This window comes from Aliiroseovarius sediminilitoris (assembly GCF_900109955.1).
GTDB classification, from domain to species: domain Bacteria; phylum Pseudomonadota; class Alphaproteobacteria; order Rhodobacterales; family Rhodobacteraceae; genus Aliiroseovarius; species Aliiroseovarius sediminilitoris.
On record NZ_FOJB01000001.1, the window covers coordinates 736,171 to 964,779 of the forward strand.

At 58.7% G+C, this 228,609-nt stretch carries 218 protein-coding genes, 2 tRNA genes, 1 pseudogene and 1 riboswitch (2 of these 222 cut by a window edge); of the genes and pseudogenes, 118 read left to right on the forward strand and 103 right to left on the reverse strand.

Annotation, left to right across the window (positions count from 1 at the left end; all coding sequences use genetic code 11):
* The 6 genes in view from BMY55_RS03680 to xdhA are tightly spaced (at most 11 nt apart) and all read right to left on the reverse strand, a layout consistent with a single transcriptional unit that may run on beyond the window.
* Window positions 1-225, reverse strand: the 5' end (the start) of a protein-coding gene (locus tag BMY55_RS03680; RefSeq protein ID WP_091428368.1) for an ABC transporter permease. It extends 699 nt beyond the left edge of the window; the window shows 225 of its 924 coding nt (coding positions 1-225); it begins with the start codon at window positions 223-225; its stop codon lies off the left edge, out of view.
* 11 nt (window positions 226-236) lie between these two features.
* On the reverse strand, window positions 237-1,322 hold the full coding sequence (locus tag BMY55_RS03685; protein ID WP_091428370.1) for an ABC transporter permease: 1,086 nt from the start codon (window positions 1,320-1,322) through the stop codon (window positions 237-239).
* On the reverse strand, window positions 1,319-2,800 hold the full coding sequence (locus tag BMY55_RS03690; RefSeq protein ID WP_091428372.1) for an ABC transporter ATP-binding protein: 1,482 nt from the start codon (window positions 2,798-2,800) through the stop codon (window positions 1,319-1,321). The genes BMY55_RS03685 and BMY55_RS03690 overlap by 4 nt, the downstream gene beginning before the upstream one ends.
* Before the next feature lie 4 nt (window positions 2,801-2,804).
* Complete coding sequence (xdhC, locus tag BMY55_RS03695; protein WP_091428374.1) at window positions 2,805-3,797, reverse strand: xanthine dehydrogenase accessory protein XdhC; 993 nt, start codon at window positions 3,795-3,797, stop codon at window positions 2,805-2,807.
* Window positions 3,794-6,070: a xanthine dehydrogenase molybdopterin binding subunit gene (xdhB, locus tag BMY55_RS03700; protein ID WP_091428376.1), complete on the reverse strand. Its 2,277-nt coding sequence runs from the start codon at window positions 6,068-6,070 to the stop codon at window positions 3,794-3,796. The genes xdhC and xdhB overlap by 4 nt, the downstream gene beginning before the upstream one ends.
* The gene (gene xdhA / locus BMY55_RS03705; RefSeq protein ID WP_091428378.1) at window positions 6,067-7,437 is read right to left on the reverse strand and encodes a xanthine dehydrogenase small subunit; all 1,371 of its coding nucleotides are present in this window, start codon (window positions 7,435-7,437) and stop codon (window positions 6,067-6,069) included. Before xdhA ends, xdhB begins: the two co-directional genes overlap by 4 nt.
* A gap of 236 nt (window positions 7,438-7,673) precedes the next feature.
* On the opposite strand from xdhA, the gene BMY55_RS03710 reads away from it, so the two are divergent.
* Together BMY55_RS03710 and dnaE are read left to right on the forward strand one after the other, a co-directional pair.
* Window positions 7,674-8,036, forward strand: coding sequence for a VOC family protein (locus BMY55_RS03710; RefSeq protein ID WP_245744642.1), 363 nt, complete (start codon window positions 7,674-7,676; stop codon window positions 8,034-8,036).
* Between the two features lie 47 nt (window positions 8,037-8,083).
* The gene (dnaE, locus tag BMY55_RS03715) at window positions 8,084-11,605 is read left to right on the forward strand and encodes a DNA polymerase III subunit alpha (RefSeq protein ID WP_091428383.1); all 3,522 of its coding nucleotides are present in this window, start codon (window positions 8,084-8,086) and stop codon (window positions 11,603-11,605) included.
* A 250-nt stretch (window positions 11,606-11,855) separates the two neighbouring features.
* On the opposite strand, the gene BMY55_RS16870 is transcribed toward dnaE, so the two are convergent.
* Window positions 11,856-12,020, reverse strand: coding sequence for a hypothetical protein (locus BMY55_RS16870; RefSeq protein ID WP_177179281.1), 165 nt, complete (start codon window positions 12,018-12,020; stop codon window positions 11,856-11,858).
* A gap of 83 nt (window positions 12,021-12,103) precedes the next feature.
* A complete protein-coding gene (locus BMY55_RS03725) occupies window positions 12,104-12,541 on the reverse strand; it encodes a hypothetical protein (protein ID WP_091428387.1) in 438 nt (145 codons plus the stop codon).
* A gap of 64 nt (window positions 12,542-12,605) precedes the next feature.
* Here BMY55_RS03725 and BMY55_RS03730 point away from each other — a divergent pair, with 64 nt between their 5' ends.
* Together BMY55_RS03730 and BMY55_RS03735 are read left to right on the forward strand one after the other, a co-directional pair.
* A complete protein-coding gene (locus BMY55_RS03730; RefSeq protein ID WP_091428390.1) occupies window positions 12,606-14,225 on the forward strand; it encodes a helix-turn-helix transcriptional regulator in 1,620 nt (539 codons plus the stop codon).
* Window positions 14,226-14,346: 121 nt separating this feature from the next.
* Entirely contained in the window at window positions 14,347-15,159 is an 813-nt protein-coding gene (locus BMY55_RS03735; protein ID WP_091428395.1) for a class I SAM-dependent methyltransferase, read from the forward strand.
* A 634-nt stretch (window positions 15,160-15,793) separates the two neighbouring features.
* Here the strand turns inward: BMY55_RS03735 and BMY55_RS03745 are convergent.
* The 3 genes from BMY55_RS03745 to hrpB all read right to left on the reverse strand — a co-directional run bounded on the left by BMY55_RS03745 (window position 15,794) and on the right by hrpB (window position 20,445).
* Window positions 15,794-17,275 (reverse strand): inorganic phosphate transporter, encoded by a 1,482-nt coding sequence (locus BMY55_RS03745; RefSeq protein WP_091428398.1) that lies wholly within the window; start codon window positions 17,273-17,275, stop codon window positions 15,794-15,796.
* A 134-nt stretch (window positions 17,276-17,409) separates the two neighbouring features.
* Entirely contained in the window at window positions 17,410-17,823 is a 414-nt protein-coding gene (locus BMY55_RS03750) for an NUDIX hydrolase (protein WP_322787712.1), read from the reverse strand.
* Window positions 17,824-17,991: 168 nt separating this feature from the next.
* Window positions 17,992-20,445 carry an ATP-dependent helicase HrpB gene (gene hrpB / locus BMY55_RS03755; protein ID WP_091428404.1) on the reverse strand — a complete coding sequence of 818 codons (2,454 nt, stop codon included), beginning with the start codon at window positions 20,443-20,445 and terminating at the stop codon, window positions 17,992-17,994.
* 103 nt (window positions 20,446-20,548) lie between these two features.
* Between hrpB and meaB the strand changes: the two genes are divergently transcribed.
* From meaB to BMY55_RS03780, 5 genes are all read left to right on the forward strand, one after another.
* On the forward strand, window positions 20,549-21,535 hold the full coding sequence (meaB, locus tag BMY55_RS03760; RefSeq protein ID WP_091428407.1) for a methylmalonyl Co-A mutase-associated GTPase MeaB: 987 nt from the start codon (window positions 20,549-20,551) through the stop codon (window positions 21,533-21,535).
* Between the two features lie 300 nt (window positions 21,536-21,835).
* The gene (locus tag BMY55_RS03765; protein ID WP_091428410.1) at window positions 21,836-23,665 is read left to right on the forward strand and encodes an ABC transporter ATP-binding protein; all 1,830 of its coding nucleotides are present in this window, start codon (window positions 21,836-21,838) and stop codon (window positions 23,663-23,665) included.
* 311 nt (window positions 23,666-23,976) lie between these two features.
* The gene (gene rpmB / locus BMY55_RS03770; RefSeq protein ID WP_091428412.1) at window positions 23,977-24,264 is read left to right on the forward strand and encodes a 50S ribosomal protein L28; all 288 of its coding nucleotides are present in this window, start codon (window positions 23,977-23,979) and stop codon (window positions 24,262-24,264) included.
* Window positions 24,265-24,394: 130 nt separating this feature from the next.
* Window positions 24,395-24,742 (forward strand): hypothetical protein, encoded by a 348-nt coding sequence (locus BMY55_RS03775; protein WP_091428415.1) that lies wholly within the window; start codon window positions 24,395-24,397, stop codon window positions 24,740-24,742.
* A 46-nt stretch (window positions 24,743-24,788) separates the two neighbouring features.
* Window positions 24,789-25,304: a copper chaperone PCu(A)C gene (locus tag BMY55_RS03780; protein ID WP_245744643.1), complete on the forward strand. Its 516-nt coding sequence runs from the start codon at window positions 24,789-24,791 to the stop codon at window positions 25,302-25,304.
* Window positions 25,305-25,389: 85 nt separating this feature from the next.
* Here the strand turns inward: BMY55_RS03780 and BMY55_RS03785 are convergent, their stop codons facing one another.
* Together BMY55_RS03785 and BMY55_RS03790 are read right to left on the reverse strand one after the other, a co-directional pair.
* Window positions 25,390-26,085: an NAD-dependent deacylase gene (locus BMY55_RS03785; protein WP_091428418.1), complete on the reverse strand. Its 696-nt coding sequence runs from the start codon at window positions 26,083-26,085 to the stop codon at window positions 25,390-25,392.
* Window positions 26,082-26,732 (reverse strand): winged helix-turn-helix transcriptional regulator, encoded by a 651-nt coding sequence (locus BMY55_RS03790; protein WP_091428420.1) that lies wholly within the window; start codon window positions 26,730-26,732, stop codon window positions 26,082-26,084. Before BMY55_RS03790 ends, BMY55_RS03785 begins: the two co-directional genes overlap by 4 nt.
* Window positions 26,733-26,857: 125 nt before the next feature.
* Between BMY55_RS03790 and BMY55_RS03795 the strand changes: the two genes are divergently transcribed.
* The gene (locus tag BMY55_RS03795) at window positions 26,858-27,085 is read left to right on the forward strand and encodes a YdeI/OmpD-associated family protein (RefSeq protein ID WP_091428422.1); all 228 of its coding nucleotides are present in this window, start codon (window positions 26,858-26,860) and stop codon (window positions 27,083-27,085) included.
* Between the two features lie 40 nt (window positions 27,086-27,125).
* On the forward strand, window positions 27,126-27,584 hold the full coding sequence (locus tag BMY55_RS03800) for a low molecular weight protein-tyrosine-phosphatase (RefSeq protein ID WP_091428423.1): 459 nt from the start codon (window positions 27,126-27,128) through the stop codon (window positions 27,582-27,584).
* 415 nt (window positions 27,585-27,999) lie between these two features.
* Here BMY55_RS03800 and BMY55_RS03810 read toward each other — a convergent pair whose 3' ends face one another.
* Both BMY55_RS03810 and BMY55_RS03815 read right to left on the reverse strand, forming a co-directional pair.
* A complete protein-coding gene (locus BMY55_RS03810) occupies window positions 28,000-28,959 on the reverse strand; it encodes a 1-phosphofructokinase family hexose kinase (RefSeq protein WP_091428427.1) in 960 nt (319 codons plus the stop codon).
* Window positions 28,960-29,034: 75 nt separating this feature from the next.
* Window positions 29,035-30,084, reverse strand: coding sequence for a Glu/Leu/Phe/Val family dehydrogenase (locus BMY55_RS03815; protein WP_091428428.1), 1,050 nt, complete (start codon window positions 30,082-30,084; stop codon window positions 29,035-29,037).
* A gap of 125 nt (window positions 30,085-30,209) precedes the next feature.
* Here BMY55_RS03815 and BMY55_RS03820 point away from each other — a divergent pair, with 125 nt between their 5' ends.
* Entirely contained in the window at window positions 30,210-30,665 is a 456-nt protein-coding gene (locus BMY55_RS03820) for an Lrp/AsnC family transcriptional regulator (RefSeq protein ID WP_091428430.1), read from the forward strand.
* A gap of 335 nt (window positions 30,666-31,000) precedes the next feature.
* Here BMY55_RS03820 and BMY55_RS16875 read toward each other — a convergent pair whose 3' ends face one another.
* A complete protein-coding gene (locus BMY55_RS16875) occupies window positions 31,001-31,171 on the reverse strand; it encodes a hypothetical protein (protein ID WP_177179282.1) in 171 nt (56 codons plus the stop codon).
* 83 nt (window positions 31,172-31,254) lie between these two features.
* Here BMY55_RS16875 and lepA point away from each other — a divergent pair, with 83 nt between their 5' ends.
* The 6 genes from lepA to BMY55_RS03850 all read left to right on the forward strand — a co-directional run bounded on the left by lepA (window position 31,255) and on the right by BMY55_RS03850 (window position 35,665).
* Window positions 31,255-33,054, forward strand: a complete 1,800-nt coding sequence (gene lepA / locus BMY55_RS03825; protein WP_091428432.1) for a translation elongation factor 4 — start codon at window positions 31,255-31,257, stop codon at window positions 33,052-33,054.
* 429 nt (window positions 33,055-33,483) lie between these two features.
* A complete protein-coding gene (locus BMY55_RS03830) occupies window positions 33,484-33,981 on the forward strand; it encodes a hypothetical protein (RefSeq protein ID WP_091428434.1) in 498 nt (165 codons plus the stop codon).
* A 550-nt stretch (window positions 33,982-34,531) separates the two neighbouring features.
* On the forward strand, window positions 34,532-35,038 hold the full coding sequence (locus BMY55_RS03835; RefSeq protein WP_091428436.1) for a PhnA domain-containing protein: 507 nt from the start codon (window positions 34,532-34,534) through the stop codon (window positions 35,036-35,038).
* 46 nt (window positions 35,039-35,084) lie between these two features.
* Window positions 35,085-35,279, forward strand: a complete 195-nt coding sequence (locus BMY55_RS03840) for a hypothetical protein (RefSeq protein WP_091428437.1) — start codon at window positions 35,085-35,087, stop codon at window positions 35,277-35,279.
* Window positions 35,280-35,353: 74 nt separating this feature from the next.
* Window positions 35,354-35,533, forward strand: a complete 180-nt coding sequence (locus BMY55_RS03845) for a CTP synthetase (RefSeq protein ID WP_091428439.1) — start codon at window positions 35,354-35,356, stop codon at window positions 35,531-35,533.
* A gap of 55 nt (window positions 35,534-35,588) precedes the next feature.
* Window positions 35,589-35,665: transfer RNA gene (locus BMY55_RS03850), tRNA-Arg, on the forward strand.
* On the opposite strand, the gene BMY55_RS03855 is transcribed toward BMY55_RS03850, so the two are convergent.
* The 9 genes from BMY55_RS03855 to fabA all read right to left on the reverse strand — a co-directional run bounded on the left by BMY55_RS03855 (window position 35,666) and on the right by fabA (window position 44,684).
* Window positions 35,666-36,904, reverse strand: coding sequence for a mandelate racemase/muconate lactonizing enzyme family protein (locus BMY55_RS03855; RefSeq protein WP_091428440.1), 1,239 nt, complete (start codon window positions 36,902-36,904; stop codon window positions 35,666-35,668).
* A 9-nt stretch (window positions 36,905-36,913) separates the two neighbouring features.
* A complete protein-coding gene (locus BMY55_RS03860; protein WP_091431996.1) occupies window positions 36,914-38,005 on the reverse strand; it encodes a zinc-binding dehydrogenase in 1,092 nt (363 codons plus the stop codon).
* A gap of 99 nt (window positions 38,006-38,104) precedes the next feature.
* Window positions 38,105-38,899 carry a 3-oxoadipate enol-lactonase gene (pcaD, locus tag BMY55_RS03865; protein WP_245744759.1) on the reverse strand — a complete coding sequence of 265 codons (795 nt, stop codon included), beginning with the start codon at window positions 38,897-38,899 and terminating at the stop codon, window positions 38,105-38,107.
* Window positions 38,899-40,116, reverse strand: a complete 1,218-nt coding sequence (locus BMY55_RS03870; RefSeq protein WP_091428443.1) for an endonuclease/exonuclease/phosphatase family protein — start codon at window positions 40,114-40,116, stop codon at window positions 38,899-38,901. Before BMY55_RS03870 ends, pcaD begins: the two co-directional genes overlap by 1 nt.
* 12 nt (window positions 40,117-40,128) lie before the next feature.
* Window positions 40,129-41,100: a threonine ammonia-lyase gene (locus BMY55_RS03875; RefSeq protein WP_091431998.1), complete on the reverse strand. Its 972-nt coding sequence runs from the start codon at window positions 41,098-41,100 to the stop codon at window positions 40,129-40,131.
* On the reverse strand, window positions 41,097-41,924 hold the full coding sequence (locus tag BMY55_RS03880) for an alpha/beta fold hydrolase (RefSeq protein ID WP_091428445.1): 828 nt from the start codon (window positions 41,922-41,924) through the stop codon (window positions 41,097-41,099). The genes BMY55_RS03875 and BMY55_RS03880 overlap by 4 nt, the downstream gene beginning before the upstream one ends.
* 142 nt (window positions 41,925-42,066) lie before the next feature.
* Window positions 42,067-42,855 carry an enoyl-ACP reductase FabI gene (locus BMY55_RS03885; RefSeq protein ID WP_091428446.1) on the reverse strand — a complete coding sequence of 263 codons (789 nt, stop codon included), beginning with the start codon at window positions 42,853-42,855 and terminating at the stop codon, window positions 42,067-42,069.
* Between the two features lie 27 nt (window positions 42,856-42,882).
* Window positions 42,883-44,112: a beta-ketoacyl-ACP synthase I gene (gene fabB / locus BMY55_RS03890; protein ID WP_091428448.1), complete on the reverse strand. Its 1,230-nt coding sequence runs from the start codon at window positions 44,110-44,112 to the stop codon at window positions 42,883-42,885.
* Between the two features lie 62 nt (window positions 44,113-44,174).
* The gene (gene fabA, locus BMY55_RS03895) at window positions 44,175-44,684 is read right to left on the reverse strand and encodes a bifunctional 3-hydroxydecanoyl-ACP dehydratase/trans-2-decenoyl-ACP isomerase (protein WP_091428450.1); all 510 of its coding nucleotides are present in this window, start codon (window positions 44,682-44,684) and stop codon (window positions 44,175-44,177) included.
* A gap of 204 nt (window positions 44,685-44,888) precedes the next feature.
* On the opposite strand from fabA, the gene irrA reads away from it, so the two are divergent.
* Complete coding sequence (gene irrA, locus BMY55_RS03900) at window positions 44,889-45,305, forward strand: iron response transcriptional regulator IrrA (protein WP_091428452.1); 417 nt, start codon at window positions 44,889-44,891, stop codon at window positions 45,303-45,305.
* A gap of 96 nt (window positions 45,306-45,401) precedes the next feature.
* Here the strand turns inward: irrA and BMY55_RS03905 are convergent, their stop codons facing one another.
* Window positions 45,402-45,830: an FKBP-type peptidyl-prolyl cis-trans isomerase gene (locus BMY55_RS03905; RefSeq protein WP_091428454.1), complete on the reverse strand. Its 429-nt coding sequence runs from the start codon at window positions 45,828-45,830 to the stop codon at window positions 45,402-45,404.
* 119 nt (window positions 45,831-45,949) lie between these two features.
* Window positions 45,950-46,813 (reverse strand): glycosyltransferase family protein, encoded by an 864-nt coding sequence (locus BMY55_RS03910; protein WP_091428456.1) that lies wholly within the window; start codon window positions 46,811-46,813, stop codon window positions 45,950-45,952.
* Between the two features lie 147 nt (window positions 46,814-46,960).
* Here BMY55_RS03910 and miaB point away from each other — a divergent pair, with 147 nt between their 5' ends.
* The 15 genes from miaB (at window position 46,961) to trpB (ending at window position 62,066) form a co-directional block, all read left to right on the forward strand.
* Window positions 46,961-48,292 carry a tRNA (N6-isopentenyl adenosine(37)-C2)-methylthiotransferase MiaB gene (gene miaB, locus BMY55_RS03915; RefSeq protein WP_091432000.1) on the forward strand — a complete coding sequence of 444 codons (1,332 nt, stop codon included), beginning with the start codon at window positions 46,961-46,963 and terminating at the stop codon, window positions 48,290-48,292.
* A 109-nt stretch (window positions 48,293-48,401) separates the two neighbouring features.
* A complete protein-coding gene (locus tag BMY55_RS03920; protein ID WP_091428458.1) occupies window positions 48,402-49,454 on the forward strand; it encodes a PhoH family protein in 1,053 nt (350 codons plus the stop codon).
* Window position 49,455: 1 nt separating this feature from the next.
* Window positions 49,456-49,950, forward strand: a complete 495-nt coding sequence (gene ybeY / locus BMY55_RS03925; RefSeq protein ID WP_091428460.1) for an rRNA maturation RNase YbeY — start codon at window positions 49,456-49,458, stop codon at window positions 49,948-49,950.
* Between the two features lie 35 nt (window positions 49,951-49,985).
* Window positions 49,986-50,888: a hemolysin family protein gene (locus BMY55_RS03930; RefSeq protein ID WP_091428462.1), complete on the forward strand. Its 903-nt coding sequence runs from the start codon at window positions 49,986-49,988 to the stop codon at window positions 50,886-50,888.
* Entirely contained in the window at window positions 50,881-52,407 is a 1,527-nt protein-coding gene (lnt, locus tag BMY55_RS03935) for an apolipoprotein N-acyltransferase (RefSeq protein ID WP_091428463.1), read from the forward strand. The genes BMY55_RS03930 and lnt overlap by 8 nt, the downstream gene beginning before the upstream one ends.
* A gap of 33 nt (window positions 52,408-52,440) precedes the next feature.
* Window positions 52,441-52,490, forward strand: a riboswitch (SAM-SAH riboswitch).
* Window positions 52,491-52,496: 6 nt separating this feature from the next.
* Window positions 52,497-53,663, forward strand: a complete 1,167-nt coding sequence (gene metK, locus BMY55_RS03940) for a methionine adenosyltransferase (protein WP_091428465.1) — start codon at window positions 52,497-52,499, stop codon at window positions 53,661-53,663.
* A gap of 81 nt (window positions 53,664-53,744) precedes the next feature.
* The gene (trmB, locus tag BMY55_RS03945) at window positions 53,745-54,473 is read left to right on the forward strand and encodes a tRNA (guanine(46)-N(7))-methyltransferase TrmB (RefSeq protein WP_091428467.1); all 729 of its coding nucleotides are present in this window, start codon (window positions 53,745-53,747) and stop codon (window positions 54,471-54,473) included.
* A 142-nt stretch (window positions 54,474-54,615) separates the two neighbouring features.
* On the forward strand, window positions 54,616-55,968 hold the full coding sequence (gene aroA / locus BMY55_RS03950; protein WP_091428468.1) for a 3-phosphoshikimate 1-carboxyvinyltransferase: 1,353 nt from the start codon (window positions 54,616-54,618) through the stop codon (window positions 55,966-55,968).
* A complete protein-coding gene (cmk, locus tag BMY55_RS03955) occupies window positions 55,965-56,570 on the forward strand; it encodes a (d)CMP kinase (protein WP_091428470.1) in 606 nt (201 codons plus the stop codon). The genes aroA and cmk overlap by 4 nt, the downstream gene beginning before the upstream one ends.
* 101 nt (window positions 56,571-56,671) lie before the next feature.
* The gene (locus BMY55_RS03960) at window positions 56,672-57,301 is read left to right on the forward strand and encodes an NAD(P)H-dependent oxidoreductase (RefSeq protein WP_091428472.1); all 630 of its coding nucleotides are present in this window, start codon (window positions 56,672-56,674) and stop codon (window positions 57,299-57,301) included.
* Between the two features lie 248 nt (window positions 57,302-57,549).
* Window positions 57,550-59,229 (forward strand): 30S ribosomal protein S1, encoded by a 1,680-nt coding sequence (gene rpsA, locus BMY55_RS03965; protein ID WP_281242420.1) that lies wholly within the window; start codon window positions 57,550-57,552, stop codon window positions 59,227-59,229.
* Window positions 59,230-59,508: 279 nt separating this feature from the next.
* A complete protein-coding gene (gene ihfB, locus BMY55_RS03970; protein WP_091428481.1) occupies window positions 59,509-59,790 on the forward strand; it encodes an integration host factor subunit beta in 282 nt (93 codons plus the stop codon).
* A gap of 9 nt (window positions 59,791-59,799) precedes the next feature.
* Window positions 59,800-60,150 (forward strand): LapA family protein, encoded by a 351-nt coding sequence (locus tag BMY55_RS03975; protein ID WP_091428483.1) that lies wholly within the window; start codon window positions 59,800-59,802, stop codon window positions 60,148-60,150.
* 10 nt (window positions 60,151-60,160) lie between these two features.
* Window positions 60,161-60,805 (forward strand): phosphoribosylanthranilate isomerase, encoded by a 645-nt coding sequence (locus BMY55_RS03980; protein WP_091428484.1) that lies wholly within the window; start codon window positions 60,161-60,163, stop codon window positions 60,803-60,805.
* 13 nt (window positions 60,806-60,818) lie between these two features.
* The gene (trpB, locus tag BMY55_RS03985) at window positions 60,819-62,066 is read left to right on the forward strand and encodes a tryptophan synthase subunit beta (RefSeq protein WP_091428486.1); all 1,248 of its coding nucleotides are present in this window, start codon (window positions 60,819-60,821) and stop codon (window positions 62,064-62,066) included.
* Between the two features lie 6 nt (window positions 62,067-62,072).
* Here trpB and BMY55_RS03990 read toward each other — a convergent pair whose 3' ends face one another.
* From BMY55_RS03990 to pth, 3 genes are read right to left on the reverse strand one after another with little or no spacing between them, the layout of a single operon-like run.
* Window positions 62,073-63,239, reverse strand: coding sequence for a serine hydrolase domain-containing protein (locus BMY55_RS03990; RefSeq protein WP_091432002.1), 1,167 nt, complete (start codon window positions 63,237-63,239; stop codon window positions 62,073-62,075).
* A gap of 20 nt (window positions 63,240-63,259) precedes the next feature.
* A complete protein-coding gene (locus BMY55_RS03995; protein ID WP_091428488.1) occupies window positions 63,260-64,282 on the reverse strand; it encodes a DUF2332 domain-containing protein in 1,023 nt (340 codons plus the stop codon).
* The gene (gene pth / locus BMY55_RS04000; RefSeq protein ID WP_091428490.1) at window positions 64,279-64,983 is read right to left on the reverse strand and encodes an aminoacyl-tRNA hydrolase; all 705 of its coding nucleotides are present in this window, start codon (window positions 64,981-64,983) and stop codon (window positions 64,279-64,281) included. The genes BMY55_RS03995 and pth overlap by 4 nt, the downstream gene beginning before the upstream one ends.
* Before the next feature lie 117 nt (window positions 64,984-65,100).
* Here pth and BMY55_RS04005 point away from each other — a divergent pair, with 117 nt between their 5' ends.
* Entirely contained in the window at window positions 65,101-65,796 is a 696-nt protein-coding gene (locus BMY55_RS04005; protein WP_177179283.1) for an FkbM family methyltransferase, read from the forward strand.
* 54 nt (window positions 65,797-65,850) lie between these two features.
* Here the strand turns inward: BMY55_RS04005 and BMY55_RS04010 are convergent, their stop codons facing one another.
* The 10 genes from BMY55_RS04010 to BMY55_RS04060 all read right to left on the reverse strand — a co-directional run bounded on the left by BMY55_RS04010 (window position 65,851) and on the right by BMY55_RS04060 (window position 76,016).
* On the reverse strand, window positions 65,851-66,507 hold the full coding sequence (locus tag BMY55_RS04010; RefSeq protein ID WP_091428492.1) for a 50S ribosomal protein L25/general stress protein Ctc: 657 nt from the start codon (window positions 66,505-66,507) through the stop codon (window positions 65,851-65,853).
* A gap of 83 nt (window positions 66,508-66,590) precedes the next feature.
* On the reverse strand, window positions 66,591-67,019 hold the full coding sequence (locus tag BMY55_RS04015) for a hypothetical protein (RefSeq protein WP_091428494.1): 429 nt from the start codon (window positions 67,017-67,019) through the stop codon (window positions 66,591-66,593).
* Window positions 67,016-68,110: an EscU/YscU/HrcU family type III secretion system export apparatus switch protein gene (locus BMY55_RS04020; protein ID WP_091428496.1), complete on the reverse strand. Its 1,095-nt coding sequence runs from the start codon at window positions 68,108-68,110 to the stop codon at window positions 67,016-67,018. Before BMY55_RS04020 ends, BMY55_RS04015 begins: the two co-directional genes overlap by 4 nt.
* Window positions 68,110-68,877, reverse strand: a complete 768-nt coding sequence (locus tag BMY55_RS04025; RefSeq protein WP_091428498.1) for a flagellar biosynthetic protein FliR — start codon at window positions 68,875-68,877, stop codon at window positions 68,110-68,112. Before BMY55_RS04025 ends, BMY55_RS04020 begins: the two co-directional genes overlap by 1 nt.
* Window positions 68,874-70,955, reverse strand: a complete 2,082-nt coding sequence (flhA, locus tag BMY55_RS04030; protein ID WP_091428500.1) for a flagellar biosynthesis protein FlhA — start codon at window positions 70,953-70,955, stop codon at window positions 68,874-68,876. The genes BMY55_RS04025 and flhA overlap by 4 nt, the downstream gene beginning before the upstream one ends.
* A gap of 398 nt (window positions 70,956-71,353) precedes the next feature.
* The gene (locus BMY55_RS04040; RefSeq protein WP_143064277.1) at window positions 71,354-73,318 is read right to left on the reverse strand and encodes a hypothetical protein; all 1,965 of its coding nucleotides are present in this window, start codon (window positions 73,316-73,318) and stop codon (window positions 71,354-71,356) included.
* Window positions 73,319-73,536: 218 nt separating this feature from the next.
* Window positions 73,537-74,403 (reverse strand): flagellar motor stator protein MotA, encoded by an 867-nt coding sequence (motA, locus tag BMY55_RS04045; RefSeq protein ID WP_091428505.1) that lies wholly within the window; start codon window positions 74,401-74,403, stop codon window positions 73,537-73,539.
* A gap of 75 nt (window positions 74,404-74,478) precedes the next feature.
* The gene (locus BMY55_RS04050; protein WP_245744644.1) at window positions 74,479-75,024 is read right to left on the reverse strand and encodes a MotE family protein; all 546 of its coding nucleotides are present in this window, start codon (window positions 75,022-75,024) and stop codon (window positions 74,479-74,481) included.
* A 59-nt stretch (window positions 75,025-75,083) separates the two neighbouring features.
* A complete protein-coding gene (locus BMY55_RS04055) occupies window positions 75,084-75,503 on the reverse strand; it encodes a hypothetical protein (protein WP_091428507.1) in 420 nt (139 codons plus the stop codon).
* Between the two features lie 15 nt (window positions 75,504-75,518).
* The gene (locus BMY55_RS04060) at window positions 75,519-76,016 is read right to left on the reverse strand and encodes a flagellar basal body-associated FliL family protein (RefSeq protein ID WP_091428509.1); all 498 of its coding nucleotides are present in this window, start codon (window positions 76,014-76,016) and stop codon (window positions 75,519-75,521) included.
* A 128-nt stretch (window positions 76,017-76,144) separates the two neighbouring features.
* Here BMY55_RS04060 and fliF point away from each other — a divergent pair, with 128 nt between their 5' ends.
* Genes fliF through fliP form a run of 4 tightly spaced genes read left to right on the forward strand, consistent with a single transcriptional unit; the run spans window position 76,145 to window position 79,398 of the window.
* Entirely contained in the window at window positions 76,145-77,755 is a 1,611-nt protein-coding gene (fliF, locus tag BMY55_RS04065) for a flagellar basal-body MS-ring/collar protein FliF (protein ID WP_091428510.1), read from the forward strand.
* Window positions 77,752-78,357, forward strand: coding sequence for a FliH/SctL family protein (locus BMY55_RS04070; RefSeq protein ID WP_091428513.1), 606 nt, complete (start codon window positions 77,752-77,754; stop codon window positions 78,355-78,357). The genes fliF and BMY55_RS04070 overlap by 4 nt, the downstream gene beginning before the upstream one ends.
* Window positions 78,350-78,640, forward strand: a complete 291-nt coding sequence (locus tag BMY55_RS04075) for a FliM/FliN family flagellar motor switch protein (RefSeq protein WP_091428517.1) — start codon at window positions 78,350-78,352, stop codon at window positions 78,638-78,640. The genes BMY55_RS04070 and BMY55_RS04075 overlap by 8 nt, the downstream gene beginning before the upstream one ends.
* Entirely contained in the window at window positions 78,637-79,398 is a 762-nt protein-coding gene (fliP, locus tag BMY55_RS04080; protein ID WP_091428520.1) for a flagellar type III secretion system pore protein FliP, read from the forward strand. Before BMY55_RS04075 ends, fliP begins: the two co-directional genes overlap by 4 nt.
* Window positions 79,399-79,413: 15 nt before the next feature.
* Here fliP and BMY55_RS04085 read toward each other — a convergent pair whose 3' ends face one another.
* A complete protein-coding gene (locus BMY55_RS04085; protein WP_091428523.1) occupies window positions 79,414-80,580 on the reverse strand; it encodes an alpha-hydroxy acid oxidase in 1,167 nt (388 codons plus the stop codon).
* A gap of 186 nt (window positions 80,581-80,766) precedes the next feature.
* Between BMY55_RS04085 and BMY55_RS04090 the strand changes: the two genes are divergently transcribed.
* The 7 genes from BMY55_RS04090 to BMY55_RS04120 all read left to right on the forward strand — a co-directional run bounded on the left by BMY55_RS04090 (window position 80,767) and on the right by BMY55_RS04120 (window position 88,217).
* Window positions 80,767-81,828 (forward strand): Hint domain-containing protein, encoded by a 1,062-nt coding sequence (locus BMY55_RS04090; RefSeq protein ID WP_091428525.1) that lies wholly within the window; start codon window positions 80,767-80,769, stop codon window positions 81,826-81,828.
* Between the two features lie 166 nt (window positions 81,829-81,994).
* A complete protein-coding gene (gene rpsD, locus BMY55_RS04095; RefSeq protein ID WP_091428528.1) occupies window positions 81,995-82,615 on the forward strand; it encodes a 30S ribosomal protein S4 in 621 nt (206 codons plus the stop codon).
* Between the two features lie 177 nt (window positions 82,616-82,792).
* Window positions 82,793-83,932, forward strand: coding sequence for a histidinol-phosphate transaminase (hisC, locus tag BMY55_RS04100; RefSeq protein ID WP_091428530.1), 1,140 nt, complete (start codon window positions 82,793-82,795; stop codon window positions 83,930-83,932).
* Window positions 83,929-84,846 carry a prephenate/arogenate dehydrogenase family protein gene (locus tag BMY55_RS04105; RefSeq protein ID WP_091428532.1) on the forward strand — a complete coding sequence of 306 codons (918 nt, stop codon included), beginning with the start codon at window positions 83,929-83,931 and terminating at the stop codon, window positions 84,844-84,846. The genes hisC and BMY55_RS04105 overlap by 4 nt, the downstream gene beginning before the upstream one ends.
* A 33-nt stretch (window positions 84,847-84,879) precedes the next feature.
* Window positions 84,880-85,755 (forward strand): extensin-like domain-containing protein, encoded by an 876-nt coding sequence (locus BMY55_RS04110; protein WP_091428535.1) that lies wholly within the window; start codon window positions 84,880-84,882, stop codon window positions 85,753-85,755.
* A gap of 882 nt (window positions 85,756-86,637) precedes the next feature.
* On the forward strand, window positions 86,638-87,276 hold the full coding sequence (locus BMY55_RS04115; RefSeq protein WP_143064278.1) for a hypothetical protein: 639 nt from the start codon (window positions 86,638-86,640) through the stop codon (window positions 87,274-87,276).
* Window positions 87,277-87,350: 74 nt separating this feature from the next.
* Window positions 87,351-88,217, forward strand: a complete 867-nt coding sequence (locus BMY55_RS04120) for a hypothetical protein (RefSeq protein ID WP_091428541.1) — start codon at window positions 87,351-87,353, stop codon at window positions 88,215-88,217.
* A 514-nt stretch (window positions 88,218-88,731) separates the two neighbouring features.
* On the opposite strand, the gene serS is transcribed toward BMY55_RS04120, so the two are convergent.
* Window positions 88,732-90,024, reverse strand: a complete 1,293-nt coding sequence (gene serS, locus BMY55_RS04125) for a serine--tRNA ligase (RefSeq protein ID WP_091432008.1) — start codon at window positions 90,022-90,024, stop codon at window positions 88,732-88,734.
* Between the two features lie 155 nt (window positions 90,025-90,179).
* On the opposite strand from serS, the gene yajC reads away from it, so the two are divergent.
* The 9 genes from yajC (at window position 90,180) to BMY55_RS04170 (ending at window position 97,132) form a co-directional block, all read left to right on the forward strand.
* Window positions 90,180-90,509: a preprotein translocase subunit YajC gene (yajC, locus tag BMY55_RS04130; RefSeq protein ID WP_091428544.1), complete on the forward strand. Its 330-nt coding sequence runs from the start codon at window positions 90,180-90,182 to the stop codon at window positions 90,507-90,509.
* 56 nt (window positions 90,510-90,565) lie between these two features.
* Window positions 90,566-93,196, forward strand: coding sequence for a protein translocase subunit SecD (gene secD / locus BMY55_RS04135; protein WP_091428547.1), 2,631 nt, complete (start codon window positions 90,566-90,568; stop codon window positions 93,194-93,196).
* A complete protein-coding gene (locus BMY55_RS04140; RefSeq protein ID WP_091428551.1) occupies window positions 93,189-93,944 on the forward strand; it encodes a sulfite exporter TauE/SafE family protein in 756 nt (251 codons plus the stop codon). Before secD ends, BMY55_RS04140 begins: the two co-directional genes overlap by 8 nt.
* Before the next feature lie 29 nt (window positions 93,945-93,973).
* Window positions 93,974-94,327 carry an Mth938-like domain-containing protein gene (locus BMY55_RS04145; protein WP_091428555.1) on the forward strand — a complete coding sequence of 118 codons (354 nt, stop codon included), beginning with the start codon at window positions 93,974-93,976 and terminating at the stop codon, window positions 94,325-94,327.
* Window positions 94,328-94,337: 10 nt separating this feature from the next.
* On the forward strand, window positions 94,338-94,979 hold the full coding sequence (gene ccmA, locus BMY55_RS04150) for a heme ABC exporter ATP-binding protein CcmA (protein ID WP_091428558.1): 642 nt from the start codon (window positions 94,338-94,340) through the stop codon (window positions 94,977-94,979).
* Entirely contained in the window at window positions 94,976-95,632 is a 657-nt protein-coding gene (ccmB, locus tag BMY55_RS04155) for a heme exporter protein CcmB (RefSeq protein ID WP_091428560.1), read from the forward strand. The genes ccmA and ccmB overlap by 4 nt, the downstream gene beginning before the upstream one ends.
* Before the next feature lie 67 nt (window positions 95,633-95,699).
* Window positions 95,700-96,434, forward strand: a complete 735-nt coding sequence (locus BMY55_RS04160; RefSeq protein ID WP_091428563.1) for a heme ABC transporter permease — start codon at window positions 95,700-95,702, stop codon at window positions 96,432-96,434.
* Window positions 96,427-96,594 carry a heme exporter protein CcmD gene (gene ccmD / locus BMY55_RS04165; RefSeq protein WP_091428565.1) on the forward strand — a complete coding sequence of 56 codons (168 nt, stop codon included), beginning with the start codon at window positions 96,427-96,429 and terminating at the stop codon, window positions 96,592-96,594. The genes BMY55_RS04160 and ccmD overlap by 8 nt, the downstream gene beginning before the upstream one ends.
* The gene (locus tag BMY55_RS04170; protein ID WP_091428567.1) at window positions 96,575-97,132 is read left to right on the forward strand and encodes a DsbE family thiol:disulfide interchange protein; all 558 of its coding nucleotides are present in this window, start codon (window positions 96,575-96,577) and stop codon (window positions 97,130-97,132) included. Before ccmD ends, BMY55_RS04170 begins: the two co-directional genes overlap by 20 nt.
* Window positions 97,133-97,506: 374 nt before the next feature.
* Here BMY55_RS04170 and acnA read toward each other — a convergent pair whose 3' ends face one another.
* A complete protein-coding gene (acnA, locus tag BMY55_RS04175) occupies window positions 97,507-100,257 on the reverse strand; it encodes an aconitate hydratase AcnA (RefSeq protein WP_091428569.1) in 2,751 nt (916 codons plus the stop codon).
* Window positions 100,258-100,487: 230 nt separating this feature from the next.
* Between acnA and BMY55_RS04180 the strand changes: the two genes are divergently transcribed.
* Window positions 100,488-101,222, forward strand: coding sequence for a DUF1223 domain-containing protein (locus BMY55_RS04180; protein ID WP_091428570.1), 735 nt, complete (start codon window positions 100,488-100,490; stop codon window positions 101,220-101,222).
* 26 nt (window positions 101,223-101,248) lie between these two features.
* Here the strand turns inward: BMY55_RS04180 and BMY55_RS04185 are convergent, their stop codons facing one another.
* The 4 genes from BMY55_RS04185 to BMY55_RS04200 form a co-directional block, all read right to left on the reverse strand.
* On the reverse strand, window positions 101,249-102,130 hold the full coding sequence (locus BMY55_RS04185; RefSeq protein ID WP_091428572.1) for a lysophospholipid acyltransferase family protein: 882 nt from the start codon (window positions 102,128-102,130) through the stop codon (window positions 101,249-101,251).
* A gap of 114 nt (window positions 102,131-102,244) precedes the next feature.
* Window positions 102,245-103,399: a flagellar motor switch protein FliG gene (locus tag BMY55_RS04190; protein WP_245744645.1), complete on the reverse strand. Its 1,155-nt coding sequence runs from the start codon at window positions 103,397-103,399 to the stop codon at window positions 102,245-102,247.
* A 272-nt stretch (window positions 103,400-103,671) separates the two neighbouring features.
* On the reverse strand, window positions 103,672-104,979 hold the full coding sequence (gene purB, locus BMY55_RS04195; RefSeq protein ID WP_091428573.1) for an adenylosuccinate lyase: 1,308 nt from the start codon (window positions 104,977-104,979) through the stop codon (window positions 103,672-103,674).
* Between the two features lie 179 nt (window positions 104,980-105,158).
* A complete protein-coding gene (locus BMY55_RS04200; protein ID WP_177179285.1) occupies window positions 105,159-106,160 on the reverse strand; it encodes a DUF2125 domain-containing protein in 1,002 nt (333 codons plus the stop codon).
* A gap of 71 nt (window positions 106,161-106,231) precedes the next feature.
* Here BMY55_RS04200 and BMY55_RS04205 point away from each other — a divergent pair, with 71 nt between their 5' ends.
* From BMY55_RS04205 to BMY55_RS04215, 3 genes are all read left to right on the forward strand, one after another.
* Window positions 106,232-106,771 carry a gamma-glutamylcyclotransferase gene (locus BMY55_RS04205; protein WP_091428576.1) on the forward strand — a complete coding sequence of 180 codons (540 nt, stop codon included), beginning with the start codon at window positions 106,232-106,234 and terminating at the stop codon, window positions 106,769-106,771.
* Window positions 106,772-106,849: 78 nt separating this feature from the next.
* Window positions 106,850-108,049, forward strand: a complete 1,200-nt coding sequence (locus BMY55_RS04210; protein WP_091428578.1) for a biopolymer transporter ExbB — start codon at window positions 106,850-106,852, stop codon at window positions 108,047-108,049.
* Window positions 108,050-108,052: 3 nt separating this feature from the next.
* Window positions 108,053-109,789, forward strand: a complete 1,737-nt coding sequence (locus BMY55_RS04215; protein ID WP_091428580.1) for a peptidoglycan -binding protein — start codon at window positions 108,053-108,055, stop codon at window positions 109,787-109,789.
* Between the two features lie 80 nt (window positions 109,790-109,869).
* Here BMY55_RS04215 and clpA read toward each other — a convergent pair whose 3' ends face one another.
* Window positions 109,870-112,194 (reverse strand): ATP-dependent Clp protease ATP-binding subunit ClpA, encoded by a 2,325-nt coding sequence (gene clpA, locus BMY55_RS04220; protein ID WP_091432011.1) that lies wholly within the window; start codon window positions 112,192-112,194, stop codon window positions 109,870-109,872.
* Between the two features lie 158 nt (window positions 112,195-112,352).
* Window positions 112,353-113,117: a hydroxyacylglutathione hydrolase gene (gene gloB, locus BMY55_RS04225; protein WP_091428582.1), complete on the reverse strand. Its 765-nt coding sequence runs from the start codon at window positions 113,115-113,117 to the stop codon at window positions 112,353-112,355.
* A 77-nt stretch (window positions 113,118-113,194) separates the two neighbouring features.
* On the opposite strand from gloB, the gene BMY55_RS04230 reads away from it, so the two are divergent.
* The 9 genes from BMY55_RS04230 (at window position 113,195) to BMY55_RS04270 (ending at window position 121,670) form a co-directional block, all read left to right on the forward strand.
* On the forward strand, window positions 113,195-113,839 hold the full coding sequence (locus tag BMY55_RS04230) for a DUF938 domain-containing protein (RefSeq protein ID WP_091428585.1): 645 nt from the start codon (window positions 113,195-113,197) through the stop codon (window positions 113,837-113,839).
* 98 nt (window positions 113,840-113,937) lie between these two features.
* Window positions 113,938-114,756, forward strand: coding sequence for a class I SAM-dependent methyltransferase (locus tag BMY55_RS04235; protein ID WP_091428588.1), 819 nt, complete (start codon window positions 113,938-113,940; stop codon window positions 114,754-114,756).
* A 325-nt stretch (window positions 114,757-115,081) separates the two neighbouring features.
* A complete protein-coding gene (locus BMY55_RS04240) occupies window positions 115,082-115,648 on the forward strand; it encodes a F0F1 ATP synthase subunit delta (RefSeq protein ID WP_091428590.1) in 567 nt (188 codons plus the stop codon).
* Entirely contained in the window at window positions 115,648-117,186 is a 1,539-nt protein-coding gene (gene atpA / locus BMY55_RS04245; RefSeq protein ID WP_091428591.1) for a F0F1 ATP synthase subunit alpha, read from the forward strand. Before BMY55_RS04240 ends, atpA begins: the two co-directional genes overlap by 1 nt.
* A 14-nt stretch (window positions 117,187-117,200) precedes the next feature.
* Entirely contained in the window at window positions 117,201-118,079 is an 879-nt protein-coding gene (locus tag BMY55_RS04250) for a F0F1 ATP synthase subunit gamma (protein WP_091428593.1), read from the forward strand.
* An 18-nt stretch (window positions 118,080-118,097) separates the two neighbouring features.
* Complete coding sequence (atpD, locus tag BMY55_RS04255) at window positions 118,098-119,522, forward strand: F0F1 ATP synthase subunit beta (RefSeq protein ID WP_091428594.1); 1,425 nt, start codon at window positions 118,098-118,100, stop codon at window positions 119,520-119,522.
* Between the two features lie 12 nt (window positions 119,523-119,534).
* Window positions 119,535-119,945 carry a F0F1 ATP synthase subunit epsilon gene (locus BMY55_RS04260; protein WP_091428596.1) on the forward strand — a complete coding sequence of 137 codons (411 nt, stop codon included), beginning with the start codon at window positions 119,535-119,537 and terminating at the stop codon, window positions 119,943-119,945.
* A 94-nt stretch (window positions 119,946-120,039) separates the two neighbouring features.
* Window positions 120,040-121,254 carry an MFS transporter gene (locus BMY55_RS04265; RefSeq protein ID WP_091428597.1) on the forward strand — a complete coding sequence of 405 codons (1,215 nt, stop codon included), beginning with the start codon at window positions 120,040-120,042 and terminating at the stop codon, window positions 121,252-121,254.
* A 68-nt stretch (window positions 121,255-121,322) separates the two neighbouring features.
* A complete protein-coding gene (locus BMY55_RS04270; RefSeq protein ID WP_091432013.1) occupies window positions 121,323-121,670 on the forward strand; it encodes an H-type lectin domain-containing protein in 348 nt (115 codons plus the stop codon).
* Window positions 121,671-121,722: 52 nt separating this feature from the next.
* On the opposite strand, the gene BMY55_RS04275 is transcribed toward BMY55_RS04270, so the two are convergent.
* Window positions 121,723-122,736 carry a ribose-phosphate pyrophosphokinase gene (locus BMY55_RS04275; RefSeq protein ID WP_091428599.1) on the reverse strand — a complete coding sequence of 338 codons (1,014 nt, stop codon included), beginning with the start codon at window positions 122,734-122,736 and terminating at the stop codon, window positions 121,723-121,725.
* A gap of 106 nt (window positions 122,737-122,842) precedes the next feature.
* On the opposite strand from BMY55_RS04275, the gene BMY55_RS04280 reads away from it, so the two are divergent.
* Both BMY55_RS04280 and BMY55_RS04285 read left to right on the forward strand, forming a co-directional pair.
* Window positions 122,843-123,445, forward strand: a complete 603-nt coding sequence (locus BMY55_RS04280) for a 2-hydroxychromene-2-carboxylate isomerase (protein ID WP_091428600.1) — start codon at window positions 122,843-122,845, stop codon at window positions 123,443-123,445.
* A complete protein-coding gene (locus BMY55_RS04285; protein ID WP_091428602.1) occupies window positions 123,442-124,272 on the forward strand; it encodes an alpha/beta fold hydrolase in 831 nt (276 codons plus the stop codon). Before BMY55_RS04280 ends, BMY55_RS04285 begins: the two co-directional genes overlap by 4 nt.
* Here BMY55_RS04285 and BMY55_RS04290 read toward each other — a convergent pair.
* From BMY55_RS04290 to BMY55_RS04315, 6 genes are all read right to left on the reverse strand, one after another.
* Entirely contained in the window at window positions 124,269-125,318 is a 1,050-nt protein-coding gene (locus tag BMY55_RS04290; protein ID WP_091428604.1) for a threonine aldolase family protein, read from the reverse strand. The genes BMY55_RS04285 and BMY55_RS04290 overlap by 4 nt on opposite strands.
* On the reverse strand, window positions 125,318-125,770 hold the full coding sequence (locus tag BMY55_RS04295; RefSeq protein WP_091428606.1) for a YcgN family cysteine cluster protein: 453 nt from the start codon (window positions 125,768-125,770) through the stop codon (window positions 125,318-125,320). The genes BMY55_RS04290 and BMY55_RS04295 overlap by 1 nt, the downstream gene beginning before the upstream one ends.
* A complete protein-coding gene (locus BMY55_RS04300) occupies window positions 125,767-126,060 on the reverse strand; it encodes a Dabb family protein (protein ID WP_091428608.1) in 294 nt (97 codons plus the stop codon). Before BMY55_RS04300 ends, BMY55_RS04295 begins: the two co-directional genes overlap by 4 nt.
* Before the next feature lie 9 nt (window positions 126,061-126,069).
* A complete protein-coding gene (locus BMY55_RS04305) occupies window positions 126,070-127,008 on the reverse strand; it encodes a bifunctional riboflavin kinase/FAD synthetase (protein WP_091428609.1) in 939 nt (312 codons plus the stop codon).
* 78 nt (window positions 127,009-127,086) lie between these two features.
* Window positions 127,087-127,530, reverse strand: coding sequence for a MaoC family dehydratase (locus tag BMY55_RS04310; RefSeq protein WP_091432015.1), 444 nt, complete (start codon window positions 127,528-127,530; stop codon window positions 127,087-127,089).
* A 196-nt stretch (window positions 127,531-127,726) separates the two neighbouring features.
* Window positions 127,727-128,599: a TIGR01459 family HAD-type hydrolase gene (locus BMY55_RS04315; RefSeq protein WP_091428611.1), complete on the reverse strand. Its 873-nt coding sequence runs from the start codon at window positions 128,597-128,599 to the stop codon at window positions 127,727-127,729.
* 222 nt (window positions 128,600-128,821) lie between these two features.
* Here BMY55_RS04315 and BMY55_RS04320 point away from each other — a divergent pair, with 222 nt between their 5' ends.
* Entirely contained in the window at window positions 128,822-129,337 is a 516-nt protein-coding gene (locus tag BMY55_RS04320) for a hypothetical protein (RefSeq protein WP_143064280.1), read from the forward strand.
* Between the two features lie 71 nt (window positions 129,338-129,408).
* Here the strand turns inward: BMY55_RS04320 and BMY55_RS04325 are convergent, their stop codons facing one another.
* On the reverse strand, window positions 129,409-130,329 hold the full coding sequence (locus BMY55_RS04325; RefSeq protein WP_091428614.1) for a manganese-dependent inorganic pyrophosphatase: 921 nt from the start codon (window positions 130,327-130,329) through the stop codon (window positions 129,409-129,411).
* 107 nt (window positions 130,330-130,436) lie between these two features.
* On the opposite strand from BMY55_RS04325, the gene BMY55_RS04330 reads away from it, so the two are divergent.
* The 4 genes from BMY55_RS04330 to groL all read left to right on the forward strand — a co-directional run bounded on the left by BMY55_RS04330 (window position 130,437) and on the right by groL (window position 134,450).
* Entirely contained in the window at window positions 130,437-131,090 is a 654-nt protein-coding gene (locus tag BMY55_RS04330) for a DUF2161 domain-containing phosphodiesterase (RefSeq protein ID WP_091428616.1), read from the forward strand.
* Window positions 131,091-131,171: 81 nt separating this feature from the next.
* The gene (locus BMY55_RS04335) at window positions 131,172-132,296 is read left to right on the forward strand and encodes a cytochrome-c peroxidase (protein ID WP_091428619.1); all 1,125 of its coding nucleotides are present in this window, start codon (window positions 131,172-131,174) and stop codon (window positions 132,294-132,296) included.
* Between the two features lie 185 nt (window positions 132,297-132,481).
* The gene (locus BMY55_RS04340) at window positions 132,482-132,769 is read left to right on the forward strand and encodes a co-chaperone GroES (RefSeq protein WP_091428620.1); all 288 of its coding nucleotides are present in this window, start codon (window positions 132,482-132,484) and stop codon (window positions 132,767-132,769) included.
* A 40-nt stretch (window positions 132,770-132,809) separates the two neighbouring features.
* The gene (gene groL / locus BMY55_RS04345) at window positions 132,810-134,450 is read left to right on the forward strand and encodes a chaperonin GroEL (protein ID WP_091428622.1); all 1,641 of its coding nucleotides are present in this window, start codon (window positions 132,810-132,812) and stop codon (window positions 134,448-134,450) included.
* A gap of 11 nt (window positions 134,451-134,461) precedes the next feature.
* Here groL and BMY55_RS16880 read toward each other — a convergent pair whose 3' ends face one another.
* Window positions 134,462-134,611: a hypothetical protein gene (locus tag BMY55_RS16880; protein ID WP_177179286.1), complete on the reverse strand. Its 150-nt coding sequence runs from the start codon at window positions 134,609-134,611 to the stop codon at window positions 134,462-134,464.
* A gap of 128 nt (window positions 134,612-134,739) precedes the next feature.
* Between BMY55_RS16880 and BMY55_RS04350 the strand changes: the two genes are divergently transcribed.
* Window positions 134,740-135,876, forward strand: a complete 1,137-nt coding sequence (locus BMY55_RS04350) for a hypothetical protein (protein WP_091428623.1) — start codon at window positions 134,740-134,742, stop codon at window positions 135,874-135,876.
* 53 nt (window positions 135,877-135,929) lie between these two features.
* Here BMY55_RS04350 and BMY55_RS04355 read toward each other — a convergent pair whose 3' ends face one another.
* A complete protein-coding gene (locus BMY55_RS04355; RefSeq protein WP_091428625.1) occupies window positions 135,930-136,391 on the reverse strand; it encodes an NUDIX domain-containing protein in 462 nt (153 codons plus the stop codon).
* Window positions 136,392-136,469: 78 nt separating this feature from the next.
* Between BMY55_RS04355 and BMY55_RS04360 the strand changes: the two genes are divergently transcribed.
* Window positions 136,470-137,240 carry an alpha/beta fold hydrolase gene (locus BMY55_RS04360; RefSeq protein ID WP_091428626.1) on the forward strand — a complete coding sequence of 257 codons (771 nt, stop codon included), beginning with the start codon at window positions 136,470-136,472 and terminating at the stop codon, window positions 137,238-137,240.
* 10 nt (window positions 137,241-137,250) lie between these two features.
* On the opposite strand, the gene hemN is transcribed toward BMY55_RS04360, so the two are convergent.
* Window positions 137,251-138,606, reverse strand: coding sequence for an oxygen-independent coproporphyrinogen III oxidase (gene hemN, locus BMY55_RS04365; protein ID WP_091428628.1), 1,356 nt, complete (start codon window positions 138,604-138,606; stop codon window positions 137,251-137,253).
* A 77-nt stretch (window positions 138,607-138,683) separates the two neighbouring features.
* On the opposite strand from hemN, the gene fnrL reads away from it, so the two are divergent.
* On the forward strand, window positions 138,684-139,424 hold the full coding sequence (fnrL, locus tag BMY55_RS04370; RefSeq protein ID WP_091432017.1) for a transcriptional regulator FnrL: 741 nt from the start codon (window positions 138,684-138,686) through the stop codon (window positions 139,422-139,424).
* A gap of 71 nt (window positions 139,425-139,495) precedes the next feature.
* Here the strand turns inward: fnrL and BMY55_RS04375 are convergent, their stop codons facing one another.
* Window positions 139,496-140,335, reverse strand: a complete 840-nt coding sequence (locus BMY55_RS04375) for a universal stress protein (protein WP_091432019.1) — start codon at window positions 140,333-140,335, stop codon at window positions 139,496-139,498.
* A gap of 213 nt (window positions 140,336-140,548) precedes the next feature.
* Here BMY55_RS04375 and ccoN point away from each other — a divergent pair, with 213 nt between their 5' ends.
* From ccoN to ccoS, 8 genes are all read left to right on the forward strand, one after another.
* Complete coding sequence (ccoN, locus tag BMY55_RS04380; RefSeq protein ID WP_091428630.1) at window positions 140,549-142,150, forward strand: cytochrome-c oxidase, cbb3-type subunit I; 1,602 nt, start codon at window positions 140,549-140,551, stop codon at window positions 142,148-142,150.
* Window positions 142,151-142,164: 14 nt separating this feature from the next.
* Entirely contained in the window at window positions 142,165-142,890 is a 726-nt protein-coding gene (gene ccoO, locus BMY55_RS04385; protein WP_091428632.1) for a cytochrome-c oxidase, cbb3-type subunit II, read from the forward strand.
* A 12-nt stretch (window positions 142,891-142,902) separates the two neighbouring features.
* Window positions 142,903-143,115, forward strand: coding sequence for a cbb3-type cytochrome c oxidase subunit 3 (locus tag BMY55_RS04390; protein ID WP_091432020.1), 213 nt, complete (start codon window positions 142,903-142,905; stop codon window positions 143,113-143,115).
* Window positions 143,112-143,984 carry a cytochrome-c oxidase, cbb3-type subunit III gene (ccoP, locus tag BMY55_RS04395; protein WP_091428633.1) on the forward strand — a complete coding sequence of 291 codons (873 nt, stop codon included), beginning with the start codon at window positions 143,112-143,114 and terminating at the stop codon, window positions 143,982-143,984. The genes BMY55_RS04390 and ccoP overlap by 4 nt, the downstream gene beginning before the upstream one ends.
* 372 nt (window positions 143,985-144,356) lie before the next feature.
* The gene (gene ccoG / locus BMY55_RS04400; protein ID WP_091428636.1) at window positions 144,357-145,769 is read left to right on the forward strand and encodes a cytochrome c oxidase accessory protein CcoG; all 1,413 of its coding nucleotides are present in this window, start codon (window positions 144,357-144,359) and stop codon (window positions 145,767-145,769) included.
* 3 nt (window positions 145,770-145,772) lie between these two features.
* Window positions 145,773-146,258 (forward strand): FixH family protein, encoded by a 486-nt coding sequence (locus BMY55_RS04405; RefSeq protein ID WP_091428639.1) that lies wholly within the window; start codon window positions 145,773-145,775, stop codon window positions 146,256-146,258.
* Between the two features lie 31 nt (window positions 146,259-146,289).
* On the forward strand, window positions 146,290-148,485 hold the full coding sequence (locus BMY55_RS04410) for a heavy metal translocating P-type ATPase (protein WP_091428642.1): 2,196 nt from the start codon (window positions 146,290-146,292) through the stop codon (window positions 148,483-148,485).
* 3 nt (window positions 148,486-148,488) lie between these two features.
* Window positions 148,489-148,650: a cbb3-type cytochrome oxidase assembly protein CcoS gene (gene ccoS / locus BMY55_RS04415; protein ID WP_091428644.1), complete on the forward strand. Its 162-nt coding sequence runs from the start codon at window positions 148,489-148,491 to the stop codon at window positions 148,648-148,650.
* Window positions 148,651-148,657: 7 nt separating this feature from the next.
* Here ccoS and BMY55_RS04420 read toward each other — a convergent pair whose 3' ends face one another.
* Window positions 148,658-149,260: a response regulator transcription factor gene (locus tag BMY55_RS04420; RefSeq protein ID WP_091428647.1), complete on the reverse strand. Its 603-nt coding sequence runs from the start codon at window positions 149,258-149,260 to the stop codon at window positions 148,658-148,660.
* A 207-nt stretch (window positions 149,261-149,467) separates the two neighbouring features.
* Window positions 149,468-150,124 (reverse strand): arylesterase, encoded by a 657-nt coding sequence (locus BMY55_RS04425; protein ID WP_091428649.1) that lies wholly within the window; start codon window positions 150,122-150,124, stop codon window positions 149,468-149,470.
* Between the two features lie 24 nt (window positions 150,125-150,148).
* On the opposite strand from BMY55_RS04425, the gene BMY55_RS04430 reads away from it, so the two are divergent.
* A complete protein-coding gene (locus BMY55_RS04430; RefSeq protein ID WP_091428651.1) occupies window positions 150,149-150,817 on the forward strand; it encodes an ABC transporter ATP-binding protein in 669 nt (222 codons plus the stop codon).
* Entirely contained in the window at window positions 150,817-153,339 is a 2,523-nt protein-coding gene (locus tag BMY55_RS04435; RefSeq protein ID WP_091432022.1) for an ABC transporter permease, read from the forward strand. Before BMY55_RS04430 ends, BMY55_RS04435 begins: the two co-directional genes overlap by 1 nt.
* A gap of 3 nt (window positions 153,340-153,342) precedes the next feature.
* Here the strand turns inward: BMY55_RS04435 and BMY55_RS04440 are convergent, their stop codons facing one another.
* The 11 genes from BMY55_RS04440 to BMY55_RS04490 all read right to left on the reverse strand — a co-directional run bounded on the left by BMY55_RS04440 (window position 153,343) and on the right by BMY55_RS04490 (window position 161,637).
* The gene (locus BMY55_RS04440; protein WP_091428654.1) at window positions 153,343-153,768 is read right to left on the reverse strand and encodes a DUF3052 family protein; all 426 of its coding nucleotides are present in this window, start codon (window positions 153,766-153,768) and stop codon (window positions 153,343-153,345) included.
* On the reverse strand, window positions 153,765-154,478 hold the full coding sequence (locus tag BMY55_RS04445; RefSeq protein WP_091428657.1) for a ZIP family metal transporter: 714 nt from the start codon (window positions 154,476-154,478) through the stop codon (window positions 153,765-153,767). Before BMY55_RS04445 ends, BMY55_RS04440 begins: the two co-directional genes overlap by 4 nt.
* Window positions 154,478-155,257 (reverse strand): succinate dehydrogenase iron-sulfur subunit, encoded by a 780-nt coding sequence (locus BMY55_RS04450; protein WP_091428660.1) that lies wholly within the window; start codon window positions 155,255-155,257, stop codon window positions 154,478-154,480. The genes BMY55_RS04445 and BMY55_RS04450 overlap by 1 nt, the downstream gene beginning before the upstream one ends.
* 12 nt (window positions 155,258-155,269) lie before the next feature.
* The gene (gene sdhA / locus BMY55_RS04455) at window positions 155,270-157,075 is read right to left on the reverse strand and encodes a succinate dehydrogenase flavoprotein subunit (protein WP_091428663.1); all 1,806 of its coding nucleotides are present in this window, start codon (window positions 157,073-157,075) and stop codon (window positions 155,270-155,272) included.
* A gap of 18 nt (window positions 157,076-157,093) precedes the next feature.
* A complete protein-coding gene (gene sdhD, locus BMY55_RS04460; RefSeq protein WP_091428665.1) occupies window positions 157,094-157,465 on the reverse strand; it encodes a succinate dehydrogenase, hydrophobic membrane anchor protein in 372 nt (123 codons plus the stop codon).
* 11 nt (window positions 157,466-157,476) lie between these two features.
* On the reverse strand, window positions 157,477-157,860 hold the full coding sequence (gene sdhC / locus BMY55_RS04465) for a succinate dehydrogenase, cytochrome b556 subunit (protein WP_091428668.1): 384 nt from the start codon (window positions 157,858-157,860) through the stop codon (window positions 157,477-157,479).
* Window positions 157,861-158,114: 254 nt separating this feature from the next.
* Window positions 158,115-159,149, reverse strand: coding sequence for a MaoC family dehydratase (locus BMY55_RS04470; protein ID WP_091428669.1), 1,035 nt, complete (start codon window positions 159,147-159,149; stop codon window positions 158,115-158,117).
* Window positions 159,149-159,352, reverse strand: a complete 204-nt coding sequence (locus tag BMY55_RS04475) for a DUF1737 domain-containing protein (protein ID WP_091428671.1) — start codon at window positions 159,350-159,352, stop codon at window positions 159,149-159,151. Before BMY55_RS04475 ends, BMY55_RS04470 begins: the two co-directional genes overlap by 1 nt.
* Window positions 159,353-159,355: 3 nt before the next feature.
* Window positions 159,356-159,904, reverse strand: a complete 549-nt coding sequence (locus BMY55_RS04480; protein ID WP_091428673.1) for an NnrU family protein — start codon at window positions 159,902-159,904, stop codon at window positions 159,356-159,358.
* Between the two features lie 14 nt (window positions 159,905-159,918).
* A complete protein-coding gene (locus BMY55_RS04485) occupies window positions 159,919-160,767 on the reverse strand; it encodes an HpcH/HpaI aldolase/citrate lyase family protein (RefSeq protein ID WP_091428674.1) in 849 nt (282 codons plus the stop codon).
* A 111-nt stretch (window positions 160,768-160,878) separates the two neighbouring features.
* Window positions 160,879-161,637, reverse strand: coding sequence for a sulfite exporter TauE/SafE family protein (locus BMY55_RS04490; protein WP_091428676.1), 759 nt, complete (start codon window positions 161,635-161,637; stop codon window positions 160,879-160,881).
* A gap of 158 nt (window positions 161,638-161,795) precedes the next feature.
* On the opposite strand from BMY55_RS04490, the gene mdh reads away from it, so the two are divergent.
* The 8 genes from mdh (at window position 161,796) to lpdA (ending at window position 171,940) form a co-directional block, all read left to right on the forward strand.
* On the forward strand, window positions 161,796-162,758 hold the full coding sequence (gene mdh, locus BMY55_RS04495; RefSeq protein ID WP_091428678.1) for a malate dehydrogenase: 963 nt from the start codon (window positions 161,796-161,798) through the stop codon (window positions 162,756-162,758).
* 257 nt (window positions 162,759-163,015) lie between these two features.
* On the forward strand, window positions 163,016-164,209 hold the full coding sequence (gene sucC / locus BMY55_RS04500) for an ADP-forming succinate--CoA ligase subunit beta (RefSeq protein WP_091428680.1): 1,194 nt from the start codon (window positions 163,016-163,018) through the stop codon (window positions 164,207-164,209).
* 4 nt (window positions 164,210-164,213) lie between these two features.
* Window positions 164,214-165,098, forward strand: coding sequence for a succinate--CoA ligase subunit alpha (gene sucD / locus BMY55_RS04505; RefSeq protein WP_091428681.1), 885 nt, complete (start codon window positions 164,214-164,216; stop codon window positions 165,096-165,098).
* Window positions 165,099-165,158: 60 nt separating this feature from the next.
* Window positions 165,159-168,137, forward strand: coding sequence for a 2-oxoglutarate dehydrogenase E1 component (locus BMY55_RS04510; protein ID WP_091428683.1), 2,979 nt, complete (start codon window positions 165,159-165,161; stop codon window positions 168,135-168,137).
* A gap of 3 nt (window positions 168,138-168,140) precedes the next feature.
* Window positions 168,141-169,637 carry a 2-oxoglutarate dehydrogenase complex dihydrolipoyllysine-residue succinyltransferase gene (gene odhB / locus BMY55_RS04515; RefSeq protein WP_091428685.1) on the forward strand — a complete coding sequence of 499 codons (1,497 nt, stop codon included), beginning with the start codon at window positions 168,141-168,143 and terminating at the stop codon, window positions 169,635-169,637.
* A gap of 13 nt (window positions 169,638-169,650) precedes the next feature.
* Window positions 169,651-170,064: a hypothetical protein gene (locus BMY55_RS16715; protein WP_143064281.1), complete on the forward strand. Its 414-nt coding sequence runs from the start codon at window positions 169,651-169,653 to the stop codon at window positions 170,062-170,064.
* 13 nt (window positions 170,065-170,077) lie between these two features.
* A complete protein-coding gene (locus BMY55_RS04520; protein ID WP_091428687.1) occupies window positions 170,078-170,467 on the forward strand; it encodes an MAPEG family protein in 390 nt (129 codons plus the stop codon).
* Between the two features lie 87 nt (window positions 170,468-170,554).
* Window positions 170,555-171,940 (forward strand): dihydrolipoyl dehydrogenase, encoded by a 1,386-nt coding sequence (gene lpdA, locus BMY55_RS04525; protein ID WP_091432025.1) that lies wholly within the window; start codon window positions 170,555-170,557, stop codon window positions 171,938-171,940.
* Window positions 171,941-172,027: 87 nt separating this feature from the next.
* Here lpdA and BMY55_RS04530 read toward each other — a convergent pair whose 3' ends face one another.
* Window positions 172,028-173,572 (reverse strand): alanine/glycine:cation symporter family protein, encoded by a 1,545-nt coding sequence (locus BMY55_RS04530; protein WP_091428689.1) that lies wholly within the window; start codon window positions 173,570-173,572, stop codon window positions 172,028-172,030.
* 25 nt (window positions 173,573-173,597) lie between these two features.
* Window positions 173,598-174,032 (reverse strand): universal stress protein, encoded by a 435-nt coding sequence (locus tag BMY55_RS04535; RefSeq protein ID WP_091428691.1) that lies wholly within the window; start codon window positions 174,030-174,032, stop codon window positions 173,598-173,600.
* 146 nt (window positions 174,033-174,178) lie between these two features.
* Here BMY55_RS04535 and BMY55_RS04540 point away from each other — a divergent pair, with 146 nt between their 5' ends.
* The gene (locus tag BMY55_RS04540) at window positions 174,179-174,634 is read left to right on the forward strand and encodes an Lrp/AsnC family transcriptional regulator (protein WP_091428693.1); all 456 of its coding nucleotides are present in this window, start codon (window positions 174,179-174,181) and stop codon (window positions 174,632-174,634) included.
* Between the two features lie 13 nt (window positions 174,635-174,647).
* Here the strand turns inward: BMY55_RS04540 and BMY55_RS04545 are convergent, their stop codons facing one another.
* Together BMY55_RS04545 and BMY55_RS04550 are read right to left on the reverse strand one after the other, a co-directional pair.
* Window positions 174,648-175,301 (reverse strand): GntR family transcriptional regulator, encoded by a 654-nt coding sequence (locus BMY55_RS04545; protein ID WP_091428695.1) that lies wholly within the window; start codon window positions 175,299-175,301, stop codon window positions 174,648-174,650.
* Window positions 175,302-175,349: 48 nt separating this feature from the next.
* On the reverse strand, window positions 175,350-176,081 hold the full coding sequence (locus tag BMY55_RS04550) for a M48 family metallopeptidase (RefSeq protein WP_091428697.1): 732 nt from the start codon (window positions 176,079-176,081) through the stop codon (window positions 175,350-175,352).
* A 129-nt stretch (window positions 176,082-176,210) separates the two neighbouring features.
* On the opposite strand from BMY55_RS04550, the gene BMY55_RS04555 reads away from it, so the two are divergent.
* Together BMY55_RS04555 and BMY55_RS04560 are read left to right on the forward strand one after the other, a co-directional pair.
* Complete coding sequence (locus tag BMY55_RS04555) at window positions 176,211-176,531, forward strand: TIGR02300 family protein (protein WP_091428698.1); 321 nt, start codon at window positions 176,211-176,213, stop codon at window positions 176,529-176,531.
* A gap of 96 nt (window positions 176,532-176,627) precedes the next feature.
* Window positions 176,628-176,703 (forward strand) — tRNA-Ala (locus BMY55_RS04560).
* Between the two features lie 251 nt (window positions 176,704-176,954).
* Here BMY55_RS04560 and BMY55_RS04565 read toward each other — a convergent pair.
* Entirely contained in the window at window positions 176,955-177,692 is a 738-nt protein-coding gene (locus tag BMY55_RS04565; RefSeq protein ID WP_091428701.1) for a lysophospholipid acyltransferase family protein, read from the reverse strand.
* A 167-nt stretch (window positions 177,693-177,859) separates the two neighbouring features.
* Window positions 177,860-178,114 (reverse strand): annotated as a pseudogene (locus BMY55_RS04570) (integrase core domain-containing protein); the annotation flags it as partial.
* 241 nt (window positions 178,115-178,355) lie between these two features.
* Between BMY55_RS04570 and gph the strand changes: the two are divergent.
* The 6 genes from gph to BMY55_RS04600 all read left to right on the forward strand — a co-directional run bounded on the left by gph (window position 178,356) and on the right by BMY55_RS04600 (window position 183,427).
* Window positions 178,356-179,012 (forward strand): phosphoglycolate phosphatase, encoded by a 657-nt coding sequence (gene gph / locus BMY55_RS04575; protein ID WP_091428705.1) that lies wholly within the window; start codon window positions 178,356-178,358, stop codon window positions 179,010-179,012.
* A gap of 71 nt (window positions 179,013-179,083) precedes the next feature.
* Window positions 179,084-180,058, forward strand: a complete 975-nt coding sequence (gene phnD, locus BMY55_RS04580) for a phosphate/phosphite/phosphonate ABC transporter substrate-binding protein (RefSeq protein WP_091428706.1) — start codon at window positions 179,084-179,086, stop codon at window positions 180,056-180,058.
* Between the two features lie 66 nt (window positions 180,059-180,124).
* On the forward strand, window positions 180,125-180,913 hold the full coding sequence (phnC, locus tag BMY55_RS04585) for a phosphonate ABC transporter ATP-binding protein (RefSeq protein WP_091428708.1): 789 nt from the start codon (window positions 180,125-180,127) through the stop codon (window positions 180,911-180,913).
* The gene (gene phnE, locus BMY55_RS04590) at window positions 180,910-181,722 is read left to right on the forward strand and encodes a phosphonate ABC transporter, permease protein PhnE (protein WP_091428710.1); all 813 of its coding nucleotides are present in this window, start codon (window positions 180,910-180,912) and stop codon (window positions 181,720-181,722) included. The genes phnC and phnE (BMY55_RS04590) overlap by 4 nt, the downstream gene beginning before the upstream one ends.
* The gene (phnE, locus tag BMY55_RS04595; protein WP_091428711.1) at window positions 181,722-182,537 is read left to right on the forward strand and encodes a phosphonate ABC transporter, permease protein PhnE; all 816 of its coding nucleotides are present in this window, start codon (window positions 181,722-181,724) and stop codon (window positions 182,535-182,537) included. The genes phnE (BMY55_RS04590) and phnE (BMY55_RS04595) overlap by 1 nt, the downstream gene beginning before the upstream one ends.
* An 80-nt stretch (window positions 182,538-182,617) precedes the next feature.
* Window positions 182,618-183,427 (forward strand): HAD-IIA family hydrolase, encoded by an 810-nt coding sequence (locus BMY55_RS04600; protein ID WP_322787714.1) that lies wholly within the window; start codon window positions 182,618-182,620, stop codon window positions 183,425-183,427.
* A gap of 112 nt (window positions 183,428-183,539) precedes the next feature.
* On the opposite strand, the gene BMY55_RS04605 is transcribed toward BMY55_RS04600, so the two are convergent.
* From BMY55_RS04605 to BMY55_RS04615, 3 genes are read right to left on the reverse strand one after another with little or no spacing between them, the layout of a single operon-like run.
* Entirely contained in the window at window positions 183,540-184,640 is a 1,101-nt protein-coding gene (locus tag BMY55_RS04605; RefSeq protein WP_091428715.1) for a hypothetical protein, read from the reverse strand.
* Entirely contained in the window at window positions 184,637-188,023 is a 3,387-nt protein-coding gene (locus BMY55_RS04610) for a D-Ala-D-Ala carboxypeptidase family metallohydrolase (protein ID WP_091428717.1), read from the reverse strand. Before BMY55_RS04610 ends, BMY55_RS04605 begins: the two co-directional genes overlap by 4 nt.
* A 21-nt stretch (window positions 188,024-188,044) precedes the next feature.
* Window positions 188,045-190,261: a C1 family peptidase gene (locus BMY55_RS04615; protein ID WP_091428719.1), complete on the reverse strand. Its 2,217-nt coding sequence runs from the start codon at window positions 190,259-190,261 to the stop codon at window positions 188,045-188,047.
* A gap of 243 nt (window positions 190,262-190,504) precedes the next feature.
* Here BMY55_RS04615 and BMY55_RS04620 point away from each other — a divergent pair, with 243 nt between their 5' ends.
* Genes BMY55_RS04620 through BMY55_RS04630 form a run of 3 tightly spaced genes read left to right on the forward strand, consistent with a single transcriptional unit; the run spans window position 190,505 to window position 193,062 of the window.
* On the forward strand, window positions 190,505-191,260 hold the full coding sequence (locus BMY55_RS04620; protein WP_091432027.1) for a 5-oxoprolinase subunit B family protein: 756 nt from the start codon (window positions 190,505-190,507) through the stop codon (window positions 191,258-191,260).
* Entirely contained in the window at window positions 191,257-192,285 is a 1,029-nt protein-coding gene (locus tag BMY55_RS04625; RefSeq protein WP_091428721.1) for a 5-oxoprolinase subunit C family protein, read from the forward strand. Before BMY55_RS04620 ends, BMY55_RS04625 begins: the two co-directional genes overlap by 4 nt.
* A 3-nt stretch (window positions 192,286-192,288) precedes the next feature.
* Window positions 192,289-193,062, forward strand: a complete 774-nt coding sequence (locus BMY55_RS04630) for a LamB/YcsF family protein (RefSeq protein WP_091428723.1) — start codon at window positions 192,289-192,291, stop codon at window positions 193,060-193,062.
* A gap of 13 nt (window positions 193,063-193,075) precedes the next feature.
* Here the strand turns inward: BMY55_RS04630 and BMY55_RS04635 are convergent, their stop codons facing one another.
* The 7 genes from BMY55_RS04635 to BMY55_RS04665 all read right to left on the reverse strand — a co-directional run bounded on the left by BMY55_RS04635 (window position 193,076) and on the right by BMY55_RS04665 (window position 202,840).
* On the reverse strand, window positions 193,076-196,192 hold the full coding sequence (locus BMY55_RS04635) for an efflux RND transporter permease subunit (RefSeq protein WP_091428724.1): 3,117 nt from the start codon (window positions 196,190-196,192) through the stop codon (window positions 193,076-193,078).
* On the reverse strand, window positions 196,189-197,331 hold the full coding sequence (locus tag BMY55_RS04640; RefSeq protein WP_091428726.1) for an efflux RND transporter periplasmic adaptor subunit: 1,143 nt from the start codon (window positions 197,329-197,331) through the stop codon (window positions 196,189-196,191). Before BMY55_RS04640 ends, BMY55_RS04635 begins: the two co-directional genes overlap by 4 nt.
* Before the next feature lie 185 nt (window positions 197,332-197,516).
* A complete protein-coding gene (locus BMY55_RS04645) occupies window positions 197,517-198,917 on the reverse strand; it encodes a TRAP transporter large permease (RefSeq protein ID WP_091428727.1) in 1,401 nt (466 codons plus the stop codon).
* Window positions 198,918-198,919: 2 nt separating this feature from the next.
* Window positions 198,920-199,561: a TRAP transporter small permease subunit gene (locus tag BMY55_RS04650; protein ID WP_091428729.1), complete on the reverse strand. Its 642-nt coding sequence runs from the start codon at window positions 199,559-199,561 to the stop codon at window positions 198,920-198,922.
* A 77-nt stretch (window positions 199,562-199,638) separates the two neighbouring features.
* Window positions 199,639-200,649 (reverse strand): TRAP transporter substrate-binding protein DctP, encoded by a 1,011-nt coding sequence (dctP, locus tag BMY55_RS04655; protein ID WP_091432028.1) that lies wholly within the window; start codon window positions 200,647-200,649, stop codon window positions 199,639-199,641.
* 107 nt (window positions 200,650-200,756) lie between these two features.
* Complete coding sequence (locus BMY55_RS04660; protein ID WP_091428731.1) at window positions 200,757-201,524, reverse strand: 3-keto-5-aminohexanoate cleavage protein; 768 nt, start codon at window positions 201,522-201,524, stop codon at window positions 200,757-200,759.
* Window positions 201,521-202,840, reverse strand: coding sequence for an aspartate aminotransferase family protein (locus BMY55_RS04665; RefSeq protein ID WP_091428732.1), 1,320 nt, complete (start codon window positions 202,838-202,840; stop codon window positions 201,521-201,523). The genes BMY55_RS04660 and BMY55_RS04665 overlap by 4 nt, the downstream gene beginning before the upstream one ends.
* Window positions 202,841-202,969: 129 nt before the next feature.
* Between BMY55_RS04665 and BMY55_RS04670 the strand changes: the two genes are divergently transcribed.
* From BMY55_RS04670 to BMY55_RS04685, 4 genes are all read left to right on the forward strand, one after another.
* The gene (locus BMY55_RS04670) at window positions 202,970-203,803 is read left to right on the forward strand and encodes a MurR/RpiR family transcriptional regulator (protein WP_245744648.1); all 834 of its coding nucleotides are present in this window, start codon (window positions 202,970-202,972) and stop codon (window positions 203,801-203,803) included.
* 31 nt (window positions 203,804-203,834) lie between these two features.
* Window positions 203,835-204,803, forward strand: a complete 969-nt coding sequence (locus tag BMY55_RS04675; protein ID WP_091428734.1) for a TAXI family TRAP transporter solute-binding subunit — start codon at window positions 203,835-203,837, stop codon at window positions 204,801-204,803.
* A 136-nt stretch (window positions 204,804-204,939) separates the two neighbouring features.
* Window positions 204,940-207,552 (forward strand): TRAP transporter permease, encoded by a 2,613-nt coding sequence (locus BMY55_RS04680; RefSeq protein ID WP_091428736.1) that lies wholly within the window; start codon window positions 204,940-204,942, stop codon window positions 207,550-207,552.
* A complete protein-coding gene (locus tag BMY55_RS04685) occupies window positions 207,549-207,983 on the forward strand; it encodes a universal stress protein (protein WP_091428738.1) in 435 nt (144 codons plus the stop codon). The genes BMY55_RS04680 and BMY55_RS04685 overlap by 4 nt, the downstream gene beginning before the upstream one ends.
* A 53-nt stretch (window positions 207,984-208,036) precedes the next feature.
* Here the strand turns inward: BMY55_RS04685 and BMY55_RS04690 are convergent, their stop codons facing one another.
* Both BMY55_RS04690 and BMY55_RS04695 read right to left on the reverse strand, forming a co-directional pair.
* A complete protein-coding gene (locus tag BMY55_RS04690; RefSeq protein ID WP_091428740.1) occupies window positions 208,037-209,485 on the reverse strand; it encodes a sensor histidine kinase in 1,449 nt (482 codons plus the stop codon).
* Entirely contained in the window at window positions 209,485-210,219 is a 735-nt protein-coding gene (locus BMY55_RS04695; protein WP_091428742.1) for a response regulator transcription factor, read from the reverse strand. The genes BMY55_RS04690 and BMY55_RS04695 overlap by 1 nt, the downstream gene beginning before the upstream one ends.
* Before the next feature lie 221 nt (window positions 210,220-210,440).
* Between BMY55_RS04695 and BMY55_RS04700 the strand changes: the two genes are divergently transcribed.
* From BMY55_RS04700 to BMY55_RS04715, 4 genes are all read left to right on the forward strand, one after another.
* Complete coding sequence (locus tag BMY55_RS04700; protein ID WP_091428744.1) at window positions 210,441-211,685, forward strand: ABC transporter substrate-binding protein; 1,245 nt, start codon at window positions 210,441-210,443, stop codon at window positions 211,683-211,685.
* A 63-nt stretch (window positions 211,686-211,748) separates the two neighbouring features.
* Window positions 211,749-212,621: a carbohydrate ABC transporter permease gene (locus tag BMY55_RS04705; RefSeq protein ID WP_091428745.1), complete on the forward strand. Its 873-nt coding sequence runs from the start codon at window positions 211,749-211,751 to the stop codon at window positions 212,619-212,621.
* On the forward strand, window positions 212,614-213,507 hold the full coding sequence (locus tag BMY55_RS04710; protein ID WP_091428747.1) for a carbohydrate ABC transporter permease: 894 nt from the start codon (window positions 212,614-212,616) through the stop codon (window positions 213,505-213,507). Before BMY55_RS04705 ends, BMY55_RS04710 begins: the two co-directional genes overlap by 8 nt.
* A gap of 5 nt (window positions 213,508-213,512) precedes the next feature.
* A complete protein-coding gene (locus BMY55_RS04715; RefSeq protein WP_091428749.1) occupies window positions 213,513-214,610 on the forward strand; it encodes an ABC transporter ATP-binding protein in 1,098 nt (365 codons plus the stop codon).
* A gap of 4 nt (window positions 214,611-214,614) precedes the next feature.
* Here the strand turns inward: BMY55_RS04715 and BMY55_RS04720 are convergent, their stop codons facing one another.
* From BMY55_RS04720 to BMY55_RS04770, 11 genes are all read right to left on the reverse strand, one after another.
* Complete coding sequence (locus BMY55_RS04720; protein ID WP_177179287.1) at window positions 214,615-215,592, reverse strand: aldose epimerase family protein; 978 nt, start codon at window positions 215,590-215,592, stop codon at window positions 214,615-214,617.
* A complete protein-coding gene (locus BMY55_RS04725) occupies window positions 215,589-217,490 on the reverse strand; it encodes a beta-galactosidase (protein ID WP_091428754.1) in 1,902 nt (633 codons plus the stop codon). The genes BMY55_RS04720 and BMY55_RS04725 overlap by 4 nt, the downstream gene beginning before the upstream one ends.
* A 7-nt stretch (window positions 217,491-217,497) precedes the next feature.
* Window positions 217,498-218,343, reverse strand: coding sequence for an SMP-30/gluconolactonase/LRE family protein (locus BMY55_RS04730; protein WP_091428757.1), 846 nt, complete (start codon window positions 218,341-218,343; stop codon window positions 217,498-217,500).
* Window positions 218,340-218,945, reverse strand: coding sequence for a 2-dehydro-3-deoxy-6-phosphogalactonate aldolase (locus BMY55_RS04735; protein ID WP_091428759.1), 606 nt, complete (start codon window positions 218,943-218,945; stop codon window positions 218,340-218,342). The genes BMY55_RS04730 and BMY55_RS04735 overlap by 4 nt, the downstream gene beginning before the upstream one ends.
* A complete protein-coding gene (locus BMY55_RS04740; protein ID WP_091428761.1) occupies window positions 218,942-219,856 on the reverse strand; it encodes a 2-dehydro-3-deoxygalactonokinase in 915 nt (304 codons plus the stop codon). Before BMY55_RS04740 ends, BMY55_RS04735 begins: the two co-directional genes overlap by 4 nt.
* On the reverse strand, window positions 219,853-220,620 hold the full coding sequence (locus tag BMY55_RS04745; RefSeq protein WP_091428763.1) for an SDR family NAD(P)-dependent oxidoreductase: 768 nt from the start codon (window positions 220,618-220,620) through the stop codon (window positions 219,853-219,855). The genes BMY55_RS04740 and BMY55_RS04745 overlap by 4 nt, the downstream gene beginning before the upstream one ends.
* The gene (locus tag BMY55_RS04750) at window positions 220,620-222,335 is read right to left on the reverse strand and encodes an IlvD/Edd family dehydratase (protein WP_091432032.1); all 1,716 of its coding nucleotides are present in this window, start codon (window positions 222,333-222,335) and stop codon (window positions 220,620-220,622) included. The genes BMY55_RS04745 and BMY55_RS04750 overlap by 1 nt, the downstream gene beginning before the upstream one ends.
* Window positions 222,332-223,675, reverse strand: coding sequence for an alpha-glucosidase/alpha-galactosidase (melA, locus tag BMY55_RS04755; protein ID WP_091428765.1), 1,344 nt, complete (start codon window positions 223,673-223,675; stop codon window positions 222,332-222,334). The genes BMY55_RS04750 and melA overlap by 4 nt, the downstream gene beginning before the upstream one ends.
* Window positions 223,672-224,520 carry a carbohydrate ABC transporter permease gene (locus BMY55_RS04760; RefSeq protein ID WP_091428767.1) on the reverse strand — a complete coding sequence of 283 codons (849 nt, stop codon included), beginning with the start codon at window positions 224,518-224,520 and terminating at the stop codon, window positions 223,672-223,674. Before BMY55_RS04760 ends, melA begins: the two co-directional genes overlap by 4 nt.
* Window positions 224,521-224,525: 5 nt before the next feature.
* Window positions 224,526-225,434 carry a carbohydrate ABC transporter permease gene (locus BMY55_RS04765; protein ID WP_091428772.1) on the reverse strand — a complete coding sequence of 303 codons (909 nt, stop codon included), beginning with the start codon at window positions 225,432-225,434 and terminating at the stop codon, window positions 224,526-224,528.
* A gap of 126 nt (window positions 225,435-225,560) precedes the next feature.
* The gene (locus BMY55_RS04770; RefSeq protein ID WP_177179288.1) at window positions 225,561-226,814 is read right to left on the reverse strand and encodes an ABC transporter substrate-binding protein; all 1,254 of its coding nucleotides are present in this window, start codon (window positions 226,812-226,814) and stop codon (window positions 225,561-225,563) included.
* A 139-nt stretch (window positions 226,815-226,953) separates the two neighbouring features.
* Between BMY55_RS04770 and BMY55_RS04775 the strand changes: the two genes are divergently transcribed.
* On the forward strand, window positions 226,954-227,745 hold the full coding sequence (locus tag BMY55_RS04775) for an IclR family transcriptional regulator (protein WP_177179289.1): 792 nt from the start codon (window positions 226,954-226,956) through the stop codon (window positions 227,743-227,745).
* Window positions 227,746-227,763: 18 nt separating this feature from the next.
* Window positions 227,764-228,609, forward strand: the 5' portion of a protein-coding gene (locus tag BMY55_RS04780; protein WP_091428773.1) for an ABC transporter ATP-binding protein. The gene runs 216 nt beyond the window's last position; only the first 846 of its 1,062 coding nucleotides appear in the window; the start codon lies at window positions 227,764-227,766; the stop codon falls past the right edge of the window.

Consider the following 228,609-nt stretch of genomic DNA (forward strand, 5'->3'; position numbering starts at 1 on the left):
GGCTCCGGCAGCAGCGGCAGCGACAAAGCCCACGGTGGGGCTACCTGTGTTGACGCCAATGGCGAAGCCGACCACGGCACCGGTGATCATCATACCTTCGACCCCAAGGTTCAGGACGCCAGACTTTTCGACCACCGCTTCGCCAATGGCCGCCAAAAGGATCGGTGTGGCCGCGACCATCAGGGACGCCAGCAGTAGGAGTGGATTGATTTGACCAAGATCCATCGGTTTTCTCCTTACACCGTGGCGGTTTTGTTAAAGCGGATACGGTAATGGGACAGCACATCCATCGCCAGAAGGAAGAACATCAGCATCCCCTGAAACATCTGAATGGCGGCCCCTGGCAAACCCAGCATCAGTTGCGCCAGTTCTCCGCCGATATAGGTCAGGGCCATCAAAAGCGCGGCCAGCAGGATGCCAATGGGGTGAAGACGGCCAAGGAAGGCCACGATGATCGCGGTGAACCCATAGCCAGAGTTGAAGTCGATGGTGATTTGCCCTGAGGGGCCCGAGACCTCGAACAGCCCGGCAAGCCCGGCCAACGCCCCTGATGTGCCCAGACAAAACAGGATCAGACGGGTCGGATTGACCCCAGCAAACCGCGCCGCCCGCGGCGCTTCGCCTGTCAGACGCACATGAAAGCCCAGCATATGCCGGGTCAGCAAAACATAGGTGAAGATGACGGCAATAAAGGCCGCGGCCACACCCCAGTGCATGCCGGTGCCGCTGATCAGTTCGGTGTTATAGGCGGCAGGAAAATCACGAAAATTGCGTGATCCGGGGAACCCCATGCCCTCGGGGTTCTTCAAAAGTCCCTGACTGACCGAAGCCAAAAGGTTCTCGGCGACATAGGCCAGCATCAGGCTGACGAGAATTTCGTTGGTACCAAATTTGACTTTCAACAGACCTGGTATCATGGCCCAGGCCCAGCCGCCGATTGCTCCCGCCAGCACCATGGCCGGGAAAATCAGAACGCTTTCAGATGGATAAAAGACCAGCCCGACACCTGCGCCGCAGATGGCCCCCATGATGTATTGGCCTTCCGCCCCGATGTTCCAGATGCCCGCGCGAAACCCAAGGCTTAGACCGATGGCGATCAGGATCAGCGGAGCGGCTTTGACCAGAAGTTGTGGGCGTGAATAGGGTCCGAAAGTTTCGTGAAACAGCGGGTCCCAGAAGATTGTGCGGATGGCTTCCAATGGGGGCTTTCCGAGCATCCAGAACATTATGCCACCCGCGATCATCGTAGCGACGACCGCAAGGATCGGAGTGAACCCTGCCCAGATTTTTGACGGCTGAGGACGTTTTTCCAGATGTATCATGCCGCGCTCTCCTGCTCGCCGCCGCCCATCATCAGGCCGATGGTTTCAACATCCAGATCTTGGGTTGCCACCGGATCGGCCAGACGACCCTCGTTCAACGCGGTGAAACGGTCTGCGATTTCCATCAACTCATCCAGATCCTGACTGATCACGATCACTGCCGCGCCATGATGGGCAAGGTCCAGAAGAGATTGCCGGATCGCCGCCGCGGCCGAGGCATCCACCCCCCAGGTCGGTTGATTCACCACCAGCACCTCCGGCCGTTGCAGCACCTCGCGCCCGATGACGAATTTCTGCAAATTGCCGCCAGACAGCGAACCGGCGGCGTTGTCCGGCCCTGGGGTGCGCACGTCAAATTCCTTGATGACCTTGCGAGCAAAGGTTTCGGCCTTGCCCCAGCGCAGAAAACCGCGTTTGACGAGCTTTTCACGCACAGCGCCTGTCAGAAGGGCGTTTTCGGTCAAGCTCATATCAGGCGCCGCCGAATGTCCAAGACGCTCCTCGGGTGCCGTCAGCAGACCACGAGCGCGGCGGGCATTGGGGTGCAAATTTCCAATTTCTTCACCCGCCAACGATATTGTCCCGCTTTGGGCACGTCCTTCTCCAGACAAGACGGCCAGCAATTCGTCCTGCCCGTTGCCCGCCACACCGCCGACGCCCAATACCTCGCCCTTGTGCACCTCAAGCGAGATGTTGCGCAGGTTCGTACCAAACTCGGTCGGGGATTTCATCGACACGTCGGACAAGGACAACGCCACCGGGCCGGGTTTTGCCGCCTCGCGGAACGGCACATGCAGCGTGTCACCCACCATCATTTCCGCCAGTTGCCGCGCCGACTTCTCGCGCGGGTCGCAGGTATCGACCACTTTGCCCAACCGCAGAACGGTGGCATGTTCGCAAAGCGAACGGATCTCTTCCAGCTTGTGCGAAATATACAGGATCGCTGTGCCTTCTGCGGTCAGTTTTCGCAGGGTTCTGAATAGAACATCAACCTCTTGCGGGGTCAGAACCGAGGTTGGTTCATCCATAATCAAAAGCTTTGGGTCTTGCAAAAGGCAGCGAATGATCTCGACCCGCTGACGTTCCCCGGCAGACAGTTCCCCCACGATGCGCCCCGGATCAAGCGGCAAGCCGTAGGCCTGACTGACCTCGCGTATGCGCGCAGACAGCGCCCGCCGGTCGGGTGGGTTGTCCATCCCCAGCGATATGTTTTCGGCAACTGATAGCGCGTTGAACAGGCTGAAATGCTGAAACACCATCGTCACCCCGGAATTGCGCGCCGCCGCCGGATTGATCGGCGCGAAACCTTCACCGCGAAGCGTCATTTGCCCCGCGTCAGGTTTGACGAGGCCATAGATCATCTTCACAAGCGTCGACTTGCCCGCCCCGTTTTCCCCCAGCAGGGCATGAACTTCGCCCGGCAGGATCGAAAATGAGACCTGATCGTTGGCCACAACACCCGGATAGGCTTTCGTCATCCCCTCAAGTGTCAATAGCGCGTTTTCGTGGCGCGTATCTCCTGTCACCTGGCATTCCCCTGTTGATTTTTTCTTTGTTTGCCACGCCTTTAAGTAGCGCGGAGGCAACCCCGATCGCAATGGCTTGCGGGGTTTTACCAAGGCCCGGATCACCGATCGGGCATTGAATTCTGTTGATCTGTGCGACGCTGTGGCCAAGCGCGGCCAATCGCTTTCGAAACCGCGCCCATTTGGTTGCAGAGCCGATCAGTCCGGCACCGGCGAACGGGCGAGACAGGATCGCATGGCATAGGTCCAGATCCAGGCTGTGGCTATAGGTCAGCACCAGATGATGCGCGTCATGCGGGGCCAGCCGTGCGGCAACAGCGGGATGGGGTGCTGGCAGGGCGGTCACACGCTCTGCAATGGCGTCCGGAAACCTGTCTGTGCCTGTATCGACCCATGTGATCGCCAGATCGTGCACCGGCGACAGAACATTGACCAGCGCCCGCCCGACATGCCCGGCGCCATAAATCCAGATGGGTGTGGTGGGCCGGGTCAGGGGCTCGATCATCCACCCATGCAGAAGTTGTGGGGCAGGGCGCAGCCCCTTGGCCCGCGCCTTATCCAGAACACGCTTTACGGCCAAGGGTGTTGTGTCGACGGCCATCACCGCCCGCGCCACGATCCCGTCCCTTTCCGGTCCAGTCAGATCATCCTCTGCAAAACGCTCGGTCAGCAGCGTGACGGCCCCACCGCAGCATTGACCCAGATCCGGTCCCAGCGGCACGCGTATCAGGGTGCGGCTTCCGCCACCAACCAACAATTCCCGCGCGGCTTCGGTGGCGCGATATTCCAATTCTCCGCCCCCGATTGTGCCGCTTTGCCCGCCCTGCCAGACCAACATGGATGCTCCGACCTCGCGCGGGGTTGAACCGGCTGTGGCTGCGACAACCACGCGGGCGACCGGGCCGTGTCGCGCGATCGCATCGGCCAGTTGGATCAGATCAAAGCTCATCCGGGGCGCACCCGTTCGATGGCGTTCAGAATTTCCTCGGCCGTGGCCGGGGCGTTCAGGTCGTGATAGCCATCGCCACACGCCGACACCGCATCCGCCAGCGCAAGCCACGCGGAGATACCCAGCATCAAGGGCGGCTCTCCTACCGCTTTGGAACGGAACACCGTATCCTCGTGATTTGGCTGATCCCACAAATCGACATTGAAGATGCGGGGTCGATCTGAGCAGGCAGGTATTTTATAGGTCGATGGGGCGTGGGTGCGAAGCCGCCCCTTGCCGTCCCAGACCAACTCCTCGGTGGTCAGCCAACCCGCCCCTTGCACATAACCGCCTTCGATCTGTCCAATGTCCAAGGCTGGGTTCAGACTGCTGCCCGCGTCATGCAGGATATCGGTGCGCAGAATGCGGTTTTCACCGGTCAGCGTGTCTATGACCACTTCGGTCAACGCGACGCCGTGGGCGAAATACAAGAACGGGCGGCCTTGCCCTTTCATCCGATCCCAATTGATGCCGGGGGTCTTGTAAAAGCCCGTCGCCGACAGGCTGACACGCGCCTCATAGGCTGAGGCGGCAGCTCTGGCAAAGCTGATGGTTTGCCCGTCGGGGCCATGCAGGGCACCATCCTCGTACGAGATGCCTTCCGCGTCACACCCCCAAAGCCCCGCCATATGTTCAGACATACGATTGCGTATGGTCAGACATGCCGCCTGCACGGCCATTCCGTTCAAATCCGACCCGGAGGACGCCGCCGTGGCGGACGTGTTGGGCACCTTGGCGGTGTCGGTCGCGGTGATCTTGACTGCGTCGATCGGCACGCCAAGGCAGCTTGCGGCCACCTGCGCCACCTTCTGAAACAGCCCTTGTCCCATCTCGGTGCCGCCATGGTTCATGCGAACCGACCCATCCGCATAGACATGGACCAGCGCACCTGCCTGGTTCAGATGGGTCAGGGTGAAGCTGATTCCGAATTTGACGGGGGAATAGGCGAGACCCTTTTTCAGAATCGGATTGTCTGCGTTGAATGCGTCCACACCTGCCCGTCGCGCTGTATAGTCGGCCCGCTCCAACAAGGCGTCGGTCATAGCCGGGACGTGAAAGCCCTCGATGGTCTGGCCGTAATGCGTAGTTTGCCCGTCGCGATAGAAATTGGCACGCCGTACCTGAATCGGATCTAACGCCCGCGTGGCAGCGATGTGATCCAGAATGCGTTCGATCCCCAAAACGCCTTGCGGCCCGCCGAAGCCGCGAAAGGCTGTGGCCGACGTCGTGTTGGTCTTGAGCCGATGGCTTTCGATCCGCACTGCGGGCAGGTGATACGCGTTATCTGCATGTAGCATCGCGCGGTCGGCCACCGGCAGCGACAAGTCTTGTGACCAGCCGCAGCGGGCAAGCTGCGTGACCTCTAACCCCAGAATGCGACCTTCGTCATCAACGCCCGCGCGATAGGTAATGCGGAAATCGTGGCGTTTGCCGGTGATCACCATGTCATCATCGCGGTCATAACGCATCTTGCACGGCCGCCCGGTGCGCCAAGCAGCCACGGCACAGGCCACGGCCAGCGCGTTGCCCTGACTTTCCTTGCCGCCAAAGCCGCCACCCATCCGGCGGGTTTCAACCCGGATGCCGTGCATCGGAACGCCCAGCGCCTCGGCCACCTTGTGCTGAATCTCCGTCGGGTGCTGGGTCGAACTATGCACCAGCATGTCGCCGGCTTCTTGCGGTATCACCAATGCGGCCTGACCTTCCAGGTAGAAGTGCTCTTGCCCGCCCATCTCGAACGATCCGGTGAGTGTGTGCGGGGCGGATTGGATGGCGTCAGCCGCTTCCCCGCGCGACCAGTTCACCGGGCCGCCTTCAAACCGGCTGTCCGCCGAAATGGCCTCATCTATGGTCAGAACCGCAGGGCGCGGGTCAATGGTGATCTTGGCGTTCCGGGCGGCTTTGCGGGCGGCAAGATGCGAGGTTGCCACCACTATGAAAATCGGCTGACCGTGATAAAATACTTCACCCTTCGCCAGCAGGGGTTCGTCATGGACAGAAGGCGACACATCATTCGCGTGGGGCAGGTCGATCGCGGTCAGCACCTCCACCACACCGGGCGACTGGCGCACTCTTGACAAATCGGCGTGAGTGATCACGCCGCGAGCTGTATCGCTGAGGCCAAATGCCAGATGCAGGCAGTTGGCTGGCGTCGGGAGGTCATCGACATACCGAGCCTCGCCGGTCACGTGTAGACGGGCCGCGTCATGGGGAAGAGGGCGACCGACGCTCATGGCTGCACCTCAAGCACGGATGTGGTCAGCCCCTGATCTTCATGCCAGTAGCGTATCAGTAGATTCTGCGCGGTCTTCATCCGGTATCTGGCCGACGCCCGCATGTCGGACATTGGTGTGAAGTCTTTCTTGAACAGCGGGAGCGCGGTGCGGATGCTCTCTTCGGTCCACGGCTTGTCCATCAGGGCTGCTTCGACATGGGACGCGCGCTTGGGAATCCCAGCCATGCCGCCGAACGCAATGCGCGCCTGCGTGACAGTGCCGTCCTGTACCGTAATGTTAAACGCCCCCAAAACGGCCGAGATGTCCTGATCGAACCGTTTGGACAGCTTATAGACCCGCAACCGATCTGGCTGGCGCTTGAAAGAAACAGCCTCAACAAACTCACCGCGGCGGCGATCTTGTTTGCCATAGTCGATAAAGAAACTTTCCAGCGGGATCGCCCGCGTCTCGGACCCGCGCCGCAGGTGCAATGTGGCGTCAAGGGCAATCAGGGCCGGCGGCGTGTCACCGATGGGGGACCCGTTCGCGATATTGCCGCCAACGGTCGCAACGTTACGCACTTGGATCGAAGCGAAGCGGCGCAACATCTCGGCAAAGTGGGGATGGTGCGTGGCAACGGCCCTGCGCAGGTCTTCCAGCGTGACGCCCGCACCAATACGGATATTGTCGTCGCCAATGTGAATGTCTTTCAGATCTTTGACGCCATTCAGGAAGATCACCGGGTTCAGGTCCCGCAGTGCTTTGGTGGCCCAAAGCCCGACATCCGTCGCCCCTGCAATCAAGGTTGCGTGGGGCGAGGTCATCAGCGCATGTGCAAGTTCGTCTGAAGTTTCGGGTCGGGCAGGATCCTTGTGGTGAGCTGTATCCGGCAACGTGCCTGCGCGGGGGTTAAACCCTTCGGGCACCGCTTCACGCGCTGCATCTTCGGCGGCGCGAATAATCGGGGCGTAACCCGTGCAACGGCACAGGTTGCCCGCCAGAACATCGTCATGGTTCTGATCGCCGTTCAAATGTGCCGCAGCCAGCGACATGGTGATGCCGGGGGTACAAAAACCGCATTGCGACCCGTGCCGGTCGATCATCGCGTCCTGCACCGGGTGAAGTTGGTCGCCTTCTGCCAGCCCTTCGACGGTGGTCAGAGATTTTCCGTTCAATTGGCCAAGAAACAGGATGCAGGCGTTAACTGCTTTTGCGCCATGAGCGTCTGCGACAATGATCGTGCACGCGCCGCAATCGCCTTCGTTGCAACCTTCCTTTGTCCCGGTCAGTCCTTGAGTATCGCGCAGCCAATCCAGTGCAGACCGCGTTGGGTCTGCATCATGCAGGGTCACACTCTCTCCGTTCAGAAGAAAGGCGATATCCATGAGATTCGTCCCGCCGCGTTACCCTGTTGTTGCCCCGGTTTGCCAGTCTTCGATGCGGCGTAGAAAACAGGCGGGGTTTATTGGTGTTGATCAAGCAAAGCCGAGAATCGGCGCTCTGGCAAGAAATTCCTTGCTTGTGGGTGCGACATCGCCTTTGAGGCACGTCCAGTCCCGAAGGGTTGCCCGAGTGAATGGATTGCAGTATGCAAAGGTATACAGCAAATAGGCGAGGCGCCGTGATTACTCAGTTGCACCACGTTCAACTGGCCATGCCGAAAGGGCAGGAAGACCGCGCAGTCCGATTTTATGCTGATCTTCTGGGCCTAAAGGTTGAGCCAAAGCCTGACATCCTAGCCAAACGTGGCGGGGTTTGGTTTCGCCACGGCGATGTACGTGTCCATCTTGGTGTTGAAGAGCTGTTCACACCCGCAAAGAAGGCTCATCCCGCTTTTCTGTGTGATGATCTGAACGCATTGGCACGAACGCTTGAAGCAGCGGAGTTTCCTGTGCGCTGGGATGAAAAGCTCAGCGGTTTCAGGCGATTTTATACCGCCGACCCATTCGGAAATCGCATCGAGTTCCTGCGCTCCGAGGATTGATCGTTTCTGTGCTTCCCCCGTGCCGGGTGCTCGTCTAGTTTGACGGCATGACGAAGCATCCCCGATTCATTCACCTGCGTGTGCACACCGAATACTCCCTGTTGGAAGGGGCCATTCCGGTCAAGACGCTGCCGGGCCTGTGTGCTGCTGCGGGGATGCCTGCGGTCGCCGTCACAGATACCAACAACATGTTCTCTGCGCTTGAGTTTTCGGTGACGGCCGCTGGCGATGGTGTTCAGCCGATCATGGGGTGCCAGGTCGATGTGGCGTTCGACACGCCCGCCCCCGGCGAAAAACCCCGCCCTGCCGCGCCGCTCGTTTTGTTGGCGCAGAATGAGCGTGGGTATGAAAACCTGATGAAGCTCAATTCCTGCCTCTATATCGACAAGGGCGCAGAGCTGCCGCAGGTTCAGCTTGATGAACTGGAACGATATTCCGAGGGGTTGATCTGTTTGACGGGCGGATCGGAAGGGCCGGTGGGTCGGTTGTTGCAGGATGGGCAACGTCCGAAAGCCGAGGCGCTGATGCGGCGGTTTCATGCATGTTACGGCGACCGCCTTTATGTCGAGTTGCAGCGCCATCCCGGCGAGGGTGGGCAGACGACACAGGCCGAGCGCGCGACCGAGCAGGGCTTTGTCGAAATGGCATATGCGATGGGCATTCCGCTTGTTGCGACCAACGACGCCTATTTCCCCAAGCAGAAGCTTTACGAGGCACATGACGCCCTGATTTGCATTAAAGAAGGCGCTTATGTTGACCAGCAGGAAGGCCGCCGTCGTCTGACGCCTCAGCACTACTTCAAAAGCCCCGAAGAGATGATCACGCTGTTTGCCGATCTGCCCGAGGCGATTGACAACACCGTGGAAATAGCCCGCCGCTGTGCCTTCATGGCCTATCGCCGCGACCCGATCCTGCCCAAGTTTGCCGATGACGAGGTCGAGGAACTGCGCCGTCAGGCCAATGAAGGGTTGCAGGGTCGACTGGCCGTGATCCCCCACGCGGTCAGCATCGAGGATTACCAGAAACGTCTGGATTTCGAGTTGGACATCATCGAGGGCATGGGTTTCCCCGGCTATTTCCTGATCGTGGCCGATTTCATCAAATGGGCCAAGGATCACGAGATCCCCGTCGGTCCGGGCCGCGGTTCGGGGGCTGGCAGTCTGGTTGCCTATGCACTGACCATCACCGACCTTGACCCCCTGCGCTATTCACTGTTGTTCGAACGGTTCCTGAACCCCGAGCGTGTGTCGATGCCCGACTTCGACATCGACTTCTGCATGGATCGTCGGGAAGAGGTGATCCGGTATGTGCAAGAGAAATACGGCCGCGACAAGGTGGGGCAAATCATCACCTTCGGCGCGCTTCTGTCCAAGGCCGCCGTGCGCGATGTGGGGCGGGTGTTGCAGATGCCTTACGGGCAGGTGGATCGCCTGTCCAAACTGATCCCTGTCGAAGGGGTGAAGCCTGTCTCGATCGAAAAGGCACTGGCGGAAGAGCCGCGCCTGCGCGAAGAAGCCCGCGCCGAAGAGGTTGTTGACCGGTTGCTGACCTATGGCCAGCAGGTGGAAGGGCTGTTGCGAAATGCTTCGACACACGCCGCGGGTGTGGTGATTGGGGACAGGCCGCTGGACGCGCTGGTGCCACTGTATCAGGATCCCAAATCCGACATGCCCGCGACCCAGTTCAACATGAAATGGGTTGAACAGGCGGGGCTGGTCAAGTTCGACTTTCTGGGGCTGAAAACACTGACCGTCATCCAGAATGCCGTGGACCTGATCCGCGGGCAGGGGCGTGACATCCATATCAGCGCGAATGGTGACACGCTTTATGACCCGCCTGAAGGGACCGAGAACGAAATCAACACCATCCCGCTGGACGATGAAGCGACCTACAAACTTTACGCTGCCGCCAAGACGGTCGCGGTGTTCCAGGTGGAATCCAGCGGCATGATGGACGCGCTTCGCCGCATGAAGCCGACCTGTATCGAAGATATCGTGGCGCTGGTTGCGCTGTATCGCCCCGGCCCGATGGAGAACATTCCCACCTATTGCGAGGTCAAAAACGGGCTGCGCGAAATCGAAAGCGTCCACCCCCTGATCGACCATATCCTTGAGGAAACGCAGGGTATTATCGTTTATCAGGAACAGGTGATGCAGATCGCGCAGGTCATGGCGGGGTATTCCCTTGGCGGCGCCGACCTTCTGCGCCGCGCCATGGGTAAAAAGATCAAAGAGGCGATGGACGCCGAACGCCCGAAATTCGAAAAAGGGGCGGCGGAAAACGGTGTGGATGCCAAGAAAGCGTCCGAGGTGTTCGACCTTCTGGAAAAATTCGCCAACTACGGCTTCAATAAATCCCACGCTGCTGCCTATGCCGTGGTCAGCTATCAAACCGCATGGCTGAAAGCGAACCACCCGGTCGAGTTCATGGCTGGTGTGATGAACTGCGATATCCACCTGACCGACAAGCTGTCCGTCTATGCCCACGAAGTCCGCCGGGGGATGGAGATCGAGATCGTGCCGCCCTGCGTCAATCGCTCGCTTGAGACATTCAGTGTCGACGGTGCGCGCGTGGTCTATGGGCTGGGGGCGTTGAAGAACGTGGGTATCGAGGCGATGAAGCTGGTCGTCGAAGGCCGCAAGGTGGACGGGGTCGACAAGCCCTTCGCCACGCTTTTTGATTTCGCCCGCCGCGTTGACCTGAAAAGGGTCGGCAAACGGCCGATGGAAATGCTGGCTCGTGCCGGTGCCTTCGATCAGTTGGACCCGAACCGTCGCCGCGTGTTCGACAGCCTTGATGCGCTGGTCAGCTATTCGGCGGCGATCCACGAACAGCGCGCGTCAAACCAGGTGTCCCTGTTTGGCGAGGCGGGCGACGACCTGCCCGAACCGCGTCTGTCTCCGGTTGGGGATTGGCTGCCGAATGAGCGTCTTGCCGAAGAACACAAGGCAATCGGCTTCTATCTGTCCGGCCATCCGCTGGATGACTATCTGCCCGCGTTGAAACGCAAGGGCATCATGACGCTGAAAGAGCTGCGTGACAAGGCCGAACGGTCTGGCGCCGCCGTTGGCAAGGTGGCCGTCAATGTCAGCGGTTTGCAGGCCCGCAAATCCGCCCGCGGCAACCAGTTCTTCCGCCTGAACATCGACGACCCTACCGAACAGGTGTCGGGTATTCTGCTGTTTGCCGATGATTTTGAAGCCTGCCGGAAGGTCTTTGATGAAACGATGCAGGTGGTGATGCAGCTTGAAGGCCGGTTCGAGGAAGGTCAGTTCGATCCGCGCGGTCGGTCTGTCGCGCCGTTGGACGCGGTGATTGCTGACGCTGGCGGAATGGCGCTGAAGCTCTATCTTGACCAGCCGGACACGCTGACACAGGTTGCCAACCTATTGAAAGCTGCGGCTGAGAAGACGCGGAATGTTCGACCCGGAGAGGTTTCGGTCTGCCTGATGGACCCGTCCCTGCCGGGCGAGGTCGAGATGACACTGGGCCAATCCTTCCCGCTGAATCCGCAGATAAAGGGCGCGCTGAAATCACTAACCGGCGTGATTGACGTGGAAGAGGTTTAGGATCCTTGCCGCGATGCGCGTTTGTCCCCGCGCGATTAGGTGACGGCTGTCACGCGGGTCCAGGATTGTGTGTTTGCCATAGCCCCTGATCTGACCTGTGCAGATTGGAGGCGGTCGGTTTGCCGGGTGGCCATTCGGTGAACTGGTGGCGGGCCGGCGCGCGGGCGCCAGGATGACCTGAAGCCTTTGGCTTTGCGGTCGAAAGATATCTCGCCACCCGCCACGCCATATGTTCGGCCATCCGAACGCATCATTGCCTTTGACGACGCCAATTGTTGCCGGAGGATCGGCAGATGGTGATCGACGACGCCCCGTCGGCAATCTGGAAACGGCATTCGCCATCTGTGAAGCCTCCGGGGGCGATGAACGGCATGTCATGGCTTGCTATGCCAGCGTCAGATTGCCGGTGGATCATGCGCACGGCTCCGGAACACGCAGTTTCGCGCCTCGCACCTATTGCGGTGGCGAACAAAGCGGTGCGGAGCATCTGGGCAATACTCACCAAGGAAACATACTACCGCCAAGCCGCAGCGCAGAAGGAGCCGAACAACCCCGAATTGCAAGACGAATGCCATGATGGCACGTGCGGTCATCCTGGACCCTGGGGACCCGAGCTTTGTCCTGAACTTTCAGCTTCGCGTTGCCGATTGGGACCAAGGTCACGGAACCCATCAAGGCCAGCGGCAATACCAAAAGGTCGCGATCAATGGCCGGACACAGGACTGTAATGACCAGCCGCGCAATCAACGCATTTTTCTTTTGCAATGCAGACGCCATCCACACAGGAGAAAGCGGGCTTTCGCGCGAGTGGTTCGAATTGGTGCTTTCCGATTTGAGATGCCGTTCGTCGAGGATTCTGACCGGGGCTTTGACGGCCCGGCTTGTCCGATCATTTCCGAATTGTTTGCCAAGCGGTTGTTTCCTGGTCGCGTTCATTCAAACGATCCATTGAATCGCGCTCTTTCGGCAGAGAATCGTGTTAATGTGCTAATCTTTCAAAATGCCCAAGTCAGACGCCTGTCAGGATGCTCGAAACGCGTATGCCGCACGCCAGTGGCGCGCGTCGTATGGCTTGTTTTCGGCTGCCCACCACGAGGTTCCGTTGGTATCCGACGACTTGCGGCGCTTTGCCGCCGCGGCCTATCTTATCGGTGAGGAACGCGAGGCGCTGGAGCTTTGGACGCGGCTGCATCAGGAATGCGCGATTCACGGCAAGACTGACGCTGCTGCGCGATGGGCGTTCTGGATCGGGTTGTTTCACTTGCTTGCTGGCCGGGCCAGCCAGGCTGGCGGCTGGTGCGCGCGTGCCCGGAGACTGCTTCCGTCTGGAGGGTCCGAAGGCCCGGCGGCAGGTTACGGCAAGATCATCGACGGCCTGATGGGCTTGGATGGCGCGCCGCCGATCCAGCGCTTCGACGCGGCCATAGATATTGCTGCAAGGTTCGATGACCAGGACCTGCTTGCCATCGGTTTGCTGTCTCGCGGGCAGGCTCTGATCCGCAGCGATTCAGTGACCGAGGGGGTTGATTTGCTTGATGAGGCGATGGTCACGGTTACGGCGGGGCGCGTGGCCCCGGTTCTTGCCGGGGTGGTTTACTGCGCCGTGATCCTGACTTGCCAGAGCGTCTTCGATCTTGAGCGCGCAGTCCAATGGACCCGCGAACTCGACGCTTGGTGCGCGACGCAGCCCGACCTTGTGCCGTATCGCGGCCAATGCCTCGTGCACCGGTCCGAGTTGCTGATGATGGAAGGGGATTGGGCCGCCGCCGAGCGCGAGGCCGACAAGGCGCTGGATCACCTTGGTGCCTCTTCCGAAATGGTCGTGGGCCGAGCCTTATATCAACGCGGCGAGATCTTTCGGCTTCGCGGCGCATTCGGTCCAGCGGCAGAGATGTACCGCGAGGCCGATCTGCGCGGTTTCCCGCCGCAGCCCGGCGCGGCGCTCCTGTTGCTTGTCCAAGGCAGAAATTGCGAGGCAGCTGAAGCCTTGCAGACTGCGCTGGAGGCATCAGGGGGCACCGAACGCCGCCTGCTCCTGCTCGGACCCTTGGTCGAAACGCTGGTGTCTGCGGGCAAACTGGCGCCTGCACGACCCCATGCCGAGGACCTGACCGAACAGGCCGCTCACCTCGGCGCGCCGCTTCTCGAGGCCACGGCACTCGATGCCACGGGTCGCCTGCTTCTGGCCGAGCGCAAGCCGCAGGCTGCGCGCAGCATCCTGCGCGAGGCCCTGATGATCTGGCAGCGGCTTGCATGCCCCTATCGTGCAGCCCTGACTCGCAGGATGCTGGGCGAGGCTCACTTAGCCCTTGCCGAAACCGCAGCGGCGCGGGCTGACATCGCGGCGGCGCACGAGGTCTTCGTTCGCCTGGGGGCCGAACCCGACGCCGCACTGGCAGCGGCGCTGCTGGTGAACGGCCGGGACACCGGCGGGCTGACGGCGCGGGAAGTGGAGGTTCTGGCGCGGGTGGCGGCGGGTGAGACAAACCGTCAAATCGCGACGGCGCTCGCGATCAGCGAACATACGGTTGCCCGACATCTCAGCAACATTTTCGACAAAACCGGCACCGGCAACCGGACAGAGGCGAGCATCTACGCGCAGAAAGGGGGCCTCGTCTGACGCCCGGCATGGTCAGATCTGACCATGTCGAACAACTCCGCGCGTGGTTCATTCAGGCGATGCGCACAGGCCGCCTCGTATCTACCCTTTTCCTTGTCCGCAATCGACGGGGAGTAAAACCATGATCTTGAACCAGACCCCAAATGACACTGTCGTCCCCGGCCCCCCGGCCTACGAACGCTATTTCGTGTCCGCCATCGGCCAACCGATCGCGGAAGATCTGATTGCCGCGGCACAGCTTCAGCCCGGCGAGCAGGTGCTTGATGTCGCCTGCGGGACGGGCATCGTCGCGCGCCTTGCTGCCCGCCACGTCGCGCCCACCGGCACAGTGACCGGTGCCGACATCAACCCGGGGATGATCGCCGAGGCGAAAAGGGCGTGCGAGGATTTTCCGAACATCGACTGGCACGAAGCGGATGCAGCCGCCCTGCCGATGCCGGACGACAGTTTCGACGTCGTCCTATGTCAGATGGGGCTTCAATTCTTTCCGGCCAAGTTGCCAACACTGAAGGAGATGCGCAGAGTCCTGCGACCGGGTGGGCGGGTTCTTGTCAACACGCCAGGGCCAATGCCCGCGTTGTTTTCCGTGATCCGCGACGCCGTGTCCAGGTATGTGGGCCCCAAGTCGGCGGGTTTCCTGGACGCCGTCTTCTCGGTTCACGATCCCGACGAATACACGGAACTTTTGCGCAGCGCCGGATTTCGCCATATGAACGTGCGCCGGGCCGAGAAGGCCCTCGAACTGCCGCCGCCCGGCGACTTCCTGTGGCAATACCTGCAAAGTACGCCGATTGGCGCTGACGTTTTCAACAAGACCGACGCCGACGAACGCGCCACATTGGAAGCGCATGTTCGGAAAGGTTGCCGCCAATTCGAAACGGGCAGTGGTATGAAGCTACAAGTCGGTCTGACGACCGCTGCGGCTCGAAAATAGTGGTGCGGGCAGCCAAACCCGGGGTGAAAAGTATCGGCACGCCGGAGCAAACCAACCGATCAGCCAAGAGCCGGTCTGAGTTTTTGTGCCAGTCGTGGCTTGTTGTAGAATCTCACAGTCAGGGCTCTCTGTGACCACTGACCCAGTATCGATCCATGACCGATCTAAAGAGGTGAACGGCATGATGCCGTTCGTCCTGTGTTCAAAAGTCGATCTTTTCCGCGGCGCTCAGGGTGTCTTCAAGTTCGACACCGAGACACCGCACCGTGCTGTCTCTCTTGGTGTGTCCAGGAAGAAGTTGGGTCGCGCGAAGATCGTCTGTTCTCCGGTCGTTCAACGCAGCCTTTGTGCGCTGAATCGGATGCGTGCCATATGCGCCCTAGCTTGCATACGTCTGCCTTGCGATCTGGCTACGCGTCGCGGATTCGTTCATCTTTGCTGACATAGGTGGTGCAAGGGTTGGTCCGTTCCGCAAGAAGAGATCGCTGTTTTTGTTGCTGGTGCTGCCGGTGCGCTCCTGACAAAGCGTTATGGGCTGCGGTGTCCAATGAGCCTTTCGTCGGTGTCGGATGTTGATCGAAGCGACATGTTAGATATTTGTTGCCAGAAGAAACCCGTAGGCTTGGGTCGGTGATCAGGACACGATTGTATTCAAAACGAAAAAGATGATCGCTGACATGATCGCCGCTGCGGGCACGGTGATGACCCAGGCCGCCACGATGGTCATGAAATGCGAACGGCGCACCAGTTTGCGGCGGCGGCGTTCCTCGGGGGCGATGCGTTTGATTTCGGGCCGCGCGGCGGAAGAACGACGCAGGCGGCGTTCCATGTGAAACTCGCGATAGAAGCCGACGCCGAAGACACCGCCGACCGCGATGTGGGTCGAACTGACCGGCAGGCCCAGCCAGCTAGCGATAATAACAGTGATCGCGGCGGACAAGGCGACGCAATAGGCGCGCATCGGGTTCAGCTTGGTGATTTGGCTGCCGACCATGCGGATCAGTTTCGGGCCGAACAGCATCAGGCCGAAGCTGATGCCGAAGGCCCCGATGACCATGACCCAGGTTGGGATCGAGACTTTATCCGCGAAGTCGCCCACGCTTTCCACGTGCACGATGGCGGCCAGCGGGCCAACCGCATTGGCCACGTCATTTGCACCATGGGCAAAGGACAGAAGGGCGGCCGAGAAAATCAGCGGCAGGGCGAACAGCGTTTTCAGGGATTTGGTGCGGTTCTCAAGCCCTTCGGCCTGGCGGGCGATCAGCGGCGCAGTGATGACATAAGCGACGGCTCCAACGCCCGCCCCGATCAGCAGGGCAGTGCCCAAGTCGATTTTAACAACCTTTTTCAATCCTTTGATCGACAGGTATGCACCGAAGGCTGCCGCCATAATGCCGATCAGCACCGGAACCCAGCGTTTCGCGGCGGCGATCTTGTCGTCTTGATAGATGATCTTGTGCTTGATCAGCGCCAGAAACAGCGCGGCAATCGCGCCGCCCATAACCGGTGAAATGACCCAGGATGCGGCGATCTTGCCCATGGTAGACCAGTTGACCGCGGCGAACCCGGCAGCGGCGATGCCTGCGCCCATTACGCCTCCCACAACAGAATGTGTGGTCGAAACCGGCGCCCCGACCCAAGTGGCAAGGTTTACCCACAAGGCTGATGAGATCAGCGCCGCCATCATCGCCCAGACGAAAACGCGGGATTGGTCAAAACCCGACGGGTCAATGATGCCCTTCGAGATGGTCGAGACCACGTCGCCACCCGCCAGCAGTGCGCCAGCGCTTTCAAAAATGATCGCGATGACAATTGCGCCGCCCATGGTCAGGGCATTGGCGCCGACGGCTGGCCCCATATTGTTGGCCACGTCATTTGCCCCGATGTTTAGCGCCATATACGCGCCAAAGGCGGCGGCGATAACGACCACGAGCGAGGTCGGCGATTGACCAAAGAATACGGCGGCGCCAAGGGCCGCAATGACGATGAACGCAAGTGCGACGCCCATACCGACCAAGGGCCGCGAGACATATTGCGTGGCGTATTCGACCTGGCTGATCCGGTTCAGGTCTTTATCCAGTGTTTTCCACTGGCTGCCGCGTTTTTCTGCGCCCATCCTTAGCCCCCTGGCTCGCGTGCTGTCATGTGGCTGACGCTCAGCCGTTACATTTCAGCGCATGCGCTAGACTGTCAGGGCAGCGATTGCAACAGATTCGAGCCATCTCGGCCAGAGGTGCAGGGAAGTGTGGCTTAGAACTCTTGCAGAATCTTTTGAAGGTCTTTTTCCTGGACCATGTCCGCCGCTTGATCCGCTGAGACCCACCTGCGCGTGCGCTCATCGGCTTCGGGGAAATCGTCGGACAATTTCTCGACCTTCAGCGGGAAAACGGTGGTCGTGCAACGAGCAATACCACCGAAATCCATTTCCTTTTCAGACTCGTAAGCGCCAATCGGGGCATGGTTCAACTGACCTTTTGCAACACCGGCTTCTTCCCAAGCTTCCTGTCGGGCCGCTTCGGCTGCGTTCTTCCCATCCATGGGCCAGCCCTTGGGCAAAATCCAACGCCCGGTGCCGCGTGATGTGACCAGCAGCACTTCTTTGTCGTCACCCGCCCCGCGATAACAGAGGGCGGCGACTTGCACCCGGTTGGGGCGTTGAAACATGGGGGCGACGACCTCTTTCCAGGCCTGCTTTAGCAATGAAGACATTTTGCACCTGCGCTCTAAGAGCTTTGATTATTTTTTATTGTAGATGTTAAGATATGGTAATTATGGGGTAAATTGCAAGTAAATGCGCTCAATCAGGGTGTTTTGCGCCCTTTATTGCCGCAATCAGCCCTTTCTTGGCTTGGCCCGCAGAGTCGGATCGGCCTGCGTCGGATTTTCGGGCCACGGGTGTTTGGGATAGCGCCCGCGCATGTCTTTTCGCACGTCCTGATAGCTCGAGGCCCAAAAACTGGGGATGTCTGTCGTGGTTTGAACCGGGCGTCCGGCTGGCGACAGAAGCGTGATGCGCAGTGGCGTCGTGCCAATCATCGGATGGCGGGTCGTACCGAACATTTCTTGCAGACGCACGCTGATTTCAGGAGCTTCGCCGGCATAGTCTATCGGGGACTTGCGCCCCATTGGTGTCGTGAAATGGGCGGGGGCGTTGCTGTCAAGCAACGACATCTGTGCCCAATTCAGACGCGCGCGCAGGGCATCCAGCAGATCGAAGCGTTTCCAGTCTGCGGCGGTCTTGACGCCGGTCAGGTGTGGCAGCAGCCAATCCTCCATTCCTGCCATTAACGCGGCATCGGTCATGTCGGGCAAATCTGCACCGCCCGACCGCAGCAGTTCCACGCGCGCGATGAACCGGCGCGCCGCGTCCGAAGGGCGCAATCCCAACTCGCGCACCCCGTCCAACATGGCGCGCGCGACCGCCTCGTCCGGGGCGTCTTTCCACATACGGTCATCCAACACGACTGCGCCCAATTTTTCCTGCCGGCGCGCGACAACCCGCCCGTCACGTTTGGACCAAGCGCAATGCTCGATCCAAGTGATGTCGTTGTCAAACAGTTCGCGCAGCTCGCCTTCGCTGATCTGGATGGCTTGTCGTATCCGGGCCTCTCGGGGGTTGCCATCGGTATCAGTGACGACAATCAGACGGGTTCCGGCCAGCGGGTCGGTTTCGTCCATCACCGCCCCTTTGCCACCGGACAAGACAAATCGCGGCGCATCGCCGGGTCGGCGCAGTCCGATGCGATCAGGATAGGCAAGCGCGGCCATCTGGGGGTCGCTCAGGTGGCACTGAACTGGTTTGACCAACCCGCGCAGGCGCCGCGCCTCGGACCGGATACGCTCTATCACGCCGCGATTGGCCAAGATGGCGCGCCGCGCGGCAAAGCCTTTCGGATCACGGATCGCTTCAAGCCGTAGTGACAGATCGGTGGGTGCCGATCGGTGCAGAGGGTCGCGTTCCCCCCATAGCGCGGCATGCTCGGTGGCGTTTGGACCGGCTTTGGCCAGCATGTGGCCAAGCCGTGGGTGCATGGGCAGTCGGGCCAGTGTTCGACCATGCGGCGTGATACGCCCCTCGGCATCCAGCGCGCCAAGCGCATGCAGAAGCGATTGCGCCTCGGTCAACACACCCGCGTTCGGGGGCGTCAAAAAGGCCAGCCCGGTCCCATCGGGCGACCCCCAGGCCGCAAGTTCCAACGCCAACGGTGCAAGGTCGGCGGTTTCGATCTCGGCGGGCGGAAAGGGGGGAAGGGCGCCTTCTTCCCCTTTTGTCCACAACCGATAACAGACGCCCGGTGCCACGCGTCCCGCCCGCCCCCGGCGCTGTTCGGCTTCGGCCTTTGATACTCGCTCGGTGATCAGCCGTGACATGCCCGAGCCGGGGTCGAACCGGGCGCGGCGCGACTGGCCCGCGTCAACCACCACGCGGATGTCCTGAATGGTCAGAGATGTTTCTGCAATGGACGTGGCCAGCACGATCTTGCGCCCGGAAGTGGCCGGGGTGATCGCTGCGCGTTGTGCCGTGAAATCCATCGCGCCAAACAGCGTGTGAAGGTGGCAATCCTTTGGCAGGTCCGGGCGCAGGGCGGCCTCGGTCCGGCGAATTTCGCCTTCGCCCGGCAAAAACACCAGAACACCACCCTCGGTTTTGGCCAGCGCCTGCCGCACAGACGCTGCGGTGGCGTCGGGCAGTCGCGTGCTTTTGGGCAGAGGTCTGGGCAAATGGCGTGTTTCCACCGGAAAGGCCCGTCCGTCCGACCGCACGATGGGCGCGTTGTCCAGCAGATGCGCCACCGGCTCGGCATCCAATGTGGCCGACATCACGATGAGCTTCAGATCGTCGCGCAGCGCCTGCATCGCTTCCCATGTCAGCGCCAGTCCGAGATCGGCGTTCAGGGATCGTTCGTGAAATTCGTCAAAGATAACCGCGCCGATCCCGGTCAGTGACGGGTCGGATTGCAGCATCCGGGTCAGAATGCCTTCGGTGACAACTTCGATCCGGGTTGCCGCGCTTATCTTGACATCGCCGCGAATGCGATAGCCGACGGTCCGACCCACCTGCTCACCCAGCGTTTGCGACATGCGTTCGGCGGCGGCGCGGGCAGCCAGACGGCGCGGCTCCAGCATCACCAGCTTGCCTTCGAACACCCCCGCCTCCAGTAGCGCCAACGGCACCACGGTGGTTTTCCCGGCCCCCGGCGGAGCCATCAACACGGCGCGACCTTCGCGGCGAACGGCGTCAAGAAGGTCGGGTATGGCGTCGTGAATGGGCAGCGTGTCACTCATGCCCTCTTATCGACCGTCATGCACATATCGTCCAGATACAAGCTCCGGTGCTCTGGACAGAAAGCCCCGAGCGCGGCATGACTGTCCGAAAGTTGGAGGCAGCATGGACATTCACGATCTGGCAACACGGGTGCAGGCGGGCGAGAGGCGGGCCTTGGCGCGGGCCATCACCTTGGTTGAAAGCGGCCGCGCAGACCATCGTGCGCAGGCTGGCGCGTTGCTGGATGCGCTGGCCCCTTTGGGGCGACAGGCTCTGCGTATCGGTCTGTCAGGAACGCCGGGGGTGGGTAAATCCACCTTCATCGAAGCCTTTGGGATGTTCCTGATCGAACAAGGGCTAAAGGTTGCTGTTCTGGCTGTCGATCCAAGCTCGGCCCGGTCGGGCGGGTCCATCCTTGGCGACAAAACCCGAATGGAACGACTGAGCCGCCAGAAGAACGCTTTTATCCGCCCCTCGCCCTCGCAATCGCAACTGGGTGGTGTGGCGCGCCGGACGCGCGAAGCGGTGGCCCTGTGCGAAGCGGCCGGCTTTGACGTTGTGCTGATCGAAACCGTGGGCGTGGGGCAGTCGGAAACGATGGTGGCGGAAATGTCCGACCTGTTCCTCTTGTTGCTCGCCCCAGCGGGCGGGGACGAGTTGCAGGGCGTGAAACGCGGTATCATGGAGATCGCCGATCTTATTCTGGTCAACAAGGCCGATGGCGATTTGAAGCCGATGGCCATGCGCACCTGTGCAGACTATGCGGGCGCTTTGCGCCTGTTGCGCAAACGGGCCTATGACCCCCAGGGATTTCCCAAGGCGATGACGGTATCCGCAGTCACGCAGGACGGGCTGACAGACGCGTGGGAGACGATACAGACGCTGATCGCGTGGCGTCGCGAACATGGCCACTGGACCAGGCGGCGTGCGCATCAGGCGCGACATTGGTTTGAAGAGGATGTGCGCCACGGGCTTCTGTCTGTCCTTGATCAAAAGGACACGCGCGCGCGGATTGACACGCTGGGCGATCAGGTGGCCAATGGCCAGATCTCGGCCAGCCGTGCGGCGGCAGACATCCTTACACACCTGCGCCCGGTGCGCAAAATCTGACATACTGTCCGGCTTCTTCTGGCTCAAATATCCCGGGGTGAGCGGCTCTGCCGCGAGGGGCAGCGCCCCTTGAAACATCACCCCATCGGCAGCACCGACCAAACTGGGGACGCTGCTGCCACCAACGATGCCGGGGTTGATCAGCGCTAACAACTGGGTTAGCGTCCCCTTCAGAACATGAAGGAGAGATGCCGGATGCGAAATTTCAGGACCCTATATCAAGCGTAAGTCGCGGTCCTGATGGGCTGTCGTCAGCCCCGTCCATCACATCTCTATCCCCCAAGCGCACGGAGCGCCTTCATGTTTCGTTTCTTTGAAAACCTCGTAGATCCCTTTGCCCCGCATGACTTGGGCACGCCGCCCAAATCCCTTTGGCCGTTCTTCAAATCGCAATTTGGACCGTTCCGCAAGTGGATGATCTGGATGGCGCTGACCGGGGTTCTGGTCGCGTTGATTGAAACCGGGTTGATCTTCTACACCGGACGCATCGTGGACCTGATCAACCTGTCCACGCCGGAAAGTTTCTGGTCCACCAACGGTTTTGAACTTCTGCTGGCGGCAGTGTTCATCATCTTCCTCAGACCGCTGGCGATCACTCTGAACCGGTTTTTTCTGGAGCAGACGCTGGCAGGCAACATGCAGGAACAGGTGCGCTGGCGCGCGCACCGGCATCTTCTGGGGCAGTCGCTTGGCTTTTTTCAGAATGATTTTGCCGGGCGTTTGTCCAACCGCGTGATGCAGCTTGGCCCGGCGGTCGAGGACAGTACCTATATGTTTTTCGAAGGCATCTTCTATGCCACCACCTATGTGTTGAGCGCGATGGTGATCTTGGGGCAGGTCGACATGCGTTTGGCGCTGCCCCTGGGGATCTGGCTGGTGTTTTACGTGCTCTATGTGCGCTATATTGCCAAACGCGTATCGGTGGCGTCCGAGAAATGGTCCGATGCACGGTCGCTGGTCACGGGCCGGATCGTGGATGCCTATGCCAATATCGAAAGCGTGAAACTGTTCTCACAGGGCGCAGGCGAAGAGCGCTATGCGCTGTCCTCGCTGAAACGCTTGCGGCTGCGGTTTCAACGCTTCCTGCGCCTGATGACCGAACTGAGCTTTGGGTTGAACCTGCTGAACGGCTTGCTGATCGTGGGCGTATTGGGTGCGGCAGTCTGGCTTTGGACCCAAGGCGAAGTATCGGTGGGCGAGGTTGCCGCCGCCTCGGCGCTTGTTGTGCGGCTGAACGGGATGTCGGGTTGGATCATGTGGGTCACGATCCGGTTGTTTGAGCATATGGGTGTGATCCGCGAAGGCCTGCGGTCCATCGCCGTGGCGCATGAGTTGAAGGACGCCAAGGGTGCCAAGGACCTAGTGATCAAGGATGGCGAAATAACTTTCGGCGGGCTGACGCATCACTATGGCAAAGGCTCTGGAGGGCTGGACAACGTGTCATTGACCGTGCGCCCTGGCGAGAAAGTCGGACTGGTCGGACGCTCAGGTGCGGGCAAGTCCAGCCTTGTGAACCTGCTGATGCGGTTTCGTGATCCCGAGGGCGGACATATCCTGATTGACGGGCAGGATGTGTCCGGGGTGACGCAGGACAGTTTGCGCGCGCAGATCGGCATGGTGACGCAGGACAGCAGTCTTCTGCACCGTTCTGTGCGGGCCAACATCCTTTATGGTCGCCCTGACGCGACAGAGGACCAGATGATCGCCGCAGCCGAGCGCGCTGAGGCGCATGAGTTCATCCAGACGTTGGAAGACCCGCAAGGTCGCCTTGGCTATGACGCCCATGTCGGGGAACGCGGCGTGAAACTGTCGGGCGGGCAGCGTCAGCGGGTCGCCATTGCGCGGGTCATGCTGAAGGATGCCCCGATCCTTGTGTTGGATGAGGCGACATCGGCGCTGGACAGTGAAGTCGAGGCCGCGATCCAGAAAACGCTTTACGGCATGATGGAGGGCAAGACAGTGATTGCCATCGCGCACCGGCTGTCCACCATCGCCCAGATGGACCGGATTGTCGTGTTGGACGAGGGTCGTATCATCGAAAGCGGCAGCCATGATGAGCTTTTGGCCGCAGGCGGCACCTATGCGGGATTGTGGGACCGGCAGTCGGGCGGGTTTCTGGGTGAGGATTGAGGCAGGCGCCTTCGACGGCTCACGATGTGAGCCCTGGAGGGGCGTTGCCCCTCTGCGCTGCGCGCATTCACCCCAGGATATTTCAGGCCAGAAGAAACAGTTGAGTATGCGTTTGTTTGGGGTGGTGGAAATTCCTGTCGGAACCGGGGCACGACTCACTTGACGCGCCGGGGGAAGGGGTCTAATTACCGCGGACGGAATTCGGGGCGCTGCCAATGCGGCGCCCGTTTGTATTGACCGGCTGGACGTGAGCGGTGCGAGGGCGTGCCGAGTAACTCACCAATCTGGCCCGAGAGAGCAAGGAAAAGACCATGTCGCGCGTTTGCGAACTGACCGGAAAAGGCCCGATGACTGGCAACAATGTCAGCCACGCCAAAAACAGAACCCGCCGCCGGTTTCTGCCAAACCTGAACGATGTGACGTTGCAGTCGGAAGCACTTGGCCGCGGGTTCAAGTTGCGCATTTCGGCCGCTGCGCTGCGTTCGGTAGATCACCGTGGTGGTCTGGATGCGTATTTGACCAAAGCCAAGGACGTTGAACTGTCGGCCAACGCGCTGAAGATCAAGAAAGAAGTCACGAAGGCATTGGCGACCGCCTAAGCCCGCCCGCGCCCCGGACTGTCCGGTTTGAAACCGCCCAAGCCTTACCGCTTCGGGCGGTTTTCGTATGTCGGGACCTGTTACGTTTTGTCGCTTGTGCCGGTGTGAAAGACAGCTTAGCTCTGCCCATATGATCCGTGTTGTCTTTGCATATGGCTTGGCCTTGGCGCTGACGGTTGCCAGCTTTTCGCTGGCCTATGCACGCGGCGGCAGCCCAGATATGGACAAGGCAATCGAATTGGTGATTTGCACCGGCGTCGGTATGGTCACGATGACCATCGGTCCGGATGGTGAACCCGTCGAATCGATATATCTCTGCCCGGATGGGGCACAGATGTTTGCCGCAGCCTTTGCTTTTCCGGTCGTTCACATGCCCGAGGCGCGATTGATCAACCGGATCACGCCGATGAACAGTGCATCCTTTCTGGGGCGCCCATCGCTGACGCCATCTGCCCGAGGTCCCCCGGCGCTGATCTGAGTTCATATTTCAGATCAACACTATGTTGGACCAAAGGAAAGAAACCATGTTCCATATGAAAACCGTTTTTGCCGCCACAGCGGCTGCCCTGTTTGCTTTGCCTGCTTTCGCAGAAAATGAGATCATGATTGCAGATGCCTATGCGCGCGCTTCGGGTATGAACGCCATGGCAGGTGCCGCATTTTTTCAGATCATGAACCATGGCGATGAAGATGATCGCCTGATCGCTGTCAAATCGGATGTGGCCAAACGGGTCGAATTGCACACCCACAAGGAAACCGCCGAAGGCGTCATGCAGATGATGGAGGTTGAAGAGGGCTTTCCCGTCGCCGCAGGAGGTATACACGCGCTTGAACGCGGTGGAGACCACGTGATGTTCATGGGGTTGAACCAGCCGTTCGAGGATGGATCAACCATCAACGTCACGCTCGTGTTTGAGAAAGCCGGCGAAATGACCATCGAAATTCCAGTCGACCTGAAACGCAATCCAATGGGAGGCGGAATGATGAATGGCAAGATGAATGGTGGTCAGATGAAACAGGATGCCACACCGTCGAACTGATGCATCTGGGTAGGGGCTTCCCTTCGCGCACCATTAATATGGGCAAGGCCCGCAGGACCGCACCTTGGCTGGTGCCGTCATTTGTTTATGGCGCACCAAGTATTTCGGAGACCCATCGCGGCACAATCTCGGTGGCCGGGCCAAAATGCGCGCTATCAAAGGTGCCGGCGGTGGTGGACGGCTCCAGATTAAGCTCCAAAGTTTTGGTGCCCACAGCATGTGCCTCGGCCACAAACCCTGCCGCAGGGTAGATATTGCCGGACGTGCCAATGGCGACAAACAGATCGGCGTTCGACAGGGCTTGGTAAATCTCGTCCATGCGATACGGCATCTCGCCAAACCAGACGATGTCGGGGCGGGTTGCCGTTCTGTTGCAGGAGGGACAAAGATCGTTGGGTGACATTTCTTGTGGCGCCGTCCAACGGTGGTCGCAGGCGGCACAGAGCGCGCCTGACAATTCGCCATGCATGTGGATCACCCCTGTGGTACCGCTGCGTTCGTGCAGGTCATCCACATTCTGGGTGATGATGGTCACTCGGTCCGAATGCTCTGCCTGAAGGCGTGCGAGCGCCGCGTGCGCGGCGTTCGGTTGCGCACTTCGGCAATTGGTGCGGCGCGCATTGTAAAATTCGTGAACAAGGTCGGGGTTGCGCGCAAATCCTTCCGGGGTTGCCACCTCGTTCAGATCATATTTGGTCCATAACCCATCTTTGTCGCGAAATGTGCCCAACCCGCTTTCGGCGGAAATGCCTGCACCGGTCAGGATGACGATATGGTTCATTTGAAACCCCCGTAAATGTCCATGGCTTTCTGGAGCAAATCCAGCAGAGCGGCCACTTGCAGTGGGTCTTCGGCGGAGATTTCCCGTTCGGCTGCGAAATTCGCCACGCGTTGGTCGCCACGGGCGACGGCTTCGACATCGCACCAGCCAAAGGCGATTTGCACCGGCGCAAGCGGCAGGGACCCGGCTTGAAGGGCCGCGCGCCCGCCCGCGACGGTCAGTGAAAATGGCGCATCATCCAGCAAGATCTCGGCCCGGATATCGTCAAGCGGACCGGCGGCGCGTTCGATGGCACCGGCGAGGATCACGGCGCGATGAGAGACACCTTCAGGATCGGTTGGGTTATCGGGCTTTGGCTGGTTGCGGCCAAACCGGGCGAGTTCGAACAGGATGCCGCGGGTCGAAAAGCCGTGTTCGGTCAGGGTGTAGAGACGGTGTGATTTGGCAATCAAGCCAGCGTCGCACAGCTCGGACAGGCGCGCAGACAGCATGTTGGAGGCAATGCCGGGCAACCCCGCTTTGATCTGCGCGAAACTGGCCGGGCCTGCATGTAGTTCGCGCAGCACATGGATGGCCCAGCGATTTCCCAACAAGTCGAGCGACCGCGAAATCGGGCAGGACATGGTATAAGGTTTCACGCGTGACATGGCGCGGTTTTGACGGCCTTGCCAATGGTTTGCAAGGGGACAAGCGACGGATGGGCGAAGCCATGCCCGTTTGCCCCGCTACGCTGATGACTTGACGAGACCCCCCTGCGGTGAGACCCTGGCTTATGCCTTTGAAACGACCGATCCAGCCGATGCCGCCGGATATTCAAGTGCGGCTTCAGGCCCATGGGGTGCGTGCCGCGTATGACGTGCGACCATCATATCAACGCAATGACTACCTGGCTTGGATCGCGCGTGCCAAGCGACCTGAAACCCGCGAGAAACGAGTGGTTCAGATGCTAGAGGAGCTTGAAGGCGGAACGCGCTACATGAAGATGAAATGGCGCGCGTGAGGCGTGGTGACAGTAGGCCCAGTGGCGGCTAGAAGAGACCATGACTTATCGCATCCTGTTTGTCTGCCTAGGCAATATCTGCCGATCCCCCACGGCCGAAGCCGTGTTGCGCACGATTGCGGCCGAGCATCCTTCGTTGAGCTTGCATGTTGACAGTGCCGGCACCTCGGATTGGCATGTCGGCGATCCGCCCTATGGCCCGATGCAGGATGCCGCACGGACGAGAGGCTACGATCTTTCATCGTTGCGGGCGCGTCAGTTTGTGGCCGAAGATTTCACACGCTTTGACCTGATTGTCGCGATGGATGAAAGCAACCAGGAAAACATCAAGAGAATGCAGCCCAAAGGGTCAAAGACACGGGTGGAACTGTTCACTGATTTTGCCCCTGACACCGGAATGGACCACATACCTGACCCTTACTATACCCGAAACTTTGAAGAGACATTGGACCTTGTCGAAGCTGCGTCGCGTGGCCTGATCGCGGAGTTGGCGCGGTAACGGACTAGCGGCAGTAAGATGTTACTGTCAGGCCAAATTCCTTGTATTTTTTCCAGAACCGTTCGTCAGAGTTGCGGTCTGATTGGCGGAGCGCCTGACTTCTGTGAGGGTCTTTGAAGAACTTGGCAACTTTGGCACGCTCGGTGTTCGTCAGCATTGAATCGGCGACGTTCTGAATGCACCCACACAACGCGCGCGAGGCTGCGGCGCGATTTGCGCTCAGGCATGCCCGTTCAATAGACCCACCGGCAAACGCCGCTTGGCTGGGAAGTATGGCGGATATTAGCGCGAATGAGAGAAGAACCTGTTTCATCGCTGTCCTCGTCGAAATCTGCCTCGGGATACGCAGGTCTTTGGTGCCTGGTTTCGGTGCATAATACACTTTTCAGTGACGGGATGCAATTTCCTGTGCGCTTCAAAGCCGCGTGATCTTGACCTTTGGCAGCAAAGCGCGCAGGTCGCTGTCGCGGCAAAGCTCGGTCGCAGGGCTCATCACGGCGGCGCTGGCTGCGGCAGTGCCGTGGCGCAGGGCATCCGGCCAGTCTGCCCCTGTCGCGCGGGCCATGGTGAACACCCCGACAAAGCTGTCACCCGCCCCGACCTTGCTGACAACCGGCACCGGTGGGGTGACGGCATGCAGCACAGTGTTTTCGGCCGCAAGTATCGACCCCTCCGCGCCAAGTGCAAGGATCACGGAACCCGCGAAGCCCTTGTCAACCACAGCACGGGCAAACCCGGCCACATCTTGCAGAGATGAAAATGACCGTCCTGCCAGCGCCTCGCTTTCCGCGCCATCAAGCCTGAGGATATCCGGCGCTGCTCCATCTTCCGTGGTCTGAACTGTCAGTGCGGCACCGGAGGTATCGAGCGTCAGAATGGCCTCTTTGCTGCGTGTGATTTCTGCCAAGGTCTTGGAAAATCCAACGGGCACGCCAGGCGGTTGCGAGCCGGACAAGACAACGTGCATACCCGGTGCAATGACCTGTTGGAGTTGTTCGGTGAGGGCCGCCAGATCGTTGTCCGTCCAGACCGGTCCGGGCATCACAAAGCGATATTGTGTGCCTGCCTTCCGATCGCTGACCGCGAGCGACAGGCGGGTTTCTCCGGGCAGTGAAAAGGCGATGGTGGGAACGCCTTCGTCCTTCAGCAGGGCTGCCATCTGCTGCCCGCGAAACCCGGCCAGTGCAACAAGGGCGGTGGCAGCGCCGCCCGTGCGACAGATGGCGCGGGCAACATTGATACCTCCTCCACCCGGATCCAGAACCGGAGCGTCGCACCGCAGCTTCTCGTCCGCGCGCACCGCATCGACGGCAGTGGACATGTCCAGCGCCGGGTTCAGGGTGATCGTCAAAATGTCGGCAACAGGATGGGGCATGGCGTCCGCAGCATGTGAATCATGATGCCAGACTAGGCGGTCAGGGAAGGCGCGGCAACGCCCTCCCCGCTGATCTTATGCGGCGCGGGCCTTGATGGTTTTGGCTACCACGTCCTGCGCGACAGCGGCGGGGCTGACGCCTTGTTTCTCGGCTTCGGACAGAATGGCCTCCATCGTGTCATCCAGCGCGACGAGTTTCTTGGCGACCCATTCGACACGACCTTCGATTTGCAGCACTTCGGTGGCGACATTGATGATTCCACCGCCATTTGCCACGAAATCCGGGGCGTAGAGGATACCCCGCTGGGCCAACAGGTCCGCGTCGGAAGGCTTGGCCAACTGATTGTTGGCACCGCCCGCGACGGCTTTCACCTTGAGCTGCGATATGGTGTCTTCATTCAGAATGCCACCGATTGCACAGGGTGCGAAAATGTCTGCTTGGACGGCGTAGATATCATCCAACCCGACCGCTTGCGCGGCGAATGTTTCGGTCGCCGCAGTAACGCGCGCTGCGTCGATATCGGTGACAATCAGCTTGGCTCCGGCTTCGGTCAGTAATTCACACAAGTTCCACCCGACATTGCCAAGCCCCTGCACCGACACAATGCGCCCGGTCAGATCAGCATCGCCGAATTGGTGAAGCGCGACGCGGCGCACGGCGTTGAAGATCCCGCGCGCGGTGATGGGTGACGGGTCGCCCGAGGCAAAATCCCCATCCGACAAACCAGCCACAAAGCGTGTCACTTTCGCCAGTTCGGCCATGTCTGCCGGGCTCATGCCCATATCTTCCGCGGTCCAATACCGCCCCTCGCAGGCCTCGACCGCGCGGCCAAACGCGTGCAGCAGGGCCGGGGTCTTCAATGTTGCGGGATCACCGATGATCACGGCTTTGCCGCCACCCAACCGTAAACCGGCGGCGGCGTTCTTATAGGTCATACCTTCAGACAGGCGCAGCGCATCGGTCAGCGCGGCTTCTTCCCTGGCATAGGGGCGCATCCGCAGGCCACCGGCAGCGGGGCCAAGCACCGTAGAATGAATGGCGATAAAGCCGATCAGCCCGCAGGCGGCATCCTCGACGCGGTAAACTTCTTCGTGGGTGGCCGAAGCCACTTGCGTGATGTTCATGAGATCCTCCCGATTTGTCGCGAATTTACCGAAGAGCAGGGGGTGAAAATCACCAAAAATCTGCGTGAAATATCACATTGTTGGTGATATAGGTCGTATAGACAGACAATCACGAGATTTTTCTTATGGACGCCATTGACCGCCGCATCATCGCAGCCCTTCAGGAAAACGGCCGTCAGAAGCTGGGCGAGCTTGCTGATTCTGTCGGCCTGTCGCCCACGCCCTGCGCCCGCCGCATCGCCGCACTGGAAGACGCGGGCGTCATCACAGGCTATGGTGCACGGGTGGATCAGGCGAAGCTGGGCCTGCCGGTCTCGGTCTTCATCTCGGTCGAGTTGGAAAGCCAGAACCGCGACGCCCTGACGGTGTTCGAACGCGCCGTGTCGCGCATGGAAGAGGTGATGGAATGCCACTTGATGAGCGGCAACCGCGACATCATCCTGCGCGTCGTCGTCGCCAACCTGACCGCGTTTGATGAATTCATGGAACACCGCCTGATGCGCGTCGAGGGGATCCGGCGCATGCGGTCGAGCTTTACGCTAAGGACGATGGTGCGAAGGAATGTGTTGCCGGTGGGGTAGGGGGTCGTGATACACTGTTCTTCGTCTTGGAAAGCAGTTTGGAGGCTTGCATAGGACGCCATTCATGGCAAAGCCTACGTCGTCACCTGGCCTGAGCTGGACATAGGCTGGTTATGGTTATCTGGATTCACCGCTTGGATGATGACATGTCATTACTGGCGAAAATTCTAACCGGTTTGGAAAAACGATCTGAGTCCGAAAACAATGGCAACCACGATCAGTGCCAACAACCCTTGTATAAAGCGAAATTCCCAAACGGTTAACTTTTCTAAGATTGCTTCAGTATTCAAACGTCTGTTCAGTGCTTCCCGATAGAGAGCAGGGTCGAAAACCGTTTATACTTCTCCCGACTGCACATAAATCTCTCTCTCCAAGGTTTCAAAATGTGCACGAAGTTGATTGCAATCCGAAAGATGCGAAGTGGTTTTCGGGTCTAACTCGGCTAACTGCTCTTTTAGATTTCGCCTGTTGTTTTCAATGGCTTCAATCTCGTCTTCTACATTCATGTTCGAAACCTCTAGCTCGTGTAGTGTCGAGCCTAACTCAACGGTGCTTGACCGTCCCTCAAATCCCTATAATACGCTGCACTATGACCGACCTGAAACACATCCGCAATTTCTCGATCGTGGCCCATATCGACCACGGGAAATCCACGCTTGCCGACCGTCTGATCCAAGAGACGAACACCGTGTCCTTGCGGGATATGAAAGAGCAGATGCTCGACAGTATGGATATCGAGCGGGAACGCGGGATCACTATCAAGGCGAACACCGTTCGGATTTCATACACCGCCGACGATGGCGAGACGTATGTTCTGAACCTGATCGACACGCCCGGCCACGTGGATTTCGCCTATGAGGTCAGCCGCTCGATGCGCGCCGTTGAGGGGTCTTTGCTCGTCGTGGACTCGACCCAAGGGGTTGAGGCGCAGACGCTGGCCAATGTGTATCAGGCCATTGACGCGGATCACGAGATTGTGCCGATCCTGAACAAGATCGACCTGCCTGCGTCTGACTGTGACCGGGTGGCGGAACAGATCGAGGATGTGATCGGTATCGACGCGTCCGGCGCCATTCAGGTGTCCGCCAAGACCGGGCAGGGCATCCACGAAACGCTGGAAGCTATTGTCCAGCACCTGCCCGCCCCACAGGGCAATGCCGACGCGCCGCTGAAGGCGATGCTGGTGGACAGCTGGTATGATTCATATCTGGGCGTCATCGTCCTGATCCGGGTGATTGACGGCAAGCTGAAAAAGGGCGAGCGGATCCGCATGCTGTCGACCAATGCTGTCTATCCGGTGGACCGGATCGGTGTGTTCACCCCGCAGATGGTCCCGATTGACGAACTGGGGCCGGGCGAGATCGGCTTTTTGACCGCCTCGATCAAGCAGGTGCGCGACACGCGGGTGGGCGACACGATCACGCACGAAAAGAAGGGGACCGACAAGGCGCTGCCGGGGTTCAAACCTTCGCAACCCGTGGTGTTCTGTGGCCTGTTCCCGGTGGACACGGCAGAATTCGAAGACCTGCGCGACAGCATCGAAAAGCTCGCGCTGAACGATGCGTCTTTCAGCTATGAGATGGAGACCTCGGCAGCACTTGGCTTTGGTTTCCGCTGTGGCTTCCTTGGCCTGCTGCACCTTGAGGTGATCCGCGACCGGATCGAGCGTGAGTATGACATTGATCTGATCACCACCGCGCCCAGCGTGATCTATCACATTTATATGCGCGACGGCACGATGCACGAGTTGCACAACCCCGCCGACATGCCCGACCTGTCAACGGTCGATCACCTGGAAGAGCCGCGCATCAAGGCGACGATCCTTGTGCCCGATGAATATCTGGGCGACGTGCTGAAACTGTGCCAGGACCGGCGCGGTATCCAGCTTGACCTGACCTATGCCGGGTCGCGCGCGATGGTTGTCTATGACCTCCCGCTGAATGAAGTTGTGTTCGACTTCTATGATCGCCTGAAATCCGTAACAAAGGGTTACGCGAGCTTCGATTATCAAATGCTGGGCTATCGCGAGGACAATCTGGTCAAGATGTCGATCCTTGTGAATGACGAACCCGTCGATGCGCTGTCCACCATGGTTCACCGTGACCGCGCCGAGACGCGTGGCCGCGCCATGGTTGAAAAACTGAAAGACCTGATCCCCCGCCACATGTTCAAAATCCCGATCCAGGCGGCGATTGGCGGCAAGGTCATCGCGCGCGAGACGCTGTCCGCCCTGCGCAAAGACGTGACCGCGAAATGCTATGGCGGCGACGCGACCCGGAAGAAGAAACTGCTGGAGAAGCAGAAGGCCGGTAAAAAGAAAATGCGCCAATTCGGGAAAGTGGACATTCCGCAAGAAGCGTTTATCAGCGCGCTAAAGATGGACGATTGAGAATGAAAATGGCCGCGTAAGCGGCCTTTTTCATTCAGTGCGCGGCAGCAAATTGCGAAGCAAATCGCGTGCGCACCCCCAACTTGCTCTACTATAAGTCGTTTAATTAGAAGATCTTACGTGCGTTTCATTGGTATATTTGTGTTCAATTCGACCGGTTGCTTGTCCAATCCATACAAAGCTTTGTCGAATAGACTCCTGACGACAGGTTCACCGCTTCAGCTGCATGCTGCCTACTTTACGCGTAGCAAGATATGCGGCGCGGGATGCGTCGAATGCCATATGTGAGTATTGTATAATTTTTAACATACTGAAATAAAAGTATTATTTAGCAATCAATCTGCATATTCAGGATTGCTGACGTCAAGTTTGTTGATTGCGTAGGTAGGTAGTGATAAAAGAAGGGTGAAATATCCCTGAGGAGTTGTTATGGAAAATTCAAAGATTAGCCTGAAGTTGGGTGCGTTAGATATCCAGTTTGAGGGTTCGGAGGAGTTTATCGCGGAAAGCTTGGTCGCGATTGTCGAGCAGTTTGTCGGTCTAGATCTACCAGATATTGCGGTTGGTGTGGGCGGAGCGGTCAATACCTTCGGTTCCGGCGTCATTTCGCAGGAAGTGGCATCTCCGGTGCAATCCAAATTATCTGCAACAGATTTTGCAGTGAAAATGTCAGTTAAGTCTGGTTCCGATTTAGTTATGGCCGCCGCCGCGTATTTGTACCATACGCGCGGAATGGAGGAGTTTAGGAGGTCGGATATCTTATCAGCAATGAAGGAGGCGAAGGGGTTCTACAAAACTTCGATGGGAAGCAACTTAAGTAAATCATTGGAAACATTAGTAAAAAGCTCTAGGCTTCAAACGCCATCTTCGGACACCTACACTTTGCCTTACTCGGAAGTAGAGGGGACCGGCAGGCACTTGTCATAGCGATGGATTTGAAATAGAAGTAAGGCACCCTCTTTCGAGGGCGCCCACCAATCGATTCTCTTCTACACGCCTTAGGAAGCACGAAGAGATCATAAACCAAAAGAGAGGCGGCAAGGACCGCGATGCCTATGGCTAGAAGAGACTAACTAAGTCCCGCCGGGTTGACGTTGCAAAGCGACGGTACCCCGGTGGGCAATTCATATCATCCCTATTGGAAGTTAAACAAGTAGGAGCATGACAATGCCCAAAAAACAATCATCGTCGAAATTGTCGACGCTAGCGTCAAAAGTGCTGTCTGGTCAAAAGAAGCCAACGTCCGCCGATGCGAAGAAACTCGCTGCATCCGTTCTTAGTCAGGACGAAGTCAAAGGCCCGCGGCGGAAGTAACTACGGTGCGCGCGAAGGCGCGCACCACTTCAAACATGACGCCCGTTCGTGAGGGGTCTCGCCACTCTCCGAAGCGATGCGCTAAACTTCCGCGTGACTCCCACTCCCCTTCCCCTCCACCCCATTCCCCCCTACAGATCCCCAACCCAACCCCGGAGCCCCCATGACCTGCCCCCTCTGCGCCTCAGACGCCCCTCTTTCATCCTTCCCTGTTCCCGGCGGACCCGCAGACGCTTCGGTTGATATCTGCGCCACCTGTGCCGCTCAGATCGACGGCACGCCCGAGGCAAATCATTGGCGGGGGCTTGCGTCCTCGATGTGGTCCGAGGATGCGGCGGTTCAGGTCCTCTCGGTTCGGATGTTGAAGCGGATCGCCGCGCCTTGGGCGCAGGATTTGCTGGATCAGGTGTATCTGGACGAGGACACGCAGACATGGGTCGACAATCAGGCCGCCGCGTCCCGGCACAAGGATGCCAACGGGGCGACATTGAACCAAGGCGACAACGTGGTGTTGATCAAGGACCTGCCCGTGAAGGGCGCGGGGTTCACGGCAAAACGCGGCACTGCGGTGCGAGGGATCAGCCTTGTGGCGGACAACCCCGAGCATATCGAGGGGCGCGTGGAAGGGCAGCGCATTGTCATTCTGACGCAGTTCGTGAAGAAGAAGTAGGCAGGGCGGGGTCTGTCGGCTATGTCGCCCGGCAAGGAGGCCCCTGATGCGTTCACCGCTTTTCAAGATCGTCATGACATTTTATGGGATCATCGGATCAACGCTGGCCTCGGTTCTGGTTGTGATCGCGCTGGTCAACGGCGTGTCCGGCCTGTGGCCCCTGCTGGGCGCAGCGGCGGTCGGGTTCGTGGTCGGGTTGCCGGTGAGCTACTTTGTCGCAAAAGCAATGCTGGGCGACTGACCCAGATCAAAGAGGCGCGGGCGCGCCGGGTGCAGAACACTTGCGTATTCGCGAATGTATCGAAGGAGAATGCCATGTTCCGTCTCGCCGCCGTCATCTATATCCTGCTCGGCGCAACGCTTGCCGGGATTTTCATCATCGCGGCGCTGACCGTCGGCATGGATACCGCCCAGCCCATCATCTATGCCGCCGTCGCGGGCTTCATCGTCGCGCTGCCGGTGTCGTGGGTGGTCGCCAAGCAAATCAAAGGCTGATCGGTCGATTTGCGGTTGAAAGGAGGGCTATGCCGGGGGTAAGCCTTCGACGTGCGGTCCCGTAGCTCAACTGGATAGAGCATCTGCCTTCTAAGCAGAGGGTTGCAGGTTCGAGTCCTGCCGGGATCGCCATTACCTCTTGCGCACTGGTGCCCCGCCTTCAAAGCAGTTTTCGTCCGTGTAGCTGCATGGTGCTTCTTGCGGTTCAAGATGCAGGCCGTCACCGGAATAGGGGTGGGCGCGCATCAGCGTTTCGTCGGGTTCGATCCCAAGCCCCGGCGCGTCGGGCGCGATGACGAAACCATCTTCCCAGCGCAATGTGTTGCCAATCAAGGCAAGGTGGAAGTGGCCGCCCCGTTCGATGGTCTCAACCATCAGAAGGTTGGGGATCGAGGTGCCAAGGTGAATGTTTGCGGCCCATTCGATTGGGCCAGCATAGAGGTGGGGAGCGATGAGGGCGTTGTGCACTTCGGCGATGGCGGCGATCTTCTTGGCTTCCCATATGCCGCCGACGCGTCCGAGGGCGGGTTGCAGGATGGAAGCCGCGCCTTGGCGAAGAACATCGGCGAATTCGGCCTTGGTGGTCAGGCGCTCTCCGGTCGCGACAGGAACGGGGCTGGCGCGGGCCACTTTTGCCATTTCGGCAATGTTGTCCGGCGGAATCGGTTCCTCGAACCACAGCGGTGAATAGGGTGCGATAGCCTGCGCCAGACGGATCGCGCCGCCTGTGGTGAACTGCCCATGGGTGCCAAACAGAAGGTCGGCCTTGTCGCCAACCGCCTCGCGAATGGCGGCGCAAAACGCGACCGAACGCGTAATATCGCGCATCGCGGGCATGTGACCTGAATGGATCGTATAGGGTCCGGCCGGGTCGAATTTCAGGGCAGTAAATCCCTGCGCCACACGGGTTGCAGCGGCCTCGGCGGCCATGTCGGGCGAGGTCCAGAACGCGGGCAGCGGATGGCCGGGATCGGGATAGAGGTAGGTATAGCTGCGCAGTTTCTCGTTCATCTTTCCGCCCAAGAGAGCCCAGACAGGTCTGTCGCGGGTCTTGCCCAGAATGTCCCAACACGCGATTTCAAGGCCAGAAAACGCACCCATGACGGTGGGGTCGGGGCGTTGGGTGAACCCGGCGGAATAGGCGCGCCGAAACATCAGCTCGATGTTCTCGGGATTTTCGCCCAGCATGTGGCGGGCAAATACATCTTCGATGACTGCGCGCATGGCGTTGGGGCCGACAGCTGCGGCATAAACCTCGCCCCAACCCACAACTCCGTCATCGGTGGTCAGCTTGACGAAAATCCAATACCGCCCGCCCCAGCCCGGCGCGGGTGGCGAGACGACGAAAATTTCAAGATCTTGCAGGTGCATGAAAGCCTCCTAACGGCGATCAAAGATGATGACATTGCGCCGGGCCGCGCCGGATTTTGTGTCGGCGATCGCCTCGTTGATCTGATCCAGACGCCAGCGTCCCGAGATCAACTCGTCCAGCTTCAACCGACCTTGCTGGTACAAGTCTATCATCCAAGGAATGTCCCGTTGGATCACCACATCGCCCATCTTGCTGCCCACCATGCCTTGGCCGAGGGCGGCAAGGATCACTGGTTCGTACTGGGATAGACCGCCGGAAGGGGGCATGCCGACCATCACCACCTTGCCACCGGCTGCAAGATAGCGCGGGGCGCTGTCATAGGCCGGGATCGCGCCGACTGTGACAAGCACCGCATCCGCCCCACGCCCCGCAGCTTTGAAGGCTGATTTCCAGGGTGCTTCCGTGGTTGCCAGAACGCCGTCGGTTGCCCCGAACTCAATAGCGGTGTCCAACTTGTCTTCGGTCATGTCGACGGCGATGATGCGCGACGCCCCGGCAATGCGCGCGCCTTGAATGGCGTTCAGCCCGACGCCGCCAGCTCCGATCACCACCACGACTTCTCCGGGGCGAATATTGGCGGCATTCACGGCCGCCCCCACGCCGGTGATCACGCCACAGGCCAGAAGTGACGCGACATCCATCGCCATTTCGTCGGGTATCCGAACCACTTGGCTTTGCTCCACAACCACACGTTCGGCAAAACCGCCGGTGGCCATGGCCTGATGCAATTTGCCGCCCTCTTGCGTTTTGATCGGCCCATGATCACCGTCATAGGGGGTTGTGCAGGTCACAGGTGATCCCGACGCGCAATTGGAGCAGGACTGACAGGCACGGATTAATGTCACGACGACCGGTTCGCCCACTGACAGACCCCTGACGTGATTGCCCAACGCACTGATACGCCCGGCGGCTTCATGACCATAGACAGCGGGTAACGAGCCGCCCCAATCGCCCTGCATATAGGTTATGTCGCTGTGACAAATGGCAACCGCGTCCAATGTCACTTCGACTTCGCTGCCTTCAGGTGCACGGATAGAGATATCTTCGACCACAAGGGGTTCGCCAAACGCATGACAGACGGCGGCTTTGATTGTGTCCATCTGGACCTCCTGAACATGATTTCCGGCATGGTGGCGCAGTTCGGGGGTGATTGCCAAGCGCCAAAGCACTGCCCTGCGCAGGCAAAGCGATGTGGCGGGTCAGATGTGGCCAATGCTGATCAGGAACTCGGACAGCAGGCGGGCGAACTCATCGGGGTTTTCCACCGGGGGCATGTGACCTGCCCCCCGGATCAGACGAAACCGGGCGCCGGGGATCAGACCCGCCGTTTCACGCACCAGATCGGCGGGGATCGAACCGTCTTCAGATCCGGCAATCGCCAGTGTGGGCAGGCGCAGCCGGGCGGTGCTTTCGTAAAGATCGGTGTCTGCAACCGCTGCCATACAGCCCAGATACCCGGCAAGGGGTGTGGTGCGCAGTCGGATGCGGGCGGTCTCTACGATTTCGGGATGGTCACGATGGGTCGCACGGGAAAACCAGCGTTGCATGTTGGCATCAATCACGGCGTCGATCCCACCCTCGCGCACTGCCTTGATCCGGTTCGCCCAGATGGCGGGCGTGCCGATCTTGGCGGCAGTGTTCGAAATTACCAAACCGCGCACAAGGTCCAACCGTTCAGCGGCCAGCCCTTGCGCGATAATACCGCCAATGGACAGGCCGACAAACACGCAGTCCTTCACACCCAACCGATCCAGACAGCGCGCGGCATCGCCCACCAAATCGCCCATAGGATAAGGGTCATCAGGGCAGGGGCTTTTGCCATGGCCGCGCATGTCCATCCGGATCAGGCGAAGGCTTTGCGGCAGCTTCGCCACCACAGCGTCCCACATTGTCAGATCTGACCCGAGCGCATGTGCAAAGACCACGGCAGGGCCATCCTGCGACCCGCTTTCGACGACATACAGGTTCAGGTCGTTAACATCAGGGATGATGATCATCCGCGCTTCTGATCCTCATCCCCGCGCATGGTCAGATAGGCCATGATCTGCCCATGGTCCGACGCCAGCTTGTTATATGGTGCCTCTGGGTGCGAACCATCGGTGATGTGGTCGTTCAGCACACTGAAATAGGTCATATCCGCGATGCGTTGGACATTGTCGGGGTGGAAGTGGCGGCTGAGATAGATCTGGTCGATGCTTTCAAACACCCCGGCAAAAGCCGAAGTATAAACCATATCACGCAAGGATTTTCGCACAAACAGCTTTTCGGCAGAGTGGAGGCGAACAGCCTCGACTTCTCGCGTGATCTGAATGCTTTCTTCTTTTGTATAACGGTCGCGGTCGGATTCTGCATCGTGTCGTAACATCCACGAATAGTTCTTGAACGGCACCTCGCCCGAGATGATTTCCGAACTGACCGCGTGTTCGCCATCGTTGAAATCGCCCAGAACCATGACCGGATTGTTCTGGCGCAGTTCCTCAACGATGAAGCTGCGTAGCACCCAAGCCTCGGCCATGCGGCGCATGGCAGCGCGCGCGGCACCCAAAGCGCGCCCAACCGGGTCATAATTGGTCAGGTCTTCTTCGGGGGCAAAACCTGCGCCGGGCGGACGGATAAACTCGCCTAGTTTCGATTTCAGGTGGCAGTTGAAAACGGTGACAACCTGATCGCCGATCGGAATGCGGGCGCGCAATACAGGGCGAGACAGACGCCGAAGCGTATAATGACCCGCCTCGCCCTCCAAGCCCCGCAGGGCGGTGAACGGGATAGTCAGAGGCTCTGGCAAATCCTGAATGACTTGCGGGGGTTCGGAAAATCCGAAGCGGGACAGGATCGCCACGCCCGGTCTGCGTTGGCCGGGACCTTCGTCTGCCGCGTTTGGGGCGAAAGCCAAATGATCCATATCCCAGGGCCGGATCGCCAGTTTGCGAAAAATTGCCTTGCGGTGATAGCCCTTGGATTTGTCCGGTATGGTCGCCGCGTTCAGGGCTGCGGTGCGCTTGTTTGCCTCTCCAATTACATCGCGCAGCGCATCTTCTTCGAATATTTCCTGAAAGCCGATGATGTCGGCATCCAGCGCCATCAACTGATCGGCCATCCAGTCACGTTTCCACGCGTATTCCTCGGGCGTGTAGCTTTGAAACTCGTAATATTCCTGATCCGGTCCGATCAGGTTCTTCACATTGAACGAGGCGATGGTGAAATCAGTCATTTGGTCCTCCGATCAGGCAAAACGGGTCAATGCGCCCGCAAAGACCGGCCCGTCAACATTGCCACCGGACACAACCGCGATGACAGTGTCACCTTCGATCTGATCGGCGTGAAACAGGGCGGCCGCAAGCGCCACCGCCGCACCCGGTTCGATGACGATCTTCAGGCGGTTGAACGCCGCAGACATGGCGCGCAGGCAATCCTCGTCGGGCACGGACAAGCCGGAGCCGCAGAGGCGTTTCAGAATGGGAAAGGTCAGATCGCCCGGCGATGGGGTGATGATGGCATCACAGATCGACCCGGACAAGCGCGGGTTGCGTTCGATCCGCCCCGATTGCAGCGAGCGGGCGACATCGTCGAACCCCTCGGGTTCGACCGGGTGCACCCGGAAACCGGGCGCGTCTGCTTCCAACGCCAGCGCGATGCCCGAGGTCAGTCCGCCCCCGCCACAGGGAACCAGCACGGCGGTCTTTTCGATGCCCATTGCGCGGGCTTGGGTAGCAATCTCAAGCCCGACCGTGCCCTGCCCGGCGATCACGTCGAAATTGTCGAAGGGCTTGATCAGGGTCAGTCCGCGTTCGGACGCCAATTGCGCTCCGATTTGGTCCCGGTCCTCACCTGCTCGGTCATACAGCACAACCTCGCCCCCCAGCGCACGGGTGTTGTCGATCTTCTGACGCGGGGCGTCCGACGGCATGACGATGACCGATGGTGCACCAGCCGCCGATGCCGCCATCGCGATACCCTGCGCATGATTGCCCGATGAAAAGGCAATAACGCCTTGTTTGCGCTGTGCGTCCGACAGTTTCGAGATCGCATTCCATGCGCCGCGAAACTTGAAACTTCCCGTATGTTGCAGGCATTCGGGCTTCACGAAAACTCGCCGGCCGGCGATGTCGTCCAGGAAGGAAGATGTGAGCAGAGGCGTGCGACGCACATGCCCCTCAAGGCAGGCGTTGGCGGCACGGATATCGTCGATATTCACCGCAAATCCTCCAACCACTCGTGAATCGTTTCCAACGCTTCGGGTTCGTCCAGAAAAGGAACGTGACCACGGTCCGCAACGCGTCCATAGCGAAGGTCGGGGTTTCGGCGCCGCATCTCTTCGACGGTGCCATCGTTCAAAATGTCCGAGTTTTCCCCGTGGATCAACGCCACCGGCAGACCTTGCAGAGCATCGAAATAGGGCCAGAGGTCGGGCGCCGGTTGTGCGCCTGCTTCCAGAACAGCCTCGCGCAGGGCTGGGTCGTACCGGTTCTTCAGCCCGGTTTCGGTCTGCGAATACAGGTGACGCACTTCGGCGTTCCAACGCTGGGCCGGGACATTTCGAAAGCCCGCTGCTTCCATGATCTGGGCGCGTGCTTGGGCTGCGTCTTTGTAAAACCGGGCGGTTGGCTGGCGGCCTATGAAGCCCTTGATATAGTCCAGCCCGCGCGGGTCGATCACCGGGCCGATGTCGTTCAGGCACGCCCCCAGCAAACGGTTTTTCGCGGCAACGGCGATCCCCATCGCGATCAACCCCCCGCGCGATGTGCCAAGGATCGCAGCCCGATCAATGCCCAGATGGTCCAGTAGCATCAGCGCGTCGTCGGCTTCCTGCGGAACGGTGTATGTCTGATACGGACCCCAATCCGACGCACCACGGCCGCGATAATCCATGCGGATCAAGCGGATACGTGACAGATGTGGGGCAACAAAATTGAAATCGTCCGAATTGCGGGTCAGCCCGGACAGCGCCAAAACCGGCAGCCCTTCGCCTTCATCCCGATAGGCCAGCGTCAGGCCATCCCGTGCGATAAAGTTGTCCATATCCGTTCCCCGTCGAAACTTGTTTGCGCCAGTAAGCACCGGTTGGGAAAGGGGTGCAAGCAGAAGGCGTCGATGTCACCAGACCAAAACACTCGCCAAAGACGGCGGGTGTTCGGCAAGTCAGATAATGGTGATTTTCCGGTCAGAGATTCTCAGGCTGGGGCATCCCAAGCACATGAAAACCGCAATCGACGGTGATGATCTCGCCGGTTGTGCATGCGCCATATTCAGACGCCAGATAAACCGCAGTTCCCCCAATGCTTTCCAGCGTCGCGTTCTGCCGCATGGGCGAGTTTGCTTCCGTATGTCGGAACGTCTTGCGCGCCCCGCCAATGGCCGCACCCGCAAGCGTTTTCATCGGGCCAGGGGAAATCGCATTCACGCGGATACCATCGGGGCCAAGGTCGTTGGCCAGATAGCGGACCGACGCCTCCAGCGCCGCCTTGGCCACCCCCATGACGTTATAGAACGGCGTCACACGGTTGGACCCGCCATAGGTCAGGGTCAGGATCGTGCCGCCGTCCGTCATCTTGGGCGCGGCGCGGCGCGCAACCTCGATCAAGGAATAGCAACTGATATCCATCGAGTTCTTGAAGTTTGCGCGGCTGGTATCGACGAACCGGCCCGTCAGTTCGTTCTTGTCGGAATAGGCAATGGCGTGGACCAGAAAGTCGATACTGTCCCACTTGGACCACAGCGCATCGAACCCCCTGTCCAGCGCGTCGTCATTGGTCACATCCATATCAACCAAGAGATCAGACCCGACTGATGCCGCCAGTGGCTGAACACGTTGTCCGAACGCATCGCCCTGGTACGAAAACGCAAGCTCTGCACCTTCATTTGCCATCGCCTGCGCGATGCCCCACGCGATTGAACGGTTATTGGCAACCCCCATGATGAGGCCGCGTTTTCCTTGCATAAGCCCTGCCATGTCAGTCCCTCAATTCTGTTTCAATCATCAGTCGCGATATTTGCTTAAAAGCATCGAGCCATTGGTCCCACCGAACCCGAAACTGTTGGTCATCACAGTATCTAGCCCGGCGTTTTCGACAAGTTCGGTGGCAATCTCGGCGGGTTTGATGGCTGGGTCCAACTCCTCGACATTGATCGAAGGTGTGATGAAATCGTGTTCCAGCATCAACAGGCAATACACGGCCTCTTGTGCGCCGGTGGCGCCCTGGCTGTGGCCCGTCATCGACTTCGTCGAGCTGATGGGCGGGGTTGTTCCCTCGCCGAAGACACGCCGCACGGCTTCCACTTCTCCGACATCACCAACGGGGGTCGAGGTGCCGTGGGCGTTTATATATCCCACTTTTCGCGTATCAGGCAGGGATTGCAGGGCAAGCCGCATTGCACGTTCGCCGCCTTCACCCGACGGGGCAACCATGTCGTGGCCGTCCGACGTGGCACCATAGCCGGTGACTTCGGCATAGATCTTCGCACCGCGCGCTTTTGCGTGTTCAAGGTCCTCCAAGACCAATATTGCTCCACCACCTCCAATGACGAACCCGTCGCGGTTCGCATCAAAAGCGCGCGACGCCTTTTCGGGCGTGTCATTGTATTTCGAAGACATCGCGCCCATCGCGTCAAACAGGCAAGACAAGGTCCAGTCGAGTTCCTCGCCCCCGCCTGCGAACATCATGTCCTGCTTGCCCATCATGATCTGCTCGGCTGCATTGCCGATGCAATGCAGCGACGTCGAACAGGCGGACGTGATCGAATAATTGATTCCCTTGATCTTGAACGCAGTCGCAAGGTTTGCGGAGATCGTCGACCCCATACATTTCGGCACCGCGAACGGCCCGATCCGCTTGGTCGCCCCGGTCTTCAAGGCGGTCTGATGCGCGGCAAACATCGCACTGGTCGATGGTCCGCCCGACCCGGCAACCAGCCCTGTGCGCGGGTTCACGATGTCATCCTCGCCCAGCCCGGCATCGGCAATCGCCTGGGTCATCGCGATATGCGCATAGGCCGCACCTGGCCCCATGAACCGAAGCGCGCGCTTGTCCACATGCGCGGAAATGTCGATATCGGGTTTGCCGGCAACCTGGCTGCGGAACCCGTGGTCGATCATGTCCTGATTGGCGGTGATGCCGGATTTGCCAGCCTTGAGCGAGGCCAGAACCTCGTTCTTGTTGTTCCCGATGGCCGAGACGATGCCCAGACCGGTAACGACGACACGACGCATATGCGCACTCCTTCGCGTGCCAGTGGCAGGCAGCGCCCGACACCGGAAATCCTGTTGTCCCGTCAGCTTTCCGACAGGGCGACTTTCATATCCTTGACCTGATAGATCACTTCTCCGTCGGCTTCCACAATCCCGTCAGCAACGCCCATGGTCAACCGCCGGGTCTGGATCGCCTTGGTGAAATCGATCTTGTAGGTCAGCATCTTGCGATCCGGACGCACCATGCCGGTCAGTTTGACCTCGCCCACACCCAGCGCATACCCGCGCCCCTGCCAGCCGCGCCAGCCCAGATTGAAGCCCGTAAGTTGCCACAAGCCATCAAGCCCAAGGCAGCCGGGCATGATCGGATTGCCGGGGAAGTGACAGTCAAAGAACCAAAGGTCGGGGGTGATGTCGAACTCGGCAATCACATGCCCTTTGCCATGCGCTCCGCCATCCCCTGAAATATCCGTAATGCGGTCCATCATCAGCATAGGGGGGGCCGGAAGCTGTGCATTGCCGGGGCCAAACAACTCGCCCCGCGCACATTTCAGAAGACCTTCCTTATCGAAACTCGTCGGATAATCCGCCATTCCCTCCGCCCCATATCTTGTATTTTCCTTCCCTTCACCCTCTATCACCCGGCCCAAGCCGGACGCAAGGGCAGGCGGAGGGTGAGGGGCGGGCGGGCGCGGCAGCGCAGCCACACTGCCCGATCAGAATTAATTGGCACTTTGCCGCCTCAGCCCCTATATTCAACATGGACTTTTGATCACAGCGGACGAGACGACGACCCGATGGACCAAAACGGTGACACGACCGAAGCGACATGGCTGGCAAGCGCAGGCCTGCGTCCGACGCGGCAAAGGCTTTCGTTGGCGCAGCTTCTGATTGGCGACGGTCAGCATCGGCACGTGACTGCGGAAAGCCTGTATGAGGCGTCGCGCGACAGCGATGAACGGGTCTCGCTTGCCACGGTCTATAATACACTTCGCGTGTTCTCGGAAGCCGGGCTTCTGCGCGAGATCACGGTGAATGGTGCCCGCAGCTATTTCGACACCAATGTCACCAATCACCCGCATTTTTTCTGGGAAGACACAGAAGAATTGATGGATGCGCCGGACGAGGACCTCAAAATCTCGCAACTCCCCACAGCGCCCGCCGGGACTGAGATTGCAAAGGTCGATGTGGTGATCCGGTTGCGCCGGAAATAAACGCAAACCTGTTTCTTCTGGCCAAAAATATCCTGGGGTGAGGGGCAAAGCCCCTCGGACGCGCGCACAGCGCGCGCCCTGTTCAATCAAGGCCGCTCAGGCAACGCTGACCACCTCGAAGTCGAAGATCAGCGTTTGACCGGCCAGCGCGTGATTGGCGTCCAGCGTCACGCTTTCCTCTGTCATCTCAGTCACTGTCACCGGAACCGGTTGGCCCTGTTGCCCGGTCATTTGAAGTTGCAAACCGACCTCAAGCGGAATTTCCGCCGGAATATCACCGCGCGGCACTTCCAGAAGCGCCTCTTCCTGACGCGGGCCATAGGCTTCTTCCGGGGCGATGGTGACCTGCTTCTTCTCGCCAACGGCCATACCCGGCAGGGCCTTGTCCAAGCCCGGAATAATCATGCCAGACCCGACCGTGAATTCCAACGGATCGCGACCTTCGGAGCTGTCGAATACGGTGCCGTCTTCAAGCGTGCCAGTGTAGTGAATGCGCACGGTTGCGCCGGATGTGACTTCGGTCATAAATGCCTCGTAATGTAAGGGGGGATTGGTGGACGAGGCCGCTTGCTGCGCGGGTGCTCGTGTGATGGGCCGACCCTAAAGGTTTGAAACGGGATGTAAAGGGAGGCGTCTTCAGATGCCTAAAACCACTGCCCCGGTTCCATCAGCCCAAGGTCCAGAAGTTGTTGCGACGTCCATTTGAATTGGGTCGAATTGTGCCACTTGAAGCTTGAAATCTCGAAGGTTGATCCCGCATTGGATTTCAACGCCTTGGCGGTTCGAAAGCTGGCGATCGCGACCGTGATATTGTTATGCCACGGGCAGGCATAGGTATTGTATTCTTCATCGCTGAAGGTGTGGTTGGGACGCAGCTTCAGTCCCTTCTTCGCGCGAAAGACCGAGATTCGGTCGATTTTCCGGCGCGCGGTCGGAATGTGTTCCTCGAACCGCCAACGCAGCCCCCCAAAGAAGTCCAACTGACGTTCGCGCGGGGTGCCGTCTTCGTCAGGGCGACCCAATGCGTAATAGCCGGACTTGTCCAGAAAGGCATGATCCAGCGCCACAGCATTGGGATGCCGCGACAAATCGTCGGCATAAAGATCGACAACATAGGTCAGCACCGCGTCGCGGCGTTCTTCCGCATGAAAGGCCAGAAGCTCTCCGATAGACCGTGTTTCGCAGAATGGATAAAACAGATACTCGGCGTTGAAACAGTAGTAGAGCCAGATGCCGGGCGCGGCGTCGATGACTTTGTTGACCGCGTGTTCCAAAGCCCCTTCGTGGGCGATCACATAAGGGATCCGGTGGATCGTCTTCTCCAGCGCGTCGGGCAGGTCCAGCACGTCAGGAGCGAACACCAGAATCTCGGAAAATCCGGCATTCTGGTGGTGGGTGATGGTGCTGTCCACCTCAACCAGATCTTCAACGAAGATCATCGCGACAGGCCCTTTGGCCAGTGCCTTGGCACCGGTGCTCAGGAAATCTGTCAGGCCATCATACCGCATCGTGCGCTCTTCCCAACCACAGGATTCTGCGGCATCTGCGCCAAAATGCTATGAAATCAAAGCCTTTTGCAAGCGTTGCGGCATGTTCCGCTTTGCTATAGGACACGGGACCTGATCCACAGCCTTATCCAGCAGGAAATGCGCGTCATGTCCGACCAGAAAAAACTCTTCATTCGCACCTATGGCTGCCAGATGAATGTCTATGACAGCGAACGTATGGCCGAGGCGCTGGGCGCGGATGGCTATATCGAAACCGACACGCCGGATGATGCGGATATGATCCTGCTCAATACCTGTCATATTCGCGAGAAAGCGGCCGAGAAGGTCTACTCCGAGCTTGGTCGCTTCAAAGGTCTGAAGGCGGACAAACCCGATCTGAAAATCGGCGTGGCGGGTTGCGTGGCGCAGGCCGAGGGCCAAGAGATCATGCGCCGCCAGCCGCTGGTCGATCTGGTGGTCGGTCCGCAAACCTATCACCGCCTGCCACAGATGATGGCGCAGGTGGCGAAAGGCGAAAAGGCGATGGACACCGATTTTCCCGAGGAAGACAAGTTTGAACACCTGCCCGGGCGGCACGGGGCCAAGAAAGCCATGCGCAACCCGTCGGCGTTTCTGACCGTGCAGGAAGGCTGCGACAAGTTCTGCGCCTTCTGCGTCGTGCCTTATACACGTGGAGCCGAAGTCAGCCGCCCGGTTGACCGCATCTTGCGCGAAGCGCACGATCTGGTTGAGCGTGGCGTGCGCGAAATCACCCTTCTGGGGCAGAACGTCAACGCCTATCACGGTGCAGGCGAGGGGGGCGATTGGTCGCTGGCGCGCCTGATCTGGGCGCTCGACACGATTGACGGGTTGGAGCGAATCCGCTTCACCACGTCGCATCCGAATGACATGAATGATGATCTGATCGAAGCGCACGGCACATGTGCGAAGCTGATGCCCTATCTGCATCTACCCGTGCAATCCGGGTCCGACAAGATACTGAAACGGATGAACCGCAGCCATACCGCCGACAGCTATCTGCGCCTGATCGAACGCATCCGCGAAGCGCGCCCCGATATTCTGCTGTCGGGCGATTTCATTGTCGGCTTCCCCGAAGAAGATGATCAGGATTTCGAGGATACGATGTCCCTGATCCGCGAAGTGAATTACGGACAGGCCTATAGCTTCAAATATTCGACCCGTCCCGGCACCCCGGCGGCAGAGCGTGCGCTTGTGGACGATGCAGTGGCGACAGATCGTCTGCACCGCTTGCAGGCACTTCTGACGGACCAGCAACGCAGCATTCAGCAGAGCATGGTCGGCAAAGAAGTCGGTGTGCTGTTTGAAAAGAAAGGGCGGCTTGACGGGCAGATGGTAGGTAAATCCGACCATCTTCATGCCGTGCATGTCCATGCCCCGGACGGGCAGGTCGGAGAGCTGCGGCGTGTGAAGATCGTAGAAAGCAGCACCAACTCGCTTGCGGGCGAATTGGTTGTGTAGGCTCGCCTCCGCTATTGTGTCGAATTCGTGAAGATTTTCGAAGGGGGCTTGCGCCCGCCTTCCGCACTTGGCACCATCACCCCATAGGATCTGACCAGGAGACCCCGTATTGGGATTTGAAAACCTGACCGCTGCGCCCGACGCCTCGACGGCCGAAGAAGCGCTGCTTGAATTTCCCGACAACCGCCTGTTGATCGACCTGTGCGGTGAGTTTGACAAAAACCTGACCCATATCGAAAGCCATCTGGGCGTGCAGATCGTGCGACGCGGCAATCAGCTTGCCGTGTTTGGCGAAGCCAGTGCGCGCACGAAAGCCGTCGAAGTGTTGCAAGCACTGTATCAGCGTCTGGAAAGCGGCAAGGGAATCGAAGCCGGTGACATCGACGCCGAGATTCGCATGGGCGGGTCGGACGAGGGCACCGGCACCCGCGACGGCGACCAGATGGAGATGTTCAAGGGTGGCGCGGTCGAGATCAAGACCCGCAAGAAAACAGTTGAACCGCGCACCGAGGCGCAGAAAGCCTATGTTCAGAACCTGTTTCAGAACGAACTGGCCTTCGGGATTGGCCCGGCTGGCACCGGCAAGACCTATCTGGCCGTGGCCGTGGGCGTGAACATGTTTCTGGGGGGGCATGTGGATCGCTTGATCCTTAGCCGCCCGGCGGTGGAAGCAGGCGAAAAGCTGGGCTATCTGCCCGGCGACATGAAGGACAAGGTCGATCCCTACATGCAGCCGCTTTACGACGCGTTGAATGATTTTCTGCCCGGTAAACAGGTGGCCAAGCTGATCGAAGAAAAGCGGATCGAGATCGCGCCATTGGCCTTCATGCGCGGGCGCACCTTGGCAAACGCCTATGTCGTGCTGGATGAAGCGCAGAACGCGACGACCATGCAGATGAAGATGTTTTTGACCCGGCTGGGCGAAGGCTCGCGCATGGTGATCACCGGCGACCGCACTCAGATTGATCTGCCACGTGGTGTCGATAGCGGGTTGCGTGACGCCGAGGGACTGTTGAAAGGCATCGACAAGATCGCATTCAACTACTTCACCTCGAAAGACGTTGTGCGCCATCCGCTTGTCGCCAGGATCATCGAGGCTTATGACGAGGCGGCGCAGAAAGCGATGGCCAAAAAGACAGAGCGCGAGCGGCGCGATCGCTGATATGAACGTTGAACTGGTGATCGAAGATGAACGCTGGATAGCGGCGGAACTGGACCTGTTGGCTGGTCAGGCAGCGCTGGCCGTGACCGATCATCTATCCCTGACGCCGCCCGACGGCGAGGTGTTCGAGGTCAGTCTGCTGGCCTGTGATGATACACGGATCGCCGCGCTGAATGGTGACTTTCGCAAAAATCCCGCGCCGACCAACGTTCTGTCCTGGCCGTCCGAAGATCGGGCGACCGACCAGCCCGGCGGCGCACCGCATCCGCCATCGGGCCCGGAACTCGGCGATATAGCCATTGCATATGACACCTGTCAGCGCGAAGCTGCTGCGCAGGGTAAGAAATTCCCCGCTCATGTGACCCATTTATTGGTCCATGGGATATTGCATCTGTTGGGTTATGATCACATAGACGACAAAGATGCAGCCCTGATGGAGGGGCTGGAGGTTGAAATCCTTGGCAAGATGGGCATTTCAGACCCATATGAAGGATAACCTGCGCAATTTCGCGCGAATATGGAAAAGGAAAGATGGGCGACACCGAAGACGGTTCTTCTGAGGCAGCGCAGAGCGCGCCAAGTGAAACCGAAAGTAGCAGGACCGGTTTTTTCGGTCGTATCGTCGGGGCACTCAGCCCCTCGGATACGGTGAACGAGCCACCTCAGAACGCACCCGCTGTCGCAAACGGCGTGTCCCCATTTGTCACACCTGGCATGATGAACCTGCGCCGTATGCGGGTCGAGGATGTGATGGTTCCCAAGGCAGAGATCGTCTCGGCCCCGTTGGATATTGAGAAAGACGAACTGGTTGCGCTGTTTCGCGAAAGTGGTCTGACGCGACTGCCCGTGTTTGACGGCACATTGGACACGCCAATCGGGCTGGTTCACCTGAAAGACCTTGCTCTGAATTACGGCTTCAACGGCAATGCGGGTGTCAAGATACCGGTCTTCGCGTTGCGCAAATTGTTGCGCCCGCTTCTCTATGCGCCACCCTCGATGCCGATTGGTGTTCTGTTGCAGAAGATGCAGACAGAACGGATTCACATGGCATTGGTTATCGATGAATATGGCGGCGTCGACGGGCTTGTAACCATTGAGGACTTGATCGAACAGGTGCTTGGCGAGATCGAGGATGAGCACGACCTTGAAGAAGGCGCTTTGTGGATCGAAGAGAAACCGGGCTGTTATCTGGCCGAGGCCAAGACGCCTCTGGACGAATTTGAAGCGGAAATCGGGTTTGGGCTTCATGGCGAAGACATCGATGATGAAGAGGTCGACACGCTGGGCGGTTTGGTGTTTGTGTTGTCCGGTCACGTCCCCGCGCGCGGTGAGGTGATCGCACATCCAGCCGGACCCGAGATCGAGGTTGTTGACGCAGACCCGCGCAGGATCAAACGTCTACGCGTTCGGATCCCAGCGAAACGCGATGACTAAGCCCAGCCGTCTGGCATCTGTCCGGGCGGTGATCGCCACCAGCATCATGGGTGCTGTGGCTGCGCTGGGACACGCCCCGTTTGACTGGCCCATATTCACCCTGATCGGGCTTGCCGCTGCAACTTACATCATCCTGAAAGGCGACCGTCCGAAGCAAGCCGCATTACGCGCTTGGGGTCTGGGCATCGGCTATTTCGGCGTGACGCTTTCATGGCTTGTTGAACCCTTTTTGGTTGATGCTGCCCGGTACGGCTGGATGGCACCTTTCGCACTTTTATTCATGGCGGCGGGTCTTGCGCTTCTCTGGGCTATTGCGGCGGGCCTGTCGCATCGTATCGCACCGACTTCCCTGCACTGGTTGTCGCTTGCGCTGGCCCTGACCGGGGCCGAGATGATCCGTGGATGGCTGTTTACCGGGTTTCCCTGGGGCAATCCGGGGCATGTCTGGATCGAGACGCCGTTTGCTCAATTGGCCGCGTATATCGGGGCCAGCGGATTGGGGGCGTTGACCCTATTCATGGCGGCGTTGATGGCGAAAATTGTGGAGCAGGGACAGGGTCTCCGCGCGCGCCTCATACTGTTGACGCTGGGTGCGGTCATCGCGATGGGCGCTTTGACCATCGGCGTGTCTCGGGGGCAGAAGCAGTTACCCGCGGATCGCGATGCAACATTGCGACTTGTTCAGCCGAACGCGCCGCAACACCTTAAATGGGATCCCCGCTACGCCTATGATTTCGTCACTCGTCAGATTGATTTTACCGCTGCCGACCCGGCGCCCGGGCAACCTCGCCCTGATCTGGTGATCTGGCCAGAGACAGCCGTTCCTACCTTGCTGGAATGGACTGACACTCTGCGCGTCGATATTGCCGAAGCGGCAAAGGGTGCGCTGGTCATGTTCGGTGTGCAACGCGGCGATGGGTTGCAGTATTTCAACAGTCTGGCGCTTGTTGGCCCGACCGGCGAGGTTCAGGCGACTTATGACAAACATCATCTGGTGCCGTTTGGCGAATATATCCCGCTTGGTGATTGGCTAGAGCAATTTGGCATAAGTGCTTTCGCTTCGCGCGTCGGAAATGGTTATTCTGCGGGTCCGGGCGCGCAGGTGCTGGATGTTGGGGTGGCAGGCTCAGTCCTGCCGCTCATTTGCTACGAGGCGGTGTTTCCGCGCGATATCCGGTCGGCACCCGAGCGGGCCGACTGGATCTTACATGCGACCAACGATGCGTGGTTTGGCGACTATTCGATGCCCTACCAACACCTCGCTCAGGCCCGCTATCGCGCGATCGAGTTTGGCCTTCCCGTTATCAGGGTTGCCAATACGGGTGTATCGGCGGTGATCGACCCGCGCGGTCAGTTGCGCGCAACAATACCGTTGGGGCAAGCGGGCTTTCTGGATGCGCGCCTGCCGGGTGCCGAGCCACCGACGCCGTATTCTCGCTATGGTGACATACCATTGGCGGTGCTGATCATTGTTGCATTGTGCGGCCTGTTTGCGCGGCGCGTCGTAAAAGCGCGTTGACCGCAGTCGGTTTGCCATGTAACGCCAAGGCATATCCCGCCACAACGGCTTCCTGACGTGGTGTGGGCTTAACCATCGGAGCACTTTTCATGACACGTAAGAACCACGTTTTCACTTCGGAATCCGTATCCGAAGGCCATCCCGACAAAGTCTGTGATCGCATCTCGGACGCCATCCTTGACGCTTTTCTGACTGAAGACCCGCAAGCTCGTGTGGCCTGTGAAACCTTCGCCACCACTGACCGCGTGGTCATCGGCGGCGAGGTGCGCGGCCCGGCCAGCGTGATCCAGCGAGTGGAAGATATCGCGCGCGAATGTGTCCGCGACATCGGCTATGAACAGGAAGGGTTCCATTGGGCCAACCTGAACGTCGACAGTTTCCTGCATGCGCAATCCGCAGACATCGCCCAGGGTGTGGACGCCGCCCAGAACAAGGATGAAGGCGCGGGCGATCAGGGCATCATGTTCGGCTATGCCACGATCGAGACCGACGACCTGATGCCGGCACCGCTGCAATACAGCCACGCCATCTTGCGTCGACTGGCAGAACTGCGCAAAGACGGCACCGAAGGCTGGATGGGTCCGGACGCCAAATCACAGCTTTCTGTGCGGTATGAGAACGACCTGCCGGTCGAAGTCACATCGCTTGTTTTGTCCACGCAACATCTGGATGCCTCGATGACCCCGGATGACGTGCGCGAACGTGTGGCCCCGCATATTCGCGACGTGCTGCCCGAAGGCTGGTTGACGGATAATACTGTTTGGCACGTGAACCCGACCGGCAAGTTCGTGATCGGCGGCCCGGATGGCGATGCAGGTCTGACGGGCCGCAAGATCATCGTAGACACCTATGGTGGCGCGGCGCCACATGGCGGCGGCGCGTTTTCCGGCAAGGATCCGACCAAGGTCGACCGCTCGGCCGCTTATGCCGCGCGTTATCTGGCGAAGAACATCGTGGCTGCCGGCATGGCGAAACGCTGCACGCTGCAACTGTCCTATGCCATCGGCGTGGCCCACCCCTTGTCCATTCTCGTGGACACCCACCGCACCGGCGAGGTTGACGAAGCAGAGATAGAGAGGGCGATAGATCAAGTCATGAATTTGACCCCCCGTGGCATTCGCGAACATCTTGGCCTGAACAAGCCGATCTATGAACGTACTGCCGCCTATGGCCATTTTGGTCGCGCCCCCGATGCAGATGGCGGGTTCAGTTGGGAAAAGACCGATCTCGTCGATGCCTTGCAAAAGGCCGTATGACCCGGATCGCCATTGTGAATGAACGCCAAAGGGCGGCCCGTCTCTTGACGCGGCCGACCCTTGCACGGCATAGCCGCGGCCATGACACAAGATGACCCCACACAGAACAAGCACCGCTCGGGCGCGCCGTGGCGCAATTTCTATGGCCGCCTGAAGGGCAAAGGCCTGCGTGACAGCCAGCAGGAATACCTGGACAAGGATCTCGCTGCCCTCAGTCCCGGCGCGGTCGATTGGGACGATAATCCCGACCGGACTCCGCTTAACCTGAATGCCCTTTTCGACGGCAAACCCGTCTGGCTGGAAACGGGCTTTGGCGGCGGCGAACATATGGTGCATCAGGCCGCCACCAACCCGGAGGTGGGGATTATTGGCTGCGAGCCATACATCAACGGCGTCGCCATGCTTTTGGGCAAGATCCGCAAGGCGGGATGCGAGAACATTGCCGTGCATCCCGGCGATGTGCGTGACTTGTTTGACGTGCTGCCAGAGCACAGCATCGACAAAGCCTTCCTGCTCTACCCGGACCCATGGCCCAAGAAACGACACCACCGCCGCCGCTTCGTCACGCCCGAATACCTCAACCCCTTCCACCGCGTGTTAAAACCGGGGGCCGAGTTTCGCGTGGCCACCGACATCCCCGATTACGTGCGCCAAACACTGGAAGAGGTTCCGCGCGCAGGCTTTGAATGGCTGGACGAACGCCCCTCGGACTGGCGCGATCCCTGGGACGACTGGATTTCGACCCGCTACGAGCAAAAAGCCCTGCGCGAAGGGCGCATCCCGCACTATCTGACCTTCCGCCGGCTCTGACCACCCCGGTGTTTCTTCTGGCCCAAAATATCCTGGGGTGAGGCCACTCGAATATCGAGGGGCCGAGGGGCAAGGCCCCTTTCGCTCTGGCTTCACCCAAATGTCTACGCTATCAGAATTCGCAGATTACAGGAGAAGACATATGTCCGGACACGGCCCTGCCATCCCCATGACCTCGCGCAAATGCGGCCCGCTGAAGGGCGAGGCGCGCGTGCCAGGCGATAAGTCGATCAGCCACCGTTCGCTGATCCTTGGTGCGATGGCGGTGGGGGAAACTCATATCACCGGTCTTTTGGAAGGCGAGGATGTGCTGGGCACCGCGGATGCAATGCGCGCCTTTGGCGCTGATGTCGAACGCGTGGGCGAGGGCGAATGGCGTGTGAACGGGGTGGGCGTGGGCGGATTTGCCGAACCTGAACAAGTCATTGATTGTGGCAACGCGGGCACCGGCGTGCGCCTGATCATGGGCGCGATGGCAACACAACCGATAACGGCTACCTTCACCGGCGATGCTTCTCTACGGGCGCGTCCGATGGGGCGTGTCACCGACCCGATCGCACTTTTCGGGGCGCAAAGCTACGGGCGTGACGGGGGCCGTTTGCCCATGACCGTCGTGGGTGCACGCCAACCGATCGCGGTGCGCTACACCACGCCCATGGCGTCTGCGCAAGTAAAATCGGCTGTGCTGCTGGCCGGTCTCAACGTGCCAGGAAAGACGGTGGTGATCGAAAAAGAAGCCACCCGTGACCACACCGAACGGATGCTGGCAGGTTTCGGGGCCGAGATCACTGTGGAAGACACCGACGAAGGTCACGTGATCACCCTGACCGGCCAGCCGGAGCTAAAGCCGCAATCCATTGTCGTGCCGCGTGACCCCAGCTCGGCTGCGTTTCCGGTCTGCGCTGCGCTGATTGTGCCGGGATCAGAGGTGCTGGTGCCCAACATCGGGCTGAACCCGACCCGCGCCGGTCTGTTTTATACACTGCAAGACATGGGCGCGGACCTGACGTTTGAGAACGAGCGCACAGAGGGTGGCGAACCCGTCGCTGATCTGCACGCGCGCTATTCGCCCCATATGAAAGGCATAGTGGTGCCCCCGGAACGGGCCGCCAGCATGATTGACGAATACCCGATTCTGTCGGTCGTCGCGGCCTTCGCCACCGGCACCACCAACATGCCCGGCGTGCATGAACTGCGTGTGAAGGAAAGTGACCGGATCGACGCCATGGCCAAGGGTTTGCGCGCCGCTGGCGTCGTGGTTGAAGAAGGCGAGGATTGGTGGGCCGTGGATGGGATGGGACCGGAGGGCGTGCGTGGTGGGGCTACCGTTGCCACGGTGCTGGACCACCGCATCGCGATGAGCTTTGCCTGCCTTGGCATGGCATCGCAGAAACCCATCCATCTGGACGATGGCAGTCCGATCGCCACCAGTTTCCCGGGGTTCGAACCTCTGATGGCGGGTCTGGGTGCCCAATTGGTCAGGACGAACACATGACCCGGTTCACGGTTGCCATAGACGGACCTGCCGCTGCGGGAAAAGGCACAATTTCCAAGGCCGTGGCCGCGCATTTCGGGTTCGCTCATCTGGACACGGGGCTTCTGTATCGGGCGGTCGGGGCGAAAGTGCTGGCGGGCGGTGATCCGGTGCAGGCAGCGAAGGCGCTGACTCCAAAGGATCTTGAGGGCGATTTGCGCACTCCCGAGGTGGCGCAGGCTGCCAGCCGGGTTGCGGTCCTGCCTGACGTGCGCGCGGCGCTTGTCACGTTCCAGCGCGACTTTGCGGTCCGCGATGGTGGGGCCGTGCTGGACGGGCGCGATATCGGCACCGTGATCTGCCCGGATGCGCAAGCGAAGCTTTTTGTTACCGCCAGCGCCGAAGTGCGTGCCGAGCGACGTTATCTTGAACTGGCCGACAAGGGTCTGGACGTCACACGCGAAGACGTGCTGGCCGATGTGATCGAGCGCGACAAGCGCGACAGCGACCGCGCCGAAGCGCCGCTGAAACCTGCCGATGATGCGATTACCATCGACACATCCGAAATGTCGATCGACCAAGCTGTCGCGAAAGCTGTGGCGGTGATCGAGGCATGCCGATAGCTCATAGCAGGCATGTGGGCGCGCTGGTTGCCACCGTTAATGTGGGTTCATAGCTGTCTTGTTCATCGGAATGTATCCGACAAAAAACGGACAGGTAAGACATGCTCGACAAATTGAACTGGCGCTATGCCACCAAGAAGATGGACCCCACGAAAAAGGTTTCGGAAGACAAGTTGAACAAAATTCTGGATGCCATCCGCCTTGCGCCAACGTCGTCGGGCACGCAGCCATTTGAAGTTCTGGTCATTACCAATGACGAGATTCGCCAGAAAATTCGTCCCGTTGCGTGGGATCAGGCACAGATCACCGAAGGCTCGCATCTGTTGGTGTTTGCGGCGTGGGACAACTACACCGAAGACCGCATCGATGCCGTAACGGCCCAGATGGCGGAAGAACGCGGTGCCGAAAACCCGATGCTGAGCCAGTATTACAAGAAACTCAAAGCCACATATTTGCCGCGCGACGCGCAGACCAATTTCGAACACGCAGCCCGTCAAGCCTATATCGCGCTGGGTTTTGCCCTTGCGGCGGCTGCGGAAGTCGAAGTTGACAGCACCCCAATGGAAGGGTTTGACCCTGCCAAAGTCGACGAAATCCTTGGTCTGCGCGAACAAGGTCTGCGGTCTGTTGTGTTGCTGCCGCTTGGCTATCGTGACGAAAGCGGCGACTGGTTGTTGCCGCTGAAGAAAGTCCGCAAGCCAGACGAGCGTTTCCTGCGCCGGATCGACTGATCGCGCATTTGGGAACGCTCTGTAAAACAAGGGGGATCTTTGCAATCCCCCTTGCTTTATTGGCAGAATCCCCGTATTTCCCGCCTCTGTCGACAAGGTGAAAACACCGCGATAGCAGGGATACGAGCAGGGTCGGAGATGCCGGCCCTCTTTGTTTTGCGGCTAACCTGTTGACCAAATTGGAAAATCCAAGACCTGCGGAGCCAACCGCACGGCCCGAATAGCACTTGTAAAGGAACAAACCGCATATGTGCGCTAAAGCAACCATGGAGGAATTCGAAGCCCTCCTGAACGAAAGCTTCGAAATGGACACCCCCGAAGAGGGTTCGGTTGTCAAAGGCAAGGTCATCGCCATCGAGGCTGGCCAAGCCATCATCGACGTCGGCTACAAAATGGAAGGCCGCGTTGATGTCAAAGAATTCGCTAACCCCGGCGAAGCCCCTGAAATCGCAGTTGGTGACGAGGTAGAAGTTTACCTGCGTTCCGCCGAAAACGCGCGTGGCGAAGCCGTCATCTCGCGCGAGATGGCCCGCCGCGAAGAAGCATGGGACCGTCTGGAAAAAGCATATGCCGACGACGCACGTGTCGAAGGTGCCATCTTCGGTCGCGTCAAAGGCGGCTTCACGGTCGATCTGGGCGGCGCTGTTGCGTTCCTGCCCGGAAGCCAGGTTGACGTGCGCCCGGTGCGCGACGCTGGCCCCCTGATGGGTCTGAAGCAGCCATTCCAGATCCTGAAAATGGACCGCCGCCGTGGCAACATCGTTGTGTCGCGTCGTGCCATTCTGGAAGAAAGCCGTGCCGAACAGCGTGCGGAAGTCATCGGTAACCTGACCGAAGGCCAGGCAGTTGACGGTGTCGTCAAGAATATCACCGAATACGGTGCATTTGTTGATCTTGGCGGTGTTGACGGTCTGCTGCACGTCACGGATATGGCGTGGCGCCGTGTGAACCATCCTTCGGAAATCCTGACGATCGGAGAGACCATCAAAGTTCAGGTCATCAAGATCAACAAGGAAACCCACCGCATTTCGCTTGGTATGAAACAGCTGCAAGACGATCCTTGGGATCTGGTTGCTGGCAAATACCCGCTGGAATCGACCCACACGGGCCGCGTGACCAACATCACCGACTACGGTGCGTTTGTCGAACTGGAGCCGGGCGTTGAAGGTCTGGTGCACGTATCGGAAATGTCGTGGACCAAGAAGAACGTTCACCCCGGCAAGATCGTTTCGACAAGCCAAGAAGTCGAAGTCATGGTGCTGGAAATCGACAGCGCCAAGCGCCGCGTGTCGCTTGGTCTCAAGCAGACCATGCGCAACCCGTGGGAAGTGTTTGCAGAAACGCACCCCGAGGGCACCGAAGTCGAAGGCGAAGTCAAGAACATCACCGAATTCGGTCTGTTCATTGGTCTCGACGGCGAAATTGATGGCATGGTTCACCTGTCCGACATCTCGTGGGACGAACGTGGCGAAGACGCGATCCAGAACTTCAAGAAGGGCGACATCGTCAAGGCTGTTGTCTCGGAAGTGGACACCGACAAAGAGCGTATCTCGCTGTCGATCAAAGCGCTGGACGGTGATCCCTTCGCCGACGCGATTGGTGGCGTGAAGCGTGGTTCGATCATTACTGTTGAAGTGACCTCGATCGAAGATGGCGGTATCGAAGTGGAATATGAAGGCATGAAATCCTTCATTCGCCGCTCGGACCTGTCGCGTGACCGTGCCGAACAGCGCCCCGAACGTTTCCAGGTCGGTGACAAACTCGACGTTCGCGTGACCAACGTGGATTCGAAATCGCGCCGTCTGGGTCTGTCGATCAAAGCGCGCGAAATCGCGGAAGAAAAAGAAGCCGTCGCACAGTACGGTTCCTCGGATTCGGGTGCATCATTGGGCGACATTCTGGGCGCCGCACTGAAACAGGACAACTAAGTCCGGCCCTGAAGATCCAGAAGCAGCCCCGTGCTATGCGCGGGGCTGTTTTGCGTCGAATCAACGGCTTATGCTGCGCTGCAACAAAACGGCGGCTGCGACCCCGAAGTGATTTGCCACTGCGGCATCGGCCCGAAAATCCCGAAAAAATCGCGCGTTTCCCGCCAAAATTGCTCGTTCAGCATGGCAATGCTTGTATCTCGCGCGGCGGTTTGCTCCTATAATCCGTGACAGAATAAGGATGCAAAATCCATTACATAGCCAATTGGGGGGACCAGAATGATCCGGTCGGAATTGATCCAGAAGATCGCGGATGAAAACCCGCACCTTTATCAGCGCGACGTTGAGCGCATCGTCAACACGATCTTTGAAGAGATTATTGAAGCGATGGCCAAGGGGGACCGGGTTGAACTGCGCGGCTTTGGCGCATTTTCCGTCAAAAAACGGGATGCTCGTATCGGGCGCAATCCCCGGACGGGTGAGTCGGTCGAGGTTGAGGAAAAGCATGTTCCCTTTTTCAAGACCGGCAAGCTGCTCAGGGACCGTTTGAACGGCAAGTAAGAGGTATCTATGCGATACATCCGTTACGCATTTCTGGCGACCCTTGCGGTCGTCCTGATCACAGTCGCGCTGGCAAATCGGGCGACTGTAACTCTGAATCTGCTGCCTCAGGAACTTTCCGGGTTCCTGGGATATAGCTGGTCAATGACCCTGCCGCTTTTCGTCGTGATCTTCGCTGGCGTCATTGCGGGCGTGCTGATCGGCTTCGTCTGGGAATGGTTCCGGGAACACAAGATCCGCGCTGAAGGTGCCCGCACCCGCAAGGAACGGGATCAGTTGGCGCGCGAGGTAAAGACCTTACGCGACCCCAAGACGCGCACGGGTGACGATGTGTTGGCCCTGATCGACGACACCAAGTGATCTGAACCTCATGTGCGCAAGTGTAAAAATCTGCGGGCTGTCCGACCCGAGGCATGTTGATGCTGCGGTGACGGCAGGTGCGCGCTATCTGGGGTTCGTGTTCTTTCCGAAAAGTCCACGCAATGTGTCGGTTGGACACGCCGCCGAGTTAATGGCCGATGTGCCGGTTGGTGTGGCGAAGGTCGCACTGACGGTAAATGCCGATGACGTGCTGCTGGACCGGATCGTGTCGGAAACCGTGGTCGACATGTTGCAGCTTCACGGGGCGGAAAGCCCGGAGCGTGTGGTCGAAGTCAAAGCCCGTTACGGTCTGCCGGTGATGAAGGCCATTGGAATTGCCGGGCCTGACGATGTCGGGCAGATAGAACTTTTTGCCGGGGTGGCAGACCAGTTGCTGATCGACGCCAAGGCCCCGAGGGGCGCGGACCTTCCCGGAGGCAATGGCATCTCGTTTGACTGGCGGCTGGTGCAACGCAAATACTGGCCGTGCCCGTGGATGCTGGCCGGAGGGTTGACGCCGGACAACGTCGCCGAGGCCATTCGGCTGACCGGGGCCAAACAAGTTGATGTCTCGTCGGGGGTTGAATCCGCGCCGGGGATCAAGGATGACAGGCTGATCGCGGCCTTCTGTGCCGCAGCACAAGCCGCCGCTTAAGGGGAGTGAGCCCATGGCCAACGATCTATTCAACAGTTTCATGAACGGCCCCGATGAAAAGGGCCGGTTCGGCGATTTCGGCGGGCGCTTCGTGTCCGAGACGTTGATGCCCCTGATCCTTGATCTTGAGGCAGAATATGAAAACGCCAAGACGGATGACAGTTTCTGGGCCGAGATGCAGCACTTGTGGACCCATTACGTGGGCCGCCCCAGCCCGCTTTATTTTGCTGAAGGTCTGACCAACCACCTGGGCGGCGCAAAGGTCTATCTGAAACGGGATGAGTTGAACCACACCGGCGCGCACAAGATCAACAATGTGCTGGGGCAAATCCTGTTGGCCCGCCGCATGGGCAAGACCCGTATCATTGCTGAAACCGGGGCCGGGCAACACGGCGTGGCCACGGCCACGGTCTGTGCCAAATTCGGTCTGAAATGTATCGTTTACATGGGTGCCCACGACGTGCAGCGTCAGGCCCCCAATGTGTTTCGTATGCGCCTTCTGGGGGCCGAAGTTATTCCCGTCAGTTCGGGTCGTGGCACGCTGAAGGACGCGATGAATGATGCGCTGCGTGACTGGGTGACAAACGTGGCCGACACATTTTATTGCATCGGCACGGCGGCTGGGCCACACCCCTATCCCGCTATGGTGCGCGACTTCCAGTCGATCATCGGCAAGGAAGCCAAGGAACAGATGCAGGCTGCCGAAGGTCGGCTGCCTGATACGTTGATCGCGGCCATTGGCGGTGGGTCGAATGCCATTGGTCTGTTCTATCCATTCCTGGACGATGACAGCGTGCGGATCATCGGCGTCGAGGCAGGCGGCAAGGGTGTGAATGACAAGATGGAGCATTGCGCGTCCCTGACCGGTGGACGCCCCGGCGTTCTGCACGGCAACCGCACTTTCCTGTTACAAGACGAAGACGGGCAAATCCTGGACGGCTATTCGATCTCGGCAGGGCTGGACTATCCCGGCATCGGGCCGGAACACAGCTGGTTGCACGAGATCGGACGCGCCGAATATGTGGCGATCACGGATAAAGAGGCGCTGGATGCGTTTGAACTGTGCTGTCAGACCGAAGGGATTATCCCTGCGCTGGAGCCCTGTCACGCGCTGGCACATGTGATGAAGATTGCGCCAGATCTGCCCAAGGATCACATCATCTGCATGAACATGTGCGGCCGGGGCGACAAGGATATCTATACCGTCGCCAAATATCTGGGGTTCGACATGTCCGACACGGAAGGTCGCGACGCCGACTGATCCGGGTCAATCCAACGCAGCGGCAATCGTCCGAAACATGGCGATGTTGGCGTCGTTGACGCCCTCTTTGCGAAACTTGCGGTCGGCGCTGTTCAGTGCAATCACCACATCGCGCGATGTGTCGATGAAGATATACTGGCCATATATCCCGCGCGCGAAATACTCGCCGTCAGGCGCGTTGGGGGCGATCCACCACTGAAACCCATACCGCTGTTCGTCCGTCGGCGTCGGGGCAGAGGGAACGGTCGAGGCCGCAATCCAATCTGCCGGCACGATCTGTTGCCCGTTCCAATGTCCGTCCTGCAAGAACATCTGCCCGAAGCGGGCATAGTCACGCGTGCGCAGGTTCAGACCGCCCAGCACGAAGGCCACGCCATAGCCGTCGGTAACGTAATAAGGGTCGGCTTCGAAGCCCATTTTCTGAATGACATGGCGTTCCAGCAACTCGGGGATGGACTGACCGCTGGCGCCCCGGATCACCATGCCGATTACATGCGTGTCGATCGAAACATATTGCCAGGTCTCGCCCGGTGGCGCGAAGGTTTCGGTCAGGCTTGCAACAAAGTCATCCATCGACTGCCCCAGCGCCAACACACGGCCCATTCGGTTGATGTCGGAATTGAAGTCCAGATAATCCTCGTTGAAGACGACACCCGACGACATGTTCAACACATTGCGGATCGTTGCGCCTTCATATGCGCTGTCTTTCAGTTCTGGTGCGTAAAGTTCAACCGGATCATCCAGTGAGCCAATCGCCCCTTGCTCCACCACGATCCCTGTCAGCGCGGACAGAAAACTTTTGGCAACCGACCAGCTTATGCGGCGGTCTTCCGGGTCTGTGCCAAGGTGATAGCTTTCGTGCCGCACCGCGCCGTTTTTCAACACAACCAGCGCCGTCACAGACCGTTCTGCTATCCAATCCTCGGCCCCGTCAGGCAGTGTCAACGGTGTGCCCTGGGGCAACGCGGCAGGTTCTGTGCCGCCGCGCGACATCGTTCTGGTCAGAAACGCCTGATCCATGTTTGAAAAGTTGTGAACGATTTTTTCTTCTGAAAACAAGGAATTTACAGCGATCAGCCTGTTGATCCCATCCCGTTTCCAAATCGCCGCAGCAGCGATCAGCACAACGATGACCAAAAAAGCCTGCAACAGACGTTTCAAGACAGTGCGCATGTGACTCCACGATTTTTTGGTCAGGGTGCCGCCCAATCGACCCAACGTCCATGGAAATCGACACGACCAAGCGTCAACGTGTGACCCTCGGGCCAAAGCGTCAGGTGAAGAGCTGCGCCTTTGCCAAGCTGATCGTCGGCTTCCATGGCAAGATGTGCGACCGGGCCGTGTTGAGCCGCGGTTTCAATGGCTGCTTGGCAACGCGATTGCGTCTGCGGCGGGAAATATTGCCAGGCAATGGTGTGGTAGACGAGCGTGAGGTGATCAGGGGTGACAGTTATTAACTGATCCTCAAGCCAGTCGGCAGCGTCGCCTGCGTCCACCCGAGCCTCAAGCACATCCATCACTGCGCGGGTGTGCAACAGACGTTCGGGCTGATCGGACCAAAGATACGAGATCAGGCGCAGGGCATCGTCCGGATCGTGCGCATTCATCGGCATCAGGTCCACGCCGCGCCGGTCGATGATAGTCGGAACCTTGCCAGTCGGCAGATCGCCCCGCCAGTCGGGTGCTAGGGTGATAACGGGGTCGGGCGGGCCAATCTGTCCATCCGGCAGGACCAGTGTAAACCGATCCCACATCAGGTTCAGTCCGGCGCTCGCGCCCAGTTCATACATACGGATCGGCAGGTCGTAGCGTGCGGCCAGCCAATGTCCCGCGGCGATCAGAACGGCCGCGCGGCGCACTTCGTTGGTTTGCGGAGGATTGTCGAGCCATTGGTCCAGAAGCGCGGTGTGATCGTTCAGCGCCCCCTGGATCGCGGCCCAAAGGCTGGCGTCCGCGGGCGCGGGGTTCGGCGGGTACTTAGCTTTCAACGCAGGGCAGGCTCCGGTCAGCACCAAGGCGTGCAGCCCGGCCAGCAGGCGTAAAGGCACCGAATGCCCTCGAGGACCGATTTCACCGGGCCAGTTGAACATGCGATCTGTCAGCGGCGTGCCGGGCTGAATCCTCTCGGCAAGCAGGTCCAGCACGCGCGCGGTGAAGGGTGAACCAAGATGCCTGTTGCTGCCCGCTTGATGACGCAAAGCGTCGCGTAAACTCATGAAAACTTATCCATCAACCGTTGAAGCGGGCTGCGGGTTTCCTTGGGTTCAGCATTCGCATCTGGTTTGGAAGGCGATGCTGGTGCGGGGGCGGATTTGGTGTCAGGTTTCGGTTGCGAAGTGGACGAGCGCGGCGGATTGACCCGCCGCCCGACGGCGTTCATGAACTTGCCGCTGTCCCCTTCTGCAAGGTCGGGAGCCCCGTCGGCACAGCCGCGCAGCACATCATCCAGCCAACCCTCATCCGCCTTGGCGAAATCGCGCAGAACATAAGAGGAAACCGCGTTCTTGTTGCCCGGATGCCCAATGCCCATCCGCACGCGGGTATAGTCTGGCCCGATATGAGCGTGGAGTGAGCGCAGGCCGTTGTGTCCCGCATGGCCGCCACCATGTTTGACGCGCACTTTGCCGGGGGCCAGATCAAGCTCGTCATGGAAAACGACGATGTCATTCGGTGTCAGCTTGTAAAACCGCATCGCCTCGCCCACCGATTGGCCGGACAGGTTCATGAAGGTCTCGGGCTTCAACAGCAGCACTTTCTCGTGGCCCAGTTGCCCCTCGGAAAGTGCGCCTTGAAACTTGCCGCGCCAAGGGGCAAACCCATGGTCCTGCGCAATGCTGTCCAGCGCCATGAAGCCGATATTGTGGCGGTTGCCCGCGTATTTTGGGCCCGGATTGCCAAGCCCCACAAACATTTTCATCTTCGACCTTTCCTGCTGGACTTTCTACCCGCGCACCGGACATGGTGTGGCACTGTTAAACTAAAGATCACCCACACGGGTTGCAATCACCCCTGCGTATCGCGATCGGAGACCCCTTTGCCCCGGTATTCGATAGATGGAATTGACCTTGATATTCCGCTCCATTGTCTGAACGACAATCTTAAACAGCAGTTGCAGAATGAACATTACGAATGGAAAGAGGTCAACGGGCTGAAACGACACCTGAAGAAGGGTGATCGGGTGCTCGATTTGGGAGGTGGGGCTGGCTATATCGCCATTCAGGCCGCGCGTATTGCTGGGGCAGGAAATGTCGCGACGGTAGAAGCCAGTGCCGAGATGGTGCAAGCCATCGGCCGAAACCTTGTGCTGAACCACGCTGAAGCCGTTCGTGTTTTGCATGGGGCTGTGGTGCCTGACGACTTTTCAGGAGGAAGTGTCGAATTCGACGTCAAGCCAGCCTTCTGGTCGTCGGCCATTGCAGTGGGTCCGCGAAAAGGGGCTGCGCAACGGATTAAGGTGCCCGCCCTCAGACTAAGCGATCTGCTGCACGCGTTCGAACCAAATCTGGTGATCATGGATGTGGAAGGGGCGGAGCGGGACCTGGCACGCCAGGACTGGCCGCTCATGGTGCAGTTGGTGATCATGGAAATCCATCCACAGACTTATCCACCCGCTGGCATACAAGAGATTTTCGATGGCATGTCGAAAGCCGGCTTTGCCTATATGCCGTGGGGGTCGCGGGGCAATCTGGTCGTGTTTCAGCGCTTGCCGGGTAAGGGTATGGGATGCTGAAGCAAAAAAGCGGGCCCCGCAGGACCCGCTTAACTGTCGTCCGGCTGGACTGATTTACTCTTCCGACTTCATTTCGGTTGCTTCGACTTCGTCGGCTGCGACCTCTTCGGTCTCTTCCGCTTCGTCATCTGCCGAGCGCAGTGAACTTGGGGCCGAGATGTTGGCAATCACGAAGTCACGGTCGACGGTGACTTTCGCGCCTTTCGGCAGGTCCACGTCCGAGATGTGGATGACGTCGCCCACTTCGCGGCCGGTCAGGTCAACAACGATCTGCTCGGGGATCTCACCCGCCATGACGTTCAGTTCGACTTCTGGGCGCACAACGGTCAGAACGCCGCCTTTTTTCAGGCCGGGGGCTTCTTCTTCGTTGGTGAACTCAACGTGAATGAACAGGCTGATCCGCGTGTTGCGGTGCAGGCGCATCAGGTCAAGATGGGTCGGCAGGTCTTTCACAACGTCACGCTGAACGTTCCGGCAGATGACACGAAAGTCATCTTCGCCCTCGACCTTCAGGTTCCAAAGGGTCGAAAGGAACCGACCAGCGCGCAGCTTTTTCAGCAGCTCGTTGAAAGGGATGTTAATCGGTAGCGGGTCTTCACCACCACCATACACGATACCGGGTACGAAGCCTTCGCGGCGAGCTTGACGAGCGGCCCCCTTGCCTGTCCCCGTCCGTACCGTGGCTACTAGATCAGGAATCTGTTTTGCCATGGAAATTCTCCAGTTTGTTGATGCGGGATTCCTCCAAGGGTGTAAGTCCCGCGGTTGAAGCCGTGCCTATAGACTGATGGCCGTCAAAAGAAAAGAGGATTCTTGCCCGGCGGGTCTTGTGAAATGGACTGCTCGTGCCGGTTCCGGGCCTGTGTCCGCTTCGCCTGCTTTGCCCGGCAGACCAATGCATCGGTTGCAGATTTCCGCCCGAAGGCCTGACGCGCATTGCGGACAAAGGTATCACGTTCTGCCCGCGCGCGTGCAAGGTCGGAATTGAGCTTCGTCAGCTCCCGTTCGACCCAGCGTTGCCAGGTGCCGTAATGCCCGCTGGCCAATGAGAGCGGCAGGGCGTCTTCCGACCCGGATGCAGGCGCGGCATAAAGCAGACCGCGCAGGTCTGAAATGCAACTTTCCAGATCCTCAATGTCACGGTTGTGGCGTGCAAGCGCGGCCATCGCCGCGTCATGTTGCAGGGCGGCCAGAACCGCCAATTGCGTCAGTTGGTCAGTCATTTAGTAGCCCCGAACATGTCGCGCGCACGACTGCGCATCTTCTCGGCGAAACGGATCGCGGCGGCGACGGCCTTGTAGTGATCGGGTGGAACTTCGTCACCAATGTCGACCGTGGCATAAAGCGCCCGCGCCGTTGGCGGGTCACTGTGGATCGGCACGCCGTTTTCACTTGCCGTCTCGCGGATCCGCGCGGCAATCTCGTCAACGCCCTTCGCAATGCAGATCGGGGCGGCACCAGGCATCCGCGACCATTTCAGGGCCACGGCGTAATGAGTGGGGTTTACGACAACCACGTCAGCGTCAGGCACGTCGGCAAGCATCTGGTTCATGGCAATGGCATAGCCTTTCTGTCGTCGCTGCCCCTTCATGTGGGGGTCGCCCTCGTTCTGCTTGATCTCGTCCATCAGATCCTTATGGGACATGCGGTTCTTGCGCAGATGCTCCTTATGTTGCCAGAAATAGTCGATGCCACCGATGACCAAGGCGATCACAAGGACAAGCGCGAAAAACTCGACACTCAGATCAAGCAGGACGACCGTCGTCATTCCTGCACTCAGTGACATGGTGGACAGAATTTCGGGCAGCTTCACCCAGATGAACATACCCAGCATCAGCGCATAGATCGTCAGTTTCACAAAACTTTTGGCAAACTCAAACAGGCCGGATCGTCCGAATTTGTTCTTGGCGTTCGACAAAAGCGATAGACGATTCAGCTTCGGTTGGAGCTTTTCCGGTGAAACGATAAAGGTTCGCGTCGCGATGGCGAGCAAAAGAACTGCTGTTGCCGGGGCCAGAAACCACGGCGCAAGATGTTTGCCCAGCCCCACCAAAAGAGATGCGGAAAACGGTGCGCCACCGCGAAAGACCTCGTCCGCGATCTGGTCTGGCCGAGCAAGAATTCCAGCCAATAATTCGCCAATACCCTTCAGGCTTGTCGCCCCCAGTGATGTCGCGACCAGCAATATGGCAAGATATGACGTGGCTGTGTTCAACTCGGCGGATCGCGCCACCTCGCCACGCTTGCGAGCATCGTCCAGTTTCTTCTGCGTTGGTTCGTGCTGTTTGCTGTCGTCATCATCCGTCCCGGACATCACCGACCTCCGAACGGGTTAGCAAGTATTGTTTCAAGCGCCGCTTGCCAGACGGGCAACAACAGGGGTGCGGTCAGCAACAACAGGATCAATCCGCCTGCCGTGATCGCAGGGGCGCCAACAAAGGCCACCATCAACTGAGGCATCGCCCGGTTGATGACGCCAAGCGCCACATTATAGAGCAATGACGCGATGACGAAGGGCGCAGCGAGGGTGAAAGCCAGTGAGAATGCCCGCGCGATCTGCACAATTCCCCAGTCAGCGAACGCCTGTGTATCGGGAAACTGACCGATCGGAAAGACGCGATAGGTCAGGATCAGGCCCGTCGCCAGCTTGACATGCAGGCCGAGCATCACGGCCAGTGCCAGCCCTGCCACAACCAGAACATGCCCGATCGCAGGTTGCGGATCGGCATTCGCGCCCCCGATTAATTGCGCCAGCGATGTCGATTGTGCTGCGATGCTGCCCGCGACTTGAAGCGCCATGATCATCAGACGGATCGCAATGCCGAACCCCAACCCGATCACCGGTTCCGATATATAAACAAGCGGCTGAAGCGGCGGCGTGGTTCCGATGTCCGCCATGACACCGGGCGCGACGATCATCGTAAAGGCGAGCGACAGAAACAGACGCACCCGCGCCGGAACGGATTTTTCGCCAAACGCGGGCAGGACGGCCATCGCCGCCCCGACCCTGAGAAAAACCACCAGGCCCTGTTGCAAAAGCAGTGGCGCCAAGGTCGCGATTTGATCCAGTGCCGCGATCATGCGGGGATCATCCCAACCAGCGACGGTTTGGCTTCGGTACCGATTTCTTCGAATGACAGAACGGGGTTTGCGATACCTTTGGCAGACAGCACTGTTTTCAAGAACCGTCGTCGCCGGGACGAGGTCACGACGGCAGGGTATATGCCGTTCTCGCCAGCCCGCGCGATCTTGTCGGCCACGGAATTTGCAAGCCGGTTAAATTCTTCTGGCGGCAATGCGACATCGCTGCCAGCATCGCTGTCAAGCTGATGGGATTGAAACATAGCCTCCCATTCTGGTGCAAGTTGAACAAGCGGCACGGTTCCGTCGTCACGTTTCAATTCCGCGATCAGTTGAAACCCCAAGCGCTGGCGAACATGCTCACAAATGCTGTCTGGCGAGCCATAGACAGGACGTGCTTCGGCAATGGTTTCGATGATCAGGGGGAGGTTGCGGATCGAAACACGCTCTTCCAGCAATAACCGCAGGACGGTGTGAAGCAGGTCTAGCGGTACTTTTTCCGGCACCAGTTCGTCCAGCAGACGGCGATTGGCCTCGGCCCGGGTTGCGTCGGACAGGTTCACGAATTCGTCCAGCAGCCGGCGCAACGCCTTGAACCCGAGCAGCCGCGGGAAGTTGCGTTTCATCACCTCAAGTAAATGGGTCGCAAGAACTTCGGTTGGTGCAATGACGGCGCAGCCTGACAATGCGGCTTCTTCCTGTCGGTCAGTGCTGATCCAACGAGCGGGCGCGCCGTAAACCGGCTCTTTCACGTCGTCGCCGTCGGGCAGGTTGTCGTCTGGGCCGGACAATATGACCAGCGCGCGATGCGCCTGCAAGATATTGCGCGCCTGCTCGACCCCCTGAATCCTGATCGCATAGGTGCCAGCGGGAAGTGCGCTGTTATCCGTCAGCCGGATTTCCGGCAAGATCAGCCCGAATGAACTGGCAATGTGATTTCGAATGCTGGCAATTCGGGCGTCCAGACCGGTGGCGGGATCCAAGACCATCGACACAAGGTCAGGCGCAAATTCAACGTGGATATCATCCAGATCAAGAATGTCTCCCAGGCTTTCGACCGGGGTGGCCACGTCGTTGTCAACAAGGTTAGAGGTCGCTTTTTGCGCTTCCGCAAGCTGTATTTGGTGCCCCTTCCAACCGGCTGCCCCCAATGCGGCCGCACCCAGAATGAACGGCAAGAAGGGCAGCCCGGGAACCAGACCGAACAGCGCCATCAGAACTGCCACAGTGACAAGCGCAGACGGATATCGCCCAAGTTGTGAAAACAGGGCCAGGTCTGTTGAGCCGGAGGTTCCACCGCGCGCCAGCAGCAGCGCCGAGGCAATTGATATGATCACAGCCGGGATTTGCGTCACCAACCCGTCGCCGACGGTCAGGATGGCATAGGTCTGAAATGCGTGTGCGACCTCCATGTCGTGAACCACCACGCCGATCACCAAGCCCATGACCAGATTCAGGAATGTGATCAATAGACCTGCCACCGCATCGCCTTTCACGAATTTCGAGGCACCATCCAAAGAGCCAAAGAAGGTGGTTTCTGCCTGCTCTTTTTCGCGCCGCGATTTGGCTTCAGCGTGGTCGATGGCGCCCGCGGACATGTCACTGTCGATCGCCAACTGCTTGCCTGGCATCCCGTCCAACGCAAACCGCGCGCCCACTTCTGCCATTCGCGCCGCGCCTTTGGTGATGACGATGAAGTTGACGATCAACAGAACGCAGAATACCACGAGGCCAAGCAGGATGCTGCCACCCATGACGAAGCTGGCGAACCCCTCGATCACGCTGCCCGCCGCCGACGTACCGGTGTGGCCCTGTCCAATGATCAGTTTGGTAGACGAGACGTTCAGCGACAGACGCAGCATCAGCGATGCCAGCAACACCGTGGGGAAGGCCGAGAAATCCAGTGGTCTTTCGATAAACAATGTGACCGTAAACATCAGAATCGCCAGTGCAAATGATGCAGCAAGCCCGACATCCAACACCCAGGCCGGCATCGGCAGGATCATCATGACAATGATCGCCATCAAGACCAGAGCCAGCAGGATGGTGGGGCGGAAGATGTCTTTGATAGTCAGCATGGGCGGGGTTTCCCGGTGACACAGGCAGACCGGCAGACCAGTTCAGAGACGCGGGTCAAGTTATCAGTATTGTGATGTGGTGCGGATTGGGCGAGAACTTTGCAATCAAGGGAAAGAGCTTGGTTGGGCGGGAAGACGAGCCCGCGCAGACAATCTGGGTCGACCGGAAGACGATCCGGTGTCACCCCGTGAACGAACCCGTCCAGCGGGTCACGGGACCTGACGTACCGTCGATCCACCTGCATTCTGATTGCAGACTGCTTCCCTGCGATGCCGCCCAGGGTCCGGTGCGGATAGGTGTCGTTCGGATTTGATTTAGGCATTGAGATGCAGGTCCTGCTTCTGTCTGCCACTCAAACTACTCAGCCATGCTTAACAAGCAGTAACCACGGCTCCACTTATGATGTTGGCGCGCGCTGCAAGGCTTCTTCGATGCGCGCGCGGATTGTCTTGCTGTCTTGGATCATGGTTTCATAGGCTTCAAGAGAGATTTCTGCATCAGGGTCATCTACAAAGCTATGCGAAAGACGATCCGTAGGGACGCCGCGCGCGGCCTTCTGGTCGGTTGCCAGCTGCGCGGTTTCGCGAAGCTTTTGCGATTCGGCGTCATTCAGTCCAATCAGATAACCAAGCGCGACTTTGGCCTGCCCATCGCTTAGGGCAGCCTTGGCGATCAGCACGCGGGCCTCGCGCCCCGGCGGGGTGGGCTGGTTGGTCAGTATATCTTTCGTCGCCGCTGTAAACCCCAAGCCAAGCAACCTGTCCGCAATCGATATCCGCGTCTCTTCATCGGCGTCCGCCCACATGGATGACCCAATGATATTTCGAAGGAAAACGCCGTCGGCAGCGGAGTTGGTCAATGCCATGCCGAACTCATTCAAGATTTGAAGATGGCGGTCATTTTTGCGGTCTGGGAAACGGTCGAACGTGCGCAATTTCGCCTGAACATCGCCGAAACGCGCGCTGTGGATAAGCCCCCGGACCTCCGCAATCGCCAGGTCGACACCCTTGGCCGACGCCTTGTTTTCATGCGCCAATGAGGTGAGAAGCTCCAGCGTTCGGTCTGGAATGCCCGTCTGCGTTGCAATGTGGTTTTCGATCAGCAAAAGAATAGCATCGACGGCGTTCTGATCATCCGTTTCGACGATTTCGGTCAGCCGATCACGAGCCTCAGAGTTTTGCCCGGTTTCCAGCGACAGTTGAGCCTCCGCGAGTGTATTGTCGGTGTTGGACGTTTCGATGCCGCGTTGAGTGATGCGATTAATCTCGATTGACGTGTCGGTGTCCCCGATGGCCAGGAATTTTCGCATCGCCATTGGCCCAAGAAGAGTCCGAAGATGGCGCGGTAGGATCGAAAACTCGGAAATCACAGCCGCGGTGTTGATGGGTAGATCTCGGGGCAGGCGAGGCTGTGAAAGCACCGCCCACAAGGCTACCGGTCCGTCGCATGTCAGCTGTGTTGCCATTCGGGCGTGTCCCGCTGCACTGCCGGTATCGACGATCTCGGCCATCAATTGCAGGTCATCATCATCGGTCAGAATACCCCGATATCTTTTCAGATAGGATTGCGCTTCCGCCCCGAGGGTCAAATAAATCTGATGCTGTATGAACGACCGGAAGATGTCAGGATCCAGCCTGTCGAGTTCGGTCGTCAGCTTGTCCCGATAAGTTGCGAAGTCCAGCTTTTCTTGATCATTTCCGCCCCAGTCGGCGATCGTAAAGGATTGAGCCGGGAGACAAACCGAGCTGTTATCCGGCGCGTTCGAAATCGACGTCGATCGATCAGCGTCGCGGTCGACCGAAGTTTGAATGCTGATATGGTCCGTGGCTGACGGAGGTTCGAACTCAAGCGCTGGGGTTTCAACTGCGGCAAGAGGTTGTGTCTCACGTGGCGTGCTTTCGCTTTTGTCTGAAACTGGAGGGTCCGGGATCAAGGGCGCATCCAAAAGACCTTGCGATGCGGCCCGAGCCAGTTGTTCGAGAAGGGATTTTTCGGTCAATGGGCGCAGACTGACGGGGGCTGGACCCGAATGTGAAGGATCGCCTGCACCTTCGAGGGCAGGCTGTTTGAGCGTTTCAAGCGCCTCGCTTCCGTCCGACACACCGGCGATCACTCCGGCAATCGGAAGCCCGCGGCGAGCGTGCAGTGCGCTGGGTTGATTGTCTAGTTTCGGATTTTCAAGACCAAACTGCCCATTCTGCGAGGGAATCGGCTTCCGGCGTTCGGGGGCGTCGACAATATCAATCACAAACTGCCCACCTGGCAGTGTTTGAGTGACCGCATCACAAGGGCAGTTGACAATGATATCCAAACCGCCGCCATCACGTGAGGTCAGATCGGCGATCCTATCGCGCGGAATCATGTCAAAAACGCTGTTGGTCCTGAATCGATCCGCATCATTCCCGGACGTAACCCGAAAGCCTTCTGCGGCTCGTGTCAGTGCTGGCCTGTCAGACCGGCTCGTGTACACCACCAATCGCGAGAATTCCTCGTGTTCACCTGCTTTGACCTTGATGTCTTTTGCCGCCAAGATTGTCGGCCAACAAATCAGCAGGGAGAGCAAGATGAGACGTTGGGACATCAGGCGACCTGCTTGACCTCTTTCAAGGCCTCCTCAAGTTCGGTGAAACTGGGGCGGTGGTGCCCGGGTGTGTTCTGTCTGCCTACCTCGATACAGATATTGACGGAATGATTGTATAAGTTGGCGACCAGCACCTCGCGGATCAGCTGATAGAAATGAGCGTCTTCCTCGACCACGGTTTTGACCTTCGTCGAAAACGGCCCGACCAAACCGTAGGCCAGAAAAACGCCCAGAAACGTCCCAACCAGAGCGCCACCGATCATCTTTCCCAAGATTTCAGGTGGTTGGTCAATTGACCCCATCGTCTTGATGACCCCCAAAACGGCCGCGACAATGCCAAGGGCAGGCAACCCGTCGGCAACGGTTTGCAATGCGTGACTGGAATGCAGTGCGTGATGTAGATTGGCGTCCATCCGTTTTTCAAGAACTTCCTCGACCTGGTGAGGGTCATCGTAGTTCATTGTCGCCGAGCGGAGCGTGTCGCATATAAGATCCACGGCCTCACGATCTTCAAGGATCTTCGGGTAGCGACTGAAAATGGCACTGTCCTGCGGATTTTCGACATGTTCTTCAAGGGCGACGGCGTTTTGCCGGGCCTGTCGGATCAGTTCGAACAAGAGGCACAGAAGATCGCGATAATCGCCTGGCTGCCATTTCGGGCCTTTGAAGACCTTTCCAATGTCTTTCATTGTGTGTTTGATTGCCGCCATATCGTTCGAGATAACGAATGCACCGGCAGCCGCCCCGCCGATCATGGTAAACTCGAACGGCAAGGATTTCATGATGATCCCCATCTTTCCGCCAGCGGCCAGATAGCCACCAAACACCATCACGAAGATCAATGCGATACCAACAAATCCGATCATCTTGTGCCTCTTGAACTGGTTACTTTGCGGTCATGTCTTCATCACAGATAAGAGTTAACAAACCCCCGCCGCTCTCTAGTTTGTCGGCGCATCCGAGTTGCGACCAGCAAACACAACGCTGATGGCATAGGCGGATTGTGGATCAAGGCCTGCCAATATCTGTGCGGCGATGGGTGGTTTCATACGTGACAGAAAGCCTGCGGCAAATTCCGGGTCCATAGTCTCGAACAACGGAATGGCTTGTTTGGGCTTCATGTTTTCGTAAAGGGTGGTCAGGCGGGTCAGATCATCAGAAGCTGCCGTATTCGCGGCGGCCATTGTGGCGGCCAGGGCCTTCTCGGCAGTCACCAGCGCCTGCAATTTTTCGTCTAAGGTGTCTTCAGCGTTCGAAAGAATTTTCAATCGCTTGTCCAGAGCGGTTTCGTTTTCGACAAGTGTCTGTTCGCGGGCTTGAAGCGCTTTCAGAACCGTCTCGATATCCGTTTCGGTGGTGCAGATGGCGGGTTCCCCGTGACTGGCCGATGTCCCGCGCAGCAGGTTGTTTACGTCATCCGCGATGGCCATGCCAAACCCGCCCAAACGGACCAGTCCCGATGTCGCGAGCAGCAGTGCCAGCGTCAACAGAATGTGTCGGCTGGTGGCGCGGCGGCGAAATTTGCTACGTTTGGATCGTGCCCACATCATTCCGCCGCTTTCATCATGCGATGGCTCACGAACATCGGTGCGAGCTCATTTTCCTGAGCCATATTCTGCTGGAAGTTGTGTGGCTGATGCGCGTCGGTTTTGTGCGGTTCCGGTGCTTGCATGTGGTCGCTGTCGGGTAGATCGTGCAGACTTGCCATCATCAACTCCAACTTTTGTGCCGAGGCCTCGGCCCGCTCCGTCAGATCGGTCAGAATATCGGCACTTTCGCCTGCGGCGTCTCGCGCGCTGTTTAGCATGGTGGTCATATCGTCTACTTGCGCGGACAGCACCGCAACCGCACCGCCCATTCCATTTTGCAGGTTGTTAAACCGGCGCAAACGCCGTGATAAAACCATGCAGTAGACGGCGGCACCGATAGCACCGATGCCCAGCATGATGTCGGCCAGAATTTCCATACTCATGCCTCCCTATCAATTAAGGACGAATTCGAGGATCAGAAGGTCGCGCACGCGTCCTTCGCCCGTGACCAATTGCACGCGTCGCAGCATTTGCGCGCGAAGTTCGATCAGGGCCGCCGGGTCTTCCAGCACCGTAATGTCAACCGCCCGAAGGTAGGCGTTGAGTACGTCAATCACGCGCGGTAGAAGATGGGAGACATCCGCTTCATACCCCGGCACAACTTCCAGCGACCCACGAAACCGCAAGTGGCGGCTCTTGCCGGAGCTCCCAAGCGAAATGATCAACGGTTCCAACTCGACAAAGGCCACGGTGGGCAAATCGGCTACGGAAGCCACAAGCTTCTGTGTTTCGCCTTTTGTCCCTGCACCGCCAATCATCCCCGAATATGTCGCGAAAAACCCGCCACCACCCAGGACAATCGCCAGAATCACTCCGATCAACACACCTTTCCGGGGCTTCTTTTTTGTCGACTCATCGGCGGTATCGGCTGTCAGAACGGCGTCGGTCATGTGGGCATCCAAAGAATTTTGTTCGATTCGTTATAAGCTGCTTCCCACTAACCAATTGTTAAGGGCGATCGGGGAAGACTGCGGAATGTGACGGGGGCAGAAGCCCGCTCGGTTAAAGGAGTTGCGTCTTGCAGCAGATCGCCTCGATATGGGTCAGCTTGGATATGCGGAAACGCATCATCGTGGTGGCCTCGACACTCGCGATGTTCGTTGCCGTGATCGGATTGTCCCGCATGGCGACTTCGACACAAATGACGTTGCTTTATGCGGGTCTGGAAAGCGGTGCTGCGGGAGAAGTCGTCAAGGCACTTGAGGCGCGCGGGGTTGTTTATGACATCCGCGGCGGGTCGATCTTCGTCGACACCTCGCAGCGTGACAGTCTGCGCATGACCTTGGCCAGCGAAGGTCTGCCAGCAAATGGCGGAAAAGGGTATGAACTGCTGGATGGTCTGAGCGGGTTTGGCACCACGTCACAGATGTTCGACGCCGCCTACTGGCGCGCGAAAGAGGGGGAGTTGGCACGAACCATCGTGGCAAGCCCGCTGATCCAGAATGCTCGAGTTCATATTGCAAATACGTCGACCCAGATGTTTCGCCAGCGCAACGAGCCATCGGCCTCGGTGACGGTGACAACGGCCAGCGGCGCGTTGCCAGGGGGGCAGGCAAAAGCCCTGAAGTTTCTTGTGGCGTCTGCCGTGCCCGGGCTGCTGCCGGAAAGGGTTTCGGTCATCGACAGTCGGGGGGGATTGATCGCAGCAGGGGATGAGAAAACTGACCTTCCCAGCCTTGCCTCTGATCGCGCGCTGATCCTGAAGCAGAACGTGGAGCGGTTGATAGAAGCACGCGTCGGGTTTGGGAACGCCGTGGTTGAGTTGAATCTGGAAACCGTGACCGAACAGGAATCAGTGAGAGAGCGCCGATTTGATCCCGAGACACGCGTCGCCGTGTCGACCGACACGCTTGAGACGTCGAACTCGGCCAAGGATAGCGAAGGCGCGGGTGTAACCGTGGCGTCGAACTTGCCCGATGGGGATGCGGCAGCCAGCGGCAATTCGTCGTCAAACACTTCCGAGACGCGCGAGCGTATCAACTACGAAGTGTCGGAAACCACCCGTGAGGTGATTACCGCGCCGGGCGCGATCAAGCGGTTGACTGTGGCGGTGCTGATTGACGGGATCAGAACTATAAATGACGCAGGGAACGAGGTATGGAGCGCCCGTAGTGCCGATGAGCTTGCCAGCCTGCGCGAACTTGTAGCGGGCGCGGTCGGCTTCGACGAAGCGCGTGGCGATCAGATCACGATCAAGTCGTTGGAATTCGAACCCGTGCCGACTGTCGGCAGTGCACCTGTCAGCGGGCTTCTGTCCGGTTTGACCATCGATGTAATGTCACTGGTCAAGGTCTTTGCTCTTGCGGTGGTCGCGCTGGTTCTTGGCCTGTTCGTGCTGCGCCCGATTCTAGCCTCTCGCCCGGCGGAGATCGCGACCGAGACCGCAACCGCAAGCGCGTCTGCAGCCATAGCGCCGCCGCCATCCGCCGCGCCGGGGTCAACCGATGCGTCCACCCTTCCCGCCGTGGTCGACACACCCGCGAGGGGTGAAATCGTTCCGGCAGATCTGTCGGAAATGACCGGTCCAGATCCAGTTGAGAGGTTGCGCAATCTGATCGCAGAGCGTCAGTCCGATACCGTTGAAATCCTGCGTGGCTGGATGGAAGAAGATGAAGAGGTCGCGCGATGAACAAGCCTCTTGTCTTGGAAGATTTCGAACAATCCGATCTGTCTGTTTCACATCCCGGCATCCGTTCTGTCGCCGAGGCTGAACTGGAAAAAATCCGGCTGACGTCATACGAGGCCGGGTACAGCGCGGGTTGGGACGACGCAGTGAAAGAAGCGAATGTCGACAAGGATCGCATCGAAGCCGAGTTCGCCCGCAACCTGGAAGACCTGGGATTCACGTTCCACGAGGCAAGAAGTCACGTCTTGGGCTCGCTTGAACCCCTGTTGCGCACCATTGTCGACACGCTGCTGCCCGAAGTCATGCGGGACGCACTGGGCCAGGTTATCAACGATGAAATCATGCCATTGGCGGCGCAAGCGGCGGATACCCCGATCGAGGTGCGTGTTTCCTCTGGCAGCCGAAAGGTTCTGGATCATCTGATGGATCGCGTCACAGCGACACCATTGCAGGTGTTTGAAGATGACACGTTACCGGAAGGTCAGGTGTTCCTGCGGTCGTCATCATCCGAGCGCTGCATTGATCTGACATCGGCTCTGGCACGGATCAAGGGCGCGGTTACAGCACTGTATGACATCAACGAAAAGGCTTTTGAACATGGCTGACCACCCGTCCTCGCCCGACCCCGGCACTGCCGCAAATCCCTTCGTGCAAGTCCCGATTGAGATTACAATCTCGGTTGGCCGCGCACGGCCCACGGTGAAAGAACTGCTGCACCTGACACAAGATACCGTGCTGCCGCTTGACAAACGGATCGAGGATCCGGTTGAGCTTTATGTTGGTGACAAACTGATCGCGCGCGGCGAGTTGGAAGAGATGGAGGGAGACCCGCAAGGACGTCTTGCCGTCCGTTTGACCGAAGTTGCAGATCTGAAATCCGACCTATGACCGTTCGCCGGTTGGGTCAACCAGGGCGATGTCTTGCGGTCGTGGTTGCCATCGTGGCGATCCTGATCGGCACAGCTGGCATGGCTGGGGCACAGGACATCACCCTATCTCTCGGGGATGAAGGGTCGCTGGCGACACGGACCATTCAGGTGTTTGTTCTGGTGACTGTGCTGAGCCTTGTGCCGGGGCTGGCCATCATGGTCACGTGCTTTCCCTTTATTGTGACGGTCCTGTCCATTCTGAGGCAGGCGATTGGATTGCAGCAATCGCCCCCGAACATGTTGATCGTCAGTCTGGCGTTGTTTCTGACCTATTTCATCATGGAGCCGGTGTTTGTCGAAGCCTGGGCTTCGGGCGGTAAACCTTTTTCCGACGGTGCGCTTGAGCTTGAGCCGGCCTTCATGGCCGCGATTGACCCGTTCCGTGTTTTCATGGCTGCGCGCATTGACCCCGAGACTTTTGCCCATCTGGCAGCGCTGCGCGAACAGACCGCCGATGTTGTTGTCGGCAACGAAGCACCTCTGTCTCTGTTGGTGCCCTCGTTTCTACTGTCGGAAATCGAACGGGCCTTCCAGATCGGGTTCCTGGTCTTCCTGCCGTTTCTAGTTATCGACCTGGTGGTTGCCGCGATCCTGATGTCGATGGGTATGATGATGGTGCCGCCGGCGATTGTATCATTGCCGTTCAAGCTGGCCTTCTTTGTGGTTGCAGACGGTTGGACGCTGATATCCGGCGCGCTGGTCAGAAGCTATTTCTGACTCCGCGCCGCAATTTCATGCCTCCCAGTCGCCCGAGAACCCCCTAGGTATATGCAAGATAGAGCGGTCGACCGTGTTGATGTCGGTGTGACCACAGAACGCCATCGAGATGTCCAATTCATTGTGGATCACTTCAAGCGCCTTGGTCACACCTTCCTCGCCCATCGCACCCAGTCCGTAGGTATAAGCGCGGCCTATATAGGTGCCCTTCGCCCCCATAGCGATTGCCTTGAGCGCGTCCTGGCCCGAACGGATACCGCTGTCCAAATGCACTTCGATCTTGTCGCCCACCGCATCAAGCACCGACGGCAACGCGCGGATTGAACTGAGCGCACCATCCAATTGTCGTCCCCCGTGGTTGGACACGATGATGGCATCGGCGCCCACATTCAGGGCCTGAACCGCATCTTCCGGTTCAATGATGCCCTTGATGATGATCGGCCCGCCCCACATCTTTTTGAATTGGCGGATACGGTCCCAATTCAGTGACGGATCGAATGCCTCAGCTGTCCATGCGCTGAGCGAGGACGGATCGGTCACGCCCTTCGCATGGCCGACGATGTTGCCAAAAAATCGCCGCTGGGTGCCCAGCATGCCCAGTCCCCATTGCACCTTGGTCATCATGTTCGCGATCGATGCGGGGGTCAGTTTGGGCGGAGCTGAAAGCCCGTTTTTCAGATCCTTGTGGCGCTGCCCCAGAACCTGCAAATCCACCGTGATCACGATAGCAGAGCATTTTGCGGCGCGGGCGCGATCAAACAGGCGCTGCATATAGTCATCGTCTTTCAACGTATAGACCTGAAACCAGAAGGGGGTATTCGTGTGTTCGGCCACATCCTCGATAGAGCAAATCGACATGGTGGATAGTGTGAAGGGCACACCAAAGTTTTCGGCGGCGCGGGCGGCCTTGATCTCGCCATCTGCGCATTGCATCCCGGTCAGCCCAACCGGCGCAAGGGCCACGGGCATTGCCACGTCTTGTCCGATCATGGTGGATCGCGTGGATCGGTTGTCCATGTCTACCGCAACGCGTTGACGAAAATAGAGCTTGTCGAAATCCGAGCTGTTTTCGCGGAACGTCTGTTCTGACCAACTGCCGCTTTCGGCATAGTCATAGAACATCCTTGGAACCCTTCTGGCGTAGATACGGCGAAGGTCTTCGATTTCGGTGATGACTGGCATGATGCGCTCCGAAAAAATTGGTAAAGTTTTATTACCAGTTGTCGGCGAGCTTTGCAATCGCCCTGACTGTTGCGATTTCATCGCGCCCTTCACGACCAAATGCTCGCGCGGACAATTTTCTTAACAAAGCGAATCACCCATGCTAGCTTTGGGACAATAAAAAATAAAAATGGCAGGTTAACGGGCATGGAAACGGGCTTTAATGGCACGTTTGTCATCTCATGGTCGCAGACAGAAGTGGACGGAATGCCGGCGGCACCGGTTACGTCGCTTGGCGTGGGGTCGAATTGGCGCTGGACGGGATCACCGTTGCGCGTCGACGGACCACGCGAACTTCGCGATCTTGAGAGCGCAAGCGGAGAACAGGACCAGCGCAGACGTGCAGCGCACAGTGTATACAAACTGGTCGGGGCAGCGATCGACCCCTCACGACCATTTGGATCGCATTCGGTCAACAGTCATCAACTGAATATGGGGTTCGAGGTCACAGACGGCCACGCAAGCTATGTCGCGACCTTGATCAACGGTGCGGATGATCAGGTGCTTCTGATGTTCGCGGGCGAAATGCCCCCGGCAAATACAGATTTTTGGGTGGTGCGTGCCAGTATGAGGCCAACGCCGCAAAACCAATTGATTGAACAGCCGGCAGGTGTCATCTGTTTTGCCCCCAGCACTCGATTGCGCACCCATAGCGGTGAAGTCTGCGTGGAAGATCTGTGCGAAGGCGATGAGCTGCAAACCCGCGACAATGGCACCCAGAAAGTCCTCTGGATCGGCACCAAGCGCATTACCGGTGCGCGCATGTTTGCAATGCCGACACTGCGCCCGATCCGGTTGCGCGCCGGTGCTATTCGGTCCGGTCAGCCGGATGCGGACCTGATTGTTTCGGGTCAACATCAGATATTGCTGAACGGAAAACGCGCGCGGGAACTGTTCAACGAAGACGAGGTGCTGATCTCGGCGCGCGATCTGGTCGATGAACGGCGCGTGGTGGTCGACTATACGATCCGCGAAATCACGTATTATCATGTGCTCCTGGAAAATCACGAGGTCGTCTGGGCCAACGGCGTTCCGGCAGAAAGTTTCCATCCTGCGAACGCGGATCTGGAGACGTTGGATCCTGAACAGCGCAGCCGTCTGGTCGCGATGTTCCCGCAACTGGACTTCGATCCCATGGCCTATGGCGGATTTGCCCGCCGCAGCTTGAACCGGGGCGAGGCCGCGATTTTACGCGGAGAAATCGCCTGACGCAGCTATCGGGGCGTTGACACCACCACTCACGACGCTATAAGCCCCAAATCCGGTCCCGCAAGGGGCCGGTTTTCATTGGTGTTGGTGGCCCCTGCAAAGGGATGCCTGTCGGGCTTCGGCCAAAGGACAACGCCCTTCGATACTTTTATGAAGGAGACCAGCCGTGACCAAACGCACGTCTGCCAAGTACAAAATCGATCGCCGCATGGGCGAAAATATCTGGGGTCGCCCCAAGTCGCCGGTCAACCGTCGTGAGTACGGCCCCGGCCAGCACGGCCAGCGCCGCAAGGGCAAGCTGTCGGATTTCGGACTGCAACTGCGCGCCAAGCAAAAGCTGAAAGGCTACTATGGCGACCTGACCGAAAAACAATTCCGCCGCATCTATGGTGAAGCCGAGCGTGTCAAAGGCGACACCGGTGAAAACCTGATCGGCCTGCTGGAGCGCCGTCTGGACGCTGTTGTCTACCGCGCCAAATTTGTGCCGACGGTCTTTGCCGCCCGTCAGTTCGTGAACCACGGCCACGTGCGTGTGAACGGCAAGAAAGTGAACATCCCGTCCTATCGTGTGCAAGAAGGCGACGTGATCGAAGTGCGTGACCGTTCAAAGCAAATGGCCGCCATTCTGGAAGCCGTGCAACTGCCCGAGCGTGACGTGCCGGATTATCTGGATGTTGACCATTCGAAACTGACCGCCACTTTCACCCGGACGCCCGGCCTGTCGGACGTGCCGTATCCGGTCGTGATGGAACCGAACCTGGTCGTCGAATTCTACGCGAAGAACTAAGCACAGCTTACCAAATCGCAGAGTTTTGGAACCCGCCCAGGTTTTTGGGCGGGTTTTTTCGTGCCTGGTGCAGATGCAACGAAGCCTCAGGCCGGGTGCGCATTGTCCAAACTGGCGCTTTCGCCCTTTCTCTGACACGCCGACCTCTGTAAATCACCTCGTAGGGGGAGCACCAAGATGACAAAGATCGAACCTCAACCGGGGATCATGCAAATCAAGCCCTATGTGGGTGGCGCGTCCAGTGTTGAGGGCGTCGCGAACGTGATCAAGCTCAGCTCGAATGAGAACCCGTTCGGGCCAAGCCCCGACGCCATCGAAGCGTTTCAGCGGGCGGGGCGCGAACTGCACCGCTATCCCAACACCGATCACGCATCTTTGCGCGCAGCCATTGGCGAGCTTCACAAGCTGGACCCGGACCGTATCATTTGCGGTGTCGGATCGGACGAGGTCATCACCTTCCTGTGTCAATGCTACTCTGGTCCGGGGACCGAGGTGATCTATACCGAACACGGGTTTTCGATGTACAGGATATCGGCCCTGGCGGCGGGAGCCACACCGGTGAAGGTGCCCGAACGTGAACGAATGGTCGATGTCGATGAGATATTGAAAGCAGTCACCGAGCAGACGAGCCTTGTGTTTGTGACCAATCCGGGCAACCCGACGGGCACCATGGTCAGCCAGGCCGAGCTGGCGCGCCTGGCGCGCGAACTGCCTGATCACGTGTTGCTGGTTCTGGATGGTGCCTATGTGGAATATGTCGACGGGTTTGATGGCGGTGCGCGTCTGGTCAACAAATACGACAACGTATTCATGACTCGGACATTTTCAAAGATGTATGGGCTTGGCGGATTGCGGATCGGCTGGGGCTATGGCGCAGCCGAGGTGATTGACGTGCTGAATCGCGTGCGGGGGCCGTTCAACCTATCGATGGCACAACAAGCCGCCGCTGAAGCCGCCTTGCAGGACCGAGACCATGTTGCCCGCTGCCTGTCGGAAAACACGCGCCTTCGGTCGTGGCTGGCTGAAGCGCTGGCCGAACTGGGGGTGCCATCAGACACCTCATGTGCCAACTTCATCCTCGCCCGCTTTGCCAGCGCCGAAGAGGCCACGGACTGCAACGCTTTCCTGCAGGAACAAGGGATTATCGTGCGGATGGTGGCAGGCTACGGTTTGCCGCATTGTCTGCGCATCACCATCGGTGATGAAGCCTCGTGCCGCAGGGTGGCGCATATGATCGGGCGCTTCAAAGGTGGTGTTCCCGGGTCAAAGCTGATGCTGCTTGAGGAAGACCGGCTGGATGATGAGGCGGCGTCATGAGTGTGCTCTACAACCGGGTCGCCCTGATCGGGCTTGGCCTGATCGCCTCGTCTATGGCGCATGCGATGCGTCGTGCGGGGCTGGCAGGTGAGATCGTCGGCACCGCCCGGTCTGCCGAGACCCGCGACATTGCCCGCGAACTTGGCTTTTGTGATCGCATTGTCGACACTGCCGTTCTGGCGGTCGAAGGCGCGGATCTGGTCGTTTTGGCTGTTCCTGTGGGCGCAATGGGGGCAGTGGCGGCAGAGATAGCGCCGCATTTGCAACCCGGTGCGACGGTAACGGATGTCGGGTCTGTGAAACGCGCGGTTATCGAAACGGTTGCCCCTCATTTGCCCGATCATGTGCATTTCATACCCGGCCACCCCTTGGCGGGGACGGAACATAGCGGCCCCCGGTCGGGATTTGCCGAGCTTTTCGACAACCGTTGGAACATTCTGATCCCCAATGGTGCGGATGAGGCGGCGACGGAGAAGCTGATTGATCTGTGGAAGGGAATGGGCGCGAATGTCGAAACGATGGATGCCGACCACCATGATCTGGTGTTGTCCGTGACCAGCCATACCCCGCACCTGATTGCCTATACCATGGTGGGTGTCGCCGATGACCTGTCGCGCGTCACGGACAGCGAGGTGATCAAGTTTTCAGCGGCGGGTTTTCGCGACTTCACGCGGATTGCGGCCTCGGACCCGACCATGTGGCGGGACGTGTTTTTAGCCAATAAAGACGCCACGTTAGAAATACTTGGCCGCTTTACAGAAGAGCTTTTTGCCTTGCAACGCGCGATCCGCATTGGGGACGGCGAGGCATTGTTCGACTATTTCACTCGAACCCGGGCGATCCGTCGTGGTATCATCGAAGCCGGACAGGACACGGACGCGCCCGATTTCGGACGGACGGGCAAACACAAGTGATCTGACCCGCTGGGCGCATGTGAAGGAGCAGTGATGATCACAGGATGTATCAGGCAATGGCTTTTGCACAGAACTGCGACTGGTATCGTGCTGGGTTGCGGTCTTAGCCTGTCGGCAGTCGCATCTGCGCCTGATACATCATCGCGGCCTGAGCCGCGACCAAAGACCGTCACCGTGACGACCATCAGTTCCTCTGGCACAGCGTCGTCTTTGAACACAGGGCGACCACAGGCCCGCCCCAATGAACTGGGGGCACCGGTCGCTTTTGCGGCGATGCTGCCGACAGCGTTTGCGGTGCGCACCTCGTTGCGTCCTCAGTTGCGACCAAAGGGGTTTACCCGGAAGATCGCAGCGTCTACGCCCAAGCCGGTAAATGCAGATCGTCGAGGTCGCATCTGCGGTGTGAACGACATCAAGGGGCAGGCGATTTCAGCCATCCCCGGCAAGATCCGCGGCTGCGGTGTGTCAGACCCGGTGCGTGTGACAGAGGTGTCAGGCGTGAAGCTCAGCCAACCTGCGGTGATGGATTGCACCACCGCGAAAGCCTTGAATACATGGGTGCGCGAGGGGGTGTTTCCGGCGGTGGGCCGCCTTGGCGGCGGACCCAAATCTTTGCGTGTCGTGGCACATTATGCTTGTCGCACGCGCAACAACCAGCCGGGCGCAAAGGTCAGCGAACATGGGCGCGGCCGGGCCATCGACATCGCGGGGGTAACGCTCAAGAACGGTGCGGCGATTTCGGTTTTGAAAGAGTGGCGCGATCCGCGTAAGGGCAAGGTCTTGAAGAAAATGCACGCAGCTGCCTGCGGACCGTTTGGCACAGTGCTTGGCCCCAATTCGGACCGGTTCCACAAGGATCACCTGCATCTGGATACAGCGCGGTATCGCAGCGGGTCTTACTGTCGGTGATCTGGGTGATGATTGGGGGGCTTGCCGCTGAGCGCGCTTCCCCCGCGCGAAAGGGTGACGGCTTTTACGCGGGTTCAGGATTGTGTGTTTGCCATAGCCCCTGATCTGACCTGAAGCCTTTTGCTTCGTGGTCGAAAGATATCTCGCCACCCGCCACGCCATATGTCCGGCCATCCGAACGCATCATTGCCTTTCACGCCGCCAATTGTTGCCGTAGGATCGGCAGATGGTGATCGACGGCGCCCCGTGGGCAATCTGGAAACGGCATTCACCATCTGAGAAGCCTCTTTCAGGCGCTTGCCGGGGCTGGTTTCCAGAACGAAGGCCATCGACGCTCGCATGCTGGCCTTGTTTACAGCAAAGGCGGATGGATTGCGGAGCTGGCGACCTGACCAAAGACGAGGCCGCCGCCATTGTCGGACTTGCCCCCTTTTTTCGATTCTCGCCCGTTTTGGTCGGGGTCGGGGCACCTATCAGGGCCAGTTACCATATGGCAGCACTCTCTGTCCGGCGTAGCAACCTGGGAACTGCCAACATTCGCCGCATCATACCAAAACCGCCAGGGCGTGGGACTTTTCTGTTGTCAGAACCTAGGAAATCAAAGTCTGCCTTCTTCGGCTTATCAAGTCTTTGAACTGTCCCTACATTGTTGAAGAAGCTTGGGAATTTACGTATTCCAAGTACACCACCGCCAAGATGACAAAATAACAAGACTTGGCTGAGAGGTCGCATTTGCCAAGGCGACCCGATCGTATTTCCAGCGGCCCTAGATCACGGGCATTCCACAACCCAAGCCACGGCAAAAAAGTGTCCGGGAGCCAGCATAGGTTGACGTCACGTAAATTTAGTCCAAGATAAAACAATTAAATAACGGAGATTTTTATGCCACCTCATCCACCTCCTCAATATTCACCTCTCGATATCACCAAGGGATTTGTCGACGCGGTTACAATTTGGTCCGATTTCTTGCGTGGCAAACGCACCAAGAGCGAATGGGGCGTGTACGGAGCCTATTCGTTCCTGGACTCCATTGGTTTTGACATACCCAAACAACCCATTTCAGTCGATGATCTCAAAAGACTCGAAGTCTTGGCCGAAGCGGCTGAAAAGGTTCGAGGCAACAAGATGGGAACGACGACGCGCGACCTCAACCAGATGAAGAAGAAAATGCGGAATACAACGGATACTCTGTCCAAGTATTTTGAAGCCAACTGCAATGTCGCGTTCAGCGTGGATTTGGATGCGAGCGGTGTCATAGAGAACGCATGCAATTCTATCGATACCGCCGTAGGTGTCGCTCAAAGCGAATATGATACGGTTGACGGGCTCCTCGACCAATATGACACAACCCAGAACGACCCCAAGATCAACAATTATGAACAAATTGGGGACGCGCTGGACAACAACAACGTTTCACAGGAAGAGCTCGATATCGTCGGCGAAAGTAGCATTGATCGCGATTATTGGACCCCGCCCGAGCCCGCGTATTTCGACCGGACATTCGGGGCCATGCCCGAATAATTACGACTTTCCTAGTTGTGCCTCACGAATACTTAACATGAATGGATTTTCCTATGTCGCATGTCCCCTTGCCAATGAAAAGTGTGAACCTGCCACCACTCTTGTCGGATTTCAGTCAGGATGTGAAGGCCAAGGGCCCACATTCCGGCACAGCGCTTGGTACACAGCATTTCAGCGGTCGTCTGAATGCAAAGTTCACTGTTCAGAGCCAAGAGTTCTTGAAAACTGCCAAAACCACCACTGAAAAACGCATGATACATGTCGATCTCGATGGCAGTGAGTTTGGTGCGCCGACCAATATGAAGGACCAAGATGACTACAGAGGGTTTTTCGTCGAATGGATCCACTACAAGATGTGGATTCAAAAGCACGGCGAGAGCCCGGACCCAGCCAAACCGCTCAAAGGGTGGGATATCCTGCGCGAAGCCCCCAATACATCCAACCAGACCGGCAGCGTGACCTCCTCGATCAGTTTCGGTCTTGATGCGTCTGGCGGGGTCATGGGCGATATGCCGATGGGGACGGTTGGTGCACATATCGGTGTTTCGAACAGCCACACTCATTCGCTGAAAGACTTCACCTTCATGCAGCATTCAACCGGCAGTGTTTTGGCCCACGAGATCAACATGACAATGACCGGCGATGGGAGCCCATACAAAAGCGCGAGCGATCTCATAAACCCATGGCAGAGCCCATTTGTAGGGATCAGGTTAAGATCATTACCCAACCTAGCAAAATCGAACGTACCATTGATTGGTCAGGGCGTCTGGATGAACGAAAACGATGCAGCACTGACCGACAAGGTTACAGTTCATATTGCCGTCACACCTCATTGGTTGCTTACCGAGGGGATGTATGACGGCAGTTTACATCACTGGAACACGGCGTTCGGTGGCACGTTCAAATACAAGCAAGAGATCGACTTCACGCTTCTTGGATGAGCCATCCCTGCCAGCATCAACCTTGATTTCGGCAGAAAGGTGCAACGCTGTCTTGGCGATATGTGCCGGGGGCAGGAATCTCCTATCCTGGCATCATCAAGAGATGGGAACGGTTCCGGACGCAAGCTGCGTAGCCTGTCTGGAAGCGGTATGGAGGTGCCACCAAATTTCCGGTTTTAGCGAGGTTGCACTCTTGGTGGGCCCTCGCGGGCCATTACCGACGTTTTCAAAGAGTATGCGAAGCGATCTTCGGCACCTCGCTTGGACGGCTTGGCATGCTCAAGATGAAGAGCGCGCAGTAGCAAACCGGACGTTCATACGCACCGCAGCAGCGGTTTTGTTGGGTCTCTGCCCGAACTCGCCGCGAAAAAGGCCAACGGCAGCTCTGCTGAAATCCCATGGGCAAAGAGCGTTCCTATATTTGGCGTCGACACGCTCTTTGGTCATGCTTCCTGGGTGTCAGATGTTGATCGAGCAACGCGGTAGATGTTTATGGCCAGAGGAAGATCGGGTATCAGGCCAGGTCGCCATCTGTGGTGATCCGGGTTTTTCCGCGCAGGTAAGGGTGCAATGCGCTGGGAATGTTGACCGATCCATCCTGCTGCTGACCGTTTTCCAACACTGCGATCAGCGCGCGGCCTACGGCAAGGCCTGACCCGTTCAACGTATGGACGAACTGCGGTTTACCTCCATCTGCGGGTTTGTAGCGCGCGTTCATGCGGCGGGCCTGGAAGTCACCCGCCAGCGAGACCGAGCTGATCTCGCGATACTGATTCTGGCCGGGCAGCCAGACCTCGATGTCATGGGTGCGTTTCATGCCAAAACCCAAATCTCCGGTGCACAGCACCACGGTGCGGTAGGGCAGGCCAAGGCGTTCCAGAATATCTTCGGCACAGCGGGTCATACGCTGGTGTTCGGCATGCGAATCTTCAGGTCTGGTGATCGACACCATTTCAACCTTCTCGAACTGATGCTGACGCAGCATGCCCGCCGTGTCACGGCCAGCCGACCCGGCTTCGGACCGGAAACACTGGGTATGGGCGACATAGCGGCGGGGCAGGTAGCTGTCGTTGATGGTCACGCCATTGACGATATTGGTCAGCGTAACCTCGGCGGTCGGCACCAGCCACCAGCCATTTGTGGTTTGATAGCTGTCTTCGCCGAACTTGGGCAGTTGCCCGGTGCCATACATCATATCTTCCTTGACCAGAACCGGGGTCCAGGTTTCGGTCAGGCCGTTTTCTTCGGTGTGCACGTCCAGCATGAATTGCGCCAGCGCCCGATGCAGGCGGGCGACGGCACCTGAAAGCACCATGAAGCGCGAACCAGACAGTTTTGCAGCGGTTTCGAAATCCATGCCGGTTTTGACGGCTGGAAGCTCGTAATGCTCCAATGGCTTGAAATCGAATTCTGCGGGCGTGCCCCAGCGGTTGATCTCGACGTTGTCGTTTTCATCGGCCCCGTCGGGGATGTCGTTGCCCGGAATGTTGGGCAGGCCCATCAGAAGATCGGTCAGCTTGGCGTCCAACGCCTTGGCCTCATCGTTCAATCTGGCAATTTCGGACTTCTTGTCCGCCACCAGCGCGCGCAGGCGTTCAAATTCCGCCTCGTCGCCCGAGGCTTTCGCGGCACCGACAGCCTTCGCGGCCCTGTTGGCATCGGCCTGCGCGGTTTCGGCGGCAAGGATCGAGGCACGCCGGGCTTCGTCAATTGCCAGAATTTCACCCGACATGGGCGACAGGCCGCGACGGGCCATTCCGGCGTCGAAGGCTTCGGGGGTGTCGCGGATCAGACGAATATCATGCATGGGGGCTTCCTTGGTTTTCTTGTCCGGCATATGCCAGATGCAGGGGCAGGGGGGAAGGGGGAATGATCATCACCCGCTTGCTGGACAACCCCAAGACCCCCATATAGTGTGCGCCAACGTTTGGGGCCGAGGCCCGCTTGAGAAGGGATATCCACATGTTTGCCACTCCTGCTTTTGCACAGGCCGCGGGCGCGCCCGCCGGTGGGCTTTTGAATTCGATTCTGGTTCCGATGTTGCTGGTATTTGCGATCATGTATTTCTTCATGATCCGTCCACAGCAAAAGAAAATGAAAGAGCATCAGGCGATGCTGGGCGCGCTGCGCAAAGGGGATCAAGTGATCACTCAGGGTGGTCTGATCGGTAAAGTTCTCAGGGTCAAGGACGATTCCGAGGTCGAGGTCGAGATCGCAACAGGTGTCAAAGTGCGCGTGGTGCGATCGACAATCGTCAAGGTGATCGGAAAAACCGAACCGGTCGAAAGCTGACCTGGCAAACCAGCCGCCACAAACAACGACGACAAACGCATATAAGGCAGGGGCAGATGCTTCAAATCGCAACTTGGAAACGTCTTGTGATCTGGGGGCTAACGGCCCTTGGCTTGTATTTTGCAGCGCCCAATGGCTTTTACAGCCGGGTTGAGCAGCATAACGATGCGGTCTCGAAAATCGAGACAACGGGGGCCACCGCTGAGCTTGAGGCGGATCGGTCCGCCTGGCCGGATTGGGCGCCAAATTCGCTGGTCAATCTGGGGCTCGATCTGCGCGGCGGCGCGCATTTGCTGGCCGAGGTGCAGGTTGAGGATGTATATGCCGCGCGGATGGATTCCCTTTGGCCAGAGGTGCGGGATGTGTTGCGCGACGAACGTGCAACAGTGGGCACCATCCGCCGTCAGGATGGCGCGGATGATGAACTGCGCGTCAAGGTTTCGCAACCCGAGGGGCTGCCGCGCGCGATCGAACTGGTGCAATCATTGGCGCAGCCGGTGGTCAGCCTGTCCGGGGTCGGCTCGACTGATATCGAGGTGGCACCAGGGCGCGAAGGGGAGTTGGTCGTCACCCTGTCCGAAGCCGAACGCGTCGCCACGGATGATCGCACTATCCAGCAAACGCTTGAAATTATTCGCCGCCGTGTCGACGAGGTTGGCACACGTGAACCCACGATCCAGCGTCAGGGCGACGCGCGCATCCTGATTCAGGTGCCGGGGATCGGCAGCGCGTCCGAACTGAAGGAAATCATCGGCAAGACCGCGAAGCTGACATTCCACCCGGTGGTCAGCCGCTCGACCGAAGCAAGCACAACACCCGGACCGCGCAACGTGCTGTACCCGTCGCTGGATGAAGACGGCGTGTTTTACGTTCTGGAACAAACGCCTGTTGTAACGGGCGAAGAGCTGAGCGACGCACAGCCGGCCTTCGATCAAAATGGCCAACCAGCGGTGAACTTCCGGTTCAACGTGTCCGGCGCGCGCAAGTTCTGCGACTATACCGGTGCCAATGTTGGCGCGCCTTTCGCGATCGTGCTGGACCAAGAAGTGATTTCGGCTCCGCGCATCAACGAACAGATTTGCGGCGGATCGGGGATCATCACCGGTAGTTTCTCGATCGAGGAATCGACCAATCTGGCCGTGCTTCTGCGTGCTGGTGCCTTGCCCGCTGAACTGACTTATGTCGAAGAACGAACCATTGGGCCAGAACTGGGACAAGACAGCATCGACGCGGGCAAGGTTGCTTCGATTGTGGCCTTCGTTGGGGTGCTGGCCTTCATGATTGCCGCTTATGGCTGGTTTGGTGTAATCGCCAACGTGGCGCTGATCCTGAATGTCGGTATGATCTTCGGCCTTCTGTCGATGATCGGGGCCACGCTGACCCTGCCGGGGATCGCCGGGATCGTGTTGACCATCGGGATGGCGGTGGACGCCAACGTGCTGGTGTTCGAACGCATAAGGGAAGAGTTGACATCGGGCCGCGGCCCGGCCCGCGCCATCGAGCTAGGCTATGAAAAGGCTTTGTCGGCCATTCTGGACGCCAACATCACGACCTTCATCACCGCTGTTATCCTGTTCATCATGGGGTCCGGTCCTGTGCGCGGCTTCTCGGTCACGCTGGCGCTGGGGATCCTGACGTCGGTCTTCACCGCGATTTATCTGACACGGTTGATGCTGATCATGTGGTTTGAACGCAAACGCCCGCGCCAACTTGAGGTCAAGGGGATCCGCATCGTGCCAAAAAATCGCGTGTTCGATTTCTTCCGCACCTCGATCGCGACATTGGGCGCGTCTGGTCTGGCCATGATCGCGTCGGTGCTGCTGTTCCTGATCGTCGGTCTGAATTTCGGCATCGACTTTCGGGGCGGAACAACGATCCGCACCGAAAGCACGCAGGCCGTGGATGTGGGGGTCTATCGTGAGGCTTTGGCACCGCTCGGGTTGGGCGATATCTCGATCGCGCAAGTCTATGGCGTGAACTTTGCCGATGATCAGCACGTGGCCCAGATTCGCATCGAAGCGCAGGAAGGTCAGGAGGCGATTACGCCCGAGACCATCCAGACCATCGAAGATGCCCTGATGCAGGTCGATCCTGCGATCACCTTCCCCAGCGTGGAAAGCGTCGGGCCGAAAGTGTCGGGCGAGTTGGTGACAACCGCCGTGCTGGCTGTTGTCGCGGCGATTGCAGCGGTTTTGGTCTATATCTGGCTGCGCTTTGAATGGCAGTTCAGCCTGGGCGCGGTTGCGGCCCTTGTGCATGACGTGGTTTTGACCATCGGGATATTCAGCCTGCTGGGTATCAAGTTCGATCTGGCCATCATCGCAGCCCTTCTGACAATTGTCGGCTATTCGCTGAACGACACCGTGGTTGTCTTCGACCGGGTGCGCGAGAATCTGCGCCGCTACAAGAAAATGGACCTGAAGGAGGTGTTGAACCTGTCGATCAACGAGACATTGTCGCGCACGATGATGACCTCGCTGACCACGCTGTTGGCGCTGATCGCGCTTTACGTTCTGGGTGGCGATGTAATCCGAGGGTTCGTTTTCGCGATGATCTGGGGTGTCGTTGTCGGGACCTATTCGTCGATCTTTGTTGCATCGGTGATCTTGCTGAAGCTGGGCGTGAAACGCGACTGGTCCAAGCCGGATGCCAATGCGGGCAACCAGTTTGCAGACGTAGATGCCTGATTTGCTGGCCGAAGCCCTGGCGTTGCCAGGGCTTGGCTGGCTTGTTACCACAGCATTTATTGCCGGGCTGGTACGCGGGTTTGCCGGGTTCGGCACGGCGCTGATCTTTCTGCCGGTGGCGGCCCAGATCATTGATCCGGTCTGGGCTGTGACGGTTCTGATCGTAATGGATTTGGCCGGACCCGCGCCCGCCATCCCGCGTGCCCTGAAGGACGGGCATCTCAAAGATTTGATGCGATTGGTGGTGGCCACAGCACTGGCCCTGCCATTCGGACTGGTGGCGCTTTTTGCCGTCGATCCCCACCTGTTCAAGCTGGCGGTGTCGGTGATCAGCCTGATCATGCTCGCGGCCCTGATGACCGGAAAACGATATGGCGGAGAAGTCACACCCCCCGTCGTCTGGACCACCGGTGGCATCGCGGGGGTGCTGGGCGGGGCAGCAGGCATTCCCGGCCCGCCGGTCATTCTGCTTTACATGGCCTCGTCCCACCCGGCACGGGTGATCCGTGCCAACACGACCGTCTATCTCTTTTTCTTCGATCTGATGATGCTGGCGGGGTTTTTCTTTGCCGGACGGCTGGCGGGGATGCCTTTGATTCTTGGGGTGATCGTCATGTTGCCGAACTTGCTGGGTAATCTTGTCGGCGGTGCGGTCTTTCACCCTGGATACGAATCCCTCTATCGTGGCGTGGCCTATATGATCATTGCAGCGTCCAGCCTGTCTGGCCTTTACGCCGCCCTGTTCTGACTCAACCCGCCAACGTGCAAGGACCCGATATGCAGCTTCATGAAGTCAAATATGACAGCGCCCAGCCGGTTGATGGCTATGGCCCCGGTTTCTTCCGCGTGGCAGGCGAGGTGATTCAAGGTGCGATCCTTGTGACCGAAGACATGGCAACCAATTGGGATGGCCCCGAAGACTTGGCACCGCTGCTGGCGCTGGCAGGCAAGATCGACGTCTTATTCTATGGCACCGGGGCCGATCCCGCCCATCCGCCCGCCGCTCTGCGCAATGCCCTGGAAGAGGCCGGCATTGGGGTCGAGGCGATGGCCTCTGCGCCAGCCTGCCGCACCTATAATGTGCTGATCTCGGAAGCTCGGCGCATTGCGCTGGCCGCCCTTCCGGTCTAAGGCTTCTGACATGGAAATGAGGGTCGATAACCTGTCCGTCGCGCGCGGCGGTGTGCCGGTGCTGGAACGGGTAAGTTTCACCCTGTCCGCCGGACAGACGCTGATCCTGCGCGGGCCAAACGGGTCGGGAAAAACCACGCTTTTGCGCACCTTGGCGGGTTTGCAGCCTCCGATCGCGGGGCAGGTATCGGCGGACCCCGAAAATATCACCTATGGCGCCCATGCAGATGGATTGAAAGCCACATTGACGGTCGAGGAGAACCTGCGGTTCTGGGCTTCGGTGCATGGCATTGGCAGCATCGACGCCGCGGTGCAGGGGTTCAATCTGCGGGGGTTGACCCATCGTCCCGCAGGCAATCTGTCGGCGGGTCAGAAGCGCCGGTTGGGACTGGCCCGATTGCTGGTCACGGGGCGACCGATCTGGCTTCTGGACGAACCGACCGTTTCGCTGGACACAGCATCCGTCGGTTTGTTTGCCGATGCAGTGCGCGCCCATGTCGCGGGTGGCGGGGCGGCCCTGATTGCGACCCATATCGACCTTGGGCTGAAGGCGGATACGTTTGACGTCGGCCCGTTCCGCGCCAATGGAGACCGCGCCGCACCCAACCAGCAACGCGACCGCTATGCAGATTTTGACGAGGCGTTTTCATGATTGCTCTGTTGGTTCGCGACCTGCGTCTGGCGATGCGTGCCGGCGGTGGCTTTGGTCTGGGCTTGGCGTTTTTCCTGATCGTCTCCACTCTTGTGCCCTTCGGCGTCGGACCAGAGGCCGCGATCCTGTCGCGAATTGCGCCCGGCATTCTTTGGGTCGGTGCACTGCTGGCCTGCCTTCTGTCTCTCGACCGCATTTTTCAACTGGATTTCGAGGATGGCTCGCTGGACCTGCTCGCCACCGCGCCGATCCCGATGGAGGGCACGGTTGCCATCAAGGCGCTGGCGCATTGGCTCGTCACCGGTCTGCCGCTGACGCTGGCTGCGCCAGCCTTCGGGGCGCTGATGAACCTGCAAACGCCCGGGCATTACTGGATTTTCATCACACTGCTCATTGGCACGCCGGCGCTGTCGATGATCGGCGCGTTTGGCGCGGCGTTGACGGTTGGGCTGAAGCGTGGCGGGCTTCTGTTGTCGCTGTTGGTTCTTCCGCTTTATATTCCAACCCTGATCTTCGGCGCCGAGGCCGCCACCCGCGGCACCGCGGGGCAGTCTGCCCTTACGCCGCTTTTGATGATGGCGGGCATCACCGCTGGATCGGTTGCGCTTCTGCCTTTCGCTGCCGCAGCTGCCCTGCGCGTTAACCTGAGATAGGTCAAGTCGCCGTGAGGATGAACCCCCTATGCTTGCGCAAATCATAGCCACCGAATAGAGGAAGCAAATGTCACTTTGGGAATTCGCAAACCCGGTCAAGTTCATGGCGCTCAGCGGCAAGGTGTTGCCTTGGGTGATCGGCTTGGCTGCGATCACGCTGATACCGGGCCTGATCTGGGGTTTCTTCTTCACGCCAGAGGCCGCCAACTTCGGCAACTCGGTCAAGATCATCTATCTCCACGTGCCCTCGGCGATGATGGCGATCAATATCTGGGCGATGATGCTTGTCACGTCACTGATCTGGATTGTGCGCCGCCACCATGTTTCGGTGCGCGCTGCCAAGGCGGCGGCTTTGATCGGTGTTACGATGACAGTGATTGCCCTGATCACCGGGGCGATCTGGGGCGAGCCGATGTGGGGCACCTATTGGGCGTGGGATCCGCGGCTGACCAGCTTTCTGATCCTGTTTCTGTTCTATCTGGGCTACATGGCCCTGTGGGCCGCGATCGAGAACCCGGACACCGCCGCAGATCTGACGTCGGTCCTGTGCATCGTTGGTTCGGTCTTTGCGATCCTCAGCCGCTATGCCGTGAATTTCTGGAATCAGGGGCTGCACCAAGGCGCATCCTTGTCCTTGGACAAGGAGGAGCACGTGGCAAATGTCTATTACTTTCCACTGCTTTTGAGCATAGCAGGCTTCATTCTGCTGTTCGTGGCCCTCGTGCTGATCCGCACCCGGACCGAGCTGCGCCTGGTCCGCCTGCACCGTTTGGAAATCCGTGAAAGGATGAAAGATGCTTGACCTGGGCAAATATGCTGGTGCGATCCTGTCTTCATGGGGGATTACTCTCGCGCTTTTGATCGCGTTGATCCTTGTCACCTGGCGCCGTTCGCACCATGTGAAACGGGAGCTTGAAGCGGCCGAAAAGAGGGCGTTACAAAATGACCCAAGAGAACACTAAGTTCCCGATCTACTATGCACTTCCTCTGGTAATCGTTATGGGTATTGTTCTGCTTGGGGGGTGGAAAATGTTCTTCGATAGCGGCAATGATACGCTGCCGTCTACGAGAGAAGGCGGGGTTGCGCCCAGTGTTGTTCGTTTGTCCGCTTTTGACGGCGCCGAAGGTTTTACCCATGACGATCTGAAATCCGCCGGGGTCAAGCTGGTGAACTTCTGGGCCAGTTGGTGTGCGCCTTGCCGCGCGGAACACCCGCAGCTTCAAACGCTGGCCGACGAGGGTGTGGTGATCAATGGGATCAACTACAAAGACGACCCGGTAAACGCGCGCCGATTCCTTGAGGAACTGGGCGATCCGTTCGCAAAATTGATGGCCGATACAGAAGGACGCACAGGTCTTGAATGGGGTTTGTACGGCCTGCCGGAAACCTTCATCATTGCTGCCGATGGCACCGTGGTGAAGCGCTTTGCGGGTCCGATTACCGAAAGCATTTTGGAAAGCGTAATCCGCCCCGCGATAGATGACGCCGCCAGCCGTTAACCAGCGGCGTTCAACATCAGGATAAACGCGCTGAACGCGACTGTTTCCAGAAGTGGGAGCGGGAATTGGCGCAAGAAATTATACATAAAACAGACGGGTCCATTGGCGATCTAACAGGCGTTTCAAATTGGTCAGTGAAATATTCCGATCCGAGGGAATACTAGCACTTCCGAACCGGAGGAAACAATTCATTCCTTCAAAAAAGTGACGCTTCTTACCGCCAGATTAACCCGCTATCTTGATCCTGACTGTGTTTCTGATCACAACATCTCAATGTCATCTGTTCAACTGCCGCCGACCTGTTCACCTGGTAAATGCGCACAAAAAAACGCGCCCTGAACAGGGCGCGTTGGTGTTTGTTGAACTGGGTCGGATTAAGACTTGGCAAGGTTGCGCAGCACATAGTGCAGCACGCCGCCGTTTTCGACGTATTCAATCTCGACTTCCGTATCGATCCGGCATTTCAGTTCGATCGACTTGGTCGATCCGTCGGCAAATGTGATCTCGCACGGCACGTTCGACAGCGGTTTCAGATCACCGGCCAAACCTCTGATCGACACGGTTTCGTCACCGGTCAGACCCAAGGATTTGCGGGTGTCGCCGCCGGTGAACTCGAACGGAATCACGCCCATACCAACGAGGTTGGAGCGGTGAATGCGTTCGAACGACTCGGCGATTACGGCCTTGACGCCCAACAGGCTTGTGCCTTTCGCCGCCCAGTCACGCGACGAGCCTGCGCCATACTGTTCGCCACCAAAGACGACCAGCGGGGTGCCAGCTTCCTGATAGGCCATCGACGCGTCATAGATCGACGTCTGCTTGCCATCCGGGCCTTTGGTGTAGCCACCTTCGACGCCTTCCAGCATCTCGTTCTTGATGCGGATGTTGGCAAACGTGCCGCGCATCATCACCTCGTGGTTGCCGCGACGCGACCCATAAGAGTTGAACTCGCGTGGGGCCACTTGCCGTTCGGTCAAATACTGACCGGCGGGCGAGGTGACAGGGAAGCTGCCCGCAGGCGAGATGTGGTCGGTGGTGATCATGTCACCCAGAACCGCCAGCACTTTCGCGCCTTCAATGTCCGAGATCACGCCAGCATCCTTCGACATCCCTTGGAAATAAGGCGGATTCTGGATGTAGGTCGATGAGGCCGGCCAGTCATAGGTCTCGGCGTCCGTTGTTTCGACCGATTGCCATTTCTCGTCGCCTTTGAACACGTCAGCATATTTCGACTGGAACGCATCACGGGTGACGGTCTGTTCCACCAGTTCCGCCACTTCCTGCGTGGTGGGCCAGATGTCTTTCAAATAGACATCGTTGCCGTCCTTATCTTGCGCGATCGGATCGTTGGCGATGTCGATATTCATGTCACCGGCAAGCGCATAGGCAACCACCAAGGGGGGCGAGGCCAGATAGTTGGCACGCACGTCAGGCGAGATGCGGCCTTCGAAGTTCCGGTTGCCCGACAGGACCGAGGTGGCGATCAGGTCGTTTTCGGAGATAGCTTCCGACAGCTCTTTCTGGATCGGACCCGAGTTGCCGATACAGGTGGTGCAGCCATAACCCACCAGGTTGAAGCCAACGGCGTCCAGATCTTCTTGCAGGCCAGCGGCCTCAAGATAGGCGGACACGACCTGCGACCCGGGAGCCAGTGAGGTTTTCACCCAAGGCTTGCGGTTCAGACCCAGCGCGCGGGCTTTGCGCGCCACAAGACCTGCCCCGATCATCACATAGGGGTTTGATGTGTTGGTGCAGGACGTGATCGAAGCGATCACGACAGACCCATCGCGAATCTTGTAGTCTTCCCCTTCGACCGCAGCCGATTTACGCGGATCTGCGGGTGCTTTCGGCGTCGGACCCTCGGCTGCCATTTTGGCAGCTTCCGGGTCGTCGTCGATGCCGCGATATTCGTTCACCACATCAAGAAAAGCTTTCGCGGCCTGGTCGAGCGCTGTGTAATCCTGGGGGCGTTTGGGGCCCGAGATGGCAGGTACGATGGTGCCCATGTCCAGCGACAGCGTGTCGGTATAGACGGGGGCGTAATCGGCACCGCGCCAGAACCCGTTTTCCTTGGCATAGGCTTCGACCAGCGCGATACGCTCTTCGTCACGGCCGGTGGTGCGCAGGTAACGCAGGGTTTCATTGTCGATCGGGAAGAAGCCGCAGGTGGCACCGTATTCCGGCGCCATGTTGGCGATGGTGGCCCGGTCGGCCAGCGGCAGACGGTCCAGACCTTGGCCATAGAATTCGACGAACTTGCCGACCACACCTTTAGCGCGCAGCATTTCGACGACTTTCAGCACAAGATCAGTGCCCGTGGTGCCTTCCATCATCTCGCCGGTCAGTTCGAAGCCGATAACTTCGGGGATCAACATCGAGATCGGCTGACCCAGCATCGCGGCCTCGGCCTCGATCCCGCCGACACCCCAGCCCAATACGGCCAAGCCGTTGACCATGGTGGTGTGGCTGTCGGTGCCGACCAGCGTGTCGGGGTATGCGACCTGCTCACCGTTCTGGTCTTCGTCGGTCCAGACGGTCTGGGCCAGATACTCAAGGTTCACCTGATGACAAATGCCCGTGCCGGGGGGCACGACGCGGAAGTTGTTGAATGCCGACTGACCCCATTTCAGGAAGGTGTAACGCTCCAGATTGCGTTCATATTCGCGATCCACGTTCATCTGGAACGCGCGCGGGTTGCCAAATTCGTCAATCATGACCGAGTGATCAATGACCAGATCAACCGGATTCAGCGGGTTGATCATCTGGGCGTCGCCCCCCAGCGCCTTGATGCCATCACGCATTGCGGCAAGGTCAACAACGGCAGGAACGCCGGTGAAGTCCTGCATCAGAACGCGGGCGGGGCGATAAGCGATCTCGCGCGGGTTCTTGCCACCTTTTTCAGCCCACTCGGCGAAGGCTTTGATGTCATCCACGCTGACCGTGCGGCCACCGTCTTCGAAGCGCAGCATGTTTTCCAGAACGACTTTCAGTGCCGCAGGAAGGCGCGAGAAATTACCAAGGCCCGCAGCCTCGGCGGCAGGGATCGAGTAGTATGCGATGGACGAGCCACCGGCCTTGAGCGTCTTGCGCGTCTTGGCGGTGTCTGAACCTACGATAATGGTCATGGAATGGCTCCCTTATGGTCAGGATACAGGGTTGGGCTGGCTTGCATTTGCCCCAAAAACGGGGGGTGACGCAAGAAGATTCCGGGGTTTTGTATACGATTGCACACCAGAAATCGACCCCATTCCCGACTTATCGGCGAAAACTGTAACAAACCCCTCGCAAAACCTTGATTGGCAGCGTCTTGGTGGGCGCGCTATCTAGAGATTGACCCAAACGGAAAAGAAACCTGATGAGAGCAGTTCTACCGCTGATCCTGATATGCGCCGCGTGGTTTGGTGCGTCGACTGCAACCGCGCAACAGCGCCCGGTTACGGTTGTCGAACTGTTCACATCACAAGGATGTTCGTCGTGCCCGCCCGCTGACGCGCTGTTGGGCAAACTGGCCGAATATGATGACATCCTGCCTTTGGCGCTTCACGTCGATTACTGGGATTACATCGGCTGGAAAGACACGTTTGCGAACGCGGCGAACACCAAAAGACAGAAGGCTTACGCTTATGGCTTTGGCACGCGGTCCATATACACCCCGCAAATGGTCATTGGCGGGATCGATCAGGTCGTGGGCAGCCACGCCGTTAAGGTGATGGACTTGATCCATCGTCAACAGGCCAAGCCGCAGCGCGTGGTGTTGCTGACGACCCGCGTTGGAAACGGGGGGCAACGACTGCGGATCGAACGTATGACCCATCTGGGCCTTCCGGCTCAGATGCTTGTCCAGATCGTGCGCTTTCTACCCAGGGCGCAGGTGGACATCAGCCGTGGTGAAAATGCCGGTCTGTCGATCACATCGACAAATGTTGTTACGGATATTCAGAGTGTTGGGGTTTGGGACGGGATGGAGGCTGTCGAGTTCGAGCTTCCTAGCCCCATCGCACCTGACGGGCAGGCATCGGCAATCATCCTGCAAGCCGCCAGAAAAGGCGGGTATCCCGGCGAAATCCTGGCCGCAATCAAAGTTGAGTGATCGCTGACAGCCTGGGCGATTCCGGACTATTCTGCGTCGGGCAATTGCCAGCGATTATGGATCCACAGGAATTGGTCCATGTTCTGGCGCACCCGTGCTTCGAACCGGTCATTGAATTCCTGCATCATCGTTTCGGCGTCGCTGTGGGCGATCGGGTCTTCCACGACAATGTTGAAATCCAGACCGTTGTCCTTGCGAATGGCAAATACGGGAATGAATAGCGTATTGTATTTCAACGCCATTTCCGCAACTGCCAGCGTGGTCATGGCGGGTTGACCGAAAAAGCTGAGCTTTGCGCCCTGATCTTCGCGCTGGTCCAGCAGGATTGCCAAAAGCCCACCCTTGCGCAAATGTTTGACCATCTCGGCCATGCCCCGGCGGGATTGCTCGAACGCCTTACCTTCGAACCCTTCCATCCGCGCCTTGTAACTTTCATTGAAATAGGCATTGGACATCGGACGAAATAGCGCCCCGGTGTTATAGCCCGCCTGAATGGTCACGGCGCGTGCGGCGTCGTAGTTCCCGAAATGCCCGGAAATTGCGATGATCGGCCGGCCGTCTGCCTTTGCCTGCTCCATAGCGGTCAGACCGGGACCGGAGAGTTCGGTGGATTTCAGTCGGTTATAGAACGTGTTCCCAGACCACATCTCGGCCAGAAACCGACCGGCATTGGTTAAAACCGCATCCACCATTTGATCGACCTGATCGGAGGGCATATCGGGACAAGCCAGCGCCAGATTGTTGCGGATGCGCTTGTCATATCCCGCAATGGGGCCAACCACATGCGCGGCCAGCCAGCCAACCGCCGGCAGGCGCCAGCGATAGGGCAACAGGCGTGGCAGGTTCAACACGCCAGACAGCGCCACATGTGTCAGATAGGGGCCAACCCCCCGTTTTTCTTGCACCATCTGCCTGTCTCCCGAGGCGCTGCGCAATGGTCCTGCGCGCGCTGCATCTATCGGTGCTCAGACATACAAGCGGGGGCGGGGGCTCGCAAGCTCTTGCCGCATGGGGTCGGCAGATCACTCGTCGTCATCGTCGGCGATAAGTGTGATTTCTCCGGCGGCTTCAAGCTCGCGGATCTGTACGACGATGGCGGCCATTGCGGCTTCACCCTCTTTCGGTTTCACGTCGCCGCGTTCGGTCATTTCTTCCCTTATCTGTTCGGACATTCGCTTGGAGATGGCCCCAAGGATGAATTCGGCGATCGGCTCCAGATCGCCGGTGGCCGCCACCAAGGCCGTGACCAGAACGGCCTGGTCCACATCCCGAGTAACCTTTGGAATATCTGTTGGTGCGATGCGGGCAGGAATGTCGGCAAAGGTGAAAATGGCCTTGCGAACTGCTGTGGCAAAGATTGTGTCATCTTGGTCCAACCCATCCAGCACATCGTCACGCGTGGCAGCAGGCGAGGCGTTGAGGATTGCCCCCACCCGCTCGACCGGCCCATCGTCGAAGGCTTTCGGGGGCTGAGTGCCCAGCTGATCGGCCAGCGAACGACCGATCCGCTCGACCACATCGGGGGCGATGGCCCCGGTTTGCGATACGGCATAGGCCACCTTGCGCGCCCGCGGGCCGGACAACTGCCCCAACAACTCTGCGGCGACCGACACCTTGAGCTTGGACAGAAGCACCGCCGCGATTTCGGTGCTTTCCGTTTTCAAAATGTTTAACAGAAGCTCTGGATCAAGCCCTGCAATCGTCGCCCAGGGATCGCCGGTGAGCTGTACGCCCGCCATTTTGCGCATCCGTGCCGCAGTCGATGGGCTTATGGCACCGTCGAGAATCGACAGCGTTCCTTCGATCCCGCCGGGGAAGGCGAGGCCGATATCTTCGATCTCGTGCACAAACTCATCAATGACGGATTTCAGCGTAGCGCGGTCGATATATCGCAGGTCGGACATCTGGCGGATCAATTCGGCCTGCAATCCTTCGGGCAAATCCTGCAAGGCTAAAACAGCCCCTTCCGCCAGCAGCAGGCGCACAATGATCGCGGCCTTTTGCTTACGCGTCAAAACCCGTGTCACCGCCGAGGCGCGGCCAGGCGGAGCAATCCCCTTCGATGGGATGGAATCCTTTTGCGACACGCCGATATTCGTCGGCATGATGTCGGTATGTTCGATATCCAATGCGGTCAACGCGCGGCCTCGTTCGTCTGGTTTGTGCCAGACTGCCACGGTCGAGTTAAGGCGGGCTTACCGCCTCTGCGAATTAGCTGGAAACGGCGTCAACACAGGCTTTCGTTGCGTCATCCCAAGTTTGCCCTGTGTCGCAGCTGGCTACTTTTTGCTCGCCACGTGGGCAGCCCGAGGCAATGGACAATGTCGGCAATACAGTCAGCACAAGCGCACAGAGTAGGGTCTTCAATTGCATTGAGGCCTCCTTTCGGAAGTCTCATCATAACATGAAATAGGGTGATTCCCAAATCGGGATGTTTGGCATAAAGCGCTTAGACGTCGCCGAACACCCGCTTGAAGATCGTGTCGACATGTTTGGTATGATAGCCAAGGTCGAATTTCTCTTCGATCCCGTCCGTGCCGAGCGCTTTGACCACATCGTCATCGGCCAGCAGCTCTTCTTTGAAGTCACAACCGGTTTCCCAGACTTTCAGCGCATTGCGCTGCACCATGCGATAGGCGTCCTCGCGGCTGACGCCAGCTTGGGTCAGGGCCAGAAGCACGCGTTGCGACATGACCAGACCGGGGAATTTGTTCATGTTCGCCATCATGTTATCAGGATATACCAACAGCCTGTCGATGACCGAGGTAAGACGTGCAAGCGCGAAATCCAGCGTGATGGTGGCGTCGGGGCCGATATTGCGTTCGACCGAGGAATGCGAGATGTCGCGTTCGTGCCAAAGCGCCACGTTTTCCATCGCGGGCACCACGGTCATACGAACCAAACGGGCCAGACCGGTCAGGTTCTCGGTCAGGACCGGGTTCTTCTTGTGCGGCATGGCCGAGGAGCCTTTCTGGCCCATCGAGAAGAATTCAGCCGCTTCCAAGACCTCGGTTCGCTGCATGTGGCGGATTTCGGTGGCGACATTTTCGATCGAACTGGCGACAACACCCAGCGCGGCAAAGAAGGCCGCGTGGCGGTCGCGCGGGATGACTTGCGTGCTGATCGGCTCGATTTCCAGCCCCATCTTTTTGCACACATGCTCTTCGACGGCAGGGTCAATATTGGCGAATGTGCCCACCGCGCCCGAGATGGCGCCAGTGGCAATCTCATACCGGGCTTTTTCCAGACGGTTCAGGTTGCGGTCCATCTCGGCATAAAAGCGCGCGAAGGTCAGGCCCATCGTGGTGGGCTCGGCATGAATGCCGTGGCTGCGGCCGATGCGGATCGTGTCCTTATGCTCAAACGCGCGTGTCTTCAGCGCGGCAAGCAGGGCTTTCATGTCCTCGATCAGAATATCGGAGGCGCGGACCAGTTGCACGTTGAAGCAGGTGTCCAGCACGTCGGATGACGTCATGCCCTGGTGCACGAAGCGGGCTTCTTCGCTGCCGACATGTTCGGCAAGGTGGGTCAGGAAAGCGATGACGTCATGTTTGGTTTCAGCTTCGATTTCGTCGATGCGGGCGACGTCAAACGCGACATCCTTGGCTTTCCAGACCGCCTCGGCATTCTCACGCGGGATCACACCCAGATCGGCCTGCGCGTCGCAGGCATGCGCCTCGATCTCGTACCAGATCCTGAACTTGGTTTCGGGGGACCAGATGGCGACCATATCGGGGCGGGAATAGCGAGGGATCATGCGGGCAGACCTTTTTCGTTGGAGCAGTCGACGCTTTCATAGACTGCCGCGCTGCAGCGAACAAGAGAGGGCTGTTTGGAAAGGGGGGAAGGGGCGTTGCCCCTCTGCGCTGCACGCATTCACCCCAGGATATTTTGGGCCAGAAGAAACCCCGGTCAGTCTGTTTGTGGTGCGCGATTCTAGCGGATGCGGATTACCGGGGCAGTGCCGATCGGGATGGGGCCAAGAAACATACGCCCGTCTGACAGGCGCAGGGGCACGTCCAGCGTGTTTTCGTCCCCGGACAAACCCGCCACGAATTGCAGCGCGCCGGTGACGGTTGAGACAAGCTCTGGGGCAAGGGTGCCAGACGCGCGGGCAATTTCGATCATCTGGCGCCAGTTGCGGGCTTTCACCGTCACGTTCCCGGTTGGTATACCTTGAGCATCGACATCAACTTCGCCCGCCAACCAAAGCTCCAGCTCGCCCCATTTTGCCTTCATCTCGTTCAGGTCAATATACGAGATTTGTGGCCGAGCTGTTTCGATGGCTGCACGGTCCCATGGCGCGGTGAAATCCACATTGGCTCTGAGCGTGATACCTTCGAAGACGGGGGGCAGAAGGTCATTCGCGTCCAGTGACTGGACGAAAGACGAAGCAGGGGTCAGGTTTGTCGCCTCGAAATAAATCTCGTGCCGGTTGTTACCGTTCTCCAGTCGGCGGGTCGCCAGTTGGCCGCGCTCCATTGAAGATGTCCATCCGGCGGTCGAGGACATCGTGATATCCGCCAGAACGATTGAGCTGCGTTCCAGGCTCAGGTCAGCTGTCGGGGCCACTATGATAGAGCCTTTGACGTCGCTGCCTGAGAACTCGACCCGTTGTTCGGGAGTGGCGATGACTTGCGTGCCGGGCCAAACAGCGACGACGTGATTGGGCTTGTAGGACAAGGCGAGAATTTGAAATTCAGGAGCAACCCAGGACAAGCCGGTGTTGGGGTCAGCCAGCTCCAGGTCGGTGAAGATCGTGTCGAAACGGTTGGGAAATCCGCGAGTCGCGATATCCGCAGCCTCGGCGACCCAGCCATCGGCTTGTCGGTCTGCGACCCATGCCGCAAACGCGCGTTCGGTGGCACTTGACCCGACATACCAATACCCGCCCCACAGGCTTGCCAATACCAAGGCTATCACGATCAATCTGTGCATCACTCTTTCCTCTTGCCGCTTTGCGTGCATATTGGCGTATTTAAAGTGACACGTGGTTAAGAGCGAGTGAAATGAGCACACAGGATCTTTGGGTTTTCGGGTATGGCTCGTTGATGTGGAACCCGGGCTTCGATCACACCGAGGCGGTGGTCGCGACGCTTCCTGGCTATCATCGCAGTTTTTGTATGCGGTCGATCCATCATCGCGGGACCGAGGATGCGCCGGGACTTGTGCTGGCGCTGGACGAAATGGATGGCGCGTGCTGCCAGGGGTTGGCGTTTCGTGCCTGCCCGAAAAGCCACAACAAAACGTTGGCCGAGCTGCGCGAGCGAGAGCTTGTGTCGTCCGCTTATCTGGAAAAGCGGTTGAAAATCGTTCTTCAGGACGGGCGCGAGGTCGAGGCAGTCACATATGTGATCGACCCCGATCATGTTCAATACTGCCAGATCGCGCTTGATGAACAGGCACAGATCATTGCGCGGGCGGTTGGTGGACGGGGGCCGAATACCGAATATCTTTACAACACCGCTGCGCATCTGGCCGATTTGGGCATCGAGGATCAGGACCTGAACTGGCTGTCGCAGACCGTGCGCGCGATGGTGAACCCCTAGCCCGCAGACAAGGCTTGGCACCTGCACCGCTTGCGCCTATCCTGTGCGCAACAACAATGGCGACAAGGAATATCCCGCATGGATCAGCTGGATCGCGGGACGCTGACTGCGCCCAAAAAACGAGGGGCCGAGCCGTCTTTCACCCATCCGATCCGCCAGATCTTCGTGATGCTGGTGGTGCTTGGGCTGGTCGGGTTTGGCGTGTTCATCGCCCTTCCACGTGTGCTGCCCGTCTTTCAGGCGAACTTGTACCTGAACGGCTTTATCCTGTTTGTCTTCGTGATCGGGTTGTTGGCCTGTTTCTGGCAAGTCTGGCAGGTGTTTTCCTCTGTTGGTTGGATAGAAGGCTATGTGCAGGAACGGGATGGGCACGACCCGGATCGCGCGCCGCGTTTGCTGGCGTCCCTTGCAGCGCTTTTTCGGTCGAACCGTGGGACGCATTTGCAGATCGGTGCGGCCTCGGCCCGGTCGATCCTTGACAGTATCGCGACGCGGATTGACGAAGCACGCGACATTACGCGCTATATCGTCAACCTGCTGATTTTCCTTGGCCTTCTTGGCACCTTCTATGGTTTGGCAACCACTGTTCCGGCGGTGGTCGAAACCATCCGCTCGCTTGCGCCGGGCGAAGGGGAGGGCGGGGTTGAAGTGTTCAACCGCCTGATGACCGGGTTGGAAGCGCAGTTGGGCGGCATGGGCACTGCGTTCTCATCCTCGCTTTTGGGACTTGCCGGGTCTCTTGTGGTGGGCCTGCTGGAGCTGTTTGCGGGCCATGGCCAAAACAGGTTTTACCGAGAGCTTGAGGAATGGTTGTCCACCATCACCAAGATCAGCTTCGCCTCTGGTGACGGAGAGGCAGAGGGCGCGGATGCAGGGGTTTATCTTGGCGTTCTGGCTGAGCAGATCGAAGCGATGCAGTCCTTGTTCACACACAGCGATGTGCAACGCACAATGTTGGATGAACGGCTGGGGCAGTTGGCCGAAAAGCTCGAAACGCTTTCGACCCATCTGGGACAGGACAACGGGCAGGGCGAGGCGCTGACCCGACTGGCCGAGGGGCAGGAAAGGTTGATCGTGACCTTGCAGGCGCAGCATGAAGAAGCCGAGGCACAGACCGATGCCGAAAGCCGCATGCGACTTCGGTCCATCGACGTGCAACTTTTGCGCATTCTGGAAGAAATGCAGGCGGGGCGGCAGGAAAGCCTGTCGGATCTGCGAAGCGATATGGCGACGCTGATCCACACCATTCGGATCGCTTCTGGTCAGGACGAGGCCTAAGCCATGGCCCTGACGCGTCGATCGGTTCAAAGGATGAGCAGCTCGATCTGGCCCGGTTTTGTTGACGCGATGACCGCGCTGTTGCTGGTTCTGATGTTCGTCTTGACGATTTTCATGATCGTGCAATTTATTCTTCGCGAAACAATCTCGGGGCAGGCGGATGAGTTGGACGAGCTGTCCAGTCAGGTTGCGGGGTTGGCCGATGCGCTGGGGTTGGAGCGATCGCGCACGGCGGAACTGGAAGGAGAACTGGGCAGTCTGAACGCGACCTTGGCAGAGGCGCGCTCGGTGTCCGAGGCGCAGGCGGCCCTGATCGCGCAACTGACCGCCCAGACCGAAGCACAAGCTGGTGAACTGGCCACCCAATCCGCGAAGATCACCAGTTTCGAAGCGCAGGTGGCCACGTTGTTGGCAGAGCGGGATCAGGCGCTGGCAGAAGGGTCGGCCCTGAGCGCCACGGTCGAGGAGTTGGAAGCCGTGCAGGCCCGAATGATTTCCGAGCAAGAGGCGTTGACGCTGGCGTTGGCCAGGGCGCGGAACGAGGTGGACGCAAGCGCCGAGGCCGCCCGCCTGGCGGCGGCAAAACGCGAGGCGCTGGAAGCCTTGGTGGCCGATCTGGAAGCGAAGACGGATGAGCAAGCCGCCGCGTTGAACGAGGAAGAAGCAGGCCGGCTGGTCGAAGCTGCTGCCGCAGCGGCGTTGCGCGAACGTCTGCAATCCGCGGACGAGGAACTGACGGCCATGACCCTTGCGCTTGAGGTCGAGCGGAAGCGGGCGGACGAAACTCTGACCCTGTTGGCGGCAGCAAAGGCAGCGGGCGCAGACCTTGAAACCCGTCTGGCGACGGCACTGACGCAACTGGATGAGAGCAAAGAGGATTTGGCCGATCTGCCGGAACTGCGCGCGCAATTGCAAGCGGCGTTGGCCGCGCGACTGGCTGCGGAAAGCGAAGTAGAGGAGACATTGAGCGCGGCGGAAGAACGAGCGCGCCTGCTGGCGGCGGCAAATCTGGAACTGGCTGAAAAAGAGGCCGAAAGCGCCGAAAGCCAGCGCAGGATCGCGCTTTTGAATGAACAGGTTGCAGCACTGCGCACGCAATTGGGCAGCCTTCAGGCAATTCTTGACGAAGGCAACGCCCGAGATGCGGAGGCGCAGGTGCAAATTCAGAAGCTCGGGTCGGAGTTGAACGCGGCCCTTGCCCGCGTCGCGTCAGAGGAGCGCAAACGCGCCGCCTTGGAAGAGGCCGAGCGCAAGCGTTTGGAGGAGGAAGCGAAGGAGCTTGCCGCATATCGGTCCGAATTTTTTGGCAAGCTGAGACAGGTTCTGGCGGATCGTGAAGGGGTTCAGATCGTTGGCGACCGGTTCGTGTTTTCTTCAGAAGTGTTGTTCAGCAGCGCCGAGGCCGCATTGCAACCTGAAGGCAGGGCGCAGGTTGCCAAGGTCGCGGCTCTGTTATCCGAGGTGGCGGGTGAGATCCCGGATGAGATTGATTGGATCATCCGCGTTGATGGGCACACCGACAATGTGCCGCTGTCCGGCACCGGCCGTTATCGCAACAACTGGGAGCTAAGCCAGGCGCGGGCGTTGTCTGTTGTTCAGTATTTGATCAACGATCTGGGCTTTCCCCCTGAGCGGCTGGCCGCAACCGGGTTTGGGGAATATCGTCCGGTCAACACCGCAGACACGCCTGAAGCCCGCGCGCAGAACCGGCGGATCGAATTGAAACTGACCGAGCGATAACCCCCGCGCAGCAATCATGGACATAAGAAAAGGCCGCAGCAATCTGCGGCCTCTTCCTGTTTTATATGGTCCGGCTGGTGTCAGTCAGCAGTCAGCAAGGGCGGGCGCTTGCGCGACCCAAGCTGACGGTTCTTCGGTTTCTCGAACCGAATATCCAGCTTGCCGTTTTTGACGCCGACTTGAACCAACCCGCCTTTGGCCAGCTTGCCAAACAGAAGTTCTTCGGCCAGCGGCTTCTTGATGTGTTCCTGAATGACACGACCCAACGGGCGGGCGCCCATCCGGTCGTCATAGCCCTTGTCGGCAATCCATTCGGCGGCGGCACGGGTCAGTTCAATACTGACACCGCGATCCAGAAGCTGGGCTTCCAGTTGCAGCACGAATTTCTCGACCACTTGCAGGATCACCTCTTTGCCCAATGGCGCGAAGCTGATCACCGCATCCAGACGGTTGCGGAATTCCGGCGTGAATGTGCGTTCGATGGCGGCGGTGTCTTCGCCTTCGCGACGGTCACGCCCGAAGCCGATGGCTGACTTGGCCTGTTCCGCGGCACCCGCGTTCGATGTCATGATCAACACCACATTGCGGAAGCTGACAGTGCGCCCGTTATGGTCGGTCAACTCGCCGTGGTCCATGACCTGCAACAGGATGTTATACACATCCGGGTGCGCTTTCTCGATCTCGTCCAGCAGCAATACGCAGTGGGGGTGCTGATCGACACCATCGGTCAAAAGACCACCTTGGTCGAACCCGACATAACCCGGAGGTGCACCGATCAGGCGTGAGACGGCGTGTTTCTCCATGTATTCCGACATGTCAAAGCGCAGCAGTTCGACACCCAGATTGTCGGCCAATTGCTTTGCCACCTCGGTCTTGCCCACTCCCGTGGGGCCGGCGAACAGGTAGTTGCCGATGGGTTTTTCGGGTTCGCGCAAGCCCGCGCGCGCCAGTTTGATGGCCGAGGCCAGCGATTCAATCGCGTTGTCCTGCCCGAACACAACCCGTTTCAGCGACTTCTCCAGATCGCGGAGTGTTTCCGCGTCATCTTTCGACACGCTTTTCGGCGGGATGCGGGCGATCTTGGCAACAACGGCCTCGATCTCCTTCACGCCAATCGTCTTGCGACGCTTGCTTTGTATCAGAAGATGCTGGGCTGCCCCGGCTTCGTCGATCACGTCGATGGCTTTATCCGGCAATTTGCGGTCGTTGACATAGCGATCTGACAACTCAACCGCGGATTTGATCGCATCCGCAGTGTATTTCACGCCGTGATGTTCTTCAAAATACGGCTTTAACCCTTTCAGGATTTTCACCGCATCATCGACGGTGGGTTCGTTCACGTCGATCTTCTGGAACCGGCGGGAAAGTGCTCGGTCCTTCTCGAAATGCTGGCGGAATTCCTTATAGGTGGTCGACCCCATGCAGCGCAGCTTGCCGCCCTGTAGGGCGGGCTTCAGCAGGTTCGAGGCATCCATCGCCCCGCCCGAAGTGGCGCCTGCACCGATCACGGTGTGAATCTCGTCGATAAACAAGACGGCGTCAGGGTGATCTTCCAGCTCTTTCATCACCGCTTTCAGACGCTCTTCAAAGTCACCGCGATAGCGGGTGCCTGCCAGCAATGCGCCCATATCGAGTGAATAGATCGTTGTTTTCGACAGGATCTCGGGCGTTTCGCCGCCCACGACCTTGGCGGCCAGACCCTCGGCAATCGCGGTTTTTCCGACGCCTGGATCACCCACCAGAAGCGGGTTATTCTTGCGGCGACGGCAGAGCACCTGAATGCAGCGCTCAACTTCGTGTTCGCGCCCGATCAGCGGGTCAATCTCACCCTCGCGTGCCTTGGCATTCAGATCGACGCAATACTTCGCCAGCGCACTGTCGTTTTCTTCGGCCGGTTGGGCGTCCTGCACGTCTTCTTCGAAGTCAGGCGTCCCGGAAACCGGTCGCGCTTCGCCAAAGTTCGAATCCTTGGCCACGCCGTGGGCAATGTAGTTTACGGCGTCGTAACGGGTCATGTCCTGCTCTTGCAGGAAGAAGGCGGCATTCGATTCGCGTTCGGCGAAAATGGCCACCAGCACGTTGGCGCCGGTGACTTCGGTGCGGCCCGAGCTTTGAACATGGATCGCTGCACGCTGAATCACACGTTGGAAGGCAGCGGTTGGCACGGCCTCGCTGCCTTCGACATCGGTGATCAGGGTTGTCAGTTCTTCATCGACAAACTCGACCAGCACCTTGCGCAGAATGTCCAGATCGACCGAACAGGCCTGCATTACGCGGGCGGCATCGGGTTCGTCCAGCAGCGCGAGAAGCAGGTGTTCCAGCGTTGCCAACTCGTGCTTGCGCTCATTCGCCAGCGCCAGCGCGTGGTGAATGGCTTCTTCGAGCGGTTTTGAAAAGGATGGCACGTTGAACACTCCTCGTAATTGGTGCGGGATCTGCCGCTTGACGGTTCGTCCGCCTTTACTGTCGCCTCATATCTTTAAGGTTCGGTTTTCCGACCGTCTCTTCAAGCCTTTTCTTGTCAATTTTCGCTCTCGGAGGCGTGATTGGCTGAATTTTGGGGTTAGAAACTGTCTTTGCGACGCCGGATTTCGGCGAACACCTCGGCGTCTGGGGCGGTTTCCATATGTAGGGCGGCTTTCACCTCTGACAAGTGGGCGCGTAAAAACGGGTTGGTTTCAAGCTCGTCAGACAGGCGGGACGGCACCGTGGGCTGACCGCTTGCCCGCAGGGCGGCGATGTCATCTGTGCGTCTTTTCAGAGCGCTGTTGTCCGGTTCGATCGTCGCCGCAAAAGCCGCGTTCGCGGTCGTGTATTCATGGCCCGAACAGACCAGCGTTTCAGGTGGCAGTGCCGCAAGGCGCGACAGGCTGTCCCACATCTGTTCAGCTGTACCTTCGAACAGACGGCCACATCCCATCGCCATCAGGCTGTCGCCGGTAAACACTGATCCGGCGTCGGGGACGTGAAAGGCGATATGGCCCGCTGTGTGTCCTGACACATCCATCACATGCACATCGTGCCCGGCGAAGTGAAACTGATCGTCGTCGCCATAGGCACGGTCCAGATCGGGCAGGCGGTGGGCGTCAGCTATTGCGCCCACAACCTTGGCACCGGTCGCCTCCACAAGGTCAGCAACCCCTTGAACGTGGTCCCAATGGTGATGGGTCAGCCAGATTTCCGACAGTGTCCAGTCACGCGCTGCCAGCGCTGCGCTGATGGGGGCGGCTTCGGGTGCATCAATCAGCGAGGTTTGGCCAGATTTCTCGTCATGCAGCAGGAATGCGTAATTGTCGGAAAGGCAGGGTATCGTGACAAGCGTCAGCATGTGTTTCTCCTGTGTTCATCTCTACTCTTGCCGAAAGGTGTGGAAGGCTCAATACTACCACCATACTGGGGGTTCTGATGGCTGGTGAAAAGCCACATTCGATTGCGGAGACGCGCAACGACGGACGGTTGTCCGCGCCCTCTGCTGCGCGCAACATTTCCCCAATCCTGGAAGTCATTGGACCCTATGTGCCATCCGGTGGCGTCGCGCTTGAGATTGCGTCGGGCACCGGTGAACATGCCGTCGCCTTCGCAGATGCGTTTCCCGAAACCATCTGGCAGCCCACGGATATTGATGCCGAGCGTCTGATCAGCATCGATGCGTGGCGCGCCAGGAAAGGGATCTTGAACATGCGAGTCGCGCAGGTTCTGGATGCGACCGCCCCCAGTTGGCGCACCGGCCCGTTCGAGATGGCAGTGACGGTAAACCTGATGCACCTGATCAACGCCAAGGCCGCGCAAGCTGTGGTCAATGGCGTGGCGCGCAATCTTTTGCCCGGTGGGCACTGGTTTCTTTACGGCCCTTTTCGCACGCAGGGTCTGTTCCGGTCCGATAGTGACCAGGCATTCCATGCCGCGCTGACCGAACAGAATCCCGACATCGGCTACAAGGATATCGAGGCGATTGAAGCGTGGGCGACCGAGGCTGGCCTGTCGCGCGCCGCGTTGATCGAGATGCCGGCAAACAATCTGGTGCTGGTGATGCGCCAAACACGAGAGTGAGCGATCTTTTTTCGTGATCCTGACCGGTGTCGCATTTCTTTTTGTGACTGATCCGTTAGTCTTGGCGCAGTGAAAACGGGCAGGTGACAAAAGGCGTCATGCATCTTGATGTGCAGGATCTTCGCAACTTCTATTATCGCAGCATGTTGGGACGTGCGGCGCAAAAGGCGATCCGTGACAAGGTGATAACGACGTGGCCTGCCGCCAAGGCCAAGGGGCAGACCGTGGCCGGGTTCGGCTTTGCGGTGCCTTTATTGCGACCGTATCTTTCATCTGCGCGCCGCGTGATGGGCCTGATGCCCGCCCCCCAAGGGGTTATGCCTTGGCCTGCGGGGATGCAGAATGTCTCGGTCCTGGTCGAAGATACGATGTGGCCGTTGGACACCGGTGTTGTCGACAAACTGGTGGTGATGCACGGGTTGGAAACTTCGGAGACGCCGAGCTTTCTTTTGGACGAAGCCTATCGCGTTCTCGGCCCTGGCGGTCGGGCGCTGTTCATCACGCCCAATCGTGCCGGGCTTTGGGCACGTTCAGATGCCACCCCGTTTGGCTATGGCCGCCCCTATTCGATGAGCCAGCTCGAAGCCCAGTTGGAAGAGCACGGGTTTCGTGTCGAACGCCACTTGTCGGCGCTGTATCAGCCGCCCTCTTCGAAACGTTTCTGGCTCAAGACGGGAAGTTTCTGGGAACGGGCGGGGCTGCAACTGCCGCTGGTGTTGGCGGGGGGGGTTCTGATGGTCGAGGTGTCCAAGCAAATTCCTGCCCCAAAACGGCCGGGACTGGCGCAGGCCGTGAAGCGACCTTTGAAGGTGCTTGAAGGGCTTGGCGTGCCCGAGCCAAGTGCCTCACGAGTGCAGGACGCGAGCCGCTCAGGCCCATTTCGCAGCGGCAGAATCATTCGTTTCGATCTCCGCTGATGTGGCCAGGGTCGCCCGTCCCGCAAAGACGCCACCGGAATCGGCTTTCACGGTATACAAATGTATCCAGAAAACATGTTGCCTAGTGCACACAGGCTACAACCCTTTTTTCCCTTAGGTGAAAGGGTCTGGATGAAATAAGTTCACCAGATCGGCCAAAGGGGGCGAATATGTTGGCGTTAAAACCCCGCAAGCCTGTTGCGAGGTGAGCATATCCCTGCTACATGCAGCGACGATTTAGATGACACGCTTGTACATGCGGCATCTGTAGGCCGCCCCGATTTGCTGACCGGCAGATCACAATGGGGCTAAAGACATCGGAAGGGTGGACGTGTCCGAACCAGTCGCGATCTCAACCGGCATTGCCCAGCGTTATGCCACTGCCGTCTTTGACCTGGCCAAGGAAGGCAAGAACCTGAAAGCAGTCGAGGCGGATGTTGCCGCCCTTGAAGCTGCTCTCGCCGACAGCGAAGACCTTCGCAACCTGATCAGTTCCCCTATCTATAGCCGGGACGAGCAGGGTGCCTCGATCACCGCTATCGCCAAGAAGATGAAACTTTCGTCGATGGTCGCGAACACGCTGGGGCTGATGGCCCAGAAACGGCGTTTGTTCGTGCTGCCTCAGTTCGTGGCCGCCATGCGCGCGCTGATCGCTGAGGACAAGGGCGAGGTGACCGCACAGGTGACCGCCGCCAAATCCATGACCAAGGCTCAACAAGACAAACTTGCCAAGGCTTTGAAAGCCACCATTGGCAAGGATGTGAACATCAACCTGGCCGTCGATGAATCGCTCATCGGTGGTCTTGTCGTCCAAGTGGGCTCGCGCATGATCGACACGTCGATCCGAGCGAAGCTCAACGCACTTCAGAATTCCATGAAAGAGGTCGGATAATGGGTATCCAAGCAGCAGAGATTTCTGCGATCCTGAAGGACCAGATCAAGAACTTTGGCCAAGACGCCGAAGTGGCCGAAGTTGGCCGCGTGTTGTCAGTGGGTGATGGTATCGCTCGCGTATATGGTCTTGATAAGGTCCAGGCTGGTGAAATGGTCGAATTCCCCGGTGGCATCCGCGGAATGGCCCTGAACCTTGAAGCCGACAACGTTGGTGTTGTTATCTTCGGTTCGGACCGCGACATTAAAGAAGGCGACACCGTCAAGCGCACGAACTCGATCGTGGACGTGCCAATCGGTGACGAGCTTCTGGGGCGCGTTGTCGACGGTCTGGGCAACCCGATCGATGGCAAAGGTCCGATCAACGCCAAGAAACGCGGCGTGGCCGACGTGAAGGCGCCGGGCATCATCCCGCGTAAATCGGTTCACGAACCGATGGCAACCGGCCTGAAATCGGTTGATGCGATGATCCCGATCGGCCGCGGCCAGCGAGAGCTGATCATTGGCGACCGCCAAACCGGTAAAACCGCCGTGGCGCTGGACGCGATTCTGAACCAGAAATCGTATAACGACGCGGCTGGCGACGACGAAGGCAAGAAACTGTACTGCGTTTATGTTGCCATCGGTCAGAAGCGTTCGACCGTTGCACAACTGGTGAAGAAACTGGAAGAAAGCGGCGCGATCGAGTATTCGATCGTCGTGGCGGCAACCGCATCCGACCCGGCCCCCATGCAGTTCCTGGCACCTTACGCCGCGACCGCTATGGCCGAACATTTCCGCGACAACGGTCGTCACGCCCTGATCATCTATGATGACCTTTCGAAACAGGCCGTATCTTATCGCCAGATGTCACTGCTTCTGCGCCGCCCGCCGGGCCGCGAAGCCTATCCGGGTGACGTTTTCTATCTTCACTCGCGCCTTTTGGAGCGTTCGGCCAAGCTGAACGAAGACTACGGTGCCGGTTCCTTGACCGCGCTGCCGGTGATCGAAACCCAGGGTGGCGACGTGTCCGCATTTATTCCGACCAACGTGATCTCGATCACCGACGGTCAGATCTTCCTGGAAACCGAGCTGTTCTATCAGGGTATCCGTCCCGCTGTGAATACCGGTCTTTCGGTGTCGCGTGTTGGCTCGTCGGCGCAAACCAAGGCGATGTCCTCGGTTGCCGGTCCGGTGAAACTGTCGCTGGCTCAGTATCGCGAGATGGCGGCCTTTGCCCAGTTTGGCTCTGACCTTGATGCCGCAACCCAACAACTTCTGAACCGTGGTGCGCGTCTGACCGAACTGATGAAACAGCCGCAGTATTCGCCGCTGACCAACGCTGAAATCGTGTGCGTGATTTATGCAGGCACCAACGGCTATCTGGACAAGATCGCGGTCAGCGAAGTCGGTCGCTTTGAGGCAGGCCTGCTGAACCACCTGCGTCAGAACAACGCCGATCTGCTTGCCGATATCACCAACAATGACCGCAAGGTCAAAGGTGAGCTTGAGGATAAAGTCAAAGCTGCGCTGGATGCGTTCGCCGCTGACTTCGCTTAAGGGGGCGTTGAACGATGCCCAACCTTAAGGACCTCAAAAATCGGATCGAGAGTGTCAAGAACACTCGGAAGATCACGAAGGCCATGCAGATGGTGGCCGCCGCAAAACTGCGGCGGGCACAAGACGCCGCTGAATCAGGTCGGCCCTATGCAGAACGGTTCAATGCCGTTTTGGGTGGGTTGGCTGCTGCATCGACCGGTGGGGACAGCGCGCCCAAACTGCTTGCAGGCTCGGGTTCCGATCAGGTCCACCTGCTGGTGGTCATGACGGCCGAACGCGGGCTGTGCGGTGGCTTCAACTCGTCGATCGTGAAATTGGCCCGTGCCAAGGCGGAAGATCTGCTGGCACATGGCAAGACGATGAAGATTCTGACCGTCGGCAAGAAGGGCCGCGAACAACTGAAGCGTGAGTATGGCGATCACATGATCGGTCATGTGGATCTGTCGGGTGTGCGCAACGTCGGCTATGACAACGCGCAGGCTATTGCAAACGACCTGATCCATCGCTTCAACGAAGATGAGTTCGATGTGGCGACGATCTTCTACAACACGTTCGAAAGCGTGATCACGCAGGTTCCGACCGCGAAACAGGTTATCCCGGCCAGTTTCGACGCCCCGGAAGAGGGTGCAAGCGCGTCGACGGTTTACGACTATGAACCGTCGGAAGAAGGTATTCTGAAAACGCTGCTGCCTTCGGGCGTGGCCACTCAGGTCTTCTCGGCGCTTCTGGAGAATGCTGCGTCCGAGCAAGGTGCGCGGATGGCCGCGATGGACAACGCAACCCGCAACGCTGGCGACATGATCGAGAAGCTGACCATTCAGTATAACCGCTCGCGTCAGGCCGTGATCACCAACGAGCTTATCGAAATTATTTCGGGCGCCGAGGCGCTCTAAGAAACCGGAGAAACAACAATGGCTAACGCTAAAGGTAAGATCACCCAGGTGATTGGCGCCGTTGTGGACGTTCAATTCGGAGATGACCTTCCGGCCATTCTGAACGCCCTGACCACGGACAACAACGGCAACAAACTTGTTCTGGAGGTGGCGCAGCACCTTGGTGAAAACACCGTCCGCTGTATCGCTATGGACGCAACCGAAGGTCTGGTGCGCGGTCAGGATGTGACCGACACAGGAGCCCCGATTGCGGTGCCGGTCGGCAATGCGACCCTGGGCCGTATCCTGAACGTTATCGGCGAACCCGTTGATGAAAAGGGCCCGGTGAAGTCGAAAGACAGCCGCCCGATCCACGGTGATGCGCCCGCGTTTGACGAACAGTCGACGGAAACCGAAATTTTGACCACCGGCATCAAGGTCATCGACCTGCTGGCCCCTTATACCAAGGGTGGTAAAATTGGTCTGTTCGGCGGTGCCGGCGTTGGTAAAACCGTTCTGATCATGGAACTGATCAACAACATCGCAAAAGTGCACTCGGGTGTGTCCGTGTTTGCGGGTGTTGGCGAGCGGACCCGTGAAGGCAACGATCTGTATCACGAGATGATTGAATCGGGCGTTATCGTTCCCGACGATCTGGAAAAGTCGAAAATTGCGCTGGTTTATGGCCAGATGAACGAACCTCCCGGAGCACGTATGCGTGTGGCCCTGTCGGGTCTGACACTGGCGGAACAGTTCCGTGACGACACCGGTTCCGACGTTCTGTTCTTCGTCGATAACATCTTCCGCTTTACCCAAGCTGGTTCGGAAGTTTCGGCCCTTCTTGGCCGTATTCCTTCGGCGGTTGGTTATCAGCCGACGCTGGCCACCGACATGGGTGCCATGCAGGAACGTATTTCGTCGACCAAATCCGGGTCCATTACGTCCGTGCAGGCCGTGTATGTTCCCGCGGATGACTTGACCGACCCCGCACCCGCAACATCGTTTGCCCACCTTGACGCCACGACCGTTCTGGATCGTGCGATTTCGGAAAAAGGCATCTATCCGGCTGTGGACCCGCTGGGTTCGACCTCGCGCCTGCTTGACCCGCTGATCATCGGGGAAGAGCACTATAAGGTTGCAACCGATGTTCAGCAGGTGCTTCAGCGTTACAAGTCGCTGCAAGACATCATCGCCATCCTTGGCATGGACGAACTGTCGGAAGAAGACAAACTGACCGTTGCCCGTGCGCGCAAGATCGAACGCTTCCTGTCGCAGCCCTTCGACGTGGCGAAAGTGTTCACCGGCTCGGACGGTGTTCAGGTGCCGCTGGAAGAAACGATATCATCGTTCAAGGCCGTCGTGGCAGGCGAGTATGATCACCTGCCTGAAGGCGCCTTCTACATGGTTGGCGGTATCGACGAAGTGCTTGCCAAAGCCGAAAAAATGGCGGCTGACGCCGCTTAAGGAGGCCCACTAATGGCTGATACGATGCAATTCGACCTGGTGTCGCCCGAACGAAGCCTTGCTTCGCTTCAGGCGACGGCGGTCCAGCTGCCGGGCGCCGATGGCGATATGACGGCGATGCCGAACCACGCACCGACGATCACGACGTTGCGCCCCGGTATCGTTCGCGTCGAAGCGCCGGAAGGCAATGCCGAGTTTGCCGTGACCGGGGGCTTTGCCGAAGTCACCGCAACCGGCACCTCGGTTCTGGCCGAACGCGCTGTTCCGGTGGCCGAGATGACACAAGAGCTGTTGGACGGCTTCGTTTCTGACGCCGCCGCCGCGTCGGAAAATGCGACCACCGAAAACCTGGATGAACTGGCAAAGCGCACGGTAGATATTGCCGCGATGGCCAACGAGTTGGGATTGACGGTGAAAGCCTGATCCCGGCCTTCCCCCGGGAATACGAAAGCCCCGCTCGAAAAGGCGGGGCTTTTTACATTTGCACGTGCCAGGCAATCGCGGCACAGATAACCGCATGACTGCCAGCCGCACGACATCCAACCAAGCCGCCATATGGTTCATTCTGGCCACCATTCTGCTGGATGCGGTTGGCATTGGAATTGTGTTCCCGATCATGCCGGACCTGATGCTGCGTGTCGGGGCCACCGGCACCGCTGACGGAGCGTTCTGGGGCGGGATCCTGATGGCCTCGTATGCGGCGATGCAGTTCCTGTTTGCCCCCGTGATTGGCGGAATCTCGGACAGTCTGGGGCGCCGCCCGGTTCTGCTTCTGGCCTTGGTGGCGTTGACGATTGACTATGTGGTGATGGCCCTTGCGACGACCTTCTGGTGGTTGCTGATCGGGCGGGTTCTGGCAGGGATCGCGGGGGCGACCTATATCACCGCTACGGCCTACTTGGCTGACATTTCAAAGCCTGAGGAGCGGGCTGCGAATTTTGGGCTTATTGGCGCCACTTTCGGCATCGGCTTCGTAATGGGGCCTGCCATCGGTGGTTTCGTGGCCAGCTTGCATCTGACCGCGCCGTTCTGGCTGGCCGCCGCATTTGCCGGGTTGAACGTGCTCTTGGGTCTTTTTGTGCTGCCCGAAAGCCTTGTGCCTGAGAAACGCCGCGTCTTCCGGCGGCGCGACCTGAACCCCTTTGGCTCGATCCTTGATGCGTTCAAGCTGCCGGGGTTGGGATTGCCGCTTGTTCTGATCTTCCTGTTCGAGCTTGCCAATATGGTTTACCCGACCCTGTGGGCTTTCTGGACGCGCGAAATTTTTGGGTGGAGCGCGGCGCCGATCGGTTTAACGCTGGCGGCCTATGGTATCGCGGTCGCGGTTTCGCAGGGCGTCGTCATGCGGTTGTTGATCCCGCGTCTGGGCGAGTTTCGCACACTCATATTTTCGGTCATTTGTGCCATCGCGGCCTTTGCGATCTTCGGCATGACGGCGAGCGTATATGTAATGTTCGCCGCCATCCTGATTGCAGCGCTGGCCGATATGGCACCGCCGACCATGACCGCGATGATGGCCAATATGGTCGCCGAGGATCGCCAGGGGCTGTTGCAGGGGGTTATTGCCAGTCTCGGCTCCATCGCAGCGGTGATTGGACCAATGATGGTAACTTGGATATTCCAGATGTTTGCGGATGCTAAAGGTACGATTTACCTGCCCGGCGCACCCTTCCTGTTTTCCGGGGGCCTGGTCTTGATATTGTTTCCGTTTTTCCTGCGCCTTCGACGTTAGGCATGGCTTGCCAGTTGGGCGCGTTTGGGGTCTGCTGGCACGAAGAATATTTAACGGGGCCGTCGTCGATGCGCAGGATCAACACCCATATGGTCGGGGTGGACCAAGGCAGTATGATACTGTTTTCGGATTTCGAGCATGATGGCGAGATGTGGACCGGCAGCGGCGCACGAAAGCTTGTGACACCGGTCGGATTTTCGGAACACTTCCTAAGTCCACCATCGGTGCATGTCAGCGTGTCGATGTGGGATCTGGACAAACGCACCAACGCGCGGGCGGATATTGCAGCCGATGCGATTACGGAAACCGGCTTTCAGATCATTTTTCGCACATGGGGTGATACACGCGTCGCCCGGATGCGGGTGAATTGGACCGCCATCGGTGAGGTTCGCGGGGATGACGATTGGGACGTTTGACGGACCGTCAGCCACCAAGACCAAAGCCACCGAGGCCCTTTGTCGCGTGCAGCTATGAATACAGGTTCTCGTAAAGCGGTTCCAACGTGTCGTGGTCGAACAGCGATGACACAGATGTGCCACCCCAGATGTTCAAGGTCGCTTGCGCAAACATCGGTGCAGTTGGCACGATGCGAATGTTGGGTGTGTTTTTCACCGCATCGGTCGGCTGGATCGAATCCGTGATCACCAGCGACTTCATCACAGATTTAGATACCCGTTCGACCGCAGGGCCTGACATGACGCCGTGGGTGATATAGGCGTGCACCTCTTGTGCGCCGTTCTCGATCAGCACTTCGGCCGCTTTGCACAGCGTGCCGGCGGTGTCACAGATATCGTCGATGATGATGCAGCGTTTGCCTTCGACATTGCCGATCACTGTCATCTCGGCAATCTCACCGGCTTTTTCACGGCGCTTATCGACAATGGCCAGCGGTGCGTTGATCCGCTTGGCAAGCTCGCGGGCGCGTGCCACGCCGCCCACGTCCGGCGAGATCACCATGACTTCGTCCATGCAATCCTTGAAGTGATGTTTGACGTCCAAAGCGAAGATCGGGCTGGCGTAAAGGTTATCCACCGGGATGTCGAAGAAACCTTGAATCTGTGCTGCGTGCAGGTCCATGGTCAATACCCGTTCGATCCCCGAACCGGCGATCATGTTGGCGACCAGTTTGGCAGAAATCGGTGTGCGAGCTTTGGTGCGACGGTCCTGACGGGCATAGCCGAAATAAGGAATCACGGCGGTGACGCGCGACGCAGAAGATCGTCGCAACGTGTCCGAAATGATCAAAAGCTCCATCAGGTTGTCGTTGGCCGGATTCGAGGTCGACTGGATGATGAACATATCCTCGCCGCGCACGTTCTCAAAAACTTCGACAAAAATCTCGCCATCGTTGAATCGTTCTACGCGGGCATCGACCAAACCGACAGAGGATCCGCGATGCATCGACATGCGCTTGGCAACGGCTTCGGCAAGTGGCCGATTGGAGTTGCCCGAGATAAGTTTCGGTTCGGTGATGGATGGCATGGCAGCTGTTCCCGGCGTGGTCTGTGTGGCAGAATCGTGACGTTGACACCCCTTAACATCGGGATAGATTCCTTGGAACAGTAATGGGGCAACAAGGGCAGGAAAAATGACGCAGATCGACTATTATTTCACAGTGTTGTCGCCATGGGCCTATTTGGCCGGATCGCGGCTGGAAGATATTGCGTCGCGTCATGGGGCGCAAATCACCTATAAGCCGATTGATATCGGGCAGTTGTTCGGCCGCACCGGGGGCACCCCGCCAAAAGACCGCCACCCGTCACGGATGGAATACCGGATGCAAGAGCTGAAGCGCTGGTCCAAGGCGCTGGACATGTCGATGAACCACAGCCCGGCACACTGGCCCACAAATGGTGCGCCTGCGTCCTATGCGATCATCGCAGCGCAGTCAGCGGGTGGAGGGAACATAGGCGCACTGGTTCATGGGATCATGCGGGCCTGCTGGGCGGAAGAAAAGGATGTGGCGCAGGATGATGTGATCAAGGCCTGTCTTGCCGATGCCGGGTTTGACCCAAGCCTTGCCGATAGCGGCCTTCTGGCAGGGGCAGAAGCCTATGGCCGCAACCTTGAAGACGCGGTGAGCGCGGGCGTGTTCGGCTCGCCCTTCTATGTTTGTGATGATGACGAGAGGTTCTGGGGCCAAGACAGACTGGATGCGCTGGACACGCATCTTGGTGCCAAACACGGATGACCCTTCAGACACTTGCAGGTCACAAGACCTATTGGCACCGATCTGGCAATGGGTCGCGAGCCGCATTGATGGTGCATTGCTCGCTGGCGCATTCCGGTGCGTGGCGTGGACTTGAAAGACGCCTTTCCAACGAGCTGACCATGGTGGCGCTTGATCTGCCCGGCCATGGGCGCAGCGCAGACTGGGACGGGACAGGGGATTATCAGGACAGGGCGGTCCAGATCGCAGAGGCTCTGCTTGATCAGGAAGTTCCGGGTACCGTTGATCTGATCGGACATAGTTTTGGCGGCACGATTGCCCTGCGATTGGCGCAGTGTCACCCGGACCGGGTGCGCAGCCTGGCCCTTTTTGAACCGGTTCTGTTTGCCGCTGCCAAGGATCATCCCGCCTTCGCCGAGAACCTAGCTTATATGGACGGACCGTTCATGGCGGCCTTGCAAGCTGGCGATCGGCTAGAGGCCGCGCGCCTGTTTAACATCATGTGGGGCCGAGATGCCGCATGGCGGGCTTTGCCACTGTCGCTGCGCGAGGATATGGCGCAACGCATTCACCTGATCCCGGCTGGAAACCCCGTGACCTACCAAGACGTCCACGATCAGGCTGCCCCCGGCGCGTTGGAAAATCTCGCGATACCGGTCCTGCTGATGGAGGGCGCGCGTTCGCCTGCCCTGGTGGCGGCGGTGCATGATGTGCTGGCGGCACGCCTGCCCAATGTGAAGCGGCACATATTCGAAGGTGCAGGGCACATGGGTCCGATCACCCATCCCGAAGACGTGGGCGATGTTATATCAGGGTTTCTGTCGCAGTCAGCGCCGATCACGCTTTAGCCGCGCACAAGCTCCAAGAACCTGTCGATATTGTCGTCACGTGTTGACCAGTCGGCAACCATGCGCGCGGTCAGCACTTTGTCCGGGTCCGTGCCATCCAGCACCCCTTCCCAGATGTAGTAGGTCGCACCCGAGTCATGCAGGCGCTGGTGGCCGGCACGGGACCAGCCAGCGAAGCTCATGTTGGCGTCAGGTTCATGCAGAAAGGTCACGCCCTCGATCTGCTTCAACCCGCGCACCAGCCGTGCATTGGCCGCGTTGGCCCGCCGGGCGAGGTCCAGCCAAAGGTCATCGGTCAGATAGGCGAGCATCTGGGCGGACAGGTAACGGTGCTTTGAAAACAGATGCGCACCGCGTTTGCGTCGCAACTCAAACTCCCACGCGTGTTTCGGATCAAAGAAGATCACCGCTTCGACTCCCATGCAGCCGTTTTTGGTGCCGCCAAAACTGACCGCGTCAATCCCGGCTTTCCACGTCATTTCCGCCGGCGTGCAGCCAAGTGCGACCAGCGCGTTTGCAAACCGCGCGCCGTCCAGATGGGTGGGCAGGTTGAAAGATTTCGCGACTTTGCACAATTCGGTCAACTCGGCGACGGAATAAATCGTGCCGCGTTCGGTTACGTTTGTGATCGAGACAGGGCCGCGTTGCGGGCCATGCACGCCTCGGCCTTCTTCAGCTTCGATGGCGCGGTGCAAGGCGGGCGGGGTCATCTTGGCGTGCTCAGACGGAACCAGTGTCAGCTTTGCGCCACCCGTGTAAAATTCAGGCGCGTTGCACTCATCTTCCTGGATGTGCGCCTCGGTCGCGCAAAAGATGGTGTCCCAAGGTTGGGACAGGGTGGCCAGGCTGATCGAATTTGCCGCCGTTCCGGTGGCCACCAGATAAACCGCAGCCTCAGGGGCTTCGAATATCTCTCGAATGCGGACGCGAACCTCGTCCATCAGCGCATCGGCGCCATAGGGCATGGCATAGCCTTCATTTGCGTGGACCAGTGCAGCCATCACCAATGGATGGGCCGGACCGGAATTGTCAGAGGCGAAAAACATCAATGTGGCTCCTCGATCAGGTGGTCTTCCCATTCGTCTTCGGGCACTTCGAACTCCGGCACGGTCCAGCCCTGCACACTGCACCCGGCCTTGTGCACGCTGTCGGGGTCGTTCGAGATCAGCGGGTGCCAATCATGAAGCGGCTTCCCTTCGTGGCGCAGGCGATAGGCGCAGGAAGCGGGCATGAAATACGCGGTTTCGCCAATATTCTCGGGTGTCAGGACGATGCATTCCGGCACGAATTGCAGGCGAATGTCATATTGTGAACAGCGGCAGGTGTCGCCATCCAGCAATCGGCAGGCCACGCGTGTGAACACAATTTCGCCGGTGTCTTCGTCTTCCAGCTTGTTCAGGCAGCATTTGCCGCATCCATCGCACAGCGCTTCCCATTCTGGCCCGGTCAGGCTGTCCAGTGGTCGTTCCCAGAACTTCTTTCGCAATCCCTTGGTCATGCGCTTGCCTCGAAATCCGCTGCGACCCGCAACTCGCGCAAAGGGCGCACGCGCGCGATGGATTGCTGATACAACGGATGCGCCTTATAGGCAGCAAGCTGGTCTTCGTCCGCAAATTCGCCATAAACAACTACGTCAGGCGATGGGCCGGGGATCGGGTCCGTCGCGAGATTCACGGCAACCTCAAGGCGCAGGCTGTGCGGGATGTCTTTCAAAAGCTCCAGCCCGGCGCGAATGGTTTCGCGGTCTTCGGGGCGTTTGGCGGTGAAAAAGACGATGTGGCGGATCATGTTGTGGCCTCATACCTTCGCCAGAATGTCGCGCGCACGGGCGCAATCTGCATCCATCTGAGAGATCAGGGCATCCAGCCCATCAAACACCTGTTCGGGACGCAGATAGTCGATCAGGGCGACCGAAACCTGCTCGCCATAGATGTCGCCCTTGAAGTCGAAGAGGAAGCTTTCAAGGTTGGGGCGGTTTTCGCCGAACATCGGGCGGGTGCCCATCGACGCAGCGCCGCCATAGCTTCCCTTATGCGGTCCGGTCAGAATATCGACCTCGACGACATAGACGCCGAATTTCGGCGGGTGCAGCCCGGCGATGGACATATTCGCGGTGGGATAGCCCAAATCACGCCCGCGTTGGTCGCCGCGAATTACCTCGCCTTCGATCCGGTGCCAGTGGCCCAGCATGCGCGCGGCGTCGCGTGGCCGGCCGTCGGTCAGCGCGTCGCGGATGGCGGTGGAACTCACTTCGCCAACTTCATCCGACATCAAGGGGGCGACGGTCACGCCAAATCCAAGCTGATCACCCAAGGCGACCATGTCGCTTGACTTGCCCGCGCGACCTTTGCCGAAATGGAAGTCCTCGCCTATGACCACGTGGCTCAGGGCCAGCCCATCGACGATCACGCGTTGGGCAAACTCTTCGGGGGCAAGGGCGGACAATGTATCGTTGAAACTAAGTTCATAGAGCCGCTCCACCTTCAGCTTTTCCAACCTGTGGGCGCGGGCATCCGCACTCATCAACCGGAAGGGGGGGCTTTTCGGCGCGAAATACTGGCGCGGATGTGGTTCGAATGTCATGACGCCCAGCGGGGTCTTGCTGGCCTTTGCCTGCGCACGCGCAATGTCGATCACGTATTGATGGCCAAGATGTACGCCGTCAAAATTTCCGATCGCGGCGGACGCCCCGCGATCTGTTTCTTCGACAAACTGGTAATCTCGAATGATCCGCATGTGGTGGCATTATCGCCCCGCGCGAACAGGTGCAAGCCCAGCGGCGCAGCGCGATCGGTTTTCCGGTTTGCGGAGGGGTCAGTCGAACTTGGCCGACGGCGCCAGAACCTTGGCTTCACCTTTCAGAACCGGTTTTCCATCGACAAGGCATTCGGTCTTCAGCGTCACGCGCCGCTTGGCGTGGTCAATGTCCAGCACCGTGACTTCTGCGCGCACGGTGTCGCCGGGGCGCACAGGGGCGAGAAAAGTCAGGCTTTGACCCATATAGATGGTGCCGTGGCCCGGAAGCTGTTCGCCGATCACTGCAGAAATCAGGCCGGCGGTCAGCATGCCATGAGCAATCCGCCCTTCAAAGATCGTGTCATTGGCATAGTCGTCGTCCAGATGCACCGGGTTCCGATCGGTCGAGATTTCGGCGAACATCTCGATATCCCGGTCGGTGACTTCCTTGGTGACATGTCGCGACATGCCGATTTCCAGCTCTTCAATGCAGATCGTGCCGCGCGGGAAATTGTCCAACATCAGGATCCTCCGGGTCATAAAAAGACGATTAATCGTCTGGATTGGCAATAATATTACTTTGCAGCTGCAGAAAATCAAGCGGAAATGTAATCCGGGATGATCGCATCTGTCGGGCTGGATAAATCCAACGCAAAAGAGATCAAGCCCCACCTATGTCGTGAAAGTCCTTTTTCATAAGGTCTTGTTGGGTTGGATCCTAACGCAGAAACCCGATCGCATAGGTCGGCGTGACCATTTCCGCCGCGACAAACCGCCCAAGCGCATCCGCGTCCGGTTGCCGGTCTGTCTGTGTTTCGTCGCGTGCCAATCCGCCTGTGATGAACAGAGAATCAATATCTTCGCCCTGCGCGCCCTTGATATCGGTCAAGATGCCATCACCGATGGCAAGGATGCGGGAGTTATCCACTGAACGACCTTCAGCGATCATGCGGCGGCGCGCCAGATCATAGATCGGTGGGTGGGGCTTTCCGAAATAAAGGCTTTCGCCCCCCATCTCGGTGTAAAGCTGGGCGATGGCACCGGCGCACCATTCGCGGGTCTCGCCTCGATCCACCACGATATCGGGGTTGGCACAGAGCAGTTTCAGCCCGTTCTGCTTGGCCAGCAGAAGTTGCGGGCGCAGTGTGTCAGGGTGGGCAAGCGGGTCAAACGGGCCGCAGCAGACAATTCCCTCGGCGTCTTTCAATTCGACCTCTTCAATGTCGACCGGGTCGTCGATGATGGCCATCGGGTCAAAAAAGGACCGGTCGTGCGCCTCGCCCATGAACCAGACCTTATTGCCCACCGCGCCCGTGAACATCGCGGCACGTGCGCTGTCACCCGACGTGGCGATGGTGTCCCAGCAGTCGCGCGGCACGCCGATCTGGTCCAACTGCCCCTCGACCGATGTCCGGTGCCGCGGTGCGTTGGTGACAAGAACGACAAATCCGCCGTTCGCGCGAACTTCGCGCAATGCCGCGACCGCGTCGTCAAAGGGATGCACCCCGTCGTGCACGCAGCCCCAGAGGTCCACGAAGAAGGCGTCGTAGTTGGCGGAAATCTCGCTGAGGTTTTCGATGATGCGGGTCATGGTGGGTCTCCTGCTTGAAAGGAAGATATGGCAGAGGGGAAAGGAGGTGGCTAGGGGGAGTATTGAATTCGAGGCTGGAGACCTCAACACGAGAACCAGCCAGCTTAAAAATTGCAGCCAAGCAAGCGGTGGGGGAAGATTAACCTTTTGGGGTGCGCGTTCGGCTCACAGGTTCATTTGTGGTAGAATGCCGCCACCTTATTACAAGATGGGAGACGAGCAGTGTTTAGTCAGAGTATCAACACTCCAACTGGTTCTTATCAAGTTTTTGCCGAGATTGTTATGGACCGCGTTCATGAAGGCGAAGTTGTCACCGATCTATCCTTCATTTGGACGGAGGATGGCGAAGATCGAACTGCAAGCTTTCAGGTTCGCGCTGAGGGAGAGACGGGCCTGATTGGCCTGTATCATGACGATGAAAATTTAGGTGAGCTTCAGCTGAATGGCGGTTCCGAAGATGCGCCCGACGAAGCGGCGTTGGACGAGGCTTTTGCAACTGCGGACCAACTTGCAACGGTTGTTGGCGCAGTAGATCCGGTGGTCGGTTGCCTAATAAAAGGCGCGACCGCGAGTGTGATCAAGCAAACGGTAAAATGCTGGCGTGCAACCAATCAAAAAGACACGATCAGGCAAAGGGCAACGGATGCAGCAAATTGCGTAAGGCAGGCGGGCTGGTCAGTGGCCTGGAGCTTTGTTCGCCGTGTTGGGCTTTGTTTGGTTACACTTGGTTTGGATTGAGGTAGGAAGTTTCCGATAAAAAAGCCTGCGCGATCTGCGCAGGCTTTCTCATTTCATATGCCCAATCTGTTTTAAACAGCCAAGTGCGGAATTATCTGCTTCTTCCGGCTCATCACACCCGGCAGGACAACCACGTCACCGTCAACCTTCGCGCCGAAGCTCTTTTCAGCCACGGTTTTCACCAGATCGTTGGGGACCAGCAGGGTTGCTTCCTCTTTCAGGATGTCCACGACGAACAGAAGCACCTGATCGACGCCGTCCTCGGCCTCGACGGTTTTGAATGTCTCCATCAGGCTGGCCTTGCGGTTCAGCGGGATTTCCGGCGCGGTGGTTTCCAGTACGCTGACGCGGAATTTCTTGCCGGCGACTTCGTATTCTTTCGAGTCCATGCGGATCAACTCGGCGTCCGAGAACTCCGACACGTCCGACTTGGCGGCGAACATCTCGGCGGCATAGTCGGACACGTTAACGCCAAGATCAGCGGCCAGCGCGGCCACGACTTCGCGGTCGCGGTCGGTGGTGGTGGGCGAGCGGAATTCAAGCGTGTCAGACAGGATGCAGGTCAGGGCCGCCCCTTTGATGTTGTCGGGCATCTTGGCCGCGTCATCGCCCATCAGGTCATACATGATGGTCGCGGTGCAGGCGAGCGGACGGATGGTGATGTCAATCGGGCCTTTGGTTTCCAGGCCGCCGACCAGCTTGTGGTGGTCGATGATTGCCTGCACGTCTGCGCCATTGATGTTGGCAGGCAGTTCGGCCGGGTTGTTGGTGTCGACGATGACGCAGGGCTGGTCGTCAGCCACGTCCTCGATAATATCAAGCATGTCAAAGTCCCAGCGCTTCAACATGAAGGCGGCTTCGGTGTTGGGCTGGCCCAGCAATACTGGCTTGGCGTCCACGCCTCGCACCTCATTCAGATACCAGGCCCAGACCAGCGGCGAGCCGGTCGAGTCGGTGTCGGGCGATTTGTGGCCGAAAACAAGAGTGGTCATTTTGGTTTATCCGTCTTTGATTCAAAGCTGTTTGCGCGACTTATAAGAGCGAGGTAGCGGCTTGTCACGGGTTGTTCGCCCCGGCGTTTTGTCGCTAAGGTTTGCGTATGTCGAAACCTGCCGAAACCGATCTGTATGCGCCTGTGAAAGCTTGGCTGGAAGGGGTGGGTTATGAGGTGAAATCCGAGGTCGGGCCAGCGGATGTGATGGCGATCCGTGATGGCGAGCCGCCGGTGATTGTCGAACTGAAAGCCGGGTTTTCCCTGACTTTGCTGCAACAGGCTGTCGCACGGCAGGCTGTCACCGATCTGGTCTATGTGGCCGTACCGCGCTGGTCGGGGAAACCTGGATGGCGGTCGTTCAAAGGCAATCTGGGGCTGTGTCGGCGGCTTGGGTTGGGGGTTCTGTCGGTGCGCCTGAAAGAAGGGCTGGTGCAGGTCCATGCTGATCCCGGCCCGTTTCAGCCACGAAAATGCAAGGTCAAGACGGCTCGCTTGCTGTCCGAGTTCGCCCGCCGCGATGGTGATCCCAACACGGGTGGCACAAACGGAAAGCTGGTGACGGCCTATCGGCAGGACGCCGAGAAACTGGCCGCCTGTCTTGCGAAAGAGGGGCCGATGAAAGGGGCTGCTCTTGCCAAGGCAACCGGCGTCACAACTGCGACGCGTATGATGGCAATCAATCACTATGGCTGGTTCGAGCGGGTCGAGCGCGGCATTTACGGTTTGACCGACGAAGGGCGCGCAGCGCTTCAAAATTAATCCGACTTTTTTGATCGGGATCAATTCCCATCCCTCTGATTCTCGATTAACAGCGGATCGGAATGATCAGGAGCTTTGTTCATGCGCGTGTTTCTAACCTTGGTTCTTATGGTCGGGCTGGTGTCACCTGCCGCCGCTTTCGACAGCCTTGAAGACTTGGGCGAAGCGTTGTTTTTCGATGTGAACCTGTCAAAGAACCGGACGCAATCCTGCGCGACGTGCCACGACCCGGATTACGGCTTTGTCGATCCGCGCGAAACGGACGCCGGGCGTGCGGTGTCGTTGGGGGATGACGGTGAAAGCCTTGGCGACCGTTCCGCTCCGACGGCGGCCTATGCAAAGTTCACGCCTGAGTTTGAGCAGTTGGACAAAAAGGCCTGGCGCGGCGGCATGTTCTGGGATGGGCGCGCCGCCGGGCTTGCAGGGCAGGCGGGTGGGCCGCCCCTTAACCCGATCGAGATGGGGATGCCGGACGAGGCATCGGTCGTCGCGCGGCTGTCTGAGAATGCGGATTATGTTACATCGTTCATATCGCTGTTCGGTGACGCGATCTGGGATGATGATAGCGCCACGTATGACGCCATGACCCAAGCTATCGCGTCGTTTGAACGCACGGATTTCTTTTCGCCGTTCGACAGTAAGTATGATCGTTTTCTGCGCGGTGAGGCGGAATTGACGGATCAAGAGGAACTAGGACGCGTATTGTTCTTTTCCGAGCAGTTCACCAATTGCAACCTGTGTCACCAGTTGCGTCCCTCGCCCATCGCCGAGGATGAGACCTTCACCAACTATGAATACCATAACATCGGGACACCCGTGAACGCCGATGTGCGCGCTGCGAATGGTGTTGAGGGACCGGATCTTGGCTTGTTGGCGAACCCCGCTATCGACACCGCTGATGCGGGTGGGCGCTACAAGGTGCCGACGCTGCGCAATGTCGCAGTTACCGGACCATACATGCACAATGGCGTGTTCAAGGACCTACGCACCGTTGTTCTGTTCTACAACAAGTACAACACGCTGGACAAAGACCGGCAGATCAACCCCGAGACCGGTAAACCTTGGGTGATGCCGGAAATTCCGCAGAATCTGGCGGTGACAGAGTTGATCCATGGACCCGCGCTGGACGACAAACGCATTGATGCGCTGGTCGCGTTTATGAAGGCGCTGACAGATGCCCGGTATGAACATTTGCTGGAAGAGTAAGCCAAGTGAAACCGGTCAATTGGTTGCTCATGTCGGCTGACTGTGTAATTGGCTGTGCAATGTCGATCCAAATTTCTGATCCGACTGCTTGACAGCCCGAGGATGACTCCCTAACTCTGCGCCGTTAGCACTCGCATCCGGTGAGTGCTAAGAGAACTGAAACTGAGCTTAGGGAGTCTCAGCAAATGGCATTTACACCACTGCATGACCGCGTGTTGGTCCGCCGCGTCGAAAGCGACGAGAAAACAGCAGGCGGCCTGATCATTCCGGAAAGCGCCAAAGAAAAACCGGCCGAAGGTCTGGTTATTGCCGTAGGCGCTGGCGCCAAAGACGACGACGGTGATCGTATCGCCATGGACGTCAAGGAAGGCGACAAAATCCTTTTCGGCAAATGGTCCGGCACCGAAGTCACCATCGACGGTGAAGAGCTGCTGATCATGAAAGAATCCGACATCATGGGCATCATTGCCTGATCGTCTGACCGATTTACACGTATTTCCAGGAGTAAGCTAAATGGCTGCTAAGGACGTAAAGTTCGACACCGATGCCCGCAACGCAATGCTGCGTGGCGTCAATATCCTCGCTGACGCTGTCAAAGTGACCCTTGGCCCGAAAGGCCGCAACGTGGTTCTTGACAAATCGTTCGGCGCCCCCCGCATCACCAAAGACGGTGTGACGGTCGCCAAAGAAATCGAGCTTGAGGACAAGTTCGAAAACATGGGCGCGCAAATGGTGAAAGAAGTCGCCAGCCGCACAAATGACGAAGCCGGTGACGGCACCACCACGGCCACCGTTCTGACCCAAGCGATTGTTCGCGAAGGTCTGAAGCAGGTTGCCGCTGGTCTGAACCCGATGGACCTGAAGCGCGGTATTGATACTGCTGTTGCCAAGGTTGTTTCGAGCCTGAAAGAGATGGCTCGCGAAGTTAAGGACTCCGACGAAGTTGCACAGGTTGGCACCATCTCGGCCAACGGCGAAGCTGAAATCGGCCGTCAGATCGCAGACGCGATGCAGAAAGTCGGCAACGAAGGCGTGATCACGGTCGAGGAAAACAAAGGCCTCGAAACCGAAACCACAGTTGTTGAAGGTATGCAGTTTGACCGTGGCTACCTGTCGCCCTATTTCGTCACCAACCCTGACAAGATGATCGCCGAGTTGGACGACTGCCTTGTTCTGCTGCACGAAAAGAAACTGTCGTCGCTTCAGCCTATGGTGCCGTTGCTTGAATCGGTCATTCAGTCGCAAAAACCGCTGCTGATCATCGCTGAAGATGTTGAAGGCGAAGCGCTGGCAACCCTGGTCGTCAACAAGCTGCGTGGTGGCCTGAAAATCGCTGCTGTCAAAGCGCCGGGCTTCGGTGATCGCCGCAAGGCCATGCTGCAAGACATCGCGATCCTGACCGGTGGTCAAGTGATCTCGGAAGATCTGGGCATGAAGCTTGAAAGCGTGACCATGGACATGCTGGGTTCGGCCAAGAAAATCCAGATCACCAAAGACGAAACGACCATCGTCGACGGTGCTGGCGAGAAGGCCGAGATCGCAGCGCGTGTCGCTCAGATCCGCACCCAAGCCGAAGAAACCACGTCGGACTACGACCGTGAGAAGCTGCAAGAGCGCGTTGCCAAGCTGGCAGGCGGTGTTGCCGTGATCCGCGTGGGTGGCATGACCGAAGTAGAAGTGAAAGAGCGCAAAGACCGCGTTGACGATGCCCTGAACGCGACCCGTGCGGCCGTGCAAGAAGGCGTGATCGTTGGGGGTGGTGTTGCCCTGGTGCAGGCTGGCAAGACGCTGAAAGGTCTGAAAGGCGAGAACGCCGATCAGGACGCAGGTATCAGCATTGTCCAGCGCGCTTTGGAAGCTCCGCTGCGCCAGATCGCTGAGAACGCGGGAGTTGACGGTGCCGTGGTTGCTGGCAAAGTCCGTGAAAGCGACGATGTGACCTTCGGTTTCAACGCCCAGACCGAGGAATATGGCGACATGTTCAAGTTCGGTGTCATTGACCCGGCCAAAGTCACACGCACCGCGTTGGAAGACGCCGGCTCGATCGCTGGTTTGCTGATCACCACCGAAGCCATGGTGGCCGACAAGCCGCAAAAAGAAGGCCAGGGTGGTGGCGGAATGCCCGACATGGGCGGCATGGGCGGCATGATGTAAATCGAATTCCGCTAGGAATTCGATTGCGACAGGCGATTGGCCGCAAGGCCAATCTGCCGAAAGCTACCCGGCGACAGGCGATTGGCCGCAAGGCCAATCTGCCGAAAGCTACCCGGCGACAGGTGATTGGCCGCAAGGCCAATCTGTTGAATGCCAACCATGATATTTGAAGGGCGCTCGTTTCGGGCGCCCTTTTCTTTGTGGTGGAATTTTCATGCTGACCCCTTACAAAAGGTTGAAGCACCCTGTATGTTAATGGGTGTAACATAACCATTTGGCGGGGACTGCCATGCTTCGATCCTTCATCCTTCTTTTCGTGACCCTTCTGGCTGTGCCTGCCACCGCGCAAGAGGTTTATCGCTTCGGCAACGACGCCTATATGGCCGGGGACAACGTGACCCTGACAGGTGACGCGGTGGACGACGTGTTCATCGCAGGCAACACGGTTGTGGTGTCCGCACCGATTGAAGGCAGCGCCCATGCCGGTGGCCGCTCGGTGTCAATCTCGGGACCCGTGGGGAACAGTCTTTATGCCGCCGGGATGAACGTAAATGTTTCCGGCGGTGTCGGCGGTGACGCGCACCTGCTGGGCGATACGGTTCTGGTCAATGATGATGTCGCAGGCGACCTGCGCGCCGCCGCCCAACGGATTGAGATCAACGGAGCCGTTGGCGACAGCGCCTTGGTGGCGGCCGAAAACATCCTGTTGACAGGCGTGATTGCTGGTGACGCCAGCTTCTCGGTTGATAACATCAGCTTTGGAGATGATGCCCGGATAGAAGGCACGCTTTACCTGTATTCCGATGATCCGAACGGCATTGAAATCCCAGACAGCGTGGCCCCCGAAGACCGGATCGAGCGGCACAATGTCGACGAGTTTGACGCCAGCGCTGATCCCGAAGGCGGGGCTACGATTGAGAGGTCCGGCTCTGGCTGGGGGGCATGGCTGGGTGGCAAGATCACGGCAATCCTGATTCTGACAGCGGTGGTTACTCTGATTGCGGCACTCGCACCGACATTCCTTCTTGCGTTGCGGTTGCGCACTTTGGAAACACCTGCCCGCGCGCTTTGGATGGGCTTTCTGACCATTTCGGCGCTGGCCGGATCCCTGTTCCTGCTTGCCATGACTGGGTTCGGTATCCTGTTGATTCCCGTCTCCATCGTCTTGGCAATCCTCTTGGGCATCGCAGGCTATGTGATTGGCACCTATATTCTTGGCGTTGGGATGTTGGGCGCAGCCAACCGCCCGCTTCCGGAAACACTGGGGGAACGCGCAGTCGCGGCACTTGTGGGCGCGGTGTCGATCACGATCCTGGCTATGATCCCGTTTATCGGTTGGATCGCCGCACTGGCTGTTTCCGTTACCGGGGCCGGGGCGTTAATTATCCGCTGGTTTGCGCCGGGCTTCTATACCGAAGTGCGCTGACCTAATCTGAAACTGACAACGCCCCTGACAGTGCAAGTTGCCGGGGGCGTTTCTTATCTGACAATGGCTTCCAAAGCGTCATAAGATGGAGCGACCTGTGCATCGCCCCAAGCCAGATCAGGCAAGGATAGCGGGCGGACGTGCAGCCCAGCGATCTGATCCCGGCTGACCCATTTTCGGTCCGTCACGATCGCCTCTGGGTCTTGCCATGCAGGATCGAGACGCCCGCATTTTAACTGACAGTGAAAGACAATCTCAACCTGGTGGAAACCGGTGCCGGGGTCATGAAACTCGTTCACCAGCGCGGGGGCGTCGACAGAAATGGTCAGACCGGTTTCCTCATGCACTTCGCGGATCAGGTTGTCTGGCAGGCTCGCACCCGGCTCGACCCCGCCTCCGGGCAGGCACAGCAGGTCTGACACGCCGCCGCCGTAGGCATTGACCATCAACAGGCGGCTCTCATGCAGGATCAGGCCGCGCACAGCCAATCGGGGCGTTTTGAACGAAATCGACATGCGCCAAGATTTGCTTATCCACCTCCCTGTGACAAGCCGCCTCTCGCATCCTGCCGGTGTGATGCGTATTTATCCGATATGATCAGAACATTGACCCTTGCCCTTGGATTTGCCACCGCGCTTGCCGCGCCCGCGCGGGCGGAGTGCGTTATCCTTTTGCACGGTCTCGCGCGAACGCCGTCATCCTTGTGGGTGATGGAGGAAAGCCTGCGCGTTGCGGGCTATGACGTGGTCAATTTGGGCTACCCGTCGACCAAGGCTGAAATTGGTGTGTTGGTCGAAGCCGCTATCCCGCCTGCGTTGGAGGCCTGTGGCGATCAGAAAGTGAATTTCGTGACCCATTCGATGGGTGGTATCCTTGCGCGCGTCTGGTTGCAGGATAATCGCCCCGCCAATATGGGACGTGTGGTGATGATGGCCCCGCCCAATCAGGGGTCGCAACTGGTCGATGCATTTGGAGATCTTGAGCCATTTGAATGGTTGAACGGGCCAGCAGGGTTGCAACTTGGCACCGGCGAGGATTCGGTGCCCAACCGCACCGGCTATGCAGCCTTCGAACTGGGTGTTATCGCAGGCAATCGGTCCCTGAACCCGATCTATTCAGCGGTGATCGACGGCGAAGATGATGGCAAAGTGTCGGTGGACAATACGCGGATCAGCGGCATGAACGACCATATCGTTCTGCCCGTGACACATACGTTCATGATGGTGAACCCTTTGGTGATCGCGCAGGTCACGGAATTCTTGAAAAACGGCAAGTTTGATCACGACCTGACCTTGGCGCAGGTGTTGGATGACATCGCCACCGAAGCGGGATACCGCAACCGCACCCTGCGCAAGGACCGTTAGTGCAGGGCGATCAAACAGCCTGGCTGTGGCCGCTTTCATTCATCTCGTAATCATCGAAATGCCGTGCGATCATGCGGGCGACAGGGCGTGCTTCGGGCCGAATGGAAAGCATGGTTCCGTCAAGGACGGTGGTGCCCGGCATCGCCTGTTCCAATCCATCGACCATGGACAGAAAGTCGTCGACAGGGCGGGCAAATTCTTCCGCCAGTTTGGCGAAATTGACGCGGAAATAGCACAGTAGCTCTTCGATTACGCGACCACGGGCAAGGTCATCCTTGGTAAAGACGTGGCCTTTTGCGCCCGCCAAGCGACCGTCACGCACGGCGGCTTGATATTTCGACGTGGCAGGCTCGTTTTGTGCATAACCTTGCGGATAACGCGCGATCGAGCTGGCACCCACACCGATCATCACCTTTGACACATCTTCGGTATAGCCTTGGAAGTTCCGCTTCATGGTTCCGGCCTTATGGGCCTTGGCCAGACCGTCCGAGGGCAGGGCGAAGTGGTCGATGCCAATCTCGTCATAACCGGCGGCAATGAACAGATCGCGGGCGGTGTTGTAAAGCTCTAGCCGTTCTTCGGCGGATGGCAATGCCTCGGTCGGAATAAGGGTCTGACGACGTGCCACCCATGGGACGTGGGCATAGCCGAACAGTGCCACCCGGTCGGGGCCAAGGCTGATCAGCTTTTCGACCGAATCCGTGATACGCGCCGTGTTTTGGTGCGGCAAACCATACAGGATATCCATGTTCAGGCTGTTGATGCCACGCGCGCGCAGGCCGTCCACGGCCTGTTTGGTGATTTCATAGCTTTGTGGGCGGCCGATAACCTCTTGAATCATCGGGTCGAAATCCTGCACCCCGATCGAGGCCCGGTTCATCCCCGCCGCCGCCAGCGCATCCAACCTTGCGTCATCAATCTCGGACGGGTCGATCTCGACCGAGAATTGCGCACCGGGCGCCAGTGGCGCGGTGGTCAGAATCGCATTGGTCAGATCGCTGATCATCTCGGGCTGCAACAGGGTCGGTGTCCCGCCGCCCCAATGCAGATGCTCCAGTTTGATCCCGTCGGCGAGCAGATCTTTGATCGTGGCAAGCTCTTGCTTCAGACTGTTCACATAGGCCGCGACCGGCTCTGCTGTGGTTGTGCCTTGGGTGCGGCAAGCACAGAACCAGCACAGACGCCGGCAGAACGGAACATGCACGTATAGCGATACTGCCTCATTCGCGGGGATTGCGCTGATCCAGTCTGACAGGGTTTCAGCGCCGATTCCCGCCTTGAAATGCGGGGCGGTCGGGTAGCTGGTGTAGCGGGGCACGCGCGCGTCAAAAAGACCGAGGCGTTTGAGTTGCGTAGTGGTCTGCATTCGCATAGGTTTGGATGACAAACGCGCGCCCAACTTTGATCAGGATCAAACAAGACACATCTCTTGTTGAAAAAATAATGAACGAACTCCGCTTTAACACCCGTGATTGTGGCAGCTGCCCAATTCGCCACCGCGCCGTGTGCGCGCGGTGCCAACCTGACGAATTGGAGCAGCTTGACGCGATCAAATATTATCGAACCTTCGAAGCGGGTCAGCCGGTGATCTGGTCCGGTGATCCGATGGAGTTCGTGTCCAGCGTTGTCAGTGGTATTGCGACGCTTAGCCAGACCATGGAGGACGGGCGCACGCAGATGGTCGGCCTGTTGCTTCCCTCGGATTTCATCGGGCGGCCGGGTCGTGATGCGGCCCCATTCGATGTTGTGGCTGTCACGGATCTGACGCTGTGCTGTTTCCGCAAAAAACCGTTTGAAGATATGATGGAGAAGACACCGTCCATTGGCACGCGTCTGTTGCAGATGACGTTGGACGAGTTGGACAGCGCGCGTGAATGGATGCTGGTGCTGGGTCGCAAGACGGCGCGCGAAAAGATTGCCAGTTTGCTGGCCATTCTGGCGCGCAGGGATGCCTCTTTGTATAAGAAGCCGCCGCATGATGGGATGAGCTTTGAATTACCACTGACGCGCGAATCGATGGCGGACTACCTTGGTCTGACTCTGGAAACCGTGAGTCGTCAGGTGTCGGCGTTGAAAAAATCCGGAGTAATCGAGCTTCAGGGCAAGCGCAGGGTCATTATTCCCGATCTACAGGCGCTTGTCGCCGAGACTGGCGACGATGTGGATGGTGCCCCGATCACCTGAGACTTGACGCGACGAACAGGTCGAAAACATCAAGGGCGCCGATGCCGGCACCCTTTTCTTTGTCGATGATGTCAGTGGGCGAGGACGATCGGCAGATCGGCCACTTCCAGCATGTGACGTGTCGCACCACCTAAGATCGACTCGCGGAACCGCGAATGCCCATAGGCCCCCATGACGATCATATCCGCATCGCGGTCACGCGCATGTCTGTTCAGGACATCCGAGATGCGTGGCATGGTCTTGGCCAGCACGCAGACCTCGGCCCGCACGCCATGCCGCGCAAGCAATTGGCTGAGTGCCCCGCCGGGATCAGACCGCTCTGGCCCGTGCTGCGGCGGGTCGATGATGGCGATGGAGACCGAGTCGGCCTCACGCAGGAACGGCAGCGCCTGGCGTACCGCCCGCAAGGCTTCCGGACTTTCGTTCCATGCGACTACGACATTGCCGACGGCTTGCGGAAATTCCGCGTTGTCGGGCATCACCAGCACCGGAACATTGCCGTCAAACAACGCAGCTTCGACAATGGCTTCGGCGTCGTGACCCCGACCTTCGCCATAAGGCCGCGGCATGACGACGAGATCTGAAAACCGCGTCCGATGTGCGATGGCACCATTCAGTGCCACCATCTGTGCAGTCAGCGCATCACTTGACCAGGGCAAGGGATGAGCGGTCAGTGACCGGCGGGCAAACGTCTCAAGCTCCATGGCGTCTTCGCGGGCTTGCGCCAGATTGTCCTGCACAACCATGGCCGAGGCCCCCGCGTAATAGAAACCCTGTTGGGACCGGTCGATACCAAGACACAGCACCTCAAGATGGGCATCGTGCTGAATGGCGACCGCCTTGGCGGCTTCGAGTGATCCTTTGCAATGGGTGGTGTCAGTGACGATAGTGGTCACGGTTCGGTAATTCATCAGTTTGCCCTCCGATTTGGCCTGATGCGCAGCGTGCCCCTGTCGCGCCTGCGACGCTTTGACATGGGTCAATCAGGGTTTTTCTGCGGTGAGTGGGTTGTTTTGATATGGATCAAAGCAGGCTTGAAGGGATAGGTCCAAACCCACAAAAGTCGAACAGTGCCCCCATCCGGTCGTGGGAGGGGGGTAGGACATAAGACGAAGGGACGCAAAATGTGGGATTATCTCAAATTGGCGATCTACGGCCTCATCGCAGTGTTGGCCGCGATTGCTGCAAGTTATGCCCGCGACATCGCCTATCAGGTACACGCAATCCTGATAGTGTTGATCGCGGCGGGCCTGTTTGTCTTTTCACTCCGCACGGTGGGTGAAAAGAAGGCGGTCGCAACCGGCTATATGGATGGCCCCGTGCGCGTGGGCGTCGCCTTGACCGCCTTCTGGGGCGCGGTTGGCTTTCTGGTTGGGACGTTTATCGCGTTTCAGTTGGCCTTTCCAAGCCTCAACTTTGGCTGGGCCGAAGGGTATCTGAACTTCGGTCGCTTGCGACCGCTGCATACGTCAGCGGTGATTTTCGCGTTTGGTGGGACAGCCTTGATCACATCGTCGTTTTATGTCGTTCAGCGAACGTCAGGTGCGCGCCTTTGGGGCGGCAATCTGGCGTGGTTCGTGTTCTGGGGATACCAGATCGTAATCCTTCTGGCCGCAACGGGGTATCTGCTGGGCGCTACCCAGTCGAAAGAATATGCAGAACCCGAATGGTACACTGACATTTGGCTGACAGTCGTCTGGGTGGCGTATCTGCTGGTCTTCATGGGCACGCTCATGAAGCGGAAAGAACCGCATATTTATGTGGCCAACTGGTTCTATCTGTCTTTCATTGTCACGATTGCGATGTTGCACGTGATCAACAACCTCGCGATGCCAGTGTCGATCTTCGGGTCGAAGTCCGTGCAACTTTTCTCGGGCGTGCAGGATGCGATGACACAGTGGTGGTATGGCCACAACGCGGTGGGGTTCTTCCTGACCGCTGGCTTCCTGGGCATGATGTATTATTTCGTGCCGAAACAGGCCGAACGCCCGGTGTTCAGCTATAAACTGTCGATCATCCACTTCTGGGCGCTGATCTTCCTGTATATCTGGGCCGGCCCGCACCACTTGCACTATACCGCGCTGCCCGACTGGGCAGGCACGTTGGGTATGGTGTTCTCGGTCATCCTGTGGATGCCCAGCTGGGGTGGCATGATCAACGGCCTGATGACCCTGTCAGGCGCGTGGGACAAGCTGCGCACCGACCCGGTCATCCGCATGATGGTTGTGTCTATCGGCTTTTACGGCATGTCGACCTTCGAAGGCCCGATGATGTCGATCCGCGCCGTGAACTCGCTGTCACACTACACAGACTGGACCATTGGTCACGTGCACTCTGGCGCGTTGGGCTGGAACGGGATGATCACCTTCGGGATGCTCTATTTCCTGGTCCCCAAACTGTGGAACCGCGCCGGTCTTTACAGCCTGAAATTGGTCAGCTGGCACTTCTGGCTCGCCACCATCGGTATCGTGCTCTACGCCGCGTCGATGTGGGTGACTGGTATCATGGAAGGTCTGATGTGGCGAGAAGTTGACGCACAAGGCTTCCTTGTGAACTCGTTCGCCGACACCGTTGCCGCCAAGTTCCCGATGTATGTGGTGCGCGCGATGGGAGGGGTTCTGTTCCTCTCGGGTTCCCTGATCATGTGCTACAACCTTTGGATGACCGTTAAGCGTTCGCCGGCAGCGGAAACTGCCAGTGACGCTCAAACGGCTCCGGCAGAATAAGGAGGGAAGGACCCATGGGAATTCTCGACAAACACGTCGTTCTGGAAAAGAACGCAACACTTCTTCTGGTCGGTAGCCTTCTGGTTGTCACCGTGGGTGGTATCGTAGAGATCGCACCGCTCTTCTACCTCGAGAACACGATCGAGGACGTGGAGGGCATGCGCCCCTACTCGCCGCTCGAACTTGAGGGTCGGAACATCTATATCCGCGAAGGCTGCTATGTCTGCCACTCGCAGATGATCCGCCCGATGCGCGACGAAGTAGAGCGTTATGGTAACTACTCGCTGGCTGCTGAAAGTCAGTATGACCACCCGTTCCAGTGGGGATCAAAGCGGACCGGGCCTGATCTTGCGCGCGTCGGTGGCCGTTACTCGGACGAATGGCATGTGGATCACCTGAAAGATCCACAGTCGGTCGTGCCTGAATCGGTCATGCCGAAATATGCCTTCTTGGCCGATCGTTTGATCGAGCCGACATATATCGAGGACCTGATGAGAGCCAATCAGATCGTTGGTGTGCCTTACACCGACGAGCAGATGGAAAACGCCGCAGCCGATTGGCTGGCGCAGGCCGACCCTGACAGCGACTACGATGGCCTTCTGGCACGTTATCCGAAGGCGCAAGTGCGCAACTTCGATGGTGCGCCCGGTGTTTCGGAAATGGACGCCCTGATCGCCTATATGCAAATGTTGGGCACGTTGGTCGATTTCTCGACCTTCACGCCTGACCCGAGCCGGTAAGGAGCTGGGATGATGGACACCTATTCTGTGCTCCGCCAATTCGCTGACAGCTGGGTGCTTTTGGCCATGTTCATCTTTTTCCTTGGTGTTGTTGTCTGGGCGTTTCGTCCAGGCGGCCGCAAGGTTCATCATGATACGGCCAACATCCCCTTCCGCCACGAAGACAAACCTGCCGGTGACCGGGACACATCCGGGAGCTCAGCTCAAAGGGAGTTGCGGCAATGAGTAAAAAACCTGTTGAAAAGAAAGAGGTCGAGACGACCGGCCACGAATGGGACGGTATCCAGGAGTTCAACAACCCACTGCCACGTTGGTGGGTCTGGGTGTTCTATCTGACCATCATCTGGGGTGTTTGGTATACCATCGCCTATCCTGCCTGGCCGCTGATCAAAGGGGCCACCGCGGGTTATCTGGGTTATTCTACGCGTGCGGAAGTCGCAGCCGAAATCGACCGCTTCAAGGCCATGAACAGTGAGTTGGAAACCCAGTTGGCTTCGGTTGACCTGACTACGTTGGAACAAGGCACCGATCTGCACAACTATGCAATTCAGTCCGGTCGAGCGACATTCACAACCTTCTGTTCGCAATGTCACGGCTCGGGTGCTGCCGGCAACGTCGGCTATCCCAACCTGTTGGATAATGACTGGCTTTGGGGTGGCACGATCGAAGATATTCAACTGACCCTTCAGCACGGCATTCGCTCGGAAGATGACGAAGACACCCGGTATTCCGAGATGCCCGCCTTCGGTGACGATTATCTGAGCGATGAAGAAATCACGCAGGTGGTCAACTATGTGATGTCGCTGTCGCCCGTTACCAAGCCCGATGCCGATATGGCACTGGCGGCGGGTGGGGAAACCTTGTTCGCCGACAACTGTTCCGCTTGCCACAAGGACGACGGCACCGGCGATCGCACCCAAGGGGCACCCAACCTGACGGATGCCATCTGGCTGTATGGCGACAGCGAAGAAGCGATTACCGAGGTCGTGGCCACCGGCCCGTTCGGTGTGATGCCTGCCTGGAGCGGCAAGCTGAGTCAAAGTCAGATCAACGCGGTATCCGCGTATGTTCACCAGTTGGGCGGCGGCGAGTAAGCCATCGGCCAACTAAAAGTTCCGGGGCCTCACTCCCCGGTCAACGGCACCGACCCCTGATCCTGTTCGCGCGTTTCTCCGGGGTCGGTGCCACCTTATCGAAAGCCCGGTTGCCTGAAAGCGACCGGGCTTTTTCATGCGTGCGGGATCGTTTCAAAGGCAACGGGCCGCAGCAGGTTGCATTCTGGGTGCGGCCAATTGACCGGCTGCGACGGGATGGCGCTGTGACATTATGGAAACTTGATAATAATCAATGACTAATCACATAACCCATGAACGGCCCAGTCAAAATCTTTGATCCACATCAAGGCTGCAATGTAGAATAGTTCTTAGTTCCAAGATCAACCCGAAAATCAGGATTGGAATCCGTCCATGTCTGACGCCCCCGAACAGCTTTACGCCCCGCGCGAGCCAATTTTCCCAAAGCGGGTGAAGGGCGCGTTTCGCAGTTTGAAATGGTGGATCATGGGGATCACACTGGGTATCTATTATCTGACGCCATGGATACGTTGGGACCGTGGGCCGAACCTGCCTGATCAGGCGGTATTGGTGGATATGGCCAACCGCCGGTTCTATTTCTTCTGGATCGAGATTTGGCCGCACGAGTTCTATTTCATCGCGGGCCTTTTGATCATGGCAGGGCTTGGGTTGTTCCTGTTCACGTCAGCCGCCGGGCGTGTCTGGTGCGGCTACGCCTGTCCGCAAACGGTATGGACCGATCTGTTCATCCTTGTTGAACGCTGGGTCGAAGGCGATCGCAACGCACGCCTGCGCCTGCATCGTCAGAACTGGAACGCCGAGAAAATTCGCAAACGTCTGATCAAGTTCACGCTCTGGATCATGATCGCGGTCGCGACCGGCGGGGCATGGGTGTTCTATTTCGCGGACGCGCCGACGCTTTTGGTCGATCTGGTCTCTGGGAATGCACATCCGTTGGCCTATTCCACGGTGCTGGTGCTGACCCTGACCACGTTTGTTTTTGGCGGTATCGCACGCGAGCAGATTTGCATCTATGCTTGCCCCTGGCCGCGCATTCAGGCGGCGATGATGGACGAGGATACGATCACGATTGCCTATCGCGACTGGCGCGGTGAGCCGCGCGGGAAGGGCAAGGATCGCGAAGATCTGGGCGACTGTATTGATTGCTATGCCTGCGTGAACGTCTGCCCGATGGGCATCGACATCCGCGATGGGCAGCAGATGGAGTGCATCACTTGCGGCCTGTGCATCGATGCTTGTGACGAGATGATGGATAAAGTGGGCAAACCACGCGGCCTGATCGACTATCTGGCCCTGAAAGACGAGGCTTATGAACGTGCCGGGAACGAGAAAATCCCGGTTATCAAACACCTGCTGCGCCCGCGCACGATCCTTTACACCTCGCTTTGGGCACTGGTCGGCATCGCCCTGACCGTGGCGTTGTTCGTTCGCCCGAAAGTGGACGTGACGGTGCGCCCGGTCCGCAATCCGACGTATGTCACGCTGTCCGACGGGGCGATCCGCAACACCTATGACGTGGGTGTGCGCAACCGGCATGGCGAAGAATGGCCATACTACTTCTCGCTTGCCGATGGCAATGATATGGTGATCGAGTTGGAAGGTAGCGACAAACTGGTTCTGGTTGCACCTCCCGACACCGAAGCGAAACAACGGGTCTATGTGGTTGCACCTCCGGGGTCCGAAGCGGCACGCACGGCGCGCACCGAATTGCGCCTTTGGATTGTCGATGGCATCACCGGGGACCGCGTGTCTGTGGACACAGTATTCAACGGCAGGGGGCGCTAGGCGATGGCCAATCCAAAGGACAAGAAAGAGTTCGAACTGACCGGCAAGCATGTTCTGGCCATTGTGGTCTCGGCCTTTGCTGTGATCATTGGTGTGAACCTCTTCATGGCATACTCGGCCATTGACACCTTTCCGGGGCTGGAGACCAAGAACTCTTACGTCGCCAGCCAGAAATTTGATGTTCAGAAAGCGGCCCAAGAGGCCTTGGGCTGGAACGTGTCAGCCGAAATGGACGGAGAGGTTCTTGTGTTGGATATCAAGGATCGGGCAGGTGACGCTGTCACGGTCAAGTCCGTCTATGGTCTTTTGGGGCGCGCGACGCACGTAAAAGAGGATCGGGAACCAACCTTCGATCAAGGGTCAAGCGGCGCCTATCTGGCGCAGGTTGGTAAGCTGGGCGAGGGCAACTGGAACCTGCGCCTGAACGTCATTGCCGAAGACGGCACCAGCTTTCAACGTCGCATTCCGATCTTTGTCTCGGCCAGATAGGCCCGACTGACTGCGGACAAGGAACTCACCCATGGCCACACCGATCTCTGCCTGCCCAGCCTGCGCTGCGGCCCCGCTTGCGGAAGAACAAGCAAGTGAAGGCTATCGCGGCAACGGGAACGAGGCGCAGCGCGTCATGTTGTCTTTGCCACAAATCTATTGTGCAGCCTGTATTGCCGGAGTCGAACGCGGCCTTGTCGCGCAGCCGGGTGTGCGCGCGGCCCGTGTGAACCTGACGCTGAAGCGCGCCACAGTCGATGTCGATTCGGGCGTTGAGGCGCAGTCGCTGGCGGATTATCTGACCGGGATCGGGTTCGAAGCCTATGAACTGGATCCGGGACAATTGACCTCGACCGCGACAGACAAGCAGGGCAAGGACTTGCTGATGCGGCTGGGTGTGGCGGGTTTTGCCATGATGAACGTCATGCTGCTGAGCGTTGCTGTCTGGTCTGGGGCCACCGACGCCACCCGTGACCTGTTCCACTGGATCAGCGCGGCCATCGCGATTCCGACCATCGGTTTTTCCAGCCAGGTCTTTTTTCGTTCGGCGTGGTCGGCGTTGAGGGTGGGGCGTCTGAACATGGACGTGCCGATCTCGCTGGCGATCCTGTTGGCGCTGGGCATGTCTCTGTATGAGACAATGCATTCGGGCGAGCACGCTTATTTCGATGCCGCCCTGTCGCTGACCTTCTTTCTGTTGGCGGGCCGGTATCTGGATTATCGCACCCGTGCGGTTGCACGATCAGCGGCGGAAGAACTGGCCGCCCTTGAAGTGCCACGTGCCGCCCGCGTGGCTGAGGGGCAGGCGGATGAGCAGGTGGCCGTGTCCGATCTGACACCCGGCGACATCGTGCGCGTGGTGCCCGGCGCCCGCGTGCCGGTGGATGGGATCGTCGTGACAGGAGAAAGCGAGCTGGACCGTTCTTTGTTGACCGGGGAAAGCCTGCCGGTTGCAGCCGCGCCTGAAACCATCGTCTCGGCGGGCGAGGTGAACCTGACCGGCCCCCTGACCGTGCGCGTGACAGCGGCCGGGCGTGACAGCTCTTTGCACCGGATGGCCGATCTGGTGGCCATCGCGGAAACCGCGCGCAACAAATATACGTCGCTCGCAGACAAGGCGGCGGCGGTCTATGCGCCCGTCGTGCACCTGCTGGCCTTTGCGGCGTTCCTGTTCTGGTTCTGGTATTCCGGTGACTGGCGCATGGCGATGAACATTGCAGTGGCGACCCTGATCATCACCTGCCCCTGCGCGTTGGGCCTTGCCGTGCCGGCCGTGACCACAGCGGCGTCGGGACGTCTGTTCAAGCAAGGCATGCTGCTGAAATCCGCCACTGCAATGGAACGACTGGCCGAAGTCGATCACGTGGTGTTCGACAAGACCGGCACATTGACCGAGGGCAAGCCTGCATTGGGCGATCTGTCCCGCCACAAGTCCTGCGATCTGGAAATCGCTTTGGCGCTTGCCGAAGGGTCCAGCCACCCCTTGGCGCAATCTCTGGTGCAGGCGGTGCGTGCTGCGGGTGTGCAACCCGCCCAGGTGACAGCGATGCAAGAAGTGCCCGGTCGTGGTGTCGAAGGCAATTGGCAGGGTAAAATCGTGCGTCTGGGCCGTGCGGAATGGCTGGGTGCCAACGCGGTTGGGCAGACGGCAACCTATCTGTCCGTCTCGGGCGCGCATCCGGTCGCCTTCACCTTTACCGACGCGTTACGACCGGGGGTGGCTGACGCCATCACCGCCCTGAAAGCCAAGGGGATGGGTATCACACTGATTTCCGGTGACGTGCCTGCTGCCGTTGCCGATATCGCGGGCCGCGTAGGCATCGCAGACTGGAAAGCCGACACATTGCCTGAAGACAAGGCAGAATATGTCGCGCGTCTGGGTAAGGCGGGCAAGAAGGTCCTGATGGTTGGCGACGGGTTGAATGATACCGCTGCACTGGCAGCTGCCCATGTCTCGATCTCGCCAGCCTCGGCGTTGGAAGCGGCGCGCGTGGTGTCGGATATTGTTCTGTTGGGCAAATCGATGGAACCGCTGTCCAGCGCGATCGACATGTCAAAAGCCGCAACGCGCCGGATCAAGGAAAACTTTGCCATCGCGGCGGGTTACAACGCCATTGCGATCCCGATTGCCCTGATCGGGCTGGCAACCCCATTGGCGGCGGCGCTTGCCATGTCAACCTCGTCCGTGACAGTGTCATTGAACGCCCTGCGGCTGAAGAAAGGCTGATCGATGAACGTGCTGGTCTACCTTATCCCTGTCTCGCTTCTGTTGGGCGGGCTGGGGCTGGCTGCGTTTTTCTGGACGTTGAAAAGCGAGCAGTATGAAGACCCGGACGGCGACAGCCACCGCATTCTAAGCGACCGTTGGGATGACGCACCGCCCGAGGATTAAGGGCGGTTCATACCATTCCGCGATCCCGCGCGATCATTGCTGCATGGGTGCGATTTCGAGCACCGAGTTTTCGGATTACCGACCGCATATGCATTTTCACCGTCACTTCCTGAATGCCGAATGTATGCGCGATTTCCTTGTTCTGCTGACCGTCACATAAAAGCGCCAATATTTGCTCTTCGCGCCGCGACAACAGGTTTTCTTTGTCGGGTTTCAACATGCTACCCTGTGGCAGGACGATCAGATCATTGTGTCCTTTGGCCAAACTCAGGGCCGCTTTCAGGTCTGCATTCGACAAAAAGGCCGGGATGCAGGCGGTCACACCAAGGCGCAATGCCTGCCGTGCAATGGTCAGGGATGGCGTGTGCATCAACAGGACCACCCTCGCATTTGCGCGGGCTTTGATCAGACGGGTAATTGCTTTCAACCCGCCAAGACCCGGCGTGCCAAAATCCACTGCCAGGACTTGCAGGTCAGTGATGCGAGGCAGCAGCGTTTCGGCCTCTTGTATCGTCGTGCAGACGCGCAACGGGACGTCACCGCCCAGTTTCAAAACAGATGTGAACCTGCGCTGGATGGCAAGGTCCTCTGTCACCAACAGGATTGTCACAGCGGCGCTCCGCTTCGCGATTTGTGGCCGTCATGGCCACGACCGGTTTTGGCGCGCAACATTCGCACAGCGAACGGGTGACGAACAGGTGTCACTAGGGATAGGTTTTCGGGCCAAAACCTGTCTGAAAGTGAGGTCTTGCAGACAGCACCGCGCAATGTGCAACAGATCGCGGCTGTGTTGACAGTTGGTCAGGACGCCATGAGACTAGGGCAGAATGTCCAAAACCACCGGTCCCAACGCGTCAACGATCAAGGAAACACCTTGGGCGGTTGGGTGTAACCCATCCTCTTGCAAATATTGAAGCGCGCCATTTGCGGACCCGGCGGCATCGGTCAGACCGGCCAGAAAACTGGGGTACAGCGGAATATCATGTTCCTGCGCCAGCCGCTTGAACACCTGTTCGAACTCGGTTTTATACTCCGCGCCGAAATTGGCCGGACCGGGCATGCCGATCAGCAAGCAGGGCAGATCGCGCGCCGACAGCTCGGACAGGATGGCATCGAGATTGGCATAAGTCGTCTGTGGATCGGTCCCCCGCAGCATGTCATTGGCCCCCAACGCCACCAGAACCACGTCGATGTCGTCCGTCAAAACCCATCCCAGCCGCGCCGCGCCGCCTGCCGTGGTGTCGCCGGAAACGCCACCGTTTATGATGGTCGCGTCTGCGCCACGATCGTTCAGCCATGCCTCAAGCTGGGGCACGAACCCGTCTTGCTGGGGCAACCCATATCCGGCGGTCAGACTGTCACCAAACGCAAGGATCGTGACATCACTGGCGCGCGCCGTCCCCGACAGCAACACGATTGCGGCCAAGCACTTGAGAAACCGGGTCAAAACCCCATATCCACGTGATATCACCATGTTTTGCCCCTTACAGGATTTCCAATGCCAGAGCCGATCATTTCCCTGACCGACGCCCGCCTTACGCTTGGCCATAATGCCGGACGGACCGAGATCCTCAAGGGCATAGACATGTCTGTTACCGCGGGCGAGACATTGGGGCTGACGGGTCCGTCGGGGTCGGGCAAATCATCTCTCCTTATGGTGCTGGGCGGGTTGGAGCAGGCCAGCGGCGGCGGGGTAAACGTTCTGGGTCAGAATCTGAGTGCGATGGGCGAGGACGATCTTGCCCGGTTCCGCAGAGATCATATGGGGGTGGTGTTCCAATCTTTCCACCTGATCCCGACAATGACCGCGCTGGAAAACGTGGCGACCCCATTGGAACTGGCCGGTGCGCCGGACGCGTTTGAGCGCGCAACGGAAGAATTGAACGCGGTTGGATTGTCTCACCGGCTGGACCACTACCCAAGCCAGATGTCTGGTGGCGAACAGCAGCGTGTGGCACTGGCCCGCGCTGCCGCCCCGCGCCCCCAAATCCTGTTGGCGGACGAGCCAACAGGAAACCTGGACGGAAAAACCGGCGCGGCGATCATGGATCTGTTGTTTGGCCTGCGGGATCGCCATGGTGCGACGCTGATCCTGGTGACACATGCGCCAGAGCTTGCCGAACGCTGTGACCGCATCCTTCAGATACAAGACGGGGTGCTTGTATGATGCAGACGCTGACCATGGCCTTGCGTCTGGCCCGACGCGAGATGCGTGGCGGGATGCGTGGGTTCCGCATTTTCCTGGCCTGCCTCGTGCTGGGTGTCGCGGCGATTGCCGGTGTGGGCAGCGTGCGCGAAGGACTTCGGGCGGGACTGGCCTCGCAAGGGGCGGTCTTGCTGGGGGGCGATGCGTCGGTGTCGTTCACCTATCGATTTGCCGAGGACACGGAAGCTGCGTTGCTGGCATCAGAAAGCGCTGCAATGACCGTGATGGCCGACTTTCGATCCATGGCGGTTGTGGGGGACGAGCGGGCCCTGACCCAGATCAAAGCGGTCGATGACGCCTATCCGTTGGTTGGATCGGTCGAATTGGACCCTCCGATAGCCTTGTCCGCCGCGCTGGACGGGCAGCGGGGGCTGCCCGGAGGCGTGATGGACAACCTTTTGATCGAACGGCTGGGCTTGTCTTTGGGGGATGCTTTCCAACTTGGCGATGCCGAGTTTGTCTTGACGGCCGAACTGGTCACGGAGCCCGACAATGCCAGTGGCGGTTTTGGTCTTGGCCCGCGCACCATCGTGCGTCGCATCGCATTGGATGGATCGGGTCTGTTGACTGAAGGCACGTTGTTCAACAGCCATTACAAGATGCGCCTAAAGGCAGAGCAAAACCTTGATGGGCTTTACGCCGCCACGATGCCGACGCTGGAATCGAAAGGTGCACGCTGGCAGGATGCGCGCAACGGCGCGCCGGGAATGCGACGGTTGGTGGATCAACTTGGAGCGTTCCTTGTGCTGGTCGGACTTGCCGGGTTAGCGGTTGGCGGGGTCGGTATTTCGGCGGCAGTGCGCGCCTATCTGGACGGTAAAACCAGCACTATTGCGATCTTGCGAGCGTTGGGGGCATCCAAATTAACGATCTTTCTGACATATTTCCTACAAATCGGCTTGTTAACCGTAATTGGGCTGTCTTTGGGGCTTCTGCTAGGGGCTGTCGTGCCGTTGGCCTTGGCTCCGGTGATCTCGGCAGTGCTGCCCATCACGGCCGAGATCACGATCTATGCCCGACCTTTGGCCGAGGCTGCATTATACGGTGTTTTGGCCGCATTGTTGTTCACACTGTGGCCACTGGCGCGAACCGAGGATGTGAAGGCGGCGGCGTTGTTTCGGGATGCCGCACTGGGCCGCGCCCGCCTGCCGCGCCCGTTGTTCATCGGGGTGTGTTTGACCATCCTTGCGCTGCTGATCTGGTCTGCCTCGGTCCTGTCCGGGATGCCCCGCCTTGCGATGTGGAGCTTTATTGGATTGGCGGGAGCATTTGCCGCGCTGGTTCTGACCGGGTTGGCGGTGCGCTGGGCGGCCCGATGGGTTGGGCATCGAAAGGCTATGCGTGGCTGGCCGACCCTACGAATGGCGCTTGGCGCTGTGGGTGGGCCGGGGGGCGAAGCGGGTGCAGTCGTTCTGTCGCTAGGGTTGGGTTTGGCTGTTCTGGCTGCTGTGGGGCAGATCGACAACAACCTGCGCGGTGCGATTGCACGTGACTTGCCAGATGTGGCTCCCAGCTTTTTCGTAGTCGACATCCAACCCGACCAGATTGATGGCGTGAAAGCCCGATTGGAGGGCGACCCGCTGGTCACTCGGATCGATACCGCCCCAATGCTGCGGGGAGTGATTACCAAGATCAACGACCGTCCTGCGCGCGAAGTCGCGGGCGGACATTGGGTTGTGCACGGGGATCGCGGTCTGACCTATTCCGACACGCCCACCCGCTCCACGGTGGTGGACGGGGAATGGTGGCCCGAAGACTATCAAGGCCCGCCCCAGATCAGCTTTGCTGCTGAAGAGGCCGAGGAGATGGGGATCGGTATCGGCGACAGCCTGACCGTCAACATTCTGGGTCGTGACATAACCGGCGAAATTACCAGCCTGCGCGAGGTCGATTTCAGCCAAGCCGGGATGGGCTTTGTAATGACCATGAACCCATCGGCGTTGGCGGGCGCACCGCACAGCTATATCGCGACAATCTATTCCCAAGCCGCCGGAGAGGCGGCAATCCTGCGCGACCTTGGCCGGGCGTATCCGAACATCACATTGATCTCGGTGCGCGATGCGATCACGCAGGTGACGGGGATCATGGGGCAGGTGGCTGCCGCGATCACTTATGGGGCGCTGGCCACGTTGCTGACTGGGTTTGTCGTGCTGATGGGTGCCGCCGCGGCGGGCGAACGCGCGCGGACATACGAGGCCGCGGTGATGAAAACCCTTGGGGCAACCCGGCCCGTTATCTTGGCAAACTTCGCGATCCGGTCTGCGGTGTTGGGTGCGGCGGCGGGGGCGGTCGCAGTGCTGGCGGGCGGATTGGCGGGGTGGGCCGTGACGTATTACATCATGGAAGAACGGTTCGTCTTCGATGCCGCCAATGCCATCGCAATTGTTTCGGGCGGCGTGGTTGCCACGGTGCTTGCTGGATTGTTCTATGCTTGGCGACCACTGTCTGCGCGTCCCGCGCGGGTGCTTCGCGCGCGAGAATGAACCTTAACCGTGCGTCGCACGATGCTTCTTGCAAATAACCAGTTTCAGGCCGGACCAGATGTCGTCCACCGCGCAGACTTTTACGTCCACCAGCGTTGTTTGCAGCGCGATTTCCCGGATTACATCCTCGGTCATGTCGGTGGGAACATTTGACGTTTTCTTGGGCCAAGAGACCCAGATCATTCCATCCTTGTCCAGTGTGACGAGCAATTTCGGCAACGCGGTCTCGAACGCTTTGCGGCTGTCTGTAAACATATGGATCACGTCATACGGGCCGCTTAAGGCCTCGGTTGAGACGGCTCGCGCACTCCTAAAGGCGCGGCTGGTGACAAGGTGGTCATGCGCGGCAGGGCGATCCAGCCATGCTACGCGTTGGCCATCCTTCAGGCCGAGCTTCTTCGCCAGAGGTGTATCGGAAGACCTTGTCATAGAGTCAGGATATGTCCGCCCAACCCGAATGCGAAACCCATAATTGCCCCCAGCGGCGGGGACCAATGTCGTTCCACTGGCACTTGCGGGGCGATGTCCTGAAACATCAAGTAAAGAATGCCACCCGCCGAGAACAGCATCAGAACGCCCAGCAGTTCGGGCCATCCGGAGAACATCGTGATGCCCAGAACCGCGGCAAGTGGCCCGGCTGGCACCAAGGCGAGAAACAATAACAGGCGCTTGCTGCGCGGTGTCTTGGACGAGGCTGCCAATTCGCGATCTGCATTGAACCCTTCCGGCAGGTTCTGCGCGCCGATCAGGATGGCCAGCAGCACCGCCAGTCCGGGATCGGCTGTCAGGATTGCGCCCATGGCGATGGCTTCCGGGATGAAATCCATCAGCATCGCCATGAACTGCGCCTTGGAACCTCCTCGATGCGCCATTGCAATATCCGATACCAGTGCCGCAATTGCCCCTGCAAGCAATGGCAGAAGGGCCAACAGGCCGGGCACGCGGTCGATCCCCTCGGGGATCAGAACAAGGGCGACCGCCGACAACAACGCGCCTGCGCCAAACGCCATGATCCAGTGGTTGGCTTCGTTGCGCAGAGGGCCGGGCAGAATGCGGTCGAACCTTGCCAGCCACGCCCCCAAAGGAATGGCCGCCCCGGCGAGGGCGGCCAATAGGGTCGCATAAACGATGGCGCCCATCAGAGCGTGCGTTCGACCATCATCTTCTTGATCGAAGCGATCGCCTTGGCCGGGTTCAGACCTTTCGGGCAGGTCTTGGCGCAATTCATGATGGTGTGGCAGCGATAAAGTTTGAACGGGTCTTCCAACTCGTCCAGACGCTCGCCTGTGGCTTCGTCGCGGCTGTCAATGATCCAGCGATAGGCGTGCAGAAGCGCGGCCGGGCCAAGATACCGATCACCGTTCCACCAATAGCTGGGGCAGGCGGTCGAGCAGCTTGCGCACATGACGCATTCATAGAGACCATCCAGTTTCTTGCGATCTTCGATGGACTGCTTCCACTCTTTCGCGGGGCGGTTGGTCTTGGTTTCCAGCCACGGCATGATCGAAGCATGCTGCGCATAGAAATGCGTCAGATCCGGGATCAGGTCGCGCACCACCGGCATGTGCGGCAAGGGATAGATTTTCACATCGCCCTTGATTTCGTCCATGCCATAGATGCAGGCCAGCGTATTGATCCCGTCGATATTCATCGCGCAGGACCCGCAGATGCCTTCGCGGCAGGACCGGCGGAAGGTCAGTGTCGGGTCAATCTCGTTCTTGATCTTGATCAGCGCGTCCAGAACCATCGGCCCGCATTTGTCCATGTCGACGAAATAGGTATCGACGCTCGGGTTCTGCCCGTCATCCGGTGTCCAGCGATAAATCTGGAACTTGCGGACATTGGTCGCGCCCTCGGGTTTGGGCCAGGTCTTGCCGGTGCGGATGGTCGAGTTCTTCGGAAGTCTGAATTGAACCATATCGTGTCCTCCTTAGAACGTCCGCGCTTTGGGCGCGATTTTCTTGAGACTGATGCCACCTTCGGTCTCGGTGGTCAGCGGATCGGTGATGACAGGACGATAGCTTAGATCGACCTTGTTGCCATCGACGCGGCTGACAGTGTGAACGCGCCACTTCTTGTCGTCGCGCTTGGGGAAGTCCTCGTGGGCGTGGGCGCCACGGCTTTCCTCGCGCGCTTCAGCCCCGTGGATGGTGGCCAGAGCGTTCGGCATCAGGTTGGTCAGTTCCAGCGTTTCCATCAGGTCCGAGTTCCAGACCAGCGAACGGTCGGTAACGGCCAGGTCATCCAGCTTGGCGGCGACATTGGTCATCTTCTTGACACCTTCCTTCAGCGTCTTGGCCGTGCGGAAGACGGCGGCGTCGGCCTGCATGGTCTTCTGCATCTCAAGCCGCAGCTCGGCGGTTGGAACGGAACCATTGGCGTTGCGCAATCCGTCGAAACGGTCAAACGCCTTGTCAACCGAGCCTTGGTTCAGAACCGGATTGGCGCTGTCAGCATCGACAATCTTACCGGCGCGGATCGCGGCGGCACGGCCAAAGACCACCAGGTCAATGAGCGAGTTCGACCCGAGGCGGTTCGCCCCATGCACCGAGGCGCAGCCCGCTTCGCCGACGGCCATCAGGCCTGGCACGACAGCGGTTGGGTCGTCTTTGGTGGGGTTTAGCACTTCGCCCCAATAGTTGGTCGGAATGCCGCCCATGTTATAATGAACCGTGGGCAGAACCGGGATCGGTTCTTTGGTCACATCGACGCCTGCGAAAATCTTTGCGCTTTCGGAAATGCCGGGCAGGCGTTCGGCCAAAGCCTCAGATGGCAGGTGATCGAGGTGCAGATAGATGTGGTCCTTTTCTTCGCCCACACCGCGCCCTTCGCGGATTTCCATGGTCATCGAGCGAGAGACATAATCACGCGGGGCAAGGTCCTTATACTGGGGCGCATAACGCTCCATAAACCGTTCGCCTTCGCTGTTCACCAGATAACCGCCTTCGCCCCGCGCACCTTCAGTGATCAGGCAGCCAGAGCCGTAGATGCCGGTTGGGTGGAACTGGACGAACTCCATGTCCTGCAAAGCCAGCCCCGCGCGCGCCACCATGCCGCCACCGTCGCCCGTACAAGTGTGGGCCGAGGTCGCCGAGAAAAAGGCGCGTCCGTAACCGCCGGTCGCCAGCACAACCATCTTCGCGTTGAAGACATGCATGGTGCCGTCATCGAGCTTCCAGCAGACAACGCCCTGACACTGACCGTCTTCGGACATGATCAGGTCGATGGCAAAATACTCGACATAGAACTCCGCATTGTTTTTCAGAGACTGACCATAGAGCGTGTGCAAGATGGCGTGGCCGGTCCGGTCCGCGGCGGCACAGGTCCGCTGCACGGGGGGGCCGTCACCAAACTCGGTGGTGTGGCCGCCGAAGGGGCGCTGGTAAATCTTGCCTTCCTCGGTGCGCGAGAAAGGAACGCCGTAGTGCTCCAACTCATACACCGCTTTGGGCGCTTCACGGGCCAGATATTCCATCGCGTCGGTATCACCCAGCCAGTCCGAGCCTTTCACGGTGTCATACATGTGCCACTGCCAATTGTCCGGGCCCATGTTGGATAGGGACGCGGCGATGCCGCCCTGGGCTGCGACAGTGTGCGAGCGGGTCGGGAAAACTTTGGTTACACAGGCCGTGCGCAGACCTTGTTCGGCCATGCCAAGTGTGGCCCGCAGACCAGCGCCACCGGCACCGACCACGACCACGTCATATTCGTGCGTTTCGTATTCGTAAGCTGCCATTTGGGTTGCTCTCCGGTCTTAAAAGGCGATGCTGCCGAGGCCATAAAGCCCGATCGCGAGTGTTGTGTAGGCAAGTGCCGTGCAGAAGATCACCAGGACCTTCTTGGTCACGCCGCGCGAATAATCCTCGATCACCACCTGGATACCATGACGGAAGTGAACCATGGCGGTCACAAGTGTCATCGCGGCGATGATGGCGGGGAAGGGGCGTTGATAATATGCGATGGCTTCCTCGTAAGGCAGCCCAAGCGCACAGCCGAAAGTCAGCGCGAACAACGGCATCAGGATCAGCAGGCCAACAGCCGAAATAGCCTGACCCCAGAAGTTTTCGGTGCCAGAGCCTGACGCCCCTTTACCCACGGCGCGTTTGCGGTCGGTCAGATAGTGCATGTCCGTCCCCCTTACACGATGATGGCGACGATGATCGCCAGAATAACGGAACCGAAGATGACACCCAGGCCCATCTTTTCTGCGGTAGGAACATCAAGGCCGATGCCAATGTCCCAGATCAGGTGCCGAAGACCGGACAGCGCATGGTAGCACAAAGCCCAAAGCGCGAGGAACATGATCACGTCCCCGATGAACGAGGTCATCAGACCGTTTACAAAATCATAATATCCCGGACCCATCGCGGCAGCGATAAACCACCAGACGACCAGAATGGCGGCCCCGATCAGGGCCACGCCGGTGATCCGTGCGAAAATCGAGGTCATGGAGGTCAGCTGCGGGCGGTAAATCTGCAGATGCGGGGATAGTGGGCGATTGCCCCTATTCACGTCGGCCATGGCGGCCTCCTTCTGTCTGTTGCGACTGTTGGGACAGGAATAGCGTCATTTACCGTGCAGAGTCACGCGTTATGGAAGGGGAATTCGGCGGAAATTGCGCTAACAAGGACTAAAATTCGACCTTGTGATCACAGAATTATTTTTTGTGATCACATATATTTAGCCGTTATATCCGACTGAATATATAAGGCAAACTGGTTGATATGCTGCTTCGCGGCGTAATTGGCCCGTAGCGATATGGGGTGCCTCGATGGCTATTTTGGCATCAGCGCCCAATAGTCGAGGTCCAGCATGACATCGGGGTGATACTTGCCATCCGCGCCTTTCAGGGAAAACTCCGGCGCGCCATGTTTTACCGCGACCAGACGCAACCTTATCGCGCCAACACCCGGCGCATCCGTGTCGGCTTTGTCCAAAACCTCGGACCAGGCGCGGATCGTGTCGCCCGCAAAACAGGGGTTGGCATGCGCACCGCCGTTCAGGCCGACGATCATCTGCGCGTTGGCCAGCCCGTTGAACGACAAGGCCCGCGCCACCGAGATCACGTGGCCGCCATAGATCAACCGCTTCCCGTCCGGACGGAATGTGGCGTCGAAATGAACCTTGGCGGTGTTCTGCCACAGACGCGTCGCCAGCATGTGCTCGGCTTCTTCGACGGTCACGCCATCGACATGGTCGATCTTTTCCCCGATCTCATAGTCGCCCCAACGGTGCGGTTCACCGGCCAGATTGAAATCGTAGTCTTCGAGCGATAGTCCGGCAGGGATCACCAGATCCTCGGCGTCCAACGTGGCTTTCAGATCAGGGATAACCGTGTCGGGCGCGGGTGCATCCAGATCGCCTTTGCGCACCATCACCCAGCGCACATATTCCAGCACCGGCTCGTCCATCTGGTTCACACCGCGCGTGCGCACCCAGACCACGCCGGACTTGCCGTTGGAGTTCTGTTTCAGCCCGATCACCTCCGAGGATGAGCGCAGCGTATCGCCGGGATAGACGGGCTTCAGCCAACGCCCTTCGGCATAGCCAAGGTTGGCCACAGCGTTCAGGGAAATGTCGGGCACGGTCTTGCCGAACACGATGTGGAACGCGATCAGGTCATCCAGCGGCGACCCTTCCAGCCCGCAATTGCCCGCAAATTCATCCGAGGAGTAAAGCGCATGCCGGGCAGGATAGAGCGCGTGATAGAGCGCGCGTTCGCCTTCTGCCGCGGTGCGTGGCACCGCATGCCCTATCACTTCGCCCAGCTTGTAATCTTCGAAAAAGCGGCCGGGATTGGTTTTCGCCATCAGTGTTCTCCCAGTTTTGTGTCGGGCGTGTAATCGCCGGGAACCACCTTCACCACCGCTTGCGCACAGCGCATCTTACCGGTGGCGGCGTCATGGGCATAGGCCGGGTCGCCATGCAGTTCCCACCCTTTGTTCAGTGCTGCGGTGACTTTGTGGCAGAAGGCCGACGTGTCTTCTTCGGTCAGCAGGCGATAGAGCTTCATGGCTTACATTCCAAACGGTGAGGGGCCGATCAGCCCGTGGATAACGCCGATGATCACTGTCAGAACCACCGCCGCAGCAAGAAACATGCCGTCCTTGGCAATCGTGCCTTTCGGATGTGGGGTCCATGTCGGCTCGGCCCGGTTGATCACGATGATCTCGGCCACAGCCCAGAGTGTCAGGGCACCGAACAGGATGATCGAGGCAATATCCGGGTTCACCACGATATGCGCCACGCTCCAGATGATGAAGCCGGTCAGCATCGGGTGACGCATCCGATAAAACAGCGCGCCTTTCGATGGGCCGGGGCTCATGAAGTAGATCGCGAAGACGATCGCCAGGTTGTTGATGTGTTTCAGGAAGGCCGGATAAGCGATCAGGTCATAGCTGTCCACACTACGATAGCCGATCACCATAAGGACGATGCCCACAAGAAGGATCAGCGCCGAGACACCTTTCGCCTTGTCCCCTATCGCAGCGTGGCGCGCGGGCAAGGCGCGTTTCCAGAAATGCCCGGCATACCAAAGGGCGATGCCGATAATCAGGATGGTCATGTGTGTTCTCCGCGTTAGCCGGCCATTTTGGTGATAGCGTCCGCCTTGGCCAGAATTCCTTTTGCCGTCACAACATGCAGGTTTTCGACGATCTTACCATCCACAACCGCGACGCCCAGGCCGGAAGCTTTCGCTTTCTCGAACGCCGCGATCTGGCGTTGGGCAAGGTCGATTTCGTCCTTCGACGGGGCGAAAGCCGTGTTGGCGATGTCCAATTGAGCCGGATGGATCAGGGTTTTGCCGTCCATGCCCATGTCACGGCCCTGTTCGCATTCGGCCTTCAACCCCTCGTTATCCTTGAAGGCATTATAGACCCCATCAATGATCACCACACCGTGGGCCTTCGCTGCCAGCAGGCACATATGCAGACCGCCCATCATCGGCAGGCGATCGGCGCGAAAACGGGTGTTGAGCTCCTTGGCAAGGTCATTGGTTCCCATCACGAACCCCTTCAGGCGCGGGTGGGCGGCAATCTCGGCAGCGTTCAGCATGCCCAGCGGGGTTTCCATCATCGCCCAGAGGTCCACGTCCGGGATCAGGGCTGCCAGTTCGTCCAGTTGGGCCGCGCTGTCCACTTTCGGCATCAGGACCGCGTCGATATCCGCCCCAACAAACGCGGCCACATCGTCCTTGCCCCACGCGGTGTCAAAACCGTTGATCCGCACGATTTTCGCGCGATTGCCGTAACCGCCCTTGTCCAGTTCATCCTTCAGAGTTGCACGGGCTTCAATTTTTGCATCGGGGGCGACCGCATCTTCCAGATCGAAGATAATCGCGTCGGCAGAAAGGCTGCGCGCCTTTTCCAACGCGCGCTCTTTCGAGCCGGGGATATAAAGGACGGAACGATAAGGACGAGTCGACATGATTCTGGATCTCCGCAATATTGTTGCGCAAGGGACCACATCTGCGCACCATTTCGCAAGGGTGGATTTGCCGCGTCGCAGAAGTTTCTTATTTCCTCAGTGCAGCGTTCGTCAGGTCAGACCTTCCCAAATCAGCTTCGTGCCGGTGATGATCAGGAACAGATAGGTGAAGGCAAAAAAGCCCCGCTCTGACAGGCGGTGGTGCATGTGGACGCCGATCCAGACACCGATCACCGCAAACGGGATCAGGAACAGGTCAGCCCGGGCGGTTTGCCACGTGAAAATTCCCAAAGCGAAGTAGGGGATGAATTTCAAAAGATTGATTGCCCAGAAACTGATCACAGTCGTCGCCTGAAACGTGGTCTTGTCCAACCGCCGCGACAACAGGAACACCGCGGCCGGAGGGCCGCCCGCATGGCTGATGAAGCTGGTAAACCCGGCAATCAGTCCCCAAAACCCGCCCAGACCGGCGGACATCGGGTGGGCCGCCGGCGTAATCAGTCCGCGTGCACGTGCGGCCTGAAACGCGACGAAGCCCACAGCGATCAGACCGATCAACAAGCGGAAGATGTCCGGGTCGGCGATGGAATATAACAATGCGCCAACCGCAACGCCCGGCACCGCGCCCAGAACCAGCGCCTTGGCCGATGGCGTATCCCACTTGCGCCAATAGGGTTTCAGCGCGGTTACATCCATCAGCATCAACAGCGGCAACATCAACCCGATGGCCGCGCCCGGCTCCAGAATCAGCGCCAGCAAAGGTGTTGCCGCAAAAGCCGCGCCAGACCCAAAACCGCCCTTGGAAATGCCTGCAAAGATCACGGCGGGGATCGCAAAGGCAAAGAATGTGAGGTCAAGAACCTCGGGCATGGTGTATCCCCCAAACCGCTGGAAAACGAGTGTTTTAGCGCTATCGCGAATGCTGCACAGGGGCAAGCATCGCTTTATGCCGCAGCGCGGCACCCTTGCACGAACGCCATAATCGGACTACGCATGCGCCCGAAAACAACTGATCGGAGATCAACCCCATGGCCAGACCAAAGATTGCGCTTATCGGTAGCGGCATGATCGGTGGCACCCTTGCCCACCTTGCTGCACTGAAAGAAATGGGCGACGTCGTTCTTTTTGATATTGCCGACGGCATCCCGCAAGGCAAGGCGCTGGATATCGCGGAAAGCGGTCCCGTCGAAGGGTTCGACGCGAGCCTGTCGGGCACCACATCCTATGAAGATATCGCAGGTGCTGACGTGTGCATTGTGACCGCCGGTGTGCCGCGTAAGCCGGGCATGAGCCGTGATGACCTGCTGGGCATCAACCTGAAAGTGATGAAATCGGTCGGTGAAGGCATCAAGGAACATGCCCCGAACGCGTTCGTGATCTGCATCACCAACCCGCTGGACGCCATGGTTTGGGCGCTGCGCGAATTTTCGGGCCTGCCCCACAACAAGGTGGTCGGCATGGCTGGCGTTCTGGACTCGGCTCGCTTCCGCCACTTCCTGTCGGTCGAATTTGACGTGTCGATGCGCGACGTGACGGCGTTTGTTCTGGGCGGCCACGGTGACACCATGGTGCCGCTGACCCGCTATTCGACCGTTGGTGGCATCCCGTTGCCCGATCTGGTCGAGATGGGTTGGACTAGCCAGGAAAAACTGGACGCGATCGTTCAGCGCACCCGCGATGGTGGGGCCGAGATCGTAGGGCTTTTGAAAACCGGGTCGGCTTACTATGCGCCTGCGGCTTCGGCGATTGAGATGGCGCAAGCCTATCTGAACGACCAAAAACGCGTCCTGCCCTGCGCGGCATATGTGGACGGCGCTTATGGCTTGGACGGCTTTTATGTTGGTGTGCCGACCGTCATCGGTGCCAACGGCATCGAGAAGGTGATCGACATCAAGCTCAGCAAAGACGAGCAGGCGATGTTCGACAAATCCGTCGATGCCGTGAAGGGTCTGGTTGAAGCCTGTAAAGGGATCGACAGCTCTCTGGCCTGATATCATCAGTCAAACAGAATCGGGGCGTCCCATTCAGGGGCGCCTTTTTTCATGTGACCGAAGCGCCTTTAGAATCACGAGATTTCTGCGTTTCTGCGCAGGTGAAGATTTTTTGTGATCACAGTATTTTCGCGTGTGATCACAAAAAAGCAGGTTTAGCGCAAAAATCCACCAATTCAGCAGAAAGTGTTTTCGACACTTCCGCCAGTTGTGCATGGTGTCCCCGACCAAATGGACCAACTGGATAGGATGACTTCATGAACATTCATGAATACCAGGCGAAGGCCCTTCTGAAATCCTACGGTGCCCCCGTTTCTGACGGGCGCGCTGTTCTGAGAGCAGAAGAAGCCAAGACCGCCGCAGGTGAACTCGACGGCCCCCTTTGGGTGGTGAAAGCACAAATCCACGCAGGTGGCCGCGGCAAGGGTTCGTTCAAGGAAGCTGGCGCTGGCGAAAAGGGCGGTGTCCGCCTGACCAAATCGGTCGAAGAAGCCGCCGAGGAAGCCAAAAAGATGCTGGGCCGCACGTTGGTCACACACCAGACCGGCCCGGCGGGCAAGCAAGTCAACCGCATCTATATCGAGGCCGGTTCCGGTATCGAGCGTGAACTTTACCTCGCTCTGCTGGTTGATCGCCAAACCTCGCGCATTTCGTTCGTATGCTCGACCGAAGGCGGCATGGACATCGAAGAGGTTGCAGCCGCAACCCCCGAAAAGATCCTGAGCTTCTCGGTCGACCCCGCGACAGGCTACCAAGGCTTCCACGGCCGCCGCATCGCGTTTTCGCTGGGGCTTGAAGGCGCGCAGATCAAGCAGTGCGTCAAACTGATGGGCCAGCTTTACCAAGCCTTCGTCGAGAAGGACATGGAGATGCTGGAGATCAACCCGCTGATCGTGTCCGACAGCGGTGATCTGAAAGTGCTGGATGCGAAAGTCAGCTTCGACGGCAACGCGATTTACCGTCACCCGGATGTTGCCGAACTGCGCGACACCACCGAAGAAGACCCGAAAGAGCTGGAAGCGTCGAAATACGACCTGAACTACATCGCTCTGGACGGAGAGATCGGCTGCATGGTGAACGGTGCTGGTCTGGCGATGGCCACGATGGACATCATCAAGCTTTATGGCGCTGAACCGGCCAACTTCCTTGACGTCGGCGGCGGCGCCACCAAAGAGAAAGTGACCGAGGCCTTCAAGATCATCACCTCGGACCCGCAGGTCAAAGGCATCCTGGTCAACATCTTCGGCGGCATCATGCGCTGTGACGTCATCGCCGAAGGCGTTGTCGCCGCGGTGAAAGAGGTCGGTCTGCAAGTTCCGCTGGTCGTGCGTCTGGAAGGCACCAACGTGGATGAGGGCAAAGCCATCATCAACGGTTCCGGTTTGAATGTCATCGCGGCAGACAACCTATCCGACGGCGCAGAGAAAATCGTGAAAGCGGTGAAGGGGTAAGACAATGGCAGTTCTCATCGACGAAAACACCAAGGTCATCTGTCAGGGCTTCACCGGCTCGCAGGGGACCTTTCACTCGGAACAGGCCATTGCGTATGGCACCAAGATGGTCGGCGGTGTGACGCCGGGCAAAGGGGGGCAGACGCATCTGGACCTTCCGGTCTTCAACTCGGTGCACGAGGCCAAGCACGTCACCGAAGCCAACGCTTCTGTGATCTATGTGCCACCGCCCTTCGCAGCGGACTCGATCCTTGAAGCGATCGACGCCGGGATGGAACTGATCGTCTGCATCACCGAAGGCATTCCGGTGCTGGACATGATGCGGGTGCAGCGTGCGCTGGACGGTTCGAAAAGCCGTCTGATCGGGCCGAATTGCCCCGGTGTCATCACGCCCGACGCCTGCAAGATCGGCATCATGCCCGGCCACATCCACAAGCGCGGCTCGGTCGGTGTTGTGTCGCGGTCCGGCACCCTGACCTATGAGGCTGTGAAGCAGACCTCGGATATCGGTTTGGGCCAGTCGACTGCGGTTGGCATCGGTGGCGACCCCATCAAAGGCACCGAGCATATCGACGTTTTGGACATGTTCCTGGATGACGACGAAACGCAGTCGATCATCATGATCGGTGAAATCGGTGGTTCGGCAGAAGAAGAAGCCGCCGAGTTCCTGGCCGAACAGAAGAAAAAAGGCCGCTGGAAGCCGGTTGCGGGCTTCATCGCGGGCCGCACGGCACCTCCGGGTCGTCGTATGGGCCATGCTGGCGCGATTGTTGCGGGTGGCAAAGGTGGCGCCGAAGACAAGATCGAAGCCATGCGTGCCGCTGGCATCGTGGTTGCCGACAGCCCAGCCACGCTGGGCGAGGCCGTGCTGGAAGCGATCGGCAAATAAACATCAAGGCGCGCGCCCCTGGACGCAGGGGCGCGTGTTTTCCAATTTTCAGGTGAACCCATGACGGATCAGAGCCCCAACGACCTTTTTCATGCATCAAGTTTCATGCAAGGTCACAATGCCGAGTATCTTGAACAGCTTTACGCCCAATATGCGCGCGATCCCAACGCGGTGGATGCCGCGTGGCAGGCGTTTTTCACCGAGCTTGGGGATGACGGCGGTGACGTGACAGCCGAGGCGGCGGGACCGTCCTGGGCGCGGGCGGATTGGCCGCCGATGCCGACCGGCGACCGGGTTCACGGGCTGGACGGGCAGTGGCCCGAAGAACCGGTGGTCGAGGTCAAATCCGCAGGCAAGAAGATCGAAGCCAAGGCGGTTGAGAAAGGTGTTCAACTGTCCGACGATCAGGTCAAGCGCGCCGTGCTGGACAGCATTCGCGCCCTGATGATCATCCGCGCCTATCGGATCCGGGGCCACCTGGCCGCCAATCTTGATCCGCTCGGGATGCGCGAGGCGTCGGATCATCCCGAGCTTGATCCGGCCTCCTACGGGTTCACCGAAGCCGATATGGATCGTCCGATCTTCATCGACAATGTGCTGGGGCTGGAAGTCGCCTCGATGCGGCAAATTCTGGCGATTGTGAAAAGCACCTATTGCGGCACGTTCGCGCTGCAATACATGCATATCTCGGACCCGGTTCAATCGGCGTGGCTGAAGGAACGGATCGAAGGGTTTGATCGCGAGATCAAGTTCACCCGCGAGGGCCGCAAAGCCATCCTGAACAAGCTGGTCGAGGCCGAGGGTTTCGAGAAGTTCCTGCATGTCAAATACATGGGCACCAAACGGTTCGGTCTGGACGGTGGCGAAGCACTGATCCCCGCGATGGAGCAGATCATCAAGCGTGGTGGTCAGCTTGGCCTGAAAGACATCGTAGTCGGGATGCCGCACCGTGGTCGCCTATCGGTTTTGGCCAACGTGCTGCAAAAACCCTATCGCGCGATCTTCAACGAATTTCAGGGTGGCAGCTTCAAACCGGAAGAGGTCGATGGCTCGGGCGATGTGAAATACCACCTTGGCGCGAGTTCGGACCGCGAGTTTGATGGCAATATCGTGCACCTGTCGCTGACCGCGAACCCGTCCCACCTTGAGGCCGTGAACCCGGTGGTGCTGGGCAAGGTGCGCGCCAAGCAGGAACAGATGAACGACAAGGACCGCGATCAGGTTCTGCCGATCCTTCTGCACGGCGACGCGGCCTTTGCCGGTCAGGGTGTTGTGGCCGAAGGCTTTGGTCTGTCGGGTCTGGTCGGTCACAAGACCGGCGGCACGATGCATATCGTGGTGAACAACCAGATCGGGTTCACCACCGCGCCGCATTTCAGCCGTTCGTCACCCTATCCGACGGATATCGCGCTGATGGTGGAGGCCCCGATCTTCCACGTGAACGGGGATGACCCCGAAGCCGTGGTGCACGCGGCCCGCGTCGCGATTGAGTTCCGCCAGAAGTTCCACAAGGACGTGGTTCTGGACATTTTCTGCTATCGCCGCTTCGGTCACAACGAAGGCGACGAGCCGATGTTCACCAACCCGCTGATGTACAAGCGGATCAAGAAACACCAGACCACGCTTCAGATCTATACTGATCGTTTGGTGAAAGACGGGTTGATCCCGGCTGGCGAGATTGAAGATATGAAAGCTGCGTTCCAGGCCAAGATGAACGAGGAGTTCGAGGCCGGGAAGGACTACAAACCCAACAAGGCCGATTGGCTGGATGGGCGCTGGTCGCATCTGGACAAGGAAAGCGACGAATATCAGCGTGGCAAGACCGAGATTTCGTCGGACACGCTGGCCGAGATCGGCAAGGCGCTGACCACGGTGCCGGAAGGTTTCCCTCTGCACAGAACCGTGGGCCGGTTGCTGGACGCCAAGAAAGAGATGTTCGACAGCGGCAAAGGGTTTGACTGGGCCACTGGCGAGGCGATTGCCTTCGGCTCGCTGGTGACGGAAGGGTTCCCGGTCCGCCTGTCGGGGCAGGACGCCACGCGTGGCACGTTCAGCCAGCGCCATTCCGGCCTGATCAATCAGGACACGGAAGAACGCTATTATCCGCTGAACCACGTGCGCGAAGGTCAGGCACGTTACGAGGTCATCGACTCGATGCTGTCGGAATACGCGGTTCTTGGGTTCGAATATGGTTATTCGCTGGCCGAACCCAACGCGCTGGTGATGTGGGAAGCGCAGTTCGGCGACTTTGCCAACGGCGCGCAGATCATGTTCGACCAGTTCATCTCGTCTGGCGAGTCGAAATGGCTTCGGATGTCCGGCCTGACGGTTCTTCTGCCGCATGGTTATGAAGGGCAGGGGCCGGAACACAGCTCGTCCCGGCTGGAACGCTTCCTGCAAATGTGTGGCGGTGACAACTGGATCGTCGCCAACTGCACCACGCCCGCCAACTATTGTCACATTCTGCGCCGTCAGTTGCATCGCGGCTATCGCAAGCCGCTGATCCTGATGACGCCGAAGTCGCTGCTGCGTCACAAGCTTGCGGTGTCGAACGCGAAAGACTTCACCGAAGGGTCCAGTTTCCACCGCGTGTTGTGGGATGATGGCGACCGTGACAACGGCACAGGTCGGTCCGAGGCCAAGCTTGTCACGGACAAGAAGATCAAGCGCGTCGTGATGTGTTCGGGCAAGGTCTATTACGACCTGCTGGAGGAACGTGACCGTCGCGGCATTGAAGACGTCTATCTGCTGCGCCTTGAGCAGTTCTATCCCTTCCCCGCCATGTCGCTGGTGAAGGAGTTGGAACGTTTCAAAGGGGCGGAAATCGTCTGGTGCCAGGAAGAGCCCAAGAACCAGGGTGCCTGGTTCTTCGTTGAACCGAATATCGAATGGGTGCTGACCCGGATCGGGGCCAAGCACACGCGGCCCGTCTATGCCGGTCGCCCGGCATCGGCATCGCCTGCCACCGGTCTGGCATCTCAGCACAAAGCACAACAAGAGGCGCTCGTGGACGCGGCGCTGAACCTGGAAGGGAAATAAGCCATGAGCATCGAAGTAAGGGTCCCAACATTGGGCGAAAGCGTCACCGAAGCCACGGTCGCCACATGGTTCAAGAAACCCGGTGATGCCGTGGCGGTGGACGAAATGCTCTGCGAGCTTGAAACCGACAAGGTGACGGTCGAAGTGCCGTCGCCCACCGCCGGTGTGATGGGTGAGATTGTCGCCGCCGAAGGTGAAACCGTGGGTGTCGACGCGCTTCTGGCAACCATCAGCGAAGGCGAAGGGGCGGCCCCGGCACCTGCACCCGAGAAGAAAGCCGACACCGCGCCCGCCGCCTCTGGCGATGATGCGCCTGCCGTCGATGTCATGGTGCCCAGCCTTGGCGAAAGCGTGACCGAGGCGACCGTGTCAAGCTGGTTCAAACAGGTTGGCGATACCGTGGCACAGGATGAAATGCTGTGCGAACTGGAAACCGACAAGGTGTCGGTCGAGGTCCCAGCCCCTGCCGGTGGTGTGCTGACCGAAATTCTTGCCGCCGAAGGCACCACCGTCGATGCCTCGGCCAAGCTCGCGGTGATCAGCGGCAGTGCAGATGGGGCTGTCGAACCCGCGCCCAAACCCGCCGCGGCACAGGCATCCGCAACGACCGGCAAGGACGTGGAAGATGCCCCATCGGCCAAGAAAGCCATGGCCGAAGCCGGTCTGAAACCGGGCGACGTGCAAGGCACGGGGCGCGATGGTCGCGTGATGAAGCATGACGTCGCTGCCGCCGTGGCCGCTCCGAAAGCTGCCCCTGCGCCTGCTGCCGCGCCCGCCGCACCGCGTGCCGCTGGGGACCCCGCCCGCGAAGAACGCGTGAAAATGACGCGCCTGCGCCAGACCATCGCGCGCCGCCTGAAAGACAGCCAGAACACCGCCGCCATGCTGACCACCTATAACGAGGTCGACATGACCGAGGTGATGGCGCTGCGCAACGAATACAAAGCCGAGTTCGAAAAGAAACACGGCGTGCGCCTGGGCTTCATGTCCTTCTTCACCAAGGCCTGCTGTCACGCGCTGAAAGAGGTGCCCGAGGTGAACGCCGAGATTGACGGCACCGACATTGTTTACAAGAACTACGTGAACATGGGCGTCGCTGCGGGCACGCCCACGGGTCTGGTCGTGCCGGTGATCAATGACGCCGATGCGATGTCCTTCGCCGCGATCGAAAAAGCCATTGCCGAAAAGGGCCGCCGCGCCCGTGATGGCAAGCTGTCGATGGACGAAATGCAGGGCGGCACCTTCACCATCTCGAACGGCGGTGTCTATGGCTCGCTTATGTCTTCGCCGATCCTGAACCCACCGCAGTCGGGTATCCTTGGTATGCACAAAATCCAGGACCGCCCGATGGCGATCAACGGAGAGGTCGTGATCCGCCCGATGATGTATCTGGCACTGTCCTATGACCACCGCATCGTTGACGGCAAGGGTGCCGTGACCTTCCTTGTGCGCGTGAAAGAAGCACTGGAAGATCCGCGTCGGTTGTTGATGGATTTGTGAGGCTGAACTTCGGATGTTCAAAAGGTTGTTCGAAGATTTGCATCCGATGAAGCGTGGTTTATCTAGCCGCGAGGGAACCTTGTTCGACCAACTGTTGATTGTTGTCGTTTTCCGCCGTCATCTTAGAGCACAAGCAACTCAATCTGAGGTTAAAGATCTAGCAAAATCGCTAAAAGCATCTTGTCGAGAGCTCGGCTGGAACCGAAAAACCGCTGATAGACTGGTTAACTTTGGGGCGAAAAACTATCTACTTTATCGCCCCAAAGAAACTGAGATCTCGTTGGGTACTAGTATCCAAGAGGTCATCCGCCGCGAACTGAATTGGTGCTTGTCACACGATGTAACTTCAATATCGGATTTGGAGATCCATTGTTCAGGTGCGATAGAACAGCTTGTTTCGGAGGTTCGCTCATTGAAGATCGAATGAAAGGGATGGATCTATGACCCCCGAACTCACCATCCTCGCCCTCGCAGGCCTGCTGCAAGTGGTCCAGTTCTGCATCTACTCCGTTCTGGCGCAGATGCAGGTGGGGTCGAAATACGCGGCCTCGCCCCGTGACAAGCCGCGGGAGCTGACGGGCATCGCAGGTCGGGCGCAGCGGGCGTTGAATAACCATTTCGAAGGGCTGATCCTGTTCACGGCGGCAGTCGTGGTCGTCACGCTCTCGGGCCGGTCCACCGCGACGACGGCGACATGCGGCTATGTCTATCTGGGCGCTCGGCTGTTGTATCTTCCCGCCTACCTGTTTGGCTGGGCGCCATGGCGCTCGCTGATCTGGTTCGTGGGCTTCCTTGCGACGACCGTGATGTTGATCTCGGCGCTCATATGAATATCACTAGGCAAGAATGCTCCGGGGTGAGCGGGACGATGGCGGACATACGCCACGCCCAGACCCCAAATGAAAGGAACAAGACACATGGCAGACTATGACGTAATCATCATCGGCGGCGGTCCGGGCGGCTATGTCTGCGCGATACGCTGTGCACAGCTTGGCCTGAAAACCGCGTGCGTCGAAGGGCGCGAGACCTTGGGCGGCACCTGCCTGAACGTCGGCTGCATTCCGTCCAAGGCGCTTTTGCACGCATCGCACAGCCTGCACGAGGCCGAACACAACTTCGCCAAGATGGGTCTGAAGGGCAAAAGCCCTTCGGTCGATTGGAAGCAGATGCTGGCCTATAAGGATGACGTCATCGGCCAGAACACAAAGGGCATCGAGTTTCTGTTCAAGAAAAACAAGGTCGACTGGATCAAGGGCTGGGCGTCGATCCCCGCCGCCGGTCAGGTCAAGGTCGGCGACGAAGTCCACAACGCCAAGAACATCGTACTTGCCTCCGGGTCCGAGCCGTCGACCCTGCCCGGGGTCGAGGTGGACGAGAAAATCGTCGTGACCTCGACCGGTGCGCTTGAATTGCCGAAGGTTCCCAAGAAGATGGTTGTGATCGGGGCCGGTGTGATCGGGCTTGAGATGGGGTCGGTTTATGCACGTCTGGGCACCGAGGTTACGGTCGTTGAATTCCTTGACGCCATCACACCAGGGATGGACAGCGATCTGGCCAAGACCTTCCAGCGTGCGCTGAAAAAGCAGGGGCTGAGCTTTGTCATGGGCGCGGCTGTTCAGAATGTGGACGCCAAGAAAACGAAGGCGACTGTGAACTACAAGCTGCGCAAGGATGACAGCGAGCACGCGATTGATGCCGATGTGGTGCTGGTTGCCACAGGCCGCCGTCCGTATGTCGAAGGGTTGGGTCTGGACGCGCTGGGTATGAAAATGACCGAACGCGGGCAGATCGCGACCGATCATTGGAAAACCTCCGTGTCGGGTGTCTGGGCCATTGGCGATGTCATCGAAGGCCCGATGCTGGCTCACAAAGCGGAAGACGAGGGCATTGCGGTGGCCGAGGCGATTGCCGGCCAGGCGGGCCATGTGAACTATGATGTCATTCCGGGCGTCGTCTATACAGCGCCTGAAGTGGCCTCTGTCGGCAAGACCGAGGAACAGTTGAAGGAAGAGGGCCGCGGCTACAAGGTCGGCAAGTTCAGCTTCATGGGCAATGCCCGCGCCAAGGCCGTGTTCCAGGGCGAGGGCTTTGTAAAAATTCTGGCTGACAAGGACACCGACCGCGTTCTGGGCGTCCACATCATGGGCCCAGCGGCGGGCGAATTGATCCACGAGGCTTGCGTGCTGATGGAATTCGGCGGATCAGCCGAAGACCTGGCCCGCACCTGTCACGCCCACCCGACTTTCTCGGAAGCTGTGCGCGAGGCCGCGCTGGCTTGTGGCGATGGCGCGATCCACGCGTAATCCCTCGTAGACACGCATGAAAAAAAGCCACCGGATCGCTCCGGTGGCTTTCGTCTTTTCTGACACATCTCTGTGTCCGGTGTCATCTCATTCGAATTTCCGAATCTCGCCCGACTTGAGGCGCGACAGGTAGCTGTCCAACTCGCGCTTCACGACGGGCATCAGGAAATACAGCGCCAGGATGTTCACGACCGCCATGGCAAAGATCGCCGCGTCCGAGAAGTCGATCACCGGACCAAGGTTGGCCGAGGCACCGATCACCACGAAGATGCAGAAGATCACCTTGAAGGTCAGTTCTTTCCTTTGGCCTTCGCCGAACAGGAAAGTCCACGCCTTGAGGCCATAGTAGGACCAGCTGATCATGGTCGAGAAAGCGAACAGGATCACCGCGATGGCGAGGACATATTTGAACCAACCGAACGAGGCCGAGAATGCAGCCGATGTCAGCGCAACCCCCTTGTTGCCGTCAATGGTCTGAATCGTCGCCCCGCCTTCATCCAGCAGATACATACCGGTTGCAGGATCGCTGATCAATTGGCCCGTGATGATGATCACAAGCGCCGTCATGGTGCAGATCACGACGGTATCGATGAACGGCTCAAGCAGGGACACAAAGCCCTCGGTGATCGGTTCCTTGGTGCGCACGGCCGAGTGGGCAATCGCAGCCGACCCAACGCCGGCTTCGTTCGAGAACGCCGCCCGTTTGAAGCCTTGGATCAGTGCACCAACCATACCGCCAGCAACACCAAGACCGGTGAAAGCGCCTGCGAAGATCTGGCCGAACGCCCAGCCGATCATGTCTGCGTTTATCAGCAGGATGATCAAGGCGGTCAACACGTAGAGCACACCCATGAACGGCACAACTTTTTCAGTCACGCTGGCGATGGATTTCAGACCGCCCACGATTACCGCAAAAACGATGCCAGCGAAGATGATACCGGTGATCCAGCCCGGAAAATCTCCGACCACATTTGTGATTTGTGCATGTGCCTGATTGGCCTGGAACATATTCCCGCCGCCCAATGCGCCCAAGATACAGAAGATCGAGAACAAGACCGCCATGAATTTGCCAGCGGGCAGGCCGCGCTCGGCAAAGCCCTTGGTCATGTAATACATCGGGCCACCCGACACGGTGCCATCCTCGTATTCGTTACGGTATTTCACACCCAACGTACATTCGGTAAACTTCGACGCCATGCCCAACAGGCCCGCAAGGATCATCCAGAAGGTGGCACCTGGCCCTCCGATGCCGACCGCGACGGCCACACCTGCGATGTTGCCAAGCCCGACCGTGCCTGAAAGGGCGGTTGCCAAGGCTTGGAAGTGGCTGACCTCACCGGCGTCATTGGGGTCAGAGTAATCGCCTTTCACAAGCGCGATCGAATGCGGGAAGGCCCGGAATTGGATCAAGCCGAAATAGATTGTGAAGACCGTTGCCGCAACCACCAGCCAAGCAACGATCCACGGGAAGGACGTGCCGGGGAAAGGGCTGAAGATGAAGTTGACGAACCAGCCGGTTGAACTGGCAAATATGTCGTTGATTTTCTGGTCCATGGATTGGGCCATCGCGGGCGCTGTCGCCGCCAGCATGGCCGGTGCGGCCCATGCCGCTGCCTTGATTGAGTAATTCATAACTATCCCTGTTCGCATTGTTTTTTTAAGGAACGATGGTGACGGGCACCGGCGAGATCTGCGCCAATGTGCCCGCGACCGAGCCGAAGATGCGTGATGACAGGCCCGAATTGCCGGTGCGGCCAACGATCACTTGCGTGGCACCCTCGGCTTTCACGATATCGCACAGCGTATCAGCGATGCCGCCGTATTTCAGGGCGGTCGAGACCTTGACCCCGCTGTCGGCCAGCCCCTTGACGACGGGCGTCAGCACTGCCTTTTCCGCGCGCTCCAACTCCTCACCGCGCCGTTTGTGGCGTTCTTCGATCTCGTTTGGTGTCAGGAATGAATAGGGTGACCATTCCAGCACATGCGCCACGACAAGTGCAGCGCCCTGCGATTTGGCCAGCCGAACCGCGAAATCCAGCGTCGCTTTGGAACTGTCGCTGCCATCGTATCCGACGACGATCTTATTGGACATTTTCTTCCTCCCTTGGGTGAACGTGTCACGTGTTAAGCAACTGTAGCCTAGCAGCGGTTGATCTGAAAAGGTTCCTTAATTTCTTGCAATGAAGGATGTTTTACGTAAAAACTATCGAACATACCTGATTGATCGGAAAATTTACGATGGATAAGCTGGACACGAGGATTCTTTCCATCCTTCAAAAGGACGGCTCGATTTCAATGTCGAAGCTTTCAGACAAGGTGGGTCTGTCGATCTCGGCCTGCCATCGGCGGGTCAAATTGTTGGAGGCGGACGGGTTCATCACCAATTACGCGGCGCGCCTGAACCGCAAGGCCATCGGCTTGGAAATTCAGGTGTTTATCGAGGCGAAGCTGGTCAGTCAGCGGCGTGAGGACATTCAGGCCTTCGAGGCGGCAATTCTTGAAATGCCAGAGGTGCTGGAATGTCATCTGATCTCAGGCGAGTTTGATTACTTGCTGCGAGTCGCGGCCAGAAACACCGAGGATTACGAGAAACTATATCGCGAAAGGCTGACTTCCATTCCGTCGTTCGCGCAGATGAAAACACTGCTCAGCTTGTCGACGGTGAAAGAGTTTCGGGGGTTTCATCTGGGTTGACTGCGGTCCGTGATCAATCGGCCACCAGCATTTTCAAACCTTGCGTCACGTCCGTGCGCACCGCCAGTCGCAGGGCGGGTTCGTCACCGGCTGACAGAGCGGACAAGATCATCCGGTGGTGGCGTTGCAGATCGGTGCGTTGGCGACGCGCATAAAGGGCACGCATGGTCGGGCCGAGTTGCAGCCACACCGTTTCAGCCACAGCAAGGATCGCCGGCGCCTGTGCCCGAAGATAGAGCGTTCGGTGAAATTCCAGATTGGTACGCAGATAGCCGACCGCGTCTTGCTTGGTGACGCATTCCGACACCCGTACGTTGATGGCGCGCAGCCTGTCGATAAGCGCCATATGGGCGCGGGGCAGGGCGCGGGCCGCCAGCTCGGGTTCCAGCAGCGAGCGCAGCGCGGCCAACTCTTCGATCCGTTCGGCGGTTAGGTCGGGTGCTGACACTCGTCCGGAACTGGACAGTGTCAACGCGCCCTCGGCGGCCAGTCTGCGCACCGCTTCGCGGGCAGGGGTCATCGAGACGTCGTATTCCTTGCCGATCCCGCGGATTGTCAGGCTTTGGCCGGGGTCCAGCTCTCCGTGCATGATCCGCGCACGCAGGCTGCGATAGACGCGCTCATGGGCGCTGGACGTATCGGATGGTGAACGGGTTTGAGCCTGCATGTCGTAACTGTGATCACAAATTGGCGTGGCGTCAACACGCCCATGCGTTCAGTCGCGAAAGCGATAGCGATGCAGACCTGCGCCATGGTTGCGCAGCCACTGTCGGGGTGTTTGATAGGCCGGGCAAATGGCTTCAACCTGCGCCCAGAATGCAGCCGAGTGATCCATATGCACGAGATGCGCAACCTCATGCGCCGCGACATAGTCCAACACCGCTTCGGGCGCCATCACCAACCGCCAGGAATACATCAGGTTGCCCGTCGAACTACAGGATCCCCAGCGCGAGCGCGTGTCGCGCAGCGTCAGGCGACCGAAATTGCGGCCAACCATGTCTGCATAGTGATCACTTGCCTTCGCCAGCCGGTCGCGCGCTTCGCGTTTCAAAAGCGCCTCAAGTCGGACGGCGGTCTTGCGGGCGTCACCGGGTGGCAGAATGAATTTGCCATCGCGGACGCGTGCGGCCCGTATTGGTGCCTCGGTGATCTGATGAGACTGGCCAAGAAATGGTAGGGTAGAGCCAAGGGCCGGACGCTTTTCTGGCATCGCATCTGCCAGATGCTTGCGAATCCAATCGGCGCGTTCCGAGACAAATCGCACTGCCTCGTGGCGCGACGCCCCGTGTGGGACGGTCAAAGTCACGCGGCCATCCAGTTTGGAAACTCGCAAAGACAATCGCCGCGCCCGCACCGAAGGGCGCAACAAAACAGTAACGTCTGGTGTGCCTGCCAGATCAATGTGTTCAGCTTCGGTCAGCCTGCTTGCCTGTTTTGACCAGAACATATGGTCCCTTTTTTCCTTACAATTGCCACGGTATCCGCCCATAAGGGGAAAAGCCTTTGACACCTCTGCACACATGTGGCAGTTGGCGGCAAATCTCGCACGACTTAGACAGAACGGAAAGGGTTTTACATGCCCAAGGAAGAATGGGGCGTCAAACGCGTCTGCCCGACCACCGGTAAACGCTTTTATGACCTGAACGCCAATCCGGTGGTCAGCCCCTATACGAGTGAGGTTGTGAACCTCGAAACTGGCAAAGCATCGCGCACTATGGTTGCCGACAAAGAAGACAAAGCCGCAATGAAGGACGATCTGGTCGATGACGCAGATGCGGTTCTTGAAGACGATGAAGATGTCGATGTCGATCTGGGCGATGACGTTCTGGAAGACGACGATGAAGATGAAGTCTCGCTGGACGACATCGCCGACGTCGCCGCAGATGACGACGACTAAGCGGCACTGAATTTTTAGCAAAGGCGACTTTTAGGCTTGAACCCTAATGCGCCTTTGCATAAATACCGCGCATTGACGGCGGAAACGCCTTCGGATGGGGCCTTAGCTCAGTTGGTAGAGCGCTTGCATGGCATGCAAGAGGTCAGCGGTTCGACCCCGCTAGGCTCCACCAAATTCTCCATGTGAATGGCCACATAGTTTGACCCCTATGGACAGCACTTTGACCCCTATGGCCACATAGATTGTCTTTTTCTGGCAGCACCACTGACCCTATCTGGTGATAGCGGACCTTCAGTCAGAGCGCGGCGAAAGAGGAAAAAGAGCCCTTGGTGGCGAATGCTGCGCAACGATTGAATCACCGCTCGCGGGAAATACGCAGTTCTCAGCTAGAACATGTCCCTCGTGGCGAGACCCACAGGACGGTTAAGTACTTAGAGCCAACGCCTCCTTTAATTCAGCATAGATTTCGACAGCAATTTCTTGGACCTGATCCGCCAAAGAACGTGCCTCGTCCTCTTTGAGCCCCGTCGTTGGAATCGGTGCGCCAAAACGAATAAGTATCTTTCCTGCGCGCGCGCGCATTGAACCAAGCGGCATTACTTGGTGGCCACCGCAGAATACAAGGGGAATTATGGGAACTTGCGCCCGTATTGCGATTAGACTTCCTCCGACCTTGAACCTTCCAACCGCGTCCTGGCCTTGCAGCCGACCCTCACCACCCCAAGCCAGCCGCTCTCCGCGTTTCAGGGCGGCCACTATTTTATGAAGCAAGCGTTCAGTGGCCTGACGATTCCCTCTTGGAACCAATTCGATCCCCGCCTTGCGAGCGGCCGAGCGTCCAAAAGGAAGATAACCGTAGAGTTCCGCTGCCGCCGCGCGATCAATATGGCCCCACAAAGATGAACCATAGGCCATCACGTCGGCGAACGATGTTTCATTGTAGTTCAGAACGCAACCTTTGCCCGGGCTGGGTGGCTCACCATGCATCTCAACGTTAACGCGGCAGGTTGCGAGGAACTTAGCGCATTGACTTGCCATGAGCATGCGCGCCTGTTCCTTGTTCATCGTGGAAAGTGCAATACGCGCGTTCACGATCGGAGCTTCAGACAACCAAACTAGTGAAGCGCGTGTGCCGCGCCAGGTCTCTGCAATCTTATCCATCCGTCTATACTCGGAGAAAGCGGACATTTAGTCTACCTCTGCGAACTAAGGCTTTGTCCGCACCTGAAACATTGAAGTGGTCCCACCTTTTAGGACAGGTTTGCAGCGTTTCTAAGGTGTATCAGGTTTAGATTTCATGCTGCTTTTTGCTCTTCTAAGCCCGCCCAATATGCGTCGTCCGGCGTCTGCCGATCAAGTGCGGAATGGGAGCGCTTGTGATTGTAGAACTCCAACCACTTTCTGATCCCTGCCTTTGCCTCTGATCCGGTTTCCCCGGCATGTAGGTAGACGCATTCATACTTCAGGGATCGCCAGAGCCTTTCGACGAAGATGTTATCGGGAAACCGGCCTTTTCCGTCCATGGGGACGCTCACGCCGGATCGCCGCAAACGGTCTGTCCAAGCAAAGGACGTGAACTGGCTGGTTTCGATGATTTCGGCAGGGGCAGAGACAAGCTAGCAGGGGCAGAGACAAGCTAGTTATCAAAAACGGGTCAATCAGGAGCTTCATTCGGTTTTCGAGCGGGTCAAAGGGTGGTCAGCGATCTGCGCGCGCTGTCTCCATTGTGTATGCAGTCGGGTTTCCCCATCTTGTCACCCGAAATGTGATGCACAGATGTTGCGAGCGATGGTGTGCAAGGCTTGGACGCGATAAGAACCTCCTATGACAATACCTGAAGCAATTATTTTCGATCTGGACGGCACCTTGGTCCATTCGGCACCGGATTTGCAGGCCGCAACCAATGTGGTTTTGGCTGCACTAGACCGCGCGCCTCTCGATCTGCAGACCATTATCTCATTCATCGGTGATGGCGTCGAAAAATTGGTTGAACGGAGCTTGAAGGCAACGGGCGAGTTTAACGACAGTCTGCAAGCAGAAGCCTTGACGCTTTTTCTGGAAAACTATGAGCAGAATATGACGACATTGACCCGCCCGTACCCGGGCGTGGTTGAATGTCTTGAACAGTTGTGCGCGTCTGACGTGCCGTTGGGTGTTTGTACGAACAAGCCGACTGAACCTGCTCGAAGAATTTGCGCAGAACTTGGTCTTACACGGTATTTCAACGTGATCGTGGGTGCCGAACCCAATGTGGCGAAGAAGCCTGACCCAGCGCCATTGCATGGCTGTATCTCTGGTCTTGGGACAACCCCGGATAAATCGGTTTATGTCGGTGACAGTGCTATTGATTTTCAAACTGCGCGAAATGCAGCGGTTCCGTTCCGGCTGTTTTCGGGCGGCTATCTGAATGGAAAGATACTGGATGTTCCGACGGAAAACTGTTTCAGAGATTGGACCGAAGCAGACTTTCTCAACCGTTGATAGCAGTCGAATTATTTCTTGCTTGTTAGCGCTATTCCGCTCTAGCCTCACCGTCTAGGGAGGATATTTTCATGAAAGTAATGACCACACTTCTGTCCGGAGCCGCTTTGGTATTTAGCCTTTCGCTGGCCGGGCCTGCCGCTGCACAAGACTGCCCGCGGGGCACTTTGGACGAAAGGTTTTGTGACGTTGACGGGGATCTGCTGGCAGACACACCCACAGACCCAGCCGAGCAAATTGACCCTGACACCCTGATTTTTGCCTATACGCCCGTTGAAGACCCGGCGGTTTACAAAGAGGCTTGGTCTGATTTCCTGACGCATCTGGAAAATGAAACTGGCAAGCCGGTCATGTTTTTCCCTGTGCAAAGCAACGCCGCACAGATTGAAGCAATGCGGTCAGGACGGCTGCATATTGCAGGGTTCAACACCGGGTCGAACCCCTTGGCTGTGAATTGTGCAGGTTTCAATCCGTTCACTATCATGGCGTCATTGGACGGCAATTTTGGATATGAGATGGAGATCATCACCTATCCTGGCTCTGGTATTGAAAAGGTTGAGGACATCAAGGGCAAGCAATTGGCCTTCACGTCGCCAACTTCGAACTCGGGTTTCAAAGCGCCTTCTGCTATCCTGAAGGGCGATTTCGATATGTTGCCTGATCGCGATTTCGAACCTGTCTTTTCGGGCAAGCACGACAACTCGATCCTTGGTGTGGCCAACAAAGACTATGTGGCGGCCTCCATCGCCAACTCGGTCAAGTCGCGCATGATCAGCCGGGATGTCATCAAAGAAGACGACGTCAAAGTGATCTATAAATCGCAGACGTTTCCAACCACCGGGTTTGGCACGGTTTACAACCTTAAACCTGAGCTGAAGGAAAAGATACGTAACGCGTTCTTTAGCTTCGAATGGGAGGGCACGTCGCTACAGGCTGAGTTTGAGAAATCAAATGAGGGTCAATTCCTGGAAATGACCTACAAGGAATTTTGGGATGTGATCCGCAAGATCGATACAGCCAATGGCGTAAGCTACGCTTGCGAATAAATATCGTTGGGGCGGACCAGAAGGTTCGCCCCATCCAACAACAAGAACTGGGGCGGGGAGGCTTTCATGCTGCGGCTTGAGAAGCTTGTAAAGACGTACAAGACCGGGGATCAGGCGCTGAAAGCGGTCGACCTGGATATCCCAGAAGGTCAGGTTCTGGCGTTGATCGGCCCATCTGGCGCGGGGAAGTCGACGCTAATCCGATGTATCAACAGGTTGGTTGAGCCAACGTCGGGCAAAGTTTACCTGGCTGATACGGAATTGACTGGGTTGTCGGCTGGCGCTCTGCGAAAAGAACGTCGGCGCATGGGAATGATTTTTCAGGAATATGCGCTCGTCGAAAGACTGACGGTGATGGAAAATGTGCTGTCTGGTCGATTGGGTTATGTCGGGTTCTGGCGCAGCTTTATGCGCAAGTTCCCTCAGTCCGACGTGGACGAAGCGTTCCGCCTGCTTGACCGTGTCGGGCTTGCACATATGGCTGACAAACGTGCGGATGAACTGTCGGGCGGGCAACGCCAAAGGGTGGGTATTTGCAGGGCCCTGATCCAAGATCCTGCGCTTCTGCTGGTCGATGAACCGACTGCATCGCTTGATCCAAAAACATCCCGTCAAATCATGCGATTGATCTGCGAGCTTTGCAAAGAACGCGGATTGGCGGCGATTATCAACATCCATGACGTGGCACTGGCGCAGATGTTTGTGCAGCGCGTCATCGGATTGCGCGTCGGCGCTGTCGAATTTGATGGCCCGCCCGAAGGTTTGACGCCCGACGTGCTGACGACGATTTATGGCGAAGAGGACTGGGAAGCCACGATTGAAGCGGTCGATGACGACGAAGAGGCCGTCGGATGAATACGGAACTCGAAACGATCTTGGGCAAGCCGTGGAAGAAAAAGCCGTTCGTTCAACGCGCTTGGTTGCGTTGGCTTTTGCTTATCGGATTTGTGGCATACCTGATTGCCGCCTACATGACGATCGAGATCAACTGGTCTCGGGTATACGAGGGGCTGGAACGTGGCAAGCAGTTCGTGTTGGCCTTCACGAGCCCTGATTTCACGTCGCGATCGGCCGATATTTGGGGCGGGATGATCGAAAGCATCATTATGACGGTCGCATCATCCGTGGTCGGCATCTTGATTTCCATTCCCATTGCGCTTGGTGCGGCCCGCAATGTGGCGCCTTTGCCGATCTATTTCATTTGCCGTGGTATCATCGCAGTGTCGCGCGCCTTGCAAGAAATCATCGTCGCGATCCTGTTGGTCGCGATCTTTGGATTTGGACCGCTTGCCGGATTTCTGACACTTAGCTTCGCGACCATCGGATTCTTGTCAAAACTGCTGGCAGAAGACATCGAAAGCATGGACCGCGTGCAAGCCGAAGCCATCAAGGCGTCTGGTGCGAAATGGATGCAGTGGATCAACTACGGTGTGCAGCCTCAGGTCATGCCCCGCCTTATTGGGCTTTCGATGTATCGCCTCGACATCAATTTTCGTGAAAGTGCCATTCTGGGGTTGGTTGGTGCGGGCGGCATTGGCGCGACTCTTAACACTGCGTTCGATCGGTATGAATACGACACCGCAGCGGCCATTTTAATGATGATCATCATCATTGTCATGGCACTGGAATACCTGTCCGGTTTGATCCGGGCGAGGGTGCAATAATGCCGGTGCGCGAATACAACGAACTGAAGCTTTGGCAACGTCGCACCGGGCGTGAAAGCTTGTTTCATTGGTTGCTTTGGCTGACCGGTGTGGCGATCTTTGCCTATTCGTGGCAGCAGATATCCGCCGCGACCACATGGTTTTTCGTTTGGGATGCACCCCGGATTGCCAGTGATATCTGGACCCGTGCAACGCCGCCAAGGTGGTCATATATTTCACAACTGGGCAAACCCATCTGGGATACACTTAACATCGCGACACTTGGCACGATTATTGCGCTGATCCTTGCGGTGCCTGTGGCGTTCGCAGCTGCCCGAAACACCACGCCGTCAAAATTGTTTATCAGACCAGTTGCATTGTTGATCATCGTCTCAACGCGTTCGATCAATTCGTTGATCTGGGCATTGTTGCTGATTGCGATTATCGGCCCCGGCGTCTTCGCGGGCGTTGTTGCCATCGCAATTCGCTCAATCGGGTTCTGTGCGAAACTTCTTTACGAAGCGATTGAAGAAATTGACGAAACCCAAGTCGAGGCTATTTCCGCAACGGGCGCCAGCCGCTGGCAAATCATGGCATATGGTATCGTGCCGCAGATCCTGCCTGCTTTTGCCGGCATTGCAGTCTTCCGTTGGGACATCAATATTCGTGAAAGCACCGTGCTGGGGCTGGTGGGCGCGGGTGGGATCGGGCTGCAATTGTCGTCTTCGCTTAATGTGCTGGCGTGGCCGCAAGTCTCGCTGATCCTTTTGGTTATTTTGCTTGCAGTTGTGATTTCCGAATGGGTGTCAGCCAAAGTCAGAGGCGCGATCATTTGAACTTGCCCGAGGCTTTTGCTGCTTACGAAGCGGTTCGACATCGCTTGCCGGCGGTGCGACGCAAAGGGGCAAGCCAACGGTTGCCTGACCTTGATGCGTTAAGCGACACCATCGACACCTTCCTTTTGGACGCATTTGGGGTGCTGAACATCGGCGAGACAGCGATTGAAGGCGTGACCGAACGTGTGGCGGGTCTGCAAAAGACAGGAAAACGCGTGGTCGTGGTTTCGAATGCTGCTGGCTACCCTCACTCAACGCTGATGAAGAAATACAAGCGGCTGGGTTATGACTTCGCGCCAGAGGACGTGATCACAAGCCGGAAGACTGTGCTTCACGCCTTGTCATCCGAACCCGAAAGGCGCTGGGGTGTGATTGCACAGGAGAGCTTTGGGTGCGAAGGCCTGGAGCACCTTGATACGACCTTTCTGGCCGATGACGCATCGGACTATGACGCGGTTGACGGGTTCTTGATGCTCGGCAGTTCTAACTGGACTGAGGAAAGACAAGTGCTTTTGGAAGCCTCACTTGCCCATACTGCGCGCCCGGTATTAGTGGGAAACCCTGATATTGTTGCACCGCGCGAGCATGGTTTTTCCACGGAACCAGGCCATTTTGCCCATCGACTTGCGAACCGGACGGGAACTGAACCTCAGTTCTTCGGCAAACCATTTATGAATATTTTTGAACTGGCGTTTGCGCAGCTTGGTGGATGTGACGCGATCCGCACCGTCATGGTGGGCGACAGTCTGCACACAGACATACTGGGTGCACAGACAGCAGGAATAAAATCGGCTTTGATTTCAGGTTTCGGGTTCTTTGACGGCCACGACCCGCATCGGCTGATCGAGTTGTCGGGCATTGTTCCGGATTTCGTTCTGGAACGGCCCTAGGCTTAAGCAAGAGGGTAGCGGTTCGACTTGGCTAGGCTCTCCACCATTTCCCACCTCTGTCAGTGTTACAGAACGCGGCTGGGCGCTTTAGGGGCGTCAGCACAGCGTGGTGTCACTGAAACACCGACAGATCAACAAAGGACCCAATCGCGCTGGCCAGGATCGGCGAGGCGATGGCAAGGATGGATTTGAATGCCTCCATACTTGCAATACGCCTTATGTCGAAGCCTTCAAGCGTGCTGCCCAGCTTGGTTTCTCCGACCGCTTCGCTTGCCTGTTTGAACCGCTCGATCCGCACCTTCAGGATCAGGCTGACCGGCATATAGAATGACAGAATCAGCACCGTATAGGTCACGCCGCGAAACATGGACAAAGAACTGACAACACTGTCATGTGCGTTGCGCAGAATCGGGTCTGCGATCAAGGCACCGGGCCATTTCATCCAGGACAGCACAAGCACCATCCCGGTCGTCAGCAAGACACCGGCACAATAGAGATACCGCTGGGTGCTTTCCTGCGCGTTTTGCAGTGCCGTGGCCTCGGAAATCAGTGCGTTCTTGTTGCTGCGATCAATGCCAACAGGGTCGGCCAGTGACAGAACCATTCCCGCTATGATCGCCGCTGCCGCCAGTGAGGTCAGGATGTTGACGCGATCCAGCAGGTATTTCATCGCAAAGTATGCGCCCATATTCTCGCAAGGCCCTGTTAGTGCGCCGCCGGGGTCGCAGCCGGGCAGATTGCCGATGCCAAGCGCTGTGCGAAACAGGTTTTCGCCCAGCAAGGCTTGCGATTCAAAACTCGCGGGCATCCAGTCCGGCTCAAAAGTTGAAAAGCTGAGCGTCACCATGATGACCCCGACAATGCCGACCAGCGTATAGCAGATCGACTTTTTCGTATGGCGGGCATAAAGCTCGAATGAAAACATGGCGATAAGGGTGATGGTCACGGCCACGAATAAAAACAGGGCGGCAAGAAACTTGTAACGTCCGTCCAGCTCGATCAGCGGCGCCATCGGCGCAAGTTCGATCCCCTGCACCTGTAACGACGTATCACCGAACGTGCCCAGCAAATATTCTGAAGCAGTCAGCACCGCGACCGGCAAGAGAAGGATCAACAGATAGCGCGGTGCGATCTGTAGCTTTCCCGCAGTGACCGGTCGTGGCAACGGCACGGCGTCACTGTCGAGTGGTGGAGGCGCGTTTTCCTGTGTCATCCGATGTCGATATCCGCAATCAGGGTTTTGCGCGTGTCCGCCAGCTTATCGCGAATGATCTCGCGTATATCGGCGTAGATCGTCGGGCTAAGGACGACTTTCTGCGCGGACAGCCAGTAGTCAAGTTCGTTCTTGCCCCATGACACAAACAGGATGTTCTGCTTTTTGTCTTTGAAATTGAAGTTGAACGCGCCCAAAGCCATCGAGATTACGTCACCCGATGCCTCGGCGCTTCCGATCTGGAAATTGCCACCGGTCGAAGTGGAGGTTTCGAAATCAAACAGCTTGATTTTGCCGTCATCCGCTGCCAGCCCGCGCAGCGCCTCCATCGCGCTTTCGACGATCTTGAACTGGTTGCCGGTCGCGACCTGGGCAAGTGTGGCCAGGACGACCTTATCGAAGCTGCCATTGCCTTTCATCTTCTGGCTGGCCTCGAAAGGCGCGGCCTCGCGGGTCCATCCCATCAGGCTGAGCATATCCATATAGGTTGTGTGCCACAGCTCACGTTCCTTCACCGGGTCGGCCTTTGCGTCCGCCGCCCGCTGGGCAAACAGCGTTGACAAAAGCACGTCCTCTTTCTGGCTGGGGGTCAGGTTCTCGACGAACGAGATCACGCTGGATGCGCTGACCGCTGCTTGTAGCGATTGCTGGTGTGCTGCATTTTCAGACGTTGGGTCGAAATCGTCGTTCGACCGGCTGACCGGGTCCGCGAAGGCCGAACTGCGGGATTTCGCACCCGGTGCCGATCTGGGCTTGGCCAACATAGTTGCAATCAGAATTGCGATCCGTTCCGCAAGATCGCGCGGCTCGCGTTTTTTCAGGGGCGACGAGCCGGACAGCTTCATGTCTCGGAATGCCGGTGGCCATGTGGCGTTGACGCCGCGCGTGTCGATATGGGTGAAGCTGCTATAGCGGCCGATCCCGCCGGTGAAGAACCCCTCTTTGTCACGCAGCCAGCGCAGGGCTTTTGCCGCCTCGGGGGCAGACATTCCAGAGACCTTGAAATCCAACGCGCAGAACTTCATGTGCTGGCTTTGTTTGGCCCCACCAATACAAGCGTTATACGCCGGGCCACGATACGCGTTGGTGATGGCGATGGGTTTACCGATCCGGTCGCGGAAATGGTCCAGCGCCTGCGCGGTCTTGGCGATATTGGTCCACAAGCCGCGCGGTGGATAGGTGTTCTTGCCCTGACATTTCCCGCCGGGGGTCGAGTGCCCTCCACCCAGGATCAGGAACTCATCCGTACCGAAATTTTTCAGCCCAAGTGACCGGATAAATCCGTCGAAGTCCGCATAGTCTGGCCACTCAAGCGCCGCCGTGGCGCTGCGGAAGCCCGCCCCACGTGTCTTGGCTGACAGGATCGCATCAAGCTCGGCATCAGGCAGAAGGTCATTTTCGTCTCCTTCATCCTCGGTCATCGGATCGACCGATGCAGAGAATGATTTGGCCGCCACTGTGCCCGTTCCGGATGAAATACCGGCAGGTTGCAAGGTGAAGGGCCGATCAAGAACGAAATTCGGCTGTTTCAGCAACCGTTCAAACAGTTGCGGAGTTTGGCTGTCGCTGCCGATCTCGGCGTCGATTGCGGCACGGAAGGCGCGGTAGTCGCCGGTGAAGCGTCCGCCGTTCCAGACGTTCAGAAGGGCGCCGGTGAAGGCCCCGTTTTGCGGCCCGTCCATCGCATATTGCGTATCCTTGCACGCCCCAAGGTTCAGGACAGACGCCTGAATGGGGCTGCTGAGCGGCGCGGTCATGACGCTTTCTTTCATCGCGCTGTAAGACTTCGACGCAGTGCGATAGGCGGCTTCGTTGGCCCGCCAGACTCGATCTTCAACATAAAGCGGCATGGCCCGGATGCGCGGGTCTTGCGGGATGACGCGCCCAAACAACTCGGCCGGGGCGGTGGGACCAAACCGCGCCATCGACCCGGAATGGCAAGTGTCCGGCATGATCAGCACGCGAACCCCATCGCGGAACAGGGTCCAGAGCATATAAAGCTCGTCATCCGCGATCTGGAAATCATACAGGCATAAGGTTTCGTCCATCCGCTGGCTGTCGTCGTCATGGTCTTCGTCCTGATTGAAATCGGGCACCCGCCCGCCATGGCTGGACACGGTAAAAAGGAACATGTCACCCGGGGAAAGGTCTTTTGCAGCGCGCTTTATTTCGTCCACCACGTTCTGGCGGGTGGCGTCACTGGTCAACACAAGCTGCGGTTTGAACCCCTCGCTTTCAGCGATACCCTGCATCGCAAGAGCGTCGGCTTCGCAGGCGGCCAGTTGACCATCCCAGCCGTCATAATGCGTCGGATCCACGGAGTTGATACCGACATGCAAGGACATGCCTTTTGCCGGGCCTCCAGCGATGACCGGGGGCGCTTGCAAGGCGCGTGACAACTCGACGGCCGAGCCAAACGGGCCGCTCACAACAACAGGCGGTCCGCTGCGGGCGTTGGCGATGCGATTGATCTCGAGCTGGAATTTGCGCGCGACATCGCCATAGCCTTCGCCTGTCGGGTGCAGCCCGTCGAACCAACGATTATTGCCCACCACACCCCGGCAATCAATATAGGTGACATTGGGCATCGACCGGGACAGGCGGCGCAGGCGTCGGTTGAACTGGTCCATCATCTCGGCGGCGATGGCCATTTGCAGCGCGCGGTCGCGAATGCCCCGCGATTCCATCGGTTGGCCAAGCCACTTATCCTTGTTGGGCACGGGATAGTCATAGCCGTGGCACAGGATGTTGACATGGGGGAACCTTTGCTGCACCTGCCGGAACATCCGCCCATAATGCCCGAGCGCGTCATCGAGCAGCGCCTGGAAGGATGGCAGCAGGTAATCAGCAGGGGCGAGTTCGGGGTCGAAAGCCTCTAGATGGGAGGCCAGAGCGCCGCCAGCGACCAGATCGTTGCCGCCTCCTGACAGAAGCAATATCTCGGCGCCTGTTTCTTCCAGCGCGCGGATATATTCCTGTTTGTCCGCCATACGTTTCAGCAGATCGCCTGCGGCGCCCAGCGAATAGATCGCATAGCTGGCCATCAAGTGGTCGATCGTGTCGCGCAGGCGGATGGGATACTGAAACCAACTGTCCCCTTCGGACACGATGATCGGGCCGTCATAGCCCTGTGCCAGTTTCTTCTGAAACGCGCTTTTGCGGTTCATCCGTGCAAACCAGTTGGCCGAGTTCATCAACGCCGCCGTGCGTTGGGCGGCGTTGGCGCCGCGAGGAATCTGAACGGTCGCAGGGTTCAGCTTGAACTTGGGGGAGAATGGACCTGATCGTTCCTCATCAAGTATGAAATACTCTGAGAGTTCGGATTCATCGGCGTTCAGATCCGACATTTTCGACATCAGTTGTTCAACAGTGATCTTGGTCAATGGTCTTCTCCTTGATGGCGTTCAGTGTCCCTTTTCCTGAAATCCTCTTATGCATTCGAAAATGCTGTTGGTGATGGTGGGGTCGTCGTTCAGGGCAGACTGCGGGATGCGGTCCAGATTGTGTTTCTGCGCGGCAATACAGTTCAGCCGGAACACCGCATTTTGCACCGGGATTGTGGGATCATCCACGACACCCGACATGCCAAGAAACGGTCGAGGGCGCAGAAGATAGGGGGCCGAGGTGTCGTCGGCGTCTTGTGGCAAGGGGTATCGATCTTCGAATGCGCGCGAGACGAGGTGGAGGATGGATTTGCCATAGGCACCGAACTTCACGCGCTCCTCAAGTTCGGGCGTTGGGACGTAAATCCGCGCACGCGGAGGTGTCGTGTATTCCAGGTATTCCTGCACCACCGGCTTGCGCGATGACGACTTGCGTTTCTTTTTGCCCGCAACAGGACCGTTCATTACGTTGATCAGCGGGATCAGGCGTTTCCTGGCGCGTGGCATCCCAATAGCCGGATGGACCAGATGCAGCGTGTCAAACCGGTCCATCCCCCGCGGTTTCAAGGAAGCCGGATCGAACCAGCGTGTCTTGTGCGCCAGCAGCGACAGCATTTCGTGCACCACCAGAGCACCGGCCCCTTCGGCGACGATGTGAAGTTCACAACCCGTTTCTTTTCTTAACTCCAACAGGTCGAACAACAGATCGCCGACAAAGCCGGTCTTGATCTTGTCAAGTTCGTCACTTTCGAAATCTTCATATGGCAGTTCTTCGGTGCCCCGCAGCGCGCGTCGGGCACTCAGTTCGATATCCCGCCAGAAAGCGCGACCCACGCCACGCACGCGGTTTTCGATCAGTTCGTCAAGATGGGCGGCATTTTCCCCAGCTTGTTCTTCGCAACTGTCAAACAGGCTTTGCAGCACCTCAAGTGATTTTTCGACGAAGCCGTTGCACCAGAAAATCGTATAGGGATACAGGCCCAGATCCTTGATCAGGGTCTTACGCCCGACCGCGTCGGCAAAGGCGGGCTTTATTCCCTCAAGACTGCCGGGGATCCAGATCAGGACGCCGCGATACTGGTTGTCCTTATTGGCGGGATCGGCCTTGGGGTCCAGCCGTTCTGAAAGGTATTTGCGGGTTCGTGTCCAGCCATCCTTGAAAGACGGATAAGACCCGGTGGCCACGTGATATCCATCATCCAGGTTCATGTAATGGCCGACAAGTTCAAAACTGGGGGTGGAGCCGGACTGGATGGGGCCGGCGTCGCCCTTGGTGCCTTTTTCGCCAACAGACGCGCCGAAGGCAGAGGGGGCGAACACGCCCAGTCGCAGGACCCAGCTGTCCACCACGTTCTGCGCCCAATCGGTGTAAGACCACAAGCCCACCCCTGCTTGCCCGTTATATCCGCCCCATTTCGGTCCCCAAGAGTTCAGGATGTGAAATCCCATTTCATCATAGCCGATGACAACGAAAGCATGCGTGCCGGTCTTTCCAAGCGCGGGCGGCCAGGTGATCAGACCTCCTTTGTCGGGCAAAGCCTCAAGCCAGCCGTCATGAATATTCGCCGTGGTCAGGATCGCCTCGGCATCGTTCAGCGCCGCGTGAAAATGGTTCAGGATCGAGGCCAGGCGGAAATAGGCGCCAAGCCCGATCTCGCGCGCTTTCTTGGCCTGACCGACCGTGGTGAACTTACGCGCTTTGTCTGGCCCGTCCGCCAAATAGCATTCGCTTTGCCAGCGCCCCTCATCGGTGGTCGGTTCGCCAAAGGGCCAATCGCGACAGACGCCATGATGATAGAAGCCCTTGATCGCAGATCGTAATGTCAGGATCCCTTCTTCTGCCAGCACTTCACCGTTTTCAAGCTCGGGATAGCGGTCATGGAAGGACGCCATGCGATACAGCATGTCTGCACTGACGATATCTTCCTGCACCTTTGACAGATCGGGTTCGGGATGATCGCTAGTGCTGGGCGTACGGCGCAGGGTTTGCAGAAGTCGTTGGATGTCGATCAGATTGGCCAGCGCAAAGCCGACACACCGACCGCTGCTGCCTTGATTGCGCGCACCAAAGACTGGCACCTGCAACCCGGTGGCGGGATCAGGGGTCAAGAGTTTCGGGTTCAGGGAAACCGTGTCACGCAGCACCGCCAGATTGGGGACATAATCCTGATCGCGCAGGTCCACCCAATCGGCGCGCACGCCGGTATCCTTGATCAAGGATCGCGCAAAGCTGGCCATCGAAATAACCGTCCCTTACAAAACAATAGGTATTCAAAATCAACTAATCTGAGAAATAATAGTATTTTACTCTATCAGAAAACTGTCCCGAATACAAAAACACTCTGTTTCTGAGTCAGAGTCCACCCGGTTGAACCTTGGTGAAGACCATCCGGTCGATGCCGGGAGCCGCATTTTTGAATGTTATCCTGGCCGAGATGGCGATAGGTTTTCCTTCGATTGAAACCGCTTGCCGGGGCACATGTGACACAGCGTGATCCAAAACGATGCCCGCCCGATGGCCCGGTCATTTGCTCTGCCGGGGTGGATGGCATCCTTGTCCGTTTCGCCGAAACGCTAAGCGAGGCCGCCAACCGCGCTGCCTTGGCCTTTCGCGCCGCAATAGAAGCCGCCGGGTGGGCGGCAGTCGAGGAGACATCCTCTTCGTTGGTGTCGGTCTATCTGCGCTTCGATCCGCTCCATCTGGATCACGTGACGCTGCGCGGCCAGATCCGGGGGCTGCTCGACAGTCGTGACTGGTATGCGGCAAACCTACCGGATGGGCGGCGTCTTTGGCGAATTCCTGCCGTGTTCGGCACCGATCTTGCCCCACAGCTTGCGCAGGCCGCCACGCAAGCCGGGCTGTCTGAGGACACGGCGATCGCATCCCTGACCTCGACTCGCTTGCGGGTTCAGACCATCGGGTTCGCACCCGGACAGCCCTATCTCGGCACGCTGCCCAAGGCATGGGACATTCCGCGCCAAAGCCAGCTGACCGCGCGGGTGCCGGAAGGGGCCATCGCGGTGGCGATCCGACAACTTGTGCTGTTTTCGGTGCCCACACCGACCGGTTGGCAGCATGTCGGACAGACCGCGATGCGTCTGTTTCAACCCGATGCCGACGAGCCGTTCCTGTTGCGGGCTGGTGACGAGGTGCAGTTTGTGACCACAGAGCCCGACACGCTGGATCGTCTGCGCCGTGACCCGATGGGCGGCGCGACCGTCGCGGTGATCAGATGAGCGGGAATATGAAAGTTCTGCGGGCTGGACCGGGTGTAACCTTGCAAGACAAGGGACGTCCCGGATGGTTGGATTCGGGACTTTCCCGTGGCGGGGCTGTCGATCTTTTGGCGCTGACCGAAGGGGCCGTGTTGCTGGGCCAGTCCGATCATCTGCCCGCGGTTGAGATGGCGGGAATGGGCGGAGAGTTCGAAGCGGATTCCGATCTGCGCATCGCCCTGACCGGCGCGCCAATGCGGGCAATGCTGGATGGGATGAAACTGGCGTGGAATGCCAGTCACAGATGGCCTGCGGGCACGCGGCTGTCCATCGGTGGTCCGGTGACGGGCAGCTATGGCTATCTGCATGTGGGCGGCGGCTTCGAAGGCACCTCGCGGCTGGGCGCATGCTCGGCGCATTTGGCGGCAGGGATTGGCAGTGCGGTGAAGGCGGGCGATCACCTAGGGGTCTCTGATGATCCGGGTGGGCAGGCAGGCATGACGTTGGACGTTGCTGACCGCTTCAGCGGCGGCACCGTGCGGATCGTCGAAAGCCTCCAGACCAATCTTTTTCCTCAGGCCGAACGTGACAGGTTCACAACCACAACCTTTCATCGGGACGTGCGGGGCAACCGGATGGGCGCGCGGCTGGTGCCACCGGAGGAAGGGTTCCACACCGAGGGCGGCCGCACGGTCTTGTCCGAGGTGGTCGTGCCGGGCGACATCCAGATCACCGGCGATGGCACGCCCTTCGTGCTGCTGTGCGAGTGTCAGACCACCGGCGGCTATCCTCGTATCGGCACTGTGCTGCCCTGCGATCTGCCGATCATCGCGCAAGCCCCGGCGGGCGCGCCGCTGCGGTTCCAATTCATCGAACTGGACCACGCGGTTGAAGTCGAACGGAAGGCCGCGATCGCACGCAAAGCGCTTGTGCAGAGCATCATCCCGCTGATCCGTGATCCCCATTCCATCCCTGACCTGCTATCCTATCAGTTGATCAGCGGGGTCACGGCAGGTGGTGACAGGACAGATGAGGACCAGAGGTAGAAGATGCCACAGACAATCGATCTGAACGCGGATATGGGTGAGGGGTTTGGCCCTTGGCAGATGGGGGATGACGCGGCGCTGCTTGATATCGTGACATCGGCCAATATTGCCTGCGGGCTGCACGCAGGCGATTGGGACGTCATGGCCGCAACGATGAAAAATGCGGTTGCCAAGGGGGTTGGCATCGGCGCGCATCCGGGGTTTGCCGACCTGCACGGCTTCGGGCGGCGACGGATGGAGCTTCCCCGCGGAACGCTGCAAAACCTGGTGCGCTATCAACTGGGCGCGGCGCAGGCGGTGGCGGCGGCGGAAGGAGGACAGGTGCGGCATCTGAAACTGCACGGCGCAATGGCGAACATGGCCGCAGAGGATGCAGATTTGGCGCGCGCCTGCTATGACGCGGCGCTTTCGATCGCGCCCGAATTGATCATCATGGTGCTGGCAGGCACCGCCCAGCAAGATGCAGCCCGTGCTCTGGGATGCGCCACAGCCTGCGAGATTTTTGCCGACCGCGCCTATAATGATGACGCAACACTGGTGGATCGCCGCCTGCCGGGTGCGGTGATCCACGACCCGGACGCGGCAGGCGCACGGATGGCTCAGATGGTCCGCGAGGGTGCGATCATCACCGAAAGCGGTCAGCGCATCCCGACACGGATCGACACGATCTGCCTGCATGGCGACACACCCAGCGCCGTGGTGATTGCCACCAAGGTGCGGCAGGCGCTTGAAGACAGCGGGATAGAACTCGCTCCATTCACGGGTGCCCGCGTCTAGCCGGTGCGGGTCATCATGCCGGTTGCGCCGCCCCTCTGGCCACCGCCCGTGCCGAACGTTTTTCGCCCAGAACCAGCATCGAAGGCGTGACGATCAGGGTTAGCACCGTTGCGAAGACCAAGCCGCCTGCAATGGCGCTGGACAATTCGGTCCACCACTGGGTCGATGGCGCGCCATAGACGATTTCACGCGTGAAAAAGTTGATGTTCAACCCGATCACCATCGGCATCAGACCCAGCGCGGTCGTGACCGAGGTCAGCACAACCGGGCGCAGACGCTGCGCGCCGGTGCGCAACGCCGCCTCGTAGGGCGACGCACCCGCCGCTTTCAGCTCGTTATAGGTGTCGATCAACACGATGTTGTTGTTCACCACGATACCCGCCAGCGCGATCACACCGATCCCACCCATGACGACACCAAAAGGCCGCCCGGTGATCATCAGGCCCAGCAGCACACCCGCGATGGAAAAGACGATGGCAGACATCACTACAAAGGCCTGCCAGAAGCTGTTGAACTGGGTCAGCAGGATCAGGAACATCAAACCGATGGCGGACAGGAACGCGCCGATCAGGAAGGTCATGGCCTCTGCCTGTTCCTCGGCCTCGCCGCCGAATTTCACCTCGACGCTTTCGGGCAGATCCATCTTGTCCAACTCGCTTTGCAAGGCCAGGATCTGGTCGTTCACAAGCACCCCCGGTGCCACATCCGCCGAGATCGAGATGACGCGTTCCTGATCAATCCGCGTGATGACTCCACTGCGCGGGGCGGGATCGAATGACACGAAATTCGAGATCGGCACCAGCCCGGCGCTGGTCGGCACGCGAAGGTTCTGCAATTCGGCCAAGGTGCGGTCAACGGCCGGGAAGCGGACGACAATGTCCACCTCGCCATCCGTGTCTCCGGGGCGGTAGTTTGCCACCGTTATGCCCTGGGTCAGCAGTTGCACGGCTTGCCCCAGAATGGCCACGTCTGCGCCGGCGCGCGCGGCCTCGGACCGGTCGATAGTGATCTGCCATTCCACGCCGGGCGAGGCGCTGGTCTCCACGATATCGGTGAAGCCCCCCAGACGCTCCATCGCCTCAATCAAAAGCGCGACACCGGCCTGCTGATCTTCAAGCGTGTTGGATGCGACCTCAAGATTAACCGGCTTGCCGCCACCGGGGCCAGCAACGGCGGTCTGCACTTGCACGTCAATACCCGGAATGGTGGCGACGTCCTTTCGGATATCCTCGGCGATGTCGACAACGGGTCTTCGCGTGTCCCATTCCGCCAGTTCCAACTGCAACGAGCCAATGGCGTCGCTGCCATCGCGGCCACCGCCCGAACGGGCATAGATGCTGGCGATCTCGTCATAACCCGACAGTTTGGCTTCGACCTGCCGCACCAATGCGTCCTGTTCATAGACCGAGAAATTGTCTTTCGCGCGCACCTCGACCTGCGCGTAATCCGGCTCGACCTCTGGAAAGAAGGTCAGGCCGTTGCCAAGGGATCCGTAGGCAATGAACGAGGCGACCAATGCGATCACCGCAAAGCTCAGCGTCACGCTTGGTCGCTTGATCGACCTTTTCAACAGGCTGACATATGCGCCCATGACGCCGGTCATCATCCGTGGATCACCGCGTTCGGCAGCATAGTGCTGTGCCTTCGACTTTGCGGATTGCTTTTGTTGTTTGCCAATCAGCCCGCCAACGACAGGGATGAAAACCAGCGCCATGAACAGCGAGGCCGCCAGTGTGATGATCACCGTGATGGGCAGGAATTTCATGAACTCACCCACCGTTCCCGACCAGAATAGCAGTGGGAAGAACACACATAGTGTTGTGGCGGTCGAGGCGATGATGGGCCAGGCCATCCGCTTCGCGGCCTCGGCATATGCCTGTTTCGAGGATTTCCCTTCGTGCAGGTACCGGTCGGCGAGTTCGACGGTCACGATGGCACCATCGACCAGCATCCCGACCACAAGGATCAGCGAGAACAGGACCACGATATTCATTGTGTAGCCCATGAAATAAAGCCCTGCGACGCCGGTCAGAAACGCCCCCGGAATGGCCAGACCGACCAGCAGGGACGAGCGCAAGCCAAGCGCATAAACCACGACAATCATCACCAGAATGATCGCAGCGATCACGTTTGCCTCAAGGTCCGACAGCATGGATTTAACCTGCTCGCTTTCATCAAGCGTATAGCTGATATGGACGCTGTCAGGCCAATTGGCCTGCGCGGTGCTGATCACATCGCGCACCTCGGCCACGGTTTCGATTATGTTAGCACCCACACGTTTCTTGATCTCAAGCGCCAAGGCGGGTTGGCCGTCGATCCGGGCAAAACCATCAGGGTCCTTGAAGGTCCGGCGGATGGTGGCGACATCTGCAAAGGTTACAACGGTTTGACCTCGCACCAGCACCGGAAGCTCCATCACGTCGGACATGTCCTCGATCAAGCCCGGCACTTTCAGGACGAGGCGCCCGGCTTCGCTTTCGATGGCACCGGCGGCAATCAATTGGTTGTTGCGGTTGATCGAGCTGATCAACTCTTCAAACGTAATATTGTATGTCTCGAACACCGTGGGGTCGATCAAGACCTCAAGCAATTGTTCGCGTTTGCCGCCAATGTCGACCTCCAGCACACCGCCCAAAGCCTCGATATCGTCCTTCAGATCGTCCGCCAGATCGTTCAGCGTGCGTTCGGGCACCGGGCCGGACAGGATCACGGTCAGGATTGGAAACAGCGCGGTGTTAATCTCGGTCACGGTCAGGCGCGCGTCTTGGGGCAAGTCGTTTTCCGCCTTGTCGGCCGCTTCGCGCACCTTTTGCAGCGCCTCGTCCGCGTCAAACCCCGGTTCGAATTCCAACTGGACGCTGGCATGACCTTCGCTGGCTGTCGCTGTCATGGATTTCAGCCCGGTGAGCGAGGCAAACTCCGTCTCCATCGGGCCGATCAGCACGTCCTCGGCATCTTCGGGCGAAATGCCATCCAACCCGGTTGAGACATAGACAATCGGGATCGGGATTTCGGGATTGCTTTCCTTTGGGATCGCGTAATAGGCAAACGCGCCGATGATCAGAAGAAACACCAACAAAAGCTGAACGACCTTGCTGCGATTGAACGCGGCTGTGATCAGGGTTTTCATTGGGCGACCTCGGTTGCGGCGGGGGCGTCAGACGGGCGCGGATCGACCGTATCGCCAGCATTAACGAACCCTTGGCCCACCGTGATGATGTCTGCACTTTCCGGCAAACCAGTGACCCATATGCCATCGGTTTGGGCGCGCACGATGGACACCGGGGCGAACTCGACAATATTGTCGTCGGTGACTGTTTTGATCCCCAGTTCGCCATCGGTTCCCAGCGACAGGATCGCCGGAGATATAAAATGGCCCCGTGCCTTGCCGGTTGGAATGGCGATACGAGCGCTTAACCCGGCGGGCATTTCGCTGTCGGGGTTGTCAACTGTGACCTCAACCCGGAAGGTGCGGGTTTGACTGTCGGCGTTGGCCCCGATGAACGCGACGGTGCCATCGCGCACTTCGCCGGTGATAAACGACACCTTGGCCGTTTGGCCCTTCTTGAGCCGTGACAAAGCCTGTTGGGGCACTTGTACGACAATCGACAGCGGGTTGTTGTCCAGAACCTCGGCCACCACATCGCCGCTGTTCACAAATTCGCCTTCGTCCAGCGTCATATCGTTCAGCCGTCCGGCAAAGGGCGCGCGGATCACGGTGTTTTCCAATTGCTCTTGCGCAGCCGCCACCGCCGCCTCTGCCGAGGCTTTGGCAGCGCGGGCTTGCAGCACGCGGTCTTCCGTGGTGATCCCGCTTTTCTGGAGCGAAGTGGATTTTTCAAGATCGCTGGTCGCCTGATCCAACTGCGTTTGCGCCTGCACCAGTTGTGCTTCGATGGTGGCAGCGTCAAGGCGTCCGATTTCTTGACCGGCGGCAACAAGATCGCCGCGGTCGGCCGACACAGACAGGACCTCACCCCCGACCTTGGCGGTGACATTGGTCGCGCGGTCCGGGATCGATTGCCCTTCCGAGATCAGGACAAGATCAATGTCCTGTGCGGACGAGGTCATGACCGCGACCGCCACCGCACGCGCCACCGGCTCGTCAGTGGGTTCGACGTCTGGCTGCGATGGCAGGATGTAGCCACTGCCCATCCATCCGACCAGCACAATGGCGAACAATGCGGCCAACCACTTGGAGCGTCCGGCGCCCTTGTCGTCTTCGAATTTCAGGTGCCCGTTCAGATCGGGCAGCTCGTCTTTCGGCATTCCACTGTCCTTCGTCAGAAATGTGCACAGGCAGCTGTGTAGGATGATGTAAACATGTTAACTAGGTTCACTTTGATACATTTACCAGCCACATGTGACAGAAAGTGATCAATACTATCGGGCTGTGCAGTCAATATGAACGGCTGCCGTGACGTTAAGTTAACGAGTGAAAGCCCATTGCGCGGCTAGACCTGACTGGGCAGCCAAAGGACGATCATTGGAAAGGCCACCAGCAAAGCGATGGTGAACGCATCGGCAATGAAGAAGGGGGTGACGCCTTTGAATACATCCTGCACGCTCAGATCATCGCGCACGCCCGCAACGACAAAGCAATTCAGACCGATGGGTGGTGTGATCAGGCAAAACTCGGCCATTTTAACCACGAGGATGCCGAACCAGATCGCGCACATCGGCCCGGACATTCCAAACGCGCTGTCGGCGGCGGACACGGCCTCGCCTCCGTTCAGGGCCATGACGGCGGGATAGACCACCGGCAGGGTCAAAAGCAGCATCCCGATGGCATCCATGAACATGCCCAGCACCGCATAGGCCAGCAGGATGCAGATCAGGATCAACATCGGCGACAGGGTCAGCGAGGTGATCCAATCCGAGAACGCCGAGGGAAGACCCGCGAAGCCCAGAAAGCGGACATAGATCAGCACGCCCCAGATGATCGTGAAGATCATCACCGACAGTTTCGCCGTTTCCAGCAGTGCGTCTTTCAACTCGGCCCATCGCATCCCGCGATAGAGCGCCATCAAAAACACCACGAACGCCCCGATTGCCCCGCCTTCAGTCGGGGTGCCCCATGCGTCGCCTCCGAATGGGTTATAGACAAAGAAGATGATCGTGACGACGACGAATACGATGGGCAGGGCCGGGGGCAGCGAGGCGAAGCGCTGCTTCCACGTAAAGCCGGTGACGGGCGGGCCGAAGCCCTTGATGGTCATCGCCATGCCAATGATCAGAAGGCCATAGATCACGGCTGAAAACGCACCGGGGATGAAGCCTGCGAGCAAAAGCTTGCCCACATCCTGTTCAACAATGATGGCATAAATGACAAGGATCGCAGACGGCGGGATCAGGGATGCCAGCGTGCCGCCCGCCGCCACAACACCTGCGGCGAATCGTTTGTCATAGCCAATGGCCAGCATTTCCGGGATGGCGATGCGAGCAAAGACCGCGGATGTGGCGACCGACGCGCCAGACACCGCGGCGAACCCTGCCGTTGCAAACACCGTCGATACCGCCAACCCGCCGGGCACCCAGGCCAGCCAGCGTTTTGCGGCCTCGAACAAGGCTCTGGTTAGCCCTGCGTAATAGGCAAGGTATCCGATCAGGATAAATGTGGGGATCAGGCTCAGCGCCTGGGACGACACTTTCGAATGCGGCACCTGTCCTGCGGTTTTTACGGCAACGGTCAGCGCTTTGCCGAAACGCGCAGGGTCATAGCCGAACTTGGCCCAGAAGATCCAGATAAGCCCGACCAGCCCGGCCAGCCCGGCAGCAAACGCAACCCGCATGCCGAACACTACCAGAACGAGCATGCCACCAGATACGATCAGACCAATCTCAATCGGGTCCATGATTACACCGTCCCGTCGTCACGGCCCGAGACATGCTGGGCTTCGAGGGCCGCCTGGGTGGCGGCATCAGCCACCAGCGGCACGGCGACCGGAGAAGGGTCGTTGCGCACGAAGGCCCGACCATAGGCATAGATTTGCACCATCAGCCGTATGCACAAGACGCTGAATGCCACCGGTGCCAGAAGTTTGGCAGGCCATAGCGGCAAGGCAATGTCCATCGAGCTGTCGCGGCTCCACATCGGGGCTGCGAAATCGAAGCTGCGGGCGAAATGCGCCCAACTGCCCCAGACGATCAGTATCATGAAGATCAGGATCGCCAAGGTGGTGATGATCTCGACCAGATACAGCGCACGACCGCGCAGTTTGCCGACCAGCATATCCATTCGGATATGTCCGCCATCGCGCTGCGCATAAGCGACCCCCATGAACGCGATCAGGGGCATGGCCTGTTCGATCCAGTCCACATAGCCCGGCAATGGTTGTTGGAAAAAGTTACGGCCGCTGACTGATGCGACCGCCAGGATCATTAGCGAAAACACCGCAAGCCCGCTGACCAGCGCCAGTGCAGATTCCAACCGATACAGCCGTTGGTCAATTTTGCTGAGTGAGCTGTCGTCTGACAGCACAAGCGATGAACCTGCCATGAAAACCTCTTTGTGACTGGGATGAAATGACCGGTCGTTGCCCTGCACCCATCAAGACGGATGCAGGGCGCGTTGATTTAGCTTTCGCCAGCAATCATGCCGGTGACAAGGTCATACAGCTCTTGCGCGGGTAAGCCGCGAGCGGTGTTTTCCTCGATCCACGCTGCGGCAGCAGGCGCTGCGGCAGCCTCTTTGAAGGCAGCAATCTCTTCGTCCGAGAAGGTCACTTGCTCAATCCCACGCTCTTCCAGTGCCGGACCCCAGGCCGCCATTGTCTGGTTGTTGTAATAGTCGACATAATAGGCGAGTGCCTCGTCCACCGAACCAAGCAGTGCCTCGCGATGGGCTTCGGGCAGACTTTCCAATGCGGGCGTGTTCACCACGACCGGGCAGTTGACGGTGCCGGGGTTCAGGTTGGTGGTCCACCACTTGCCATTCTCGATCGTGCCGAACGACATGTGGGCATGGGGCGCAAAGGACACGGCCTTCACGATGCCGCTGTCCATGGCTTGCCGCACTTCGGTCGCGGACATCGAGGTCGGCACCGCGCCGATAGTTTCCATCGCGGCACCAATTCCGCCCGTGGCACGCACGCTCAAGCCTTCAAAGTCAGCCAGAGTGGTCGGGGCATCGCCGACACCGACAAGGTTGTATTGCGGCAAGGGCGACGGCATCAGAAGCGTCGCATCCCACCGCGCCAGGTCTTCTTGCGTGGCTGGGTGCTGATACACCGCCTTGGACAGCGCGATTTCCTGTTCCAGCGACGTGACACCAAGGAACGGCAATTCCAGCACAGTAATCGACGGGTTCTTGTCGCGGTGATAACCCGCGCAGAACTGCGCCATTTCGAACGCGCCGATTGCAATGCCATCAAGGTTTTCGGTGTTTTTCGATAAGCCGCCATAGCTGATGTTCAGGGTAAACTCACCATTGGTCTTCTCGCTGACCAGCTCGGCCAGCTTTTCGACATGTTCGGTGAAAGCGCGACGTTTGCCCCATAGGGACACGTTCCATTCGGTCGCCATGGCTTCGGTGGCAAAGGCCAGCGAGACGGCCGCAAACGCGGTTCTGCCAAGTAGTTTGCGCATGATTTCCTCCCAGTTGCATGCAGTCTTGTTGCGACACCATGCGATAAAATCCGGGCTTTGGCTATCCGGGAATGTGACCGCAAACACCTTCGCGTGTTGCGGCAAGGTTAGGCGCGCTGGATCGCCTCGCGAACGGCTCTTACACGTTCAGCATTGTCATTTGCCACACGCCCATCTGCATGAACGCGCGCATTCTCAAACCCGACGCGGCACTTCCCGCCGCGCTGGGCGGCATAAACCAGAGACGCCGTTTCATTTTGGCCAAAGGCACAGACCGCCCAGTCGGCTGACAGGTCATGCGTGCCCATCCAGTCAAGAAAATCGTCCAGATCGTGGGGGTCCGAGTTCTGATCTGCCGCATAGCGGCCCAGAACGAACAGCAGTTGCAGATCGGGCGCGTTCAGCACGGGATCGGGCAGGGTGCGTATCAAAAGCTCCCCGTCCGCGCGGTCGTAGAGGATATGTTGGATCGCAATGTCTTGCTCCGCACAGTCGGTGTAAAACGCACGGGTGACACCCTCCGGGTCGCGGCACAGTTCGCGGATCGACGCGGATACCATGGATGCGCTCGATTGCAGGGCGATCTCACGCTGGTGGGGCGGGTCATATTTTCCGACCGCCTCTGTGGTGATCTGGATCGCCATATCGGGCACCTGAGTGGTCAATTCCTGAACCGCCTCGCGATACGCCCCTGCGTCAAGCAGGTGCCCGCCTTCTGCGTCGCGCAGATGCAGGTGCAGACCATCGGCCCCGGCCGCATGACAGTCGCGTGCGGTGGTGACGATTTCGGACAGGGTTATCGGCAGGGCGGGATGATCGGCCTTGGTCAGGCGCGCGCCGTTTGGGGCCACCATCAGTTTCGGAAGGCGGGTCATATAACCTCGGCAATGGATTTGGACAGCTTGGCCACAAGTTCGTCAATCTGGTCATCGGTGATGATAAAGGGCGGGGCCAACATTACATGATCGCCTTGACGACCGTCGATCGTGCCGCCCATCGGGTAACAGATCAGCCCATTGGCAAAAGCGTGCTTCTTGAGTTTTGCGGCGATGCCTTTCTCGGGGGCGAAGGGGGCTTTGGTCTCGCGGTCCTCGACGATCTCAAGCCCGCGAAACATCCCGCGTCCGCGAATGTCGCCGATCTGGGGATGCTGGCCGAACGCATCAGTCAGTGCGGTCATCAGCTTCTCACCCATCTGCGCAGATCGGGCTGCCAAGCCGCCATCCGTCAGCTTTTTCACCACCGCATCGGCGGCGGCGCAGGCCGTCGGGTGGCCGACATAGGTGTGGCCGTGCTGGAAAAACCCGCTTCCATTCTCGATCGCTTTGTAAATTTTACCTGAACACAGCATCGCTCCGATGGGCTGATAGCCTGCGCCCAACCCCTTGGCGATGGTGATCATGTCCGGCGAAATGCCGTCCTGTTCGCAGGCGAACAGAGTGCCTGTGCGCCCCATGCCGCACATGACTTCGTCAAGGATCAGCAGAATACCGTATTGATCGCAAATTTCGCGAATGCGTTTGAAATAGCCCGGCACGGCGGGCACCGCGCCGGCGGTCGCGCCCACAACGGGCTCAGCGATGAACCCGATGACGTTTTCCGGCCCTTGTCGCAGCAATTCCGCCTCAAGTTCATTGGCGGCGCGCAGGCCGTAGTCTTCCTGCGTCTCGTCGTCCCGGCGCAGTCGGTATTCGTAACAGGGCGAGATATGCGAGGCGGAAACCATCACCGGCGCAAAGGGTTCACGCCGCCATTCATTGCCCCCGGTGCCAAGCGCGCCCAGCGTGTTGCCGTGATAGCTTTGCCTGCGCGAGATGAACCTGGTGCGCTGCGGCTGCCCGGTTTCGATCATGTATTGGCGCGCCAGTTTCAGGGCGCTTTCCACCGCTTCCGACCCGCCGGACACAAAATAAACCCGTTCGATCCCCTCCGGAGCATGGGCGATGAGCCGGTCAGCGAGTGATTCTGCGGGCTCGGATGACAGGAAGCCGGTATGCGCAAAGGCCAGCTGATCGACCTGTTTCTTGATCGCCGCGATCACGTCAGGGTCCGAGTGGCCAAGGCAGGACACGGCTGCCCCGCCCGATCCATCAAGGTATTTATTTCCATTAGAATCAAATATATAGATACCTTCCCCCTTCACAGCGACGGGTGGGATGATCTTGGTGTGACGGGGAAATACGTGTGACATGGCATCCTCTGAAATTCGATGCTATTGAAACAAAAAAGACGCTATTTGACAATGTGTGAAACAAAGAGAACACTATATTTGTCCAATCAGGGGGGCAATTTGGAGAAGCGCTTCGAAAAGAGGCTCGCGTTGGCATATGCCGATCTCAGTGATGCGTTGCGCAACGCTGCGGATTTTCTTGTGGCCAACCCACTGGATGCCGTGACGCGGCCCTTGCGCACCGTGTCGCGTAACAGTGGTGTGTCGCCTGCTGCGTTCTCACGTTTGGCCAAAGCGTTGGATTACGAAGATTTCGAAGAGCTTCGCGAAGAAATGCGCGACAAGATCGACCGCCGCGTCAACAATTTCGCGCAACGGGCCGAGCAGCTTCAAAAGCAGCATGATGATGGCCAGAACCGATTCATCGACATCCATTTCGCCGCCTGCCAATCCAATCTCAGCAACGCGCTGGCATCGCTGGATGACAAAGACCTTGAAACCTGCGTCGAGGTGTTGGTCAATGCACGCAAGGTGTTGTTGCTTGGTGCGTTGGGATCGACGGGGATCGTGGAATATATGTCCTATATGGCGAATTTCTGCACGGATAACTGGCGCCTGGCGAATCGCATGGGGACGTCATTGGGCGGGGCCTTGTCCGGGTTGGACGAGCGTGACGCGCTGTTGATTGTCACAAAACCGCCCTTTGCCTCGAACGTCATCAAGTCTGCAAAACTGGCTCATCAACTGGGCGTTTTCGTAATAGTCATCACAGATACCCATGCTTGTCCGGCGCTGGAATACGCGTCGATCAGCTTTGTGGTGGCGGCGGATAGCGCAAATTTTTATTCATCCTACGTGACGACCTTGTTCCTGATCGAAACGATCATCGGAATGGTTGTCGGACGCTCGGGTGCCGCGGCACAAGAGCGTATTGCAGAAGTCGAACTGCGCAGTCGGCAATTGGCCGAAGTGTGGTCCGAATAACATCAGAACATCAACACAAGGGAGTATAGTGATGTTGAACAGGTTCAAACTAGCATTTGTCGGGGTTGCCGCGTCGGCGGTTCTGGCCCCGGCCGCGATGGCCGAGGAGTTCATTACGATCGGCACCGGTGGTGTGACGGGCGTGTATTACCCGACAGGTGGCGCGATTTGCCGCTTGGTGAACAAGGGACGCAAAGAACACGGCGTGCGCTGCTCGGTCGAGTCGACGGGCGGTTCTGTCTACAACATCAACACCATCCGCGAAGGCGAACTGGAATTTGGTGTTGCCCAGTCCGACTGGCAGTACCATGCCTATAACGGCACATCGCAATTTGAAGAAGCTGGCCCGTTCGAAGGGCTGCGCGCTGTATTCTCGGTTCACCCGGAACCCTTTACCGTCGTTGCGCGCGCGGATTCAGGTATCAAGACCTTTGAGGATCTGAAGGGCAAACGCGTCAATATCGGCAACCCAGGTTCCGGCCAGCGTGGCACGATGGAAGTGTTGCTGGAAGCCATGGGCTGGACCACCGGCGACTTCGCCCTGGCGACCGAATTGAAAGCGTCCGAGCAATCGGCGGCGCTGTGCGACAACCAGATTGACGCCATGGTCTACACCGTCGGCCACCCTTCGGGATCAATCCAGGAAGCCACCACCGCATGTGATTCCGTGTTGGTCGAGGTCGCGGGTGATGTTGTGGACAAGCTGGTTGAAGACAACTCGTTCTATCGGACCGCCACCATTCCGGGCGGTATGTATCGCGGCAATGATGAGGACACCAAGACCTTCGGCGTCGGCGCGACTTTCGTCAGTTCGGACCAAGTGTCGGAAGATGCGGTCTATGCTGTGGTGTCGTCCGTCTTTGAAAACTTCGAGGATTTCAAAGGGCTGCACCCCGCCTTCGCCAATCTTGACCCGAAAGAGATGGCGACGGCTGGTCTGTCGGCCCCTCTGCATCCGGGCGCTGCGAAGTATTACAAAGAAAAAGGTCTGATCGAGTAACCTGATCTGGACAAATCTTTTGGGGGTGGTGCGCTGCCCCCAAAATCCTGACCCGGCGCAAAGATCGGGCATGTGACGAAGAACGGAACCAGTGTGGGCTGCCGCCAGAAACCCCGTGCAGCCAAGGGAGGGACAGATGTCCACGAAGGAAGAACGCGCACTCAGCGAAGAAGAGTTACAGGAGCTGGTTGCGGCCAGCGATACCGGCGCCCGCAGCCCGCATGGACCGGTTGGCTTGATGATTGCCGCGGTGGCGCTGATCTGGTCGATTTTTCAGGTGCTTCTGGCCTCGCCCGTGGCGCCCTATGTGTTGCCCGGAGATCTGATCAACAACGCGCGTCAGATACACTTGGCCTTCGCGATCTTTCTGGCTGCCATGGCTTACCCTTTGTTCAAGTCCAGTCCACGCGATTACATCCCTTGGTACGACTGGATCCTAGGCGTCGGCGGCGCGATCCTCGCCATGTATGGATATTTTTTCTATGAGAAGATTGTCGGCAATGGCGGTCTGGCGGACGATACCGATGCGATGATTTCATTGATCGCGCTGGGTTTCCTGTTCCTTGCCGCCTATCGGACCCTCGGCCCTGTCATGGTGGCGCTGGCTGTCGTTTTCCTTTTCTATGTCTTCTTTGGTTCGTCCGAGGTTGTGCCCGACCAGATCCGCTGGGCAGGCGCGAGCTTGCGCAAAGCGATGAGCCATATGTGGATCACATCCGAAGGTGTCTTTGGCATCGCGCTGGGCGTGTCCACCAAGTTCGTGTTCCTGTTTGTCCTGTTTGGTGCGTTGCTCGACCGGGCAGGGGCGGGGAACTACTTCATCAAGATGGCGTTCGGCGCACTGGGCCACCTGCGCGGCGGGCCTGCAAAAGCCGCTGTTGTCGGTTCGGCCGCGACCGGTCTTATTTCCGGCTCGTCGATTGCCAACGTCGTGACCACCGGCACGTTCACCATCCCGCTGATGAAGCGTGTGGGCTTCTCGGCTGAGAAGGCAGGCGCGGTCGAGGTTGCCTCGTCCGTCAACGGACAAATCATGCCGCCCGTCATGGGGGCTGCGGCCTTCCTGATGGTGGAATATGTCGGCATTTCATATGTCGAGGTGATCACACACGCCTTCCTGCCTGCTGTCATTTCCTACATCGCACTGGTTTACATCGTCCATCTTGAGGCGGTGAAAACCAAGATGCCGACCATTGGCGACCGGGTGGTGTCGATGGGCAAAACCATCGGCGGCATGTTCGCCTTCTTCGCGGGCTTTGCCATCCTTTGCTATGCAACCCAATATCCGGTGGGTTGGATCACATCGCTGTTCCCGTCGGGGTCAGGTTGGGTTTTGTCGATCCTGCTTTTCGCGATCTATATTGCGCTGATCTATCTTGCCTCAAAGGTTCCGGATCTTGAGCTGGATGACCCAAATGCAGCGGTTGTCGAACTGCCGGACGTGGCAAAGATCTACAAGTCGGGCCTTTACTACATGCTGCCGATCATCGTTCTGGTCTATTTCCTGATGATCGAGCGGAAATCGCCCGGCCTGTCGGCCTTCTGGGCCACCTTCCTGCTGTTCGGCATTCTGCTGACACAGAAATCGCTGAAAGCCATGTTCCGAGGCGAAAGCGATGTGGTGGCGCGTTTGCGCGAAGGGGTGAAAGATCTGATCGAAGGCATGATCGACGGTGCGCGCAACATGATCGGCATTGGTCTGGCCACGGCCACGGCGGGTATCATTGTGGGCACCGTGTCACTGACCGGGATTGGTCAGGTGATGGCAGATTTTGTCGAGTTCCTGTCGGGCGGCAACCTGATCCTGATGCTGGTCTTCGTGGCGATCCTGTCGCTGATCCTTGGGATGGGCTTGCCGACGACGGCGAATTATATCGTCGTGTCCTCGTTGATGGTGTCGGTCGTGGTCGAATTGGGCGCGCAGTCCGGGCTGGTCGTGCCACTGATCGCAGTGCACCTCTTCGTGTTCTACTTCGGGATCATGGCGGATGTGACGCCACCTGTGGGGCTGGCGAGTTTCGCGGCAGCGGCGGTGTCGGGAGGTGACGCGATCCGCACCGGCTTCACCGCGTTTTTCTATAGCCTTCGGACGGTGGCCCTGCCGTTTGTGTTCATCTTCAACACCGACCTTCTGCTGATCGACGTGACGATAACGCAGGGCATTATCGTCTTCATTGTCTCGACCATCGGTATCCTCGTCTTTACGGCAGGCACGATGGGCTGGTTCCTGACCAAGTCGCGCATCTGGGAGACCGTGGCGCTATTGGTGGTGGCCTTCGCGCTGTTCCGGCCAGGCTTCTTCATGAACCAGATCCAGCCGCCTTTTGAGAAAATTCCGCCCGCACAGTTCGCAACAGCACTGGAAGATGCGTCGCCGGGTGATCAACTGCGTGCGGTGATCCGTGGCCCGGACTTCGACACGTTGGACAGCAAAGACCTGACCGTCGTGTTTGATGTGCCGGACGAGGCTGACGCTCAGGCGCGGTTGGACGGGCTTGGCTTAGTGCTGGTCCCGGAGGGCGATACGATCAAGCTGGACGAGCCGATGTTCGGCACCTTCCTGTCCGAAAAGCTCGCATCGTTTGACTTCTATGGCGATGAACCTGTGCAAATCGCGGCGGTTCAAGCGCCGTCCAACCAACTTCCGAAAGAGCTGATCTTCATTCCGGCGCTGCTGCTGCTGGCCCTTGTGGCCTTCCTGCAATCACGTCGGGCCGAAGATGAAACACCGCAAGGAGAACTGGCATGATCAAGACAATTCTTTGTGCCGTGGACATCAACCGACCTGATGAAGAAAAAGAGGTGCTGACCACTGCATCCAAACTGGCCGAGGTGGAAGGGGCGCAACTGGACGTCATCACCGTGGTGCCCGATTTTGGTATGTCGGTCGTGGGGGCTTACTTTCAGGACCATCAGGTTGAGCCTGCAAAAGAAAGGGCCATTGAGCTTCTGAAAGAGCTGACCAAAGCGACGCTGGGTGCGGAACAGGATGCCAGAGTGCGCCATGTCGTGGCGGTTGGAACGGTATATGAAGAAGTTCTGCGCGCCGCCGAATTGGGCGCTGCCGACCTGATCGTGATCGGTGCCCACCGTCCCGATCTGAAGGACTACCTTCTTGGCCCGAACGCGGCCCGCGTGGTGCGCCACTCGGATTGCTCCGTCTATGTGGTGCGCCACTGATACGTGATTGGGTTGTCCGGCTCCACTGGTGTCGGGCGACCCCTACACCTCGATCAGGTTCGTTGGATGGAAAAAAGCGCCCGCAGCCCTTTTGCCCCGGTTTCGAACCTCAGCGTGCCACCGTGTTGGTTGGCGACCGTTGCGACAATCGTCAGCCCCAATCCGAAACCTCCGACGTTAACCGCGTTTTCGCCGCGCTCGAACGGAGCCATCATGCGTTCAATATCCGCGACCGAGTAATCTGATCCTTCGTCTTCAACGATGATGGTTGCCGTCTCGGCATCTGTTTGCAGCTCGACCATGGCACGCCGTCCGTATTTCAACGCATTGTCGATAAGGTTTGCAATCGCCCGCTGAAGCGAGATTGGGCGCGCCGTCACCAACACACGACGTTCGTCGGGCATCTGGCTGTGACCACGACGCGACATAAATACCGATGCGCCACCTTCGATGACAACCGGATCCTGATGGCGTATCGAGACGGGGCTGCCCGTGTCTTGATAATCCGCCACCAACGCCTCGATTAGCGATGTGAGAGACAGCTGGCGTGGTTCCTCGGCGTTGATTTCTGACCTTGTATAAGTCAGGACGCTTTCGATCATCCCCGTCATCTGGTCGATATCCGCTTCCAGCTTGCCGCGCAGGGCAGCGTCAGGGATGAGCGCCGCGCGCAGCCGCAACCGCGTGGCAGGCGTGCCCAGATCGTGGCTGACACCTGACAAGACCATGGCGCGCTGGGCAAGCTGCGCGCGCTCGGCCTCCAGATAGGAGTTCACAGCGGCCACTATACTGCGCAGTTCGGTCGGCCCCTCGATGTCATAGCTTTCGGGGCCACCGACACGACGGCGAACACGAAGGGCTTGCGCAAAGTTTTCGAAGCTGGACGTGGTGTTGCCAACATGGGTCAGAAGTGCTGCCAAGGCGATGATTGCAGCAATCGCGGCGGGCACGCGCAGATCGGCCGGCGCCGTGTTGCAGCCCCAGATGTCAGTGCCATCAATACGCTGCCAAGGTTTGTCGGCGAAGCGGGCAAAGATAACCGGCTCGCTGCAATAGGTGGCCAGAAGGCGCGTCAGTTGACCAAAACGTCCGGCCGGAATGGGGTCGCTGCTCGCCACGATATCCGAAATCGGATAGACCAGTTCATCGGACACAATCCCAAGGGTCAGAACCGCCCGATCCGTCGGTGACGCGGGTCTGGTCAGGATCGACATATTGGTCACGTAGCCGGGCTTTGGCGTGTCGGGCAGCCGTGTGAAATCGCCCATCGTGGCTGTCGCAGTGTCCTCACGTGACAACGGCGCGATAGAGATCTGATCACCCGGTGGCACGCCAAGCCGCAACGCTTCATAAACTGTGAACCCTGCCGCATAGGCTTGCGACAGGTGCCGATCCCAGGCGCGCACCGATCCCAGCCAAAGAGTGGCAGAAGCAATACCGGCCAAAAACGCCAACGCAACCCACACCCCGCCGACACGCCGCAAGGAAAGACCGCGCGACATCAATTGCCCTTCACAGACACATCGACCGTGAACACATAGCCCGTGCCTCGTTCGGTGCGCAGCATCAGTGGGTCCTTTGGGTTTTTTTCGATCTTCGACCGAAGCCGCCCGACCAGAACGTCAATGGCGCGCCCGGTGGCTTCGGGTTGGTTGCCGTCGCCGGTTACGTCCAGGGCCGCGGCGATTTCCTCGCGCGTCAAGGGTATGTGGGGATTTGCGAGCAGCACCTGCAACAGCGCGGTTTCGCGTTGGGACAAGGCGACCTGAAACCCTTCCGGCGACAGCACTTCGTCGCGCTTGCCATCGTAGATCCACCCCCCGAAATGAAAGACCGACACGCGACGGCGATAGGCCAGCGACGGCGTGCGATGGGCGCGAAGCAGCACGGCGCGCACCCGCGCCAACAGAAGTTGCGGATTGAACGGTTTGGCGATGTAATCATCCGCCCCAACCTCGTAGCCGGCCATGCGCTGATGATCGGCGGACAGGGCCGAGACCAGAATGATCGGAACATCCTGTTCGCTGCGCAAGCGGCCACAAATCTCGACCCCGTTTTCATCACCCAGCATGACGTCCAGAAGGATCAGATCAATCCGTCCGGCTTCAAGATGACCCCGGATTTCCTTTTCGGATGCGGCTGGCAGGGCGATGAAACCTTGCTGCCGCAGGAACTGAGTCATCATGGATCGCATGTCTGCATCGTCGTCGACAACAAGAAGACGTGGAATGGTCACTGGTCAATCTCTCCCTCCGGTCGGGACCGGCCCCTTGGTGCAGCCATTGTAACAACCGGCAACAGAATCAAGAATTAGGTAACAAGCTGTAACAGATCGGCGGAAAAACTGCATTGCGGCGCGGATGTGGCTGCGGTTGACCGTTGCCGCGACTCGGCTCTGGGGCGCATGCTGTCGTTATCGCCGCCGAGGAGGGTGGCAGATAATGGGAGGATTTTAAGATGAAAAGAACCGCTTTCGCGGCCGTATCCGCATTTGCCTTCATGGCAAGTAATTTGGCTCAAGCCGAACCACAAGCCGAAGTGCTGCACTGGTGGACTTCGGGTGGCGAAGCCAAGGCCGTTGCTGTCCTGCAGGAAGAATTCGCTTCCAAAGGCGGCACCTGGACGGACATGCCGGTGGCTGGCGGTGGTGGAGATGCTGCCATGACAGCCCTGCGTGCCCGCGTATTGTCAGGCAATGCACCCACCGCCGTTCAGTTGAAAGGCCCTGCCATCCAGGAATGGTATGAAGAAGGCGTGCTGGCCGATATTTCGTCGGTGGCTGATGCGAATGGCTGGGCAGATGTGCTGCCTGAATCAATCGCGAACCACATGAAGTGCGAAGGCACATGGTGTGCAGCCCCGGTCAACGTGCACCGGATCGACTGGATTTGGGCCAATGCGGATGTGTTGGATGCCAACGGCATCGCCATGCCGACCACGTGGGACGAATTCAACGCCGCCGCCGACAAGCTGTTGGTCGCCGGTGTCATCCCCCTGGCCCATGGCGGGCAGGCTTGGCAGGACGCAACGGTCTTTGAAGCCGTGGCGCTTGGCATTCTTGGCCCGGACGGGTTCAAGAAAGCTTTTGTCGATCTGGACACCGACACCCTGACGTCGGATGGCATGATTGCCGTGTTTGACCAGATGCGCAAAATGCGCGGCTATGTGGACGAGAACTTCTCGGGTCGTGACTGGAACCTTGCCACTGCGATGGTCATGAATGGCGAAGCTGCCTTCCAGATCATGGGCGACTGGGCCAAGGGCGAATTCCTTGCCGCTGGCAAAGTGCCGGGCGAGGACTTCCTGTGTCAATCCACGCCAGGGGATGGTTTCCTTTACAACGTGGACAGCTTTGCCATGTTCAAGGTGGATGGCGACGACAAGAAGGCCGGGCAAGACCTGCTGGCTGAGCTGATCGTCGGGAAGAACTTCCAGAAGGTGTTCAACCTGAACAAAGGGTCGATCCCCGCCCGTGTTGACGTCGCGCTTGATGAATTCGACAGTTGTGCGCTGACCTCGTCTGCGGACATGAACGCCAGCGCCGCCAATGGCTCGCTTCTGCCCAGCTATGCTCACGGAATGGCGCTGCGCGGTGCGCAGGCCGGTGCGATCACCGACGTTGTGACCGCGCATTTCAACTCGGACATGTCGTCTGCTGACGCTGTTCAGATGCTGGCCGACGCTGTCGCCAACAGCATGTAAAACCGACCACTTCGTCCCCTCCCACTTCCGGGCAGGGGGCGAAGCCATCCGGGGATAGATCTGATGACAAAATGGCTGGAAACGCACCTGCCCAAGATGGTGCTGGCACCTTCCTTCATCGCCGTTCTCGTTTTTGTATATGGATTTATTGCCTGGACGGCGTGGGTCTCGTTGACCCGTTCGCGTCTGCTGCCCAAATACGAAATCGACGGCTTCATACAATACGAACGCCTGTTTGCCTCGCCGCGCTGGGATACGGCGATGAACAACCTGTTCATTTTCGGTGCCCTGTTCATCATCATCGCCATGGTTCTCGGGCTGCTTCTTGCCATTCTTCTGGATCAGAAAATCCGCACCGAGGGCATGATCCGCACCATCTACCTTTACCCCATGGCGCTTTCGATGATCGTGACCGGCACCGCATGGAAATGGATTCTAAACCCCGGTTTGGGTATTCAGGCGACCGTGCGAAGTTGGGGGTTTGAGACCTTCTCGTTCGACTGGTTGGTCAATCCCGACTACGCGATTTACACAATTGTGCTGGCTGCCGTCTGGCAAAGCTCTGGCTTCGTTATGGCCTTGTTTCTGGCAGGTCTCCGGTCCGTGGATGAAGAGATTATCAAGGCTGCGCAGGTGGATGGCATCCCCACATGGCGCATCTATTCGGCGATCATCATCCCGTCGATGGGGCCGATCTTCATGTCCGCTTTCATCGTGCTTGCCCACCTTGCGATCAAGAGCTTCGACCTTGTGATCGCCTTGACGGGTGGCGGTCCGGGCTATGCGACGGATCTGCCCGCAACCTACATGTATGCGATGGCGTTTTCGCGCGGTGACATCGGTCAGGCGGCAAGTTCGGCCATGATCATGATGTTGGTCGTGTTCACCATTGTCGTGCCTTACCTCTATTCGGAACTGCGAGCCAAAAATGACTGATCTTGCCTATCCTTCCGCAAAGAAAAGCGGCGCGCTCGGAAAGATCGTTTTGCGCTGGTTGCTCTACACTCTGCTGGGTCTTTTCGCGCTTTACTATCTGATGCCGCTTTTCGTGATGGTCACAACCTCGCTGAAAAGCCTCGAAGAAATCCGCACCGGAAGCCTTGTGGCTCTGCCGCGTGAAGTCACGTTCGACGCGTGGAAAACCGCGTGGTCCGGTGCCTGCACCGGCATCCAGTGCGAGGGGCTGCGCCCGTATTTCTGGAACTCGGTGATGCTGGCTGTGCCAGCCGTCGCGATCTCGACCTTCATCGGCGCGATCAATGGCTATGTGGTGGCACAGTGGCGGTTTCCCGGCGCGAACATCATCTTCGCGCTGATGTTGTTTGGCTGCTTCATCCCGTTTCAGGTGGTCTTGCTGCCGATGGCGCGTCTGTTGGGGCTGATGGGGATCGCGGGCACCATTCCGGGGCTGATATTTGTCCACGTGATCTATGGAATCGGCTTCACGACGCTGTTTTTCCGCAACTACTATGTCTCGATCCCGTCGGAACTGACAAAGGCGGCCAAGGTGGACGGAGCAGGGTTCTTCCGCATCTTCTGGTCGATCTTCCTGCCACTTAGCCTGCCGATCATCGTTGTAACCGTCATCTGGCAGTTCACACAGATCTGGAACGACTTCCTGTTCGGGGTGTCCTTCAGTCAGGCCGGCACGCAACCCGTGACCGTGGCCCTGAACAACATCGTGAATTCGACCACCGGCGTTAAGGAATACAATGTCGACATGGCCGCCGCGATCATCGCCGCTGCGCCGACGCTGCTTGTCTATATCGTCGCTGGCAAATACTTCATCCGCGGACTGACCGCGGGCTCTGTAAAGGGATAAGACCCATGGCACCCATTCTTGAAATCAAGAACCTCTATAAGAACTATGGTCCGGTTGAGATCCTGAAGGACATCAACATCGCGATCGAACCCGGCGACTTCCTTGTGCTGGTCGGCCCCTCGGGCTGCGGAAAATCCACGCTTTTGAACTGCATCGCGGGGCTTGAGCCGATCACCGGCGGCGATCTGATGATAGGCGGTAAAAACATGACTGATGTCAGTCCCAAGGACCGCGACATCGCGATGGTGTTCCAGTCCTATGCGCTTTACCCGACCATGAGCGTCGCCAAGAACATCACCTTTGGGATGAAGGTGCGCGGTGTCGATCAGGCAACCCAGACGCGCAAGCTGAACGAAGTGGCCAGTCAGTTGCAAATCGAACAGCTTCTGAACCGCCGTCCCGGTCAGCTGTCCGGTGGTCAGCGGCAGCGTGTCGCGATGGGCCGGGCGCTGGTGCGTGATCCCAAGCTGTTCCTGTTTGATGAACCCCTGTCGAACCTCGACGCCAAGTTGCGGGTCGAAATGCGGTCCGAGATCAAAAAACTTCACCAGACCCTTGGCGCGACGATGGTTTACGTGACCCATGACCAGATCGAGGCGATGACGCTGGCCACCAAGATCGTGGTCCTGAAAGGCGGGGTGATCCAGCAAATCGGATCGCCCGCCGAGATCTACAACAAGCCTGCGAACCTGTTTGTGGCCGATTTCATGGGCTCGCCTGCGATGAACCTGATCCCGGCCAAGGCGCGGGCAGGCGGCGCGGGTGCGCAGATCGAGATTGCGCGCGGCATCGGCGAACCCCTCGTGCTTGTGGACAAGCACGCGCCTGCTTTGCCTGAAGATGTGATCCTGGGCCTGCGCCCCGAAGACATCGCCGAGGCAGGGTTTCGTGCCGGTGCGGATGTGCAGGACGCCACGTGCCTCGTGGACATGGTCGAACCCGCCGGGGCGGACACTTACGTCGTGTCGGAACTGGGCGGCAAACAGGTTACGGCACGTCTGCACGCCGAAACCGTCGCGACACCGGGCGAGATGCTGAACCTGTCCATCGACATGAGCAAAGTGTCCTATTTCGCACCGGACAGCGGGCAGCGACTGAACTGATGTTTCAACGCATCGTGAAGCCGAAAACCGATTGCGCCCGATAGGTTTTGCCCGGGCGTAAACCGGTTTGTCTGTGCCACGGCTGGTTCGGCGCGTCGATCCAACGATGCGGTTCAAGCGCGATGCCAGCCCGCCTGCCATAGCTGCGCCCCTCCAGCCCACCTTGTGTCACGCTCAAGCCCGATCCGTCATAGACCTGCACCCCTGGCTCGGTGGTGTCGACGGACATCGACAGGGTGTCGGTGGACAGCTCGGCCACCCTGCGCAACGGTTGCGCGGCGTCGCCGAGACAGAAGTGGTGATCGAGACCTTCGGGGATCGTCGCAGCGCGGGTGAGGTCCAGCCCCAGTGTTTGCGCGTGAACGGGGCCTGCAATCGGCAACCCCTTCTTTACTGGTAGCACATGTTTGGTGGCGACCGACAGGCGGTGCTGGCCGATGTCAGGCGATCCGTCGAGGTTGAAATAGATATGCGGCGCCAGGCTGCACACGGTCGGGGCATCCGTGGTTGCGGTCAGGGTCAGCGCCAGACTTGTGCCGCTCAGCCGATAGGCCGCAGTGGCGGTCAACTGCCCCGGAAACCCCATATGCAAATGGGGCGAGGTATGGCTGAGTGTGACGTGGCCTTGCGAATGATCCATAATCTGCCAGTTCTGGTGACTGAACCCGTCGCGCCCTCCGTGCAGGCAGGTCGTGTCGCCCTCGTTGCGGTCCAGCACGAAGCGACGCCCGTCAATTGTGATCGCGCCCGCTGACAAGCGGTTGGCCACCCGCCCCACCACCGCGCCCAGATAGGCCGGGTTGGCGAGGTAATCGGCAGGGTCGTCATAGCCCAAGATCAGCGGATGCTGGACACCATCCAACCGCAGGTCTTGCAGGCTGGCACCAAGGGTCAGTATCCGCGTGCGCAACCCGTCCGATTGCAAGGTGACGGCGTGAACAGGCGCGCCGTGCCGATCTATCGTGTTCAGGGTCTCGATCACAACGCGTGTCGCAGCACGCCGGCCGGGCCCAGTGGCCCGTGCGGAGTGTTGATGGTTTTGGTCGTGTGGTTGAACCAAAACTCCTCGGTCGCGGTTTTGCGACAGCGCAACCCTTCGGGCAGAGATAGAATGTCCAGCCCGGTGCGATCGGCCAGCAGGGCGGTCAGACGGTCCAGCCCCGTATCGTCCAGCCATCCGCCGCAATAGATCTGCCTCCCTCGAGCCAGCACCACGGCCCCCCCCGTGTCGGTGATCAAAAGCCGCTCGGCATCGCCTTCGATTTCTTCGAAATAGTGCTGGACGCTACCCCCACCGCTCAGCCCGATGGGCATATCGGGCCGCAGACTTTCAATGCGTGAAACAGTAAAGCTCAAGCCCGAAATCGCCGGAGGCAAAGGGGTTGGAATGTTGAAAAACTGATCGCGTGCCGCCGTGCGCGGACCATAGACGACCTGTGCGTCGGTTGTTGACAAGGCGGATGCGAGGTCTGGATCCAGATGGATCAGGCCGGGGGCCAATACCAGGGCATAGCCATCAAAGTTGCGCGTATCGGGGGACAGAATATCCACCGACAGGCCCGCCCGTCTGAGCGCGCGGTAGTGATCGAACACCAGCCCGAAATAGCTTAGCCCCACCCCATGCGGCTGCGTGGCCCACGCCCAATCCGCCTGATAATCGAAGATCAGCGCAACGGGCGCTTGCGAAGGCTGCACGGTTGAAGCGTCATCAAGCTCTTCTGCGACCTGCCGGGCTTCGGCTAGGCCGGGGGCCTCCTGACTGTCGGGACGCAACAGGCCCGCGTGCAACTGTTCCTGCCCAAACGGGGCCTGCCGCCAGCGGAAATAACATACGGCTTCGGCTCCGTGGGCGAAGGCCTCCCACGTCCACAGGCGCACCATGCCAGGCAGGGGGGCAGGGTTGTAAGGTGCCCAGTTCACCGGGCCCGGCTGTTGCTCCATCACCCACCAGCGTCCACGCCCCACCGCGCGGTAAAGGTCATGGTGGAACGCCTGAAAATCGGGGTCACCTTGCCGGGCAAAGGCGCGTTGATGGGTGGCGGAGGCCCCCACGCGATCTTCCAGAAAGCCAAGGGGATAGCTGTCCCAGGTGGCGATCTCAAGATCCGCGCCGACCACGAAATGGTCGAAATCGGTGATCCGCCCCATGTAGTTATGCGAAATCGGCGCGTCCGAGCGGGGCCTGATTTCATCCACTTGCGCCCGATTGAACGCAACCACCATGTCAGAGCTATAGCGCCGGAAATCCATCACATGGGCGGGGTTGGGTTCGGTCACGGTCAGGTTGGGCAGGTCGATCTGGTCGAAGCTGGCATATTCCATGGACCAGAACACATTGCCCCATGCGCGGTTCAGCGCGTCAACCGACTGATATCGCTGCGCCAGCCAATCGCGAAACCCGGCACGGGCCGCGTCGGAATAGGAAATCGTGGTGTCGTGACAGCCATATTCATTGTCGATTTGCCACGCAGCGACATGCGGATTGCGTCCATAGCGGTCGGCCATCAGGCGGGCAATCCTGCGGCTTTCATCGCGATAGCCGAGATGACTGAAACAGTAATGCCGCCGTGACCCGAACCTGCGTGGGCGGCCATCGGCGTCGACGGCCAGCATGTCGGGGTGGCGGTCGACCATCCAGCGCGGCGGCGTGGCGGTGGGGGTGCCCAGCACGATGCGCAGTCCGGCCGCGCCCAACACATCAAGCGCGCGGTCCAGCCAATCCCAATGCAGATCCCCGGGTGTGGGTTCCAGCCGCGACCACGAAAACTCGCCGATGCGCACCCATGTCAGGCCCGCACCGGCCATGCGCCGGGCGTCGTCCTCCCACATTTCCGCGGGCCAGTGTTCGGGATAGTAGCAGGTGCCAAGCGTGCGTTTCATGAGGTTCTCACAGAATGACCTGATGCTCAGATTGGCCCTTGGTCGTGGTCGTGATCGCGAAGGTCTTGCCCGCCATGGCATCTTCGGTCAGCCCATCGGCGGCGGTGGTGACGAATAGCGTGCTCAGGTCTGGGCCACCAAAGGCCGGGCAGGACGCTTGGGGGGTGGGCAGCGCATAGGTGTCAACCAGGCAGCCATCCGGGTCATAGCAGGCGACCCGGGACGCGCCCCATTGCGCGTTCCAGAACCGTCCCTGTTGATCGACCACCGCGCCGTCGGGGCCGAAGGGTTCGTCAGACAGGTCCAGAAACACATCCGCTGCACCTTTGGGCCAGCCATCGCCATCCAGCGGCTGACGTAGGATCCGTCCGTCCATTGTGTCGGTGTAGTATGCGTGTCGCCCGTCTGGCGAGAAGCAAATGGCGTTGGTGATCGTGATATTCTCCACCAGCGTATGCAGCGCCCCACGATAATACCGATAGATCGCCCCAGTCCCGGGTTCCGCATTTCGGCCCATCGAGCCGATCCAGAACCCGCCAAAGGGGTCGGCGCGCCCGTCATTGGAGCGGGTATGCGGCATATCTTCTTCCAGCCCGACCAGCCGCTCGCGCGAACCGCTTTCGATGTCGAACCGCCACAGCGCCGAGCCATCCGCCAGAACCAGCGTGTCGCGATCCACCCAGCCAGCGGCTGAAACGCAATCGTCGAAATTCCAGTGTCGCTCGCCCTCACTATCGCGGGTCAAAAGTCGTTTTCCCAGAATGTCGAACCAGAAAAACTGTTCGCGTTCGGGGTGCCAGAACGCGCCCTCGCCCAGTTGGCAAATGGTGCTGGAAAAGACGTTAATGGTCATTTGGTAGCCGTGTCATAGGCCGCGACGATCTGGTCGGCGGCTTTGGCAACCTCGTCCGCAGTATGGCCCGGCTGGTAGATATTCGAGCCAAGGCCAAATCCGGTGATCCCGGCACTGATCCAGTTGACAAAATCCGCAGGGCCAACACCACCCACCGCATATGTGCGCGTGGCCTGGGGTAACACGGCGGACAGCGCCTTGAACCCGTCCAACCCAAGTTTGAAGGCGGGAAAGAACTTCAGCCCGTCAGCGCCTGCGCGCAGTGCGGCAAACGCCTCGGTCGGGGTCAGGACACCGGGATAGGACAACATGCCATGCCGTTTCGTGGCGCTGATCACGTCGGGGTTGGCATCGGGTGAAACAACCATGCCTGCACCGAGCCTGGCCAGTTGGTCCACCGCCTCCACGGTCAGAACAGTGCCCGCCCCGATCAGCGCGCGATCCCCGGCATGAGCGATCATACGGGTGATACTGTCGAAAGGGTTGGGAGAGTTCAATGGCACCTCGATCTTGGTGATGCCTGCATGGATCAGTGCGTCGGTGATGGCCACGGCCTCGTCCGGTTGGATGCCGCGCAAAATGGCGATGATTTCACGGCTCATTTTGGCCCTCCTGTCAGGTGGTGAAAGGCCGCCGTCAGCCCTTCCAGAGTCAGGTCTCCGACATCGGCAGATCGCACCGCGACGCCCTGTTGTGCAAGCGCCCCGTGATAGGCATTGGCCAATTGCGTGGTGCCGATGACGACCACCTGTTGCCCAAGCCAATAGGGCTTTGCCGATGCCAGTTCCGCGCCGATCAACAGCGCAGACAGCCGCGCGCGGGCAGCCGGGGCGGACAGGTCGTGCAGCAATGCCTCGGCCCGCAGTGAAAACAGCTTCGCGGCAAGGTCGGCGGGCCGGGACAACGTATCGGAAAGGCCGGCGTCGAAGGCGGTTTGGTCCCATTCCGTGGTGTCGACCGAGTGGCGCAGCACGGATTGCTTGCCCAACAGCGCAAACATTTCACCCGTCATATAGGTGCGGAAACTGACGATCTCGCCGGCGCTGATATGCACCCATTTGGTATGCGATCCCGGCAGGCACAGGATGCCGTCAAAGGTCGGCTCGCGGGCCAGAAACCCGGCGATCTGCGTTTCTTCGCCGCGCATCACGTCGGCGGGGGTATCTTGCTTGATGCCGGGCAGGATGTGCACCGCCAGCCCGTCCACCTGAAACCGGGTCGCCTGCGCAACACCGGGTGGCGGGCAGGGCACACTGGCATAGGGTGCCTCGGCCCAGCCTTGGCGCGACCCGGCCATGCCGCAGATGATCACCGGCAAGGCCTTTGCGCCCGGCACATCCGACAGCATGGCGCGCAGCGTCGGTTCGAATGTGCCACGCGCCAGCACGCCCATGCCCTGGTCGCTGCACCGGTGGTCCAGAACCTCACCCCTGTTGTCCATCAACCAGACGCGCAGGTGTGTGGTGCCCCAATCGACAGCGATCCAGTCGGGTTTGCTGATGGTGTCGTTCATCCCGACACCACCACGCCGCCATCAACGGCCAGTGATTGCCCAGTGATCATACGGCTTGCGTCAGAGGCCAGAAACAGGGTCGGGGTGACGATATCATCCGGGTCCAGATGCTTTTTCAGGCACTGCCGTTCCAAGTGGGCGGCAAGCGCTTCCGGGTCGGCCCAAAGCTCCAGTTGCTTTTGCGTCAGCACCCAGCCGGGAGCGAGTGCGTTGACGCGGATCTCGTCAGGACCGAATTCCCGCGCAAGGCTGCGGGTCATCCCGTTGATGCCGGAATTGGCGGTCGTATAGGCTGGATAGCCGGTGTTGCCCATCATGTAGCTGATGGATGTAAAATTTATGATCGCCCCGCCGCCCGCCTGCTTCATGCCGGGAATGACCGCCTGACAGGCAAAGAAATAGGCCTTCAGGTTGATTGACTGCGACCAATCCCAAAATGCTTCGTCCACGTCCAGTGTGGCATGGCGTTGATCATTGGCGGCATTGTTGACCAGCACGGTGATCGGGCCATGCGCCTTGGTGCTGTCGGCGATCGCGGCTTTCAGAGCGGCAATGTCGGTGATGTCACATTGGATGAACAAGGGCCGATTGCCGGTATCGGCTTCCATCTGTGTCACAAAATCAGAGGCGTCCGTTCGGCCCACAAAGGCCACTTTCGCGCCTTGCCGCAGGAAGCCTTCGGTCAGTGCCGCCCCGATGCCGGAGCCGCCCCCAGTGATGAAGACGGATGCGCCGCCAAGGTCGGTAAACGTCGGGTGTGTCATCAGTGGCTCTCTCGCGTTACAAGGCGGGTGTCTTTCCCCACCAGAAAATCAAGGTCGGCGCCGTGTTCGGCTTGCAGCACCGTGTCGATATAGAGCTTGGCATAGCCGCGTGTGTAATGCGGTTTGTCCGGGGTCCAGGCCGCGCAACGTGCTTCAAGTTCCGCTTCGTCCACCAACAGATCAAGTTTGCCGTTTGAGGCGCTGACACGGATACGGTCGCCGGTCTTGACCAGGGCCAGGGGACCACCGGCCTGACTTTCGGGCGAGACATGCAAGATTACCGTGCCATAGGCCGTGCCCGACATGCGCCCGTCCGAAATGCGGATCATGTCGCGCACCCCTTCGCGCACCAGCTTGGCCGGGATTGGCATGTTGCCGACCTCGGGCATGCCGGGATAACCTTTCGGACCCACACCTTTCAGCACAAGGATCGTGTCAGGCGTAACCGGCAGGTCATCGCGGTCAATATTTGCTTTCATGTCTTCGATATTTTCAAACACGAACGCCTCGCCTTCGTGTTCCAGCAGGCGATCGGTTGCCGCTGAGGGCTTTATGATGGCCCCATTGGGCGCGAGATTGCCGCGCAACACGCGCAGCCCCGCCGCCGACTTTACCGGATCGGCAAATGGCTTGATCACGTCGTCATTGTAGCATTCGGCCCCGTCCGCATAGGCGTTGATGTCACCGCCCAGAACGGTTCTGGCCGCGCGCAGATGTCCGGCCTTGGCCAGTTCCTGCATCACCACCGGCATGCCGCCCGCATAGCAGAAATCTTCCATCAGGTATTTGCCGGAAGGCATACAGTTGACCAACAGGGGAATGTCACTACCCAGCTCGAAATCCGACAGGGACAGATCAACGCCTACGCGCCCAGCCAGCGCCAGAAGGTGAACCACTGCGTTGGTCGACCCCCCCACTGCGGCGTTTGCCAGGATCGCGTTTTCAAACGCCTCTTTCGTCAGGATATCCGAGGGTTTCAGGCCCTCGTCGACCATTTCAACGATGCGTTTTCCGGTCAGATGCGCCAGCGCGGCGCGGCGGGCATCGACGGCGGGAAGGGCGGCGTTGGTGGGCAGGGACATGCCCATCGCCTCGACCAACGACGCCATGGTGGAGGCCGTGCCCATTGTCATGCACACGCCCTTGGACCGGCTCATGCCGGATTCCGCCGCCATGAAATCCTGCAACGTCATGTCGCCTGCGCGCACGGCTTCGGAGAATTTCCAGACATCTGTGCCGGACCCGATATCCTTGCCCTTCCACTTGCCGTTCAGCATGGGACCGGAGCTGACCACGATCGAGGGCAAATCGACCGATGCCGCGCCCATCAACTGCCCCGGCGTGGTCTTGTCGCAGCCACCCAAAAGAACAACACCGTCAATGCCATAGGCGCGGATCGATTCCTCGACATCCATCGCCAACAGATTGCGAAACAGCATCGCTGTGGGTTTCATCTGGGTTTCGCCCAGCGACATGACGGGGAATTCAACCGGGAAGCCACCCGCCTCCCACACGCCGCGTTTCACGGCCTCGGCCAGGTCGCGCAGGCCCGAATTGCAGGGGGTCAGTTCTGACCACGTATTGCAGATGCCGATGATCGGGCGCCCGTCAAAGGCGTGATCGGGAAAGCCCTGGTTCTTCATCCACGAGCGATGAATGAACCCGTCCTTGTCGAGCTTTCCATACCAGTTCTGACTGCGGCGTTTCTTGGTCATGCGGCTTTCCTTTTGCGCGCCCATTCGGGGATCCAGTCGCCATGTGCGGCCAGCAGATCATTGACCAGTGACCGGATCTGGCGCAGGTCCAGTTCGGCGGCGGTGTGGGGGTCCATCATGGCGGCATGGTGCAGATGTTCGGGGTTTTCGTCCAGCAGCGCGCGCACCGTCAATTCCTGCACATTGATCTGGCTGCGCATCAGCGCGACCAGCTGCGGCGGGATGTCGGTCACGACGCCGGGCTGCACCCCGTTCATGTCAACAAGACAGGGGGTTTCGACAGCCGCCCCCATCGGAAGTTGCGGGATCTGCCCGGTGTTGGGCAGGTTGCCATAGGCCGTATAGGGCTGGCCGGTGACGATGGCATTCATCATCTCGGCGGCAAACTCGTGGCTTTTCGGCACGTCGATCCCCGCCGCGGTTTTCAGGGCGACAGCCTGCTCTTTCCACTCTGCCTGCTGTTCGACACAGCGTTTGGGATATTCATCCAGCGGGATGCCAAATTCTGAAATCAGATCATCGCGCCCGTCCTTGATGAACCATGGCACGTATTCGGCCAGATGTTCAGAGCTTTCGGTGCAGAAATAGCCCAGATGCTCCATCACCTCATAGCGCACCTTGTTGCCACAGCGTGGCATCAGAAGCGGGGGTTTGGGCAGGGTGCCGGACCGATAGCCATTGCGCAGGGCGGGATAGAGGTTGCTGCCGGCAGCATCCTCAAGCCGCAGGAAGAACGCCACGTGGTTGACGCCTGCGACCTTGAAGCGGATGTCGCCCTCGGTCATGTCCAGATCATGGGCCAATTCCTGAACCGTGTTCTGCACGGAATGGCACAGACCCACCTGTTTGATACGCGGGAACCGTTCGGCAATGGCCCAGGTGTTGATCGCCATCGGGTTCACATATTGCATCAGAAGTGCATCCGGGCAGACCGCTTCCATATCCGCGCAGACAGACCAAAGATGCGGCACGGTGCGCAAACCGCGCATGATGCCGCCGATGCCCAGCGTGTCGGCGATGGTCTGGCGCAGCCCGTATTGCTTGGGCAGGTCGAAATCGGTGATCGTGCAGGGATCGTAGCCGCCGATCTGGAACGCGGTGACGACGAAATCGGCGCCCTCCAATGCGCGGCGCTGATCGGTATAGGTTTCGACCGTGGCGTCGGTGCCCATCGTGGCGACCATCTTTTTCGCCACCAGTTCGCTTTCCGCCAAACGCGTGGCGTCAATATCCATCAAAGCAATCGTGGCGTTTTTCAACGCCTCGAAATGCAGCATGTCGCCGACAATGTTCTTCATGAAGATTGTCGAACCCGCACCTATGAAGGTGAGTTTGGTCATTTAACGGCTCCGAGTGTTAGACCTGCGATAAAGTGGCGTTGCATCAGGAAGAACATCGCCACGGGGGGAAGGGCGGCCACGATGCTGCCCGCGCTCATCAAGTGGTACTGCGCCACGAATTGCGAGTTGAAGGATGTGATGCCCGCCGTCACGGGTTGTGCATCTGGCCCCTGTGTCAGCACGATGGCCCAGAAATAGTCGTTCCAAATGAAGGTAAAGATCAACACGGCCAGCGCGGCGATGGCGGGCTTCATCAGGGGCAGAACGACATACCAGAAGATGCGCCATTCGGCGACGCCTTCGACGCGGGCGGCCTCGATCAACTCATAGGGCAGGGCGCGAATGAAGTTGCGCATGAACAACGTGCAGAACCCGGTCTGGAACGCGATGTGAAACAGCACCAGGCCCAGTTTGGTGTCGTATAGCCCGGCGGACACCGTCAGGTCGCGCACCGGCACCATCAGGATCTGGAATGGCACGAAGTTGCCTGCGATGAACATGAAGAAGATCAGCAGATTACCCCGGAAACGATAGATGCCAAGCGCAAAGCCGGTCATGCAGGACAGGGCCACCGCGCCGATCACGGTCGGCACCGTGATCAGGATCGAGTTCCACATGTAACGCGGCATGTCCGATTCCAGAAAGACCTTGCCGTAATTGGTGAAAAACTCGAAGGACGAAGGCATGCCCCAGTAGTTTCCGTTGGAAAAATCCGCAAGCGGCCGGATCGAGAACATGGCCACCGCGATCAGCGGCAGAAGCCACATGATCAGGGCCAGCGGCACCAGTGTCTGATAGGTGATCTGCACGCCGCGCGACCGTTTATCTATGGGGGTTGGAAACATCTGTCTTACCTCCGTGCCGCTTTCTCGTCGCGATACATCGACCACAGGAAGTAGCCGATGAAGACGAGCATGATCAGGAACAGCACAACGGCGATGGCCGAGCCATACCCCATGCGGAAACCGTATTCCGACAAGGCTTTTTCAAACATGTAGAAGCTGAGGACGCGGGTTGACCCGAAGGGCCCGCCATTGGTCATGACCGAGATCAGGTCGAAGGACCGCAAGGCGCCGATGATGGTGACGACGAACGCGATGAAGGTGGCCGGTTTCAGCTGCGGCAGGATTATATGCCACAACATGCGCCAGCCCTTCGCGCCGTCCAGCCGCCCGGCCTCGATCTGTTCGGGGTCCACGGCATTCAGCCCGGTCAGATACAGGATCATGCAATAGGCCGTTTGCGGCCAAAGACCGGCGGCGATGATGCCATAGGTCGCCAGCGTCGGGTCGCCGAGCACGTTGATCGTGTCCAGCCCCACGAAGCTGAGCAGCGCATTCAACAACCCTTCCCGCGGAAGGTAAAACCATGAGAAAACGAGACCGACAACGACCTGGCTCAGCACAAAGGGGAAGAAGAACAGGGACTTATAAAGCCGCATACCGCGAATAGTCTGGTTCAGGAACAATGCGATAAACAGACCTGCCGGGATTGCCAGAAGGTAGAGTGCCAGCCATTTCACGTTATTCCACAGCGATGTTTCGAACGCGCGGTCGGTCATCAATTCCTGATAGTTGCCCAGCCCGATATAGGTTGCTTCTCCCAGCCCGTCCCATTGGTAAAGCGAGATGTTGAAGCTTTGAAGGATCGGGCTGATGACATAGATCAGAAAGAACAACACGCCGGGCAAAAGGAACAGCAAGGGTGTCAACGTCATGCGGTTGCGCCTGACCCAGCTCATATCATGTGCGGTGGACATCGCGTTCCTCCCTTAAACACGTCACGGGAAAAACCTGATGGGGCTTTCCGGTATCGTGCAGGCTGCATGCGGTGGGGTGTGTGCGCCCCGCGTGTGTTAAAACACGGGGCGCACCAACGTGAGTGGTTACTTGTAGATACGTTTGCGTGCAGCTTCCAAGCGATTCAGGATGTCCTCAAGATTGTCGGGGAACACCATGAACTCCTGAAGACCTTCCATGCCAACCGATGCCATTTCGGCGGGGAAGTCACGGTCAAAGAACTGCGCGATACCACCGGTTGCGTTCTTCGACAGCATTTCAAAACCCTGTTGAAGGAACTCGTCATCGCCGACCGATGCGTTTGCATTGACTGGCAGTTGGCCAAGGCCATCAGCGGCGTTGATCTTGGTCTGAACATCAGCCGAGGTCACATATTGCAGGAACGCGCGGGCCGCTTCCTTATTCGTGGCGTTCGAAGCGATGTGGAACGTGTCGGTCGGCGCGTCCTCGCCCATCGGCACATCGGCGATCTTCGGGAACTGATAGAAGTCGATCTGATCGTCTGTCAGACCCGCTTCGCGCAGGTGCGGCACGGCAAAGTTACCGATCAGGTAAGCTGTTGCTTCTCCTTTGACCACGAAGGGAAGGGCCTCTTGCCAACTATAGGTCTGGTGGTCTTCGATATAGGCGCCCATGTCGATCAGCTTGCGCCAGTTGGCAAAGGTTGCGCGCACTTCGTCCGACGTCCAGCTTGCTTCACCGGTGGCCAGCTTCATATGGAAGTCGAAACCGTTGGTGCGCATGTTCAGATAGTCAAACCAGCCGCCGGCGGTCCACAGGAACTTCGATCCGATCGAGTAACACTTGCGACCCGAATCAAGGATTTTCTGGCAGTTCGCGATTTCTTCGTCGAAGGTTGTCGGCTCGCTCAGACCCAGCTCGTTGAAGATGTCTTCGCGGTAATAGATGCCCCATTGATAGTAGGTATAGGGCACGCCCCACTGCTTGCCATCCAGCGTCATCGCGCCTTTGACGCTGTCCAGACCCGGCAGGTCGCCATTTTCATACATGTCCGAGATGTCTTCGAACAACCCGGCGTTTACATAGGGGGCCATGCGGTTTGCCGCATACCAGTTGATCACGTCAGGTGGATTTGCGGTCAGAGCGTTGCGAATCTGGCTTTTCCACGCCTCGCGGTCCACGACTTCCAATTCGACGGTCAGGTCAGGATGCAGTGCATCGAAGTCAGCGGCCAGCCCTTCCATGATCGCCCGCGGTGCGGGATTCGACATGTCAGATATAATGCGCAGCGTGCCAGACAGGTCTTGAGCCATGGCTGTCGTAGCCAGGCCGACTGTCACCGCAAAACTTGCTGCGGACAATTTCAGAGATTTCAGCATGAGGTTCCTCCCAAGGTATTCAGCTGTCATTTATGGTTCCATATGGTGGAACTTAATTTCAACAGTTGAAACTATGCGCGGAGTCCGTTACAGATGTCAACAGTTTCATCGCAGAGACAAATCAAGGGAGGAGGCGAAGATGGGTGCAATGGACAAGTCCACGCAAGCTGCGGACGGAACTGTCGGCAAGGCGCTTCAGGTGCTTGATATGGTCGCCGAAAAGGCGCGCCCTGTGCGGTTCAATGACGTTCTCGCCGAAAGCCCGTTTCCGAAGGCCACGCTATATCGCCTGCTGCAAACGCTGACCAGCCAGGGGATGTTGTCTTATGATGAAGAACGACAGACCTATGCGCCCGGGATTCGGCTGGTTCGTCTGGCGCACGCGGCCTGGAGCCAAAGTTCGCTTGCCCCTGTCGCCCGCCCGTTTCTGGATGATCTGTCGGCCGAGATCGGTCAGACCATTCACTTGGCCCAACTTGATGGCGGCCAGGTGCTCTATGTTGACAAGCGCAACGCGGCGACGCCTATTGATATGTTTTCACAGGCCGGGAAGATCGGGCCGGGATATTGCACCGGGGTTGGCAAGGCCATGATCGCCTTTCTGAAACCCGAGGCGCGCGAAGATGCGATAAAGCGACAATCATTCTTTCGGCATACCGACAACACGCTGACCACCGCCGAGGCATTGCGGACCGAACTGGATACGATCCGTGAAGACGGGGTGGCCTTTGACCGCGAAGAACACGAGGTGGGCATCAACTGTATCGCGGCCCCTATTCTGTCCAGCAACGGACGGGTCATTGGGGCGCTGTCCATCACCACGTCCAGACAAGATTACAACATGGACGACCTCACGCAGTTGCGCCCGCAGCTTCTGAGCACCGCCGCAAAAATCGCCGAGGCTGCCGAAGCATGGCAGTTTCCGGGCTAACAAAGAAGGAATGTCCGCATGTCAGGTGTGACGCTCTCTAACGCCGTCAAGAAATACGGGGATGTTCAGGTCATCCACGATATCGACCTGCAAATCGACAATGGCGAGTTCTGTGTGTTCGTTGGGCCTTCTGGATGCGGCAAGTCCACGCTGCTCAGGATGATTGCAGGGCTTGAAGAAACCACATCTGGCCAGATCAGGATTGGGGAACGGGATGTGACGCGGGTCGATGCGTCGGAACGTGGGGTGGCGATGGTGTTCCAGACCTATGCTCTCTATCCGCATATGAGTGTTTCGGAGAACATGGGGTTCGGCTTACGGATGAACGGTCATCCGAAACAGGTGATTGCAGAAAAAGTCGCGGAAGCCAGCCGCATCCTGCAACTGGACGACTATCTGGACCGCAAGCCCAAGGCCCTGTCTGGCGGTCAACGCCAGCGGGTCGCCATCGGGCGCGCCATCGTGCGCGGACCCGAGGTGTTCTTGTTTGACGAACCGCTGTCCAACCTCGATGCCGAGCTGCGGGTCGACATGCGGGTCGAAATCGCCCGGCTTCACAAGGAAATCGGCGCGACGATGATTTATGTCACCCACGACCAGGTGGAAGCGATGACGCTGGCCGACAAGATTGTCGTTTTGCGCGCCGGTGTGATCGAACAGGTCGGCAGTCCCATGGACCTGTACAAAGACCCCGACAACAAGTTCGTAGCGGGCTTCATCGGGTCGCCTGCCATGAATTTCCTGAATGGCACGGTGCGCGGTGGGAAGGTTGTTCTGTCTTCACTGAACAACCGCGAAGTGACCACGGAAGTGATGCTGCCTGCCGAAGGCTCACGCGTCATCGTGGGCGTCCGCCCGCAGCAT

Bases quoted from the DNA above. Each gene is read 5' to 3' on its own strand.
- BMY55_RS03685 (WP_091428370.1), bottom strand. From the start codon at position 1,322: ATGATACATCTGGAAAAACGTCCTCAGCCGTCAAAAATCTGGGCAGGG.
- BMY55_RS03690 (WP_091428372.1), bottom strand. From the start codon at position 2,800: ATGACGAAAGCCTATCCGGGTGTTGTGGCCAACGATCAGGTCTCATTT.
- xdhC (WP_091428374.1), bottom strand. From the start codon at position 3,797: ATGAGCTTTGATCTGATCCAACTGGCCGATGCGATCGCGCGACACGGC.
- xdhB (WP_091428376.1), bottom strand. From the start codon at position 6,070: ATGAGCGTCGGTCGCCCTCTTCCCCATGACGCGGCCCGTCTACACGTG.
- xdhA (WP_091428378.1), bottom strand. From the start codon at position 7,437: ATGGATATCGCCTTTCTTCTGAACGGAGAGAGTGTGACCCTGCATGAT.
- dnaE (WP_091428383.1), top strand. From the start codon at position 8,084: ATGACGAAGCATCCCCGATTCATTCACCTGCGTGTGCACACCGAATAC.
- BMY55_RS16870 (WP_177179281.1), bottom strand. From the start codon at position 12,020: ATGATCCACCGGCAATCTGACGCTGGCATAGCAAGCCATGACATGCCG.
- BMY55_RS03725 (WP_091428387.1), bottom strand. From the start codon at position 12,541: ATGAACGCGACCAGGAAACAACCGCTTGGCAAACAATTCGGAAATGAT.
- BMY55_RS03730 (WP_091428390.1), top strand. From the start codon at position 12,606: ATGCCCAAGTCAGACGCCTGTCAGGATGCTCGAAACGCGTATGCCGCA.
- BMY55_RS03735 (WP_091428395.1), top strand. From the start codon at position 14,347: ATGATCTTGAACCAGACCCCAAATGACACTGTCGTCCCCGGCCCCCCG.
- BMY55_RS03745 (WP_091428398.1), bottom strand. From the start codon at position 17,275: ATGGGCGCAGAAAAACGCGGCAGCCAGTGGAAAACACTGGATAAAGAC.
- BMY55_RS03750 (WP_322787712.1), bottom strand. From the start codon at position 17,823: ATGTTTCAACGCCCCAACCGGGTGCAAGTCGCCGCCCTCTGTTATCGC.
- hrpB (WP_091428404.1), bottom strand. From the start codon at position 20,445: ATGAGTGACACGCTGCCCATTCACGACGCCATACCCGACCTTCTTGAC.
- meaB (WP_091428407.1), top strand. From the start codon at position 20,549: ATGGACATTCACGATCTGGCAACACGGGTGCAGGCGGGCGAGAGGCGG.
- BMY55_RS03765 (WP_091428410.1), top strand. From the start codon at position 21,836: ATGTTTCGTTTCTTTGAAAACCTCGTAGATCCCTTTGCCCCGCATGAC.
- rpmB (WP_091428412.1), top strand. From the start codon at position 23,977: ATGTCGCGCGTTTGCGAACTGACCGGAAAAGGCCCGATGACTGGCAAC.
- BMY55_RS03775 (WP_091428415.1), top strand. From the start codon at position 24,395: ATGATCCGTGTTGTCTTTGCATATGGCTTGGCCTTGGCGCTGACGGTT.
- BMY55_RS03780 (WP_245744643.1), top strand. From the start codon at position 24,789: ATGTTCCATATGAAAACCGTTTTTGCCGCCACAGCGGCTGCCCTGTTT.
- BMY55_RS03785 (WP_091428418.1), bottom strand. From the start codon at position 26,085: ATGAACCATATCGTCATCCTGACCGGTGCAGGCATTTCCGCCGAAAGC.
- BMY55_RS03790 (WP_091428420.1), bottom strand. From the start codon at position 26,732: ATGTCACGCGTGAAACCTTATACCATGTCCTGCCCGATTTCGCGGTCG.
- BMY55_RS03795 (WP_091428422.1), top strand. From the start codon at position 26,858: ATGCCTTTGAAACGACCGATCCAGCCGATGCCGCCGGATATTCAAGTG.
- BMY55_RS03800 (WP_091428423.1), top strand. From the start codon at position 27,126: ATGACTTATCGCATCCTGTTTGTCTGCCTAGGCAATATCTGCCGATCC.
- BMY55_RS03810 (WP_091428427.1), bottom strand. From the start codon at position 28,959: ATGCCCCATCCTGTTGCCGACATTTTGACGATCACCCTGAACCCGGCG.
- BMY55_RS03815 (WP_091428428.1), bottom strand. From the start codon at position 30,084: ATGAACATCACGCAAGTGGCTTCGGCCACCCACGAAGAAGTTTACCGC.
- BMY55_RS03820 (WP_091428430.1), top strand. From the start codon at position 30,210: ATGGACGCCATTGACCGCCGCATCATCGCAGCCCTTCAGGAAAACGGC.
- BMY55_RS16875 (WP_177179282.1), bottom strand. From the start codon at position 31,171: ATGAATGTAGAAGACGAGATTGAAGCCATTGAAAACAACAGGCGAAAT.
- lepA (WP_091428432.1), top strand. From the start codon at position 31,255: ATGACCGACCTGAAACACATCCGCAATTTCTCGATCGTGGCCCATATC.
- BMY55_RS03830 (WP_091428434.1), top strand. From the start codon at position 33,484: ATGGAAAATTCAAAGATTAGCCTGAAGTTGGGTGCGTTAGATATCCAG.
- BMY55_RS03835 (WP_091428436.1), top strand. From the start codon at position 34,532: ATGACCTGCCCCCTCTGCGCCTCAGACGCCCCTCTTTCATCCTTCCCT.
- BMY55_RS03840 (WP_091428437.1), top strand. From the start codon at position 35,085: ATGCGTTCACCGCTTTTCAAGATCGTCATGACATTTTATGGGATCATC.
- BMY55_RS03845 (WP_091428439.1), top strand. From the start codon at position 35,354: ATGTTCCGTCTCGCCGCCGTCATCTATATCCTGCTCGGCGCAACGCTT.
- BMY55_RS03855 (WP_091428440.1), bottom strand. From the start codon at position 36,904: ATGCACCTGCAAGATCTTGAAATTTTCGTCGTCTCGCCACCCGCGCCG.
- BMY55_RS03860 (WP_091431996.1), bottom strand. From the start codon at position 38,005: ATGGACACAATCAAAGCCGCCGTCTGTCATGCGTTTGGCGAACCCCTT.
- BMY55_RS03870 (WP_091428443.1), bottom strand. From the start codon at position 40,116: ATGACTGATTTCACCATCGCCTCGTTCAATGTGAAGAACCTGATCGGA.
- BMY55_RS03880 (WP_091428445.1), bottom strand. From the start codon at position 41,924: ATGGACAACTTTATCGCACGGGATGGCCTGACGCTGGCCTATCGGGAT.
- BMY55_RS03885 (WP_091428446.1), bottom strand. From the start codon at position 42,855: ATGGCAGGGCTTATGCAAGGAAAACGCGGCCTCATCATGGGGGTTGCC.
- fabB (WP_091428448.1), bottom strand. From the start codon at position 44,112: ATGCGTCGTGTCGTCGTTACCGGTCTGGGCATCGTCTCGGCCATCGGG.
- fabA (WP_091428450.1), bottom strand. From the start codon at position 44,684: ATGGCGGATTATCCGACGAGTTTCGATAAGGAAGGTCTTCTGAAATGT.
- irrA (WP_091428452.1), top strand. From the start codon at position 44,889: ATGGACCAAAACGGTGACACGACCGAAGCGACATGGCTGGCAAGCGCA.
- BMY55_RS03905 (WP_091428454.1), bottom strand. From the start codon at position 45,830: ATGACCGAAGTCACATCCGGCGCAACCGTGCGCATTCACTACACTGGC.
- BMY55_RS03910 (WP_091428456.1), bottom strand. From the start codon at position 46,813: ATGCGGTATGATGGCCTGACAGATTTCCTGAGCACCGGTGCCAAGGCA.
- miaB (WP_091432000.1), top strand. From the start codon at position 46,961: ATGTCCGACCAGAAAAAACTCTTCATTCGCACCTATGGCTGCCAGATG.
- ybeY (WP_091428460.1), top strand. From the start codon at position 49,456: ATGAACGTTGAACTGGTGATCGAAGATGAACGCTGGATAGCGGCGGAA.
- BMY55_RS03930 (WP_091428462.1), top strand. From the start codon at position 49,986: ATGGGCGACACCGAAGACGGTTCTTCTGAGGCAGCGCAGAGCGCGCCA.
- lnt (WP_091428463.1), top strand. From the start codon at position 50,881: ATGACTAAGCCCAGCCGTCTGGCATCTGTCCGGGCGGTGATCGCCACC.
- metK (WP_091428465.1), top strand. From the start codon at position 52,497: ATGACACGTAAGAACCACGTTTTCACTTCGGAATCCGTATCCGAAGGC.
- trmB (WP_091428467.1), top strand. From the start codon at position 53,745: ATGACACAAGATGACCCCACACAGAACAAGCACCGCTCGGGCGCGCCG.
- aroA (WP_091428468.1), top strand. From the start codon at position 54,616: ATGTCCGGACACGGCCCTGCCATCCCCATGACCTCGCGCAAATGCGGC.
- cmk (WP_091428470.1), top strand. From the start codon at position 55,965: ATGACCCGGTTCACGGTTGCCATAGACGGACCTGCCGCTGCGGGAAAA.
- BMY55_RS03960 (WP_091428472.1), top strand. From the start codon at position 56,672: ATGCTCGACAAATTGAACTGGCGCTATGCCACCAAGAAGATGGACCCC.
- rpsA (WP_281242420.1), top strand. From the start codon at position 57,550: ATGTGCGCTAAAGCAACCATGGAGGAATTCGAAGCCCTCCTGAACGAA.
- ihfB (WP_091428481.1), top strand. From the start codon at position 59,509: ATGATCCGGTCGGAATTGATCCAGAAGATCGCGGATGAAAACCCGCAC.
- BMY55_RS03975 (WP_091428483.1), top strand. From the start codon at position 59,800: ATGCGATACATCCGTTACGCATTTCTGGCGACCCTTGCGGTCGTCCTG.
- BMY55_RS03980 (WP_091428484.1), top strand. From the start codon at position 60,161: ATGTGCGCAAGTGTAAAAATCTGCGGGCTGTCCGACCCGAGGCATGTT.
- trpB (WP_091428486.1), top strand. From the start codon at position 60,819: ATGGCCAACGATCTATTCAACAGTTTCATGAACGGCCCCGATGAAAAG.
- BMY55_RS03990 (WP_091432002.1), bottom strand. From the start codon at position 63,239: ATGCGCACTGTCTTGAAACGTCTGTTGCAGGCTTTTTTGGTCATCGTT.
- BMY55_RS03995 (WP_091428488.1), bottom strand. From the start codon at position 64,282: ATGAGTTTACGCGACGCTTTGCGTCATCAAGCGGGCAGCAACAGGCAT.
- pth (WP_091428490.1), bottom strand. From the start codon at position 64,983: ATGAAAATGTTTGTGGGGCTTGGCAATCCGGGCCCAAAATACGCGGGC.
- BMY55_RS04010 (WP_091428492.1), bottom strand. From the start codon at position 66,507: ATGGCAAAACAGATTCCTGATCTAGTAGCCACGGTACGGACGGGGACA.
- BMY55_RS04015 (WP_091428494.1), bottom strand. From the start codon at position 67,019: ATGACTGACCAACTGACGCAATTGGCGGTTCTGGCCGCCCTGCAACAT.
- BMY55_RS04020 (WP_091428496.1), bottom strand. From the start codon at position 68,110: ATGTCCGGGACGGATGATGACGACAGCAAACAGCACGAACCAACGCAG.
- BMY55_RS04025 (WP_091428498.1), bottom strand. From the start codon at position 68,877: ATGATCGCGGCACTGGATCAAATCGCGACCTTGGCGCCACTGCTTTTG.
- flhA (WP_091428500.1), bottom strand. From the start codon at position 70,955: ATGCTGACTATCAAAGACATCTTCCGCCCCACCATCCTGCTGGCTCTG.
- BMY55_RS04040 (WP_143064277.1), bottom strand. From the start codon at position 73,318: ATGATTCCGCGCGATAGGATCGCCGATCTGACCTCACGTGATGGCGGC.
- motA (WP_091428505.1), bottom strand. From the start codon at position 74,403: ATGATCGGATTTGTTGGTATCGCATTGATCTTCGTGATGGTGTTTGGT.
- BMY55_RS04055 (WP_091428507.1), bottom strand. From the start codon at position 75,503: ATGGAAATTCTGGCCGACATCATGCTGGGCATCGGTGCTATCGGTGCC.
- BMY55_RS04060 (WP_091428509.1), bottom strand. From the start codon at position 76,016: ATGACCGACGCCGTTCTGACAGCCGATACCGCCGATGAGTCGACAAAA.
- BMY55_RS04070 (WP_091428513.1), top strand. From the start codon at position 77,752: ATGAACAAGCCTCTTGTCTTGGAAGATTTCGAACAATCCGATCTGTCT.
- BMY55_RS04075 (WP_091428517.1), top strand. From the start codon at position 78,350: ATGGCTGACCACCCGTCCTCGCCCGACCCCGGCACTGCCGCAAATCCC.
- fliP (WP_091428520.1), top strand. From the start codon at position 78,637: ATGACCGTTCGCCGGTTGGGTCAACCAGGGCGATGTCTTGCGGTCGTG.
- BMY55_RS04085 (WP_091428523.1), bottom strand. From the start codon at position 80,580: ATGCCAGTCATCACCGAAATCGAAGACCTTCGCCGTATCTACGCCAGA.
- BMY55_RS04090 (WP_091428525.1), top strand. From the start codon at position 80,767: ATGGAAACGGGCTTTAATGGCACGTTTGTCATCTCATGGTCGCAGACA.
- hisC (WP_091428530.1), top strand. From the start codon at position 82,793: ATGACAAAGATCGAACCTCAACCGGGGATCATGCAAATCAAGCCCTAT.
- BMY55_RS04105 (WP_091428532.1), top strand. From the start codon at position 83,929: ATGAGTGTGCTCTACAACCGGGTCGCCCTGATCGGGCTTGGCCTGATC.
- BMY55_RS04110 (WP_091428535.1), top strand. From the start codon at position 84,880: ATGATCACAGGATGTATCAGGCAATGGCTTTTGCACAGAACTGCGACT.
- BMY55_RS04115 (WP_143064278.1), top strand. From the start codon at position 86,638: ATGCCACCTCATCCACCTCCTCAATATTCACCTCTCGATATCACCAAG.
- BMY55_RS04120 (WP_091428541.1), top strand. From the start codon at position 87,351: ATGAAAAGTGTGAACCTGCCACCACTCTTGTCGGATTTCAGTCAGGAT.
- serS (WP_091432008.1), bottom strand. From the start codon at position 90,024: ATGCATGATATTCGTCTGATCCGCGACACCCCCGAAGCCTTCGACGCC.
- yajC (WP_091428544.1), top strand. From the start codon at position 90,180: ATGTTTGCCACTCCTGCTTTTGCACAGGCCGCGGGCGCGCCCGCCGGT.
- secD (WP_091428547.1), top strand. From the start codon at position 90,566: ATGCTTCAAATCGCAACTTGGAAACGTCTTGTGATCTGGGGGCTAACG.
- BMY55_RS04140 (WP_091428551.1), top strand. From the start codon at position 93,189: ATGCCTGATTTGCTGGCCGAAGCCCTGGCGTTGCCAGGGCTTGGCTGG.
- BMY55_RS04145 (WP_091428555.1), top strand. From the start codon at position 93,974: ATGCAGCTTCATGAAGTCAAATATGACAGCGCCCAGCCGGTTGATGGC.
- ccmA (WP_091428558.1), top strand. From the start codon at position 94,338: ATGGAAATGAGGGTCGATAACCTGTCCGTCGCGCGCGGCGGTGTGCCG.
- ccmB (WP_091428560.1), top strand. From the start codon at position 94,976: ATGATTGCTCTGTTGGTTCGCGACCTGCGTCTGGCGATGCGTGCCGGC.
- BMY55_RS04160 (WP_091428563.1), top strand. From the start codon at position 95,700: ATGTCACTTTGGGAATTCGCAAACCCGGTCAAGTTCATGGCGCTCAGC.
- ccmD (WP_091428565.1), top strand. From the start codon at position 96,427: ATGCTTGACCTGGGCAAATATGCTGGTGCGATCCTGTCTTCATGGGGG.
- BMY55_RS04170 (WP_091428567.1), top strand. From the start codon at position 96,575: ATGACCCAAGAGAACACTAAGTTCCCGATCTACTATGCACTTCCTCTG.
- acnA (WP_091428569.1), bottom strand. From the start codon at position 100,257: ATGACCATTATCGTAGGTTCAGACACCGCCAAGACGCGCAAGACGCTC.
- BMY55_RS04180 (WP_091428570.1), top strand. From the start codon at position 100,488: ATGAGAGCAGTTCTACCGCTGATCCTGATATGCGCCGCGTGGTTTGGT.
- BMY55_RS04185 (WP_091428572.1), bottom strand. From the start codon at position 102,130: ATGGTGCAAGAAAAACGGGGGGTTGGCCCCTATCTGACACATGTGGCG.
- purB (WP_091428573.1), bottom strand. From the start codon at position 104,979: ATGATCCCTCGCTATTCCCGCCCCGATATGGTCGCCATCTGGTCCCCC.
- BMY55_RS04200 (WP_177179285.1), bottom strand. From the start codon at position 106,160: ATGCACAGATTGATCGTGATAGCCTTGGTATTGGCAAGCCTGTGGGGC.
- BMY55_RS04205 (WP_091428576.1), top strand. From the start codon at position 106,232: ATGAGCACACAGGATCTTTGGGTTTTCGGGTATGGCTCGTTGATGTGG.
- BMY55_RS04210 (WP_091428578.1), top strand. From the start codon at position 106,850: ATGGATCAGCTGGATCGCGGGACGCTGACTGCGCCCAAAAAACGAGGG.
- BMY55_RS04215 (WP_091428580.1), top strand. From the start codon at position 108,053: ATGGCCCTGACGCGTCGATCGGTTCAAAGGATGAGCAGCTCGATCTGG.
- gloB (WP_091428582.1), bottom strand. From the start codon at position 113,117: ATGCTGACGCTTGTCACGATACCCTGCCTTTCCGACAATTACGCATTC.
- BMY55_RS04230 (WP_091428585.1), top strand. From the start codon at position 113,195: ATGGCTGGTGAAAAGCCACATTCGATTGCGGAGACGCGCAACGACGGA.
- BMY55_RS04235 (WP_091428588.1), top strand. From the start codon at position 113,938: ATGCATCTTGATGTGCAGGATCTTCGCAACTTCTATTATCGCAGCATG.
- atpA (WP_091428591.1), top strand. From the start codon at position 115,648: ATGGGTATCCAAGCAGCAGAGATTTCTGCGATCCTGAAGGACCAGATC.
- BMY55_RS04250 (WP_091428593.1), top strand. From the start codon at position 117,201: ATGCCCAACCTTAAGGACCTCAAAAATCGGATCGAGAGTGTCAAGAAC.
- atpD (WP_091428594.1), top strand. From the start codon at position 118,098: ATGGCTAACGCTAAAGGTAAGATCACCCAGGTGATTGGCGCCGTTGTG.
- BMY55_RS04260 (WP_091428596.1), top strand. From the start codon at position 119,535: ATGGCTGATACGATGCAATTCGACCTGGTGTCGCCCGAACGAAGCCTT.
- BMY55_RS04265 (WP_091428597.1), top strand. From the start codon at position 120,040: ATGACTGCCAGCCGCACGACATCCAACCAAGCCGCCATATGGTTCATT.
- BMY55_RS04270 (WP_091432013.1), top strand. From the start codon at position 121,323: ATGCGCAGGATCAACACCCATATGGTCGGGGTGGACCAAGGCAGTATG.
- BMY55_RS04275 (WP_091428599.1), bottom strand. From the start codon at position 122,736: ATGCCATCCATCACCGAACCGAAACTTATCTCGGGCAACTCCAATCGG.
- BMY55_RS04280 (WP_091428600.1), top strand. From the start codon at position 122,843: ATGACGCAGATCGACTATTATTTCACAGTGTTGTCGCCATGGGCCTAT.
- BMY55_RS04285 (WP_091428602.1), top strand. From the start codon at position 123,442: ATGACCCTTCAGACACTTGCAGGTCACAAGACCTATTGGCACCGATCT.
- BMY55_RS04290 (WP_091428604.1), bottom strand. From the start codon at position 125,318: ATGTTTTTCGCCTCTGACAATTCCGGTCCGGCCCATCCATTGGTGATG.
- BMY55_RS04295 (WP_091428606.1), bottom strand. From the start codon at position 125,770: ATGACCAAGGGATTGCGAAAGAAGTTCTGGGAACGACCACTGGACAGC.
- BMY55_RS04300 (WP_091428608.1), bottom strand. From the start codon at position 126,060: ATGATCCGCCACATCGTCTTTTTCACCGCCAAACGCCCCGAAGACCGC.
- BMY55_RS04305 (WP_091428609.1), bottom strand. From the start codon at position 127,008: ATGCGGATCATTCGAGATTACCAGTTTGTCGAAGAAACAGATCGCGGG.
- BMY55_RS04310 (WP_091432015.1), bottom strand. From the start codon at position 127,530: ATGTTGGACAATTTCCCGCGCGGCACGATCTGCATTGAAGAGCTGGAA.
- BMY55_RS04315 (WP_091428611.1), bottom strand. From the start codon at position 128,599: ATGACCCGCATCATCGAAAACCTCAGCGAGATTTCCGCCAACTACGAC.
- BMY55_RS04325 (WP_091428614.1), bottom strand. From the start codon at position 130,329: ATGACCACTCTTGTTTTCGGCCACAAATCGCCCGACACCGACTCGACC.
- BMY55_RS04330 (WP_091428616.1), top strand. From the start codon at position 130,437: ATGTCGAAACCTGCCGAAACCGATCTGTATGCGCCTGTGAAAGCTTGG.
- BMY55_RS04335 (WP_091428619.1), top strand. From the start codon at position 131,172: ATGCGCGTGTTTCTAACCTTGGTTCTTATGGTCGGGCTGGTGTCACCT.
- BMY55_RS04340 (WP_091428620.1), top strand. From the start codon at position 132,482: ATGGCATTTACACCACTGCATGACCGCGTGTTGGTCCGCCGCGTCGAA.
- groL (WP_091428622.1), top strand. From the start codon at position 132,810: ATGGCTGCTAAGGACGTAAAGTTCGACACCGATGCCCGCAACGCAATG.
- BMY55_RS16880 (WP_177179286.1), bottom strand. From the start codon at position 134,611: ATGGTTGGCATTCAACAGATTGGCCTTGCGGCCAATCACCTGTCGCCG.
- BMY55_RS04350 (WP_091428623.1), top strand. From the start codon at position 134,740: ATGCTTCGATCCTTCATCCTTCTTTTCGTGACCCTTCTGGCTGTGCCT.
- BMY55_RS04355 (WP_091428625.1), bottom strand. From the start codon at position 136,391: ATGTCGATTTCGTTCAAAACGCCCCGATTGGCTGTGCGCGGCCTGATC.
- BMY55_RS04360 (WP_091428626.1), top strand. From the start codon at position 136,470: ATGATCAGAACATTGACCCTTGCCCTTGGATTTGCCACCGCGCTTGCC.
- hemN (WP_091428628.1), bottom strand. From the start codon at position 138,606: ATGCAGACCACTACGCAACTCAAACGCCTCGGTCTTTTTGACGCGCGC.
- fnrL (WP_091432017.1), top strand. From the start codon at position 138,684: ATGAACGAACTCCGCTTTAACACCCGTGATTGTGGCAGCTGCCCAATT.
- BMY55_RS04375 (WP_091432019.1), bottom strand. From the start codon at position 140,335: ATGAATTACCGAACCGTGACCACTATCGTCACTGACACCACCCATTGC.
- ccoN (WP_091428630.1), top strand. From the start codon at position 140,549: ATGTGGGATTATCTCAAATTGGCGATCTACGGCCTCATCGCAGTGTTG.
- ccoO (WP_091428632.1), top strand. From the start codon at position 142,165: ATGGGAATTCTCGACAAACACGTCGTTCTGGAAAAGAACGCAACACTT.
- BMY55_RS04390 (WP_091432020.1), top strand. From the start codon at position 142,903: ATGGACACCTATTCTGTGCTCCGCCAATTCGCTGACAGCTGGGTGCTT.
- ccoP (WP_091428633.1), top strand. From the start codon at position 143,112: ATGAGTAAAAAACCTGTTGAAAAGAAAGAGGTCGAGACGACCGGCCAC.
- ccoG (WP_091428636.1), top strand. From the start codon at position 144,357: ATGTCTGACGCCCCCGAACAGCTTTACGCCCCGCGCGAGCCAATTTTC.
- BMY55_RS04405 (WP_091428639.1), top strand. From the start codon at position 145,773: ATGGCCAATCCAAAGGACAAGAAAGAGTTCGAACTGACCGGCAAGCAT.
- BMY55_RS04410 (WP_091428642.1), top strand. From the start codon at position 146,290: ATGGCCACACCGATCTCTGCCTGCCCAGCCTGCGCTGCGGCCCCGCTT.
- ccoS (WP_091428644.1), top strand. From the start codon at position 148,489: ATGAACGTGCTGGTCTACCTTATCCCTGTCTCGCTTCTGTTGGGCGGG.
- BMY55_RS04425 (WP_091428649.1), bottom strand. From the start codon at position 150,124: ATGGTGATATCACGTGGATATGGGGTTTTGACCCGGTTTCTCAAGTGC.
- BMY55_RS04430 (WP_091428651.1), top strand. From the start codon at position 150,149: ATGCCAGAGCCGATCATTTCCCTGACCGACGCCCGCCTTACGCTTGGC.
- BMY55_RS04435 (WP_091432022.1), top strand. From the start codon at position 150,817: ATGCAGACGCTGACCATGGCCTTGCGTCTGGCCCGACGCGAGATGCGT.
- BMY55_RS04440 (WP_091428654.1), bottom strand. From the start codon at position 153,768: ATGACAAGGTCTTCCGATACACCTCTGGCGAAGAAGCTCGGCCTGAAG.
- BMY55_RS04445 (WP_091428657.1), bottom strand. From the start codon at position 154,478: ATGGGCGCCATCGTTTATGCGACCCTATTGGCCGCCCTCGCCGGGGCG.
- BMY55_RS04450 (WP_091428660.1), bottom strand. From the start codon at position 155,257: ATGGTTCAATTCAGACTTCCGAAGAACTCGACCATCCGCACCGGCAAG.
- sdhA (WP_091428663.1), bottom strand. From the start codon at position 157,075: ATGGCAGCTTACGAATACGAAACGCACGAATATGACGTGGTCGTGGTC.
- sdhD (WP_091428665.1), bottom strand. From the start codon at position 157,465: ATGCACTATCTGACCGACCGCAAACGCGCCGTGGGTAAAGGGGCGTCA.
- sdhC (WP_091428668.1), bottom strand. From the start codon at position 157,860: ATGGCCGACGTGAATAGGGGCAATCGCCCACTATCCCCGCATCTGCAG.
- BMY55_RS04470 (WP_091428669.1), bottom strand. From the start codon at position 159,149: ATGGCGAAAACCAATCCCGGCCGCTTTTTCGAAGATTACAAGCTGGGC.
- BMY55_RS04475 (WP_091428671.1), bottom strand. From the start codon at position 159,352: ATGAAGCTCTATCGCCTGCTGACCGAAGAAGACACGTCGGCCTTCTGC.
- BMY55_RS04480 (WP_091428673.1), bottom strand. From the start codon at position 159,904: ATGACCATCCTGATTATCGGCATCGCCCTTTGGTATGCCGGGCATTTC.
- BMY55_RS04485 (WP_091428674.1), bottom strand. From the start codon at position 160,767: ATGTCGACTCGTCCTTATCGTTCCGTCCTTTATATCCCCGGCTCGAAA.
- BMY55_RS04490 (WP_091428676.1), bottom strand. From the start codon at position 161,637: ATGCCCGAGGTTCTTGACCTCACATTCTTTGCCTTTGCGATCCCCGCC.
- mdh (WP_091428678.1), top strand. From the start codon at position 161,796: ATGGCCAGACCAAAGATTGCGCTTATCGGTAGCGGCATGATCGGTGGC.
- sucC (WP_091428680.1), top strand. From the start codon at position 163,016: ATGAACATTCATGAATACCAGGCGAAGGCCCTTCTGAAATCCTACGGT.
- sucD (WP_091428681.1), top strand. From the start codon at position 164,214: ATGGCAGTTCTCATCGACGAAAACACCAAGGTCATCTGTCAGGGCTTC.
- BMY55_RS04510 (WP_091428683.1), top strand. From the start codon at position 165,159: ATGACGGATCAGAGCCCCAACGACCTTTTTCATGCATCAAGTTTCATG.
- odhB (WP_091428685.1), top strand. From the start codon at position 168,141: ATGAGCATCGAAGTAAGGGTCCCAACATTGGGCGAAAGCGTCACCGAA.
- BMY55_RS16715 (WP_143064281.1), top strand. From the start codon at position 169,651: ATGTTCAAAAGGTTGTTCGAAGATTTGCATCCGATGAAGCGTGGTTTA.
- BMY55_RS04520 (WP_091428687.1), top strand. From the start codon at position 170,078: ATGACCCCCGAACTCACCATCCTCGCCCTCGCAGGCCTGCTGCAAGTG.
- lpdA (WP_091432025.1), top strand. From the start codon at position 170,555: ATGGCAGACTATGACGTAATCATCATCGGCGGCGGTCCGGGCGGCTAT.
- BMY55_RS04530 (WP_091428689.1), bottom strand. From the start codon at position 173,572: ATGAATTACTCAATCAAGGCAGCGGCATGGGCCGCACCGGCCATGCTG.
- BMY55_RS04535 (WP_091428691.1), bottom strand. From the start codon at position 174,032: ATGTCCAATAAGATCGTCGTCGGATACGATGGCAGCGACAGTTCCAAA.
- BMY55_RS04540 (WP_091428693.1), top strand. From the start codon at position 174,179: ATGGATAAGCTGGACACGAGGATTCTTTCCATCCTTCAAAAGGACGGC.
- BMY55_RS04545 (WP_091428695.1), bottom strand. From the start codon at position 175,301: ATGCAGGCTCAAACCCGTTCACCATCCGATACGTCCAGCGCCCATGAG.
- BMY55_RS04550 (WP_091428697.1), bottom strand. From the start codon at position 176,081: ATGTTCTGGTCAAAACAGGCAAGCAGGCTGACCGAAGCTGAACACATT.
- BMY55_RS04555 (WP_091428698.1), top strand. From the start codon at position 176,211: ATGCCCAAGGAAGAATGGGGCGTCAAACGCGTCTGCCCGACCACCGGT.
- BMY55_RS04565 (WP_091428701.1), bottom strand. From the start codon at position 177,692: ATGGATAAGATTGCAGAGACCTGGCGCGGCACACGCGCTTCACTAGTT.
- gph (WP_091428705.1), top strand. From the start codon at position 178,356: ATGACAATACCTGAAGCAATTATTTTCGATCTGGACGGCACCTTGGTC.
- phnD (WP_091428706.1), top strand. From the start codon at position 179,084: ATGAAAGTAATGACCACACTTCTGTCCGGAGCCGCTTTGGTATTTAGC.
- phnC (WP_091428708.1), top strand. From the start codon at position 180,125: ATGCTGCGGCTTGAGAAGCTTGTAAAGACGTACAAGACCGGGGATCAG.
- phnE (WP_091428710.1), top strand. From the start codon at position 180,910: ATGAATACGGAACTCGAAACGATCTTGGGCAAGCCGTGGAAGAAAAAG.
- phnE (WP_091428711.1), top strand. From the start codon at position 181,722: ATGCCGGTGCGCGAATACAACGAACTGAAGCTTTGGCAACGTCGCACC.
- BMY55_RS04605 (WP_091428715.1), bottom strand. From the start codon at position 184,640: ATGACACAGGAAAACGCGCCTCCACCACTCGACAGTGACGCCGTGCCG.
- BMY55_RS04615 (WP_091428719.1), bottom strand. From the start codon at position 190,261: ATGGCCAGCTTTGCGCGATCCTTGATCAAGGATACCGGCGTGCGCGCC.
- BMY55_RS04625 (WP_091428721.1), top strand. From the start codon at position 191,257: ATGAGCGGGAATATGAAAGTTCTGCGGGCTGGACCGGGTGTAACCTTG.
- BMY55_RS04630 (WP_091428723.1), top strand. From the start codon at position 192,289: ATGCCACAGACAATCGATCTGAACGCGGATATGGGTGAGGGGTTTGGC.
- BMY55_RS04635 (WP_091428724.1), bottom strand. From the start codon at position 196,192: ATGAAAACCCTGATCACAGCCGCGTTCAATCGCAGCAAGGTCGTTCAG.
- BMY55_RS04640 (WP_091428726.1), bottom strand. From the start codon at position 197,331: ATGCCGAAAGACGAGCTGCCCGATCTGAACGGGCACCTGAAATTCGAA.
- BMY55_RS04645 (WP_091428727.1), bottom strand. From the start codon at position 198,917: ATGGACCCGATTGAGATTGGTCTGATCGTATCTGGTGGCATGCTCGTT.
- BMY55_RS04650 (WP_091428729.1), bottom strand. From the start codon at position 199,561: ATGGCAGGTTCATCGCTTGTGCTGTCAGACGACAGCTCACTCAGCAAA.
- dctP (WP_091432028.1), bottom strand. From the start codon at position 200,649: ATGCGCAAACTACTTGGCAGAACCGCGTTTGCGGCCGTCTCGCTGGCC.
- BMY55_RS04660 (WP_091428731.1), bottom strand. From the start codon at position 201,524: ATGACCCGCCTTCCGAAACTGATGGTGGCCCCAAACGGCGCGCGCCTG.
- BMY55_RS04665 (WP_091428732.1), bottom strand. From the start codon at position 202,840: ATGTCACACGTATTTCCCCGTCACACCAAGATCATCCCACCCGTCGCT.
- BMY55_RS04675 (WP_091428734.1), top strand. From the start codon at position 203,835: ATGTTGAACAGGTTCAAACTAGCATTTGTCGGGGTTGCCGCGTCGGCG.
- BMY55_RS04680 (WP_091428736.1), top strand. From the start codon at position 204,940: ATGTCCACGAAGGAAGAACGCGCACTCAGCGAAGAAGAGTTACAGGAG.
- BMY55_RS04685 (WP_091428738.1), top strand. From the start codon at position 207,549: ATGATCAAGACAATTCTTTGTGCCGTGGACATCAACCGACCTGATGAA.
- BMY55_RS04690 (WP_091428740.1), bottom strand. From the start codon at position 209,485: ATGTCGCGCGGTCTTTCCTTGCGGCGTGTCGGCGGGGTGTGGGTTGCG.
- BMY55_RS04700 (WP_091428744.1), top strand. From the start codon at position 210,441: ATGAAAAGAACCGCTTTCGCGGCCGTATCCGCATTTGCCTTCATGGCA.
- BMY55_RS04705 (WP_091428745.1), top strand. From the start codon at position 211,749: ATGACAAAATGGCTGGAAACGCACCTGCCCAAGATGGTGCTGGCACCT.
- BMY55_RS04710 (WP_091428747.1), top strand. From the start codon at position 212,614: ATGACTGATCTTGCCTATCCTTCCGCAAAGAAAAGCGGCGCGCTCGGA.
- BMY55_RS04715 (WP_091428749.1), top strand. From the start codon at position 213,513: ATGGCACCCATTCTTGAAATCAAGAACCTCTATAAGAACTATGGTCCG.
- BMY55_RS04725 (WP_091428754.1), bottom strand. From the start codon at position 217,490: ATGAAACGCACGCTTGGCACCTGCTACTATCCCGAACACTGGCCCGCG.
- BMY55_RS04730 (WP_091428757.1), bottom strand. From the start codon at position 218,343: ATGACCATTAACGTCTTTTCCAGCACCATTTGCCAACTGGGCGAGGGC.
- BMY55_RS04735 (WP_091428759.1), bottom strand. From the start codon at position 218,945: ATGAGCCGTGAAATCATCGCCATTTTGCGCGGCATCCAACCGGACGAG.
- BMY55_RS04740 (WP_091428761.1), bottom strand. From the start codon at position 219,856: ATGAACGACACCATCAGCAAACCCGACTGGATCGCTGTCGATTGGGGC.
- BMY55_RS04745 (WP_091428763.1), bottom strand. From the start codon at position 220,620: ATGACACACCCGACGTTTACCGACCTTGGCGGCGCATCCGTCTTCATC.
- BMY55_RS04750 (WP_091432032.1), bottom strand. From the start codon at position 222,335: ATGACCAAGAAACGCCGCAGTCAGAACTGGTATGGAAAGCTCGACAAG.
- melA (WP_091428765.1), bottom strand. From the start codon at position 223,675: ATGACCAAACTCACCTTCATAGGTGCGGGTTCGACAATCTTCATGAAG.
- BMY55_RS04760 (WP_091428767.1), bottom strand. From the start codon at position 224,520: ATGTTTCCAACCCCCATAGATAAACGGTCGCGCGGCGTGCAGATCACC.
- BMY55_RS04765 (WP_091428772.1), bottom strand. From the start codon at position 225,434: ATGTCCACCGCACATGATATGAGCTGGGTCAGGCGCAACCGCATGACG.
- BMY55_RS04770 (WP_177179288.1), bottom strand. From the start codon at position 226,814: ATGCTGAAATCTCTGAAATTGTCCGCAGCAAGTTTTGCGGTGACAGTC.
- BMY55_RS04775 (WP_177179289.1), top strand. From the start codon at position 226,954: ATGGGTGCAATGGACAAGTCCACGCAAGCTGCGGACGGAACTGTCGGC.